Genomic DNA, 222,776 nt, shown 5'->3' with positions numbered 1-222,776 from the left:
GCGACGCCGGCCGCCACCCCGGCCGGGTCGGAGCCGCCGGTGAGCAGCGCCGCCAACTCCGTGGTGGCGGCCAATGTGCCCGCGGCGCCGCCGATTTGGACGGGCGCGGTCAGCGCGGCCATCCGGTCGAAGGCGTCGACGACCCCGTTCAGCCAAGCGGCGGCCTTGGCGCCGAAGGTGGTGGGTGCGGCGTGCTGGGTAAGGGTGCGGGCCACCATCGGCGTGGCCCGGTGCCGCGTGACGAGTTCGGACAGCGCCGAGATCTGCTCTCTCAGCTGCGTGATCAGGTCATCGGCGACCGCGCGCGTGGCCAGCATCAGGCCGGTGTCCAGGACGTCCTGGCTGGTGAGTCCGCGGTGGATCCACGGCGCGACGGCCGGCTCCGCGCGCTCGCGCAGCAGCTTCACCAAGGGGATCACCGGGTTGCCGCCGTCTTCGGCGGAGGCCGCGAGGGCCTCGCAGTCGTCGTGGGTCACCAGATTCCGCAGCTCCACGCCGACGCACTCGGCGGCCGTCAGGCCGGCGCCCGCCAGCGCGCTCAGCCACGCGGATTCCACCGCGACCATCGAACCCAGCAGCGCCCCGTCGGTCATGTGCTCGCCGGCTCGATGGTCTCCGGGCCACAGCAGATTCGTCATCGCGCGTCCGCCCGGTACGCCAGGAACACGGTCTCGGCCGGCCCCTGCAGGTGGATGTCGAAACGGTATGCGGCGCCGTCATTTTCGGCCAGGCAGAGCAACGTTTCCAGACGCTCGGCGGGGACGGCGGCCAACAGCGGATCGGCGTCCGGGTCGGCTCCGGGCAGGTAGGCGCGGGTGAACAACCGGTTCAACAGCCCCCGCGCGAACACGGTGAGCGCGAAGAACGGCGGGCGCCCGTCGATCACCGAACCCGGGGTCAGCGTGGTGAACGCGTAGCGCCCGGCGTCGTCGGTCGCGCAGCGCCCCCAGCCGGTGAACGACGGGTATCGATGGCGCCGACCCGCTGCGCCCGGCGCAAGCGCCGCGCTTGCGATCGACGCGTGGGATCGGCGCAGCGAACCGGCCTGCCGCGCAATGCGTCCCGCGGTATCGGGCTGCCAGAGTTCGATCAGGGCGTCGGGGACCGCGGCGTCGCCGCCGTCGTACACCGTGCCGTGCAGCCGGATGGCCTGCGGGTGGCCGTCGTCGACCAGCTCGCTGTCACCGGGGTACGGCAATCCCAGGTCGAGGAAGGGTCCGACCGTTTGCCCTGGGGTGCAGGCATTTTCAGTCATGTGCGCCCTCGGTGGGTGTGTGCGCGCCGCCGGTCAGGACGATGTCCCACCGGTACCCGGTCGCGTACTCGGGCTGGGTCAGGTCGTGGTCGTAGCGGGCGATGAGCCGTTGCCGCGCGGCGGGATCGAGGATCGACTGGAAGATCGGATCCAGCTCGAACAGTGGGTCGCCCGGGAAGTACATCTGGGTGACCAGGCGCTGGGTGAAAGCCGTTCCGAAAACGGAGAAATGGATGTGCGCCGGGCGCCAGGCGTTTCGATGGTTGCGCCACGGGTAGGGGCCGGGCTTGACCGTCAGGAACCGATAGGAGCCGTCCGGCCCGGTCAGGCAGCGGCCGGCGCCGGTGAAGTTGGGGTCGAGCGGGGCCGGGTGCTGGTCGCGCTGGTGGCGGTAGCGCCCGGCGGCATTGGCTTGCCAGATCTCGACCAGCTGACCGGCCACCGGTCGGCCGCCTTCGTCGAAGACGCGTCCGGTCACCGCGACGCGCTCCCCGATCGGCTCGCCCGGATGCCCGGCCGTCAGGTCGGCGTCGAGCGGGTCGACGTCCTGGTGGCCGAAGCACGGCGCCCAGAGCTCGACGCCCTCGGGATCGATCGCGACCAGGGGATGCTTGGGGTGGCGCAGCGTCGTGCTGCGGTACGGCGGATAGTCCAGGAGCGGCTGGCCGTGCGCCGGGCCTGCCCCGCCCGGGTATTGCGCTGCGATGCGGGCGATCTCCGCCGTGATGTCAGCCTGAGAAGCGACACACCCGGCGTCCATGAGCCGTGACGCTACTCTCGATGCTCCCCTACAGGGCGCGGATCAACGCCGCGCGCCCCCTGGTCCGCAGGCGGTGCACGGCCGAGCCGCGGTACTGCTCGATCGTGGCGGCCATCTTGTTGCCCAACTCCTCGAGCTCCGCGTCGGTGATCTTCACCTGCGGAGGGGCCGGGATCATGTCGCGTTCCTCTTCGTCCGCGTGCGCCTCCAGCACGGTCTTGAACGAATTCCACTCGTCCTCATACCCCGGCGCGCTCTGCGGCGTCTTGAGCAACACGGAAAGCTGGTCGACGACCTGGCGGTGTTCGGCGTGGGCGACCGCGATCAGCTTGGTGGCCGCGCGCAGCGCCGGGTAGTACAGGTCGTCCTCGATCCGGAAGTGGATGTCGAGCTCGATCAGCATGTCGTCGAAAAGGGCATGGCGCTCTTCGGAATTCAGCGGTGCCTCGCTGACCTTGCGGCCGAGGCCTTTGAGCACGATGTGGTGTTCTTTGAGAACGTCGTAGGCGTTCAATTGGCTCCTCCTTTAGCGATTCCGATCGCGCCGCCGACAGCGGGCTGCTGCTCACCGCGGACTTCGACCACTCCGTCGACCAACCGGGCCTCGTAGCACGGCAGCGGCGCTGCCGCCGGACCGCGCACCACTTCGCCGGATTCGGCGGCGAACCACGAGCCATGCCAGGGGCACACCAACCGGCCGCGGTCCATCCAGCCGTCGGCCATCGGGGCGCCCAGGTGGGGGCAGAATTCTCCGTACGCCGCGACTTCACCGGGCTTGGTCTGACAGACCACCAGGCCCACACCGTCGACCTCGACGCGCACCGGTTTGCCGTTGAGCGAGCTCGCGGGCAGCACCGGCGTCCACGTCGAGGTGCGCAGCCGCGGACCGGACTGGTCGATGCCGATACCGGAGTCGAAGACCAGCGCACCACCGAGGTAGCTGCCGGCGACGGTGATGCCGTAGCCCAGCGCGGTGAGCACGATGCCTCGCCCGTGGCGTCCCTTGCGACGGTCCCACCACGACTGCATGTACAGCGCGGTGGCGGCGACGTTCAGCAGGCCGTGCACCGCGCCGACGCGGCGGTCCTCCTCGTGGGTGTGCTGCCAGTCGGTGACGCCGGTGACGGCCGAGCCCAGGCTCGCCAGGATGCCGAGCCCGAGGGCGCGGGAGGCGAATCGTGAGGCGTCGACGACCTCGGACGCGGGCTGGCCCGGCAGCACGCTGAGGACGTCCAGCGCCACCGTCGTGCCGAGCGCGCCGCTGGTCAGCGACGCCAACGGCGGGTGCACCGGGTGCCCGAGCCAGACCCCGTTGAGCGCGTTGGTGACGGTGTTGCGGGCGCCGCCGAGCCCGTTGTAGGCGAAGCTGAGCAGGTGTTCGAACCGATAGCTCGGCCGATCCATCCACTCCTGGCGCCCGATAGCGGCCAGAACCTTGGATCCGACCTGCTGCAATCGACCCCCGCGTGGCCGACCCACCATCGCACCCTGCCTTTCCTCAAATCAGTGGAAATAAGCGGTTAATAACCGCAAAACCGAACGATTACCGGCAGTTTACTCCGCGCTCACATACGCCGAACCGCCGCCGTGACCCACGGTAGCCGGGGGCTTCCGGCTTGTAATTGCGCGCCACCTGTGAATCGGCCCCAAGGATTCTGCGGACAACCTGGCGAAGCGGGCGCCCGGCGGTTGACCGGCGCCGAAGACTGCGGGATTCTTCTGAGCGGAGAGTATTTCTGTAGATCAGAGGGAGTCATGGCGCACCGGGACGGCGGATTGCTCGAAGTCTTCGAGAACGTGCGCCGCGGGATGATCCCCGCGCACATCTACAACGACAAGGAACTGTTCGCGCTGGAGAAGGAACGGCTGTTCGGCCGGGCGTGGACGTTCGTGGGGCACGAGTCCGAAATCCCGCACGACGGCGACTACGTGGTGCGCCGGGTGCTCGACGACTCGTTCATCATCACCCGGGATTCCGCCGGCGAGGTGCGGGCCCTGTTCAATATGTGCCTGCATCGCGGGATGCAGGTCTGTCGCGCGGAGATGGGAAACGCCTCCAACTTCCGCTGCCCGTACCACGGCTGGACCTACCGCAACGACGGACGGCTCACCGGGCTGCCGTTCCACCGCGAGGCCTACGGCGGCGACGAGGGGTTCGCCAAGGACCAAACCCTGTTGCCCGCACCGAATTTCGCGAGCTACAACGGCCTGCTGTTCATCAGCCTGGATCCGAATGCCGAACCGCTGCAAGACTTCCTGGGCGACTTCAGGTTCTACCTGGACTACTACACCAAGCAGAGCGCCGGCGGCGTCGAGGTGCGAGGGCCGCAGCGCTGGCGGATCAAAGCGAACTGGAAGATCGGCGCGGAGAACTTCGCCGGCGACATGTACCACACCCCACACACCCACGCGTCGATCGTCGAGATCGGCCTGTTCCGCGAGCCGAAAGCCCAGAAGCGCAAGGACGGCGCCACCTACTGGGCGCACCGCGGCGGGGGCACCACCTACAAACTGCCCCCCGGCAGCTTCGAGGAGCGGATGCGCTACGTCGGCTACCCCGCCGAGATGATCGGCCGCATCAAGGACGTGTGGACCCCGCAACAGCAGCGGGTCGTCGGCGAGGACGGCTTCATGATCTCCGCGGCGACCTGCTTTCCGAACCTGAGTTTCGTGCACAACTGGCCCAAGGTGCGCGATCGCGATCACGAGGTGCTGCCGTTCATCTCGATCCGGTTGTGGCAACCCATCAGCGAGAACGAGACCGAAGTGTGTTCGTGGTTCGCCGTGGACTCCGCCGCTCCCCCGCAGTACAAACAGGATTCGTACAAGGCGTATCTGATGTGCTTCGGGTCGACGGGCATGTTCGAACAGGACGATGTGGAGAACTGGGTGTCGCTGACCACCACCGCGGGCGGTTCGATGGCGCGGCGGCTGCTGCTGAACAGCCGCATGGGCCTGCTCGCCGACGACCGACCCGTCGTCGAGCCGTTGGCGCCCAACGCGTTTCACGGCCCCGGACGCGCCCAGGTCGGCTACAACGAGCACAACCAGCGAGCGCTTTTGACCATGTGGGCCGACTACCTGCAGGGGGCCGGCGCATGAGAAAGCCCCTGCCCTTCAGCGACGCTCGACACCTCGAGGCGCACCAGTTCCTGGTGGACGAGGCGTACCTGCTCGACGCCCAACGGTATGAGGCGTGGCTGGACACGCTGACCGACGACGTCCGCTACACCATGCCGGTGCGGGTCACCGCCGCGCGCGGCGCCGGATTCGACGCGTCGCCCTTTCCCGAGCCCGGAATGGCCCATTTCGATGAGGACAAGTACTCCCTGACCCAGCGGGTCGCGCGGATGGGCACCGAGCACGTGTGGGCCGAGGACCCGCCGTCGCGGCTGCGGCACTTCATCACCAACGTGCGCACCTTCGAGTGCGACGATTCCGAGGACGTGGTCGTCGAATCGGCCGAGCTGCTGTTCCGCAGCCGCGGGGACGTCAACGAGGCCGCCCTGCTGTCCTGCGGGCGCGAGGACCTCCTGCGCCGGTGTGGCGATCGCTTCAAGCTGGCGCGGCGCACCATCCTCGCCGACGAGTCGGTGCTACGGATGCAGAACCTGGCGGTGTTCCTATGAGCGACGAACCCATCACGATCGCCAACGAATTCACCGAGGTCGTGGTGCGCCGGATCGACACCCGCAACGGGTCACGCCTGCTGATCAGCGCCCCCAGGTCCGGGGAGTCGATCACCCTCGACGCGCTCGAGGTCGAGGCCTTGACCTGGCAGAACCCCCGTACTCTGGCTGCCATGGTCGGCAATTCCCACGCTCCGCTGCTGCCCGACGATCCCGAGGAGCGCGATGACGGGCTGGCTTGAGGGCAAGCGCGCACTGGTCGTCGGCGCGGGTTCGGGAATCGGGCGCGCCATCCTCGACGCGTTTCGCGCCGAGGGCGCGAAAGTCGCCGCGCTGGAACGGGTTCCGGAGAAGTGCGCCGCGCTGCGCGCGCAGCTGCCCGACGCACCGGTGACCGAGGGCGACGCGACCGCCTACGACGCCAACGAACGGGCCGTCACCGCCGCGGTGGACGCCTTCGGCGGGCTGGACACGCTGGTCAACTGCGTCGGAATCTTCGACTTCTACAGGGGCATCGGCGACATCGACCCGCCCGACCTGCCCGGCGCGTTCGACGAGATGTTTCGCACCAACGTGCTCAGCCACATGCAGTCGGTCAAGGCGGCGATCCCGGCGCTGCGGCACGCGGAAGGGGCCTCGATCGTGCTGACCGAGTCCGCCTCGTCGTTCTACCCGGGGCGCGGCGGCGCGCTCTACGTCGCCTCGAAATTCGCGGTGCGCGGCCTGGTTTCGGCGCTGGCCCACGAGTTGGCGCCGGGGATCCGGGTCAACGGGGTGGCGCCCGGCGGCACGCTGAACACCGATCTGCGCGGCCTCGCCAGCCTGGGGCTGGGCGACACCCGCCTCGACGACAGACCCGGCCGGGCCCGCGAGGTGGCGGACCGCACTCCCCTGCACGTCGCGCTCACCGGCGAAGACCACGCGTTCAGTTATGTGTTCCTGGCGTCCGACCGCTCCCGCGGGATCACCGGCGAGACCGTGCGTCCCGACGGCGGATTCGGCCTCGGCGCAACGAAACCCGACCCGAAAGGGACCGAACCATGACCGACCGGCTGGAGCGGCAGCGGACCCTGGTCGCGCAGGGGTGCCGCGTCGCGGCCGCCCGCGGCCTGGTCGACGGCATCCTCGGCCACCTGAGCCAGCGGGTCGACGACGAGCGCCTGCTGGTGCGCTGCCGCAGCGACGCCGACGACGGGGTGGCGTTCACCCGGCCCAGCGACATCCGGCTGGTCCGATTCGATGGCAGCCCCGGCGCCCCAGGCGAACTCGACGGGTACCGGGTGCCCAACGAACTGCCCATCCACGTCGAGACAATGCTCGCCGACCCGCGCCACACGGCCGTCGCGCACCTGCACCCGCCGGCGGTGGTCGCCGCCGATTTGGCCGGCATCACGATCCGGCCCATCTACGGCGCCTACGACATTCCCGGCGCCTGGCTGGCGCGCGGCGGTGTCCCCGTCTACGAACGCGCCGTGCTGATCCGGGATTCGCGGCTGGGCAAGGAGATGGTCGCGGCCATGCGCGGTGCGCCCGTGGTGATCTGCCGCGGACACGGAATCACCAGCGCCGCGGCCACGGTGCCGCAGGCGGTGCTGCAGGCGATCAGCCTCGACGCGCTGGCCCGCATGGCGTTGCGAGTGCGCGCGGCCGGCGGCACGCTGCGCGACATCGACGACGCGGACTGGGAGGACCTGCCGGATCTGGGGCCCGCGCTCACCGCCGAGGCGGCCTGGCGCCACGAAGTGGCGCGGCTCCCGTCGGGGCCCGCGTCGTCGCCGGCCTAGCTAGCCGAGCTGATCGCCAATCTCCTTGGCGGCGTTGACAAGTGCGGCGGCCACCGCCGGGTACCGGGAGGGGTCCAGCCGGTGTTGCGGCGCGGCGGCGTTGAGCGCGAGCCGCAGGCCGGGCGCCCGGGCCGGGATGGGCACGGCGACCGAGGCGACGCCCTCCTCGCTCTCCTCCCGGTTCGTGGCGTAGCCGCGTTCGCGGATGCCCGACAGCTCGGCTTCCAGCTCGGCGCGGCTGGCGATCGAATGCGAGGTGATGCGCTCGAGCCGCTCGCGCGGCAGCAGCGCACGCAATTCCGGTGGCGACAACTGGGCCAGCATCACCTTGCCCGTCGAGGTGCAGTGCGCGGGCATCGTGCGGCCCAGCCGGGACGCCACCCGCACCGCGGCCGGCCCCTCGACGGCGGCCACGAAGCGGACGCTGGCGCCGTCCAGCATGCCGACGTGCACGGTCTCGCGCAGCTGTTCGCTGAGGCCGCGCAGGACGGGTGCGGCCGACCGCGCGATGTCGATGCGGCCGAAGATCGCGAACGCCACCCCGGTCAATGACGGGCCGGGCAGGTACGCCTTGGACACCGGGTCTTGCCGGACGAACCCGCGGTAGGCCAGCATCGCCAGCAACCGGTGCGCGGTCGACGACGCCACACCCAGATAGCGGGTCGCCTCGCTCAACCGGATCTGGGGTTGTTCGCCCAGCAGCAACAGCAGTCGCAGCGCATTGTCGACCGACTCGATCGGATACTGCGGCGCAAGCGAATCGGCGGGCGCCGCCGCGGCGACATCCCGTGCGGCGCGCTCGCGCTTGGGTGGCATGGCTCAACGGTAACCAGTTGGCGCCGGACGCAGGTGGGTTTCGTCCGGTGGGCCTGGGCGCCGCAAGCGAATTGAAACGCGCACCTTGGGGCGCGGATCGTGGGCCGGTCAGGCATCCTTGACGCATGAATGTGGAGCCCTTGCTGCACTCGATCCCGCCGCTCGCCGTCTACGTGGTGGTCGGCGGTGTGGTCGGGATCGAGAGCCTGGGCATTCCGCTGCCGGGCGAGATCGTGTTGGTGACCGCGGCCCTGATGTCGTCGCATCACGACCTGGCCGTCAATCCGATCGGGGTCGGCGCCGCCGCGGTGATCGGCGCGGTGATCGGAGATTCGATCGGGTACGCGATCGGGCGCCGCTTCGGCATGCCGCTCTTCGACCGGCTCGGCCGGCGATTCCCCAAGCATTTCGGTCCCGGACACGTCGCGCTCGCCGAGAAGCTGTTCAACCGGTGGGGCGCGCGGGCCGTCTTCCTGGGCCGGTTCATCGCGCTGTTGCGGATTCTGGCCGGGCCGCTGGCGGGTGCGTTGAAGATGCACTATCCGCGGTTCCTGGCGGCCAACGTCTCGGGCGCCATCTGCTGGGCGGGCGGCACGACCGCGCTGGTGTACTTCGCCGGCATCGCGGCCGAACGCTGGCTGGAGCGGTTCTCCTGGATCGGGCTGGTGGTCGCCGTGGTGGCCGGTCTCACCGCGGCAATCCTGTTGCGCGAGCGCACATCACGGGCGATTGCGGAATTGGAGGCCGAGCATCACAGCAAGACCGCGGAGGCCGCCACGCAAGCCGACACGGTCTGACTAAACGGCCTCGCTGGTGTCCGCCACCAGCGGCGGCCGGTGTTCGTCGATCAGGGCGCGGGCCATCCGGCGGGCGCGTTTCGCCGCGTCGAGGTCCCCGACGGCGGCGAGGATGATGGCGCCCTTCATCAGGATGTGCCACGACGACGCGAAGTCTTCGATGTCGGTCAACCCCGCCGCGATCGCGCGGCCGCGCACGATGTCGCGGACGTGGTCGATGTGGGTGATGCAGGCCTGTCCGGCCGGATGGTCCGGCCCGACTTCGAGCAGCACGTTGATGAACGAGCAGCCCTCGTATCCGTCGCGGAGCTGGAACCAGTCGTGCATGACGTCGAAGATCGCCAGCAACTGTTCCTCGGGGGTGGTACCGCGCTGCCGCGACTGCTCCTCGATCAAACCGTGCGTCCAAAGCTGCTCGCGGCGCTGCAGCACGGCCAGCACCAGGTCGGTCTTGGTGGCGAAATGGCGGTACAGCGTCGCCCTGGCGACACCGGCCCGCGCGATAACCTCGTCGGTGCCCACGGCGCGGATGCCGCGGCGGCTGAACAGCTCATATGCCGCGGTCAGCACGCGCTCACGCGCCGACGCGGCAGGCGTCCCGACATCGGAGGTTGTCATACGGGCCTTACCGTACTCTTAGCCCCGGACCCGTAGACAGACCGCCCTGTCTCGTTATACAAATGAGATTCGCATCCGCGAACAGTCGGTCTTCAGACACTAGGACGGGCATCCTCGCGGCGTCTCGGACGCCGGCCGATCAGGGGGTCCATCATGAACTCAGCCATTGCGGAACAATTGCCCACCACTCACCTCATGCTGAGCACCAAGCTGGTGTATGAGCTGGGCGATCCGCACAGCACGCTACGGGCGACCGCCGATCGTTGCGGCCCGGCGGTGCTGATCTACGCGGGGGGCGAGATCGACGCGTGCAACGAGCACACCTGGCGCCACCTGGTCAGCGAGGCGGCCGGCGTCGTCACCGCGCCCGGCCCGTTCGTCGTCGACGTCACCGGGCTCGAGTTCATGGGCTGCTGCGCGTTCGCGGTGCTCGCCGACGAGGCGAAACGCTGCCAGAAACGCGGCATCGATCTGCGGCTGGTGAGCTGCGAGCCGATCGTCGCCCGCATCATCGACGCGTGCGGGCTCGGCGGCGTGCTGCCCATCTACCCCACCGTCGACTCCGCGTTGTCCGCGGCCGCGCGCTGGTAACCACACGGCACTGCTCGGCCGTAATCGGCTGAATGAGCGGCCATCCCACCGTCGGCGCGGAGGAAGAGTTTCTCCTCGTCGACCCGCGAACCGGTGAGCCGTCCCCGCGCAACGCCGACGCGGCGGCCGAGGCCGAGCGCCGCGGCGTCGCGCTGCAGCTGGAACTGAGCAGCTGCCAGGTGGAAACCACTTCCGACGTGGCGGCGAGCGCCGCCGAGCTCGGTGCGGAACTGCGCCGGCTGCGGCGCACCGCGGCGCAGGCCGCGCAAGCGGTCGGCGTCCAGCTGCTGGCCTGCGGGCTTCCGCCGGCCACCCCGCACGCGTTCCCGGTCACCGACACCCCGCGCTACCGCCGGATCGGCGACGAATTCGGGATGATCGCGCACGAGCAGGGCATCTGCGGATGCCACGTGCACGTGCAGGTGCCCGACCGTGCCGCGGCCATCCATGTCAGCAACTGGCTGCGGCCGTGGCTGCCGTCATTGCTTGCGCTGTCGGCCAATTCGCGGGTGTACCGCAACGCCGACAGCGGCTACGCGAGCTGGCGCAGCGTGCTGTGGCGGCGCTGGCCCGCCGCGGGAGCGCCGCCTTTTTTCGCCTCGCCCGGCGAATACGACGACGCGGTACGCATGCTGGTCGACACCGGGGTGATCCTCGACAAGGACATGATCTATTGGGACGTGCGCCCTTCGGCGGAGTTCCCGACGGTGGAGGTCCGCGTGGCCGACGTGCCCGCCACGGTCGACGAGACCGTGCTGCTGGCCACGTTGATCAGGGCCGCCGTGATGACGGCGCTCGACTCACCCGACGACGCCCGTCGCCTGCCGCCCGGCGCGCTGCGCGCGGCGTATTGGAAGGCCGCGCACGACGGGTTGTCCGGGCACACACTCGATTTGATCCACGGCCGCGGGGCGGTGCCGGCGCGTGAGCAACTGGGAGCGCTCGTGCAACGGGTCCGCCCGGCGCTCGAGTCGCTGGGGGAATACGGGCACGTCGTCCACGAACTCGACCGCGTCGCGACGCGGGGCAACGGGGCGATGCGGCAGCTGCGGGCGTGGCGCCAGCGCGGCGAGGTGGCGGATGTCATCGCCGAAGCCGCCGCGGCCACGCTGAGTTGAGCCTCGTTGCCGCACAACCATTCTCGTCAGGCCACCGCGAGCAGCCGATACAGCCCGATCAGGCCGACGACCACGATGATGGCGCGCAGCGCGTTGCCCGATAGCCGGCGCCCGTAACGCGCCCCGAGCAGGCCACCGACCAGCGAGCCCGCCGCGATCAGCCCCGCGGCCGGCCAGCTGATCCGGTCGAACGCCGCGGCCGTATAGGCAACGGCGGCAACCACATTCACCACCAGGGCCAGGAGGTTTTTGGCGGCGTTCATGCGTTGCACCGACTCCGGCAGCAACGCCCCCATCAGCCCGACCAGCAAAATGCCCTGGGCGGCGGTGAAATAGCCGCCGTAGACGCCGACGGCGAAGGTGCCCAGCACCAGCGTCGCCATCCGCCCCGGCGGGACGTGCTCGGGTGAGCGGCCCGCCTGCGCGGCGCGCCGGGCGGTCCACGCCTGGATCCGCGGCCCGATCACCACCAGCGCCAGCGCCAGCACCAGCAGCACCGGCACGATCTCGGCGAACACCTTCTCGGGCAGATGCAACAGCAGATAGGCGCCCAGCGTCGCGCCGGCCAGCGAGGCCGGCAGCTGCCAGCGCAACCGATCCCACTGACCGCGCAACTCGGCTCGGTAGCCCCAGGTGGCCGACACGCTGCCGGCGACCAGGCCCGTCGCGTTCGACATGGTGGCCGTCACGGGCGGAAAGCCGAGTGCAACCAGCGTTGGGAAGGTGATCAGGGTGCCGGAGCCGACCAGCGCGTTGATCGCCCCGGCCGCCAGTCCGGCCAGGCATATGAGGAACATCTGAAATGGCGACACCGAAGAAAAACCTTAGCCTGCCGCCGATTTCGTCCCGAGGGCGACCACTACTCCGCTCAGGCGGGCGGGGCTTCGGCACCGCGCTCGACCCCGGTGCGCAGCTTGACCGACGCCGAATACGCCAGCGTCCGGAAATGCAGGACCGGATCGTCGGAGGGCTCGATGCCGTCGGTCACCCGCATCGGGTCGAACACCACGATGTCGCCGCCGTGTTCGCGCTCGGTGTCCAGACCGGTGATCTGCAGGGAGCCGACGGTGACGATCTGGGTGCTCTGCCAGGCCGACGACGGGTCCACCGTGGAGTCGGTGGGCCCGGCGATCTGCACCCGGAAGTCGAACCGCACCGGTCCACCGTCCAGCCGCGTCGCCAGCTCGTCGGTGAGGAAGTCCGGATCCTTGCCGTGGGCGTCCGACACCGACAGGTACTCCTCGGCCGCGATCGGAACCAGGTGGTAGCGAACGAATCTGGCGCTGCCGTCGGCGGCGATCCAGCGGAAGGCGTGCAGGCCGTGGTATTCGGTGGTGGCGTAGCTGGCCGGGATCCGGTTGGCCTCCCGCAGGATGGGCAACCTGCCGAGTAGCCCCGGGTGGGTGAGCAGGTGCTTGCCGATGCGCAGCGGCGTCGTCAGGCCGGGCCGCATCGCCTTGAGCAGATCGATGAAGCCGTCCGGCGTGCTGGAGACGAAGAGCCGGGCGGTCTGCGTGGAGACGTCGGTGGTGGAGCCGTCGGGCAGGGTGAACTTCACCGCCATCCCACGCACGCCGGGCCGGCCGTCGCGCTGCTTGGGGTTGCCCGATCCGTTGGAGAACCGGATCAGCGCCGGGACCGGCGAGCCGTCGAGATGGCTTGCGCGCGAGAGCATTACCGCGTCGCGGGCCGCGGTGAACGTGCCCCGGTACAGGGTGCCCTTCGCATGCAGCGCGCGGCAGCCCGGCCGCGCGCCGCCGGCGCCCCGGATCGCCTCGATCGCTTGGTCAGGGGTTAATCCACCGCTCATGGACGAATCTTAGTGGCATTTGAATCGCAGTGGTATCAGCTGGGAAAGCCGAAGAGTTCGACGACGCCGTGGTCGCGACCGGCCGTGTAGCCGCCGTCGACGGCGAGGGCCTGACCGCTGACGAAGGAGGCGTCGGGCGACAGCAGGAAGGCGGCCATGGCCGCGATCTCCTCGGGCTGTCCCAGCCGTTGCAGCGCGTGCTCCTTGGTGATGGAGGCGAGCGGGCCCTCCATCCCGGGAATGCTGAACACGCTGTGCGCCATCGGTGTTTCGATAAAGCCGGGACAGATGACGTTCGCCCGGATGCCGCTCGGCCCGTAGTCGAGGGCGATGTTCTTGGTGAGCAGCACGACGCCGCCCTTGGCCGCGTTGTAGGAGCTGCCGCCGGCGGTGCCCTCCAGGCCCTCGACGCTGGCGACGGTCACGATCGAGCCCCGCTCACCCTCGGCGCGGGGTTGGTCGATCATCCTGGCCAGGGCCGCCTTGGCGACCAGGAAGGTGCCGGTGAGGTTGATCCCGATCACGCGGTCCCATTCGGCGCGGTCGAGCAGGTGCACCGGGCCTCCCCCGGCGACACCGGCGGCGTGGAAGAGGCCGTCGAGGCGGCCCGGCACCGCGTCCAGGACCGCCGCGATCGCGGCCTCGTCGGTCACGTCGGCGGGCACGAACGTGAACCGCGGGCCCAGATCATCGGGCGGTGCCGCCAGGTCGGCGCCGACGACGGTGCCGCCCTCGGCCAATAACCGTCGCGCGGTGGCCAGCCCGATTCCGGAGGCGGCGCCGGTCACGACGAAGGTGCGGGAGCGGGCGCGATCGGGGTTCACCATGTCGGATCCTCCTCGGGGCGGGTCGGGCGGCCCCGTCATGGTGACACACCGGCCCGGGATCAGTTCGCGGATACCGGATTTGCGATAGCCGCGCTGGATCGACTCATAGCGAGCCCATCTTGGACATCGGCCCTGGCGCCGGAGGACGATAGGACCGCGCTCGAATCCGCGCCGCCCAGAGAGTGAGGAACAACGATGTCATCGACTCAGCCGCAGGCGCCCTCCCCGCGTGCAACCGGCCGGCGGGCGCTGAGAGCGGTCGCCGCCGCGGTGGTCGTGCTCGCCGGCCCCCACGCATGCGTCGGGATAGCGCTGGCCTCCGGCGAGGCGATCGCCATCGCGCAGGGCGTCTCGGTCACCCCCGCGCCCGGCTGGACGCTGGGAAACCGCGGCCCGAACTGGGTGGCGCTGAACAACGCCGACACCAGCGCGCAGATGCGGATCACCGTCAAACACGCCGGCGGCACCGACGCCGCGGCGGTTCTGCAAGCCGACATCGACCAGTACGTGAGCGGCGCATCGGCCATCTTGACCGGTGTGAATCGATTGACGGCTCCCGACGTCACGCCGCTGCAGGGGCCCAACTTTCAGCAGCAAGCGTCCCTCAACTACACGGCCGGCGTGGTGAACCCGCAGGGCACGATTCCGGTGATCGGCACGTTCACCGAGCTGCTGAACACGTCGAACGGGCGCTCGGCATTCATCGACTTCCGCCAAGGCAGCGGCGCGACCACCCAAGCCGCGGGCGACGGCGGAATGATGGTCGGCTCCATGGAATGACGCCCCGCCGTCGGGCACGGCACAGCGATCCCGTATTACCGAGTGGAACACATCGAACGCGGAGGGGTTCATGCCACAAACCGACACGGCGGAGACGCTCGCCGGGATCGTCGAACGACACGCCCTGCAGCGGCCCGAGGCGATCGCGATCCGCTACGGCGAGCGCCAGTGGTCGTGGGCCGACTGGAGCTCGCGGATCCGTCGCGCCGCGGGGGTGCTGCGCGACGCCGGGATCGAGCGGGGCCAGTGCGTGGCGTTCCTGGACAAGAACCATCCCGCCTGCCTCGAGGTGCTGATCGCCGGCGCCTCCATCGGCGTGGTCACCACCGTCGTCAACTGGCGGGTGATCGGCGACGAGCTCGTCCACGTACTCGCCGACAGCGGGGCCCGCGTGCTGCTGGTCGGCGCTGAGCTGCGCGCCGCCGCCGAGGCGGCCGCCGAGCGGGTACCCGGCCTGGAACGCATCATCGAGGTCGGCGAGGAGTACGAATCGTTGCTCGCCGCGGCGTCACCGGCCGAGGCCGACGCGGGGCTCGACCCGAACGAGACCGCGCTGGTGATCTACAGCTCGGGCACCACCGGACGGCCCAAGGGCGTGCTGCTCAGCCAGCGCGCGCTGGTCAATCACGCGGCGAACCTCGCGCCGGCGTTCCCGTTCGCCGACGGGGACGCGAACCTGGTCGCCATGCCGCTGTTCCATGTGGGCGGGATCGGCTACGCGCTGTTCGGGATCCGTTCGGGCGCACCGACTTTCCTGACCCGCGAACCCGATGCCGCGACGCTGATCGGCGCGGTGCGCGCCGGCGCCACCCACGCGTTCTTCGTGCCGCCGGTGATCGCCCGGTTCCTGCAGGCGGGTGAGGCGGCGACCGCCGCCATCGCCGGCCTGCGCTACATCGTCTACGGCGCGGCGCCGATGCCGCTGCCGTTGCTGCATCGGGCGCTGGCGACGTGGCCGGACACGAAATTCGTGCAGGTGTACGGGCAGACCGAGCTGTGCGGCGCGGTGACGGCCCTGTCCGACGCCGACCACCGCGATTCGGCGCGACCCGAATTGCAACTCTCGGCCGGAAAGGCGGTGCTGGGCTGCGAGATTCGCATCGTCGACCCCGAGACGGGCGCCTCGTTGCCGCCCGGACAGTCCGGTGAGGTGTGGGTGCGCAGCAACCAGAACATGACCGGGTACCTCAACCGCCCGGAGGCGACCGCCGAGACGATCACCGCCGACGACTGGGTGCGCACCGGCGACGTCGGGCGCCTCGACGCCGACGACTACGTCTACATCGAGGACCGGCTGAAGGACATGATCATCACCGGCGGTGAGAACGTGTACGGCCCCGAGGTGGAAAGCGTGCTCATCGAGCATCCCGCCGTGGCCGATGCCGCGGTGATCGGGGTGCCCGACGACTTCTGGGGAGAATCGGTCAAGGCGATCGTGGTGGCCGACGGCGAGGCCGATCCCGCCGGCATCATCGAATTCTGTCGACAGCATCTGGCGGGCTTCAAATGCCCGCGCACCGTGGATTTCGTGTCGGAGCTCCCCCGCAACGCGAGCGGGAAGATCCTCAAAACGCAGCTGCGGGAACCGTTTTGGCGAGACCGGTCCCGCGGAATATGAGCGGCCGTGTGGACGCGCGGCGGCGTGACTGCGCGATCAGTGTGCTGGGCGGCCCGACGACGGTGATCGACATCGCGGGCCGCAGGATCGTGATGGACCCGACCTTCGACCCGCCCGGGGTGCACGCCTACCTGACCAAGCTGACCGGTCCCGCGGTGAGCGCCGAAGCCCTGGGCCCGGTGGATGCGGTGTTGGTCAGCCACGACCAGCATCCCGACAACTTCGACGACGACGGCCGGCGCATGGCGCTGGCCGCGCCGCTGCTGCTCACCCATCCCGGGGCGGCCGGCCGGCTGGGCCCGCCCGCGGTCGGGTTGGCGCCCTGGGAATCCCATGAGCTTGGCGGTGGGCCCGGATCGCTTACCGCGCAAGCGGTTCCGGCCGTGCACGGCCCCGCCGACGGGCAAAGGGACGACGGCGGCCACATCAACTGCGAGGTGACCGGCTTTGTGCTGTCGGGGCCCGGGCTGCCGACGGTGTACCTCAGCGGCGACAACGCCTCGATGAGCGCGGTCAAGGACGTCGCCGACCGGGTCGGGCAGGTCGACATCGCGGTGCTCTTCGCCGGCGCGGCGAGCGTGCCCACCAAGGAGCGCGGGCGGCCGTTGACGCTGACCGCGGCGCGCGCGGCGGCCGCCGCCGAGGTGCTCGGCGCCAAGGCGGTGATCCCGGCCCACGTCGACGGCTGGGCCCACTTCAGCGAGGGCGTCGACGAATTCGTCGCCGCGTTCGATCAGGCCGGCATCAGCAGCCTGCTCAAGGTTGCGCCCCACGGGGACTGGATCGAGTTATAGGCGTCCCTCGACGCGCAGTTCCGGATGCACCCAGTCGGGCGAGCGGCGTTCCTTGAACGAGCGGAAGCCCTCGATGGCCTCGGCGTCGGACAGGCTGGAGGTCATGCCGATCCGGTCATACAGGCCCAGGTAACTGTCGATGCTGGACTTGATGACGCCGCGGGCGCGCGGCGCGGTCCGACAGCATTGCGCGAGTAGGTCTTTCGCCGCGTCCAGCAGGCCCTCGTGCGGCACCACCCGGCTGACCAGGCCCCAGTCGAGGGCTTCGACCGCGGTCAGCACCCGTCCGGTGAACATGAGGTCGCGGGTGCGCACCGGACCGATGACGCGGGTGAGCATCTGGCTGTAGTAGGTGTCTGCGTAGCCGCGGAACAACTCGGGCACCCGAAAGGTCGCCCGATCGCTCACCACCGACAGGTCGCTGCACAGCGCGATCTGGAATCCGCCGCCCTGGCACAGCCCGTTGACCGCGGACACGATGGGCTTGGCCGAGGTGCGCACCGCGTCGAACGGCGTCACGTCCATGCCCAGCGCGGAGCCGAACGTGATCCAGTTGTCCTCGCCTCCCCCGCCACCCATGTCGCCGCCGGGCGCGAAGACATCCCCGGTACCGGTGAGCACCAGCCCGGCCAGGTCCGGGTCCTCGTTGAGACGTCCCACGGCATAACGGATTCCGAAGTACATCGCGGGGCTCAGCGCGTTGCGCGCGTCGGGGCGGTCGATGGTGCACACCGCGATCGGTCCCTGGCGCTCGAAGCGCAGATAGGGCGTGCCCAGCCAGTCTCCCTCGGGAGGGCGGGGGGTGTTCGGCGGAGTCGAAGGGTTCTGCGCCACGGGGCTCCTCTCGGGTCGGCGCCGCTACTGTAGCTCTTACAGTATCCGCGGGGCCGGGCGCCACCCCGAATGCGGTTTCAGGGCCGGCCGCGGCTCTCGGTGCCCACCAGAAGCAAACCCGGGGCTTTGGCGGGATTTTTCAGGGCTTGGCCAACCCGTGGGCGGCTGGACCGTTGATGCTCGAGCGGATCTCGAGCCGTGTCTCCCATGATCCCTTCCTCTGTTGCTGTGAGTCGTCCTCTACAGCTGTACCCGTCGCGCGGGCGGGTAGTAGTCGTTCGGACCGGAATCGCTATTCGTTGATGGATGCGGGCTTTTCGCGAAGCCGCTCGCGTTATCGCAGGATGTGCGCGAGCTTTCGCCACCGCCGATGCCGATGGCGAAACATGAGCCGGACGAAGGCGCGGGTCAGTAGGCCATTCAGGCCGTCGTCGGTTTCGATCTCGTCGGTGTAGCGGCAGCTGCGCTCGTCGATGGGTTCAAACGTCAGGCGGTGGTTCCACGTGCGGACCGGTCCCCCGTGCTCGTTGGTGTAGATCTCGGTCGGCTCCAGGCGCTTGATGGTGAGGTGGTGGGTCCAGGCGGGGATCACGCCGAACCACCAGAACCGCGCCGACCCCTGGGTGCCGACCTCGATGCGCTCGGGGACGTCGAGGCGGTAGATCCGCAGCACGGGGCTCAGCACATGGCGCATCAGCTCGGGCTTGCGCGCCAGGGCGGCCGCGGTCTCGGCGGGGATCGGCAGCTCGGTAGTTAGGGTTACCTTACTCACGCGGTTCATGGTGGCCCAGCGGGCGCATTCCGGCAAGGGCAGCGTGGCCTCGGGGCTTCTGGCGGCGACTTCGTCTCGCCGAGCGGTTAACCCGACGCGGCGCACCAAGCGGGCCGCTATCAGGACCAGGAAACATCGTTGGGGTCAGGACGCTATCCCGCGAGAAGGCGAGGAAGCGGAGGTGGATCAGGGGGCCAACTGCTCAGTGACCTGGGTCGATGTGTGGTCCCGGCTGGGATCGAACCAGCGACCTTCCGCGTGTGAAGCGGACGCTCTCCCACTGAGCCACGGGACCGGCGCCGAGATGGCGAACGACGTCGAAGACTAGCACGTGCAGACCCCGACGATACCGGCCGCATCGGCATGCCGGGCGCGACGCGATAGCCTAGACACGGCTCGTACCAAGAAATTTGTATGTGCCCGCTCACGTGGACTATCGTCGTGCTTCGCACCGGGCGACGATCTCGTCCGAGGCGCGCGGATGTAGCGCAGTTGGTAGCGCATCACCTTGCCAAGGTGAGGGTCGCGGGTTCGAATCCCGTCATCCGCTCGAAGGTGCAAGTGGCGTGGACCCCAACGGTGGAGTGGCCGAGTGGTGAGGCAACGGCCTGCAAAGCCGTGCACACGGGTTCGATTCCCGTCTCCACCTCCAAGCTTTTGGTTTCCCCGGCGCGATTAGCTCAGCGGGAGAGCGCTTCCCTGACACGGAAGAGGTCACTGGTTCAATCCCAGTATCGCGCACCAGAGTTTTTGCAGTTCAGGGCCAGTTTTGAAGTGGCCGAACCTGTAGCGTGAACTACTTGCGAACTACTCGGTTGGCGAACACCGAGGAGACAGATCAATGACCAATACCAATCTGACTGTGCTGCGGGCGGATTCGCCCCGCCCGGCGGACGTCCCCGCCTCCGGCTGGGCCGGCGCGATCGTCACCGTGATTGCTGGGAGCGTCACCGGCGAGATCATCCGGTCAATCTTCGACGACCTCAGCGTCGCCGATGAGGCCCACATCGCAATCGACGGCCACGGCCGACCCCTGGCAGACGTCGCCGTCCAGACCGACAACGCGCAAGCGCTGCGCGACCTGGCGGCGGTGGCCACGTTCCTCGCCGACGAACTGGCCGGCCCACCAGTTCGGGAAAAGTGATGTCGGCACGGGGGACCGTCCGCGACCATATGGAGCGCGGCGGTTTCAGCCGCAGCGAAGGCCGAACGCCTCGAGGCGCTGATGCTGCGCTGCGACCAGGCGGCTGAAAAGGCCGCGGCGACCGGCGATGAGCAACTGCTCCGATACACCATCGCGACCGGCCAGGGGTGCATCGCCGCGTTGACCGCTTCGTTCTTTGTCGAGCGGCGGCTGCAGGCGCTGCGGCCGGCCATGAACTAAGCCCATAAATAGAAAGGTGGCACCGCCCTTTCGGACGGTGCCACCTCCCGTTTGACGCGCCTAGGCCAGCTCGATCAGCTGCCAGGTGCAGGACGCGCCGTTGTGCGGCGGCATCCGGTTACCCCGCGCGATCGGCGCGGTCGTGGGGCGGAGGTCCAGAGACTTCCAGACACCCGATTCCGGGCAGATTTCACCCGTGTGTGCAGTGCGGCCAACAGGCATAAGCCTGCCTCCTTCCACTCGGGGCTTTACCTCGTTTCCGAGGCGCAGCCCAGCAGCAGCGATAGGAGTTGCCCTGATCACGAAAGCGTCCCGCTTTCCCCGTTTGGTTAACGAGTTATACGGGAACCTGATAGCTTGGCCTTCTACTGTCCAGGTAGACGCAAGCCCCAGGCTCAGAGCCGCCCCAGGCGGTTCTGCCTGGGGCTCGCTGCTTATCGAGAAGCGTACCGCGCACCACGGACCGATCCGATTCTCTAGCGCGCCCCGGCGTGTCGCACGCAACGTCCCACCATTCACTCGTTTTTGGTGGTATAAGCCAGAGGACTGGCATATACCACCGACCGGGCATCACCTCCCATTCCGTCGTAGAGGTGTTGCTCGCCCCAGGCGGGCGCGCCGAAGTTTCGATGACAAGCACCTCTTTGCAGCGGTTCACTCGGCTTCCTGGTCGATTCCCAGGTCTTCGCGGCGTGCCCACCACCAACGCCGGATCTTCCGCAACTTCACAAGCACCGCCGCGAGCTGGTTGCCGGCCGTCAAGATGTATTCGGGCGCGGGCAACGTGGCCAATCTCAAAACCATGCGCGCGGATTCCGGTGGGACCGATGAGCCGGTCGCCGTCGCTGCGGCCAACATTTCCCAATAGTCACCCTGGTCGAGGATCTCTTCCGTCTCATAGAGGGCGTCGATCAGGGCCTCCGAGTCGGTGGTGCGTTGTACGCCGCCGAATTCAGAAAGTGCCTCCTCGAACAGCCTCTCTCCACGGGCGGCAAGGCGGCGGTGGAGAGCTTGTTTGCTGCACTCGACGTGGGCCGCGATTGCATCCCATGGCATCCCGGCGCGATTGAGGATGACGGCCGTAAGTGCCTGGACGTTGGCAAGCGTCCGATCTGTGTCGGCTCCGAAAGCCGTGATCATGAGGCTGGCCGGGTATTGGCGTCCACCGTCATCACTGGCAAGGATGAGCAGGCTATTCGCCAGCTCGACCGCCATCTCGTTGCGAAATGCGATCGCCTGCCGAAGTTCTTCCTCAAGGGGGGGCATACACACGAGTATGACCATTTCCGTCAACATTTTGTTGACAAGTTCAGCCGCGGCGCGCCGGAAGACTTTAACTAAAAGAACTCCGTACCAGAGGCAGTGACCATGCGTTTGTACTACTTCGATGATGCCGGTGACCGTTCCGGTAGACCTGATAAGCCGCCCTTCTTTACACTGGGCGGCTTTGGAATTGATGCCGACCAACTTCCGCTGCTGAAGGGAAGCATCCAGACAACAGCGTTCAATCTGGGGTTCAACAGCACGTACCCGTCCGAATTGAAGTTCAGCCATGTGGGTCTCAACAGGGACCCCGACAGAAAGCCGAACTGGATGATCAGGTCCGGCCTCACGACTCAGGTCGAGAAGCGGGCACTCGTGATCGGATGCCTTCAAACGCTCGCTGCAATTCCCAGCGTCAAGATCATCGTCGTCGGCGTTAACCAACGCCTCACATACGGTGGACAGTCGCCCATCATTCACGGCATCCACCCGTTGTTCGAGAGGATCAACTACGACTGCCGGGAGCACGCCACCGGCGGGCTGGTGATTTGCGACGAGGAGCAGGCCGACGACAAGCGACTCCGTGACGCCACCCGGAGCGGATCGTTCTACACCAGGTTCGACAAGCTCGTCGACGCCATTTCATTCATGCCATCGCACGAAAGCATCGGCGTCCAAATGGCTGATCTCATCGCCGGCGGTTTCAATCGCTACCTGAATAGCGAGGATCCCGGTTACGTGCGGATTCTGTGGCCGAAATTGCGCGCCAACGGCGCTGGCCGAGTCCACGGTTTCGGGGTCAAACTGTTCCCCAGTGGCACATGCCCGAACCCGCCCGACCCACCATGGCCATTGCCTGGTCTGGATGAGCAAGTCGGGCAACGCTTGTTGCAGTGCTTAGGGCGGTGACCCAGCACTATCAAAGTTGGAAACCGGGGGTCTCATCGACACGCGGGGCCGTAGAACCCCTCCCGGTCTATCGGTACCGTACACCCGTCTACCGACGAACTCGATGGAATTCCGGCACTAGGGCGTCCCTGTCGTCTTCATCACGCACGGTCCCGAGTTCGCCGGTGGGCGCGATACGAGCGCATCCGGCACGTATCGGAACACCAGCGTCGGGCCCGACCGGATTCGCGCTGTGGGACGCGCTTTCCGCACCAACCGCACGGAATTGAACTGCTACGCCAAGCTCTGAACATGCAGATTTCCCTTCAAAATGGACGCTTTCGCGCGTGCGCTTCGAAAAACCCCAGACCCGAGCAGGATCAGGGCACCAATGGCAACCGTGGGGACCGCCTGGCCGGGGAGGGTCCAACCCCCAGGGGCTCGACGGGTTTGCTTGGGGACGACAACCAGCGACGAACCACTTCCGTCTCGCTCTGTCACACAACCGCGTCCACGCCTCACGTCATCGCCACCACTTCACTCGTCCACTCTTTCCGGTGGCCAACACGCCAGGCACGGCGCGGCCTATCGCGTGGTTGCCGATCGACACGCTGCCCGACCACCGGCTGGACGTCGGCGTGATCGACCAAGCTTGGCCAGGTGTAGGCGACAGCCCTGCCGCGCGCGACGGTCCAGTTCGCGATCGCTTCATCGATCGGACGGTTGCGGTCGCGGTCGCGGTCGAGATGCTGCACCAGATCGGGAACCAGGTCACCCAGAATGGCTATCCCAACGGCACTCCACGTCCTCGGCGCGGTGATCCACGACGCATCCCCAACACGCACAACAGCCTGCGCAATGCGATCTTGCGCATACCGCGGACGCTCGCGCGGAAGATACAGCCCAACCACCGGTGAGGGTGTCACGGCTAACGCTGCGTCGAGTTCGTCACGAAACCGGCTGATCGGTTGCGCATCGTCCTCGAGCACCACGCACCAACCGCGCCCACCGGCGTGATCGGCCAGCCACTTCCACGCCCGGCGATGGTTGCCCTCGCATCCGAGAGTGCCGTCGTCGGTGAGTACCGTGTCGGCAGCGACCCTGCGGGCCAGCGCGTGCGCCATGCGTGCCCGCGAACGATGCGCCACCACAGCGATTTTGGTGGACGACTGCGCCGGCCGAGGGAAAGGGTTAGACGTCCCCGGCCGGCGCAGCTCCTCCAGCGGTGGCAGCGGCCGGATGCCTCTCGATAAGGCACCCGACGCGCCACGGCCAGAACCTTTGCGGCCCAAGGGCATTAACTGCCACCGACGCCGAGGGAGACCACGCGGTTGGGGTGCGCTACCTTGGCGCCGAACCTCCACCATGCGCGGATTGAGACGCTTCGGCGATTGAAGTGGAAGTCCCTGGACGTGGCGACCTCCAGCGCACCCCACACCGCCAAGATGGCGCTGCGGTCAAGCACCGCAACGGTCCCAGCCGGAACGTCACGGTCTACCAGGACGGGCAGACTGAGCAGTTGCCGTGTCGCTGATGTAGTTCCGGCCCCGACGAGCGAGACGTTGGAGTCCTCGGCGGTTTTTAGACGTTGCAGATCGGCCCACGCGGTGGGGCTGGCCAGGATGTGGGTGGCGACTCCGCCGTCGTCCTCGATGAGGGCGATGGCGTCGATCAGCTCGTCGAGTGAGTCACCGATCACACCACCGTCGCGGTGGGACTGAACCAGGACACCTGGCGGCGGGATGATGTCCGGCGATGTCGGTGCGGGCTGGCTCAAGAGCGCGCGATTCGCCTTACGGACCATGGCGCGCCTGACGGCACTGTTCAGCAGCGCGGACGCCTGTCCTTGCGCGAGCTGGTCCTCCGTTGCGGTCGTCAGCAGCGCGATTGCACCTGTGGCGATCAGGCTCTCCGAGTCGTCGGGGTCGCTCTCTTCGATGGCGTCACCCTCGGGGACAAATCCGGGAGCGTCCTCGAAGCTGACGCGAGGGACTCGGACGACGGGCTCGTCACCGACAACCACGCCGGCCTGAGTGGTGATGTTCAAGATCAGCGCTTCGGGAATTACATCTTGCGGCTCGACACCTACAGCGTCGGGGTGGAACGCTTTGGCTGATCCGGTCGTGGCGAAGGGGTTGACAGTCATTGGTTTCAGGTCCTTACCGCGGCAGCTGCCGCGAGACACGTTGCAGCAAGCAACAATTAACGGATTTGTCTCGCAGCGGGCGCCGCCCCGACCTGCAGCCTCGGGGCTGGCGTACCGCACTTGCCCTGAGATGTTGCATCGCCACGTTGAATTCGATCACCGCGGCGAACGCAACACCCAGTGTATCAGCGGGGCTGAAAAGCAGCGTCCCACGCCGCGCGGTCTGACGTCCGACCAGGATCGTCGCCGCCACCACCGACTAGCGGGTCGACCTGCGGCCGGCGTGGCTGACGTGCCAGCCCCAGCGCTTCAACGCGAGCGGTGACGGCAGCCGCCAACTTGTCGGCGTCGATCAGGCCCGCATCATTCAGGACGTCCTCGACGGGCAGGTCCGCGAATGCGCTGGGTTTATAGCCGGCCGCGGTGATGTGCTGGTCCAGGATGGCACGCCGAGTATTGGCCAGCGTTTCGGCCAGTGTGTCGCGCTGGGCTTCGGCTTCACGCAGCCGAGCCCGGTAACGCTGATCGCGGCCTTCGGGCTTGGTTTCCGGTGTCTCAGGCTCATTGTGGGTCTCGTTTTGCTGCTCGGCAGTGTGATCTGCCACCGAATCACATTCGGGCTCACCGGCGCTCGCCTGGGTGTCGGTGTCGGTCGGTTTGGTGTCGCTCATGATTGTTGTCCTTTCCCTCGAAGTTCTTGCGCGATGGTGTCGAGCATTCGCAGCGGGTCTCCGCTGTAGTCGGCGACGAGGCGGATCAGCTGCACCGCCACGGATGTGATCCGCCAGTTGTCGAGCTGGTGCCAGCGGCTCGCCCACTGCTCGGCGAGGCCGATGGTGTGCTGATAGCGGAGGCCATCAGGCTGACCCATGTCGACGGATTCGGCCATGGCCACGAGCGCGGACATGATCCTCGCGTCCCAGAAGCTGATGGTCCGTTGGAACAGCCCATAGTTCACGCTGCTTCGCGCCTCGCGCAGCCAGGCCGCGGCCTGCACGTCGTCGTCGGTGCTGTCCTCGATGCTGGTGCGGCCAGCCACCTTTCGAACTAGGCTGGCGGCGACCGCGGTCTGCTGCCAGACCGGAGCCTGGCAGGCAATCTGCGTAATCGTTGTGTCGAGCACATACCCGTCGATCGGGTCACCGCCGAATGCTGCCGCTGCACGCAGCAGGTCTTGGGCGATCTGCCGGACCAGATCCGGGGTGACGGCTTGGGTGTCGATGGTGGTCACTGGTTCTCCTTCTTGGTTGAAGCGGTTGACGTAGCTCTTGCGCTCGCCGCAGGGCGCCTGGCGCCGCCCGTCGTCGTGGAAACGCCGGACCCTTCGGTTAGGTGGGGCAGTTTTCGTTTTGCCTCACCTGGTGGGGCACAGCTGCATTGGGTGGTGGGGTGGGGCGCGTTATATACGCTCGCCCCACCACTCACCCCTACCCCAAGTGGGGCAGTGGGGCGGTTTGGTGGGGCGAAATTTTTGCCCCACTTGAGGATGACGTTCACCGGTCACCCACCGATGGGTGCAGGAAGTGCAATTGCGACCTATTCGGGCCCTCGATCTGGACCACGATGCCGTCTCGGACCGCCTGTTTGATGACCCCCCGCGCGGTGTGGTCCGAGATGCCGGAGTCGCCGAGCCGGTCGCGCAACTGATTTCGTGTGAGTCCATCTCCGATGTCGCCGCCGGACAGAATCTCAATCAGGGTGGTTCTGGCGGCGTCCGTCTTGGCACTGGCGCGCGTCCCATTTCGCAGGGTCAATTCGCCGTCCTCGAGCACCAACAGGTGCTCGGCTACGTCGACGTCGCGCCCGTGAGCGGAGAAGAATCGGCGGCCGCCGTTAGCGTCCGCGACAGCCTCGCTGGTTTGCGATTCCTTGACGATCTTCCAGTTGACGTCAGCCCAGTCGAGCAGCCTGGAGTCCCCGCGGGCGCGTTCGCCGTTGTGCCCCATATGGTGGGCGACCACGCAGCCATCCACACCCGCCTCGTTCAACAGTTCGTCCCACGCGACCAAGAACTGGCCAGCGTCCTTATCCTCGGACAGCCCCATCGAGTCGAGCACCGGGCGAAGGCAGTCCAGGATCACGAACTCACTTCCTCGAAGTTCGGCTAGCCAGTGCTGTCGCAGCGAGGGATCGCGGAAGTCGAACGTGGACAACTTGCCCCGCAATGGATGCACGCGCACCCGGCCGCGGCGGTTGCGAATCTTCTGCTGCCGCAGCCAGCGTCGCAACATGCGCTCATCGAGTTCCGTGTCGAACAGTGAGACACGCTGAACAGACTGGACGCGGTATCGATCTAGAAATGCTGTTTCGTCGGCCAACGAGCGAATCAGAGCTGCGATGAGACTGGTTTTGCCGGCTTTCTGCTGGGCGGACAACAGTGCCCGCCCGCCCATCGGCAGCAGGTCGGCGATGCGGTAGACGGCGTCTTCGTCTTTGACGTTTAGGAAGTCGTCGAGGTCGACACCGGGTGTAGGGATGATGCCTGCCTGCCGAATACGCAAGGCGCGATAGACCCGGCGGGCCTCATCATCGAGCCGATACTGGTCGACGCGGCGCCGAACTTCGTTGTCCCAGTTCTGCTGCACGGTCTGTTGCAGATCATCAGCGTTCGGGTCGAGCGTAAACGCTGCCGGGATACCTTCACTCGCCGGCGTCGTGCGCGTCACTCCATTCTTGGCCGCACCGCTGAGCGCAGACCGGATAGTCGCGTCTACTTCAGCCTCGGGCAGACCGGACTCGAGCGCCGCGGCTCTGAGCGCCGCGACCATATGGTCCTCGTCCAGCTCTCCAGTGCAGACAAACCCTGCACACTTGTAGACCGCCTTGTTGAGCGTATGGTTCCGACATGTATCCGGTTGCAATGCACTCAGTTCCGTGCATTCACCGTCCAGCGCGGCTAGCGCGTAAGCGGTTCCCGGCGCTCCGGCTGATCGCTGCGCCGGTGTACGACTGACGTTCTGGTGCTGCGGTGACGCGGGCGACCTGCCACTGAGCCACTCTTCGAAATGTGCATCGGTAGCCATCACCACTCCGCCCTGATGTCGTCGGCGCGGCGCTGAATGCCGCCGCCGGCGATGAACTTTGAGCGCATGCCGTGCCAGCGCGCATCTGCGCGGTACCCGCGTAGCTCAGGGGTGATATTCTGACGGCAGAAACCGTCGTTTGTTGGCGCTGCGGCGGGTTCGGACATGGTTGAGAAGGCCTCCCGCAACGGGGGGCCTTCTCTCATTTCTGTTGTGGACATGTTGGGTTCTTTCGCCGGGCGACTGCCGAAAATCTCTGGAGGACAACCGTTCTAGTCGATTGCCGCTGCATCAACAGGAATCAGCACATTGTCGAGATCACTGCGGCGAATTCGCAGATCACGACCGCCGCGAATCCGATAGGCTCGGAGGCGGCCGTCGCTGACCATGTTCCCGATCGTGCGCCTGGTTACGCCCAGGTATTCGGCGGCCTGGTTCCCGTTGAGAAAAATCTCGCGGGGCTTCGTCGTCGTCGTTTCCATCGGGCGTGTTCCATTTCCATGATTGGCCTGGGGTTTCCAGTTCCTACTCAGTATGAGCTCGAAATTTGACACATCCCCATGGATGGATGAGTTTTGCAACAGGTAGCGTTCACGGCTGTAGAGCGCTCTACGCGATGAGCAGCGTGAATCGCTAAACGTGTAGAGCTGTCTACACTTTCGGGGAAGAGGACGCTTCGAGCAGCCTCGACAGCGCGTCAGCGATCCGTTTATCTGCACCCTGGGCTGCGTGCTGGTAGCGGAGCGCGGCCGCTGGCGTGGAATGGCCCAGACGGGCCATCAGTTCGGCGAGCGTCGCGCCGGTCGCGGCTGCGAACACGGCGCCCGAGTGGCGGAGGTCGTGAAAGCGCAGATCGGGTCGCTTGGCCTTGGTGCGCGCCCGATAGTAGTGACGATAAAACGTGGCCGGCGCGAGATGTTCACCGCTCTGCGCGGGAAACATCAGCGAGGTATCGGATGCCTCAACGTGTTTCGCTAGATGACCCTCGAGCGCCGGCAGCAGATGCGGCGGAATATGCACGTCACGCACGCCCGCATCGGACTTCGGTGGGCCGACCTTGAAACCATCATCTGTGCGGACCACCCCGCGCCGGATGCGGATGACACCGCCCTCGAGATCGATGTCCCCGCGCCGTAATTCGGTGATCTCGCCGTAACGCATGGCACACCACGACGCCAGCGGAATCATCATGCGGTAACGCTCGGGCAGCTCACCGATGATGACGTCAAGCTCTTCGAACGACGCGGGTCTGATCTTGTGGACGCGTTTCGCGCTGCCAGCGCCACGCAGGACGCACGGATTCGCCGGAGCCTTGCCGTCGCGCACCGCGTCTCCGAAAATCGTCCGCAGCAGACCGTAGGCGTGGCTGCGCATCGTCGGGCGATCCGCCAGGGTCGCGGCATACCAGTTGCGCACATCGTCGGCGGTGACCGATGCGATCGGCAACGACCCGAACTTACCCAGGATGTGATCCTCGAGCAGCTTCTCGTAGTGCTCGCGCGTCCGGATTTTCAGGTCGCGATGCTTGATCCACGCATCGGCGTAGACCTTGAACGTCAGTCTCGGGTTGGGCGCAGCCTCCTGCGCTTCCGGCGGCTCCCATGCGTGTCGGACGATTTCGGCCTGGCGCAGCGCGAGCCACTTCCTGGCAGCTGTCTGGGTGGTGAACGTCGTAGGTGCTTTGTAGCGCCGGCCGTCGGGTCCGTAGTACATCGCCCGGTACCGCCCGCTGGGTAACTGGTGGACCGCCCCGAACGTGCCGGGCATCCGGCGTCCTTTTCGTGTTCCGCGCGTCACTGTGATCCTTGGTCGTGAACTACTTGTGAACTACTGAGATTGCCAGCAGCTTATCGCAGCTTCTAGGTATTTCCGCTATGCTGAAGGCTATCAGTGCAGGTAGTGCCACTATTTACGCTGATCACAACGCCAAACTAGCAAACTAACAGAGCTGGTTCAATCCCAGTATCGCGCACCACATCGGTACTGCTTAACCGCCGTAGCTAGGCATCGAGACAATCTCATGTAACTGGCATGCGCGAGCGCCGAGACGGACATCGCCGATTGCGTAGCGAGTCATTCTCGCGACGAAACCGCCTTGAGCGTGCGACGGTCGAATATGTGCCGCCTTTTCAGCGGGCGGGGGTTATATCCGCCGAGTCGCGTAAATCGTGGGCGGCTCAGGTTCCGACTGACTCCGGCGCCAGGGCATTCACCGGCCGGGAGCGGGCATGGGCATGTTCGGCATCGGCGACATGCTCGGCCTGTTCTCCATCGGCATTTTCATGCCTTTCATCATGGAGGCACAGCAATCCTTCGACTGGGCAGCCGGCGGGTCCGCTTTCATCATGGAGCAGCAGTCCGACTTAGCGAAGAGGAGATAGACGACGGCGATGATGACAACGATGCCGACGGCGATGCCGACGATGGCGAGGATTCGGTAAAGCCAGCGAGTCCACGCCGGGCCGGTCGGAGTACGTGATGTGGTGGAAGCGGTCTCGGTCATCACTCCTTGCCTTTCATGCGGGATAACCTCGTATTATCCGTCGGCGGCAGCCAACTGGCCAGGCCAACCCTTACCCCGAGATTCCCGGCACACCCTCGAGGTGTCTTGTCGCGCCTCGTCAATGACGCCACCAAGCGTGGCGAACGGTCCGAAGGGTCGGAAGGGCCGGGAATTTCTGGCGGTTGGCAGTCCCTCTCGCGTTGTCCCACAACAGATTTGCCCGTTATGCGTGATCGGTGCAGGGATTCAAGGTCGCGCCCGACAGGTCTAGCACCCATCGGGTGCTGACCAGCCGTTCGGCAAAGACGGCTAACGCGCGGCCAGCTGATCGTTGATGTTGGTCCATTGGCCTTCGCCCTTGTGGTTGCCCATGTTTCGGCACTGACCATCGAGGATGATCTGCCCGTAGGCGTGGTCGGACGGCATGTAGCTGATGCTGGCGGCCACGCCGTCTTTGTTCAGCGAGGCGCCGTGATAGTGCTGTCCCGGTGGCGCCCCCTCGTTCCAGCCCTGCGCGATCATCGCCGCGCGTACCTGCTGGAAATACGCATCAGGGTCCCCGTGGATCAGGAAGCTGAGCGTGACGGTGCCCTGAAACGGCGGATCGCCTTGGTCGTTGCACGAGGCGAAGGAGAATGCCCCGCTGACTCCCTCCAGCTTCGCGGCGGCGACGATCTGCTTGGCCGGCTCGATCACCTGCGCCTTGGTCTGATCGTCGCTCATGGGATGGGCCGTATCCTCGTACGGATTCGTCGATCCCGCGGCATGTGGTTTGTGTAGCACTGGCGCGCATCCTCCTAACAACACGGCGACGACCACTAGCGAACTGATCAGCGCTTGGCGCAACGGCATACGTTGTTCCTCAATGGTGGTGTTGAGCATCGAAAACATGGTTGTCGGTGATAGATCCTGGCGACCGCTCCCACTCCGGGTCGATGACGGCGGGCGTGTGCGGGCCGATGGTGACCGGGGGCAGGCCGGGGATCCTGACCTGTACGCCACCCAACGAATGGCGGTGATCGGCGGTCATGCCGTCGGCTTGTAGTTGGTCACCATGGCCGGAGACGATGTCGGACATGCCATAGAGGGCTTCGCTGCCCCGGTGGTAGTAGTACGAGTGGTCATGGGGATTGATGCCATCGGAGCCGGGGACCTCGGCGCGGAAGCGCACCGACCCAAACCCGTCGACCGCGGGGTCGGTACCCAGGCTGGGGTTAGTGCCGAAGAAGTTCTCGCCGAAAAGCTTCTTGCTCGCGCCATCGAGATGACCGAGCATGCCGACCGGATCGGTGGAGGCATCTCCCACGAAGACGTGTCCACCGTCGAGGTGGAATTGTTCGGCGCTGCGGGCCATGTCGGTTCCGGGGCAGCCCAGTAGCACGGCGTCGTTGGCGTGCATGTTGTGCATGGCGAACGCATCGGCGACGGTGGTCGAACCATACGAGTGGCCCAACACGGTGACATGTTGGCCCGCCCCGAGGTGCGTCGCCCACAGACCATTGACGTCTTGGGCCAGCGACGCACTGCCCACGCGAGCCAGCGCCGGTGTGGAGATGCGCTGGACGTCGTCGAATCCGTTGGGGGCGTCGTAGCCCATCCACGCGATGACCGCCGTCGGGTTATGGGGGTCGGCGGCGTTAGCCTGTTCGAACAGGTTGATCGCGTCGTTGTGGCCGTCGTGCAGCCAGCCGCCTTTCACGCTGCTGCTGGTACCGGGCACGATCACCGCGGTGTTCTTGGCGGTGTCGGGGTTGCCGATCGCGATCGCCGCACGGCCCTTGCCGCCGAATGCCGTTGGGTCATAAGCGAATAGGTAGACCGGTTTCGGGTGAAGCGGGTCTCCCGCGTCGTGGTCGAGGCCTAGCTTGGTCTCGTTGGCGTTCTGGTAGCGGGTCACATCCGTGGCCGACAAACCGAACTTCGCGGGGTCGCGAAGCACGTCATCCACCGAGACACCGTTGCGGCTGGCGATGCCCCGCACCCGGTCGAGGTCTTGGTTCATCACCGTGAGGTTGGCGTCGTTGCGCGCCAGAATGGGGACGCCGTTGAGGTTGCCGATTTGGTCAGGGTGCTCGGCCATGAATCGCTGCCGCTGCTGGGGGGTCAGGGATGTCCACCAGCGATTGACGTCCTCGGGACTGGCGTTCGGCAGCGGGACCTGGGTGTCGGCGTCAACTGGCGCCAGGATGTTCGGGTCGTAGCCATCGGCGCGCAAATTGCCCAGACAGCTCTGCAGCGTGGCCGAGTAGCCGTCACGAGTCGACTCCAGGTCGCCAAGAGCATCCCGGACATCATCGGCCGCATCGGCTGTCGCGTCGTCGATCAGCTTCTTCAGAAAGGCCTGGGTTTTCGCGTCGGGGTGGCCGTATTGCAGATCGTGCTGGGCCGCGTCGATGATGTGGTCGAGTCCCTGCAGCGCGTGTTCCAGCGTGGAGATTCGTTGAGCTCCGGCTTTCTGCGCCTCGGCCAACGCGGCGGCGATGTTCTCCAGATCGCTACCGATTTTGGGTAACTGCTCGGATTGCGCACCCAGGGATTTGATGACCCGCTGCACTTCAGCGGAGTCGTTGATCGGGTGATCGCCGTTCTGGTGGTTCCAGGCCGCATCAAAGCGCTTCCGGGCTTGCTCGAAGGCGTGGTCGGCTTCCGCGGTGTGTCGACCCGCGCCGTGGAAGGCTTCCGCCAGGCTCGAAATCTGCGCCGGGCTGCCCGCCTGCAGGCTCTGGTTGATCGCCCAGGGGTCTCCACCGGCCCGGGCGATCAGATCGGCCACGCTGAGCCACTTCAGCTGCATCGCTCCGCCCGAAAACCTAGCTGATAATTCTCCACACCAGCTATGACGCTACCCCCAACCGGGGGTCGTCCAAGTTAGCTACATCCGGCGACGCGCCGCAAGTCACCGCCGTGCTCCGCCGTGGCCGATGCCCTCCGATTCCCGGTCTCGCCGGGGTGCACTCAAACGGCCACCCGGCGCCGGGGCCTGGGGTTACGATCTGCGCACGGAGCTACAGATTCGAGGTGGCCATGCATCGCACCCGACGTTTCGTCACCACATTCATCGCGGCCATCGCGCCGATGATCGCCCTCGCCACATTCGCCGCGTCACCACCCGCCGCGGCCGACCCGATATGCGGGACGGCGGGAACGCCGCCCTGCGCGGGGCCTAGCCCGTTGACACCCGAACAGCAGTGCGCGTTCATCGCGTGGCGATCGATGATGCCGTGCAACTGGCTCGGAATGCAGGTGCCCGCCGGCACGCCGGGAAGTTGGGACAACCCACCGGCACCGCCACCCGAGCCGTGAGCGAGTTGCGGGGCGGCTGAGGGGCCAACCGCCACTAGCGCCTCGGCCCCGCGAAAACCCCACGCGGCCTGGGCTTCTCGCTTACCAACCCCAGTCGTCATCGTCGAGGACGTCCACGGTGAGGCTGCTGTCGGCGGGGGCTTTGGTCCCGTAGGTAAAGGTAAGCATAGTGCGGTCGTCGTCGAGGGGTTCCGTCGCGACGACGGTGGCGTGCCCGACCTTCATGCGGATCCTGTCTCCGGGCTTCAGTTCGTCAACGCGTTTCAGGGGCACGCTCAACCCATCAGCACCGGTGCAACGGGTAATTCCGCAGATACCGTGGTCATCATCGCCATCCTTTCACGGCTGGCAATGCCTCCCGCGGCCACGCAAGCGCATTCGCGGACGCGGCGGCCTCATGTGCCGATCAGATACGCTGCGCCGCAATGGAATACCGCCCACGCGGCGCGCCGGAGTAACGCGCCGAGACCCCTGGAACTATTCAGTTCTGCACAAGATCGGGCAAAGGCTCCGCGTCCGTCAACCAGTGACGTCCCACGTGCCGGGCCGCCTCCCACTTGGGGATGCTCACCGCATCGTCTTGGCCCAGGTCCTCGGGCGTCGGGCCGATGCGCTCGGCCAGCCCGGCGAGGGCACCCAGATCGAAGTTGTACAGCTCGGCCGCCGCCAGGCCCAGCATCTGCCGGGTCTCCTCGACGGGGATGTCCCAAAACGAGCGGCGCAGCCATTCGCGGGTATGCGGCCAGGTCCCTTCCGGATGGGGAAAGTCGTTGCCCCACAGCAGGTTAGAGACACCGATCTCGTAGCGTCGCGCCAGCTCCCGGCGCTCCGTGGTGGTGGCCCCGATAAAGCAGTTCCGGTCGAAGTAGGCCGAGGGCGGCATCGTCAGATCGCCCTCCATCAGATGGCTCATCTTCTTGGCCGAATGCTCACGCAGATACCGCGTGTCCATCAGCCAGATTAGATCGTTGGCCCAAAAGGCACCGCACTCCGTGACCCCCCATCGCAGCCCGGGGAAGCGCTCGAACACCCCCGACCACAACGCGAACCACAGGGGCCGGGCACCCCACCAGCGCACCTCGGTGACGTAGATGCCCAGGTGCCCCCCGTACTCCTCCTGCGGGGCGGGGCCGGAGTGGGTGTGCACCGGCATCTGCAGGTCCTGGCAGGCGGCCCAGACCTTGTCGTAGCGGCGGTCGTGGTAGGGCGGGTAGCCGACCCAGCGCGCCGGGATCAGGATCCCGCCCCGCAACCCGGATTCCGCCGCACGAGTGATCTCGACTACCGCCGCGTCGACGTCCGCCAGTATCGGCACCACCGCCACCCCGGCGCGCCGCTCGGGGCTGTGGCTGCACAGTTCGGCCAGCCAGCGGTTGTGGGCCCGCGCCCCGGCCATGGCGCGCCCCGGGTCGAGGTCGCCCGACTGGCCCAGTCCGGCGCCGAACGGGGCGCCGGCCACGCCGGTCACGGCGTCGGCGTCGGGGAAGATGACCTCGCCGACCACCCCATCGCCGTCGAGTTCCCTGTCGCGCAGGCCGACGTCCCATCCCCCGGCGATGCCGTCGCCGTGCTCGGAGAACCACTCCTGCGCGAACTCCTCGTCGATGAATCCGCCGGCCTGCGCCGCGGCGGTCTTCTCGGCCAGGTAGGCCTCGAAGTCCTCGCGGTACTCGGGGTCGACGTATTCGCGGTACCGCTCGGTCGGGAGTTCGGCGTGGGTGTCGGCGGAGATGATGATGTAGGGGTTCACGGGCGGTCCTTCCTTACCAGGCACGGATGGGGTCGGGTTCGAAGACGGTGCTGCGCGCGTCAGCGGGCACGGTGTCCAGCGGCTCGGCGACCTCGGCCACGGTCGGGCCGATCCGCTCGACGAGCGGCGCGAGGACCTCGAGGTCGAAGCCGTACACGGCGGCCGCGTTCCCGCCCAAAATGGCCGCCACCTCCTCGGCCGGAACGCGGGAGAAGGTGTGGCGCAACGCTTCCCGCGTGTAGGGGGCGGTGCCCTCGTAGTGCGGGTAGTCGCTTCCCCACATGATGCGGTCGACGCCGATGCGGTGCCGCTCGGCGCACTCGACGGGACGCATGAAACTGGCGCCGACGTAACACTGGCGGGCCCAGAATTCGCTCGGCTTGAGGCTCAGCGAGCCGGCGGTGGGCCCGGCGAACCGGGCGATCGCCGAGTTCTCCCGCCCGTAGCGGGCCGCCGCCACGTCGAGCGAGTCGAGGGTCGCCGGGATCCACCCCGCGCCCTGCTCGGTGAAGACCACGGTGAGGTCCGGATGGCGATCCAGCGCGCCGCTGAAGATCAAGTGCCACAACGCACGATGCGCCCACCAGTGCGTCTCGTACACCCACACCGCGAACGAGCTGCCCCACCCGTCCGTCGGGCTCGGCCCGGCGTTGCCGCCGTGGTGGTTGACCACCAGGCCGGCCTCCGCGCACGCCGCCCAGAGCGGCTCCCAGTGCTCGGCGTAGAGCGCGGGAATGCCCGTGCCCGGGGCGATCCCGGGCAGCAGCACCCCGCCGCGCAGGCCCAGCTTGGCGATCTGCGCCACCTCGGCGATGGCCTCGTCGATGTCCGGCAGCAGGATCTGGCCCACCCCGGCGCGCCGCTCGGGCGACAGGGAGCAGAAGTCGGCGAGCCAGCGATTGTGCGCGCGCAGGCCGGCCCAGCGCAGCTCGAGCTCGCGGGCGGTCTCGGGTGGCGGGGCGGCCAGGCTCGCCTGGGGAAAGAACGGTGGCACGGTGTTGGGGTAAATGACTTCCCCCGCAATGCCTTCGGAATCCAGGTCGGCGTTGCGCCGATCGCTGTTCCAGTTGCGCTCGGCCTCGGGCTCGGTGAGATCACCGAACGGGTTGACGTATGTCTTTGCCCAGCCGTCGAATTCGTCCCGGTACTGCGGATCGAGGTACTCGCGGTAGGCGAGCAGGTCGGCGCCGGCGTGGCAGTCGGCCGAAATGACGGTGTAGCGGTCCATGGGTCAGGCCCGCGCCGGCTCGGGCCTCGGGGCGGCGAGCAGGGCGACGTCGTCGTAGCGCTGGTGCACGTAGGGCAGCAGCCACTCCTGCGGCACCCGCGCCGCGATCCGGCCGACCTGGACGGTGCGCCGCCGACACCAGGTGATCGACCTGATCTGACGAACGACGATGTCGGCCACCGGATCCAACGGCGACTCCCCCAGCTCGAGGGTTCCGTCGATGTTCTCCAGCAGCTCGTAGTGGCGGTGGTACTCGCCATAGACCAGGTGGGGGTCGGTGATGCCGCTGCCGTCGGGGGCCCGCAGGAATTTGAAGTAGAACTCGGTGTTCACCTGGTCGGGGGGCAACTCCGCCGGGCCGGTGATCTGTCCGCTCAGCCTGATGAGCGCATAGCCCAGCCGGTCCACGGTGGCGGTGACGCGATCGCCGTCGCGCTCCACCTCGATGCGGGCCAATTTCTTTGGCTCGCCGAACGTTTCGCGCCCGCCGGTGACCGACTGCTCGGTGGACTGGGGCATGAAGAGCGGGTAGTCGCCCTCGACCTCGCCGTGCCGGGCGGTCACCGAGAACACCGCCGACCCGAAGGGCGCCATGCCCTCGATCCGCACCCGCTGCAGCTGGATGCGCACCAGTGGTTCGGCCGCGGGCTGCAGCGGGCGGGGCAGCACGGCCGCGACGATCTCCGGATCGGTGAGGTAGGTGACGGTCACCGCCTCGGTGGCGATGGGCGCCTTGGTGGCATCGATCTCGTGGTCCACCTGCGCCTCGGGCGGGCGAGGACCGTAGCGAATTACGTTGGTGTTCAACGCTTTCCTCCTTCACTGTTTTCGGCGTGCCGCCCGAGGACGTCGACGAGGTAGTCGGGCGCGCCGCGGGAAAGGATCGAGGACGCCTTGGCGCTCACCACCTGATCGGCCGGGGTGGGCGGGCCCATCATCCAGAAGCGGTCCGCGCGAATCCCGTCCACCACCTGGTCGGCGACGGTCTCGAGCGGGGTGAAATCGACGTGCGCGCCGGCGGCCTCGAAGCGGGCCACGACCTTGTCCAGTGTCTGCTCGGGCGTGCGACGTTGCTGGGTCGCGGCGTAGCGCTGCGGGCGATGCCGCCACGACTCCCAGATGCCGGTGTTCAAAAAGCCGCCGGGGAACAGGACGTGCGCCCGGACGCCCGTCCCCGTCATCTCCAAGTGGGTGTAGAGGCTCTCGGTGAGGCAGAGCACTGCCGCCTTGGTCATCGGGTAGACCGCGGTGGCCGGTCCGCCCATGGCGCCCCGGGCGATCGGGGCGATCCCGCCGTTGCCCGAACAGGTGTTGACCACGTGTCCCTCGCCCTGCTCGAGCAGGAGCGGCACGAACGCCTTGATGCCGTGGATGACGCCGAGCACGTTGACGTCGATCCCCCAGCGCCAGTCGGCCAGGTCGTGCTCCCACATGTAGCCCTCGGAGACGCCGCCGGTGCCGGCGTTGTTGCACACCACGTGGACCGCGCCGAAGCGCGAGACCGCCTCCTTGGCCAGCGACTCGACCGAGGAATAGTCGGTGACGTCGGTGGGAACCCCGGCGGCCTCGATGCCCTCGTCCGCGAGCGCCCGGGTCGCCTCCTCGAGGGGTTCGGCGAGGACGTCGGCCAGCACCACCCTCATGCCCTCGCGGCCGAAACGGCGGCCCATGGCCCGGCCGATGCCCCCGGCCCCGCCGGTCACGACCGCCACCTTGCCCCGCAGGTCTTCCATTGTGGTCATGGTCACATGGTCGCTTATATCACCGCAAGCAGTCGCATTATGCGACCATTGTGGCCATGGCCCCGCGCCCCTCCCCGCAGACCGAACGGGTGGTGAACCTGTTCGAGCAGCTTGCGGGCGACGGGAGCCGCGGGATGACATTGGCCGAGGTGTCGCGCCACTTGAGCGTGCATAAGGCCAGCTGCCACTCGATGCTGTCCGAGCTACTGCGGGCCGGCTGGCTGCTGCGCGACCCGGTGCGCAAGACCTACCACCTCGGTCCCGCTCTGGTCCGGCTCGGCCGCGAGGCCGCGGGCCGCTACCCGGCGCTGGTGTTGGCCCGCTCGGCGATGGCCGAGCTGTCGGCCGCGACGGGCGCGCACTGCGTGGCCTTCTCGGTGAGCGAGGACTACTCCACCGTCGTCGATCAGGTCCGGAGCCGTCGCGGCGGAGGTCACCCGATGCCGATCGGCACCCAGTTCCCGCACCGTCCGCCGTACGGGGCGTCGACCGTTGCCTGGGCCGGTCCCGAGGTCCGGGAGCGCTGGCTGGCCGCGCTGCCGGACGACGTGCGCGATCGCTACCGCGAGGCCATCACCAATGCCCGGCGGCGTGGGTACGCGGTCGGCCTGCATCTCCTGCCCGATCTGCGCCTACAGGAACTGGCCCTGATCGTGCGCAGTGCCGAGGTGCGGTCCACCCGACTGAGCCGGCTGGCGCAGGAATTGACCGACGAGCTGATCCACCAGGAGGAGTGGTTCCCGATCGACCTCGACGCGGACCGCACCTACGAGGTGAGCCACATCGACTCCCCGATCCTGGGCCCCGGGTCGCGCATCGCCCTGATGCTCAGCCTGGTCCCCAGCGCCGAGCCGATGAGCGGCGCGGCGGTCACCGGCCTTGGGGCGCAACTCGCTTCGGCGACCCGCCGGCTGAGCGCCGCCCTGAGCGACGAATCCGGTTAGTGCCGCTGCGGAGCCAGCCGCTTGAGGGCCAGGCCCCCTTCGAATGGTCGGTAGCCGAAGGCGGCCGGGGCGCGATATCCCGTGTCCTCGAGGGGGGTCCGCACCTCGGCGACGGTGGGCCCGATCTTCCCGGCGATCGGCACCAGCGCTTCGAGATCGAATCGGTACAGGCGGCCGGCGTTGCCGCCCAAGATCTTTCGGCAGACGTCCTCCGGCCTGTCGTGCAGGGCCCAACGAATGGCCAACGTGGAGTGGGGCGCAAAGCCCTCCTCATGGGGATAGTCACTGCCCCACATGATGTGATCGGGGCCCATGAAGTCGATCATCGAGGAGTCGTACGGCATCAGCTCGGTGGCCAAATAGCAGTTCCGCTGGACGTATTCGCTCGGAGTCAGGGACAGCTCGTCGACCGACGATCCGCCGAACATTCCATAGGTGCGGTTGCCCGCGTCCGACTTCATGGTCGGCACCATGGCGTCGAGGACGGCGAGTTGCCCGGGCACCCAGAGCGTGCCCTGCTCGGTCGGCACGAAGCGCAGCGTCGGGTAGCGCTCGAACACCCCGGCCAGGATCAGGTGACCCAGGGTCCGCTGGGCCCACAACGCCATTTCGGTGATCAACACCGCGTTGGAGGCCGGCTGGTCCATCGGCATCTCGGGACTGCCGGCGCCCGCGTGCTGCACCACCGTGAGGTCCAATTCCGCGCACAGCGCCCAAAGTGGTTCGTAGCGGGTGTGAAACAGCGGGGCCACCTGCGAATCGCCGGGCGACACCGGCGGAATGAGCACGCCGCCAAAGCAATCCTGCTCCGCGCCCCAGCGGATCTCCTCCAGCGCCAACTCGACATCGTTGGGAAAGATCTGGATCAGCCCGCGCCGCCGGGCGGGCGCCAGCGAACAGAAGTCGACCTGCCACCGGTTGTGGGCCTGCACGCCGGCCCAACGTTGCTCGAACTCCTCACGCGTGCGCGGCAAGCTGATGGTGATGTTGGGGGTCGTCGGGAAGAACGGCGGAACGGTGTTGGGCAGCAGGACCTCGGCGGCCACCCCGTCGGCGTCCATCTCGGCGATCCGAAGCTCGTGGTCCCAGTTCCGGTTGGCGGTGGCGACGATCAGATCGTCGAACGGGCTGGCGTAGGCCTTGGCCCACGCATCGAACTCCTCGTGCAGGCCGGCCGGCAGATACGGTTTGTAGTCGTAAAGATCGGCCCCGGCGTGGGTATCCGTCGAAATGACGACGTAGCGATCCAGCGTGTCCCAGCTTGTAGCCATCGCACCTCCAAAGGTACGTCGAGTATAGGAGAAACGGCTCGGCGCGCGAAGGGCCAACGAAAGTCCGGGCCGCGACCGGAGCAAGATGTCACCCGTGAGTTGGACGAGGTACGACGGCAGGGCGCTCGCGGATGTCAGCCTGGATGGCGAGGCGCTGCACGCCGAGCTCGAAGACTATATCCGCGTTGACAATCCGCATCTGACGGACGTGCGACTGGAGCGCGCGACCGCGAGCGAGCCGTTCGACGCCGAATCCCGGAAGCGCTGGTATGAGGTCACCTACCTGGCCGAAGACCCGGAGGACACCGCGTAGCCGCGAGACACCGCGGCCCGTTTTCCCGCGCGCACGCCGACCGCGGCGCTAGATTCCTGTCCTGAGCGTTGCGAAGGAGTCGGCCGGTGCGGTCAATCATTGCCGTCGTCGTCGCGTTCGGTTGCGCGCTCATCTCGGCGCCGGCGGCCGCGGCCGACGACGACTTCGTCGCCCTGGCGGTGTCCGTCGGGAGCGGACGTGCCGCCGGGTGGGGCACCGGGGGCAGCCAGGACCAGGCAAACCAGATCGCGCTCGCCCACTGCACCGCCGAGGCCGGCGACGTGTGCGAAGTCGTGGCCGGCACGCGCAACGGCTGCGCATCGGTGGCGTTCGACCGTTCCGGCCGGTTCCAGGGCGGATCCGGCCCGGACACAACGGCATCCGATGCGGACGCCCTGGCCAAGCTGGGCGCCCCCAACGGACGAATCAAGGCCTCCCACTGCTCGTCGTGAAATCCGGGACGACGCCTCGCGCGATGCCGAGATGGACACCGCGATTTCGGCTATCGTTCACTTAAGTCGTCCTTGACTTGCCGCCGATTGGCCCGCGCATAGAGGGGAGGCCATGGCTCATCCGAAGGCCGGTTTTGCCACGTGGTCGGCCGCCTGCGCGATTGCGCTGGCCACGGGCGCGCTGGCCGGCGCGGCACCGGCGGCGGCCGATGACGACGCCGACGATGCGTTTCTCGCCGGCCTCGACAGGGGCGGGATCACGATGTTCGACGACGACGATGCGATCGCGACGGCCCATGCGGTGTGCAGCAGCATCGAAACGAACCCGAACGTATCGATGCTGGCGATCAAACTGACCAAGCAAACGCCGATGTCGGCGAAGCAATCCGGATACTTCATCGGCCTTTCGGTGGCCAGCTACTGCCCGGAATACAAAGATGACGTCGATCCGTCGATGGGGTGGCTGATACCACCCCCGATCCTGTGAGAGCGCAGAATCCCGCTCAGCCCTGCGCCGCGGTCAGCCAGAACACCGTGCGCTCGATGCCGGGCACGATCTCGGTGACGTCGATCTCGCCCTGAGCGAATCGCGTGAGAAACCCGTACACGACGCCGGGTAGGATGAGCTCGAGGTCTTTGGCGAACCCCGGATCGGCTTGGGCCAGAATGGCTTTGGCGACAGGGACGACGGCATCGACACCGCGCTGGATGAGGCGTTTTCCCCCGGGCCCCGATCGCGCCTGGAAGTAGGAGCGCAGCATCAACGGGTGGCTTTCCCACGGCTCGAAGATGGTCCTCATCACGTGCATCAGGTCCACATAGATCGAATCGCCGGGTAGGTCCTCGATCAGCGACGGCAATCGCGCGTAGCGGTTGGCGTCCATCCAGCCTTCCAGCGCGGCGACGATGAGCTCGTCGCGCGTCGGATACCGCTTGTAGATGGTCGCCAACGAAACGCGGGCCCGTCGCGCCACCTCGCGCAGCTGCACGGCCTCGTAGCCCTCGGTGTCGAGCATTTCGACCACGATGTCCAGGATCGGATCGACCCGGGGCCCGGACGCGCTGTCCACGGTCTGCACTCGGGACCCTGTCGTCTTCACAGTAACCATGTTACTGTGCGCACGTGAGTAACGGCGTTACTCCGGCCTGATCTGGGCCGATGACCAAGAAAAGAGGAAACGCGCCGTGGGTTCGTTAGATGGCAAAGTCGCCTTCATCACCGGGGTGGCGCGCGGCCAGGGCCGCAGCCACGCGGTGCGGCTCGCCCGCGAGGGCGCCAACATTATCGGGATCGACATCTGCGCCGACATCCCCGCCAACGGATATCCGATGGCCTCCCGGCAGGAACTGGACGAGACCGTCGCCCTCGTCGAAGAGGCCGGCGGAAAGATGCTGGGCACCGTCGCCGATGTGCGCGACTTCGAGCAGGTCAAGACCGCGATGGATAGCGGCGTCGAGCACTTCGGCCGCCTCGACATCGTGTTGGCCAACGCCGGGATCGCGCCATTGGCGTTCCGCGAGTTGAGCATTGAGGAGGAACTGGCGCAGTGGCGCGCGGTCACCGGCGTCAACCTCGACGGCGCCTACCACACGGCGTGGGCGGCCGTTCCGCACCTGCTGTCCGGTAATCGCGGCGGGGTGATCATCTTCACCAGCTCGACGGCGGGCATCAAAGGTTTCGGCGGCCTGCAAGGCGGCGGCCTGGGCTACGCGGCGTCCAAACACGGCATCGTCGGCCTGATGCGTACGCTGGCCAATGCGCTTGCGCCGCTGAACATTCGGGTGAACACCGTGCACCCGACCGCGGTCAACACCATGATGGCGACCAATGACGACATGACCGACTTCCTGGAGAAGAATCCCGGCGCCGGCCCCCATCTGCAAAACCCGATGCCCGTCGGCATGCTGGAACCCGAAGACGTCAGCGCCGCCATCGCCTACCTGGTCTCCGACGAGGCGAAGTACGTGACCGGCGTGACCTTCCCCGTCGATGCCGGCTTCTGCAACAAGGTCTGATAGCCCGTGACAACGAACGACGCAACGGGCCGGGTCGCCGGCAAACGGATCCTGATCACCGGGGCCGCGCGCGGCATGGGACGCTCGCACGCGGTGCGGCTGGCCGAGGAGGGTGCCGACTGCGTCCTCGTCGACATCTGTTCCACTCCAGCGGGTTTGGAATACCCGCTGGCCACCGAGGACGACCTGAACGAGACCGCGAACCTGGTCGAGAAACATGGCCGCCGGGCGATCACCGCGGTCGTCGACGTGCGCGACGAGGCCGCCATGAAAGCGGCGGTCGACGCGGCCGCCGACGAACTCGGCGGGCTCGACGGCGCGGTCGCCAACGCCGGCGTGCTCACCGTCGGCACCTGGGACACCACCACCGCCGAGCAGTGGCGGCTGGTCGTCGATGTCAACCTCATCGGGGCCTGGAACACCTGCGCGGCCGCGCTGCCCCACCTCGTCGCGCGCGGCGGCGGGAGCCTGGTCAACATCAGTTCCTCGGCCGGCATCAAGGGGACCCCGCTGCATGTGCCCTACACGGCGTCCAAGCACGGCATCGTGGGGATGACGCTCGCGCTGGCCAACGAGCTTGCCGCACAGAACATTCGGGTCAACACCGTGCACCCCACCGGCGTGGCGACCGGCATGGCGCCCCCGACGATGCACACGTTGATCGCCGAGCAGCGGCCCGACCTGGTGCCCATCTTCCTCAACGCGCTGCCCGCGCCGCTGATTGAGGCGGCCGATGTGAGCAACGCGGTGCTCTACCTCCTCTCCGATGAATCCCGTTATGTCACGGGGCTTGAACTGAAAGTGGACGCCGGTGTCACCATCAGATAGTGCTTTGACGGACGACGGTGCGAGACATGAACGGGGGGCGCGCACCTTCGCCGAGGTGATGACGGTCGACCCGCCCGGCGATCGGGGACCCTTCACCGCAGGGCTGATCGACTTCGTCTTCGGCGAGGTGTGGTCGCGGCCCGGGCTCAGCCGCCGCGATCGACGGTTCGTGACGCTGGCCTGCGTCGCGGCCGCCGACGCGCAGGCCCCGCTCGAGCAGCACGTCTATGCGGCGTTGAACAGCGGTGACCTCACCATCACCGAAATGCGGGAAACGGTCCTGCATTTCGCCGTCTACGCCGGCTGGCCGAAGGCCTCGCGGTTCAACATCGCCGTGGACCAGGAGTGGGCCAGGATCGCCGAGGAACGCGGCGAGGCGCCCCCTCCCCCGGAACCGTTGCTGCCGCTGGTCACCGCCAGCGACCCCGAGCAGCGGCTGCGGGGCGGCGAATCATCGTTCAAGGAGATCAACTGCCTGCCGTTCGCGCCGATGCGCGACAACCCCTACTCGGGCGCGGGCATTCTGAACTTCGTCTTCGGCGAGATGTGGCTGCGGCCCGGCTTGGGCATGAAGGAACGCCGCCTCATCACGGTGGCCTGCGTCGCCTTCCAGGACGCCGAAATCCCGATCATGTCCCACGTGTACGCGGCGCTGAAGAGCGGCGACGTCTCGTTCGAGGAGATGGACGAATTGGCGCTGCAGTTCGCGGCGTACTACGGCTGCGCCAAGGCCGACTACCTCAACCAGGTGATCGCGGAGCAGAAGCAGCGGGTGACGGCCGAAAACCGGGCCGATCCCGCGCCTGTCGGCTGACACGACAACGGAGGACACTGCCATGACGGCAACCGCGTCGTCACCGACGTTCTCGGGTGCGTTACTCATTGGCGGAGAACGCATTACCGCGGCATCCGGCGGAACATACCGCCACGTCTACCCGGGCACCGGCCTGCCCAACGCGTCCATACCCCTGGCCGGCCGAAGCGAGGTCGATCGGGCCGTCGACAGCGCGTGGGACGCGCACCGGGAATGGATGTCCTACCCCGTCGATCGCCGCCGCGACCTGTTGTTCGCGCTGGCCGACGTGGTGCGCGACCACTTCGCCGAGCTGAGCGAGCTCAACGTGCACGACTACGGCGTCCCGATCGCGGTCGCCGGCAACTCCGTACTGACGGAGCGGTTCCTGCGCTACTACGCCGGCTACGTCGACAAGTCGCACGGCGCAAGCACTCCCGTCGCCGGCGCGTTCGACGTCAACATCGTCGAGCGCGAACCGTACGGCGTCGTCGGCGTCCTGGCCCCGTGGAACGGGCCGCTGGTCGTGGTCGGCGCGGCCGTGGCCCCCGCGCTGGCGGCGGGGAACGCCGTCATCCTCAAACCCTCGGAGGTTGCGTCGTTGGCGCCCTTGCGCTTTGGCGAACTCTGCCTGGAAGCGGGCCTGCCGCCGGGGTTGGTGAACGTGCTGCCGGCCGGCCCGGAGGGCGGCGACGCGCTGGTGCGTCACCCGGGGGTCCGCAAGATCCACTTCACCGGCGGACAGGCGACCGCGCAGAAGGTGCTGCAGGCCGCATCGCACAACCTCACACCCGTGACGGCCGAATTGGGCGGCAAGTCGGCGTATCTCGTGTTCGCCGACGCCGACCTCGACATGGCCGCCGTCATCGCGGCCCACCAGGGGCCCATCACCCAGGCCGGCCAAAGTTGCGCCTGCGCCTCGCGGATCCTCGTCCAGGCGTCGGTGTACACGGCGTTCGTGGAGAAGCTCGCGGCGGCCGTGCGGGCCGCGAAGGTCGGGGATCCGCTGCAGCCCGACGTCATGCTCGGGCCCGTCGTCAGCGAAGCCGCCGCCGAACGCATCCTCGGTGTCATTGACCAGGCGGTCAGCGAGAAGGCCGGCGACCTGATCACCGGCGGGCGCCGGCTGGGAGGTGAACTCGCGTCCGGCTATTTCATCGAGCCGACGATCTTCGCGAACGTCGACAACCGCTCGGCGCTGGCGCAAACCGAGACATTCGGGCCGGTGGCTTCCGTCATGCCGTTCGGCGACGAGGACGAGGCGGTCAGGATCGCCAACGACTCCCGCTACGGCCTCAACGCATTCGTGGCCACCTCCGACCTGGAGCGGGCGCATCGGGTGGCGCGCCGGCTGGAAGCGGGTTCGGTGTGGGTGAACAGGCACAGCGACATCGCGCCCCAAGGCCCCTACGGCGGATACAAACAGAGCGGGTTCGGCCGCACCGGCGGCGTGGAGGGCCTGTATGACTTTCTGCAGGTGAAGAACATCCGCATCGGCATGAGCTGACGGACAGAGTTCCGAAACACGGTGTCCATCAGGTATTTCCGCTAGTGGCGTACAGTCGCCTTCATGAGTTTGGTCGAGTGGCTGCGGACCCCCCGCTACTTGCGGACACGCTTCATGATGGAAACGCGGCCCCTGAACAGCCTCGAGATGGAGATCGTGTTCCTCGAGGTCTCCGCCCGCGACGCCCTGGTGCGCGTGCCCGTGGCGTTCATGCTCCTGCCGAAGACCGTCCGGCCGTGGCGTGATCAACCGTCCAAGCCGGAGCAGGACAAGTAGGGCGCGGCCCTCGTCTGCCGTAAACCCTTGGGGGCCGCAGCCGCATCGGGCATGCTGACGGTATGCATGCGATCAACGGGGTCCGTGACCCGGCGGCAGGTTTTCCCCTCGACACCGCGGCCGACGACGCCGGCGAGCGCCGGCAGGCCAACCGTGCGGTCGCCGTCAGCGCGGCCGGGCTGGCGTTGACCGGCCTGGTGGAACTGGTCATCGCGCTGTTGTCCGGTTCGGTGGCGCTGCTCGGCGATGCGCTGCACAACCTGTCCGACGTCTCCACCAGCGCCCTGGTGTTCGTCGGCTTCCGCGCCTCGCGCAAGGTCCCCACCGAGCGGTACCCCTATGGCTACGAACGCGCCGAGGACCTCGCCGGCATCGGGGTGGCCCTGGTGATCTGGGGCAGCGCCGTGGTCGCCGGTTTCGAGAGCGTCACCAAGTTGCTCCGTCACGGCGGCACCGGCTACGTGGGCTGGGGCATCGCCGCGGCCGTCGTGGGCGTCGCGGGCAACCAGCTGGTGGCCCGCTACAAACTGGTGGTAGGCAAGCGAATTCGGTCGGCCACCATGGTGGCCGACGCCAAGCACTCCTGGCTCGATGCGTTGTCGTCGGCCGGGGCGGTGCTGGGGCTGATCGGCGTGGCACTCGGCTGGGGCTGGGCCGACGCGGTCGCCGGAATCGTCGTCACCGGATTCATCTGCCACGTCGGCTGGGAGGTCACCGCCGACATCGCGCATCGCCTGCTCGATGGCGTCGACCCCGACATCATCACCACCGCCGAGGCCGTCGCCGCCTCGGTGCCCGGCGTGACGCACGCGCACGCCCGGGCCCGATGGACCGGCCGGACCCTGCGCGTGGAAGTGGAAGGGTTCCTGAACGCGGATACGTCGCTGGCCGCGTCCGATCAGATCGGTCGCAGCGTCGCCGCGGCCCTGGCGCCGCGGATCCCGGAGATGCAGAGCTTCACCTGGACGGCGCGGGCGGCCTGACCGGTCGGCTCAGTTGCCGGCGGCGCCTTCGGGCTTGGGCCCGCGGTCCTCGCCAGTGATGTACTTCGGGCAGTAGTGGGCGGCCGAGAGGAAGGTGAACTTGGCCGCGCTGGCGCCCTGGAAGGCCGGGTTCTGGTTGCGCAGGTCCGTCACGATCTTCGCGTCCGACTGGCCGTCGTCGAGCAGCTCACACACCGACTTGCCGATGGTGATCGCGTTGCCGGCGTCCTGGTAGGTGATGCCGGCGTCGCGCAGGTCCTTGAGGAAATCCTGATCGTTGTCGACGTCCGCGTGGGCCGGGACGGCCAGGCCGAGCGCGGCGGCGGCACTGCAGAGCCCGAGGAGAAATCGCATAACGCCATGATTGTTTCAAACCCGGCGACGATCGGCACCTCGGCGCCGTTACGGGGTGTTCGTGGTGGAGGTGATCGCGCCCGGGCAGTACGTGCTCGCGGCGATGGCCGCGAACTGATTGGCCTTGCCCTCGCTCAGCGCGGAGTTCTTGGACAGCAGCGTCTTGACCACGTCGGGCATCTGCGTGCCCTGGCCGACCGTGTCGCACACCCATTTGCCCGCGCCCACCGCCTTGTCGGAATCGGCGAAGGTGATGCCGGCCGCGCGCAGTGACGCGATGAACGCTTCGTCGGTGCCGTCGACGCCGTCAACGGGGTCGGCGTGCGCCGGCACCGCGAGGCCGATCGTGACGGCCAGGCCGGACAGGGCGAGCATGAGCTTCATGGCTCAGTGATTCTCCCAGAGATGTCGCCCACCCGCACCCGCTAGCGACAGGCATCGTCAACTCGCGGTTGACACTCGGCATCCGTCAACCTAGCGTTGACGACATGTCCGAGCCCATCCGCATCGCGTATCCGATCCGCCTCGACGAGTTGATCACCGCGATCAAGACCATCCACCCCGACGTGCTGGACCAGCTGACCGACGCCGTGCTGGCCGCCGAGCACCTGGGCGAGATCGCCGACCACCTGATCGGCCATTTCGTGGACCAGGCCCGCCGCTCCGGAGCGTCCTGGACCGACATCGGCAAGAGCATGGGCGTCACCAAACAAGCCGCCCAGAAACGATTCGTCCCCCGCGCCGAGGCCACCACCCTGGGGCCGGAGCAAGGCTTCGCGCGGTTCACGCCGCGGGCGCGCGGCGCGGTGGTGGCGGCCCAGAACGCCGCGCACGAGGCCGGCAACGGCGAGATCACCCCCGACCACCTGCTGATCGGGGTGCTCGCCGACGCGGCCGCGCTCGCCACGGTGTTGCTGCGCCTGCAAAAGATCGACACCGAGGCGCTACGCGACGCCGCGGCCGCGTCGATCGCCGCGCTGCGCGTGGAAGACCAACCGCCCGAACTCATCCCGTTCAGCGGGCCGGCGCGCAAGGCCCTCGAATTGACCGTGCGCGAGGCCCTTCGGCTCGGCCACAACTACGTCGGCACCGAGCACCAGCTGCTGGCGTTGCTCGAACTGGAGGCCGCCTCCTCCACCCCGGGGCCGCTGCACCGGTGCGGCGTCGACAAGGACCGGGTCGAGGCCGATCTGATCGCGGCGCTGGACTCGCTCGGTGGCGGGAAATCCGTTGCCCCGGACGGCGGCGGTGACGCCTGACGGCTGCGGCCGACCCCTGCCTCGGGCGCTACCGCGTGTGCGATCATGCGAGGGTCCCCGCAACGGTGCCAAGGAGGCAAGACATGGCGAAGATGCGCCGCTGGCTGGTATCGGTGTCGGCCGCGCTGGTTGCCGCGGCGAGCGTGACCGCCGTCGTTCCGGCGCCGCCCGCGGGTGCCGGCGACGCGCCGATCGGCCACATCGGGGACACGCTGCGCGTGGACAACGGCACGTTCATCGCGGACGTGACCGTCAGCGGCGTGGCGCCCTGCGACCCGCCACCCGGCTTCGGCTACACGCGCGAGGGCACCTACAAGGGCTTCCCCGGCAGCACCGTCGAGCGCGCCGACGTGACGATTCGTGCGATCCGCGTGCCCAATCCGTACATCATGGCGACGATCTTCAGTTTCAACGGGGTGACCCCGAACGCCGACGCCTACAAGCCGCGGGCCTCCGATGCGCCCGACGCGCTGGACAACGTGATCGTCAACGCGCCCAACGGGGCGATCGTGCGCGGTGAGGTGTATTGGGACGCGTACCGCGACCCCGTCTCCACCGTCGTCCTGCTGGACAAGAAGACGGGCTATCACCTCGCCCAGTGGAATCTTTGATCCGAACCGTCCACGTCGCGGCGGCGGATTCCGGTGCCGCCGCCGAGCTGGCCGCCGTTGCGGCCCTTACCTTTCCGCTCGCGTGCCCGCCCACGGCGGCCCCGGAGAACATCGCGGCCTTCGTGGCCGCCAACCTGTCGGCCGAGCGCTTCGCGGACTACCTCGCCGATCCGCACCGCGCCGTCCTCACCGCGGCGCACGACGGCCGGATCATCGGCTACGCCATGCTGATTCGCGAGCCCGGCGCCGCCGAGCTGTCCAAGATCTACGTGCTGCCCGCGTACCACGGCGGCGGGGTGTCGACGGCCCTGATGGACCGCGCGCTGGCCACCGCCGGCGAGTGGGGCGCGCGGCGCGTGTGGCTGGGGGTCAACCAGGCAAACCAACGCGCGCAACGCTTTTACGCCAAGAGCGGCTTCAGGATCAGCGGCACCAGGACGTTTCGTCTCGGCGCCGGCCTCGAGCACGACTATGTCATGGTTCGCGAGCTGAGCTAGCCGCAGCGGTCAACGCCAGCAGCCGGGATGTGGCCCGTAGGTACTTCTTTCGGTATCCGCCGGCCAGCATCTCCTCGCTGAAGATGGTGTCCAGTTTGGCGCCCGACGCCACCACGGGAATTCCGGCGTCGTAGAGCCGGTCGGTAAGCGACACCAGCCGCAGCGCGACGTTCTGGTCGTCGATCCCGTGCACGCCGGTCACGAACACCGCGCGCACGCCCTCGATCAACGTCAGGTACCGCGACGGGTGCATGGTGGCCAGGTGCGCGCACAGCGCGTCGAAGTCGTCGAGCGTGGCCCCGTCGACGCGCGCCGCGCGCGCCGCCACCTGTTCGTCGGACAGCGGCTGCGGGGCCGGCGGCAGGCCGCGGTGCCGATAGTCGGGCCCCTCGATGCGCACGGTGGTGAAAATGCTTGCCAGCGTGTTGATCTCGCGCAGGAAATCCTGCGCCGCGAAGCGGCCCTCGCCGAGCTGCTCGGGCAGCGTGTTGGAGGTGGCGGCCACCGACACCCCGCGCTCGACCAGCGACGAGAGCAGCCGCGCGATCAGCGTGGTGTTGCCCGGGTCGTCGAGCTCGAACTCGTCGATGCAGACCGCCGTGTAGGCGCCCAGCAGGTCGACGCATTCGGCGAAGCCGAACACCCCGGCGAGCTGGGTGAGCTCCCCGAAGGTCGCGAAAGCCTTGGGGGGCGGGCCATCCGGCGTCCCGCCCTTCGACCCACCCGGCCCGTCACCGGGCAGTTCGTAGTAGGCCGAAGCCAGCAGGTGCGTCTTGCCCACGCCGAACCCGCCGTCGAGGTACAGCCCGACACCGGGCAGAACCTGCCGTCGTCCCAACAACTTTCGGCGGCCCGCGCGGCGCTGCGTGGCCTGCCGGCAGAAGTCCTGGCATGCCAGCACCGCGGCGGCCTGCGTCGGCTCGGCCGGATCGGGCTGGTAGGTCGCAAAGCTCACGTCGGCGAACGTCGGGGGCGGCCTCAATTGGGCGATCAGGCGCTCCGGCGAGACGGTCGGATGCCGATCCACCAGGCGCGCGACGGCGCCCGAAACGCCCGCGGAGGTGGACCCGTGCATGCAGGAACTGTAGCGGCGTGCTGCAATCAGACCCATGCCCGAGACGCCGCTGTCGCTGCTGGGCTCGGTGCGCGACCTCGAGGACGGCGAACTCCCCCGGCTCTACGGCTATCCCGAGCACGACGCGACCTGGGTGCGGGCGAACTTCATCACCAGCGTCGACGGCGGCGCCACCTCGGGCGGCAGCAGCGGGGCGATGGGCGGGCCGGGCGACCGGTTCATCTTCAACCTGCTGCGTGAGCTCGCCGACGTCATCGTGGTCGGCGCGGGCACCGTGCGGATCGAGGGCTACTCCGGGGCGCAGCTGGGCGCCGCCCAGCGCCAGCACCGGCAGGCCCGCGGGCAAAGCGAGGTCCCGCCCCTGGCGATCGTGACCAAATCGGGCCACCTCAACCGGGACATGGCCGTGTTCACCCGCACCGAGGTGCCCCCGCTGGTGCTCACCTGCGCCGCGGCGGCCGCCCAGACGCGGCGGCTGCTCAGCGGCGTGTGCGAGGTCCTCGACTGCTCCGCCGGCGATCCCGAGAAGGTCGACGAGGCCGCCCTGCTGGCGGCCCTGGGCGCGCGCGGGCTGCGCCGCATCCTCACCGAGGGCGGCCCGATGCTGCTGGGCTCGCTGATCGACCGCGACATGCTCGACGAGCTGTGCCTGACGATCGCGCCCTACATCGTCGGGGGCCAGGCGCGACGCATCGCGGCCGGCCCGGGCCAGCTGCTCACCGGGATGCGGTGCGCCCACGTCCTGACCGACGACGCCGGCTACCTTTACACCCGCTACGTCAGGGCCTAGCTACTGTGGTCGGCATGAGTCGGCCGTACACGTGCGCCACGATCCTCGTTGCGGTGACCGCGCTGCTGGCCGGCTGCGTCCCGGGCCTGGCCGCCAACCCGCGCTTCGCCACGAATTCCGGTGCGCGGCCGCAAGGAGCGGCCACCTCCAAGCCGGCGCCGTCCGGCCCGCCCCCGATCACCGCGCCCAAGAACGACCTGGCGTGGCACGACTGCACCTCGCGGGTGTTCGCCGACGCGGCGGTTCCCGCCGCCGCGGGTGTCCAGCTCGACTGCGCCACCTACGACTCCGACCTGGACCCGGTCAACGGCGGGGGCGGCAGCCTGAGCATCGGCGTGGTGCGCGCCCGCACGAACAAGACGCCCCACGACGCCGGGCCGCTGGTCTTCACCACCGGCTCGGATCTGCCGTCGTCGGCGCAGCTGCCGGTCTGGCTGTCCCGGGCCGGCGCCGACGTGCTCGCCGCCCACCCGATCGTCGCCGTCGACCGTCGCGGCATCGGCATGTCGAGCCCCATCGACTGCCGGGACAAGTTCGACCGCCAGGAGATGCGCGACCAGTCGCAGTTCCAGACCGGCGACGACCCGGTGGCCAACCTGTCCGAGGTCGCCAACACCGCTACCACCAACTGCACCGACGCCATCGCGCCTGGGGCCTCCGCCTACGACGACGCACACGCCGCCTCCGACATCGAGCGGTTGCGCAGCACCTGGGACGTGCCCGCCCTGGCGCTGATCGGCATCGGCAACGGCGCCCAGGTGGCGCTGACCTACGCCGGATCGCGGCCCGACAAGGTCGCCCGCCTCGTCCTCGACTCACCGGTCGCGTTGGGCACCAACGCCGAAGCCGCCGCCGAGCAACAGGTCAAGGGGCAGCAGGCCGCGCTCGACGCCTTCGCCGCCCAGTGCATCGCGGTGAACTGCGCGCTCGGTCCGGACCCGAAGGGCGCCGTCAGCGCCCTGCTGGCCGACGCCCGCGCCGGCAGGGGCCCGGGCGGCGCGTCGGTGGCACAGGTCGCCAACGCCATCACCGTCGCGCTGGGCTTCCCGTCCGGCGGTCGCGTCAACGCCACAACCGACCTGGCCAACGCGCTCGCGGCCGCCCGCTCCGGTGACACCAACGGGCTGAACAACCTGATCAACCACGCCAACACCGTGCAGGACTCCGACGGCCAGTTCGTCAATGTCTGCAGTGACGCCGTCAATCGCCCGACCCCGGACCGGGTGCGTGAGCTGTTCGTCGCCTGGGGCAAGCTCTACCCCCAATTCGGTACCGTCGCCGCGCTCAACATGGTCAAGTGCGTGCACTGGCCCACCGGTTCCCCGCCGCCCTCCCCGAAGACCCTGAAGGTCGACGTGCTGCTGCTCGGCGTGCAGAACGACCCGATCGTGGGGACCGACGGGGTCGCGGCGACCGCGGCCAGCATCATCAACGCCAACGCGGCCAGCAAGCGGGTGATGTGGCAGGGCATCGGGCACGGCGCCAGCATCTATTCGGGCTGCGCGGTTGCGCCGCTGAACGGCTACCTCAGCAGCGGCAAATTGCCCAACACCGACACCTACTGCCCGGCCTGATGCTGCCTTCAGCGGCGCCGGCGCGCCGGTGTACGGTGCGCTGGTGACGGCAGCTGAATCGATCCGAACCGGCTCGCGCGAGCGGCTCCTGACCGCCTTTCGTCCCCGCACCGGCGCGCCGAGCGTGGCGAGCATCTTGCGGTCCGCGCTATGGCCGATCGCCATCCTCTCGGTGCTGCACCGCAGCATCGTCATCACCACCAACGGCAACATCACCGACGACTTCAAACCCGTCTACCGGGCGGTGGTGAACTTCCGGCGCGGCTGGGACATCTACAACGAGCACTTCGACTACGTCGACCCGCACTACCTGTATCCGCCCGGCGGCACACTGCTGATGGCACCGTTCGGGTACCTGCCCGAGTATCCGTCGCGCTACCTGTTCATCCTGATCAACACCGTGGCCATCCTGGCCGCGTGGTATCTGCTGCTGCGGATGTTCAACTACACGCTGTCCTCGGTCGCCGCGCCCGCGCTGCTGCTGGCCATGTTCTGCACCGAGACGGTGACCAACACGCTGGTGTTCACCAACATCAACGGCTGCGTGCTGCTCGCCGAGATGCTGTTCCTGCGGTGGCTGCTCGACGGCCGGATCGGCCGGCAGTGGTGGGCCGGCGTGGCGATCGGCCTGACGCTGACGCTCAAACCGGTGCTGTTGCCGTTGCTGTTGCTGCCGGTGCTGAACCGCCAGTGGCGGACGCTGGTGCCCGCCTTCGTGATTCCCGTCGTCGTCAACGCGGCCGCGTGGCCGTTGGTCAGTGATCCGATGGACTTCGTGACCCGCACGGTGCCCTACTTTTTGGGCACCCGCGACTATTTCAACAGCTCGATCGAGGGCAACGGCGTGTACTTCGGCCTGCCCACCTGGTTGATCGTGTTCCTGCGAATCCTGTTCACGCTGTTGGCCATTGGGGCCCTGTGGCTGTTGTACCGCCACTACCGCACCCGGGACCCGCGGTTCTGGTTGACCAACTCCGCGGGTGTGCTGCTGCTGTGGTCGTTCCTGGTGTCGTCGCTGGCCCAGGGCTACTACTCGATGATGCTGTTCCCGTTTTTGATGACGGTCGTGCTGCCCAACTCGTTGATCCGCAACTGGCCCGCGTGGCTGGGGATCTACGGCTTCATGACCCTGGACCGCTGGCTGCTGTTCAACTGGATGCGCTGGGGCCGGGCGCTGGAGTACCTCAAGATCACCTACGGCTGGTCGCTGCTGCTGATCGTGGTGTTCACCGTGCTGTACTTCCGGTACCTCGATGCCAAGGCTGAGAACCGGCTGGATGACGGGATCGATCCGGCGTGGCTGATGACCGAGCGGCAGCGCGCTACCGTGGATGCATGACCTCCCCCGACGTATCGCGTCCGAAGCTGCAGCTGACCGACGACGAGTGGCGCCAGAAGCTCACCCCGGAAGAGTTTCACGTGCTGCGCCAAGCGGGCACCGAGCGACCCTTCACGGGTGAATACACCGACACCAAGACCGAAGGCGTGTACCAGTGCCGTGCCTGCGGTGCCGAATTGTTCCGCAGCACAGAGAAATTCGAGTCGCATTGCGGCTGGCCGTCGTTCTTCGACCCGGCGAAATCCGATGCGGTGATCCTGCGGCCCGACCATTCGATGGGGACGACGCGCACCGAGGTGCTGTGCGCGAACTGCCACAGCCACCTGGGCCACGTGTTCGCCGGTGAGGGCTATCCGACGCCGACCGACCAGCGGTACTGCATCAACTCGGTCTGCCTGCGACTGGTGCCGTCGGGGGCTTGAGTCCCAGCAGTCACAAGAATCGGGGGGCATGCGTTGTGCCCACCTCCCAGCGACAACGTCGTTAACGGGTGTGACCAGGGGAAACACGTTGTCGCTGGGAGGTGGGCAAAAGCCCCCTTCCCTCCCCCAGTGACAGACGCGACGGGTGTGACGCCCAGGCCCTCAGTCGACCCGCGTGGCGTGCACTTCCCAGAACGGCGCGTACACCCGGCTGCCGTCGAGCCAGGGTTCCATGGCGCGGAACCGTTCCAGCAACTTCGCCGCCTCGTCGGCCATGTCGGGGTTGCGCGCGGCCATCAACTCGATGGACTCGGCGCTGATGTTGACCTGGTAGGTGGTCGTGCCCAGATACGTGATGTCCCACCCGGCGTCGGGCAGCACGTCGCGAAAGTCGCTCTCGGACAACGACCGCAGCATCTTGAAGCCGTTGATGTTGTGTTCGCCGAACTCGAACATGTACAGCCGCGCACCCGGCCTGGTGGCGCGCCGCAGCGCCTCGGCGTAGGACCGTCGCAGCTGCGGCTCGGTGCTGAACGTGTGATAGAAGGCGCAGTCCACCACGGTGTCGAAGTGGCCGTCGAACCCGTCCAGCTTCGTGGCGTCAGCCACCTCGAAATTGACTGATACCCCGGCCTTTTCGGCGTTCGCCCGGGCGCGCTCGATGGCGCCGGCCGAGCCGTCGATGCCGGTCGCCGAATAGCCCTTCGAGGCGTAGTAGATGGCGTGGTGACCGGGGCCGGTGCCCGGATCGAGCACCTCGCCTTTGATCGCGCCCAACGCCACGAGTTGCTGGACCACCGGTTGCGGGCCGCCGATGTCCCACGGCGTGGCGGTGGGCAGGCCGTGCGACGTCCGGTCGTCGCGGTACATCTGCTCGAAACGGGTGGGGTCGGTCGGATCGAACGGCGCTGTCATGGCAGGGCTTTCACCAACTGCTCGACGGCCACCCGGGGGCCGGTGAAGAACGGCGTCTCCTCGCGGGTGTGCCGGCGGGCGTCGGTGGCGCGCAGCTCGCGCATCAGGTCGACGATGCGGTGCAGCTCGGGAGCCTCGAACGCCAGGATCCACTCGTAGTCGCCGAGCGCGAACGCCGGGACCGTGTTGGCGCGGACGTCCTTGTATTCGCGGGCGGCCATGCCGTGCTCGGCGAGCATGCGGCGGCGTTCCTCGTCGGGCAGCAGATACCACTCATAGGACCGCACAAAGGGATACACGCAGATGTAGTTGCCGGGCTCCTCGCCGGCCAGGAACGCCGGGATGTGGCTCTTGTTGAACTCGGCCGGCCGATGCAGGGCGACGCTGCTCCACACGGGCGAGCTGGCCCGCCCCAGCGCGGTGGTGCGGCGGAAATCGGCGTAGGTGGCCTGCAGCGCCTCGACGCGTTCGGCGTGCGTCCAGATCATGAAGTCCGCGTCGGCCCGCATGCCCGCCACGTCGTAGAGCCCGCGCACCACGACCCCGCGCTCCTCCTGTTGCTTGAGGAACGTCGACGCCTCGTCGATCACGTCGTCGCGCTCCTCGCCCAGCTCACCCGGCTCCACCGAGAAAACCGAGAACATCAGGTAGCGAATCTGGGAGTTGAGCGAGTCGTAGTCGAGCTTGGCCATGAAACCTATCGTGCCACTTCCGGGTCCGGGCCTCCGATGGCCCTGATCACATCCTCGGCCGCGCGCCCGGCCGCGCCGACGCAGGCGGGCACGCCGATGCCGTCGAGGTAGCTGCCCGCCACCGCGAGCGTCGGCGGCAGGCCGGCGCGCACCTCGGCGACCAGTTCGGCATGGCCGGGGCCGTACTGCGGCATGGCGTCGATCCAGCGCTGCACCCGGACGTCGACGGGGTCGACGTCGAGCCCGAACACGGTGGCCACATCTCCCAGCGCCCAGGCCAGCAGCTCGTCGTCGGAGGTGCTGGCCGCCACGTGGTCGCCGAACCGCCCGAACGACAACCGCAGCAGCTGCACGTCGGCCCGGGCGCCCCACTTGCGGGACGACAGCGTGATGGCCTTGGCCCGCAACCGCTCCCCGGTGGCCACCAGCACGCCCGAGCAGTCGGGGAACGCGGTGTCAGCCGGCACGGCCAGCGCCAGCACCACCGACGATGCGCTGGCGATGCGCCCGGCCGCGGCGACGCTGCGGGGCGCGATGCCGCCGAGCAGGCGGCACGATTCGTGCACGGGGACGGCGAGGATCACCGCGTCGGCGAGCCAGCGTGCGCCGGTGTCGTCGAACACCGCCCAGCCCGCGTCGGCGCGCTCGAGCCGCGACGCGGCGGCGCGCACCCAGCGCGGCCGGGCGCGCGCGGCGAGCTCCTCGACCAGCACCCGGTACCCGCCGTCGAGCGCGCCGAACACCGGCGCGCCGGTGGCCGGCGGCAGGGCCCGCCCGACGGCGTCGGTCAGGCTGGCGGCGCCACGGTCCAGCGCCGCGGCCACGGTCGGCGCGGCCGCCCGCAGGCCGATGGTGGCCGCCGAGCCCGCGTAGACCCCGCTCAGCAGCGGGTCCACCGACCGCGCGACCACCTGGTCGCCGAACCGGTCGCCCACCAGGTCGGCCACCGCGGGATCGCTGCCGGCGACCCACTCCAACGGGCGGGAGGGTTCGGCGTGGATGCGGGCGACGGTCGCCTCGTCGACCAATCCGGCCACCGACGCCGCCGACGACGGGATGCCCACGACCGTGCCGGTGGGCAGCGGGCGCAGCCGTTGCCCGCTGTAGATCAGCGGGCGGGCGCCGGTCGAAACCAGTTGGTGCCCAGTCAGATTCAGCTCGTCCAGCAGCGCCGGCAGCTCGGGTCGGCGCAGCACGAACGCCTCGGCGCCCAGATCCATCGGCGCCCCGCCGACCAGCTCGGTGCGCAGGATCCCGCCGAGCCGCTCCCCCGGGTCGAACAGCGTGATGGCCGCGTCGTCGCCGAGGGACATGCGCAGCCGGTAGGCCGCCGTCAGACCCGAAATCCCGCCCCCGACAACGCAATACGAGCGGGGCGTCATAGCGAATGGACCAGCGACACCAGGTCGGTCAGCACTGCGGGGTCGGTCTCGGGCAGCACGCCGTGGCCGAGGTTGAAGACGTGACCGGCGGCGCCGGCGTCGACCGCGCGCCGACCGTCGTCGACGACGGCGCGCGCCGCGCGTTCGACCACCGGCCAGCCCGCCAGCAGGACCACCGGATCGAGGTTGCCCTGCAGCGCCGTGCCGGGTTCCACCCGGGCTGCCGCGTCAGCGAGCGAGGTTCGCCAATCCACGCCCACCACCGTCGTGCCGACCTCCGACATCGCGCCCAGCAGTTCGGCCGTGCCGACGCCGAAGTGCGTCATCGGCACGCCGTACTCGGCCAGGGCGGCGAAGATCCGGGCGCTGTGCGGCTGCACGTAGGCGCGGTAGTTGGCCAGCGACAGCGTCCCGGCCCACGAGTCGAACACCTGGATCGCGTCCACCCCGGCATCCAGTTGCACCCGCAAGAAACCGACGGTGATGTCGGTCAGCTTCTCCATCACCGCATGCCAGCTGTCGGGATCGGCCAGCATCATCGCCTTCGTGCGCGCGTGGTGGCGGCTGGGCCCGCCCTCGATCAGGTAGGACGCCAGGGTGAACGGCGCGCCGGCGAAACCGATCAGCGGAACATCGCCGAGCGCGGACACCAGCAGCGACACGGCGTCGGAAATCGGTTGAACCCGTTGCCGCTCAAGCGGTTTGATCGCGGCGACGTCGGCCGCGGTGCGCACCGGCGACTCGATCACCGGACCGACCCCGGCGACGATGTCCAGGTCGATGCCGGCGCCGAGCAGCGGCACCACGATGTCGGAGAACAGGATCGCCGCGTCGACGTCGTGCCGACGCACCGGTTGCAGGGTGATCTCGCAGACCAGCTCGGCGTCGAAACACGCCGACAGCATGTCGTGCTGGGCCCGCAGCGCCCGGTATTCGGGCAGCGACCGGCCGGCCTGCCGCATGAACCACACCGGGATCCGGCGGGGCTTTCGGCCGCCCGCCGCGGCCAGATACGGCGACTCGGGAAGGTCGCGGCGAGTGTCCGCACTGGTGTGCGTGGGCCTGTTCATCGGCCTCAATGCTGCCATGACCGCAGAACACCGAACCCCGCTGCGTACTATCGCGACCGCAACCGTTTGAACGTCAGGAGCCCGGATGCCGGTCAGCCAGCCCCCAGCCAACTACGACGAGTTCCCCAGCCTGCGGTGCGAGCTCGGTGAGAACGGCGTGCTGACGCTGGTTCTCGACTCCCCGGGGCTGAATTCGGTGGGCCCGCAGATGCATCGCGACCTCGCCGACATCTGGCCGGTGATCGATCGCGACCCGGCCGTGCGCGTCGTCCTGGTCCGCGGCGAGGGCAAGGCCTTTTCCTCCGGCGGCAGCTTCGACCTGATCGCCGAGACCATCGGCGAGTACGAGGGCCGGATCCGCATCATGCGCGAAGCCCGCGACCTGGTGCACAACATGATCAACTGCGACACCCCGGTCGTGTCGGCGATCCGGGGGCCGGCGGTGGGTGCGGGCCTGGTGGTGGCGCTGCTGGCCGACATCTCGGTGGCGGGCCGGACCGCGAAGCTGATCGACGGGCACACGAAGCTCGGCGTGGCCGCCGGCGACCACGCCGCGATCTGCTGGCCGCTGCTGGTCGGCATGGCCAAGGCCAAGTACTACCTGCTGACCTGCGAAACCCTGCTCGGCGAGGAGGCCGAGCGGATCGGCCTGGTCTCCACCTGCGTCGACGACGATGACGTCCTGTCCACCGCCACCCGGATCGCCGAGAACCTGGCGCAGGGCGCGCAGAACGCCATCCAGTGGACCAAGCGCAGCCTCAACCACTGGTACCGCATGATGGGCCCCACCTTCGAGACCTCGGTGGGCCTGGAATTCCTCAGCTTCAGCGGCCCCGACGTGCAGGAAGGCCTGGCCGCCCACCGCGAGAAGCGCCCCGCCCGGTTTACCGGCGGATCTGCCACCTGAGCAGGACGTATACGTTTGGTGGAGGGCTGGTAACGGGTTGGTCGCGGCGGGTTTGAAACCCGGCGCGCCTGTCGCAGCGTGTCAGCCGATGGGTCTACCGTCGATCCCTGTGACCCCTGCCGTGACGATACAGAGCGGTCGGGATGAAGAGGAGCGGTGCCAAGTGACCTCATCCGAACCGGCCCCCTTCCGCGAGGCGGTGGCGGCGATGAACGCCGTGGCCGTGCGGCCGGAGATCGAGCTGGGTCCGATCCGGCCGCCGCAACGCCTCGCTCCCCACAGCTACGCGCTGGGCGCCGAGGTCAAGCATCCCGACCGCGAGATCATCCCCGAACGGTCCGACGGCGACGCCTTCGGCCGGCTGATCCTGCTGTACGACCCCGAAGGGGCCGACGCGTGGGACGGCACCATCCGCATGGTCGCCTACATCCAGGCCGACCTCGACCCCAGCGAGGCCGTCGATCCCCTGCTGCCCGAAGTAGCGTGGAGCTGGCTGGTCGAGGCACTGGAGTCACGCATGGAACACGTCGTCGCGCTGGGCGGCACCGTCACCGCCACCACCTCGGTGCGCTACGGCGACATCTCGGGGCCGCCGCGCGCCCACCAGCTCGAGCTGCGGGCGTCCTGGACCGCCACGTCGCCCGCGGTCGGCGCGCACGTCGAGGCGTTCTGCGAGGTGCTGGAGCACGCCGCGGGCCTGCCGCCCGCCGGAGTCACCGACCTGAGCTCGCGGTCACGCGCCTAGCATGGGCGAACCGTCGCCCGACGGGCCGGGCAGCAGCGCGCCCGGCGGCACCGAACCCGCCCCCACCCCACTTCCACGCCCGGCCGAAGGCGTCCCGCCCATCTCGGTGAGCGTGTACGAAATCGAGGCCGCGGCCGAGCGCCTGGACCGTGGGCGCGGGCCGTTCGCGGTGGACGCCGAGCGGGCGTCGGGTTTCCGCTACTCCAACCGGGCCTACCTGATCCAGATCCGCCGGGCGGGCTCCGGCACCGTGCTGATCGACCCGGTGAGCCACGGCCGCGACCCGCTGGAGGCGCTGCGGCCGGTGGCCGAGGTGCTGGGCACCGACGAATGGATCCTGCACTCGGCCGATCAGGACCTGCCCTGTTTGGCGGAGGTGGGCATGCGGCCACCCGCGCTGTATGACACCGAGCTCGCGGGCCGCCTGGCCGGGTTCGAACGCGTGAACCTGGCCACCATGGTCGAGCGGCTGCTGGGTTTCGGGCTGGCCAAGGGCCACGGCGCGGCGGACTGGTCCAAGCGCCCCCTGCCCGCCGAATGGCTCAACTACGCCGCGCTGGACGTGGAACTGCTCATCGAGCTGCGCGCGGCGATCGCGGAGGTCCTCGCCGGGCAGGGCAAAACCGATTGGGCCGCACAGGAATTCGACTACCTGCGGGACACGGGTTCGAAAGATCCGGGTGCCGCGGCGCGACGGGACCGGTGGCGACGAACGTCGGGAATCCATCGGGTGCGCGACAAGCGCGGCCTGGCCGCGGTGCGCGAATTGTGGTTGACGCGCGACCAGATCGCGCAGCGCCGCGACATCGCGCCGCGGCGCATCCTTCCGGACTCGGCCATCATCGACGCCGCGCTGGCCAACCCTACGACCGTCGAGGAACTGGTCGCCCTGCCCGTGTTCGGGGGGCGCAATCAACGCCGCAGCGCCGCGACGTGGCTGGCGGCGCTGGAGGCCGCGCGCCAGAACAAGAATCCGCCCGTGGACGCCGAACCGCCGAACGGGCCGCCGCCGCCGGCGCGGTGGAGCCGGCGCAAACCGGAGGCCGCCGCGCGGCTCGAGGCCGCGCGGGCGGCGCTGTCGGAGGTCTCCGAGCGGGTGCACGTCCCCACCGAGAACCTGGTCTCGCCGGACCTGGTGCGACGGCTGTGCTGGGACTGGGAGGCCGCGCCGGATCCGTTCGAGGCCGTCGAGGCGTTTCTGCGGGCCGGGCAGGCCCGGCCCTGGCAGCGGGAGTTGGTGGATCCCGTGCTGGCCCGGGCGCTGCAGGCGGAAGGCACCGAAAGCGCCGACTAGTCGAGGTGCTCCCGGATCTCGGCTTCCGCCTCGCTGCTGCCCAGGGCGGCGACCCACCCGGTGATGCGGCGTGCCACGTCCTGATCCGTCAGGGCCAGGTCGGCCAGCAGCTCGCCCCGGGAGGCGTGTTCGTAGAACCGCTGCGGCAGGCCGACGTCGCGGCACGGAACGTCGATCTCGGCGCGGCGCAGGGCGGCCGACACCGCCGAGCCCACGCCGCCGTTGACCCCGTTGTCCTCGCAGGTGACGACCAGTTTGTGCCGCGCCGCCAGGTCGAGCAGGTTGTCCGAGACCGGCAGCACCCAGCGCGGGTCGATGACCGTGACGCCGATCCCCTGATCCTGCAGTCGCTTGGCCACCGCCAGCGCCATCCGCGCGAACGCGCCGACGCCCACCAGCAGCACGTCGTGGTTGCATCCGCCGGCCGGGACCGCGAGCACGTCGACGCCCGAGATGCCCGAACCCCGGCGCTCGATCGCCGGGATATCCTCGCCCACATCACCTTTGGGGAAGCGCAGCGCCGTCGGCCCGTCGTCGACCTCGAGCGCCTCGCCGAGTTCCTCGCGCAACCGGGTGGCGTCGCGGGGGGCGGCCGCCCGCATGCCGGGCACGATGCCCACCATCGACAGGTCCCACATGCCGTTGTGGCTGGCGCCGTCGGATCCGGTGATCCCGGCCCGGTCCAGCACCATGGTGACGGGCAGCCGGTGCAGCGCCACGTCCATCATGATCTGGTCGAAGGCGCGGTTGAGGAACGTCGAATAGATGGCCACCACCGGGTGCATCCCGCCCATGGCCAGGCCGGCCGCCGACGTCATGGCGTGCTGCTCGGCGATGCCGACGTCGAACAGGCGATCGGGAAACTGCTGCCCGAACGGCGTCAGCCCGGTGGGGCCGGGCATGGCCGCGGTGATGGCGACGATGTCGCGGCGCTTGCGGGCGTAGCCGATGAGCGCATCGGAGAAGGTCGCCGTCCAGCCCGGGCCGGGGACGCTGGTCGCCTGGCCGGTAAGGGGATCGATCACCCCGCAGGAATGCATCTGCTCGGCTTCGTCGTCCTCGGCGGGCGCGTAGCCCATCCCCTTGCGGGTCACCACGTGCACGATCACCGGGCGCCCGAAGCCGCGGGCGTGGCGCAGCGCGGCCTCCACCGCGCGTTCGTCGTGGCCGTCGACGGGGCCCACGTACTTCAGCCCCAGGTCGGTGAACAGCAGCTGCGGTGACAACGAGTCCTTGATGCCGGCCTTGACGCTGTGCATCACCCGGTAGGCGAGCCGGCCGACCAGCGGCAGCGCCCGCAGCGCGTCGCGGCCCCTTTCCAGGGCCTGCTCGTAGACCGGTTGCAGCCGCAGCGTGGCGAGATGGTCGGCCACGCCGCCGATCGTCGGGGCGTAGCTGCGCCCGTTGTCGTTGACGACGATGATCACCGGGCGGCCCGACGCGGCGATGTTGTTCAGCGCCTCCCAGCACATGCCACCGGTCAGCGCCCCGTCGCCGACCACCGCGACCACGTGCCGGTTGCGGTGCCCGCTCAGCTCGAAGGCCTTGGCCAGTCCGTCGGCGTAGGACAGCGCGGCGCTGGCGTGGCTGGACTCCACCCAGTCGTGTTCGCTCTCGGCGCGCGACGGATACCCCGACAGCCCACCCTTTTTGCGGAGGGTTTCGAACTCGTGGGAACGTCCCGTCAGCATCTTGTGGACGTAGGCCTGATGGCCGGTGTCGAAGATGATCGGATCGTGCGGCGAGTCGAACACGCGGTGCAGCGCGAGCGTCAGTTCGACCACGCCGAGATTGGGCCCGAGATGTCCCCCGGTGGCAGCGACCTTGTGAATCAGGAACTCGCGAATCTCGGCGGCCAATTCGCGGAGCTGATGCGCAGAAAGGTGCTGCAGATCAGCGGGCCCGCGGATCTGTTCCAGCATCCCGTCAGTCTACGCAGCCACACGCGCAGGTTTGGTAGCGTCAATGCGCGGTGAGCCGGGAAGCCTGGTCGGCACTTCTACTTCCGACCCAGGAGCACGCCATGAGCATCGAGGCCGCCGCACCATCCACTCCCCGCGGACGTATCGTCGCAGTGTGCGTGCCGAGCAGATCGCCGAGGACTTCCCCGTCGTCAGCATCGACGCGGACGCGCTGGAAGCCGCCCGGATGCTGGCCGAGCACCGGCTGCCCGGGCTGTTGGTCACCGACGGTTCGGGGCGCCCTTACGCGGTGCTGCCCGCCTCCCAGGTCGTCCGCTTCATCGTGCCGCGTTACGTGCAGGACGACCCGTCGCTGGCCGGCGTGCTCAACGAATCGACCGCCGACCGCTGCGCGGAAAAATTGAGCGGCAAGAAGGTGCGCGACGTGTTGCCCGACCACCTGGTCGACGTGCCCCCGGCCCACGCCGACGACACCATCATCGAAGTGGCCGCGCTCATGGCGCGACTGCGCAGCCCGCTCGTCGCGGTGGTCAAAGACGGCGGACTGGTCGGGGTGATCACGGCATCGCGGGTGCTCGCCGCCGCGCTGAAAACCTGATGCCCCAGGCACATCGATGAGCTTCATCGCGATCCTGGTCTTCGTGGTCGCCTATGTCCTGATCGCCAGCGACCGCGTCAACAAGACGTTCGTGGCCCTCGCCGGCGCCGCGATCGTGGTCACCCTGCCGATCATCCGATCCGACGACGTCTTCTACTCGCACGAAACCGGAATCGATTGGGATGTCATCTTTTTGCTGCTCGGCATGATGATCATCGTCAGCGTGCTGCGGCAGACCGGCGTGTTCGAGTACGTGGCGATCTGGTCGGCCAAACGCGCCCGCGGCTCGCCGTTGCGCGTCATGATCCTGCTGGCCCTGGTGACCGCGATCGCCTCGGCCCTGCTCGACAACGTCACCACCGTGTTGCTGGTCGCCCCGGTGACGCTGTTGGTGTGCGAACGACTGGCGATCAACGCGGCGCCCTTTTTGATGGCCGAGGTGTTCGCATCGAATGTCGGCGGCGCGGCAACGTTGGTGGGCGATCCGCCCAACATCATCATCGCCAGCAGGGCCGGTCTGACGTTCAACGACTTTCTCGTTCATCTGGCGCCGATCGTGGTCATCGTCCTCGCCGTCCTGATGGTGTTGTTGCCGCGCCTTTTTCCCGGGGCGTTCAGCGTCGACCCCGATCGGGTTGCCGACGTGATGTCGCTGGAGGAAAAGGAGGCCATCCGCGACCCCCGGCTGCTCGTCACGTGCGGGATCGTCTTGCTGGCGGTGTTCACCGCGTTCATCGCGCACTCGCCGCTGCATATGGAACCCTCCATGGTGGCGCTGCTGGGCGCCGGGATCCTGGTCGTGGCGTCACGACTCAAGCCGTCCGATTACCTGTCCAGCGTGGAGTGGGACACGCTGCTGTTCTTCGCCGGCCTGTTCATCATGGTCGGCGCGCTGGTGAAGACGGGAGTCGTCAAAGAGCTTGCCCGCGTGCTGATCTCCGCCAGCGGAGGAAACACCCTGGCCGCGACGATGATCATCCTCGTCGCGTCGGCCGTCATCAGCGGGGTCGTGGACAACGTCCCCTACGCCGCGACGATGGCGCCGGTGGTGGCCGACCTGGTGCCCGCCCTGACCGATCACGCCAACCCCGGCGCCCTGTGGTGGTCACTCGCGCTGGGCACGGACTTCGGCGGCAACCTGACCGCCATCGGCGCCAGCGCCAACATCGTCATGCTCGGGATCGCCCACCGCTCCGACAACCCCATCTCCTTCTGGGAATTCACCCGCAAGGGCGCGGTAGTCACCGCCGTCTCCATCGCGCTGGCCGCGCTGTATGTGTGGCTGCGGTATTTCGTGATGGCCTAGGCGCCGGACTAATCGCCACGCGTCAGCAGCGCGACGCATTCGACGTGGTGGGTCAACGGGAACGCGTCGAACACCTTGATCTTCTCGACGGCGTAGCCGTGGCCGAGATAGATACCGATATCGCGCGCGAAAGACGCTGCCTCACAACCGATGTGCACCACACGCGGGACACCGGCCGCGGCGAGCAGATCGATGATCTCGCGCCCGGCGCCCGCCCGCGGTGGGTCAAGCACCGCCACATCTGCTGTTGAGGCGCCTTCTCGCTGCGCCGCCAGCGCGCGGCGCACCGAGTCGGTGACGATCTGCACCTGGCTCAGATCGGCCAGCGCGCTCCGGGCGGCCCGCGTCGACCCGCGCGAGGTGTCCACGCTGAGCACCCGCCCCGAGGCCCCCACGGCCTCGCCGAGCGCGGCGGCGAAAACGCCTGCGCCACCGTAGAGATCCCAGGCGCTCATGCCGGTGCCGGCGGCCGCCCAGTCGGCGACCAGGGCGCTGTAGGTCGCCGCGGCGTCGCGGTGCGCCTGCCAAAAGGCGGTCACCGGCACCTGCCAGGTGCGCCCTGCCACCCGCTGCACCGCCTCGTAGCGGCCCTCCATCACCTTGGTCGCCGTGCGTCTGCCCTGCCGCAGGGTGCGCACCACGTGGCGCGCGCCGTCGTCGTCGACGGCCATGTGCAGCTGGGCGGCCGGCGGCCACTCGGTCTCGGCGATCCCGTCGAGCATGCCGTCGGGCAGCTGCGCGCAACGCAGGTCGGTCACCAAATCGTCGCTGTGGTAACGGTGAAAGCCCGGTCGATGGTCGGCGCCCACGTCGAGGCGGACGCGGGTGCGCCAGCCCGTGGGTCGCGACGACAGCGGTTCGGCCTCCCCGCTCCAGCGATGCCCACCGAGGCGCTCCAGCTGATTGGCCACCACCTCGGCCTTGAGCGCGCGCGCCACCTCGGGGGCGGCGAACGCCAGGTCGCAGCAGCCGGCGCCGCCGACCCCGGCGATCGGGCACAGCGACGCCGTGCGGCCGTCCGCCGGCTCGACGACCTCGACAACCTCCGCGTGCCAATAGGATCCGCGGTCCGCGGTCACCCGCACCCGCACCCGCTCACCGGGCAGCGCGTACCGGACGAACACCACCCGGCCTTCGTGGTGCGCCACGCAGCTGCCGCCGTTGGCCGGGGCGCCGGTGGTCAACGTCAGCTCCCCCACCGCGGGCGACACCCCGCGCGGTGGGCGGGTCGATTCGCGGGTCAATCGAAAATACCCCGACGAGCGTCGCCCGGCGCCACGTGCGGCTGCAACGTCTTGCGCCGTTCGGACGAACTCAGTTGCCACGGAACCGAAGTCACCATGACGCCGGGCATGAACAGCAGCCGCCCCTTGAGCCGCAGCGCGCTCTGATTGTGCAGCACCTGCTCCCACCAGTGCCCCACCACATACTCCGGGATGAACACCGTGACCACGGTGCGGGGCGACTCCTCCCGGGCCCGCTTGACGTATTCCAGTACGGGGCGGGTGATTTCGCGATACGGCGAGGCGATGACCTTGAGCGGAACGCTGATATCGCTCGCCTCCCACTTGCGCACCAGCTCGCGGGTTTCCGCGTCGTCGACGCTGACCGTCACCGCCTCGAGAACGTCGGGGCGGGTGGCCCTCGCGTAGGCCAGCGCGCGCCGCGTCGGCAGGTGCAGCTTCGACACCAGCACCACGGCGTGGTTGCGGCTGGGCAACACCGCGTCCTCCTCGTCCTCGGCCTGCTGCGCCAATTCGCGGTTCACGGTGTTGTAGTGCCGGTGGATCATCTTCATCATGCCGAACAGCAGGCTCATCGCGAACAGCGCGATCCACGCCCCGGCGACGAACTTGGTGACCAGCACCACCAGCAAAACCGCACCGGTGGAAAGCAATCCGACCGTGTTGACCACCCGCGAGCGCATCATCTTGCGCCGTACCCCGGGATCGGTCTCGGTGCGCAGCAACCGGGTCCAGTGCCGCACCATGCCGATCTGGCTCAGCGTGAACGAAATGAACACGCCCACGATGTAGAGCTGAATCAACGCGGTGACCTCGCCGCGGAACGCCACGATCGCCAGCACGGCCACCCCGGACAGGAACAGGATTCCGTTGGAGAACGCCAACCGGTCTCCGCGGGTGTGCAATTGGCGCGGAAGGTAGCTGTGCTGGGCCAGGATCGAACCGAGCACCGGGAATCCGTTGAACGCGGTGTTGGCCGCGAGCACCAGGATGAGGGCGGTCACCGTGGCGATCAGCAGGAACCCGAGGTGAAAGCCGCCGAACACCGCCTGCGCCAGTTGGGTGACCAGGGTCTTTTGGTAGTACCCCTTCGGGGTTCCGCTCAGCTGGGTCGCGGGATCCTCGACGAGCTGAACGCCGATCTTCTGCGCCAGCACGATGATGCCCATCAGCAGCGTCACCGCGATTGCGCCCAACATCAGCAGGGTCGTGGCCGCGTTGCGCGACTTGGGTTTCTGAAATGCCGGCACCCCGTTGCTGATCGCCTCGACACCCGTAAGCGCCGCACACCCCGAGGAGAACGACCGCGCCACCAAGAACGCCAACGCGAAACCGACGACCTGGCCGTGTTCGGCGTGCATCTGGAAACCGGCGGACTCCGCCCGCAAGGGATCACCCAGCACGAAGATCCGGAACAGGCCCCAGCCGATCATGACGAGGACCCCGATGATGAACGCATACGTCGGGATGGCGAACGCCACCCCGGATTCGCGCACCCCGCGCAGGTTCAGCGCCATCACCAGCAGAATGGAGGCCACACAGAAGAACACCTTGTGTTCGGCCACGATCGGGATGGCCGAGCCGATGTTCGCCATCGCCGACGCCGTCGAAACCGCCACGGTCAGAACGTAATCCACCATCAGCGCGCTCGCCACGACGAGGCCCGCCGTCTCGCCCAGGTTGGTGGTGACCACCTCGTAATCGCCGCCACCCGAGGGGTAGGCGTGGACGTTCTGCCGGTAGCTGGCCACCACCACCAACATGACCGCCGCCACGGCGAGCCCGATCCACGGCGTCAGCGCGTACGCCGAGACCCCCGCCACCGAGAGCATGAGGAAGACCTCCTCGGGCGCATACGCCACCGAGGACAACGCGTCGGAGGCGAACACCGGCAAGGCGATCCGCTTGGGCAGCAGGGTGTGGCTGAGCCGGTCGCTGCGAAACGGCCGGCCGATAAGCAACCGACGAGTGGCGGTTGAAAGTTTGGACACGAGAGCCAAGAGTAAGCCCAGACGCCTCTGACGGTAGCGTTCGTGGACGAGAATGTTCGCCGACCGAAACGGCTTGCCCACGTGCGTTGCCGACGAAGGGCGCAGGACGCGGCCGAGAGGACCACAAGTGCGAGTAGTAGTGATGGGCTGCGGCCGTGTCGGCTCCTCGGTCGCCGACGGGCTGTCCCGCATCGGTCACGACGTGGCCGTCATCGACCGCGACAGCACCGCCTTCAACCGGCTCAGCCCCGAATACGCCGGCGAGCGGGTCCTGGGGCAGGGATTCGACCGAGATGTACTGCTGAGGGCCGGTATCGAAGAGGCGGACGCGTTCGCCGCGGTGTCCTCCGGTGACAACTCCAACATCATCTCCGCGCGCCTGGCGCGGGAGACGTTCGGCGTCAAGCGGGTCGTGGCCCGCATCTACGACGCCAAGCGCGCCGAGGTCTACGAGCGCCTAGGCATCCCGACCATCGCGACCGTGCCCTGGACCACCGACCGCCTGCTCAATGCCCTCCTGCGGGAGACCGAGACGGCCAAGTGGCGCGACCCGACCGGCACGGTCGCCGTCTCCGAGGTCGTCCTGCACGAGGACTGGATCGGCCACCGGGTCACCGATCTCGAGCAGGCCACCGGCGCGCGGGTCGCCTTCCTGATCAGGTTCGGGGCCGGCGTCCTGCCCGAGCCGAAGTCGGTGATCCAGGCCGGCGACCAGGTCTATGTCGCGGCGATATCCGGGCGCGCCGCCGAGGCGGTCGCCATCGCCGCGCTACCGCCGAGCGAAGACCTGTGATGAATTCGGGACCGGCTGTGAGGGGACGGCGCATATGAAGGTAGCGGTTGCCGGTGCCGGTGCGGTCGGTCGCTCGGTCACGCGGGAACTCATCGGCAACGGCCACGACGTGACGTTGATCGAGCGCAACCCCGACCACGTCGACGTCGACGCCATCCCGGCCGCGCACTGGCGCCTGGGCGATGCGTGCGAGTTGACGCTGCTGGAATCGGTGCACATGCAGGAGTTCGACGTGGTGGTGGCCGCCACCGGCGATGACAAGGCCAACGTCGTGCTAAGCCTCTTGGCCAAAACCGAATTCGCGGTGCCCCGGGTGGTGGCCCGGGTCAACGACCCGCGCAACGAGTGGCTGTTCACCGACGCCTGGGGCGTCGACGTCGCGGTGTCGACACCGCGCATGCTGGCGTCGCTCATCGAGGAGGCCGTCGCCGTCGGCGATCTGGTGCGGCTGATGGAGTTCCGCAAGGGGCAGGCCAACCTCGTCGAGATCACCCTGCCCGATGACACGCCGTGGGGCGGCAAGCCGGTGCGCAAACTGCAGCTGCCGCGCGACACCTCGCTGGTGACGATCCTGCGCGGCCCGCGGGTCATCGTGCCCGAGGAGGACGAGCCGCTCGAAGGCGGCGACGAGCTGCTGTTCGTCGCCGTCGCCGAGGCCGAAGAGGACCTGCAGAAGCTGCTGTTGGGCTAGTCGCCGACGCTACGGGGTGCCAGCTCGGCGCCCGCCGCGATGGCCCGTTGCGCCGACTTGATCGCCGCGTAGGTCGCCAGCGCGGCCAGCACGGTCAGTGGCCAGCCCATCCCGATCCGCGCGGCCGCCAGCCACCCGGTCCGATCGGCGTCGTAGAGCAGCCCCTGGACCACGAAGCGGGAGGTGAACACCAGTACCCAGCCCAGTGAGGCGATGTCGAACGCAAGGACGGCCCTTGGAACGCTGCGCCAGCCGTCCCCGCGGCCGGTGGCCCAGCTCCACGCGTAGCCCACCAGCGGCCGGCGGATCGCCACCGACGCCGCGACCACCACCGCCCACACCAGCGACATCCAGATGCCCAGCAGGAAATAGCCCTTGGACTCCCCCAGCACGTAGGCGATCAGCGCGCACAGCGCCACGCCGAAGAACCCGGACAACGCCGGTTGTGGGGAATCCCGCCGGATCAGCCGCCACAGCAAGACCAGCGCGGCCACCCCCAGCGCGGCCGCGATCGCCGGGACCAGTCCCGACACGCTCGAGACGATCACGAAGACGACCACCGGGAGCGACGAGTAGATGACGCCACTGACGCCGCCTGCCTGCGCCAGCAGGCGCTCGGGGCTGATGCGACTAGTGGTTTGTTCCGATGAGCCCGGCTCCCGGGCGGGCGGGGTGGCCCCGCCCAATCCTTCCGGGACGGTCACCGTTGAATTTCGTAGTGCGGGTTGTAGATCGCCTTGGTTCCGTTCTCGAGCTTGCCGAGGCGGCCCCGCACGCGCAGGGTCCGGCCCGAGTCGATGCCCGGGATGCGGCGCTGGCCCAGCCACACGAGCGTGACGGTGTCGCTGCCGTCGAACAATTCCGCGCGAACCCCGCCGGCGCAGGCCCTGCCGTTGCATTCCACGCTGCGTAGCGTGCCGACCATCGTGACCTCCTGGCCACGTTCGCAATCGATAGCCCGTTGCGCGCCGGTGCTGGCGACTTCGTCGGACAGTTCCTCAGAGTCGCGTTGCTCCGGATCCTCCGTCAACCGACGGGTCAGCCGGCGCAGATACCCTTGGGCCCCCATGGCCACTCCTGACGATAAAAGCTTCGATGCTTCCTCTATGCCAACGGACACCGTAGACCTCTTGGTTCCCCAGCGCCAACCGACTCAAACGTGATGTTGGACCGCAGGTCAACGCCGTGCACTATCGAGGGGTGGTGGTCGATCTGAACGGTGTGACGACCGTGTTATTGCCCGGAACCGGCTCCGACGACGACTACGTTCAGCGGGCGTTTTCGGGCCCGCTGGCCCACGTCGGCGCGGTATTGGTGAACCCGCCGCCGCGTCCCGACCGGCTGATCGACGGCTACCTGGCGGCGCTGGATGCCGCGGCGTGCGAAGGTCCGATCGCCGTCGGCGGCGTGTCGATCGGCGCGGCGGTCGCGGCGGCCTGGGCGCTGGCCCATCCGGACCGGACGGTCGCGGTGCTGGCCGCGCTGCCGGCGTGGGCGGGGGCGCCCGGTGAGGCGCCGGCCGCCCTCGCGGCGCGGTACTCGGCCTCCCGGCTGCGCGCCGACGGCCTGGCGGCGACGACGACCCAGATGCGGGCGTCCAGCCCCCCGTGGCTGGCCGACGAGCTGACCCGCTCCTGGGGCGCCCAGTGGCCGCACCTTCCGGACGCCATGGAGGAGGCGGCCGCCTACGTCGCGCCGAGCTGCGACGAGCTGGCCGGGCTGGCCGCGCCGCTGGCGGTGGCGGCCGCGGTCGACGATCCGATCCATCCGCTGCAGGCCGGCCTCGACTGGGTCGCCGCGGCGCCGCGCGCGGCGCTGCGCACGGTGACGCTGGATCAGATCGGCGCGGATCCCGCCGCCCTGGGCGCGGCCTGCCTGGCGGCGCTGGCCGAGCTGGGCTAGCCGGGGTCTCAGCCGCCGGTGGTGGTGCGCAGCTGTTGCATCGCCGACCCGTCGGCGCTGCGGCGCGCGGCCGGCTGGTCGGCGGGGGCCTGCTGGTCCTCGGATTGCTGCGCATCCGCTTGTTGGGCGGCCTGTTGCGCCGCGGCGGCTTCGCGCAGCTGTTGCGCCATCGGCTCGGGCAGCTGCACGGCCAGCGGTGTGCGCACCGGCAGGGGCGTGTCGCCGCGCCGAACCACGGTGTCGGCCAACGCCGCTCGCGCCTCCTGCTCGAGCGCCTCCATCGTCTCGTGGGCGCCGTTGATGACGCAGCGGATCATCCAGCGGTAGCCGTCGACGCCGATGAAGCGCACCACGCCGGTGGCGGTGCCGACCACCTCGCGCCCCCACGGCCCGTCCTTGATGCTGACCTGGGCGGAGTCGTTGCGCAGCGACTCGGCGAGCTCGCCGGCCACCTCACGCCACAGCCCACCCGTCTTGGGCGCCGCGTAGGCGGCGATGGTGAAACGACCGTTGGGCGTAACGACCCAGACCGCGCTCGGGACACCGGTTTCGGTCAACTCGACCTGCAGCTGGCCGGCCTCGGGCATGGGGATCAGCACCGAGCCCAGGTCGAGCCGGGCCAGCTCGGCGACGGCGGGATCGTCGAAGTCCTCGATGTCGAACGGGCCCTCGAGTTCCTCGGCGGCGGGCTCGTCGGCGCCCGGCGTCACGGCCTCGTCCGCCCGGGCGTCCGCGGCCGAAGCGCTGTCGTCCTTGCGTGAGCGTTTACCGAATGCAGCCATCAGCGCCGCTCCTTTTCATCGCTTCGCCCTGCTCGCCGGCGCATCACAGACTCGCGTGTCCGCCGGAGGAACCGTGACCACCGTCGCCACGGGACGTTTCGGCCAGCCCGGCCTCGTCGAACGACGACACCTCGACCAGCTCCACCAACTCGACCCGCTGCACCAGCAGCTGGGCGATGCGGTCGCCGCGATGCACCACGATCGGCTCGGCCGGATCGAGGTTGATCAGCGCGACCTTGATCTCGCCGCGGTAGCCCGCGTCGATGGTACCGGGACTGTTGACGATCGAAAGCCCAACGCGCGCAGCCAATCCCGACCGAGGATGGACCAGCCCGACCATGCCGAACGGGATGGCGACCGCCACGCCCGTGCGCACCAGGGCGCGCCGCCCGGGCTCGAGCTTGACGTCCTCGGCGCTGTAGAGATCGATCCCGGCGTCGCCTTCGTGGGCGCGGGCGGGCAGCGGAAGCTCGGGGTCAAGGCGGACGATGGCCAGACTGGTCGACACGGGGCCACAGACTACCCTTGACTGCGTGTCCGACACCCGCGTCGCGCCGCACAACGTGCGGTATCGCGAACGATTGTGGGTTCCGTGGTGGTGGTGGCCACCGGCCCTCGCGCTCGCCGGCATCCTCGCGTTCGAGTTCAACATGGGCGTCACCCGCCACTCCTCGTGGTGGCCGTACGCGGCACTGTTCGCGGTGGCGGCCGCGGCGCTGTTGTGGCTGGGGCGCGTCGAGATCCGGGTCACCGCCAACCCCTGCGCGCCGGGGGAAGTGGAACTGTGGGCGGGCCCCGCGCACCTGCCGGTCACCGCGATCGCCCGGTCCGCACAGGTAGCGCCCTCGGCCAAATCCGCCGCGTTGGGCCGCCAGCTCGACCCGGCGGCCTACGTGCTGCACAGGGCGTGGGTGGCGCCGATGATCCTGATCGTCCTCGACGACCCGGACGACCCGACGCCGTACTGGCTGGTGAGTTGCCGTCACCCGGAACGGGTGCTGTCGGCCCTGACAACGTAGCGGCAGCTATCAGGCCGCGCAGTCGGTACAGATCATCACGCCGTTCTTCTCGCTGGCCAGCCGACTGCGGTGTTGCACCAGAAAGCAACTCGAGCAGGTGAACTCGTCAGCCTGCTTCGGAACGACACGGACCGAAAGTTCTTCACCGGACAGGTCGGCGCCGGGCAGTTCGAAATTCTCAGCGGATTCAGATTCGTCGACATCGACGACGGCCGAGGCCGCCTCGTTCCGTCGCGCTTTGAGCTCCTCCAGCGAGTCCTCCGAAACGTCGTCCGTCTCGGTGCGCCGTGGAGCGTCATAATCGGTAGGCATATCTATTCCCCTGCCCTATTGCCTCTGCTTGCCTCTGCATGCCCTCGTAAATCTCAAGCATCGCTTTGTACCAGCGTCGAACGCATCCACCAAATGATTCGTGCCCGTATCGCGGCCCATTAAGGTGTGATTTACCTCACACACCCATTTTCACCCTTGCGCTCGCTTCTGAACAGTGGGTTTGGGGTGCGACTAGAGTGCAGCTGTGGTCACGCAAATCACCGAGGGTACAGCTTTTGACAAGCATGGTCGGCCCTTCCGGCGGCGCAACCCCAAGCCCGCGATCGTCGTGGTGATTTTGCTCGCAGTGGCCACCGCGGTCGTCTGGACCGTGGCGCTGACCCGGCCCGCCAAGGTGCACGAGGCGGTGGTGTGCAATCCCCCGCCGCAGGCGACCGGTTCGGCGTCGGCGCAGCTCGGTGAGCAGGTGTCGCGCAGCGCCATGATGGACGTCGCGCCCGCCAAACTCGCCGACACCAAGGTCCGCGTCCTCAACGCCAGCGGCCGGGGCGGGCAGGCCGGCGACGTCGCCGGGGCGATGAAAGACCTCGGCTTCGCGCAGCCGACCGCCGCCAACGACCCGCTCTACGCCGGCACCCGGCTCGCCTGCCAAGGCCAAATCCGTTTCGGCACCGCCGGACAGGCCACCGCCGCGGCGGTGTGGCTGGTGGCGCCGTGCACCGAACTGTTCAACGACAGCCGCGCCGACGACTCCGTCGACCTCGCCTTGGGAACCGACTTCAGCGCGTTGGCCCACAACGACGACATCGACGCCGTGCTCGCCACCCTGCGGCCCGGCGCGACCGAGCCGTCAGATCCCACGCTGCTGGCCAAGATTCACGCCAGCAGCTGCTGAGGCGCTCAATCCAGGATCGGATCCAGGCCGTTGAACCGCTCCAGGACGGCCAGCAGCTCGTCGGCGATCCCGGGGGCGGCGGCCAGCACCAATCCCGCCCCGGTGGCGTCGTGCGCCGGCAGCACCACCCGGGCCCCCGCCTCGGTGGCGATCAGCGCGCCCGCGGCGCGGTCCCACACCTTCAGGCCGTGCTCGTAGTAGGCGTCCAGCCGGCCCGAGGCCACCATGCACAGATCCAGCGCCGCCGAGCCGATGCGGCGAACGTCGCGGACCACCGGCAGCATGCGCGCCAACAACGCCGCCTGCGCCGCGCGGCGCTGCCGCGAATAGCCGAAACCGGTGCCCAGCAACGCCATTGACACGTCCTCGACCGCCGCGCACTGCAAGGGCTGGGTCCCTTGGCCGTCGCTGACGTGCGCGCCGAGGCCGCTGGCCGCCGAGTACACCCGGTCGGCGACGACGTCGGCGACCGCCCCGGCCACCGACTCGCCGTTGACCTGCGCGGCGACCGACACCGCGTAGGCGGGAACGCCGTAAACGAAATTCACTGTGCCGTCGATGGGATCGAGCACCCAGGTCACCGATCCGGGCGGGGTGCCCGCCGGGTCGGTCGGCCCGCCGCCCTCCTCGCCGAGAATGGGGTCCCCAGGCCGCAATTCGGCCAGCCGGTCCCGCAACAGGCGCTCGGTCTCGGTGTCGACCACCGTCACCGGATCGGTCGGGGTGCTCTTGGTCCGCACCGCGCCGCTGTCGGGGCCTGTCGCGCCGGCCGGCGCGGCGCCGAACACCTCGGCGCGCCGGCGCCGCACGAACGCGGCGGCCTCCGTGGCCACGGTTTCGGCCACCGAACGCAGCCGCACGAGCTCGTCATCGGATTGGATCACCGGTCTATCGCATCACAGTCGGCGCGGGCGCGCAGACACCGCGGGCTGCCGGCGTCGCGGCGTTAAGGTGAGCGGACAGCCCCGTCACGCCGAGGAGATTCGATGACCAGCACCGACTCGACCACGGACACGCCCGGCACCGCACCGGCCGACGGCACACATGAACGCCGCGGCTTCGGCATCGACGTCGGCGGCAGCGGCATCAAGGGCGGCATCGTCGACATGGACACGGGGTTGTTGATCGGCGAACGGGTCAAACTGCTGACCCCGCAACCCGCGACGCCGTCGGCGGTCGCCAAGACCATCGCCGCGGTCGTCAACGAATTCGGATGGACCGGGCCCCTCGGCGTGACCTACCCCGGGGTGGTCACGCACGGCGTGGTGCAGACCGCCGCCAACGTGGACAAGTCCTGGATCGGGGTCAACGCCCGCGACATCATCAGCGCCGAGCTGGACGGACAGGACGTGACGGTCCTCAACGATGCCGACGCGGCCGGGCTGGCCGAGGAGCACTACGGGGCGGGCAGGAATCAGACCGGCCTGGTGATTCTCTTGACGTTCGGCACCGGCATCGGCTCGGCGGTCATCCACAACGGCACGCTGATCCCCAACACCGAATTCGGGCACCTGGAGGTCGGCGGCAAGGAAGCCGAGAAACAAGCCGCCTCCTCGGTGAAGGAAAAGAAGGGCTGGTCCTACGAAAAATGGACCAAACACGTCACCGAGGTGCTGGTGAGCATCGAGAACGCGATGTGGCCGGACCTGTTCATCGCCGGAGGCGGGATCAGCCGCAAGGCCGACAAGTGGCTGCCGCTGCTCGAAAACCGCACCCCGGTGGTGGCCGCGGCCCTGCTCAACACGGCCGGGATCGTCGGCGCGGCGATGGCCGCCACCTCGGACGTGACCCACTGAATTTCGCCCGGCACAGCTGTAGTACCGCGCACTGTCGTTACAATGGTCTTCGGCGAACGCCCAACCGATAGCGTGCGACTACGCACGCTGATACCAACGCCGACATCGACATAGCAGACACTTTCGGTTAACCATGCCCAATACCCACCGAAGGTGAGCCCAAACGAAGGGGTGTAAGTGGCAGCGACCAAGGCAAGCCCGGCAACCGATGGGCCGGTGAAACGCACCGCCACGAAGTCTGCGTCGTCCCCCGCCAAGCGTCCGGCGGCCAAGGCCGCCAACGGCTCGGCGCCCGCCAAACGGGCCGCCAAGACGACCGCGCGGTCCACCAAGTCCGACGCCGCCGAGCCCGCCAAGAAGACCCGCGCCAAGGGCGCCGAGGCCAAGGGCCGCGGCACCAAAGCGGCCAAGGGCGGCCCGGCGGATCCCGACGCCCTCGATTCCGACGGCGCCGTCGAGGATCTCGACAACGAACCAGACCTCGAGGCTGAGCCCGGCGAGGACCTCGACATCGACAGCGACCTGTCCCTCGACGACCTCGAGGAAGACGTGGCGTCCGAAGACGCCGAGGTCGAATCGGGCGATTCCGAGGTGGGTGACGACGAGGAGGCGCCCGCCCCCGCGGCGGCCGCCGAGCCCGCCGCCGACGAGGACGACGAGATCGCCGAGCCCACCGAAAAGGACAAGGCCTCCGGCGATTTCGTCTGGGACGAGGACGAATCCGAGGCGCTGCGCCAGGCCCGCAAGGACGCCGAGCTCACCGCCTCCGCCGACTCGGTTCGCGCGTACCTCAAGCAGATCGGTAAGGTCGCGCTGCTCAACGCCGAGGAAGAGGTCGAGCTGGCCAAGCGGATCGAGGCCGGCCTGTACGCCACGCAGCTGATGACCGAGATGACCGAGCGCGGCGACAAACTGCCGGCCGCCCAGCGCCGCGACATGCAGTGGATCTGCCGCGACGGCGACCGCGCCAAAAACCATCTGCTGGAGGCCAACCTGCGGCTGGTGGTGTCGCTGGCCAAGCGCTACACGGGCCGCGGCATGGCGTTCCTCGACCTCATCCAGGAAGGCAACCTGGGTCTGATCCGCGCGGTCGAGAAGTTCGACTACACCAAGGGCTACAAGTTCTCCACGTACGCCACCTGGTGGATCCGTCAGGCCATCACCCGGGCCATGGCCGACCAGGCCCGCACCATCCGCATCCCCGTGCACATGGTCGAGGTGATCAACAAGCTGGGCCGCATCCAGCGCGAGCTGCTGCAGGACCTGGGCCGCGAGCCCACGCCCGAAGAGCTGGCCAAGGAAATGGACATCACGCCGGAAAAGGTGCTGGAGATCCAGCAATACGCGCGCGAGCCGATCTCGCTGGACCAGACCATCGGCGACGAGGGCGACAGCCAACTGGGCGATTTCATCGAGGACAGCGAGGCCGTGGTGGCCGTCGACGCGGTGTCGTTCACGCTGCTGCAGGACCAGTTGCAGTCGGTGCTCGAGACGCTCTCGGAGCGCGAGGCCGGCGTGGTGCGGCTGCGCTTCGGCCTCACCGACGGCCAGCCCCGCACCCTGGACGAGATCGGGCAGGTGTACGGGGTGACCCGCGAGCGCATCCGCCAGATCGAGTCCAAGACCATGTCGAAGCTGCGCCACCCCAGCCGCTCGCAGGTGCTGCGCGACTACCTGGACTGAGCCCGGTCCGGCCTTCCGTGAGAACGGTTGGCGCACAAGCTGTTCGCGGCTCGCGGCACCCCGACCGAGCCAAACAACCCCTGCCGCGGGGAAATTCGGCTGCGCTGGCGGCGCCGCCGTCGTACGGTGAGCCGCATGTCAGCACACCGCACAGTGGTCTCGTCCGGTTCGGAATTCGAATCGGTGGTCGGTTACTCGCGCGCGGTGCGGGTCGGTCCGCATGTGGCGGTGGCCGGAACGACCGGCACCGGGCCCGCCGGTGACATCGCCGCCCAGACGCGAGATGCCCTGCGCCGCATCGACATTGCACTGCAACAAGCCGGCGCGTCACTCACCGACGTGATACGCACGCGCCTCTACGTCACCGACATCTCGCGCTGGCGCGAGGTGGGCGCCGTGCACGAGGAGGTGTTCGGCGCGATCCGCCCCGTGGCCACCATGGTCGAGGTCTCGGCGCTCATCGCGCCCGAGTTGCTGGTGGAGATCGAGGCCGACGCCTACGTCGACTCGCCGGTGACCGGAGGGAAGGCGCCGTCGGCCCCCGGGGGGTAAGGGGTGACGCGGGTCACCGCGGCGACCGGCAGGGTGCCGTACAGGTGCGGGAACAACATCGACGCCGGATCGGTTGGCACTCCCGGCTCCCAGCGCACCGGTGCGTCGAGGCGAGCCGGGTCGATGCGCAACAGGACCAGCTCACGCCGGCCCCGGTAGAGCCGGTTGGCGGGCAGGTGGACCTGCTCGGGCGTCGACAGGTGGATGAAGTCGGCGCCGTCCGCGGGGCGGATGGCGCCGTCACGGCGGGCCTGCGCCCACTGCTCGGCCCCGCACAGGTGCACCAGCACGTCGGCAGCGAAGGTCACGACGGTCACCCTAGAGAACCGTCCACACCAAATCTGACCAGGCCGTGAGAAACGACACACCCGATAACGATCGGGGAACAAGGCGAAAACGCCATACGTCTGAGAAAGTGAATGTACGAGAACGGAGAAGCCATGAATGCAACTCTGACGAGTCCAGAACTGACACGGGCCGACCGCTGCGACCGCTGCGGTGCCGCGGCCCGTGTGCGCGCCAAGCTGCCTTCCGGCCTCGAGCTTCTCTTCTGCCAGCACCACGCCAACGAGCACGAGGCCAAGCTGACCGAGCTGGACGCCGTGCTGGAGGTCAGCGGAAGCTAGCCAACCGAACTCGCCCGTCCCCAATGTGGGCAGCGCGGGCGATCTTCGGTAATGCTGGACTGGTATGAGCGATCAGGTCGCAAAACCGTCGCGCCACCACATCTGGCGAATCACCCTGAGGGCTCTGTCGAAGAGCTGGGACGACTCAATCTTTTCCGAGTCGGCTCAGGCTGGTTTCTGGTCGGCGTTGTCCCTGCCGCCGTTGCTGCTCGGGATGCTGGGCACGATGGCCTACGTGGCGCCGCTGTTCGGGCCGGACATGCTGCCCAACATCCTGCGGCAGCTGCTTTCGACGGCGCACAGCGTGTTCTCCCCCAGCGTGGTGAACGAGATCATCGAGCCGACGGTCCGCGACATCGCCAGCAACGCCCGCGGAGAGGTGGTGTCGCTGGGATTCATCATCTCGCTGTGGGCGGGGTCGTCGGCGATCTCGGCGTTCGTCGATTCCGTCGTCGAGGCGCATGACCAGACGCCGCTGCGCCATCCGGTGCGGCAGCGCTTCTTCGCGCTGTTCCTCTACGTCGTGATGCTTGTGGTCGTGGTGGCGACCGCGCCGCTGGTGGTGGTGGGCCCGCGCAAGGTGGAAGAACACATCCCGCTCGGCCTGTCCAACGTGCTGCGCTACGGCTACTACCCGGCGCTGATCATCGGCCTGACGCTCGGGGTGATGATCCTGTACCGGGTCGCACTGCCCGAACCGCTGCCGTCACACCGGCTGATCCTCGGCGCGATGCTGGCGACCACGGTGTTCGTCACCGCCACGCTGGGCCTGCGGTTCTATCTAAGGTGGATCACCAGCACCGGCTACACCTACGGCGCGCTCTCCACCCCGATCGCATTCCTGCTGTTCGCGTTCTTCGGCGGGTTCGCGATCATGCTCGGGGCCGAACTCAACGCCGCGGTCCAGGAGGAGTTTCCCGCGCCCACCACGCACGCCCACCGGGTGCGCACCTGGTTGTTCTCCCGCTCGCCCGCCCTGAAGAAGACGGTGGAGACGCTGGCCAGCCCGATCGCGAATCCCGCCACGCAACAACGCGATACCGCGCCGGCGAAGCCGCCCGGGTAATCAGCCCTTCTTGAGCCGGTCGTAGATCTGCTTGCACTCCGGGCAGACGGGCGAGCCCGGCTTGGCCGCCTTGGTGACGGGGAACACCTCGCCGCACAACGCGACGACGTGGTTGCCCAGCACCGCGCTCTCGGCGATCTTGTCCTTCTTGACGTAGTGAAAATACTTGGGTGTGTCGCTGCCGGTCCCGTCGTCGACGCGTTCGTCGGTCTCGGTGCGCTCGATCGTCTGGGTCTGCATACCTGACATTCTTGCACTGCCCGGTGCGCTGCCGGGCCGCCCCGAAACCGGCCACGCCGGAATCGTCCAGGTGTGGGACAGTGGAGAAATGAAGCACGGCTCCGACGCGGGGTTCGACGGCAGCTTCGATGACTTCGCCGGCCACAAGGGCCGCCCGGTGCTCATCACCGCCGCCGAGCCCTCCTATGAGGAGCAGCATCGCGCGCGGGTCCGTAAATACCTGATCCTGATGGCATTCCGGATTCCGGCGCTCATCCTCGCTGCGCTCGCCTACGGCGCGTGGCACAACGGCCTGATCTCGCTGGCGATCGTGGCGGTGTCCATCCCCCTGCCCTGGATGGCCGTGCTGATCGCCAACGACCGCCCGCCGCGCCGCCCCGACGAGCCCCGCCGGTTCGACAACGCGCGCCGGCGCACCCCCCTGTTCCCCCGCGCCGAACGCCCGGCGCTCGAGGCTCCGCGACACCCCCAGCCGGGGTGGCCTCCCGACCCGCGGGGCGGAATCGACGACGGCTAGCGCTCGTTCCTTCTTCGGTGCCGTCGCGGCGCACTTCTCAGGACATTCTCAGGTCTTCGGGACATTTGTGCACGTCAAGACGTGTGAGATGGGGAACCGCTGGGAACTCTGAACCCTAATCGGTCGTTGAACTCGATGACAGTACAAGCCGAACGGGAGGTCGCTATGGCGAACGCCAGCACGAGCAGATTTGACGGCGATCTGGATGCTCAAAGCCCCGCGGCGGATCTAGTGCGCGTATATCTGAACGGAATCGGCAAGACGGCGTTGCTCAATGCGGCGGGGGAAGTTGAACTCGCGAAGCGGATCGAAGCCGGGCTCTACGCCGAGCACCTGCTCGAAACGCGTAAGCGCCTCGGGGAGAACCGTAAACGCGATCTAGAGGCCGTGGTGCGCGATGGTAAGGCCGCGCGCCGTCACCTGCTGGAGGCGAACCTGCGCCTGGTGGTGTCGCTGGCCAAGCGGTACACGGGTCGTGGCATGCCGCTGCTGGACCTGATCCAGGAGGGCAACCTCGGGCTCATCCGCGCGATGGAAAAGTTCGACTACACAAAGGGATTCAAGTTCTCGACCTACGCCACGTGGTGGATTCGTCAGGCCATCACCCGCGGCATGGCCGACCAGAGCCGCACCATCCGGCTGCCCGTCCACCTGGTGGAGCAGGTCAACAAGCTGGCGCGGATCAAGCGCGAGATGCACCAGAACCTCGGCCGCGAGGCCACCGACGAGGAACTGGCCGCCGAATCCGGCATCCCGGTCGACAAGATCAACGACCTGCTCGAGCACAGCCGCGACCCGGTGAGCCTGGACATGCCCGTCGGCTCCGAGGAGGAAGCCCCCCTGGGCGACTTCATCGAGGACGCCGAGGCGATGTCGGCCGAGAACGCGGTGATCGCCGAGTTGCTGCACACCGACATCCGCAGCGTGCTGGCCACGCTCGACGAGCGCGAGCACCAGGTGATCCGGTTGCGGTTCGGCCTCGACGACGGCCAGCCCCGCACGCTGGACCAGATCGGCAAGCTGTTCGGGCTGTCCCGCGAGCGGGTTCGCCAAATCGAGCGGGACGTAATGTCCAAACTCCGCAACGGGGAGCGCGCCGACAGGCTACGGTCGTACGCGAGCTGACAACTCACTCAAGCTAGGTAGCAGACAGTATGCCCGCCGCGTCAGCGGCGGGCATACTGCTTGCCTGGGAGGCGTTACACCCATTCATGCAGCTGGCCAAGTAGACTCAGCGTCGATGGAAGGTGCTGAATGAACGACCTGGTTGACACCACCGAGATGTACCTGCGGACCATCTACGACCTCGAAGAAGAGGGCGTAACGCCGCTACGTGCCCGAATCGCCGAACGCCTCGATCAGAGCGGGCCGACTGTCAGCCAAACCGTGTCCAGGATGGAGCGCGACGGGCTGCTCCACGTGGCCGGTGACCGCCACCTCGAGCTCACCGACAAGGGCCGGGCGCTGGCCGTGGCCGTCATGCGCAAGCACCGCCTCGCCGAGCGACTGCTGGTCGACGTCATCGGGGTGCCCTGGGAGGAAGTGCACGCCGAGGCGTGCCGCTGGGAGCACGTGATGAGCGAGGAGGTCGAGCGGCGGTTGGTCAAGGTGCTCAACCACCCGACCACCTCGCCGTTCGGCAACCCGATCCCCGGGCTTCTGGACCTGGGCGTGGGCCCCGAGTCCGGCGCCGAGGAGGCCATCCTCGTCCGGCTGACCGAGTTGCCGCCCGGCTCCCCGGTGGCGGTGGTGGTCCGGCAGCTGACCGAACACGTCCAGGGCGACACCGACCTGATCACCCGCCTCAAGGACGCCGGCGTGGTCCCCAACGCGCGCGTGACCGTCGAGACCGGCCCCGCCGGCGTGACCATCGTCATCCCCGGCCACGAAAACGTCACCCTGCCCCACGAGATGGCCCACGCGGTCAAGGTCGAAAAGGTCTGACCCACCACCCCTGGCCCCCCGGCTAGCCCGCCCTGCGGCCGAACGGCCGACGCGGCGGTAGCCGCACCCCGAACTGCTTGGCCAGCCGGTACCCGGTGAGCGCGAGATCCCGGATGTCCTCGGGCCGCAGGCCCGAGGACAACGCGGTGTCCAGCATGCCCGCCATCCGGTGCTCGGGCTCACAGCGCAGCGCCTCCTGCAGCGACACCCCGGCCAGCGGGCCGTCGCCGCGCGCGTACGCGCTGAACGCGAGCAGGACCAGCGCCTCGACCCGCCACGGCGGCGGCAGGGTGCGCGCCAGCACCGCCCACAGCGACTCGACGTCGTCGGCGCCCTCGCCGACGGCCAGCGCGTACAGGATGTCGCGGACCTGCGGGTCGCTCAGCGCGCAGCCCAGCGCCGCCAGTTCGGCGTCGGACAGCGATTCGCCCGAGGCGACCCGGGCGGCGGCCGCCATCGCGCCCTCCACGTCGCCGCGGGTGCAGCGGACCGGATGCGCGCGATGCGCGGCGCGGCGCCGGGCGGCGTGCCGGCCGACCGCGCCGGCCAATGCGGCGCTGCGGGCCGGGTCGTCGGGCGCGATGACCGCCTGCAGGTCGGCGCGGCGCGGGTAGAGCCGCCTGCCCTCCAGCACCGCCGCCGCGGCCAGCGGCGAGGCCGAGGGGTCCTCGACGAGGCCGCTCGACCCGCAGCCCTCGACACAATGCCAGCGCCCGCCGAGGGCGACCCGGTCGACCACGTGGGTGGCCCAGAGCTCAATGTCGTGCTGCGACAAGGACTCTGCGAGCGCCTCACACAACTGCCGGTACTCGTCGTTGCAGCTGGGACAGTGCGCGCCGTCGGCGTCGACGATCACCGCGATGACGGCCTCGGGGCGGGCCGCCGCGGCGACCTCGGCCAGATGACCGACCCGTGCGAGCAACTCCTCGGAGAGGTCGACGCGCATCACCGACCCGAGGTGCCGATCCTCCAAAGACACTAATACCAATGAATTTTCGGGAATGAAGCCGAGAACGGCCGGTAATTCCCTATTCATTGTGCGTGTTGGCGCAGGTGGTAAGGGTGTCATCGATTGCGCTCGGCATAGCGTTCACACTAGCGATACGTCGCGCTCTTTAATCGCGATTATGGCTTTGCTGGGTTCGTTTAATCGCGTGAGCGTGTTGGATCGCTGGGCTAGTTGGTTGCCGCCCTGCGGGCGGTCGTGGCGAGCGGTGTCCGTGGGGCCCCAGGCAAAGATTGTGACGGGATCAGATTCCGTCTACCTGGCCAACCGTATGCCCCGGGGTTCAAAGTAGTCTGCCCTAGTCGAATCCTGCCAGCGTAATTCTCAAGGCCTGTTCCAACTGAACGTGCAGCGGTGGATGTGTCTTAATGTCTGCGCTCAGCCAGCGCCGAAGTATGAATTGTGCGGTGGCCAACCCCGTGTGGACCAGCAGCGAGGGACGGATGTCGGATCCCGCATCGATGCCCATCCTTGTAGCGACGAGCTCGATGAACTTGCGGTCATCGTTGTCGCTGATCAGCGCCGGTTCGCTCAGTAGGTGGGGGGCGGTCAGCATGGCTTGTTGCCAGTAGTGCGGGTTCGGATTGGTTTTGTCCCAGGCGGTTTCGGCAAACAACGCGATCAGCGCGTCGGCTGCCGATTGGTCCGATGGCTGAGCGCCGTAGGCCGCAACGATTTCGGCGACCGTTTGCCGCAACGGCGCGATTAGCAAATCTTCCTTCGTAGGCGCGTAGCGGAAGTAAGTACTGATGGATATCCCCGCAGCGGCAGCGATGTCCTCGGTGGTCACGGCAGCAAATCCACGTTCGGCAAAAAGTTGGTGTGCGGTGCCCTGGATCTGCGAGAACAGCTCGGCGCGGCGCCGGTCCCTTAACGAGCCAGTATTTGCGGAGGGCATGACATCGCCTTCGTCAATCCGACATTCCAGGCTGCTTCCTGAGTTACTGTACGAACAGTAGCGTAGCGAAACCAACAGTACTAGGGGATCTATTGCTGGTGTCGCGATGTCGGGGACCGTGGCAGGTGACGCGGATTGCATGGGAAATAGCGGCTGCCCCACGAATATTCGCGAGCAGCCGCGGCCCCAGGCGCCCGCTAAATCCCTCGCCAGACAGTGCGCTCGCGCCTGCCGTTCACGGCGCTGTCCCGGTTGCCGGCGTTCCACTGGAAAATGGCACGTCGCAAGCCTCAGGTTGCTAGGTCCATCCTCGAGGAGAGGTGTGTGTGTCTTGTTGGCTGAGTCAGAGGCCGCGATGTCACGCCCTGGGACGCACACCGCGAGCAACGCAGCAATCCTCGATGCCACCCAGGTGGTCGCAACGTTGGGCGGCTTCAAGGCGGTCCACTTCAAATCGGTCGCCAAGCAGGCCGGCGTCACGGTCGGGTCGGTGTGTGACCATTTCACGTCGAAGACCCACCTGTTGGTGACGCTACTCGCCCGTGAATTTGTGCGGCTGGATCAAGAACGCGACTGGAGCACGTGTGCGGCATCCCCGATTCGGCGAGTGGAATCCTTGACTCGCCGACTTCACGACGAATGGCAGCAAAATGCGAAGCTCACCGAGGCCGTGATGCGCGCATTCATTATTGCTGACACCGATGAAGCTCTGGGGGCGCAACATGCCGCCGACCTGATCGAAAGCATGCTGGCACGGGCACTCAGTGGCGGCACGGAAGGAATCTACGAGCGACAGATTGCCAGCCTCATCGCTGATATCTGGCTGGCCAACCTGATGGCCTTCGTCGGCGGCCGGGCGACAGCGGAGCAGACACGCAAGTGCATCAACAGAGCTACACGGCGTGTTCTGGATGCATGGGAGGGTGCTGGCAACCTATAGCGATACCGATCGTATCGCTGCGATACGATCAGTATTATAAGTGTGGCTCCGCTGACGTGTCGAAGGGAGCGGCTATGCACACACAATGGATCGAGCAGTGCACTGTCCAGCGAGTCTCACTGAAAGAAGGCCTGGTACTCGACCTCGACGATTACAGCGAGCTCGTAATCTCCCGGCCGATGCGGTTGACGCTTCCTGCAGTAGGAGCCTGGCCCGAGGAAGAGGTGTTGATCGACCCTGCCCACCTTTCGCCTGAAGAGCGGACGTTGTTGGACCTGGCCGGAGCGGTATGCACGCGGGCCTGGTTCGATGATGACGGGTCGCTCCATCTCGGGTTCTCCGGTGGACACCGCATCGATGTCCCCCCAGACGCGGCAGCGACCGCGTGGGAACTCTATGGCAAACGGCACGGCTACATGGCGTGTCTGCCTCGGGGCCGAGTCCGAGCGGTTCGGCACGACCTTTCTGCCGAAGAGGACGACTCGGATAATACGTAATTCGCTACATGCAGGACGTAGGGAACCATCTAGGGCTCTTAGTCGTAATGGCGGCCGGATTCGTCGAATTCAACGAGGATCAATAGCAGTGCGAGTCGCGTCCAACGCTTGGATCCTCATGCCATCCCCATTGTGCGGTCGAGGAAGTCGGTGACGGCGCCGGTGAACGCGTCGTTGTTGTCGCCGGCAACCATATGACCGGTCCCGGTGACGTCCGTCGCTTCGGCGTGCGGGACGAGCTGGAGGAATTCGTTGACGGTGTCCTGGGAGACGACGTCTGAAAGTGCGCCGCGCACGAGCAGCGTTGGGGCCGTGATTCGACGTGCTCCTTCGGCGAGAAATCCGCTGATGGTGTCGAATGCCTCGCTTCCGGTCATGAGATTGCCTTGCAGGACATCGAAGTTGGAGCTGATGAAGGCGGGGTCCCAGCGCCAGATCCATCGGCCGTCGCTCCGTTGGCGCAGAACTTTGTGCAGGCCATCGAGATTTTCGGGTCGCGCGCGGCGTGGGTTGTATTCGGCGATGACATCGGCGGCATCACCGAGCGTGCGGAATCCGTCGGGGTGTGCGGCCATAAATGACACGATGCGATGGGCCCCATCAAATTCCATTCGCGGGGTGATGTCGACCAGGACAACGGCTGCCCAGAGGTCGGGTGAGGCCAGCTGGTGGGTAGCGAGGATGATCAGCCCGCCCAGCGACGCGCCAACGACGGCGGGGGGACCGTCGGGGCTGACGTGGTCTCGTACCGAGAGCAGATCGGATACGAACTTTTCGACGTCGTACTGTCCGCTTGGGTCCCAGTCGCTGTCGCCATGGCCGCGGGTGTCGTACGCGATGACGGTGTAGCCATGGGCGTGGAGGCGACGCGCGCTGGTGGCCCAGGCGTGGCGGTTTTGGCCGCCGCCATGTAGGAGCAACACCACAGGACCAGTCGTGGCGTGCGTGTAACAATCCGCCACGAGGGTGATGCCGTCGCGCGTGCGGATGCGCTCCTGAGTAATGGTCATGTAGTTCGTTTCCCTCGGGCGGAACGCCTCCTAATGAGAGGCATGTACGGCCTTAGTCATTGCCTGGTTTCTTTCGGCGGCATGACGGTAATGGTGCCTTGAGCGGCGCACACAAGCATCCCGCTGTTGGTGATATCGATACGTGCTACACCGCTGCGCTTGCCCAACGAAATGATGTTAGCGACGGCGACGCACACTCCGCCCGAGACAGGTCGAACCAAATTCACCTTGAATTCTGTTGTGGCGACCCAACATCCTGCAGGCATGACCGGATAGAACACCACCCCGAGGCAGTGGTCAACCATGGCGGACAGACAACCGCCGTGGAGATTCCCAAACGGTGTAAGCAGGTCCTCGCGGGCATCCATTTCGGCAACTAATCGTCCCGCGGTTAGCTGGGTATGGCGCAAGTTCAGGTAGGTCGACAGCCCACCCGCAGTCGCCGCCGCACCGAGCATCTGCTCGGCGATTCGCTCGTCGAACCGGACGAAGTCCACGCCGGTCACGCTATGCAGTCCCTTGGGTGACAGGTCATCGTCAGCGTGCTCTACCGCGTGGGGCCAAGGACTTCCGTTGAGGCCACCAGCTGACCTCACCGAGCAATGTGGCGATCGCGGGAACCGTGAGAGTGCGGACCACGAAGGTGTCCAAGAGTAGGCCGCAGCCGATGATGAGTCCGGCTTGGATCATGATCGCGACCGAACCGACCATAAGGCCGAACATGCTGGCCGCGAAGATAAGCCCGGCCGAAGTGATGACTGAGCCGGTGTTCGCGACCGTGCGCAGCACGCCGACGCGAACGTTGTGAGCAGATTCCTCGCGTAACCGCGAGATTAGCAGCATGTTGTAATCGGCGCCCACCGCGACCAAGATGATGAACGCTAAAAGCGGTACGGGCCATGCGATTTCCTTGCCTAGGCCGTATTGGAAGACGAGTGTGCCGATGCCCAGTGCGGCCCCGTAGTTGAGTACCACTGTACCGAGCAGATAGAGCGGGGCCACCAAGGCGCGTAGCAGAACGACGAGGATCAAACCGACGATGACGAGCGTGGCGATAGCCAGTAGGTGAAAGTCGGCCGACAGCAAGCGCTGGATATCGGAATTGACGGCGGGGAAGCCGGCCATCGAAATCCGTGCGTTGGCCAGCGAGGTGTTAGGGCGTGCGGCATCAGCAACGCGGGTGATCTTCTGCGCGAGATTCATCGCTTCGCTGCTGTAGGGGTTGTAACTGGATTCGATGGCAAAGCGCGCGGTCTTGCCGTCAGCAGACAGAAAGTGCTTCGCCACATCGGAGAACTGGCGATTCTCGAAGGCGTTAGCGGGCAGGTAAAAGCCGCTAGAGTTGTCCGAACCGGCGCTAGACCGCGCGGAATTCTGTAGCTGCGTGGCGATCTGACCCATGCCGGACAACATTTCGATGTTGCTGTCGGCGAGGGTGTGCACACCAGTAGCTAGGGCTTGTGCGCCCGACGCGAGCTGGCTGATGCCGTTTTGGAGGCGGCGGATGTTGCCGGCCATGTCGGCGGGGTCGCCGAGCGCTCCGAACGCGTTGTTCAGCGAGGTGACCGTGTTCTGCAGGTCTGCCATAGTGCCCCCCGCCGTATCGCCGCCCGGCTGGTACATGTCGCCGAGGTTGGCGAGCTGGTTGAAAAAGCCGCCATCGCGCAAGGTCACTAGAATCCGTACCTGGTCGCGGATCTGGGCACACTCGGGTGTGGTGGCACACCAAGGGGATGTATTGAGCGCATTAACCAACGGGTCGATGGTGGCGATCGCATTCTGGGCTTGTTGAGCTTCTTGGCGTAAGCCGGGCCCGCTTCGGATAGCTTGGTCGATGGTCGGTGTGGTAGCCGAAAGCTGCTGCAGCAGCGGGCGAAAGCGCTGAAATTGTGCCCCACTGGACTGGGCTTGGCTGAGGATCCCGGTCAGCGGAGTCAACGCCGCGCGAAGGGTAGTGTCAAGTTGCGCCAAGCCGCCCGCGAGTTGGTCGGCGCCACCGGTGAGTTTGGTGAGATCGGTCTTGTGGGCGTCTCCTTTGGCGACGGCATCGGCCATCTTGGTCCCGATCTGGCCGTTCTGCCAAGAAAGCTGCGCCTGGTCCAGTCGCGCACCGGTGGGCCGGGTGACGCCGGAAACTTTGGTGACACCCGGCAATTGCGACACGCGAGACGCCATTTCGTCAAGGTCGGCCAGGCCCTTACCGGTGCGCATATCGGTCGGTGATTCGACGACCATGAACTGCGTGATGACAATATCTTTGCGAAAGTGTCTGTCCAGCAGGTGATAACCCTCGTTGCTGGCGGTCGAGGGCGGCTGGCCTTGGCGGTCGTCGTAGCTCATGCGCATGGTCAGCGCCACAGCCGCTAGCCCTAACACGAGAGCCAGGCTGGCGGCCAGCAATGGGCCGGGCCGGCGAACTACGGCCACCGCGATCCAATTCCAGTAGCGGCGTGTGCGGTCGGCTTTGGGCTCGCCGATGCCGCGTTGCGCGGCCAGCGCCAACACCGGTGGGAACAACGTCACGGTGGCCGCGACTCCGACGAAGACGGCTATCGCGCACGCTGGGCCCAGCGCGCCAAAAACGCTCAGTTTTGCAAACACCATGGCCAAAAATGCAAACGCCACAGTGGCCGCGGAGGCCAGGATCACGCGTCCGATGGTGGCGGTTGCATTGATCACCGCGAGGTCGGCCGAGACCTCCTGGCGGCGTTGCTCGTGGTACCGGCTGATCAAAAACACCGAATAATCGGTGCCGGCACCCAACAGAATCGCCGTCATGAACGCGATGGTGAATTGCGATACCGGCATTCCCGCTTCGCCCAGCCCCGAGAGCACTCCACGCCCTACCCCCAGACTGACGCCGATAACCAACAGTGGCAGCAACGCGGTAAACAATGACCTGTAGATGACCAGCAAAATCAGCGCGATCAGCCCCGCGGTCACGACGGAGACGACAATCAAATCCTGCTCAGCCGAGTCAATTTGATCGCTGAACGTCGCGGGAGGGCCGGTTACGCGGACGGTCGTGGAGGTACCGCTAAACGAATTGGCGGCGATAGCGCGCACCGCTTGGACGGATTCGGCCGCTCGGGGATCGCCGAGCGTGCCCGCTATCCCGACCGGCAGATACCATGCCTTGCCGTCCTGGCTCACCGCCTGACCGGCAGTAACCGGGTCGGCCAACAGATCCTGAACCAGTCGCACATGCTTGGAATCGGCACGTAACCGCGAAACCATCGCGTTGTAACGCTGACGCACCGGCGCACTCAGGCCCGTCGGTTCCTCCACCGCGACAAAGACGGTCGTCTTGGACCCCTGCTCGCCGAATGCGATCCCCATCCGCTCAACGGTCTGGAGCGACGGCGCATCAGAGGGAATGAGGTTCACCGACTGCTGCTTTACGACTGTTTCCAATTGCGGAAACACCGCGGCCAGGACGCCGGCAGCCACCACCCACGCACCGATGACCAGCACCTTGTGCCGGATACTAAACCGCGCCACGCGGGCTAATCGATCGCTGTAAACGCCCTCACCAGCGGTGACCTTACGGAGTCTTTCCCGGACCGGCCGACTCAACGTCGCCACGCCCGACGAAACCCACCCGGTATCTACCATCCCCCGTCTCCACTACTGGAAAGAAACCAATGGTATCGCAACAGTACTATCGGTACCCTTTCATGGTGTCGGCGAAATTGCTACCGCCAGCCCGCCCACGCCGCGACGCCGCGTCGGCCCTTGCGCTCGACCTCGATGTCCTGTTGCCGGTTCCGTATCGGGTACGTCATTGCGTAATCCATTGGTATGCAGATTATTTGACGTTGGCCATGGGTCATCTCTGGCTGCTGACAATCTCACGAACGCCGTAGGCGAAATGCCAGCCGGGAACTGAGCCTGATCGGCTCATCGCGAACATGATCGTGCATTTCCCGACTCATCAGATCGTCGTCCAGGTACGAGCAAGAGCGAGGGGGATAGTGACGTGGACGAACGCGGCCCTGGTGGACCGGCGGCGCTGGGTGCAGCCGCTTGGCAATACCGCGACTGGCCAGCCGGATATCCCGAACCGCACGTCTCCAGAGGTGGGTTTTAGTCAGCGAAATCGGCACATTCATCAGGATTTGACGTCTTTCGTCCGTGAGGTCGCCGCGCGGAGGCAGAAGCTGGATTTTTCGATCGCCACGCGGCCGGCCGATTGGGGGCAGCGCCGTCGACTCCCCCGGGTCCCGAACCGCTCGACCGGTTGCCTGATCACCAATCCTCCTTCGGTGCTTGGCCTACACCGCCGAAGTGTACTAGTAGTATCGCTACGATACTACTAGTACCGTTCGTCGGATTGAACGACTTCCCCGATGCGATTCGCTGTAGGCCAGGTCCGTGGGGGGTTTACGGTGACTACGTGGAGCGTGACGCTGAAATCCCGATCGATGTCGATGTCGATGTCGATGTCGACGACGACGTCGATCCCCGCCGCCTTCGGTCACGGACCCGGTTGCTGGATGCGGCCACGAAACTCCTCAATGCCGGTGGCATCGAAGCCGTCACCATAGACGCGGTCACCAAAGCCTCCAAGGTCGCACGCACCACGCTGTATCGGCACTTCAGCAGCTCTACTCAGCTGCTGGCCGCAACATTTGAACGGTTGCTACCGCAGGTCACCCCACCACCTGCCACGGGAACATTACGCGACCAGCTGATCGAGCTGCTGAGCCGACAGGCGACCCTCTTTCAAGAGGCGCCGCTGCATGTCACCACGCTGGCCTGGGTCGCGCTCGGGCCAACACCGGACGGCACAGAGGAGACCTACGATCGCAACGCGCTGCGGACGCGGATCATCGACCATTATCGCCGGCCGTTCAACAGCCTTCTGGAAGGCCCTGAAGCCCGGGCCGATCTCGACGACTTCGATCTAGAACTGATTCTGTGCCAGCTCGTCGGCCCGGTGGCGTTCGCTCGACTCACCGGGCTGCGCGCAATCGATCGTCACGACTGTGAACGCATCGTCGATGATTTCCTCGCCGCGCACCGCCGCCCGACAGACAGACCCCCGTCGCGGCCCTCGGCCCGGAAATCCTCGTCCGGCACAAACCGTTCCAGGTAACGCGGCATAACCTTTGGGGGGCCTTCACATGGGCGGGTGCACCTTGGGAAACGCAATGACTGTGCGTCCGGATTGGGCTAACTGGCTGCGTAGTAGATCGTTTTCCAGGGTGAGCTGGTTGACGACGCGTACGAGGGCGGGGACATCTGTTCGGAGTTGTTTAAGCTCGCCATTCTTGTTGACGATGGTCTTGCGAAGCTTTGCAATGGTGTTACGAAGTCTTGTCTCCAGTTCTGATGGTCCGCCCTTTCCCCGTACCTGTTGGTAGAACTGGTTTTTCAGGTCGGTGTGGCGTTGGGTTAGGGCGTTGCGGGGTACGTCGGCTTCTTGTGCGAGGGCAACGATCGTCAGTGCACCGTTGGAACGCTGGGGTGTGCCGGCGAAGATGCGGTCCATGGCGGCGCGGATGCGGTCGCGTTCGTCGAGTGCAGCGGTCACATGGGCTCCTCGGTCAGGTGGTGTTTGTCTTCCCCGCTCGAGGTGACGCGCGTGTTGTCGTGGGTGTCGGCGTAGTGGCGGAGTTTTGCGGCGTTGGCGCGCAGCCGTTCACCGATCGGTTGGGGGGTGTGGGTGGCCTGTTGTTCGAGCTGGTCGGCGCGGGTGCGTAGCTGGGCGGCGTGCCGATCGGTGCGTATGACGTTGCCGCAGCGGGGATCGCAAGCTTCCAGCTTGGGGGCATCTTTGATGCCGTCGCGTTGGCATAGGGCCCGGTCTGGCTTGTAGCGGCACAGCAGTAACGCTTGCGGGTTGTCGTAGATCATCAGGTCAGGGTTGGCGACGAGCCGGCGAGCGGTTTTCGCGGTGATCGTTGTCCCGCTGAATGTGGGTGCGTGTGCCGCAATTTTGATGGCGTCGCGGGCCGCTGGGCCCGAGACTCCACCGCCGTCGTTGAGGTGGTCTCGAAGTTCGGCGACGGTGTCGGCTACGGCGCGTACGGTTTCGATGTCGAGCAGGTCGTGGATACCGTCGCGGCCGCGCGAGGCGTAGCGTCCGGAGACGACGGCCGAACGCATATGCCCGTATTGGATGGCCAGTGCGACGTGTCCATTTGGTCGCCGGGCGATGTGCCAGGCGAGGGATCGGCGGAAGCGTTTGAGCCCGATTCTGCCGTGCGGGTCGGGCGGGATTGTCTCGCTGGCCAGGTTGTGTCGTGCGGCTTGAGTGTTGGCCCAGTCAACGAAATCATCGATCCTGGAACGCATCGACCTATGGACCATTGAACCCGTCGCGGTGGGTTGGTTGTATCTATCGTGGGCCGATGAGTCGAACAGAAGCCCCCCGTCGGGAACCATTTTCTCCAGAACGCGAATGGCGTTGACGACGGGGGTGATTGCCACCCACGGCGCGTCGCGGTCCGTCCCGGCGGAGAGATGGTTGCCGTGTTCGTCGACCGCGCTTTTGTATTCGCGGCCGCGGATCAAGTGTCGCCCGACTGTGCCCGCGGCGTCAGGCTCGGGGTCAGGGCAACAACCCGTTGTCAGACCAAGTACTTCGCTGGGGCGCATCCCGGTGAGATAGGCACACACGATGAATGCCGCCGTACCGAGATGGCGCCACAAGGGCCACGCTTCCACGTAGTCGATGTCGTCGCGCCAGGGCTTTCCGTCGATGCGGCCGGTGATCGGGATGCCAAGCGGACAGCCCGACAGGCGTTGCGTCGCGGCCGCCAGCAGTTGGTCGCGGCGCGGATATTCCTTCATCTGCGACTTCGCAGCGCCGACGCGACCGCAAATGTAGGCGGCCACGAACGTGACCCGGTCCCCTTCGATATGAACGGGCAACGGATCACCGGACTCAAGAAGGGCATCAAGGTAGGCGCACAATGCCCGTCGGCCCTCGGGACGCGCACTGTCGGGTATCGCATTGAGCAGACGCGCATGCTCGGCGTGCGCGCGAAGGATGTCGTCGCCTAGGTCGTTGACCACGCGCATGGCCCAGACAAGGAGCGGCCCGAGCGTTTCCTCAGCTAACGGCGCAGCGGCATTCTCATTACCCAACGGGATTGGCCTTGGCAGATAGTCGTCGACTCCGGTGGTTTCCCACGGAGGTTGCCCAAGACCGGTTGGGGCGGGGCTGATTTGGTCGAGCGCCCACAATCGAGTCAGTGCGACCAGGCGCCGAAGCGCGCTGGAGCGGACTTCGGCCTTGGTCGCCAGCAGATACCGACCGTAGCCATCAAGGGTGGTGGTGTCGCAATCGGCCAGCCCCCGGACGCCGCGACTGTCGAGCCATTGGGCCAGTTCTAGCCAGTGACGCACTATGGTAATGAGCGTCGAGACCGCCGGGCGCGTTCGCATCCTGGTACCGCGGCTGCGGACAAAAGTGGGGCGCAGCTCGCCATTGATAAGACACCAGACAGCAAGGCGCAGTTCGTTCTCGAACGCTGCGGGGCAGTTTCTCCAGTGGATCTTGGGCCGTACCGCCGAAGGGTTTTCTGTCAGAGCAGCAAGCGACCACACAGGATCCCCGTAGTACGGGTTGAGGTGGGCGTGAATAGGTTTGACCAGATCTGGTGCCACCACCGGGCTACGCGGCCCAGGCATCAGCAACAAGTACGGATCATCTTGCGCCGCAGTGCTCATGTGTCGAGCACTCCCACCAGCAGATGATCGACCAGACCGCGGTCAGTATCGGTCAGTTGTGACAGCGCTTGCTCCCAGAGCGGATCGCCAAGACGTGTTTTGAGGTCTTCAAGGCGGCCATGGTGTTCGGCCCAATCGCGACGCCACGTCTTGGAGGGAAGGACCGAGCGCAGATTCGTTAAAGCCTGATGCAAATGCGCCAGTCGAGCGTGGTGTCCGGGATGGACGTGCGCGTTGGGGCAGGCCAGACACATCAAAAACGAAGCTGTGCAGCCGTCTTCGGGTGAGGTTGCGAACGGGCTTGACGCAGGGTCGGCGCAATCGGCTGTCGCTGTCTCAACATCGCCCGCTGCCGGCCGGTCGCGCAATTCGGCGACCAGAACCCCCTTTTGAGCACGACCCAACGCATCCTCAGCACCCGCGGCTATCACCTCGACGGCTTCGGCCTGAACACGCTTGTCCACCAAGGCATAACTACGATCGAAGGTCTGCTCAGAGTGTTGCGTGGGCTCACGGCGGCCCAGGGCGACAACCGTTCTGCGACCGCGACGAAATGGCGAACCGGTCAACCCTTGAGCTTGCGCCCACAGTGATGCGTCAAAAGACGACACCCCGAAACGGAAATCCCCGACAGGAGGATGACGGTCCCCGCGCACCCACACATGACCGCGGTTGCCGGTGCGCCACACGATGAGCCGGTCAGTTCCCGGAGCCATCTGTTCGACCAACGCGCGAGCAAAACGGGTCGCCCGCAAGGCCTGCGTGATCAACCGCCCGGCCGAGGCGGCACCGTCATCGGTGAAGTTCCTGGATTCGTGATACCGCCCAGCGCCGCGTCGCGGCTTTTCCAAAGCCACCCGATACGTCGGCCGACCATCGTGGCCAGCATCAGGTGATGCCTTAGGCACCGCCAGCCCGTCGATGACCGACAAGTTCCACCCGTATTCGGCCATCATCAGCACCCCCAGCGCTGCCGCCTCCATCCTGGACAAAAACAGCCGCTGCCACGTCACCTCTGCCCTGGTGCCACCCAGCGGTCCGTGATATCGCTTTTTGAGCAGATGCGCTCCCTCTTTGGGTCTGGCGTTCTTCATCGTGTACTCGGGCATGGACCCGGTATCGGCGAGAACGCTCAACGCGTGCCCGACCAGCCAATCCGGGCTGTCTTCGACGAATTCCCCTTGCTGCCAACGGTGCAAGTGCCGAGCATTATGTTCGATGCGCGCTAACGCGGCGCGGAAGGTCCGTCGGGCCGCGACCTTGATGAGCTGAAACTCGTCGTGGCTGTATGACTGTGTGGCGCTTTGCGCTCGCCTGAAGCGGCGCACAAGTTCGTCGGCCACCGGCCCGCACTGCAGTCGCGGATCCTCGTGCAACAGCAGCGCGACCTCAGTGAAGGGGCGTTTGTCGTTGAGCATGACCACGCTATTGCGCCACCGTCTGACCATGGCGGCGCTGAGATCATCGAGATCGCGCACGTGCTCTGGTTGCTCGACGAGGAATTCGGCGAACCGCACGATTTGTCGCCACATGCCGCGCGAGGTCCTATGCGTGGTCCAGGTTTGTGGCACGCAGCGGCGGGCGAACAACGCCGCTAACGATCGCTGCAAAGCTTCGTCAACCGGCAACGTGGCGAAGTCATATTCCTTGACCCGGCCCGCAGCGTTGCAGTGGAAAACAACCAAGCCCTGCGGTGCCAGCGCCTTGGGTCGACGGTGATCGGAAGGCGGAAGCACTGCGGGCCGGCCACGCACATTCATGTGCCGCCGCCTGCCCAACCGAAGTCATCAACGTCTTGAATGCCTTCCGATTCCCGGGCAATACGCGCGAATACGGCATCCAGCTCAGGCATGGGCGCTGGCACCGGATCGACAGCATCTGCCAGCATCGAGCGCAGTTGCAGATCAGCTACCGGTGCGAGGTAACGCTCAACGGTGGTTTCCCGGGAAGCGTGACCGAGGAGATTTTGCACCATGAACCACGGATCGCCGTAGAGATGGCGGAAGTCCCGACGATCCTCAGGTGTCAGCCCATACCGTTGATCCATCAAAGAATTCAGCACGACCAGCATGTAGAGGGCAAAGCTGTGCCGTGCGGAATGCGGTGTGGCATAAGGCGCATACACCTTGTGCGGATCCAACCCGAGCCGCTGCCGCGGAGTCAGGACCGTATCGCATCGGCGATTAGCCGCGGTGAAAACACCGTCCCACGAATGCACCTGAAACGGCAGTCCCTGCTCATTCAGCCACAGCCACAACGGCTCAAGCCCATGTTCGCCTTCAACAAACAGGGTAATTCGCTCATTGACGGTCAGGCTGTTCAATTCACGTCGCACGATGGAGCCATCCGGGCACCGCCATACCACCAGCGGGCTAAGACCGCGGGTTATCTCAGTGACAACACGCCGCTCCACCAGGCGTTCATAGCGCCGCGCCTGCTGCGCGCCGCGGACCGCGAGCGCGCGGGAGGAATCGCAGTAAGTCTCCACCTCAGCGACAGCATCAGCGGCAGCGTAGAACGTTCTCGGTTTCTTCGCCCTGGTGACCTCGGCGGCGATCCGTCCTCGACAGTAGCGGCTCGTATCCCCGCGACGGGCCGGGACTTCAACTGTCAGAAGGGAACCACCCTCGGCTCGTCGAAGACCCGATGTCACCATCAGCCGCACATAAGCGACGTTGCGGTCCTCTAAACGTCCACCCCAACCGCGGTCAAGCACACCGTCGCAGGTATAGCCGCGTAGCCCGACATCAATCCACCGCCGCCAGCTGCGAGGCGTAAGCCAGTGCACATTACTGCGGCGCACATCCTTCGCCCGTGCCGCGGGCACCGTGACCGCCGCGCCATCACGAGCGATCACACGCTTCATCGCTACGGGACTACGCGGAACATGCCGGTGTTCGGAAGCCCAAGCGTAAAAGCTTGCCAACGCTGACAATTCACGATCCCACTTCGCCCCGCCGATACGGCGAGGATTGTGCTCGGCGAACCGACGCCAATGCTCATAGTCCTCGACATCATCACGGGTCGCTTCCCACCAACCCACCTTCTTTGCCCACAGAAAGGTCAAAAATAAGCGCAGGTCGGTCACATGGTTGCGCCGTGTCTCAGCGGTGTAACCGCGAAAGACTCTCGTCTGGGCATACGCGGACAGCCGCGCGTCGACTCGGCGCTCCGGTGACAAAAAGATAGGGTCACCCGGCCGAACCCCAACCGATTCTTCGCGATTCGCGAGATTAACCCAGCCGGCTAACAGCCGCGGTCGCACACCCTGAGCTGAGGATGCACCCGGAACCCAGAAAACTCGCCAGCCCACCAAGCGAAACCCTCCCGCGACTGGTTTGCTGACCAGCCACCGCGCCATCCCCAGACTGCACTCAAAAAAACCCTGAACCTAGTCGACACGCCGACTCGGCAGGGAAGGGCAGCGCGGCGATGAGCGCGCCGGGGCGGGAAAGCTCGAAGTCGGGTTGTGGATGCGTGGTCATGAGCACCAACGCTGACGGCCGCCACCGTCGGCCGGTGCTCGCGCGCGCCGGCGCGGCAACCCAGCTGTGGATGAACCCGGCACTGTGAGTTGTGCTGCTCTACTGTTTAGCCCATGGGCTCGGCGCAAGAGTACGACATGGTGGTCATCGGTTCGGGGCCCGGCGGGCAGAAGGCCGCCATCGCCTCGGCCAAGCTCGGCAAGTCGGTCGCCATCGTCGAACGCGGCCAGATGATCGGCGGCGTCTGCGTCCAGACCGGCACCATCCCGTCAAAGACGTTGCGCGAGGCGGTCCTTTACCTCACCGGGATGAGCCAGCGCGAACTCTACGGCGCGAGCTATCGGGTCAAGGAGAAGATCACCCCGGCCGATCTGCTGGCCCGCACCCAGCACGTGATCGGCAAGGAAGTCGACGTGGTGCGCAACCAGCTGATGCGCAACCGGATCGACCTGCTGATCGGCCACGGGCGGTTCGTCGACCCGCACACCATCGAGGTCGAAGACCCGTCGCGGCGCGAAAAGGTAACCATCAGTGGCAAATACATCGTCATCGCCACCGGAACGCGGCCGGCGCGGCCGTCCGGCGTCGAGTTCGACGAGGAGCGCGTGCTCGACTCCGACGGCATCCTCGACCTCAAGACGCTGCCGGCCTCGATGGTGGTCGTCGGCGCCGGGGTCATCGGCATCGAGTACGCCTCGATGTTCGCCGCGCTGGGCACCAAGGTCACCGTGGTGGAAAAGCGCGGTGACATGCTGGACTTCTGCGACCCCGAGGTGGTCGAGGCCCTGAAGTTCCACCTGCGCGACCTGGCGGTGACGTTCCGGTTCGGCGAGGAGGTGACCGCGGTCGACGTCGGCTCGGCGGGCACCGTCACCACCTTGGCCAGCGGCAAGCAGATCCCGGCCGAGACGGTGATGTACTCGGCCGGTCGGCAGGGCCAGACCGACCATCTCGACCTGCACCACGCCGAGCTGGAGGCCGACAACCGCGGCCGGATCTTCGTTGACGACTATTTCCAGACGAAGGTGCCGCACATCTACGCCGTCGGGGACGTGATCGGTTTCCCCGCGCTGGCCGCGACCTCGATGGAGCAGGGGCGGCTGGCCGCCTACCACGCGTTCGGGGAAGCGTGCGACGGCATCACCGAGCTGCAGCCGATCGGCATCTATTCGATCCCCGAGGTCTCCTACGTCGGGGCCACCGAGGTGGAGCTGACCAAGGACGCGGTCCCCTACGAGGTCGGGGTGGCCCGGTACCGGGAGCTGGCCCGCGGCCAGATCGCCGGGGACTCCTACGGGATGCTCAAGCTGCTGGTGTCCACCGAGGACCTGAAACTGCTCGGCGTGCACATCTTCGGCACCAGCGCCACCGAGATGGTGCACATCGGGCAGGCGGTGATGGGGTGCGGGGGCACGGTGGACTACCTGGTGGACGCCGTGTTCAACTACCCCACGTTTTCCGAGGCCTACAAGGTGGCCGCGCTCGACGTGATGAACAAGGTGCGCGCGCTCAATCAGTTCCGCCGCTAGGCCAGATGGTGGCGACCGCTGCGCCCGGCTCCGACATATGGTGGCGACCGCTGCGCCCGGCCACGGCCGCGCTGGCGGTCGCCATAGCTAACAGGCGTCCTGCAGGTCGCCGGGGACGGGGTCGCCCGGCCCACCGACTTCGGCGCGGGCCAGCAGCTCCGCGGTCTGGGCGTCGAACGGCGCCGAATACGAGATGTCCGGCGCGCACCCGCCGCGCTCGAGACCGCCGATCAGCCCGGTGAGCGTGGTGCCGCTGACCCACGGAGCGCCGCTGGTGCCGTCCACCAGACCTTCGCACGCGAGCGCGGGGAACCCGCTGTCGCTGACCGAGGTGCTGCCCTGGCACCCGATGGGCTCGCCGCCCACGCCGACCGGATAACCCAGCACGGTGACGCGACTGCCCGGTGGGGGCGTCACGCCCAGCGTCAGCGCCAGACCCGCGCGGGACTCGACGCTGGTGCCGGTGTCGTTGCTGACTCGCGCGATCGCGTAGTCGGCATGCGGATCCTTGCTGGCGACCCAGCGCGGATCGAGGTAGACCGCGTCGGCCTTCCACACGTCGGTGGGAGCGGGCGCGGCGTCGCCGGCGAAACCGGGAACGAAGGTGATCAGCGACGCCCCGGCCAGACAATGCGCCGCGGTCATGATCAGGTCCCCGCCCTTGGAATGCACCACCGAACCGGTGCAAACGTGGAGCGGCCCACCGTCGATGAAGATCGCCCCGATCCGCCGGTCCGGCTCCACCGGACCCGCGACCGCCTTCTGCTCGGGCTGGCTGAGCCGCTGCACGGGGCCGCCGGTCCGCGGCGCCGACACCGGGGCGCCCGACACCTGCTCGACGGGCCGATGACACGACGTCAGCGACGTCGCCACCCCCACCACCGAGCAGAGCACCAGGATCGGTATGCGCATCGCCTTCATCATGCCCGACGCCGCGGCGGCGAGCCGACTTCCGCGCGACGCCGTGCGCCACGGGGTTTGCTGACGCCGCGGAGGGGACCCCCGATAGGGTCTCACCGGATTACGCCTGAGAATTATCGCGTTCCACGGTGCGAACGCCGGAACCGAGTTCGCTGTTCTATCCGGGTGCCGCCTGATTCAGGGGACACTTGGTAGGGCACCCTGAAGGGACCCCCGAGAGGAGGCGATCGAAGATGGATCACCATCGAGACCCAGGTGACCAGTACCAGCAGGGCCAGCCCGGCATGTACGAGCTGGAGCTGCCCGCGCCGCAGTTGTCGACGTCCGACGGCCGCGGCCCCGTACTGGTGCACGCCCTGGAGGGCTTTTCCGACGCCGGTCACGCCATCCGGCTGGCGGCCTCGCATCTCAAGGCCGTGCTGGACACCGAGCTGGTCGCGTCCTTCGCGATCGACGAATTGCTGGACTACCGCTCGCGGCGGCCGCTGATGACCTTCAAGACCGATCACTTCACCAACTATGACGACCCGGAGCTGAGCCTCTACGCGTTGCGCGACACCGTCGGCACCCCGTTCCTGTTGCTGGCCGGCATGGAGCCCGATCTCAAGTGGGAGCGCTTCATCACCGCGGTCCGCCTGCTGGCCGAGCGGCTCAACGTGCGCCAGACCATCGGCCTGGGCACCGTCCCGATGGCCGTTCCGCACACGCGGCCGACCACGATGACCGCGCACTCCAACAACCCGGAGCTGATCGCCAATTTCCAGCCGTGGATCGCCGAGATCCAAGTCCCGGGCAGCGCGTCCAACCTGCTCGAGTACCGGATGGCCCAGCACGGCCATGAGGTGGTCGGCTTCACCGTGCACGTCCCCCACTACCTCACCCAGACCGATTACCCGGCCGCCGCGCAGGCGTTGCTCGAGCAGGTCGCCAAGACCGCGTCGCTGGAGCTGCCGCTGACCGCGTTGACCGAAGCCGCGGAGGTGATCCGGGCCAAGATCGACGAGCAGGTCGAGGCGAGCGCAGAGGTCGCTCAGGTGGTGGCGGCGCTGGAGCGCCAGTACGATGCCTTCATCGACGCTCAGGAGAACAGATCGTTACTGTCGCGCGACGAGGATCTGCCGAGCGGCGACGAGCTGGGCGCGGAGTTCGAGCGATTTCTCGCCCAGCAGGCGGAGAAGAAGTTCGACGACGACGATCAGGCCTGACCCTCTGCCGAACACCCAGCCACACCGCCCTTAGCCCGGCCCGACAGCAAGGTTGGCCCTATGACCGAGCGGAAGCGCAAGAACAGGCTCCGCCCGGTGCGCGAAGTGACCGCACCCACACTCGAGTTTCGCACCATCCACGGTTACCGGCGCGCCTACCGCATCGCGGGCTCCGGGCCGGCGATCCTGCTGATCCACGGCATCGGCGACAACTCCACCACGTGGAATGCCGTGCAGGCCAAGCTCGCCCAGCGCTTCACGGTCATCGCCCCGGACCTGCTGGGTCACGGCCGATCCGACAAGCCGCGCGCCGACTACTCGATCGCCGCATACGCCAACGGGATGCGGGACCTGCTCAGCGTGCTCGACATCGAACGGGCCACCATCGTCGGTCATTCGCTGGGCGGCGGTGTGGCCATGCAATTCGCCTACCAGTTCCCGCATTTGGTGGAGCGGCTGATCCTGGTGGGCGCCGGCGGCGTGACCAAGGACGTCAACTTCGTCTTGCGGTGGGCTTCGCTGCCGATGGGCAGCGAAGCCATCGCCCTGCTGCGATTGCCCCTGGTGCTGCCGGCGGTCCAGGTCGTGGGCCGGGTCCTGGGCGCCGCGCTGGGCAGCACCGGCCTGGGCCGTGACCTGCCCAACGTGCTGCGGATCCTCGATGACCTGCCGGAACCGACGGCGTCGGCGGCATTCAGCCGAACCCTGCGGGCGGTGGTGGACTGGCGCGGGCAGATCGTCACCATGCTCGACCGATGTTATTTGACCGAAGCCATCCCGGTGCAGATCGTCTGGGGCACCAAGGATGTGGTGGTCCCGGTCCGGCACGCGTGGATGGCCCACGCCGCGATGCCCGGTTCGCGGCTCGAGATCTTCGAGGGCTCCGGCCACTTTCCCTTTCACGACGACCCCGCGCGCTTCATCGAGGTCGTCGAGCGCTTCATGGATTCGACCGCGCCCGCCGAATACGATCAGGCCGCGCTGCGCGGGTTGCTGCGCACCGGTGGTGGCGAGCGGGCCGTGAGCGGCCCGGCGCCCACGCGCGTCGCCGTGCTGAACGCCATGGGGTCCGACGAACGCAGCGCCACCTGATTCCACCTTGATCGAGGCGGCGCGGTTCGGGGTCGTACAGTCGGGCCATGGGTATCGACGTCACGGTGTTGCGGGTGTTCACCGACGCGGACGGCAATTTCGGCAATCCGCTCGGCGTGGTGGATGCCGCTGAGGTCGGGGTCGCGGACCGGCAACGGGTGGCGACCCAATTGGGCTACAGCGAAACGGTTTTCGTTGACCGTCCGGCCGCGGGCTCCGCGACCGCGCACGCCACCATTTACACGCCCCGGACCGAGTTGCCGTTCGCCGGGCACCCGACGGTCGGCGCCTCGTGGTGGCTGCGGGAGAACGGTCGGCCGGTCAACACGTTGCAGATACCGGCGGGGATCGTGCAGGTGGGCTACGACGAACACCACACCCGCATCAGCGCCCGCGCGGAATGGGCGCCCGAGTTCGCGTTGCACGAATTCGGTTCGGCCGACGACGTTCTCGCCGCCGACCCGACGGACTTCCCCGACGACACGGCGCACTACCTGTGGGCCTGGACCGACCGGGCCGCCGGGGCGCTGCGGGTGCGCATGTTCGCCGCCAACCTCGGTGTGGCCGAAGACGAGGCGACCGGTTCGGCCGCGATGCGCATCACCGACTACCTGAGCCAAAACCTGCGGATCACCCAGGGCAACGGCTCGGTCATCGAAACCACCTGGAGCGCCGAGGGCTGGGTCGCGGTGGCCGGGCGGGTGGTCAACGACGGTGTGCGACAGCTGGACTGACCGGGGCCGCCGGCGGTCGCACGCTCAGCGCTGCCGGTGCAACACCGCGGCCAGGTGGTCCTGCAGCGGCTGGCCGACCGCACCCATCTGCACCGTGTAGGACAGCTCATCGCCGTCGATGCGGAAGCAACGCCCCAGTCCCGTCACCTCTTTGGCGGTAGGCGTGAGGCCGACCGTCGTGGTGGACATCTGCATGTCGATGAGGTCGCCGGTGACCGAATAGGTGCCGACCTCGATCTCGGTGATGCCGCTCGGGTGGGCCAGCACCAGCTCGACGTGGCCCGGCTGCGGCACGCGAAGGTATCCCGTCTCGGCGTGTAGCGGCTTGCCGTCGGCGACCGCCTTGGTTTTCTGGGCGTAGGCCAAAAAGGGTTTGCCCACATGGGCGAACGTGACTTCTTCGAGGTAGTCGAACGGCGGGATCGTCGGGTACTTGCCCGCGCCCTGGCCGACCCACGTGCCGAGGAGCGGGGCCAGGGCCGCCAGGTCGGGATGCAACTCAGGGGGCATGCACCGAGCCTAGCGGGCCGCCCGGCGGGATCCGTCAGCCCGGCGTGGCCACTCCGCGGTGCTCGCGCAGCGCCTGGATCTCGCGCTCGAAGTCGTCGGCGGACTCGAAGGAGCGGTACACGGACGCGAACCGCAGGTACGCCACCTCGTCGAGATCGCGCAGCGGCCCGAGGATGGCCAGGCCGACCTCGTGGCTGGGGACCTCCGGGGAGGCCACGGCGCGCACGGTGTCTTCGACCTGCTGGGCCAGCAGATTCAGCGCGTCGTCGTCCACCTGCCGGCCCTGGCAGGCCCGGCGGACTCCGCTGATGACCTTTTCCCGGCTGAAGGGCTCGGTGACGCCGCTGCGCTTGACCACCGCCAGGACCGCGGTTTCCACGGTGGTGAAACGCTTTCCGCATTCGGGGCACGATCGGCGACGCCGGATGGCCTGCCCCTCGTCGGTTTCGCGCGAGTCGATCACCCGGGAATCGGGATGACGGCAGAAGGGACAGTGCATGACCGCTCCTTCACCGTGCCGACAACCGGGTACCGCAGAACTTTGAGCGTACCCGTGCGCTGACCTGCACGGCTAACGGAGCCGCCGTCCCCGTGGCGGCACCACGCGGGCCGCACACCTCACGGGCCGGAACCGTTGGGACACAACGACCGTCAGCCGATCGGGGCGATCAGCGTTTGGCCGGCAACCAGCGTCGGCGAGTTCAGGTCGTTGAGCTCACGGATGCGATCGGCCACCGCGGCGGCCGGCGCGTCGGGGGCCACGCGGTGAGCGACATCCTGCAGCGACTCCCCCGCGTCGACCCGCACGACGGCGAGCCGGTTCGGGACGGGGGCGGCCGAATTCGTCGAGTCGCCGTTGAGCGCCTGCCCCACGTTCGCGACCAGGCCCAGCCACAGCGTGATCGCCCCGGCGGCGAGTGCCAGACCAACCGTCGTCGCCCAGGTGACGGCGCGCCTGCGGTGCGGAGCGACAGAGATCGCGACCCCGGTGCCGTAGTAGCGCGTCGGGGCGCCCGCGGGCCGCGACGGCACGGGGCGCCGCGAGCGGGCCAGGCCGTCCCTGCCGTACCGAACGCCCTGAACCGGTCCGTTGACCGGGCGCCGAAGACTGCTGGTGCGCGGCGCAAGCGTGTGGATGACTGTCATCTGCGTTCCTCCGGTCAACTAGCTCTCGCTCGTGTGTTCGACTCTAATCGCTTGTGTGTTCGAAACCCGAACATTTGAGCGAAGCGTGTCGCACGAGCAAGACGCTAGATCACACCACCGACAACCCCGTCGGCCTCTACCACTGTCACGAGGCACAAATACCCGGTCTCGGCAAGAGTTACACATTTGTGATTCGGCCGATGGCGGCGCTTTTCCGGCCCGGGACGCCCGGCGACACGCCAGTCGAACACATGTTTGATTCTTGTCGGCGATGCGGCTACATTCAGTGCCATGGGCGACAGCAACGACACTTCCCCGAACACCGGCCCGGCCGCGGCGGACGGCCGGCTGCACTCCGTGGACTCCGCGCTGACCGAGCGGCAGCGCACCATTTTGAATGTCATTCGCGCCTCGGTGACCAGCCGCGGCTATCCCCCGAGCATCCGGGAGATCGGCGACGCCGTCGGGCTGACGTCGACGTCCTCGGTGGCGCACCAGCTGCGCACGCTGGAACGCAAGGGGTATTTGCGCCGCGACCCCAACCGCCCCCGGGCGGTCGATGTCCGCGGCGCCGACGACGACGTGGCCGCGCCCGCCACCGAGGTGGCCGGGTCGGATGCGTTGCCAGAGCCCACATTCGTCCCGGTTCTCGGGCGGATCGCGGCCGGTGGACCCATCCTGGCCGAGGAAGCCGTCGAAGACGTGTTCCCGCTGCCGCGCGAGCTGGTCGGCGAGGGCACGCTGTTCCTGCTCAAAGTGGTGGGCGACTCGATGGTGGAGGCCGCGATCTGCGACGGCGACTGGGTGGTCGTGCGCCAGCAGAACGTCGCCGACAACGGCGACATCGTCGCGGCGATGCTGGACGGCGAGGCCACCGTCAAGACGTTCAAGCGCGCCGGCGGTCAGGTGTGGCTGATGCCGCACAACCCGGCGTTCGACCCCATCCCGGGCAACGACGCGACCGTGCTGGGCAAGGTCGTCACGGTGATCCGCAAGGTCTAGCGGCCGGCGGCCCCGCTAGTCGGCCCGGGTGAAGCCGTTGGCCAGCGCGACCTCTTCGCTGGACAACCAGATCTCGGGCAGCGTGTCCTGGTACAGGTCGCTGCCGGGCGTGTAATACAGGCCGTACCGGGCGCTCGCCTTGATCGGGTAGCCGTCGGGCGCCTGGTACGGGTCGTCGAGTGGCAGGTGGATGGTCGGGCGCCCGTCCGGGCCCGCCAGCCCGTTCTCCGAGCCCTCCTCGGCGTCGTCCGCGGCGGCGTGCCGACCGCCGGATCGCTGCGCGGCGACGAAGGCCCCGGCCGCGCCTGCGCCGACCGCCCCGGCCTCGGCGGCCCCGGACACGTCGGGCTCCGCGGCGACATCGTCCTCGGGTTCGACTTCCGCCTCAGGGACCGCGACGTCGGGATACTCATCCTCGGGCGCGGCGGTTTCCAGGGCACCGGTGACGGCGTCGGCATCCGGCGGCGTGTGCGCAACGGCGACGTCGGGATACTCGTCGTCGGCGTACTCGTCCTCCGGATAGCCGGCGTCGGCGTAGTCGGCGTCGACGTAGGCGGCATCGTCGGCGGTCTCGGCCTCGGCGACCTCGGGAACGGCGTCGGTGTAGTCGGTGTAATCGGCCTCGGCATCGGGATAGTCGGCCTCCGCCAGCATCTCCTCCGAGACGACGGGGATGGAGTCGGTGTCGATCGCGTCGGGGTCTTCCTGCTCGACGCCGTAGTCGCTCTCCGACGGCGCCTGACGCTGCCAGCTGACCCGCGCGGTGGCCGCGGCATCGGTCGGCTGCTCGGGTTCGCGCGGCCCGCCCGGCGCGAAATGCTCGGTCGCGAGGTCGGGGTCCTCCGGGCCCCAGGGCGCGTCATACCCCTGGTCGGGCGCATACCCGGCGGCGCCGTCCGCGCCGGAGCGGCGCCGGCGCCATCCGAACAGCGCCCACGCCACCACCACCAGCAGCACCAGGACCGGAATGGCGGCCAGCCACCACCACGAATGCCAGCCGAACTTGTTGGCGTGTGACGGCATGGCCGAACTGCTCGGCTGGTTCTGGCCCGAGACCTGAAGGCCGCTCAACAACGGCGCCAGGTTGGCCGGGTCGGTGCTGAACGTGTTCTTCGCCCGGTTCCACGAGATCTTGCCGCCGGTGAACTGCTGCGAGATCACGTCACCGTCCACGGCCTGGTCGCCGACGGGCGCCCCCAGTTTGCCGGCCGGACCGCGCAGTTTGTCCCAGGCGGCCTTCATCGCCCCGCGCACGACGAACGCGCCGTGCTCGGCGGTCCGGAAGATCACCGGTTTGTCGGCGGCCGAGAAGGTGCAGATCCGGCTGGACGGGCCGATGCCGCCGTCGGTTTCGTTGGTGACCGGGAATCCGAGGCCGCTGCCGACGGGCCCGCCGAGCGACTCGTATTTGGCCAGGATGTCGGTCTCGAGCGCGTTCGCGCCGGTCGCCGGGGTGAAGAACACCTTGCCGCCGGCGAAGTTCTGGACGATGCCGTCACCGCCGATCGGGGTCTGCCCGCCCTGCTTGGCACCCAGCGGTCCGTTGGGTCCCCCGGCCGCCCGCCACGCCATGTTGATGGCCGCGGTGGGATCGATCGCCACCTGCAGGCCCTTCAACTGGTCGGCCAGCCCCGGCGGTTCGGTGGTGAACTGCTTGGTCTGCCGGTTCCACGAAACCTGGCCGCCGCTGAACTTCTGCGAGGACACCTCGCCGTTGTAGGTCTCGTCGCCGACCGGAACACCGAGCACCCCGCCCGAGCTGCCCAGCTTGTCCCAGGCGGAGTTGATGGCGCCGCGCACCACGTACGGGCCGTGCTCGGGCGTCCAGAAAATCACCGGCTTGTCGGTGGCCGAGAAGGTGATCACCCGGCTGTCGGGGCCCGCCAGGCCCGGCACTTCGCTGATGGCCGGGAAACCCAGATCGCTACCGGCCGGCCCGCCCAGCATCTCGTATTTCTCGAGGATGGGCCCGTAGGCGAATTTGGCCCCGGTGGCCGGGGTGAAGAACATTTTGCCGCCGTCGAAGTCCAGGGCGAACCCCTCCCCGGCGGGGTACACGTCACCCTTGCGGGGGCCGAGCGGGGACGTGTCGCCGCCGGCCTTCTCCCACGCGGCCATCATCGCCGCTTCGGCGTCACCTATCGGGCTCGCGGCGGCGACGGGCGCCAGCAGTACGGCGGCTAGTGCTGTGGTCGTCAGGCTGACCAGCGCGCTTCCGATCAGCTTGCGCATGTGACCTCTATGCACCTTCACCAAGCCTTCCAGCCTCCGGATACGGCTCTATCTGCGGCTATGCCCTTACCTGCATAACCGGCGAAACGGGCCGTTCTTCCGCGGGGAATGGACCCGCTCACGATCCGCCTTATCGCCGGGCTCGCATAACTTTGCTCCAGCCAACAAGAAATGCGAAGTCAAATCACGAATTTTACAAAAAGGGATACCACACCGATGTCGAAATGATGCCGGGCCACGGCCGAATCGCGACCATCCATGCGTCGGCGCATATCGCGCCCAAAGCCGGCCGGGATTTCATCAATCGAGCGCGGCCACCGCGGCCCGCGGGGCGTTCGCCGACTGGACGACGATCCGTTAAACGAAAAGCTATACGCCGAGGCTGCGGCCGATGATTTCCTTCATGATTTCGGTCGTGCCGCCGTAGATGGTTTGCACCCGGGCGTCCAGATAGGCACGGGCGACCGGGTATTCGCGCATGTAACCGTAGCCGCCGTGCAGCTGCAGGCAGCGGTCGATCAGGTGCACCTGCTTCTCGGTGCAGTACCACTTGGCCATTGCGGCCTGCTCGGCGGTCAGCTTGTGGTCCAGGTGCAGGCGAACGAATTCGTCGACCATCATGCGCACCACGGTCGCCTCGGTCGCCAGCTCGGCGAGCACGAAGCGGCTGTTCTGGAAGCTGCCGATCGGCTTGCCAAAAGCCTTGCGCTCCTTGGTGTATTGCAGCGTCTGCTCCAGCACATGCTCCATCGCCGCGGCGGCCATGATAGCGATCGAGATCCGCTCCTGGGGCAGGTTCTGCATGAGGTAGATGAACCCCATGCCCTCTTGGCCCAGCAGGTTCTCGGCCGGCACCTTCACGTCGGTGAACGACAGCTCGGCCGTGTCCTGCGCGTCGAGCCCGATCTTGTCCAGGTGCCGTCCGCGCTCGAAGCCTTCCATCCCACGCTCGACGGCGAGCAGGGAGAAGCCCTGGGCGCCCTTGTCCGGATCGGTCTGCGCGACGACGATGACCAGGTCGGAGTTGATCCCGTTGGTGATGAACGTCTTTGAACCGTTGAGCACGTAGTGGTCGCCCTGCTTGACCGCGCGGGTCTTGATGCCCTGCAGGTCGCTGCCGGTGCCCGGCTCGGTCATCGCGATCGCCGTAATCAGTTCTCCGGTGCAGAATTTCGGCAGCCAGCGCTGCTTTTGCTCCTCGGTCGCCAGCGCCAACAGGTACGGCGCCACGATGTCGTTGTGCAGGCCGAAACCGATGCCGCTGTAGCGACCGGCGGTGGTCTCCTCGGTGATGATCGTGTTGTACCGGAAATCCGGGTTACCCCCGCCGCCGTACTCCTCGGGCACCGCCATGCCCAGGAAGCCCTGCTTGCCGGCCTCGAGCCACACGCCGCGGTCGACGATCTTCGCCTTCTCCCACTCGTCGTGGTACGGCGCGACGTGGCGCTCGAGGAAGGCCCGGTAGGACTCGCGGAACAGGTCGTGCTCTGGCTCGAAAAGAGTGCGCTGGTATTTGATGGCGCTGCTCATGGAATAGACCTCCGGCGACGGTGATTTCTGCAGCCCAACATATACCAACCGGACGGTTGGTCGGCAGCTGGCGGGTCGGCGCCGGCGGTGCGCTGGGGAATCGGCCGCTACGGCCGACGGCTCAGCGGGCGGCGAACTCGCGCAGCCGGCCGGCCAAGGCGACCGGGACCCGGGCCTTGATCCGGGTGCCCTCGGCGTCGTGCTCCTCGTGCTGGACGCGCCCGTCGGCGTGCAGGCGGGCCACCAGGTCCCCGCGGTGATACGGGATCACCACGTCCACGGCCGTGTCGGCGGGCACGGCCAGCTCGGCGATGCGGCGGCGCAGGGCGTCGATGCCCTCGCCGGTGCGCGCGGAGACGAACACCGCGCCCGGCAGCGCGTGGCGGAGCTTGGCCAACGCCAAATCGCTTGCGGCGTCGACCTTGTTCACCACCAGCAGCTCGGGCGGGGGCGCGCCGTCATGGTCGGCGATGACGTCGGTGACCACCTGTCGGACCGCATTGATCTGCGCCAGCGGGTTGACGTCGGAGCCGTCGACGACGTGCACCAGCAGGTCGGCGTCGACGACCTCCTCCAGGGTGGAGCGGAAGGCCTCGACGAGCTGGGTGGGCAGGTGCCGGACGAACCCGACGGTGTCGGTGAGCACGAACGAACGTCCTTCGTCGAACTCGGCGCGCCGCGTGGTGGGCTCCAGGGTGGCGAACAACGCGTCCTGCACCAGCACCCCGGCGCCGGTCAGCGCGTTGAGCAGGCTGGACTTGCCGGCGTTGGTGTAGCCGACGATGGCGATCGACGGCACGTCGCTGTGCAACCGGCGGCTGCGCTGGGTGTCGCGGACCTGCTTCATGTCCTTGATCTCGCGGCGCAGCTTCGCCATCCGCTCGCGGATGCGCCGCCGGTCGGTCTCGATCTTGGTCTCACCGGGACCGCGCAGGCCCACGCCTCCCCCACTGCCGCCGGCGCGGCCACCGGCCTGCCGCGACATCGACTCACCCCAACCGCGCAGCCGCGGCAGCATGTATTCCATCTGGGCCAGCGACACCTGCGCCTTGCCCTCCCGGCTCGTGGCGTGCTGGGCGAAGATGTCCAGGATCAGCGCGGTGCGGTCGATGACCTTGACCTTCACCGCCTTCTCCAGCGCGGTCAGCTGAGCCGGGGACAGCTCACCGTCGCAGATGACGGTGTCGGCGCCGGTCGCCAGCACCACCTCGCGCAGTTCGGCGGCCTTACCCGAGCCGATGTAGGTCGACGGGTCGGGCTTGTCGCGGCGCTGGATGAGCCCTTCGAGCACCTGGGAGCCGGCCGTTTCGGCGAGGGCGGCCAGCTCGGCCATGCTGGCCTGGCTGTCGGCGGCGGTGCCGTCGGTCCACACGCCCACCAGGACGACCCGCTCCAGCCGAAGCTGGCGGTATTCGACCTCGGTGACGTCGGCGAGCTCGGTGGACAGGCCGGCGACGCGGCGCAGCGCCGACCGATCCTCGAGGGCGAGTTCGCCCGTGCTGGGCTCCGTGACCGCGTGATCGCGAAATTCGGGATGTGTCATAGGCAATAAGAGATGATGCACGCAAAGTCGGTGGCGTGCATCTGATTTAACGCTACTGTTCGCGCCACCATTCCTCGCTGATTTCTCCGTGGGCCACCAGTACCGACGGCCCCCGCAGGTAGCTGGTGGCGTCGGTGATGGTGACGACGACCTCGCCGCCCGGCACCCGGACGGTCAGCGTGCCGGTGTCCGCCCCGGTGCCGGCCAGCGCGGCGACCGCGGCCGCGACCGTTCCGGTGCCACACGAGCGTGTTTCGCCGACCCCCCGCTCGTGGACGCGCATGTGCACCGCCCCGGCGTCCGGTGCGGTGAGGATCTCAACGTTCACCCCGTCCGGGAATTGGGCGGGGTCGAAACTGACCGGCGCGGCCACGTCCAGCGCGGCCAGCGCGTCGACGGTCAGGCCGGGGTCGACGCAGGCCAAGTGGGGATTGCCCACATCGATCGCCACGCCGGAAAACCGCCGCCCGCCCAGGACGGCGTCGCCCGGGCCGAGCGTGTTGGCCTTGCCCATGTCGACGCTGATGTCGGCGGTGGTCCCGTCGACGCGATGCACGCTGACCGCCCGGGGGCCGGCCAGCGACCCGACGACGAAATCGTCGCGGTCCTCCAGCCCGCTCGCGCGCAGGTAGTGGGCGAAGACCCGCACGCCGTTGCCGCACATTTGGGCGATGGACCCGTCGGCGTTGCGGTAGTCCATGTACCAGTCGTCGGCGGCCACGCCGTCGGGCAACCGGTCCAGCACGCCGGCCGCGGCGGCGGCGCCGGCCGTGGTGACCCTCAGCACCCCGTCGGCGCCCAGCCCGCGTCGCCGGTCGCAGAGGGCGGCCACCCGGGACCCGGTCAGGCTCAGCTCGGCCGCCGGGTCGGGCAGCACCACGAAGTCGTTCTGGGTGCCGTGGCCCTTTGCGAATTTCACCAGTTCAGGATACGTGCCGCCACGCGCGTACCGCGCCGTCGACGAGCCCGGCGCGATCGTCGGCGTTGAGCCACTGCACCCGGTGGTCGCGCCGGAACCACGAGCGCTGCCGTCGCACGTAGCGGCGGGTGCCCACGAACGTCTGCTCCCTGGCCTCGCGGAGTCGATCCGGGCCGCCACCGTCGTCGAGCGCCGCGATCACCTGCGCGTAGCCCAGGGCTCGCGAGGCGGTGACCCCGTTGCGCAGGCCGTGCTCGAGCAGGGCGGTGACCTCCCCGACCAGGCCCTGGTCGAACATGGCGTCGGTCCGCTTGGCCAGCCGGTCATCGAGAATCGTTGTGTCACAGTCCAATCCGATGATGGCGGTGTCCCATCGCGGGGCGCCGATCCGGGGCGCGGAGGCGGCGAACGGCCGGCCGGTCAGTTCCACCACTTCCAGGGCCCGCACCGTGCGGCGCGCGTCGGTGGGCAGGATCGATGCGGCCGCGGCGGGGTCGCGACGGGCCAGCTCCGCGTGCAGCTCCCCCACCCCGACCTCGCCCAGCCGCCGCTCCCAGCGTGCGCGCACGGCGGGATCGGTGGCGGGAAACGACCAGTCGTCGAGGAGTGACTGGATGTAGAGCATGGAGCCGCCCACGATGATGGGCACCGCGCCGGCGGCCGCGATCGCCTCGATGTCCGCGGCGGCGGCTTGCTGATAGCGGGCGACGGTCGCGGTCTCGGTGACGTCGAGGACGTCGAGCTGGTGATGCGGAATGCCGCGGCGCGCGTCGACGGCCAACTTGGCGGTGCCGATGTCCATGCCCCGATACAGCTGCATCGCATCGGCGTTCACGATCTGTGCGCCCAGCCGCTCCGCGATGTCGAGGGCCAGCTGCGACTTGCCCGTTCCGGTGGGACCGATGATGGCCAGTGGTCGCACGGCCACCGTCACAGCTGCCAGGCGCCGGCGAAGTATCCCACCCCGTAGGGCGCCCCCCGGTACAGCTCCTTGGCGGATCGGGGCCCCGGCTCGGCCAGGCCGGCCAGCACCTGAAAGGCGACCCGCCCCAGGATCTGGGGCGGCAGGCGGGTCAGCGCCGCCACGTCGCCGTCGGCGAGCGCGTCGTTCAGGGCCTCTTGCGCGGGCGCGTTGTCCGGGTGGTGTCCGCCGGGGGCGGACGGGGTCAAGGTGTTGGCGCCGTCGGCGACGACCAGCACTCCGATCGGCTCGGGCAGCCGGTCGATCTCGGTTCGCAGTTCGCGCCCGCGGCGAAGCGCCGCGGTGGCGCCGTGGTCGCCGCGGTAGACGCGGACCCGCGCGCTGGCCTGCGGCTGCGCCCGGCCGCGCACCCAGCCGCCCAGCAGCGCGCACACCGGGAGTGCAAGTGGCTCGGGCTCGTCGCCGTCCTGCGGTGACAACCGGACACGCACGTCAACTCCGAAACCCGCGAACGTGCCCGCGGCGTCGGGACCGAATTCCTCGTCGGCGGGGCCGGTCCCGATGATCACCCAGCGTTCGGGCAGCAACGCGGCCGCCGCGAGCGTCGCCGCGACCAGATCGGCCACCTCGGCGGCGGCCGCCCCGGCAAGCTCGGGAACAAGCACCGGCGCCGACGGGACGATGGCAATGGCGCTCAGCACGCCACCAAACTAACGTGATCGGGCCGCCACCAGCGAACCAGTCAGCAGCGTGGGCCGTCGGCGACCACCAGGCACTCGCCGTAGGGACCGAAGCTCTCTTCGGCGGACGCGTCCCGGGCCCGCTTTCTGCGCGGTGCGCCCCCACTGGATTCGGTCCGGTCGACGGCCGCGGCCTCGCCGCGCGCCAGCGCGATTGTCGCGACGATCACCACCGACACCGCGGCGACCAGCACGAACGACTCGGCCCCGCTGGCGTTGACCGTCTCGCCCAGCACCAGCACTCCGAGCAGCCCCGCGACCACCGGCTTGGCGACCGTCATCGTCGGCAGCGACGCGGTCAGCGTGCCGGCGCGGAATGCCGATTGCTGGAAGATCATCCCGGCCAGCGCCACCAGCAGCCAGGGCACGAACTCCGGCGAGGTCAGCACGCGCGCGACGCCGTGCTCGGACATCTCGACGATGCCCTTGGTCAACACCGCGAACAGCGCCAGCGAGGACCCCGCCACCACCGCGAGCAGCACCGCCGCGAACGGGCTGCCGGACCAGATTCGTGCGGCCACCACGCAGCCCACCAGCAGCGGCGCCATGACCAGGGCCACGATGATCCAGGTCTGCAGCGGCGCGCGCTGGTGGCCGGACTCCGGGTCGCCGACGATGATGACCACCGCCAGCCCGGCCGCCAGGACCAGCGCCCAGATCCATTCCCGCGGCTTGACCCGATGATGGGCGAGCCGCGCGTAGATGGGGAGCGCGAACAGCAGCGCGGTCACCTGCAGGGCCGTCACCATGACCACCGAGCCCCACGCCAGGGCGGCGGCCTGCAGGCTGTAATTGGTGACCGCGGCCATGCCGCCGAGCCACCATCGCGCGTCGCGCAGCGACATGCGGAACAGTTCGAGGTGCCCGACCTGCTTGTCGGTGATCTCGTGCGCGGAGCGCTGACGGATCACGTCGCCGATCGCCGATGCCAGCGCCGCGCACAAGGCAATCAACGCTGCGACATCAACTTTCGACATATCCCCGACCCCCAGAGCTCACGACCGTCCGACCCAGCTTTCCCCGGGGCGCAAGCAAATACACGCACATTTCGCGTTCAGTTCAGATACAAATCTATGACGTTTCACACGTCCGGCCGCGCCGCGGGCGATCCTTCGATTATTACTTCAGCAATCTATGTGACCGCTTGGATAACTCTAAGAGAACATCACAGGTAGCGCGAGCCGACGCGGCCGCCCCGGTTCCCCGCCCCGAATACCAAGGTGGCGGCGTGTGGGCGCGCAAGCTGCTTGAATACTGTTAGGCGCCTGCTGGGAAAACCCGGGTGGGACGTCCGCAGATGCAAGAGACGGTGCCGCTACGCGCGGCAGGCGCGCGGTACGCCAACCGCGCGGAAGGTTGCGAAAGGGTAGTGACGAGCGCATGACGGCTGACCAGCCTCGCGACGAATCGGCCCGGCCGGTGCCGCGCCCGGGGCCGCGTCCCGGTCCGCGGCCCGCGGGCTCGGGGTCGCGGCCGGCCGCTCACCCGGTCGTGGTGCCGCCCCCGCCCAGCGATCCGCACCAGTTCGGGCGCGTGGACGACGACGGCACGGTGTGGCTGATCAGCGCCGCCGGCGAGCGGGTCGTGGGCTCCTGGCAGGCCGGTGACCGCGAAGCGGCGTTCGCCCACTTCGGCCGGCGATTCGACGACCTCGCCACCGAGGTCACGCTGATGGAGGAGCGGCTGGCCTCGGGCACCGGGGACGCGCGCAAGATCAAGGCGCACGCGTCCGAGCTGGCCGAGACGCTGCCGACGGCCGCCGTGCTGGGCGATATCGACGCTTTGGCCACCCGGCTGGCCAGCATCGCCGAACACGCCGAGGCGACCGTCGCCGCGGACCGCTCCCGGCGCGAGGAACATCGGGCCGCCCAGACCGCGCGCAAGGAGGCGCTGGCCGCCGAGGCCGAGGAGTTGGCCGCCACCGCGACGCAATGGAAGGCCGCCGGCGACCGGCTGCGCGCGATCCTCGACGAGTGGAAGACCATCACCGGCCTGGACCGCAAGGTGGACGACGCGTTGTGGAAGCGCTATTCGGCGGCCCGCGAGGCCTTCAACCGGCGGCGGGGAGCCCATTTCGCCGAGTTGGATCGGGAACGCTCGGGAATCCGCCAGGCCAAGGAGCGGCTGTGCGAGCGGGCCGAGGAACTCTCCGATTCGACCGACTGGACGGCCACCAGCGCGGAGTTCCGCAAGTTGCTTACCGAATGGAAGGCGGCCGGGCGGGCGACCCGGGAGGTCGACGACGCGCTGTGGCGGCGCTTCAAGGCCGCCCAGGACGTGTTCTTCACCGCCCGCAACGCGGCGACCGCGGAAAAGGACGCGGAGTTCCGCGCCAACGCGACGGCCAAAGAGGCGCTGCTGGCGGAGGCCGAAAAGCTGGACACCAGCAATCACGACGCCGCTCGGGCGGCGCTGCGCTCGATCGTCGAGAAGTGGGACGCGATCGGCAAGGTCCCGCGGGAGCGCACCGCCGAGCTGGAGCGCCGGCTGCGCGCGGTCGAGAAGAAGGTGCGCGACGCCGGCGAGGCGGATTGGTCGGATCCCCAGGCGCAGGCCCGGGCCGAGCAATTCCAGGCGCGCGCCGAGCAATACGAACAGCAGGCCCAGAAGGCCGCGGCGGCGGGCCGGGCCAAAGAGGCCGAAGAGGCCAAAGCCAACGCCGAACAGTGGCGGCAGTGGGCGCAGGCGGCCGTGGAGGCCCTGAGCCGCAAGTCCTAGCTGCCGCCGCCCGATCCGGTACCGCTTGCGGGATCGTCACGCGGGCGGTCCAGGTCGTCCAGCAACGAGGTCGACTGCTGCTGGGAGGCGGCGCGGCGGCGCTGCTCCTCGGCGGCGAGCTGCACGATGGTGCGCTGCCACACCACGCGCGCCCAGTGGTAAATGAGCAGTAGCACGGTGATCCAGGCGACGATCAGGCCCCACCCCGGCCCCGGGTGCCCCGCGGCCACGGTCTGACGCGACCAGATCGCCAACATGCCCGCCGCGCCCGCGATCGCCGAGCCGGCGAGCGCAACCCAGGCCAGCGCCCAGCGCCGGGTCACCAGCGCCAGCATCGAAAAGCCCACGCCGAAGACCAGCGCCAGCCAGGCGAACACCCGCGACGGCAGCGCGACCGCGGCCGCGCCGGCGCCGTGGCTGCCGAACAGCACGTCCCAGCCGCGCACATCGCCGGTGTGCGGCAGGATGAACGACCCGAGCAGCACGAACACCAGGATCGACACGAAGAACCCCCGCGGGCCGGGGTCGATCCCGCGCGCCACCCGGCGTTCGGCGGCCTCGATCTCGGTGCGCAGGGCGCCAAGTTGTGTGTCGTCTTTTTTCATCGTGCACATCCCAAGGGTTGGGCCGGGCCGGCGGGCGGACCGACGGCGGGCATGCCCAGGCCGATGCCGCGCGGGCGCCGCCCTGCGGCGTGCGCGTCACCCGCCCGGGTGCGGCGGTGGGTCAGGATGCCCGCGTCGGCGATGAGGTGGTGGGGTGCGGCCCCGGTGACCACCGTGGTGATGACGTCGCCGGGGCGCGGCCGGGTGTCGGCGGACCCGCGGGCCGCGTCGCCGACGGCGAAGTGAACCAGCCGGCCGTCGCGCGCCCGCCCGCTCATCCGGGCGGTGGCGGTGTCCTTGCGCCCCTCGCCGGTGGCGACGAGCAGTTCGACGGTTTGGCCGACCAGGGCCTGGTTGCCCTGCAGCGAGATCTCCTCCTGCAGCGCGACCAGCCGCTCATAGCGTTCCTGCACAACGGCTTTCGGTAGCTGACCGTCGAGGTCGGCGGCGGGGGTGCCGGGCCGCTTGGAGTACTGGAAGGTGAAGGCGGCCGAGAACCGGGCTCGGCGCACGACGTCCAGCGTGGCGGCGAAATCCTCCTCGGTCTCACCCGGGAACCCGACGATCAGATCGGTGGTGATGGCGGCGTGCGGCATCGCCGCCCGGACGCGGTCGATGATGCCGAGGTAGCGCTCGGCGCGATACGAGCGCCGCATCGCGCGCAGCACCCGGTCGGACCCGGATTGCAGCGGCATGTGCAGGGCGGGGCACACGTTCGGCGTCTGCGCCATGGCCTCGATGACGTCGTCGGTGAATTCGGCCGGGTGCGGCGAGGTGAACCGCACCCGCTCCAGCCCGTCGATGTCGCCGCAGGCGCGCAGCAGGCGGGCGAAGGCCCCGCGGTCGCGCGGCAGCGCGGGATCGGCGAAGGACACCCCGTAGGCGTTGACGTTCTGGCCCAGCAGCGTGACCTCGAGCACGCCGTCGTCCACCAGCGAGGCGACCTCGGCCAGGATGTCGTCGGGGCTGCGGTCGACCTCCTTGCCCCGCAGCGACGGCACGATGCAGAACGTGCAGCTGTTGTTGCACCCGACTGAGATGGAAACCCAAGCGGCGTAAGCGGATTCGCGGGCGCTGGGCAGCGACGACGGGAATTCCTGCAGCGCCTCGGCGATCTCGACCTGGGCGACCTTGTTGTGCCGGGCCCGCTCGAGCAGCGTGGGCAGCGACCCGATGTTGTGGGTGCCGAAGACGACGTCGACCCACGGCGCCTTGCGCAGCAACGCATCCCGGTCCTTTTGCGCCAGGCAGCCCCCGACCGCGATCTGCATCTCGGGATCGTCGCGCTTGCGCGGCGCCAGGTGGCTGAGGTTGCCGTACAGCTTGTTGTCGGCGTTCTCGCGGACCGCGCAGGTGTTGAACACCACCACGTCGGCGTCGGCGTCCTCGGCCGCCCGCTGGTATCCGGCCGCCTCCAGCAGGCCCGCCAGCCGCTCGGAATCGTGGACGTTCATCTGGCAGCCGTAGGTGCGGACCTGGTAGGTGCGCGCCGGTGCGGCGCCCCGCGCCACCGCCTCTCGCACCGTCGAAGTCACGGGGCCATGGTACGGCGGGCGGTCGGCGCGGGTGAAACCGCACGTCACCGCCTAGACGCGGCGGCGCTCCCGCTCGGCGGCCAGCTCGGCGAACACCACCTCGCACGCCAGGTTCTGGCTGTAGCCGCGGCGCGCCAGCATCCCCACCAGCCGGCGAGTCACCCGGGCGTCGTCGTCGTTCAGCGTCTCGCGGCGCAGCTTGGCCCGGACCAACTGTTCCGCCCGGTCCCGCTCGGCCCCGGCGTCGATGTCGGCGAGCACGGTGGTGATCACGTCGTTGTCGACGCCCTTGGTGTGCAGCTCCGCGGCCAAGGCGCGCTTGCTTTTCCCGGCGTGCGCGCGGCGGGACCGCACCCACTGTTGGGCGAAGTCGGTGTCGTCGATCAGGCCGACGGAGGCCAACCGGTCGAGCACCCGCTCGCTGACGTCGGCGGGATAACCGCGCTGGGTCAGCCGGCCGCGCAGCTCGGCCCGGGTGCGCGCTCTCGCGGTGAGCAGGCGCAGGCACAGCGCCCGCGCCTGCTCCTCGCGGGAGGGATCAGAAATCGACGGGGGCGGGCAGGACGCTGTCATCGGACAAGTCATCGGTCACGACCGCGCCAATGCCGAGCTTTTCCTTGATCTTCTTCTCGATCTCGTTGGCCACTTCGTCGTTCTCCATCAAGAAGGTGCGGGCGTTCTCCTTGCCCTGGCCGAGCTGCTCGCCCTCATAGGTGAACCAGGAACCGGACTTGCGGATGAAGCCCTGATCCACACCCATGTCGATCAGCGAGCCTTCCCGGCTGATGCCCCGGCCGTAGAGGATGTCGAACTCGGCCTGCTTGAACGGCGGCGACACCTTGTTCTTGACGATCTTGACCCGGGTGCGGTTACCCACCGCGTTGGTGCCGTCCTTGAGGGTCTCGATCCGGCGAACGTCCATGCGCACCGAGGCGTAGAACTTCAACGCCTTTCCACCCGTGGTGGTCTCGGGGCTGCCGAACATCACGCCGATCTTCTCGCGCAGCTGGTTGATGAAGATCGCGGTGGTGCCCGAATTGTTCAGCGCGCCAGTCATTTTCCGCAGCGCCTGGCTCATCAGCCGGGCCTGCAGGCCGACGTGGCTGTCCCCCATCTCGCCTTCGAGCTCCGCGCGCGGCACCAGCGCCGCCACCGAGTCGATGACCAGGATGTCCAGGGCGCCGGAGCGGATCAGCATGTCGGCGATCTCGAGGGCCTGCTCCCCCGTGTCGGGCTGGCTGACCAGCAGGGAATCGGTGTCCACGCCGAGCTTCTTGGCGTACTCCGGGTCCAGGGCGTGCTCGGCGTCGATGAAGGCCGCGACGCCGCCGGCGGCCTGGGCGTTGGCCACGGCGTGCAGGGCGACGGTGGTCTTACCCGAGGATTCCGGGCCGTAGATCTCCACGACCCGGCCGCGGGGCAGGCCGCCGATGCCCAGGGCCACGTCCAGTGCGATGGATCCGGTCGGGATGACCGAGATCGGCTGGCGCATCTCGTCGCCGAGACGCATTACCGAGCCTTTGCCGTAGCTCTTTTCGATCTGGGCCATCGCCAGTTCGAGAGCCTTCTCGCGATCGGGGGCTTGCGCCATGGTGTCTCTCCTATAGTCGGTGTTCGTCTGACCGGTATCGGTCGGTTGGCGGTGACACTAGAGAAGCCCACCGACAAGTTGACTGGCCGAACGCTCCCCACACTAGCCGAACAGGTGTTCGATTCAAGTCTGACACGCCGTTCATCGCCATCGCGTGTGGCAACATCGGCCACCGAAAGGCGTCGACGGGGCTTCGCGGCGGATTTCCTCAAGAGGCGGGCGACGACGCGATGGACATCTCCACCGAGCTGGCCGAAACGGCTTCCTATGGAGGCTTTTTCGCCCTGACCGTCGGCGGCGACGCGGCGGGATGGCATCCGGTCACCCAGTCCTACGCCGACGGCTGCGCCGACCTGATCGACGCCACCGCCCGGCGCTACCGCACGACCGACCTGCGGATCGGCGCCTCGCTGGTTCACCTCGGCCACGCCACCCGGCTGTGGTCGCCGGTGCTCGCGTGCGCGATCGGCCACGGCGTCCTCCCCCGGCTCGACGACCTGCAACGCGCCGACGACGGCGCGCAGCTACGACTGCCCCGACCCGTTGGGATGCCCGCCGATTCACCGGACGCGCTGTATCGCGCCGTGGTGAGTGAGCACATGCGCCCGCTCGCCGCCGGCCTGCGGGTCAAGCTGGCGCCGGCGCTGCTCGCGGGCAACATCGCCTCCGCGCTGGTGGGCGCCGCGCGGGCGCTGCTGACGGCGCGGCCCGACCTGCGCCGCGCGATCACCGAGACCACCCGGTCCCTGCTGGACACCGGCGCGCTGGCCGGATCCGGCGTGATCACCGGCCCGCGGCTGGGCTTCCGGCGCCGCAGCTGCTGCCTGTTCTATCGCCTGCCCGACGGCTCGTCGTGCGGCGACTGCGTGCTGCACCGGACGCCGCGGTAGGGCCGGGCGCCGTTTGGTGCCGCCGCGCCGGGGTATGTGGCCCACCATGGCCCCGACCTCAGCACCGTCCCTGCGCGCCCTCGCGCTGGTCTGCTCGTTGAAGAAGAGCCCCGCGCCGTCCAGCAGCGACCTGCTCGCCGACCAGTTGCTCGATCAGCTGCGCGGCGCGGGCGTCCAGGGCGAGAAGGTGCGATGCGTGGACCTGGCGCTGCTGCCGGGTGTCGAGGCCGACATGGGCCCGGGCGACGAGTGGCCGGCGGTGCTGACCAAGATCAAGGCGGCCGACATCGTCATCGTGTCGACGCCCACCTGGGTCGGGCACATGTCCAGCGTCGCGCAGCGCGTCCTGGAGCGCCTGGATGCCGAGCTGTCCGACACCGACGACGCGGGACGGCCGGCAATGGTGGGCAAGGTGGCCCTGGCCGCGGTCGTCGGCAACGAGGACGGCGCGCACAAGATCGTGGCCGACCTCTTTCAGGCGCTCAACGACATCGGGTTCTCGATCGCCGCGCAGGGCTGCACCTACTGGAACGGCGAGGCGATGCAGGGCACGGACTACACCGACCTCGACGACGTCCCGGACGCGGTCGCGTCCGCCACCGCCAACGCGGCCCGCAATGCCGTGCACCTGGCCACGGTGCTGCGGCAAAACCCTTATCCGGCATACGAATAACGCGCGCGAGTCACCACTGCTCGTGGGGCACGTCGAAGTCGACGCACAACGCCCGCCAGACGTCGCGGGGCTCGATGCCCTCCTCGATGGCCTGGGCGGCCGTCCGGCCGTCGAAACCGGTCAGCACGTGATCGACCAAGACCGATGACCCGTAGGTGGAACCGAAGCGCAGCACCACCCGCTCGTGAAACTCCGTTAGCCGCACGCCAGTGAACATACCCAGCGGGCATGGATCGGACACCGGCGCGCGACGCCGGTCATCGCCAGCTGGCCGGCAGGTCGATGATGTGATTCGGGCAGTCCTCCTGGACCGCGAGGGACATGGTGTCGCGGGCGTGTTGCGCCGACATCGTGGCGCGCAACCGCATGAAGGCGTATTCGGCCGGCGCGAGTCCCTGCTCGGCGGCGGCGGGATCGTCCATCAATTGACAGGCCTGCTGTTCCTCGGGGCTGTCGGCGCGCGCGACGCCCGCCCCGAACACCGGCCCCGCCAGCAGGGCGCCGGCCGTGACCGCCGTGATCATCCTCATTGCGTGCCTCCCGCCGAAGCATAGGGCCGTGCGGGGCGGGTCATCCGGCCACCGCCAGTGCGTCGTGGCACACTGCGACCGGGTCGGCGACGTCGGCGATGCTAGCGGCGGCCCGCCGCGCCGCGGCCCGGTAGCCCGGCGCTGCCAGCACGTCGTTGACCGCGGCCACCAGCGCGTCGGCGCTCAGCGGACGAACCAGCCGCGCGCTGCCCTGGCGGACGATCCGGTTGGCGATCTCCCACTGGTCGCCGCCGCCGGGCACCGCGACCAGCGGCACCCCCGCCAGCAGCGTCTTGGCCACCATGCCGTGCCCGCCGCCGCAGATCACCACGTCGGCGTGCGTCAGCAACTCGGCCTGGCTGCCCAGCCCGGCCACCGCCCACGGCGGCACCGTCAGCTCCGCCCCGCCCAGCCGCGAGACCACCACCCGCGCCCCCGGCGGCAGGGTGTCCCCCGGTATCAGGCAGGCCAGCGCCACCTCGGCCAGGCCTTCGGTGCCGGTCGACGCGGTCGACGGCGCGACCACGACCACGGGCCCGGACCCCGCGGGGATGTCCAGCGCCCGGTCGGTCGGCTCGAAGTGCAGCGGGCCCACCAGCACCGCCTCCGGCGGCCAGTCCGGGCGGGGCACCTCGCACGCGGGCAGCGTGGCGATCAGCCGTCGCAGCGGACCGGGGTCGGCGGCCGGCAAGCCGATCTCGGTGCGCACCGCCGCGCGCTGCCGCAGGCCCGCCCGCCAGGAGCGCGCGGTGAGCGCGCGCATCGCGGCGTCGCGCAACCGGCCCCGGATGCCGGTCCCCGGCGCCAGCCCGCTGCCGATCGGGGGCAGGCCCTTCGACGGCAGGTACAGCGGATGCGGATTGAGCTCGATCCACGGGATCCCCAACAGCTCGGCGGCCATCCCGCCGCCCGCGGTGATGACGTCGGAGACCACCAGGTCGGGCGCCAGGTCGCGCAGCGCGGGCACATTGAGCACGGCCATCCGCGCGGCGCGCCGGTGGATCCGGGCCCCGGCGTCGACGTCGTCGTCGGTGGCCACCAGCCCGTCCAGCGCGACGGCGTCGATGCCGGCGCCGCGGGCGGTGTCGATCCATTCGGCGCCGGTGAACAGCGTGGGCTCGTCGCCCGCCTCGGCGAAGCGCCGGCACAGCGCGATCGCCGGGAACGAATGCCCGGGATCGGGCCCGGCGACCACGGCGACACGCATCGGGTTCACCCTGCCACAGCGCCCGGCCGCCACGCTCGCCTACGCTGGCAAGATGACCGAGCTGACTGGGACAACCGTGGCGAACACCCGCACGGTCGAGGGATTCCTGAACGCGCTGCAGGACGCCGATTACGAGGCCGCCGATGCCGCTTTGGCCGACGACCTCGTCTACGAAAACGTCGGCCTGCCCACCATCCATGGCCGCGCCAGGGCCATGAAGCTGTTTCGCCAGATGGAGGGCCGCGCGGCCTTCGAGGTGAAGATCCACCGCATCGCGGCCGACGGCGGCGCGGTGCTCACCGAACGCACCGACGCGCTGATCTTCGGCCCCCTGCGGCTGCAGTTCTGGGTGTGCGGCGTGTTCGAGGTGCACAACGGGCGAATCACGCTGTGGCGGGACTACTTTGACTTCTTCGACATGCTCAAGGCCACCGCGCGCGGCCTGGCGGCGCTGGTGGTGCCGTCGCTGAAAGCGGCGTTCTGAGCGGGGCACGATGATAAACCGGGACGCCGCCCGCACGCGGCCGAATTTCTGGCAGTTCGTCCGCTATTGCTGCGGTGGCCGGCTACCGGACTCGATGCGCGACTGGGTGCGCAACGACCTGGCCGGCAAGGGCGCGAGCGCGCGGATGATGCGCCGCGTGGCGGTGCCGGCGGTGGTGGTGCTGGCGCCGTTCTGGTTGATCCCGACGACGCTCGACGTGCATCTGAGCATGACGCTGCCGATTCTCATTCCGTTCGTGTACTTTTCGCACGCGCTGAACAAGGTGTGGCGGCGCCACATGCTGGCCGTGCACGATCTGGATCCCGAGTTGGTCGACGAGCTGGCCCGCAAGCGCGACGCCCGCATGCACCAGTCGTACATCGAGCGCTACGGCCCGCGCCCGGAAGATTAGCCCGACGGTGACGACCCGCTGAGCCCGGAAGACTAGCCGGCGCCGCGCAGTCCGCCGAGTTCGTCGAACGCCTGCGCCCAACCGAGCAGGCGGTCGGTCGCCCCGGCCAGCTCCGCGCGGTAGCGCTGCGACTCGGTGAGCCCGTCACCGTTGGCCGAGGACACCAATTGCGCTGCGGCGGTGACCATTTCGTTGTATTGGCGAACGCCGGCGCTCAGTTGCGCGGTGAACGCGTTGATGGTGGGCACCAGATACGACCGCGACTGTTCGCTGGCCTGCGCCGCCCGCTCCATCGACACCACCTGCGCGGCCGTGGACGCCATGGCCGCCGAGGTCTTGGTGGCGGCCGCGGTCAGGTCGCGGATCTCGGCCGTCGGCAACATCGCGCCCCGCTCCAGCACGGCCACCAGCGAGAAGAATCCGCGCTCAGAGGCCCCCAGCGCGTACATGGCGGGGCGCGCCGCCGAACCCGGCGGCGGCAGCCGGCGCGCGGTCGTGGTCCGCGGTACCGGCAGCGGCTCGGACCGCAGCCAGCGGTAGCGCAGCAGCAGCAAGGTGGCCGGAATGGCCATGACGACCGCGACCCCGCCGGTGATCTCCAGCAGCAACGCGAACCATCCCCAGGCCGCGAGCAAGATGGTCACCACCGCCCAGAACGCGCACCCGGCGGCGAAGATCAGGCCCCACCGCAGCGCGCGGCGGCGACGGCGCAGCTGGCGTGCGCGCGGATCCGCGGCCGCGCTGATCTTGCGGGCCACCAGGTCGGAAACGTCGGCGGCGGTGGCCAATCCGCGGTGCAGCAGCGCGCGCCACAGGCGGGGCCGCGGCGCGTTCACCGCCATGAGACCGGACTACTGGCCAAGTGGCTTCTCGCTGACCGCACCGCCGGCGCTCTCCGCCGGCGCCGGAGTGGCGGGCGTGGTCCCCGCCGCGGGCGTCCCCCCGGTCGGCAGCGCCTCGCCGCGCATGGAGGCGCGGATCTGCTCGAGGCGGGAATGGCCGGCCATCTGCACGCCGGCCTGCTCGACCTCGAGCATCCGGCCCTGCACCGAGCCCTGCGCCAGCTCGGCGGCCCCGATCGCGTTGGCGTAGCGGCGCTCGATCTTGTCGCGCACCTCGTCGAGGCTGGGGACGTTGCCCGGGGCGGCCAGATCGCTCATCGACTGCAGCGAGGCGCTGACCTGTTCCTGCATCTTGGCCTGCTCGAGCTGGCTGAGCAGCTTGGTGCGCTCGGCGATCTTCTGCTGCAGCACCATGGCGTTCTGTTCGACCGCCTTCTTGGCCTGTCCGGCCGCGTTCAGCGCCTGATCGTGCAGCGTTTTGAGGTCTTCGACGCTTTGCTCGGCGGTGACCAGCTGGGCGGCGAACGCCTCCGCGGCGTTGTTGTATTCGGTGGCCTTGGCGGCGTCCCCGGCGGCGGTGGCCTGGTCGGCCAGCGTCAGGGCCTGACGCACGTTGACCTGAAGTTTTTCCACGTCCGCCAGCTGACGGTTGAGCCGCATCTCGAGTTGCCGCTGGTTGCCGATGACCTGCGCGGCCTGCTGGGTCAGCGCCTGGTGCGTGCGTTGCGCCTCCTCGATGGCCTGCTGGATCTGCACCTTGGGGTCTGCGTGCTCGTCGATCTTCGCGTTGAACAGCGCCGTGAGGTACTTCCACGCCTTGACGAACGGATTGGCCATGAGTTAGCTCCACCTTCGCTTCCTGAGGGGCCGGATGGTTCCGGATCGACCCTGACGGGCCGCGCGCCTGACGCTCAATTTAGTGGGTCGGCGCCGATCGCCCCACCCCTTGCGCGGCATCGGCCGACCGGCGCTCAGGCCAGCGCGAGCGTCGCCACCGGCGGAATGACGACCTTGGTGCTGACGTCGATGCTGCTGCCCGCGGCCGCGTCGGCGGGCACGCCGACGGGCGCTTCGACGGGGGCCCGCTCGTGGGCCCGTTCCTGGCCGGCCATCCGCTCACCGGCGTCGGTGAGAACCGACGACAACGGGACGTCCAGCGCGTCGCAGATCGCATTGAGCAGCTCGCTCGACGGCTCCTTGCGGCCGCGCTCGACCTCGGACAGATACCCGAGGCTCACTCGCGCCGAATCGGACACCTCACGCAGCGTGCGGCCCTGTGTCGTGCGGGCCTCGCGCAGCACGTCGCCGATCACCTCGCGCACCAATGGCGGCATCCCGCCCTCCTTCGTCCAGTCGGCCCTGCGCGGCACGTCGTCAGCTTGCCTCCGGCAGGTGCTCATTAGGTGAACGCCGTCAGCGGCGGTCTGGTTCCCGCTCGGCGGCCAAAGAATCAGCCGTTCGTGCGGCGCAGTTCCCGAACGGTCGAGACCACGTAGTCGATCCCGGTGATCACCGTCAGCACGATCGCCGCGCCCATCACCACCGCGGCGGCCACCCGGAACGGTCCCCCCAGCGGCAGGACGAACAATCCGATGGCCAACACCTGAACGACGGTCTTGAGCTTGCCGCCCCAGCTGGCCGGGATGACGCCGCGGCGGATCACGGCCAGCCGCAGCACGGTGACCCCGAATTCGCGAACCAGGATCACCACGGTGACCCACCACGGCAGCTCCCCGAGCATCGACAGGCCGATCAGCGCCGATCCCACCAGGGTCTTGTCCGCGATCGGGTCGACGAACGCGCCGAATTCGGTTGCCATGCCGTAGTTGCGGGCCAGCAGGCCGTCCAGCCGATCGGTGATGCACGCCACCGCAAAGATCAGGAACGCCACCACCCGGAAGCCGGGCTCCTGGCCGTCACCGGCGAACAGGGCGAGCAGAAAGACCGGGACCAGCACCAGCCGCAGCAGCGTCAGCGTGTTGGCGAGGTTGGCGATGTTCGCGCGGCCTACCACCGGACCGGTCTGCGGCTGCCCCGACACGGCAACAGAATAACCGTTGACCAGCGTCGCCGTTCCCGATGCCGATACTGTTAGCCGTGAGCACAAGTCCACAGGGCTACCGGCCGCTGGTGCGGCGAGCGCGAACGTCCGACGTTCCCGCCATCAAACAACTGGTCGACACCTACGCGGGCAAGATCCTCCTCGAAAAGAACCTCGTGACGCTCTACGAGGCCGTTCAGGAGTTCTGGGTGGCCGAGCACGAGGGCCGCGTCGTCGGTTGCGGCGCGCTGCACGTGCTGTGGGCCGACCTCGGCGAGGTGCGGACCGTCGCGGTGAACCCGGCGATGACCGGCCACGGCATCGGCCACGCGATCGTCGACCGGCTGCTCGAGGTTGCCCGCGAGTTGGCGCTCAAGCGGCTGTTCGTGCTGACGTTCGAGACCGAGTTCTTCGCGCGGCACGGGTTCACCGAGATCGAGGGCACGCCCGTCACGGCCGAGGTGTTCGAGGAGATGTGCCGCTCCTACGACATCGGTGTGGCCGAGTTCCTGGACCTGAGCTACGTCAAGCCGAACATCCTCGGCAACTCCCGGATGCTGTTGGTGCTCTAACCGGCCCGGAATTCCACGCTCGCGCTAGTCGGGGTCGGGGTCGCCGCCGTCGGCGTCGGCGCCGCCCCGGATCAACGCCAGCGTCCCGGCCAGCTCGTCGGGCTTGATCAGCACCTCGCGCGCCTTGGACCCCTCCGACGGCCCGACGATGCCGCGGGTCTCCATCAGGTCCATCAGCCGGCCGGCCTTGGCGAAGCCGACGCGCAGCTTGCGCTGCAGCATCGAGGTGGAGCCGAACTGGCTGGACACCACCAGCTCGACGGCCTGCAGGAAGATGTCCATGTCGTCGCCGATGTCGGGGTCGACGTCGGTGCGTTCCCCGGTGGGCTTGGCGGTGGTGACGCCCTCGGTGTACTCGGGTTCGGCCTGGTCCTTGCAGGCGGTGACGACGGCCTGGATCTCCTCGTCGGTGATGAAGGCGCCCTGCAGCCGGATCGGCTTGCCCGCGCCCATCGGCAGGAACAGGCCGTCGCCCATGCCGATCAGCTTCTCCGCGCCGGCCTGGTCCAGGATCACCCGGGAATCGGTGAGCGACGACGTGGCGAACGCCAGCCGCGACGGCACGTTGGTCTTGATCAGCCCGGTGACCACGTCCACCGACGGGCGCTGGGTGGCCAGCACCAGGTGAATGCCTGCGGCGCGGGCCTTTTGGGTGATCCGCACGATGGCGTCCTCGACGTCGCGGGGCGCGGTCATCATCAGGTCGGCCAGCTCGTCGACGATCGCGACCACGTACGGGTAGGGCCGGTATTCGCGCTGGCTGCCCAGCGGCGCGGTGATGGCGCCGGAGCGGACCTTCTCGTTGAAGTCGTCGATGTGGCGCACCCGCGACGCCTGCATGTCCTGGTAGCGCTGCTCCATCTCCTCGACCAGCCATGCCAGCGCCGCCGCCGCCTTCTTGGGCTGGGTGATGATCGGGGTGATCAGGTGCGGAATGCCCTCGTACGGCGTGAGTTCCACCATCTTCGGGTCGATCAGGATCATCCTGACCTCTTCCGGGGTGGCCCGGGCCAGCAGCGAGATCAGCATCGAGTTGACGAAGCTGGACTTACCGGATCCGGTGGAGCCGGCGACCAGCAGGTGCGGCATCTTGGCCAGGTTCGCCGAGATGAAGTCGCCCTCGATGTCCTTGCCCAGCCCGATCACCAGCGGGTGATGGTCGCGCCGCGTCGACGGCGCGGTGAGCACGTCGGCCAGCCGCACCATTTCGCGGTCGGTGTTGGGCACCTCGATGCCGACGGCGGACTTGCCGGGGATGGGCGCCAGCATGCGCACGCTTTCGGTGGCCACCGCATACGCGATGTTCTTCTGCAGGGCGGTGATCTTCTCGACCTTCACGCCCGGGCCCAGCTCGACCTCGTAGCGGGTGACGGTCGGTCCGCGGGTGCAGCCGGTGACCGCCGCGTCGACCTTGAACTGGGTCAGCACCTCGGTGATGGCGTCGGCCATGACGGTGTTGGCGGCGCTGCGCTTCTTGGGCGGGTCCCCGGCCACCAGCAGGCTCAGCGACGGCAGCACGTAGGGGCCCTCGACGACCCGGTCCAGCTCGATGGTGTCCTGCTTGTCCGCCGACCGTCCGCGCTTGCGGCCCCGCGCCGCGCCGGGCTCTGAGCCGGGTTGCAAGGCGGGTTCGGGAACGGTGGGGATGTCGTCCTGCAGCGCGGCCTGGGCGTCGTCGTCCGGCGACCACGGCGCCGGCTCGCTCGACGCGTCGTCGGGTTCGGCGTCGTCGAACTCGTCGGCGTAGTCGTAGGGCTCGTCGTCGTAGTCCTCGTCGACGAACCGCGTGTGGAACAGGTTGCGCATCACCACGGGCACCTCGCGGATCGTGGTGCCCGTCAACAGCAACAGCCCGAACATGAAGCCGATGAACAGCAGCGGCGCCGCGATCCACGGGGTGAGCCCGTCGGCGAGCGGCCCGCCGATGGCGAAGCCGATGAATCCCGCCGCGCGCCGGCGCGCCTCCGGGTCGCCCGGCGAGCCCGACCACAGGTGACGCAGGCCGAGCACCGACAGGGTGATCAGGCTGGCGCCCAGGATCAGCCGGGGCCGCACCTCGGGGTCGGGCTCCGTTCGCATCAGGGTCACCCCCACCGCGGCGGTGACGACGGGCAGTGCCAGCACGCCGGCGCCGATGAAGGTCCGCACCAGGGTGTCGATCCACGCCCCGACCGGCCCGGCGGCGTGGAACCACGAGCTCGCGGCGACCACCACGGAAAAGCCCAGCAACAGCAGCGCGATGCCGTCGCGGCGGTGGCCGGGGTCGATGTCGCGGGCCCGCCCGATCGACCGGGCCGCGCCGCCGGTCCCCCGCGCGGCCATCAACCAGGTGGCGCGCAGGGCGCAGCCACAGGTCAGCCCGATTCCGACCAGTGGTGAGCGGTTTCGGCGGCGGGCGGGCTTGCTGGGCTTCCTGCGGGGCGCCGCTGGTCGCGCGCCGCGGGACCCGCCCGCGCGCGAAGGGGCCTTTGACCTGCTCGTTCGGCTTGCGGAGCGGGCGGCGGTCTTACTGGGCATGACGGCAAGGGTAGTCGCAACGGCATCATCTACACCACCCGCCACACTGGTAACCGCCCGGCTTGTGCGGCATGTGGCGGGTCGGCTCCCCGGCCGCGTGAGTAGGGTGACATTTCGGTGAGCGAAGTCGTGCTCGTCACCCGTCCCGGAGCGCCCAGGAGGCCATCAATGCCCGTTGTCGTCGTCGCCACCATGACCGTCAAACCGGAATCGGTCGACACCGTTCGCGACATCCTCACCCGCGCGGTCGAAGAGGTGCACGACGAGCCGGGCTGTCAGCTGTACTCGCTGCACCACTCGGGCGAGACCTTCGTCTTCATCGAGCAGTGGGCCGACGAGGAGGCGCTCAAGGCGCACAGCACCGCCCCGGCGATCGGCAAGATGTTCAGCGCGGCCGGCGAACACCTCGACGGCGCCCCCGACATCAAGATGTTGCAGACGATCTCGGCGGGCGACCCGGCCAAAGGACAGTTGCGCCCCTGATGGCCCCCTCGTCGGAAGGCCCGCTCAAAGGCAAGGTCGCGTTCATCACCGGCGCGGCGCGCGGCCAGGGGCGCGCACACGCCGTGCGACTGGCTGCCGACGGCGCCGACATCATCGCCGTCGATCTGTGCGACCAGATCGCCAGCGTCCCCTACTCGCTGGCCACGCCGGAGGACCTGGCGGCCACCGTGAAGCTCGTGGAGGACACCGGCGCGCGCATCGTGGCCTCCCGTGGCGACGTCCGCGACCGCGAATCCCTGTCGGCGGCACTGCAAGCGGGGCTCGACGTGTTCGGCCGCCTTGACATCGTGGTGGCCAACGCGGGGATCGCTCCCATGCAGTCCGGTGACGACGGCTGGCACGACGTCATCGACGTCAACCTCACCGGCGTGTACCACACGATCAAGGCCGCGATACCCACGATGGTCAAGCAGGGCACCGGCGGATCGATCGTGCTGATCAGCTCGAGCGCCGGGCTGGCCGGCGTCGGCAGCCCGGACGCCGGTTCGGTGGGCTACGCCGCCGCCAAGCACGGGGTCGTCGGGTTGATGCGGGTTTACGCGAATCTGCTTGCCGGGCAGATGATCCGGGTCAACTCCATTCATCCGTCCGGTGTCGAGACGCCGATGATCAACAACGAGTTCACTCGCGAGTGGCTGGCCAAGATGGCCGCCGCGACCGACACGCCCGGCGCCATGGGCAACGCCATGCCGGTGGAGGTGCTGGACGTCGAGGACGTCGCCAACGCGGTGGCCTGGCTGGTGTCGGATCAGGCCCGCTACATCACGGGGGTCACGTTGCCGGTCGACGCGGGCTTCCTGAACAAGTAGCGGCCATGGCTCGAAATCCGGTAGCGCAGACGGCGTTCGGCCCCATGGTGTTGGCCGCCGTCGAGCAGAACGAGCCGCCCGGGCGCCGCCTGGTGGACGACGATTTCGCCGAGCTGTTCTTGCCCACCCCGCTGCGGTGGCTGGTCGGCGCGACGCGGTTCGCGCCGGTTCGTCGCCTGATGATCCGCGGCTCGGAGTTCACCGGCCCCGGATTGTGGGCGAACCTGGCCTGCCGCAAGCGTTTTATCGCCGACAAGCTCACCGAGTCGCTCGACGACATCGACGCCGTAGTCATCCTGGGGGCGGGGCTGGACACCCGCGCCTATCTGCTGACGCGTCGGGTCCGCATCCCGGTGTTCGAGGTCGACCTGCCGGTCAACATCGCCCGCAAGTTCAAGACGGTCCGCCGGGTGCTGGGTGAGCCGCCGCTGTCGGTTCGGCTGGTGGCGCTGAACCTCGAGCACGACGACCTGCTCACCGCGCTGGCCGAGCACGGTTATCGCACCGACTACCGGGTCTTCTTCATCTGCGAGGGCGTCACCCAATACCTGACCGAGGCCACGGTTCGCCGCACGCTGGAGGGGCTGCGCGCGGCCGCACCCGGCAGCCGTTTGGTGTTCACCTACGTCCGTAGGGATTTCATCGACGGCACGAATCGGTATGGCACCCGCACGCTGTACCGCAACGTCCGCCAGCGCCGGCAGCTGTGGCATTTCGGCCTGCAACCCGACGACGCCGCCGCGTTCGTCGGCGAGTACGGGTGGCGGCTGGTGGAGCAGGCCGGCCCCGACGAGCTCGCCGAGCGCTACGTCGCACCGACGGGTCGCAAACTCAAGGCGTCGCAACTGGAGTGGTCGGCCTACGCGGAGAAGACCTAACTGGTCAGACCTCGATGACGGTCGGCACGATCATCGGCTGGCGGCGGTAGGTTTCGCCCACCCACTTGCCGACGGTGCGCCGGACGCCCTGGGCGATGCGGCTCGGGTCGGTGATGTTCTCGGCCGCCAGCGCTTCCAGCTCCGCCTCGACCCTGCGCACGGCGGGCTCGAGCGCCTTGGGGTCCTCGGAGAAGCCGCGCGAATGCAGCTGCGGTGGGACCACCGGACGTCCGGTGCCGCGGGCGACCACAACGGTCACCGCCACGAAACCCGATGAGAGGATGAGCCTTTCGCCCAGCGTGATGTCGCCGACGTCGCCGTTGATCAGGCCGTCGACGAACATCTTGCCGACGGGCACCGCCCCGGCGATCGCGGCCTTGCCGGCGACCAGGTCGACGCTGACCCCGTTCTCGGCGAGCAGGATCGACTCCTCCGGCACGCCGGTGCGGGCCGCCAGCTTGGAGTTGGCGCGCAGCATCCGCCACGTCCCGTGCACGGGCATGACGTGGCGTGGCCGGATCCCGTTGTACAGGAACAACAGTTCGCCGGCGTAGGCGTGGCCCGAAACGTGAACGCGCGCTTGGGCGTTGGTGACGACGCGGGCCCCGATCTTGGCGAGCTCGTCGATGACGCCGTAGACGGCCTCCTCGTTGCCCGGGATCAGCGACGACGCCAGCACCACGAGGTCACCCGCGGTCAGCGTGATGCTGCGGTGCTCGCCGCGCGACATGCGCGACAGCGCCGACATCGGCTCGCCCTGGGTGCCGGTGGTGATCAGCACGACCCGCTCGGGCGGCATCATCTCGGCGGCGCCGATGTCGATCACGTCGGAATCGGCCACCCGCAAAAAGCCGAGCTCGCGGGCGATGCCCATGTTGCGCACCATGGAGCGGCCGACGAACGATACCCGGCGGCCCAATGCCACTGCGGCGTCGATGATTTGCTGGACCCGGTCCACGTTGGAGGCGAAGCACGCGACGATGACGCGGCCCTCGGCGCCGCGGATCAGGCGGTGCAGCGTCGGACCGACCTCGCTTTCCGACGGCCCGACGCCGGGGTGCTCGGCGTTGGTCGAATCGCACAGGAATAGGTCCACCCCGGCGTCACCGAGGCGGGACATGCCGGGCAGGTCGGTCGGCCGGCCGTCCAGCGGAAGCTGGTCGAGCTTGATGTCGCCGGTGTGCAGAACCGTTCCCGCGCCGGTGTGCACGGCGATCGCCAGCGCGTCGGGGATGGAGTGGTTGACGGCGAAGTATTGGCATTCGAACACGCCGTGGGTGCTCTTCTGGCCCTCGGCCACCTCGACGAACACCGGCTTGAGGCGGTGCTCACGGCACTTCGCGGCGACCAGCGCGAGGGTGAATCTCGAACCGACGACCGGGATGTCGGGGCGCAGCTTGAGCAGGAACGGAATGCCGCCGATGTGGTCCTCGTGGGCGTGGGTGAGCACCAGCGCCTCGATGTCGTCGAGCCGGTCCTCGATATGGCGCAGATCCGGGAGGATCAGGTCGACCCCGGGCTCGTCGTGGGTGGGGAACATCACCCCGCAGTCGATGATCAACAGCCGGCCCAGGTGTTCGAAAACCGTCATGTTGCGGCCGATTTCGCTGATGCCGCCCAGCGCGGTGACCCGCAACCCTCCAGTGGCCAATGGGCCTGGCGGGGCGAGGTCTACATCCACTTCTCGGACGCTCCTTGGGTCACCTGAGCACCGACGCCGCGCGCATATCGGCGGCCAAGGCGTCGATTTGCTCTGGCGTAGCGGGCATTTGGGGCAGCCGGGGATCGCCGACGTCGATGCCCTGCAGGCGCAGGCCGGCCTTGGACAAGGTCACGCCGCCCAGGCGCGCCATCGCGTCGCACAGCGGGGCGACGGTGGAGTTGATCTTGCGGGCGGTGGCGATATCCCCGGAGTTGAAGGCGGACAACATTTCCCGAAGTTGATTGGCCGCCACGTGGGAGATCACGCTGATGAAGCCGGTGGCGCCCATGGCCAGCCACGGCAGGTTCAGCGCGTCGTCGCCGGAGTAGTAGGCCAGGCCGGTCTCGGTGATGATCTGGCCGCCGCTGTGCAGGTCGGCCTTGGCGTCCTTGATCCCGACGATGTTCGGGTGCGCCGAGAGTGCGCGGATGGTCTCGGGCTGGATCGGGATCACCGACCGGGGCGGGATGTCGTAGAGCACCACCGGCAATTCGGTCGCGTCGGCGACGGTGGTGAAATGCGCGATCAGCCCGCTCTGGGGCGGTTTCGAGTAGTACGGCGTGACCACCAGCAGCCCGTGCGCGCCTTCGGCCGCGCAGGCCTTGGCCAGCCGGACGCTGTGCGCGGTGTCGTAGGTGCCCGCGCCGGCGATGACGCGGGCGCGGTCGCCCACCGCCTCCAGCACGACGCGCAGCAGCTCCCGCTTCTCGTCGTCGGTGGTGGTCGGCGATTCGCCGGTGGTGCCGGAGACCACCAGCCCGTCACACCCCGCGTCGATCAGGTGGTTGGCCAGGTGGGCGGCGGTGGCGGTGTCAAGGGAGCCGTCCGGGCGAAACGGTGTGACCATCGCGGTCAGCACGGTTCCCAACCGCGCTGGGGCGTCGAATCCGGCCGTGCTCACGGTGTTCAGGTTACCTGGCGCCGGCAAGCAATTTCGCACCCGCACGAGCGCGCGTTGCCGCGACGCACGCCGGCTCAGCCGCCGCAGGAGTCACACCCGGGCGGGTGGCCGATAAGCGCCCGCCTAGCAGCGACGACGGCGTCTTTGAAGCGTCCCCGATGGTCGGTCAGGCTTCGGTCGCCAACGGGCTGGTCGCGACCTCGGTCCCGTCGGCCAGGGCGGAGATCTCGAAGTCGGCGAACACCGCCGGCGCCGCGCCCGCCAGTTGACGCAGGCATTCGATGGCAAGCCGCCGGATCTCCACGTCGGCGTGCTCGCTGGCGCGCATGGCGATGAAGTGGCGCCACGCCCGGTAGTTGCCGGTGACGACGATGCGGGTTTCGGTGGCGTTGGGCAGCACCGCGCGGGCGGCCTGACGCGCCTGCTTGCGCCGCAAGACGGCGTTGGGCTGGTCGGCGAACTTCGCCTCCAGCTTGGCCAGCAACTCGGTGTAGGTGGCGCGGCTGGCGTCGGCGGCCGCGGCCAGGATCTGCCGCAGTTCGGGGTCGTCTTCCATGCCGGGCGGCACGACGACGTGCGAGTCCGTCTCGGGGACGTAGCGCTGCGACAGTTGCGAGTAGGAGAAGTGCCGGTGCCGGATCAGCTCGTGGGTGCACGAGCGCGACAGGCCGGTGATGTAGAACGACACGCTCGCGTGCTCGAGCACCGAAAAATGTCCGACGTCGATGATGTGCTTGATGTAGCCCGCATTGGTCGCGGTCTTGGGGTTGGGTTTCGACCAGCTCTGGTAGCAGGCCCGGCCGGCGAACTCGACCAGCGCGGGGCCGCCGTCGGCGTCGGTGCTCCACGGGACGTCCGGGGGCGCCAGGAACTCGGTCTTGGCGATCAGTTGCACGCGCAGCGGCGCGATCTCGGCCACGGCGCCCACCTTAAGGCGTGCCGGGCGGACCGGTGTCGCAGGCCGGACATCAGCTGATCGCCCGCAGGTCGGCGGCCAGGTCTCCCCGCCCGGAGACGCTGAACCCGCCCAGGCCCAGCCAGGACGCCATGGACCGAAGCTCGCCGGCCAGCGCGGCGGCCACGCGGGCTTTGGGGGCGTCGGGCTCGGCGAACGCGCCGACGACACGCAGCGAGTCGGCGGGCCGGTCGGCCTTGAGGTCGACCCGCGCCACCAACCGCCCGTCCATCAGCAGCGGCCACACGTAATAGCCGTACTGCCGTTTGGCCGCGGGCGTGTAAATCTCTATGCGGTAATGGAATTCGAAGAGCCGCTCGACCCGGGGCCGAAAGAAGATCAGCGGGTCGAACGGGCACAGCAGCGCGGTGCCGCGGTCGGCGCGCGGTACCGTCCGGCCCGCACGCAGGTAGGCGGGGGCGGACCAGCCGTCGACGTCGACCCGCTCGATGTCACCGGCGGCCAGTAACTGGGCGATCGCGGGCTTGACCTGCGCGGCGGACAGCCGGAAATAGTCGCGGATGTCGGCCTCGGTGCCCACCCCCAGCGCGGTGGCCGCTCGCAGCGTCAGTTCGCGGAGCGCCTCGTCGTCGTCGACCTCGCGGGCCAGCACCGCGGCCGGCAGCACCCGTTCCACCAGGTCGTAATGGCGGGCGAAGCCCACCCGGGTGGCCGTGGTGAGCACCCCGGCCGAAAACAGCGCCTCGGCCACCCATTTGGTGTCGCTGCGGCTGCCCCACCAGCTTCCGCGTGGCCCGCGCGGCCCGGCGGCCAGATGCGCCTCGATCTGGCCGGCCGTGCTGGGCCCGAGCTCGGCGACGGCGGCGACCACCTTCTCGGCCAGCCGCGGATTGGCCTTGACGATGTGGGTCCCCCACCGGCCGTGGCGGTACTGGCGCATCCGCCAGCGCAGCAGCGGCCAGTCCTCGACGGCCATCAGCGCGGCCTCGTGCGCCCAGTACTCGGCCAGCAGCCGCGACGAACGCGGGCCCCAGGCCGCGCGGTCGAGCACGTCACGGTCGTAGGGGCCGAGCCGGCTGAACACCGGGGCGTAATGGGCGCGCACCGCCACCGAGACCGAATCCAGTTGCAGCACTTGGATTCGGGAGATCAGCCGTTTCAGGTGCGCCCGGGTGATCTCGCCGCCGGGCCGGGGCTCGGTAAATCCTTGGGCCGCAACGGCTATCCGCCGGGCTTGAGCGGCGGAGAGCCTGCGGGTCGACACGGCGCCGAGAATACCCCGCCGTCGGGGCCCGTCGGCGCGGGCTGGCGCGAGCTCAGCTCGCGCGGACCTTGCCGTCCACCGGAGCCAGGGCGCCGTCCTCGGACGGGTTCTTCTGTTCTTGGTAGGCCGCCTCGAGTGCGGCCGGAACGCCGTCGAGGTCGCGGTAGACGCCCATCAGCTGCTCGAGGATCTCGATCCGCTGCGCGGTCGCCTCATCGACCGCGCGCCGTGCCTTGTCACGGTAGTGATCGGCCCCCTGCTTGGCGTCACCGAGGAGCCGCTCGCACTCCAGCTCGGCGTTTCGCCGCGCCTCGTCGATCGCCGCCTGGGTTTCGGCGCGCATCTCGGCCAGTTCGGCGTCGAGCTTCTCCTTGGTCTGTTCGTACTCGGCTTCCAGCGCCTTTTGCTGGGCGGCCATGTCGGCGAGCACCTCGTCGCGCTTGCGTTCGGCGGCTTCGGCCTCGGCCTCGGCCGCCGCGATCAGCGCGTCCGCCTCGGCGCGCGCCTCGGCCTGCATCTCGGCGACCTCGTCGACCGCGCGCTGCAGCATTTTCGCCATCCGCTTCTGCATTGCGTGCGGCGAGGGTGACGTGTCGGTGAGGGCGGCGACCTCCTTGCGCAGCGCGGCGGTTTGCTCGCCGGATTCCTGCAGCCGGGCCCGCAGGCTTTCGACATCGTCAAGCAGCAGCTGCTGCTTGGTGGTCAACATTTCGATGTGGGCATCGACGGCGGACGCGTCGTAGCCCATGAACTTTCGCGAGAACGTCTTCACGGGTTCGGTTATCACTGCCAATTCCCCCTTCTCACCAAACTCCTGGTAGACCCTGCGACCGACCCCGAGTCCGAGTATGTCAGGTCGGGGCCGGGCGCGAGCGGCTGCGCAGGCTCAGCGACGGTAGCTGTGGAAGCGATACCGCAGCCCGGACCGGCTGGCCTGCCACTCCCCCGTCTCGCCCACCCAGGTGTCGTCCAGGGCGGGCGCCAGCGCGTCGTCGTCGTCGCGGCGCAGGTCGAGCTCGATCTCGGTGACCTCGCACCGGGTGGCGTACGGCAACGCGGCCAGATACACCTGCCCGCCGCCGATCACCCAGACCGCGGGCTCCCCCTCGGCCCCGGCGAAGGCCGCGTCCAGCGAGCCGACCACCTGCGCCCCGTCGGCGGCGAAGCCGTCCTCGCGGGACAGCACGACGTTGCGCCGGCCGGGCAGCGGCCGCACCTTGGCCGGCAACGAGTCCCAGGTCCGCCGGCCCATCACCACGGTGTGCCCGATCGTCACCTCTTTGAACCGGGCGAGGTCTTCCGGCACGTTCCAGGGGATGCCGCCACCGCGCCCGATGACGCCGGAGGTCGACTGGGCCCACACCAGGCCCACTGTGGTAGAGCGCCGCTCCTCATCGCTTCGCTCTGCATCGTCGCGGGCGCGGGCGGCAGAGCGTGTCATACCGCGACGGGGGCTTTGATGGCCGGGTGCGGATCGTAGTTGCGCACGACGACGTCGTCGTAGGTGTAGTCGAAAATCGAATCACGTTCGCCCAGAACGAGTTCCGGGTAGGGCCGCGGCTCGCGGCTCAGTTGCAGCCGCACCTGCTCGACGTGGTTGTCGTAGATGTGGCAGTCCCCGCCCGTCCACACGAACTCGCCGACCGACAGGCCGGACTGGGCGGCCATCATGTGCGTCAGCAGCGCGTAGCTGGCGATATTGAACGGCACGCCGAGGAACAGGTCGGCGCTGCGCTGGTAAAGCTGGCAGCTCAGCCGGCCGTCGGCCACGTAGAACTGGAAGAAGGCGTGACACGGCGGCAGCGCCATCTGGGGGATCTCGCCGACGTTCCAGGCGGACACGATGATGCGCCGCGAGTTGGGGTCGGTGCGCAGCAAATCCAGGGCGGCGCTGATCTGGTCGACGTGCTCACCCGTCGGCGTCGGCCAGGACCGCCACTGTACGCCGTAGATCGGCCCGAGATCGCCTGTGTCACTTGCCCATTCGTCCCAGATGGTGACCCCGTGCTCGTGCAGCCAGGCGACGTTGGAATCGCCGCGCAGGAACCACAGCAACTCATACACCACCGACTTGAGGTGCACCTTTTTGGTGGTGAGCAGCGGGAAACCGGCCGACAGGTCATAGCGCAGCTGCCGGCCGAACAGGCTTCGGGTCCCGGTGCCGGTGCGGTCGGATTTGGCCGTTCCCTCGTCGAGCACCAGTCGGAGCAGGTCCTCGTAGGGCGTCGGGATTGGCACGCGGTCAGCTTAGCGGCGATCGCAAGCGCGGCGAAGCCGGGCGCGGCGGGTCGACGCCGATGTTTGGGCGTCTAGGCAAGCGGAGTAGAACGGGTGCCATGCCGAATATCACCGACGTCGTCACCACCCCCGATGGCACCTGCCCGGTGCACCTGTTCACGCCCGACGGTCCGGAATCCCAAGTCCCGTGGCCCGGTGTGGTCATGTATCCCGACGCCGGCGGCGTGCGGGGCACGTTCGAGGAGATGGCCGCCAAGCTGGCCGGATTCGGCTATGCCGTGCTGCTCCCGGACGTCTACTACCGCACCGCCGACTGGGCGCCGTTCGACATGGCGACCGTCTTCAACGACCAGTCAGAACGGGGGCGCCTGTTTTCGATGATCGGCAGCGTCACCCCGGACCGGATGGCCGCCGACGCCACCGCGTTCTTCGACTACCTGGCGGCGCGCCCCGAGGTGTCCGGCGAGCGCTTCGGCGTGTGCGGCTATTGCATGGGCGGGCGGACGTCGCTGATCGTCGCCGGCCGGGTGCCCGACCGGGTGGCCGCGGCGGCGTCGTTCCACGGGGGCGGCCTGGTGACCGACACCGACGACAGCCCGCACCTGCTGGCCGACCGGATGAGCGCGACGGTGTACGTGGGCGGCGCCCAGAACGACGCGTCGTTCACCGCCGATCACGCCGAACAGCTCGACAAGGCGCTGACGGCGGCCGGCGTCGAGCACACCATCGAGTGGTATTCGGCGGGCCACGGATTCGCCGTCCCGGACAACGCGCCGTATGACCCCGCGGCCGCCGAGCGGCACTGGCACGCGATGACGGAGGTGTTCGCCGCGGCGTTCCCGCGCTGACGGTCGCGCGGGGCCGTCAGGTCGGCGGCAGGTTCACCAACTCGGCCAGCCGGGCGCGGTGGCGGTAGCCGGTGCCGAACGCCAGCTGGTCGCTCTTGGCCCGCTTGAGGTAGAGGTGCGCGGGATACTCCCAGGTCATCCCGATGCCGCCGTGCAGCTGGATGCATTCCTCGGCGGCGTGCACGGCGATATCGCTGCAGTAGGCCTGGGCGATGGCGGCCGCCGCGGCCGCGTCGTCGTCGGCCCGGGCGCAGGTGTCGGCCGCGTAGCGGGCCGCGGCCGCGGCGGCGCCGACGTCGAACCACAGGTCGGCCAGCCGGTGCTTGATCGCCTGGTAGGAGCCGATCGTGCGGCCGAACTGCCGGCGCTGCCGGGCGTAGTCCAGCGTGGTGTCGAAACACCATTGGGCGACTCCGAGTTGCTCGGACGCGAGCAAAGCCGCCCCGGTGAGGACAGCATCGGCCACCGGCCCGTCGCCCGCGCCGACCTTCGAGGAGGGCGCGCCCGAAAACGTCACGGCGGCAAGGGGTCTGGTCATGTCCAGCGCGAGCAGCGGCGACACCTGCACGCCCGCCGCGGCGCGGTCGACGGTGTGCAGCTCGAGCCCGTCCGGACCGGTGACGGGCACCACCAGCACGTCGGCCTCGCCGGCGCCGGCCACGGCGGTGACCGATCCGCTGAGTCCGCGGGGTCCGCCGCTGACCCCGGCGACCGGGTCGCCCGGCGCGGTGGTCAGCGGCACCACCAACGCCGCCGTCAGCTCGCCCTGGGCCAGCGCCGAGACGGTCCGCGTGTCCCCGGCGCGCAGCAGTGCCACCGTGGCGAGGACCGCGCTGGACAAGAACGGCACCGGCGCAACGGCCCGGCCGATCTCCTCCATGACCACCGCAGCCTCGCGGGCGCTTGCGCCGGCCCCGCCGAGCGACTCGGGAACGAGCAGGCCGGCCACGCCCAATTCGGTGGCCAGCGTCCGCCACACGCCCGAGAAGTCTTGGGGTTGGGCGTCATACACGCCGGCCACCGATTCGGGCGGGCAACGCTCGGCGAAGAGCTGACGGACGCCGGCCCGCAGCGCCTCTTCGGTGTCCGAATAGAGCAGGTCCCTGGTCAGCACGGCAAGGGGGCTCATCGGGGCAGGTCCTTCCACGCGGCGTCCTTGTCGACGCGGTGTTCACCCGGCAGGCCGAGGATCCGCTCGGAGATGGTGTTGCGCAGGATTTCCGACGTGCCGCCCTCGATCGAGTTGCCGCGCGCCCGCAGGTAGCGGTAGCCGGGCCCGCGGCCGACCAGGTCGACCGTCTCGGGCCGGCGCATGGTCCAGTCGTCGTAATACAGGCCGGATTCGCCGTGCAGCTCGATCTCGAAGCCCGAAATCGCTTGCGCCAGCTTGGCGAACGCCACCTTCATGCCGGCCCCCTCGGGCCCCGGCTGACCGGTGGCGGCCTGCTGCCGCAGCCGTTCACCGGCGAGCCGGAAGACCTCCGCCTCCACCCACAACCGCATCAGCTGATCGTGCATGGCGGGGTCGCGCAGGGCCGGCTCGGCGCGCCAGGCGTCGGCGACCTTGCCGATGTGGCCGCCCTCGCGCGGCGCGCCGGCGCGGGAACCGATGGCGACCCGTTCGTTGTTCAGCGTGGTGGTCGCGACCCGCCAGCCCCCACCCTCCGGGCCCAGCCGGTTCGCGTCGGGCACCCGGACGTCGGTGAGGAAGACCTCATTGAACTCGGCCTCGCCGGTGATCTGGCGCAGCGGCCGGATCTCGACGCCGGGCTGCGTCATGTCGCAGAGAAAGTAGGTCAGGCCGGCGTGTTTGGGCACGGCCGGATCGGTGCGGGCGACCAGGATGGCCATGTGCGCGTGCTGCGCCTGCGACGTCCACACCTTCTGCCCGTTGACAATCCACTCGTCGCCGTCGCGGACCGCGCGGGTCGACACCCCGGCGAGGTCGGATCCGGCACCCGGCTCGCTGAACAGCTGGCAGTAGATCTGCTCACCGGTGAACAACGGGCGCAAGAACTTTCGCTTCTGTTCGTCGGTGCCGAACTCCGCGATGGTCGGCGCGGCCATGCCCATGCCGATGTAGTTCTTGGGGGTGCCGCCCACCGGCGCCCCGGCGGCGGCCAGCCGGGCGTCGACGCGCTCCTGAGCGGTGCGCGGCAGATCCAGCCCGCCGAAGCCCCGCGGCAGGTGCACCCAGGCCAGTCCCGCATCGTATTGCGCGCCAAGGAATTCCCGCGCGTCGCCGTCCTTCGGATCATGCTCGTCGAGCAGTGCCTGCACCCGCGCGTCCAGCTCGGCCGCGTCGAAGGCGTTCATTGACCGCCGCCGGGGGCGGAGCGGAATCCCTGCGCGGCGCCCAGCAGCAGACCGCCGTCGATGACCATGGTTTCGCCGGTGATCCAGCTCGCCGCGTCGGAAACCAGGAAGGCGACCGCCGCGGCCACGTCGATCGGTTCGCCGATGCGCCCGAGCGCGATCGACGACGCCAGCGGATCCTCGTGGTCCTTCCACAGCGCCTCGGCCAGCCGGGTGCGCACCACCCCGGGGCAGATCGCGTTGACCCGCACGCGCGGCGAAAGTTCCAGCGCCAGTTGCTTGGTGACGTGGATCAGCGCCGCCTTGGTGGCGTTGTACATGCCCATCGCCGGCGACTGGTGCATGCCGCCGATGGAGGCCGTGTTGACGATCGATCCGCCGTGCTCACCCATCCACGACTTGACGGCGAGCGAGGTCCACAGCAGCGGAGCCCACAGGTTGACGTCGAAGATCTTGGTGAAACGGGCATGATCCTGGTCGATCAGCGCGCCGTACGCGGGGTTGGTCCCGGCGTTGTTGACCAGGATGTCGAGGGTGCCGAAGCGCTCGAGGGTCATGTCCACGCAGCGCCGGGCGGCCTCCTCGTCGACCGCGTGCGCCCCGACGCCGACGGCCCGCTCGCCGACCTGCGCGGCGGCCTCGTCGGCCGCCTCCTGCTTGCGCGCGGTCAGCACCACGTTGGCGCCCGCTGCCGCGAGCTGTTGAGCGATCGACAGGCCAATTCCGCGTGACGCGCCGGTGATGATTGCGGTACGGCCGGTCAGATCTTGTGAGGTCATGTCGTTGGCCTTCCGTCGTTTGCCACCGAATCTTATTCGCGATGTTTTGGACATGTGTTGAGGTGGTATGCCAGGCGCATGCTATCGAAATTGACACTCATGAAACCGCTGGTCGTCGCCGGGGCTGTCGCAGCGGCTATCGCCGCAGCGCCCGCGGCCGTCGCTGACGTTTCCGTCGCCGGACCCGCGCCGACCCACATCACGTTCAAGCAGGACCCGGGCGGCGGCGGCTGCGACGCCAACGGAAACTGCGGCTCGGGAGGCCAGTTCAACGGTCCCGGCGGCGGACCCGGTGGTCAGGGCTGCGTCCCGGGTGTGGGCTGCGGCTCCGGCGGCCAGTTCGCCGGGCCCGGCGGAGTGCCCGGCGGCACCGGCTGCCTGCCCGGCGTCGGCTGCGGCTCCGGTCACGGATAGTCGCTCAAACCCGGTCAGCCTCCCGAGAGCCTGGTGATCCAGGCCCGGGAGGCTGACGGGTCTATCACGTCGTCCAGCTCGAACGTGGTGGCCGCCCGCAACGCTTTGCCGTGCTCGTAGGCGGCAGCCACGAGGCGATCGAAGAGACTCTGCCGTTCGGCGGGATCGTAGACCGCGGCCAGCTCCTTGCTGTAGCCAAGGCGCACAGCGCCTTCCAATCCCATGCCGCCGATCTCGCCGGTCGGCCAGGCGATGGTGAACTGGGGCGCTCGGAAGGAGCCGGCGGCCATCGCCATCGCGCCGAGCCCGTATGCCTTGCGCAAGATGATCATGCCCAGCGGCACCGTCAGCCGCGCGCCGAGTACGAACATGCGGCCGAAGCGGCGCACCGCCGCCTGGGTCTCCGCGTCAGGACCCACCATGAAGCCGGGGGTATCGCACAGCGAAATCACCGGCAGCCCAAACGATTCGCACAGGGCCAGGAAGTCGCCCGCCTTGTCGGCCGTCTCGGCATCGATCGCGCCGCCCAGGTGGTGGGTGCTGTTGGCGATCAGCCCGTACGGCACCCCTTCGACGCGCACCAGCGCGGTGACGATGCCCACGCCGTAGTCTGCCCGCAGCTGAAGGACCGATCCGACGTCGACGATCGCCTCGATCGCCCGGTGCACGTCGTAGGCGCGTAACCGGTTCTGAGGCACCACATGCCGGGCCAGCCGGGGGTCGGGCGCTTCCCACTCACCCAGGCTGCCCTGAAAGTAGGACAGGTACTGCTTGGCCAGCGCCACGGCGTGCGCCTCGTCCCGGGCGACCAGGCCGACCACGCCGTTGCGGCGCTGCACACCGATCGGCCCGATCGCCTCCGGCGGGTACACGCCCAGCCCGCCGCCCTCGATCATCGCCGGCCCGCCCATCCCGATGTTGGCGTCCGGCGTGGCGATGATCACGTCGCAGACCCCGGCCAGGGCGGCGTTGCCGGCAAAGCATCGGCCGGACACGATCGACACCAGCGGCACCTCGCCGCGCAGCCCGGCCAGCATCCGGAAGGTCGGCACGTCCAGCCCGGCAGCGCCGCCGACGTCGGTGTCGCCCGGACGGCCCCCGCCGCCCTCGGCGAACAGCACCACGGGCAGTCGCTTGCGCGCGGCCAGGTCGAAGGCGCGATCGGTTTTGGCGTGGTTGCGCATGCCCTGCGTGCCGGCCAGCACGGTGTAGTCGTAGGACACCACGACGGCCTCGGCGGCGGCCCGCCCGAACCGCTCCGCGCCGATGGTCGCCAGGCCGGCGACCAGGCCGTCGGCCGGGGTGTTGGCGATCAGGTCCTCTTCGGAACGGCGGCTGCGCTGCGCCGCGATGGCCAACGCGCCGTATTCGACGAAGCTGCCGGGATCGACCAGATCGGCGATGTTCTCCCGCGCGGTGCGGCGGCCTTGCTGGTGCCGCTTGGCGACGGCCGCCGCACGGCCCTCGTCCAGGGTGAGCGCGTGGCGCCGCGTCACCTCGTCGAGGTCGGCGCGAGGCCGGTCGAGATCGGTTGCGGCCCTCGCGGATTCTCCGCCGTCCCCCGCGTCCGTGCGGGTGAAGATCAGCAGCGGCTCGCCGGTGCCGACGACCTGCCCGGGCGTCACCAGAGTCCGGACGGTCCGCAGCGCGTCCGGCGCGACGAGCACGTGCTGCATCTTCATCGCCTCCAGGACGACCAGTTGGCTTCCGGCGGCGTACTGCGCCCCCTCGGGCGCCACCTCGACCACGGTGCCGGCCAGCTGCGCGCGCAGCGCGTCCTCGTCGGGATAGAGCTCGACCTCCGCCGGCGGCGGTTCTTGCTCGTGTGATTGCGCGGCGCGGGCCAGCTCGGGAAGTTTCTCGTCGACGAAATCGGTGCTCACCCAACCGGATTCGACGCGGTCCGCGCGCAGCAGCTCGCGGAGGAATCCGATGTTTGTGTGGATGCCCTCGATGCCGAACTCGGACAGGGCGGTGCCGGCTTTGCGTAGCGCCGCCGGCCACGACGTCCCCCGCACATGGACGATGACCTTGGCCAGCAGCGAGTCGTACTGGGGGCTCACGACCAGCCCGGGCCGGCCATAGGTGTCGACCCGCACGCCTGGCCCGCTGGGCGGGGTGAACGCCGTGAGCGTGCCCGCCGACGCCAGCACGGAGAAGTCGGGCCCGAACGTCTCCGCGTTGACCCTGAGCTGAATCGCGATGCCGCGCTGGGCGGCCGGCTCGCCGATGACTTCGAGCCCGTCGGACGCGATGCCGGCCGGCAACCCCAGCCCGTAGAAGGACGCGCCGCCGGCGATCGCCAGCTGGACGGCCACCAGGTCGAGTCCGGTGGTTTCCTCGGTGACGGTGTGCTCCACCTGGATTCGCGGGTTGACTTCGAGGAAGACGAAATCCTCGCCGGTGACCAGGAATTCGACCGTGGCCAGCCCGCGCAGGCCCACGCGCGCGCACAGCCGCACCGCCGCCTGATGCAGCGCCCGGCGCAGCTCATCCGAAAGCCCTTGGGCGGGGGCTATTTCGACCAGCTTCTGGTAGCGGCGCTGGATGCTGCAGTCGCGATCCCCGACCGCCAACGCGTGCGTCTGGTGGCCGGCCGGCGCGGCGACGACCTGCACCTCGATGTGGCGGGCGTCGTCGAGGAGCGCCTCGGCGTACAGCGCCGGTTCGCCGAAACCCAGCTGCGCCTCGGCCGCACAGCGCTGGTAGGCGTCGTCGATCTGATCGGCGCGGTGCACCTTGCGCATTCCCCGTCCGCCGCCGCCGGCGAGGGCCTTGAGCATGATGCCGCCCTGCTGCGCCGCGAAGAACGCCTTGACGTCCCCGACGCTGCTCGCCCCGTCGGTCGCGGGAAGCACCGGCACCCCGGCGGCCAGCGCGGCGCCGCGGGCCGCGGTCTTGTGGCCGAGCAACCCGAGCACCCCGGGGTCGGGACCGACGAACGTGAGGCCGCCGGCCGCGCACGCGTCGGCGAATTCGGCGTTCTCGCTGAGGAATCCGTATCCGGGGTGGATGAGGTCCGCGCCGGAGCTCTTCGCCACCGCCAGCACGGCGGACTGGTCCAGGTAGGCCCGCGGGCCGCTGCCGGGCAACCCGATCGCCTCGTCGGCCGCGTGCACGTGCGGGCTCTGCGCGTCGTCGCCGGCGTACACCGCGATGGTCCGCATGCCCAGTTCGGTTGCGGTGCGGATGATCCGCAGTGCGATCTCGCCGCGGTTGGCGACCAACAGGCTCGCGCTCATCGCAGCGGCTCCCCCCACCGCACCTGTTCGCGGAGCCTGGCCTTGAGCAGCTTGCCGCCGGCGTTGCGCGGCAGCGCGGTATCGACCACCGTGACGTATTGCGGCACTTTGAAATCGGCGAGCCGGCCGCGGCAGTGCTCCAGCACGGCCGGCACGTCGATGTCGTCGTCACCGCCGAACAACACGGCCCCCACCTTCTCCCCCATGACGTCGTCGGCGACCCCGAGCACGCAGGCGTCCGCGACGTGGGGCGCCCCCAGCAGCACGGCCTCGACCTCGACGCTGGAGACGTTCTCGCCCCCGCGGTTGATGATGTCCTTGAGCCGGTCGATGAGGTGCACCCTGCCCGCGTCGTCGACCCGCACCACGTCGCCGGTGTGCAGCCAGCCGTCGGCAAAGGTCGTCGCCGTGGCTTCGGGCCGGTTCCAGTAGCCGGCGGTGACGTTGGCGCCGCGGGTCACCAGCTCACCCACGCCGGGCTCGTCCCCCAACGGGATCAGCCCGAGGTCCACCGACGGGACCGCGTACCCGACCGAGTCGGCGTGTTCGACGGCCTCGCCGTCGGGCAGCACCGTCATCAGCGATGCCGTCTCGGTCATGCCGTAGCCGTTGAACACGGTGGCGTGGCCGAACGCGTTCTTCACCGTCCGCACCAGCGACGGGGCGATGGGGGCCCCGCCGTATCCCACCCACCGGATCCCCGAGACGTCGGTCCCGGCAAACCCCTTGTGCCGCAACAACAGTGAGTAGATCGCCGGCACCGTCACCAGCACCGACACGCGCTCGGCGCCCAGCGCGGCGATCAACGCGTCGAGGTTCAGGGTGGGCATGATCACCGACGCTCCCCCGAGCCGTGCGGCGGCCAAAAGTTGTGAATTGCAACCCGTCACGTGGAACAGGGGAACCGAGATCAGCGTCCGCATTCCCTCGCCCAGGTCTCGCGGTTGTTGCAGACACCGGATCGCGTTCTCGGTGTTGGTCAGGAACGCCTCGTGGGTGGTGGGCACCCCTTTGGGGTGGCCGGTGGTGCCCGACGTGTAGAACAGGGCGGCCACGTCGGTGCGGCCGAGTTGCTCGCTGACGTACGGCGGCCCTTCGGGCAGCGGGGAATCCGGCGCCAGATCGAGCCCCGCGCCCGAGTCGGACAGGACGAAGTCGACCTCCGGTTGAGCGGAGCGCGTATTGACCGCCACCGCAATGCCGCCGGCCATCACGACGCCCCAGAACGCGAGCACCCAGTCCATCCCCGCGGGGTACCGCACCGCGACCCGGTCGCCCCGCTTGATGCCTTCCGCGCGCAGCCCACCGGCCACCCGCGCGGCGCGGTCCCAGAGTTGTCGGTACGTCAGCCGGCCGCCGCCCAGCTCGACCAGCGCCTCGCTGCCCGGACGGGTGTCGACGTGTTCGGCGAGCATGTCCAGCAGGGTGGCGGGCAGCTCGTCGTAGCGCGGGACGCCGTCGCGGCCGCGGGACACGCCGACCGTCGGGAACGGATTGTGGTCGCGCGCGATTTCGATCACTGGAGGCATACCCGGTCCTTACTATCCGGTGTCCTATCGTGATAGCGGTGACGAACGATTCCGCCATCATGCCCGAGGCGTTTTTCACTGTAGACGGCGACTCCTATGTTCCGGGCGCGATGACGCAAGGGCCGTGGGGCGCGGCCATGGGCGGCCAGATCGTGGGCGGCCTGTTGGGTTGGGGCATAGAGCAATCCGGCGTCGATCCGGACCTGCAGCCCGCCCGGTTCACGGTCGACCTGTTGCGCCCGGCGCTGATGTCGCCGGTGCAGATCCGGACATCGGTCCTGCGGGAGGGTCGGCGCATCAAGCTGGTCGACGGCGAGCTGGTACAAAACGGCACGGTCGTCGCGCGGGCCAGTGCGCTGTTCCTCCGTCGCGGCGATCATCCGGACGGCCGGGTGTGGTCCTTCCCGGTCGAGATGCCGCCGCTGCCGACATCCTCCGACGGCTTCCCGGAGGCCATGCCGTTCCTCATCTGGGGGTATGGGGCCACCCGCGACGGCAGCCCGGGCATCGCCGCCGGCGAGTGGGAGCAGTCCGACTCGCAGAAGTTCGCGTGGGCCAGGATCTTTCGGCCGATGGTGCAGGGCCACCCGCTGACCCCGTTCACCCGGCTGGCGTTCGTCGGTGACATCACGAGTTCGCTCACCCATTGGGGCACCGGCGGATTGCGCTACATCAACGCCGACTACACCGTCACCGCTAGCCGGTTGCCCGACGGCGAATTCCTGGGGTTGGCCGCCCAGAGTCACTACGGCACGGCCGGGGTCGCCACCGGGGCGGCCACCCTGTTCGACCGGCACGGCCCGCTCGGCACCAGCTCGGCGCTGGCCCTGGCCCAACCGGCCGACGCGTTCAAGCCGACCTACGCGTAATCCATCAACTGGGCGGCGACCGTCGCCCCGAGTTCCCAGCACGCCTGCAGCTGCTCCTTGCCGGGCTTGCCCGAAACCACCACCGTCTCAGCGGCTTTGGACCAACCCAGCCCGGTCGTGATGGTGTCGACCGCGCGCTCGGCGCCCTCGGTGCCCTCGTTGCCGTGCAGGTACAGCCCGAATGGTCGCCCGCGGGTGGAGTCGAGCAGCTGGTAGTAGGAGCAGTCGAACGCGTGCTTGAGGGCGCCCGAGATGTAGCCGAGATTGGCCGGGGTGCCCAGCAGGTAGCCGTCGGCGGCCAGCATCTCGGCCGGCGACACCGTCAACGCCGGGCGGCGCAGCACCTCCACACCCTCGATCTCGGGGTCGGTCGCGCCGGAGACGACCGCCTCGAACATCTCGTGCGTGTGCGGCGACGGCGTGTGGTGCACGATCAGCAGCGTCTTACTCATGGTCGCCCTGCAGGTTCACGGCCGTCTTCATGGCTTCGCGGGCGCGGCGTCGATCCCCGGCGTAGTCGTAGGCGCGGGCCAGCCGGTACCAGCGCCGCCAGTCGTCGGGGTGGTCTTCCACTTCGGTGCGCACCGTGGCGAACAGCGCGTCGGCCGCGTCGCGCTGGATGCGGCCCGACGGCCGGCGCGGCAGGTCGCTGGTGTCCAGTTCCATTCCGTCGGCGGCGATCAGGCGCGCGAGCCGCTGATGCGCGAACCCCGCGCGCAGGGTCGCGACCATCGCCCACAGGCCGATGACGGGCATGACCAACACCGCCAGCCCGAGACCGACGGCGGCGGCCCGCCCGGAGGCGATCATGGCGACGGCCACCCGTCCCAGCAGCGCGAAGTACACCAACAGCGCGACGCACATGAAGGCGACGAGCAGTTGGGTGCGCAGCGCTTTGGTCATTGCAGGTTGAGCAGGGGCTCCAGGCCCACCGTCAGTCCGGGGTGTTCGGTGATGCGCCGCACCGCCAGCAGCACGCCCGGCACGAACGAGGTCCGGTCGAGGCTGTCGTGGCGGATGCTCAGCGTCTCCCCCTCGGTGCCGAACAGGATCTCCTGGTGCGCGACCAGCCCGGCCAGGCGCACCGAGTGCACCGGGATGCCGTCCACGTCGGCGCCCCGCGCGCCCGGCAGGCTGGTGCTGGTGGCGTCGGGGTTGGGCGGCAAGCCTTTTCGTGACTCGGCGATCAGTTTGGCGGTGCGCGTGGCGGTGCCCGACGGTGCGTCGGCCTTGTGCGGGTGATGCAGCTCGATCACCTCGGCCGAGTCGAAGAAGGGCGCCGCCTGCCTGGCGAAGTGCATCGACAGCACCGCCCCGATGGCGAAGTTCGGCGCGATCAGCACCGAGGTTTGCGGGTTCTCGGCGAGCCAGGCCCGCACCTGCTCAAGACGCTCGGCGGTGAAGCCGGTGGTGCCGACGACGGCGTGAATCCCGTTGCCGATGAGGAACTCCAGGTTGCCCATCACCACGTCGGGGTGGGTGAAGTCGATGACCGCCTCGGTGCCGCCGTCGGTCAGCAGGCTCAGCGGGTCACCGGCATCCACCTCGGCGGACAGCGTCAGATCCTCGGCGGCCTGCACGGCGGCCACCATCGTCGATCCGACTTTTCCCTTGGCTCCCAGCACTCCCACTCGCATGGCCTTCACCCTAGACCGAGTCCCTTCTGCGCCGCGGCGTGCGTCGAGGGGTTATCTCAATGACAGCTCGAACGTGGGTTTCTCGCGCCGATCAGGTGTGGACGATCCAGGCCGCTTCGGTGTAGGGAGCGGGTTGCGAGGGATCGTTGATCGTGATGTACAGCTCGCCTCCCGTCGGCATAGCGAAACCGACGAATCCATGTGCGGTCTGCCCGTCGTGAAGGCCACCCGATTCCAGCGGGGGCATCTTGTTCAGTCTCTGGTAGTCGACCGCCATCGTCGCCGGCTGGGGGGCGTCGTTGCCGCCGCCGTATCCGGCGAACATATAGCGCTGGTCGAACTGGAAGAAGTAGTGAGACGTCGCGGTGATCGTCATTTCCACGACGTTGCATGCGGAGCCAGGCGTCGGACTCGCAAAATGCGAGGCGCACCCCGGCGGTAACCACGTTGCACTGTCGATAGTGATGTCGGCGGTCGCGCCGCCGGCCGCCCGCGCATGCACGGGCACGCCCATCTGACCGGTCGGGAACGGTGGGCTCTCGGACGCGGGGTCGGCCGAACCGGAGGGACACGAGCATGTGGCAATGACCGCCGCGGCCGCGGCTGCCGCACCTACAAATCCCGCGCGCACCACGGGTGGTTACCCGCGGCGCTGCCACGAGAAACGCGTGGCTGGCGGCGGTGCGACGCCTCGCCTACTTTTTGAACCGCCCGGCGAAGCCGCGCAGCGGCAGGTCGGCGCTGGTGATCAGCCCCGGCGGCGCCGCGATCACCGACTTGATCGCGGCGAGGGCGGGCATGCCGGTCACGGTCATGCCGATCGAGGCGAAGCTGTCCGGGTTGGACAGGTCCACGCCGGGCTTGGGAAAGATCATGTGCTTGTTGTAAATGCACGGATCACCCTTGATCTGGGTGATGTAGCAGCCCTTGATGTTCCAGCTGGGGTCGGTGTGCGGGGTCATCTGCCATTCCAGGTGCGTCTCGACCCGCGGCACGCCGTCGACCATGCCCTGGTACTTGATGTAGTTGCCGCCCAGCGAGCCCTTGGGCAGCGTGTACCAGCCCAGGTCGACGTCCTTGGTGCAGGCGCCCAGCTCGTAGCTGAACCTGACCTCGTCGAGTGTCAGGTCGAAGCAGTCGGCCATCATGTACACGCTGTCGGCGAAGACGCGGGTGTACTTCTCGAGCTTCGACGGGATGTCGGGATCGTCGACCGGCTGGCCGTAGCCCACCTCGATCCAGGTGTCCTTGGAGTGGTGGCACGACACGTCGACGGACTCGATGGTGGTGATGTTCTCGATGTCGGCGACGTCGGCCGAACACACCACGCCCAGAATCTGATTGAGCCCCGGGTTCATTCCGGTGCCGTAGAACGTGGCACCGCCCTTCTCACAGGCCTCGGCCAGCAGCTTGCTCACCGGTTTGCCCGACGGATGCGGGTGATTGGTGTCGCGATGCCAGCCGGTGATCCAGTCCGCGGTGGTGACGATATCGATGCCCGCCTCGAGCACGTGTAAGTAGAGGTCCTCGTCGGGGAACACGCCGTGGAAGGTCAGCACGTCCGGCTTGGCGGCGATGATCTCCTCGATGGTGCCGGTGAACTTCACCCCGTTGGTGCCCACGCCGGCGAACTCCCCGGTGTCCGTGCCGACCTTCTCCGGCGAATAGGCATGCACGCCAATGAGTTCGAGATCGGGCTGGGTCGCGATCCGCCTGATCATCTCCGAGCCGACGTTGCCGCTTCCGACCTGAAAGACGCGGATCGGTGCTGTACTCATTGCGCTAAGCCTTCCTGCGATACGAACGCCTCGGGATAGAACTGCTTGGCCCACTGGCGAATTGCCGTGAATCCCTCGTACTCGTCGGGGGCCAGTGCGGGTGGATCCGAATACCGTTGGTGCTGCCAGATTTCGATGTCCTGGGTGAACTGGCGGATCACTTCCTGGCCGAATTCGGCCGCCTTGCGCTCGGCGCGTTCCGAATCGCCGCCCGGCGCGCGGCCGATGTAGACCATGAACCGGACGTCGGAGGTGCGCTCGTCCACCGGGGTGATCGCGGAGATGGTGCGGTTGTCGATCATCCCCCAGCTCTTGGTCACCGCGATGCCCAGGCCGCCGTTGATGGCCTGCACGCCGCTGTTGACGTCCTCGATCAACTGGGCGTCGTCGCCCTCGAAGGTGATGGTGAAATCGACGTACGACACCGGCTCGGCGAAGTCGTGGCGGGTGAACACCGGCACGATCGGGGTCTTGTGCACGAACTTGAAGTGCGCGAAGTCCACCCCGTTTTCCAGCACGTACTGCGGGTGCATTTCCAGGGTTTCGCGGTACAGCCGCTGCTGCGGGTAGTAATCGTCGGCGCTGCTGCCGTCGTCGAAGGCGGCGAACACATCCGGCGGCTCGAAGTACGGTTCGCGGCGCTCGACGTCGTGCCAGATGTAGACCGACGCGTTGCGTTCGACCACCGGGTAGGTGCGCATGCGCCGGCCGCGGTTGGGGCGGTCCTGGTACGGGATGCAGACGTTGCGCCCGTCGGTGCTCCACTGCCAGCCGTGGAACGGGCACTGCAGCACCTCGCCGACGACGGTGCCGCCGTACCCCAGGTGCGCCCCGAGGTGCTCGCAGTAGGCGTTCATCACGGTGAGTTGGCCCGATTCCGCGCGCCAGGCGACCATCTCGGAGTCGAAGTACTTCATCTTGTGCACGTCGCCGACGCCGATCTCGTCGGACCAGGCGACCTGGAACCAACCGGTCGGCTTCATCGACAACGGCGGCTTAGCCATCGAACCCTGCCATGTGAGCTGCCCTCCCTCGGGTACGAATATAAGCCGCGCCCCGAGAAAATCAAAGTACCCTCTATGAAACGTCGGCGGCCTGCCCGCCCGATGGATAAGATCACCCAATGACCCCTCAGACCAGCGGAGCCGGGATCGCGGGCCGGCGCCCGAACCGGCGGGGCCATGCGACTCGCGAAAGCATGCTCGAGGCCGCGCTGCGCTCGCTGGCCTCCGGCGAGCCGGGCTCGGTATCGGCCAACCGCATCGCCAAGGACATCGGCGCCACCTGGGGCGCGGTGCAGTACCAGTTCGGCGACACCGACGGGTTCTGGGCCGCGGTGCTGCACCGCACCGCCGAACGCCGCGCCGCGACGTTCTCGACGCTGTCGGCCCCGATCTCGCCGGACGCCCCGCTGCGCGAACGCGTCGGCGCCATCATCGACACCCTCTACACCGGCCTGGCATCGGCCGATTCGCGCGCGATCGAGAACCTGCGCGCGGCGTTGCCCCGCGATCCCGACGAGCTCGAACGCCTCTATCCGCGCACGGCCGCCGAGCTGTTTTCCTGGGGCAAGAGCTGGCTGGAGACCTGCCAGCAGGCCTTCGCCGGTCTGGCCGTCGACCCCGACCGGGTCCGCGAGGTGGCCGCCCTGATCCCCGGCGCGATGCGTGGCCTGGTGTCCGAGCGCCAGCTGGGCTCCTACGCCGACCTCGACATGGCGCGCCGGGGCCTGACCAACGCGCTGGCCGCCTACCTGGAGCCGTCCCGGCCGTAACCGGCTCAGGCGTCGATGACCACCCGATCGCCGCCGGCCCGCGACACGCACACCAGCATGCCGTCGTCCCCGGGCGAGGCACGCCCGCGGTGATCCACCTGCCCGGCAAGCACTTTGACCCGGCACGTGCCGCAGAACCCCTGCCGGCACGAGTAGGGCGTCGTCGGGTCGCGGTCGAGCATGACGTCCAGCGCCGTGCGGTTGGCCGGCACCGCGAGCACCCGCCGGGAGCGCGCGAGCTCGAGTTCGAACGGAACCCCGTCGACAACGGGCGCCGGGCTGAACCGCTCGTAATGCAGTGGCGCCCCGGCATATTGGTCGCGAGCGATCCGCACGGCCTCGAGCATGGCGCTCGGGCCGCACACGTAGACGGCGGTCGCCGGGCCGGCGCCGGCCAGCAACTCCGCCACGCTCGGGAAGCGGCCGTGCTCGTCGTCGGCCCACACCGTCACCCGGTCCGGGTCCACCGACACCACCTCGTCGAGCAGCGGCATGCACTCGCGGCTGCGCCCGGTATAGATTGCGCGCCAATCGATCCCGCGCTGCGCGGCCGCGAGGATCATCGGCAGGATGGGGGTCACGCCGATGCCGCCGATGACGAACAAGACGTCGCGCTCGGCGGTGCCGAGATAGAACGCGTTGCGCGGGCCTTCGAATTCGCACGTGTCGCCCACGCCGAAGGCCTCGTGCATCTCGATGGATCCGCCGCCGCCGCCGGCGATGCGGCGCACCGCGATGCGGTAGTCGGTGCGCCGCCCGGGCGGACCGCACAGCGAGTACTGCCGGCGCCGGCCGGAGGGCAACAGGACGTCGATGTGCCCGCCGGGCGTCCAGGAGGGAAGCAGCCCGCCGTCGGGGTCGGCCAACGTCAGCGCGACGACATCGGGCGCGACGAGCTCGCGTTGGGTCACGACCGCGGTCAGCGTGCGCTGCACCGGCTTCACCCGCGAGGGTTCCCACCGCGACACCGAGGCGAATCCCTCGAACACCGCCCGCACACCCCACAGCAACGACCCGAAGCGGTCGTGGGCGCGCCGGCCGTACAGGTCGGCGGGCCTGCTGGCCCAAATGCTTTCCGGCACCGGTCCCCCTAGGTCTGCCGAATGTCCAACCGCGCGAACAGCCGGACCGCCCCCGGGCTGATGCGTCGCATCGCGTAGCCGATCCTGGATTCGGCGGCGATCGGCAGCACCGCCGGTCCGGTCTTGACGGCCTTCACGATCGCCTTGGCGGTCGCCTCAGGGGTGAAGTTGCGGCGACGGTAGGCGGCGTCGGCCTTGCCCCGCGCCCGCTCCTGCTGCTCGGCGCTCATCCCGGCGTAGATGGTGCTCTTGGCGATGTTGGTGTTGACGAAGCCCGGGCACACCGCGGTGACGCTGATGCCCTCGTCGGCGAAGTCGGCGCGCAACGATTCGCTGAGCGCCAGCACCGCCGCCTTGGTGGTGCTGTAGGCGACCATCGACTTCGACGGCAGGAAGGCCGCGGCCGAGGCCACGTTGATGATCGTTCCGCCCTCGCCGCGCTCGACCATCTGCGCACCGAACGCGCGGCTGCCGGAGATGACGCCGCCGACGTTGACCCCCATGATGCTTTCCCAATTCGCCGAGCTGGTCTCCAGGAAGCGGCCGGCCATCCCGATGCCGGCGTTGTTCACCAGGATGTCGACCACCCCGTGCTCGTTACGCACCTGTGTGGCAAGGTCGTTCATCGCGGCCTCGTCGCTGACGTCGACCTGGTAGACCGCGGCCTCGGCGCACGCGGCGCGGACCGCGTCGGCGGTCTCGTCGGCGGCCGTCCGATCGCGGTCGGCCAGCACGATTTTGCGGGCGCCGCGCCGGGCCAGCTCCACCGCGGTGGCCCTGCCGATCCCGGCACCGGCGCCGGTGACCAGGGCGAGCTTGCCGCGCACCTCCCCCCGTTCGCCGCGCGACTCGACCGCGGGAGGCGCACCGGCGACGGTCCGGTCGACCCACTCGGCGGTCAGCCGGGCGACGACGTCGGGGCGCGAGGTCACCACCCAGTGCCCGCCCTCGATCGCCTTCACCCTGGCGCCCTGAGGAATTGCGCCGGTGAAGCGCTGCAGCGCGGGGGTGACGAAGACGTCCCGCCGCGGAACCACCGTCTGGACCGCGACGGAGGTCTCGGGGAGTTGCGGGCCCGGCGCCAGCATGGGCGCGGGCATGTTCTGCCGGTACAGGTTGAGCCCGTTGACATAATCGGTGAGCGACCGCCTGGTGTCGTGGCGCTGGCTGCGGGTGCTGGAGCGGCCGATGCGCTCAAGGGCCTCAATGACTTTCACGCCGACGTGCGAGCGAAACGACAGCTCGGGCACCCCCGGGCACAGGAAGAAGCCGATGTAGCCCGAGGAGATCAGCTGCCTGGCGACCTGGGCCACGGCCCGTGGGGTGCGCGCGGACCGCAGAAACGCCCCCGCGTACTGCAGGTGCGGGCCCGAGATCGACGTGAACGAGGCCACCTTGGGCATCACCGAGTCGTCGGTGACCGCCGCCCAGGCCTGGATCGAGCCCCAGTCGTGGCCCAGCAGGTGGACCCGCTCGACGCCCAGGCTGTCGATGACCGCCTCGATGTCGGAGACGAGCTGCGCGAACCGGTACCCGGAAGGCTCTGCGGGAGAAGATGATTCACCGGCCCCGCGCACGTCGTAGGCGACGAAGTTGTAGGGTCGGCCGGCCAGCTCGCCGGCGACGCCGTCCCACACGTGGTGGTTGTCCGGAAAGCCGTGGATCGCCAGGATGGTCGGGCGCGCCGGGTCGATGTCGGTGTAGCGGTGCACGGCCAGCGTGACGCCGTCGCTGGCGGTGATGCGAGACGTGGTGCCCATCGGTCAGTGCGAGGCCCGCGCGGCCGGTGAGACGGCCAGGTAGTCCACGGCCAGTCCCAGCCCGCCGAGCTGCGAGGGGTGGAATCCCGGGCGGTAGTAGTTCCCGATCGCACGCACGAATCGCAGTGGCCCGGGCACCAATCCGCGGCGCGCGGCGGCGAAGTAGTCCCGCCAGCGCGGCTTGGCGCCCGGCGGCAGGTGGGGATCCAGCGAGTACAGGAACCGCACGCCGCGAATCCACAACAGCAGCATGGCGGGCGACACGACCAGCTGGGCGCGGACCTGCCGCCAGTAGCCGGCCCGCAGATGCTTCATGGTGTCGAAGGCCACCGCCTTGTGTTCGACTTCCTCGGCGCCGTGCCAGCGCAGCATGTCCAGCATCACCGGATCGGTGCCGATCGCGTCGTGGGCCGGCGAATTCAGGATCCACTCGCCCAGGATGGCGGTGTAGTGCTCGATGGCGGAGACCACGGACACCTGCTCGAGCAGCCAGCTGTCCTGGCGGCGCTCGCTCCAGCGGGGCCGCGGCCCGAGCAGCTTGTCGAACAGCCACTTGATCTGTCCGGTATAGGGGGTCAGGTCGATGCCCCGCGCGGCGAAGTGGGCGAGCACGCCGGCGTGCGCCTGGGAGTGCACCGCCTCCTGCCCGATGAATCCCTGGACGTCGAGCCGCAGCTGATCGTCTTTGATGAGCGGCAGGGTCTTCTTGAACACGTCGACGAAGAACTCCTCGCCCGCGGGCAGCAGCAGGTGCAGCACGTTGAGGACGTGGGTGGAGAACGGCTCGCCGGGCACGTAATGGAACGGCAGTGCCGCCCAATCGAAGTGCACGTCGCGCGCCTCGAGGACCAGCCGTTCGTGGTCGAGCGACGCGTCGTGCGGACCCGCCGCCTGGTCGTCAACGGTCAGCATTATCGCCCCCTACCTCGGCGTTTCCGACGCCGCGCGCTGCCAGTATAGTTGCGCAACCAAGTATGCGGAACCGGCGGTACCGGGTTTTGTCCGGTAGGTGTCTAGGGCGCGACCGGGCGCAGGTCGTAGGATCCCGGATCGGTGTTGGCCAGCATGGCGCGGTGCGCGGCCGGGGTGAACGGCCACACCTCGGGCACGCCGTCCTTGTTGAGATACCAGCTGTCACAGCCGGTGGTCCACACGGTGTGCGGCATCGCGGCCCGCAGCCGGGCGTTGAAGCTGTCGGTCGCCGAGCGGGTCGGTTCGACGGTGTCGAATTCCCCTCGGCGCCAACGCTGGATCCACCCCAGGATGTGATCGGCCTGCGATTCGGCGACGGTCGTGAGTGCCAGGTTGCCGACCGGGCTGTGCGGCCCCAGCATCATGAAGAAGTTGGGGAAGCCCGGCATCGCGACGGTCTGGTAGGCCCGCGGCCCGTCGCGCCACACGTCGTCGGCGGCGATGCCGTCGCGGCCGATCAGCCGCATCGGCCGAAAGAACGCGTGGGTGTCGAAGCCGGTGGCGAGCACGATGATGTCGACGTCGTGCAGGACGCCGTCGTCGGTCACGATGCCGCGCCGCTCCACGTGGTCGATGCCGGCGGTGACCAGGTCGACGTCGTCGCGCTGCATCGCGCGGTAGAAGCCGCCCGACATCACCAGCCGTTTGCACATCGGCGTGTAGTCGGGGGTCAGCGCCCTGCGCAGTTCGGGGTCGCGGACCTCGCGGAGGCTGGCGCGGCACAGCGCGCCCATGATCTTTCGGCGCACGCCGGGCTTGGTCAGCCCCACCGCGAAGAGGTCGAACACCATGCTGTAGCCGCGGTACGCCATCCGGTCCAGCCACGGAAACCGGTTGCGGGTGATGCCGGCCAACCGGGTGTAGCGGGGGTTGGGCAGCTTGAGCACCCACTGCGCCGTGCGCTGGAACAGCACGACCCTGCCCGCCACGCCGGCCAGGCCGCAGACGAGTTGCACGCCCGTGGACCCGTTGCCGACGATCGCGATCCGCCGGCCGGCCAGCTCGACGGAATGGTCCCAGCGCGCCGAGTGAAAGACGTGGCCGCCGAAGTCGTCCAGGCCGGCGATCGACGGCATCCGGGGATGGTGCAACACGCCGGTGGCCGTGATCAAAAAGTCCGCCGCGCACTGTTCTCCGGCGGCGGTGCGCAGGGACCAGCGCCCGTTCTCGAAACGGGCGTCGGTGATTTCGGTGCCGAACCGGATGCGGTCCCGCAGGCCGAACCGGTCCGCGATTTTCCGGAAATAGTCCTGGATTTCACCGCCCGGCGAGAACATGTGCGACCAGTGCGGGTTGGTGGCGAACGTGTACTGGTAGACCCGGGACGGTATGTCGCAGGTCAGGCCCGGATAGGTGTTGTCGCGCCAGGTGCCGCCCACCTCGTCAGCCTTCTCGAAGATCGTCACATCGGTAATGCCGCTGCGCAGCAACGCAATTGCGACGCACAGCCCGGACATGCCCGCTCCGACGACCGCTACGGCGGGATCGCGTCGCGTCATCGGAACTCCCGCGGCTCTTCGGCTACTCGGTTTCGGCGCGCTGCTTGAGGCGCTGCAGGGTGAGCCGGATGTGCTCGGTGTTGGCGGCCACCCGATCGCTGACGCCGGTGGCCTTGCCGGCGACCTTGCGGAACCACCCGGGCCGGCGGTCCCACGTGCTCTCGGTGACTTCGCAGCCGCCGTCCGCCGCGACGATGTCGTACTGCCAGCGGGCGACGGGAAGGATGCTGTAGCGCACGTCGAAGGCGAAGCGGCGGCCCGGTTCGGCGTCGGTGACGGTGCATCTGGTGCTCCAGCGCCGGCCGCGGTTCTCGTTGTGGCCCGCGAAAACCGCGCCCGGGGCGACCGCCTCACCCTTGCGCCACTGCATCGCCACCGCCTCCTCGGCCAGCGAAGCCAAGGTGGGCAGGTGGGTGATGAGCCGGTACACCACGTCGGGGCGGGCGTCGATCTGCACGGTGGCCGAAACGCACGGGGCGGTCATCCGCCGATCCTAGCCAGCGGGCGATGCGATGCACATCGATTGCGGGCCCTGTGAAGTTTCTTCACAATCGAAGGTGACTGCGCGAACGAGGGGCCATCATGCGAGTCGGCGTACCGACCGAGACCAAGACGAACGAGTTTCGCGTGGCCATCACCCCCGCCGGTGTCGCCGAGTTGGTCCGCCGCGGACACGACGTGCTCGTCCAGACCGGCGCCGGCGAGGGATCGGCGATCGCCGACTCCGAGTTCAAGGCGGCGGGCGCGCAACTCGCCGATACGGCCGAACAGGTTTGGGGCGACGCCGACCTGCTGCTCAAAGTCAAAGAACCCGTGCCCGCCGAGTATGAGCTGTTGCGGCGCAACCAGATTCTGTTCACCTACCTGCATCTGGCCGCCTCGCGCGCGTGCACCGAGGCCTTGCTGGCGTCCGGAACGACGTCGATCGCGTACGAGACGGTCCAAACCGCCGACGGCACACTGCCGTTGCTGGCGCCGATGAGCGAGGTGGCGGGCCGGCTGTCCGCTCAGGTGGGGGCGTATCACCTGATGCGCACCCACGGCGGGCGCGGCGTGCTGATGGGCGGCGTGCCGGGCGTCAAGCCGGCCGACGTCGTCGTGATCGGGGCGGGTACCGCGGGCTACAACGCGGCCCGCGTCGCGAACGGCATGGGGGCGATGGTGTCGGTGCTCGACGTCAACATCAACAAGCTGCGGTTGCTCGACGCCGAGTTCGGCGGGCAGGTCCGCACCCGGTACTCGTCGGCCTACGACTTGGAGGGCACCGTCAAGCGCGCAGACCTGGTGATCGGCGCGGTGCTGCGCCCCGGCGCCAAGGCCCCCAGCCTGGTCTCGAATTCCCTTGTCGCGCAGATGAAACCGGGCGCGGTGCTGGTCGACATCTCGATCGACCAGGGCGGCTGCTTCGAGGACTCGCGGCCGACCACGCACGACGACCCGACCTTCGCCGTGCACGACACGCTGTTCTACTGCGTGGCCAACATGCCCAGCGCGGTGCCCAAGACGTCGACGGTGGCGCTGACGAACGCGACCATGCCGTATGTGCTCGCGCTCGCCGAGCGCGGCTGGCGTGCGGCGTGCCGATCGGATCATGCTCTGGCCAAAGGCCTTTCGACGCACGACGGCGCGCTGCTGTCCGAGCAGGTGGCCGCCGATCTCGGGCTACCGTGCACCGACCCCGCCGGCGTGCTGGGCTAATCGGCTAATCGGCTAATCGGTGGCCACGAGGCCGGCGATGATGTCGGCCGCGGGGCCGGCGCTGGCGTGCTTGAAGGCCGCCCCGGCCCACAGCGGTATCCCGTTCGGGTCCTCGAGGGCGGCGGCGGCTTCCCGGATGGGCGATGTCATCTGGTTGACCTCGGGGTAGCCCAGCGGCGCCACGTGGTCGAGCATGCGGGTGAAGTCGTTTTCCAGCCCGCGCGCGTAGCGGCCCGAGAAGGCCCGTGTCACAACGGTGGTCGCGAAGAGCGGGTTCTTCAGGGCGGTGCGGTGGGCGGGGTTGGTGCCGGCCTCGTCGGCGAGCAGCAGCGCGGTGCCGACCTGCGCGGCCACCGCTCCCCGGCGCAGGGCGGCGCCGATCTCGTCGGCGGTGCCCAGCCCGCCGGCGGCGATGATCGGGATGTCATGGGTGTTGCGGATGCGGTCGATGAGCTGGTGCAGCGACTCGTTGGCGGGTTCCATGTCGGGCGCGAACGTGCCGCGGTGCCCGCCCGCGGCGGGACCCTGGACCACCAGGCTGTCGGCGCCGGCCGCGACGGCCACCCCGGCCTCGTACGCCGAGGTCACCGTGACCATCACCAGCAGGCCCAGCGCGCCGAGGCGCTGGATCACGTCGGGCGGCGGGACGCCGAAGGTGAACGACACCAGCTCGGGCCGGACGTCGGCGACCACCTCGAGCTTCTGTTCCCACCCGTCGTCGTCGCCGTAACGCGGGTGACCGACCTCCACCTGGTAGTGATCGGCGATCTCTTCGAGTTCGGCCGCGTAGTAGTCCAGGGCCACCCAGTCGGCCACACTGGGCTGGGGCACAAACAGATTCACGCCCAGCGGGCCGGTGGTGGCCTTGCGCGCGGCGGCGATGTCGTCGGCGAACCGCTCGGCGGTGAGGTACCCGCCGGGGACGAAACCGAGCCCACCGGCGTTGGACACCGCCGCGGCCAGCGCGGGAGTCCCGGGCCCGCCGGCCATCGGGGCACCCACGATGGGCACCGCGATGTCCCAAAAGCCCAGTACCATTCGGCTAGTCCGCCGACGGCGAGCGCCGAGGGGGCGCGAGTGAGGAGGCGGACATTCGAGCTAGCCTACCATCGCCCGAAGTTGTTGGGGCAGTGACCGTTTGGCGGCATAGGGGCCGAGAACCGCGGCGCCGTAGCGCTGCCCGAGCAGCCGGCGGGCGACGGCGTTGACCTCATCGACGGTCACCTGGTCGATCTGCCGCAGGGTGTGCTCGATGCTGCGGTGCTTGCCGTAGTTGAGCTCGCTGCGGCCCAGGCGGCTCATCCGCGAGCCCGAGTCCTCCAGGCCGAGGACCAGGCCGCCGCGCAGCGAGCCCTTGGCGATCCGGCACTCCGCCTCGGTGATGCCGTCGCGCGCGACGGCGTCGAGGACCGCACCGGTCACCTCCATGACCTCGGCGAAACGTTCGGGCTGGCAGGCCGCGTACACGGACAGCGCGCCGCTGTCGGCGAAGATGTCCACCGTCGAGTACACCGAGTAGGCCAGCCCGCGCAGCTCCCGGACCTCTTGGAAGAGCCGAGAACTCAGGCCGCCGCCCAGCGCGGTGTTGAGCACCGACAGCGCCCAGCGGTGCTGCCAGCCGCGGCCGGGCGTGCGCACCCCCAGCGACACGTGCGTCTGCTCGGCGTCCCGGTGGCCCAGCGCCAGCCCGGGCCGGCCGTTGACCCGCCCGGCGCCCTTGCGCGGCGCGATGGGTGCGCGCCCGCGGACCAGATGCGGGCCGAAGTGCTCGCGCACCAGCGCGACCACCTCGTCGTGGTCGACGTTGCCGGCCACCGCCACCACCATGCGTTCGGGCGTGTAGCGCCGGACGTGAAACGAGTGCAGCTGGCTACGCGTCATCGACGTCACCGACCGCGCGGTGCCGATGACGGGCCGGCCCACCGGGTGGTCGCCGAACAGCGCGCCCAAGAACATGTCCCCGAGCGCGTCCTCGGGGTCGTCGTCGCGCATCGCGATCTCCTCGAGGACCACGTCGCGTTCCAGTTCGACGTCCTCGGCGGCGCAGCGGCCGTTGAGCACCACGTCGGCGACCAGGTCGACGGCCAGCGCCAGGTCGCTGTCGAGCACGTGCGCGTAGTAGCAGGTGTGCTCCTTGGCGGTGAACGCGTTCAGCTCTCCCCCGACGGCGTCCATCGCCTGGGCGATGTCCACCGCGGTGCGGCTGGGGGTCGACTTGAACAGCAGGTGCTCGAGGAAGTGGGCCGCGCCGGCGACGGTGGCACCCTCGTCGCGCGAGCCGACCCCGACCCACACCCCGACCGAGGCGGAACGCACCGCCGGCAGGTATTCGGTGACCACCCGCAAGCCGCCCGGCAGCGTCGTGCGCCGCAGTGCGGCGTGCGGGTCCGCCGCGGCCGTGTGGTTACCCCGCCGCAGCGCGGGGTCAGCTGCTCGCTTTCCCGAATCAGCTCGCGGCATCGGCAGGGGCGGCCGCCGGGGCATCGGCGGGCGCCGAGTTGTCGTCCTCCACCAGCACCAGCGAGATCTTGCCGCGCTTGTCGATGTCGGCGATTTCGACGCGCAGCTTGTCGCCGACGTTCACCACGTCCTCGACCTTCGCGATGCGCTTGCCCTTGCCGAGCTTGGAGATGTGCACCAGGCCGTCGCGACCGGGCAGCAGCGAGACGAAGGCGCCGAAATCCGTTGTCTTGACCACGGTTCCGAGGAAACGTTCGCCGACCGTCGGCAGCTGCGGGTTGGCGATGGCGTTGATCCGGTCGATCGCGGCCTGCGCCGAGGGCCCGTCGGTGGCGCCGACGAACACGGTGCCGTCGTCCTCGATGGAGATCTGCGCGCCGGTCTCCTCGGTGATGCCGTTGATCACCTTGCCCTTGGGGCCGATGACCTCACCGATCTTGTCCACCGGAACCTTGATGGTGGTGACCCGCGGGGCATACGGGCTCATCTCGTCGGGCGCGTCGATGGCCTCGGCCATGACCTCGAGGATCGTCAGGCGCGCGTCTTTGGCCTGGCCCAGGGCGCCCGCCAGGACCTGCGACGGGATGCCGTCGAGCTTGGTGTCCAGCTGCAGCGCGGTGACGAAGTCCTTGGTGCCGGCGCACTTGAAGTCCATGTCGCCGAACGCGTCCTCGGCGCCCAGGATGTCGGTCAGCGTGACGAACCGCCGCTCGGTGCGACCGTCGATCTCGACGTCGTCGGAGACCAGGCCCATCGCGATGCCGGCCACCGGCGCCTTCAGCGGCACACCGGCGTTCAGCAGCGACAGGGTGGACGCACAGACCGACCCCATCGACGTCGAGCCGTTGGAGCCCAGCGCCTCGGAGACCTGGCGGATGGCGTACGGGAAATCCTCGACGCCGGGCAGCACCGGGATCAGGGCCCGCTCGGCGAGCGCGCCGTGCCCGATCTCGCGCCGCTTGGGCGAACCCACCCGGCCGGTCTCGCCGGTGGAGAACGGCGGGAAGTTGTAGTGGTGCATGTAGCGCTTGGAGGTTTCCGGCCCCAGCGAGTCGATCTGCTGGGCCATCTTGACCATGTCGAGCGTGGTCACCCCCAGGATCTGGGTCTCACCGCGCTGGAAGAGCGCGCTGCCGTGCGCGCGGGGCACCACGGCGACCTCGGCCGAGAGCGCGCGGATGTCGGTGATGCCGCGGCCGTCGATGCGGAAGTGATCGGTGAGGATGCGCTGGCGCACCAGCTTCTTGGTCAGCGAGCGGAACGCGGCGCTGACCTCTTTCTCGCGGCCCTCGTAGGTTTCGGCGAGGCGTGCGAGCACCTCGGCTTTCAGCTCGTCGGTGCGCGCGTCGCGCTCGGCCTTGCCGCCGATGGTCAGCGCCTTGGCCAGCTCGTCGGTGGCCACCGAGGCGACCGAGTAGTAGACGTCTTCCTGGTAGTCCGGGAACGTCGGGAACTCGCCGACCGGCTTGGCGGCCGCCCCGGCCAGCTCCTCCTGCGCGGTGCACAGGGTGGCGATGAACGGCTTGGCGGCCTCGAGCCCTTCGGCCACAACGGTTTCCGTCGGCGCCTGGGCGCCGCCCTCGACGAGCTCGATGACGTTCTCGGTGGCCTCCGCCTCGACCATCATGATCGCTATGTCTTTTTCGGCGGCGCCGCCGCCGACTATGCGGCCGGCCACCACCATGTCGAACACCGCCCGCTCGAGCTGCTCGACGGTCGGGAACGCCACCCACTGGCCGTCGATGAGCGCGACCCGCACGCCCCCGATCGGACCCGAGAACGGCAGCCCGCTCAGCTGGGTGGAGGCCGACGCGGCGTTGATCGCCAGCACGTCGTACAGGTCGTTGGGGTCCAGGCTCATGACCGTGACCACGACCTGGATCTCGTTGCGCAGCCCGCTGACGAACGACGGGCGCAGCGGGCGGTCGATGAGCCGGCAGGTCAGGATCGCGTCGGTGGAGGGACGGCCCTCGCGACGGAAGAACGAGCCGGGTATGCGACCGGCGGCGTACATCCGCTCCTCGACGTCGACGGTCAGCGGGAAGAAGTCGAAGTGCTCCTTGGGGCTCTTGCTGGCGGTGGTCGCCGACAACAGCATGTTTTCGTCATCCAGGTACGCGACCACGGCGCCGGCGGCCTGCTGGGCCAGCCGGCCGGTCTCGAAACGGATGGTGCGGGTGCCGAAGCTCCCGTTGTCGATGGTGGCGGTCGCCTCGAACACGCCCTCTTCAATTTCAGCGACAGACATGGACGTCCGTACGGCCTCTCTTATTCGGCTGTTTCGCGTCGTCACGCGCAACCTGGAGAGGGTCCGCAGCGCCCGTTGGGGCCTGCGAGTCACCCTGGGAGCTATCCCGAAGAGCCAGTCTGAATGCGGCTACGGCCATCGATCGAAGCGGCCGAGAAGCCCCAGATCCGGAGAGCCCGGCAGCCACTACCGAAGACCGCCCGATGCAGACTGGGCTGCTCCCTCGAAGGTGCGTAGTGACACGCTGGAACGGCGCACGCGGATCTGCGTGGCCGCACCGTTTTGCTCGGGCCGAACCGGCCCAGAACGTCCTTACTCTACACGGGCGGGCCCGCCCCGCCAGCATCGCGCGGGATCGGGCGGGCGTCATAGCCCCGGTGACGGCGGCGTCAGCGGCGCAGGCCGAGGCGCTCGACCAGCGAGCGGTAGCGCTCCACGTCGATCTGGGCGACGTATTTGAGCAGCCGGCGACGGCGCCCGACCAGCAGCAACAGGCCGCGCCGCGAGTGGTGGTCGTGCTTGTGCACCTTGAGGTGCTCGGTCAGGTCGGCGATCCGCTTGGTCAGCAGCGCGACCTGCGCCTCCGGGGAACCGGTGTCGGTGTCATGCAGGCCGTAGGTGCCCAGGATTTCTTTTTTCTGCTCGGCTGTCAGCGCCACGAACTATCTCCATCAATCGGTGCCGCGAAAATTTCGGTCGTGGCCGCCGCGGACTGCAGCACACTCCGTATCGGGGGGCGAGTCTATCAGCGGCCGCGATGTTCGCCGAAATCGCAGGCCAGCGCCGCACACTTGACAACATACAACCATTTGGTTGTATGTTTGCCGGGTGGATGTGGACGAAGAGGACCGGGTGGACGCCCTGTTCCACGCGCTCGCCGACCGAACCCGGCGCGACATCATGCGACGGACGCTGGCCGGGGAACACTCGGTTTCCACGCTCGCCCGCAAGTACGACATGAGCTTCGCCGCGGTGCAGAAGCACGTCGTCGTACTCGAGAAGGCCGGCCTGGTCACCAAACGACGCAGCGGTCGCGAGCAGCTGGCCAGCGGTGACGTGACGGCCGTGCGGTCGGTGGCCTCGATGCTCGCCGAGTTGGAACTCCTCTGGCGCGACCGGATCGCACGCATCGACGAACTCATCTCATCCGACTCAACCAAGGAGGACTGAACCATGCCCGTGACCGGCGTCGAGCACGATCCCGACAACCTGACGCTGACCATCACCGCGGACTTCGCCGCGCCGGTGCACCGGATCTGGCAGGTCTACGCCGACCCGCGTCAACTGGAGAAGGTGTGGGGGCCGCCGTCCCATCCGGCGACCGTCGTCGACCACAGCCTGACGCCCGGAGGTCGCACGACATACTTCATGACCGGTCCGGACGGCGAGAAATACGCCGGATATTGGGAGATCACGGCCGTCGACGAGCCGACGAGCTTCTCGTTCCTCGACGGCTTCGCCGACCTGGACTTCAACCCGAACCCCGGACTGCCGGTCTCGAGGAACGTCTACACCTTCACCGAGCACGACGGCGGCACTCGCGCGACCTACGTGAGCGCCTTCGAGTCCGCCGAGGCGCTGCAACAGGTGCTGGACATGGGGGTGGTCGAGGGCTCGTCGTCGGCCATCAACCAGATCGACGACCTGGTCGCTTCCTGAAAACCGCGGTGGATCAGTCCTGCGTCGACAGGATGGTGCGGGCCCGTTCGGTGTCCTCGCCCATCGCGACGATGAGTTCCTCCACGGAGCCGAACTTGTGCTGCCCACGGATGCGGCCGACGAAATCCAGCGCCACGTGCTGCCCGTACAGGTCGGCGTCGGTGTCCAGGACGAACGCCTCGACGGTGCGAGTGCGCCCGGAGAAGGTCGGGTTGGTGCCGACGGACACCGCGGCCTGGTAACGCTCACCCGGGATGACGGTGCCGGTCACCGGGCCGTGGCCGAGGACGGTGAACCACGCGGCGTACACGCCGTCGGCCGGGATGGCCGAATACATCGGCGGCGCCACGTTCGCGGTCGGGAAGCCCAGTTCGGCACCGCGGCCGTGACCCCGCACCACCACGCCCTCGACCCGGTGCGGGCGACCCAGGGCCTCGGTGGCCGCCACCACGTCGCCGGCGTCCACGCAGGACCGGATGTAGGTGGACGAGAACGTGACGGTCTCGTTGCTGTGGTGCTCGGAGAGCAGCGACATCGACTCCACGGCGAACCCGAATCGATCGCCGGCGCGCCGCAGGGTCTCGACGTTGCCAGTCGCCTTCTTGCCGAAGGTGAAGTTCTCCCCCACGACGACCTCGACCACGTGCAGGTTCTCCACCAGCAGCTCGTGCACGTAGCGGTCCGGCGTGAGTTTCATGAAGTCGGTGGTGAAAGGCATCACCAAGAAGACGTCGATGCCCAGCTCCTCGACCAGCTCGGCGCGCCGCGTCAGCGTCGTCAACTGGGCCGGATGGCTGCCGGGATAGACCACTTCCATCGGGTGCGGGTCGAACGTCATCAACACCGTCGGCACGCTGCGCGCCCGCCCCGCTTTCACCGCATGCGCGATCAGCTCCGCGTGCCCGCGATGCACACCATCGAACACACCGATGGTGAGCACACACCTGCCCCAGTCCGTGGGAATCTCGTCTTGGCCGCGCCACCGCTGCACGACCGCAAGCCTACGGCGCCGAGTGCCCGGCCGGGAGATCCAGAGGGCCCGACACCCGCCAGGCTGGCGGGGAACACGCCGGATTTGGATGGGGTTGCCTAAACTTTGTCGTTGTGAGTGCTGACGAAGAGCGTGGCGGTCTCACCGCGGTCGGCCAGGACTACCTCAAGGCGATCTGGAATGCCCAGGAGTGGTCCCCCGACAAGGTCAGCACGAAGATGCTGGCCGAGAAGATCGGGGTGTCGGCCAGCACGGCCTCGGAGTCGATCCGCAAACTCGCCGAGCAGGGCCTCGTCGACCACGAGAAGTACGGCGCGGTGACGCTGACCGAGGCCGGACGGCGCGCGGCGCTCGAGATGGTGCGCCGGCACCGGCTGCTGGAGACCTTCCTGGTCAACGAGCTGGGCTACGCGTGGGACGAGGTGCACGACGAGGCCGAGGTGCTCGAGCACGCGGTGTCGGATCGTCTGGTTTCCCGCATCGACGCCAAGCTGGGATTCCCGCAGCGCGATCCGCACGGCGACCCCATCCCCGCCACCGACGGGCAGGTGCCCACCCCGCCGGCGCGCCAGCTGTGGGCGTGCGGCGACGGCGACGCCGGGACGGTGGCCCGCATCTCCGACGCCGACCCCGAGATGCTGCGCTACTTCACCGACGTGGGCATCAACCTCGACTCCCGGCTGCGGGTGCTGACCCGCCGCGAGTTCGCGGGCATGATCTCGGTGGCGATCGAATCCGGCGACGGCGACGAGACGACCGTCGACCTGGGCAGCCCGGCCGCGCGGGCGATCTGGGTGACCGCCTAGCTCAGTCGGCCAGCAATCCCTTGGCGATGTGGGTGACCTGCACCTCGTTGCTGCCGGCGTAGATCATCAGCGACTTGGCGTCGCGGGCCAGCTGCTCCACCCGGTACTCGGCCATATATCCGTTGCCGCCGAACAGTTGCACGGCCTCCATGGCCACCTCGGTCGCCGCCTCCGACGAGTACAGCTTGATCGCCGACGCCTCGGCCAGCGTCAGCGGTTTACCGGCCTGTTGGCGCTCGATGGTGTGAAAGACCATGTTCTGCACGTTCATTCGCGCGATTTCCATCTTGGCCAGCTTGAGCTGGATCAGCTGGAACTGCCCGATGTTCTTGCCCCACAGCGTGCGGCTCTTCGCGTAGTCGACGCACAGCCGGTGGCATTCGTCGATGATGCCCAGGGCCATCATGGCGATCCCGATCCGCTCGGCGGCGAAGTTGGCGCGCGCGCTGTCGCGGCCGTCGCCGTCGGTGTGCTGTTCGCTCTCGCCGAGCAGCCGGTCCGGGCTCAGCCGCACGTTGTCGAAGAACAGCTCGCCGGTCGGCGAGGACATCATGCCCATCTTCTTGAACGGCTTGCCCTGCGTCAGGCCCGGCATGCCGGCGTCGAGCACGAACACCAGCACCGGGCGGTTGCGCTTGTCCACCTTCGTCGGGCCGGCGTCGCCCTCGTCGAGTTTGGCGTACACGACCAGGACGTCGGCGCAGGGCCCGTTGGTGATGAACGTCTTCTGCCCGTTGAGGATGTAATCGGCACCGTCGCGTTTGACGTAGGTCTTCATGCCGCCGAACGCGTCCGAGCCCGAGTCCGGCTCGGTGATGGCCCACGCCGCAATCTTTTCCAGCGTCATCAGCTCGGGCAGCCAGCGCTCCTTTTGGGCCAGCGTGCCGCGGCTCATGATGGTCGCCGCGCCCAGACCGAGGCTCACCGACGCGGTGCTCAGCAACCCGATGCTGACCCGGGCGATCTCGGAGACCAGCACCGCGATCATCGATCCCTGGGCTCCGCCGCCGAAACCGCTTGCCTCGCCGTCGCTTTGACGCTCTCCCGAGCGCTCCCGGTCCAGCATCTTCTTGACCGATTCGGCGGCCATGGCGTCGAGGCCGAACTGGCTGAACAGCTTGCGCGCGATCGGATAGGGCGACATCGTGCCGGTTTCCAATTCGTCGAGATGCGGGCGGATCTCCTTGTCGACGAACTGCCGAACGGCGTCGCGGACCATCAGGTCGGTGTCGGACCACTCGATCATGGCGCCCTTAGCGTTCGGCGCGCTGGTAGGCGGTGACGACGGCGGCGCCGCCCAGTCCGATGTTGTGTTGCAGTGCGGCGCTGACGTTGTCGACCTGACGCGCCTCGGCCGTCCCGCGCAGCTGCCAGGTCAGTTCCGCGCACTGCGCCAGCCCGGTCGCGCCCAAGGGATGCCCCTTGGAGATCAGGCCACCGGAGGGGTTGACCACCCAGCGGCCGCCGTAGGTGGTGTCGTTGTTGTCGATCAGCTTGGGCGCCTCACCCGGCCCACACAGGCCCAGCGCCTCGTAGAGCAGCAGCTCGTTGGCCGAGAAGCAGTCGTGCAGTTCGATCACCTGGAAGTCCTGCGGACCCAGCCCGGACTGGTCGTAGACCTGTTGTGCGGCTTGCACATTCATGTCGTAGCCGATGAGGTTCTTGGCGCTCCCGTCGAACGTCGAGGCGAAGTCGGTGGTCATGGCCTGACCGACGATCTCGACGGCCTGGCCCGCCAGCCCGTGGCTGTCGACGAAGCTCTCCGAGGCCAGGATGGCCGCGCCCGAACCGTCGGAGGTCGGCGAGCACTGCAGCTTGGTCAGCGGGTCGGAGATCATCCGCGCCGCCAGGATGTCCTCGAGCGTGTAGGACTCCTGGAACTGCGCGAACGGGTTGTTCACCGAGTGCTTGTGATTCTTATAGCCGATCTTGGCGAAATGCTCTGCGGTGGAGCCGTATTGCTTCATGTGCTCGCGGCCGGCGGCGCCGAACATCCACGGCGCGACGGGCATCGCGAACTCGTCGATCGCGGCCATCGCCTTGACGTGCTTGCCCATCGGCGATTCGCGGTCCTGAGCTCCGCCGCCCAGCGAACCGGGCTGCATCTTCTCGAAACCCAGCGCGATCGCGCAGTCGACGATGCCGCCGCGGATTGCCTGCGCGGCCAGGAAGAGCGCGGTGGAGCCGGTGGAGCAGTTGTTGTTGACGTTGACCACCGGGATACCCGTCATGCCGAGCTCGTAGAGCGCGCGCTGCCCGGACGTCGAATCCCCGGCGACGTAGCCGACGTAGCCCTGCTGCACCTCGTGGTAGGCGATGCCGGCGTCGGCCAGCGCGTTGGTCCCCGACTCGCGCGCCATGTCGGGGTAGTCCCAGCCCTCCCGGCGACCCGGCTTCTCGAATTTCGTCATGCCGACGCCGATGACGTAAACCTTGTTGGACATCTTGTTGGACATCGTTGTCCCTTCCCGTGGGCCGCCTGGATACCCCAGTCTGCAACGTAGCCCAACCAACCGCTCGGCCGGGACCCGTTAGCGCGTCCTAGAGCGTCGCCGGGCGGGATCGATGGCCCGCCTCCTCCTCAGTCCGTTCCGGACTGCATCGTCGCCGGGCGGGATCGATGGCCCGCCTCCTCCTCAGTCCGTTCCGGACTGCATCGTCGCCGGGCGGGATCGATGGCCCGCCTCCTCCTCAGTCCGTTCCGGACTGCATCGTCGCCGGGCGGACCACCACCACCGACTTGGTCCGCGCCCCCTCGTCGCGCAACAGCGCCATCACCCGGCCGTCGGGGTCACACGCGGCGTAGACGCCGTCGATCCCGGCCGCCGGCAGGGACCGGCCGTTGGCGGCGGCGTCGGCCTCCCCGGCGGCCAACTCGCGGCGCGGGAAGATCAGCAGGCAGGCCTCGTCGAGGCTGTAGCTCAGCCGCGGCCGCTCGGCGAGCTCGTCGAGCGAATACGCCTGGTCCAGCCCGAAGCGGCCGGCCCGGGTGCGGCGCAACGCCGTCAGGTGCCCGCCCACCCCCAGCGCGGCACCCAGATCGCGGGCCAGCGCACGGATGTAGGTCCCCGACGAGCACTCGACCTCGACGTCGACGTCGAGCACGTCCAGGCCGTGCGGTCCCGGGCGGACGTCGCGCACGTCGAACCGGTCGATGCGCACCGGGCGGGCCTCGAGCTCGACGGCGTGGCCCTCGCGGGCCAGGCGGTAGGCGCGCTTGCCTCCCACCTTGATGGCGCTGACGGTCGAGGGCACCTGCGCGATGTCACCCCGCAGCCCCTCGACGGCGGTCCCGATCGCCTCGGCGGTCAGGTGCCCCGCCGGGACACTGCGCACCGGCTCGCCCTCGGCGTCGTCGGTCGACGTGCTCTGGCCCAGGCGGATGGTGGCCGCGTACGACTTCGAAGAAGCCGACAGCAGGCCGAGGATCTTGGTGGCGCGCTCGACGCCGATCACCAGCACCCCGGTGGCCATCGGGTCCAGGGTCCCCGCGTGCCCCACCCGCCGGGTGGAGAAGATCCGGCGGCAGCGGCCCACCACGTCGTGGCTGGTCATCGCCGGCGGCTTGTCGACGACGACGATGCCCGGACCGCTCATAGGACGATGGCGGTCAGCACCAGCCCGCGCTCGACCGACCAGCGGCCCGCCAGCTCCGTCAGCGGCGGACCGGACAGCGCCGCCGGATCGATCAGGATCCGCGAGACGAACCGGCCCGTCGCCGCGCCGGGGCCGTCGGACTCGAACGTGATGTGGGCGTCCTCGAAGCCCAGCCACCGCTTGGTCAGCGGGAACCACGCCTTGTACGTCGCCTCCTTGGCGCAGAACAGGATTCGGTCCCAATGCAGATCCCCCGACAGGTGGGCGGGGATCTCGGTGCGTTCGGCCGGCAGGCTGATCGCGTTGAGCACGCCGTCGGGCAACACGTCGTGCGGTTCGGCGTCGATCCCCACCGAGCGCAGCGCGTCGGTGCGGCCCACCACCGCGCCGCGGTACCCCGTGCAGTGGGTGAGGCTGCCGACCACGCCGTCGGGCCAGCAGGGTTCTCCCTTCTCGCCCTTGAGGATCGGCACCGGCGGCAGGCCGAGCTCGCCCAGCGCGATGCGGGCGCAGTGCCGGACGGTGATGAACTCGTTGCGCCGCTTGGCCACCGATCTCGCGATCAACGGCTCCTCTTCGGGCAGCGGGGCGAGATCGGGCGGATCGGAATACACCTCCGAGTAGGCCAGGCCGTCGGTGGCCGGCAACACGGAGGACACCAGCGTGTGCTCCCCCGTCATCGTGATTGCCGCTGCCGCAACCGTTCCCGGAACTGCGTGGCCTGCTGTCGCATCTCGGGGGTGATCTCGAAGTGGCCGCCGAAGTCGTTGAGGTCACCGGGCGCGTACTGGGGATCCGGCAGCACCTGGCGCAGCCAGCTGGGCGGCTTGCGGCGCCGCCACTCCCGCGGATAGCCCACCGACACCTCCTCGAAGCGCACGTCGTCATACCAGGTGGTGCGCGGGATGTGCAGGTGACCGTAGACCGAGCAGACGGCGTTGTAGCGGGTGTGCCAGTCGGCGGTCTTGGTGGTTCCGCACCACAGCGAGAACTCCGGGTAGAACAGCGCGTCGCAGGGATCGCGGACCAACGGGAAGTGGTTCACCAGAACGGTCGGCGTCATCCAGTCCAGCTCTTCGAGGCGGGCACGGGTGATCTCCAGACGCTCGCGGCACCACGCCTCGCGGGTGGGATACGGCTCCGGGGAGAGCAGGAACTCGTCGGTGGCCACCACGTTGCGGTCCCGCGCGATGGTCAGCCCCTCGGCTTTGCTCGTGGCCCCCTCGGGCAAGAAGCTGTAGTCGTAGAGCAGGAACATCGGCACGATCGTGGCCGGACCGCCGCGCTCGGTCCAGACCGGGAACGGATGCTCCGGCGTGATCACACCCATCTCGTCGCACATGTTGACCAGGTAGTCGTAGCGCGCCTTGCCGAAGACCTGCACGGGGTCGCGGGTGGTGGTCCACAGCTCGTGGTTGCCGGGCACCCAGATCACCTTGGCGAACCGCCGTCGTAGCAGGTCAAGGGCCCAGCGAATCTCGTCGGTGCGCTCGGCGACGTCGCCGGCGACGATCAGCCAGTCGTCCGGCGACGACGGATGCAGCGATTCGGTGACCGGCTTGTTGCCGAGGTGACCGGTGTGCAGGTCGGACACCGCCCACAGCGTCGGTTGCCCACCGTTGGTCGAGTCCTGCCCCGATCTATGCCCAGCCACGAATAACCACCCTAACGACTCGGGCCGGGCGATCTGTTTTCGCGCCCGGCCGGCGGGTGAACTAGAACAAGTTCACCTTTGCCTGTGACCTCGAGCGCGCGACTTGTACACTCCCCCGAAAGGACCGCTGCGGCGTCAGGGGGTGTCGTGTTCGCCAATGTTCGTCTGATGGTGGCGCTCGGTGCGCTGCTCACAGCGGCCATCGGGGGCACGGTGGGCGTGTTGTCCGGTTCCCCTTCTCTACCGGGTGGCGGCGATCGCCCGGTCGAGCTGCGGTCGACCGCCCAGCCGATGGAAACCACGATGAAGAGCCCGATCGTGGCGACCACCGATCCGCGCCCGTTCGACGCGTGCGAGGACATCCCGTTCGACGTCGTCCAGCGCCTCGGGCTGGGATTCACGCCGCCCGAGCACGAGGACGGGCTGCGCTGCCACTTCGACGCCGGCAACTATCAGGTGGCCGTCGAGCCGATCATCTGGCGCACCTACGAGGCCTCGCTGCCCGCCGACGCCGTCGAGACGACGATCGCGGGCCACCGCGCCGCGCAGTACTGGGTGCTCAAGCCGACCTATCACAACAGCTACTGGTTCTACTCCTGCATGGTCGTGTTCAAGACCAGTTACGGGGTGCTGCAGCAGGCGCTGTACTACTCGACCGTCTACTCCGACCCCGAGGTCGATTGCATGCAGACCAACCTGCAGCGCGCCAACGACCTCGCTCCGTATTACAAGTTCTAGGGTGAGCATCACCTCGATCCGTCCCGCGCAGCCGACCCTGCACACCCTGAATCACTTGGGCGGCAAGGCCCTTGGCCGGTTGCTGGGTCTGCCGCCGGCGACCACCGACTACACCGTGGAGCGCGTGCGCGTGCCGATGCGCGACGGGGTCGCCTTGGTGGCCGACCATTACACGCCCGCCACCCCCGTCGGCACCCTGCTGATCCGCAGTCCCTACGGACGCGGATTCCCGTTCACCCTGATATTCGGCGCGCTGTACGCGGCGCGCGGCTACCACGTGGTGCTGCAGAGCGTGCGCGGAACGTTCGGGTCCGGCGGGGTTTTCGAGCCGATGGCCGACGAGATCGCCGACGGCGCCGACACCGTCGCATGGCTGCGTGAGCAGCCCTGGTTCACCGGCCGCTTCGCCACCATCGGCATGTCGTACCTGGGATTCACGCAGTGGGCCCTGTTGCAGGATCCCCCGCCGGAACTGTCCACCGCGGTGATCGCGGTGGGACCGCACGACTTCAACGAATCGACTTGGGGCACAGGGTCGTTCGCGGTCAACGACTTCCTGGGCTGGAGCGACATGGTGGCGCACCAGGAGGACCCGGTGCGCGCCCGCGCCGCGCTGCGCCAGTTGCAGACCCGCCGCAAGGTGCCGCGGGCCGCGGCCGCGACGCCACTGGGCGACGCCGCCCGGGCCCTGCTCGGCACGGGCGCACCTTGGTTCGAATCGTGGGCCGAACACAGCGATCCCTGCGATCCCTTCTGGAATGCGTTGCGCTGCAACGAGGCGCTGGACCGGGTGCAGGTGCCCGTGCTGCTCATCGGCGGCTGGCAGGACCTCTTCATCAGGCAGACGCTGCGGCAGTACGCGCATCTGCACGGCCGGGGAGTCGATGTCGCGCTCACCGTCGGCCCGTGGACGCACACCCAGCTGCTCACCACCGGGCTCGCCACCTGCGCCCGGGAGACGCTGGATTGGCTGGGCACCCACCTGGGCGGGGCCCCCGCCCGCCGGCCCGCCCCGGTCCGGGTCTACGTCACCGGCGTGGGTCGGGGCCAAGGGTGGCGCAGCCTGCCCGCGTGGCCGCCCGTCACCACCGAGCGCGCGCTGTACCTGCGGCCCGGTGGCTACCTGGGTGAGACCGCCCCGACGCTGAAAGGGCTGTCCCCGGCCACGTTTCGCTACGACCCGGCCGATCCGACACCCACCATCGGCGGCCCGATGCTGTCCGCCAACGGCGGTTACCGCGACGACGGCCGGCTCGCGTCGCGCGCCGACGTGCTGGCGTTCACCAGCGCCACCCTCACCCAGGACCTGTACGCCTACGGAACCCCGGTCGTCGAGCTCGCACACGGCGCCGACAATCCGCACGTCGACCTGTTCGTGCGGGTGAGTGAGGTCGATCCGAAGGGCCGGTCGCGCAACGTGAGCGAGGCCTACCGCCGGTTGGCCACCGCGGCGAAGACGAAGTCGGAGAAGGTCGTTCGCCTCGACCTCGACGGCATCGCCCACCGGTTCCGCGCCGGGTCACGCATCCGGGTTCTGATCGCCGGCAGTTGGTCCCCGCGCTACGCGCACAACCTCGGCGGCGACGAACCGGTGCTGACCGCCCGGCGCGCCACGCCGGTCACCCACAGCGTGCGCTACGGACGCTCCCGGCTGGTGTTGCCCGTCGGCCCGGCGGAGTTGTCAGCCGACGGCGTCGCGGACGCGGGCGGCGACGGCGTCTAGCGCGGGATCGTCGTGCACCGGCGCCGCCAACGGTGCGTGCACCGGCAGCTCCACCCAGCTCTTGCAGCCGGCGTATTCGGGCGTCCGGGCGATGCGCGCCGGGTCGGCCAACGGGATCACCGACACCACCAGCACGGCCAGCTTGTGCTTGGGGCGAAAATCGAGCCGGTCGGCACGCACCGACTCGGGCGTCCAGATGTGCAGGTCCTCGATGGCCGCCAGGCCGTCGGGCCGCTCAACAGCCACCGCCGCAACGACTTTCGCGGCGGCGCGGATCACCAGCTCGTCGTCGGTGCTGTCGGCGGCGGCGGGTTCGAGCAGGTCTCGATGTTCGGTGCGCACCCGCTCGGCGTGGCTGTGCGCGACCGTCGGGAACAACAGGAATTCGCGGGCGGCAAGGTCGAACCGCTTCTCCCCGATGCCCCCCTTGCGCAGCAGCACCCGTTGGCGGCCGTCGAGCAGGGCGTGGACCGCGGCGCTCCACTCTTTGAGCGCGGGCATCGTGGCGGTCACCGTCATGTCGCACCCGCCAACCGGGCCACCACCTCGGGCCGGCGCAACGGCGGCACCGTCTTGGGCGGCTGACGCCGCGGGGCCAGCCGCCCGAGCAGCCGGGTCGTCGTCTCGGTGACCTCGGCGACCGCCTGCTCGAACGCCTCGGCGTTGACGGCCGACGGGTGGGTGATGCCGCTGACCTTGCGCACGTACTGGCGGGCCGCCGCGGCGATTTCCTCCGCGGTGGCCGCCGGCTGAAGACCCCGCAGTTCAGTGATGTTCCGGCACATGGTCCCCACGATAAGCGCTGCCCCGCCGTACCGCCTCCGGTCGCAACGGACGGCTGACTACGGTTGCATTCATGACCGACGAGATCCTGCTGATCCACACCGAGGAACGGGTCCGCACCCTGACCCTGAACCGACCCCAATCGCGCAACGCGCTGTCCTCGGCGTTGCGGGACCGCTTCTTCGGCGCGCTGGCCGACGCCGAAACCGACGACGACGTCGACGTCGTCATCGTCACCGGCGCCGACCCGGTGTTCTGCGCGGGACTCGATCTCAAGGAGCTCGGCGGCTCGTCGGCGCTGCCGGACATCTCGCCGCGGTGGCCGGCGATGACCAAGCCCGTGATCGGCGCCATCAACGGCGCCGCGGTGACCGGCGGGCTGGAGCTGGCGCTGTACTGCGACATCCTGATCGCCTCGGAGAACGCCCGCTTCGCCGACACGCACGCCCGGGTGGGCCTGCTGCCCACCTGGGGGCTGAGCGTGCGGTTACCGCAGAAGGTGGGCATCGGCCTGGCCCGGCGGATGAGCATGACCGGCGACTACCTGTCCGCCGCCGACGCGCTGCGCGCCGGCCTGGTGACCGAGGTGGTGCCCCACGAGCGGCTGCTGGGTGCCGCGCGCCAGGTCGCCGCGTCGATCGTGGGGAACAACCAGGACGCGGTGCGGGCGCTGCTGGCGTCCTATCACCGCATCGACGACGCGCAGACCGGCGCGGGGCTCTGGCAGGAGGCGATGGCGGCCCGGCAATTCCGGACCAGCGGCGACGACATCGCCGCCAACCGCGAGGCCGTGCTGCAACGCGGGCGGGCCCAGGTCCGCTGACCGGGCGGTCCGGTCGGGCCGATTTCCGGCCACCCAATACGATCAGGTGATGCGCGCGGTTGTGGGAATCAGCAGGGCGCTCGCCTGCCTGGCGCTGGCGGCATCGGCGATCGCGGCCGGTGGCCCCCTCGCGGCCGCGCAGCCACCGCCCAAGTTCCCCAACCTCGACGGCTACACCGCCGTCCCGGCCGAGGGCTACCTCAGCACCGGCGCCTCGCCGCGGATCGCCTTTTCCGCCCCGTACGCGCTGGTCTGTGACTTTTACGGCGGGCCGCCGCCCGCGCCGCAACCCTCGCAGGACATCAAGTGCAAGGGCGACATGTCGGGCATGGACGACGTCCCCATCCCCGGGGGCCGCCCGCGGCCGGGCGATTGCGTCGTGGGTTCCGTCGACTTCAAGGGCCCCGGCTACCAGTTGAGCCGCATGTCCTACAGCGGATGCGACGGCAACCCGCCCGCGCTGCCCACGGGCGCCAAGCTGTTGGCCGTGGGCCAGAAGTTGACCTACCTCAACGTCACCTGCGCGGTGGGAGCCGACAACCTGGTCGCCTGCCTGGACACCACCAGCGGCGACCACGGATTCGTCGTGCAGCGCTCGGGCAGCTGGGCGTTCTAGCGGCCCGTGGTGGCCGCCCAGCGGCCCGAGATCGCCCGGGCGCCAACGAAGACCAGCCGCAGCAGCACGAACGTGGTCAGCCCCGTCCAGATGCCCGCCAGACCCCAGCCGAACACCAGCGACAGCCAGATCAACGGCAAGAAGCCGACCAGCGCGCTGATCACGGTGGCGGTGCGCATGAACGCGGCGTCCCCCGCACCCAGCAGCACGCCATCCAGGGCGAAAACAATTCCGGCAAAGGGTAATTGGGCCACCAGGAACCACCACGGCACCCCGATCGCGGCCAGCACCGAACGGTCGTCGGTGAACAGGCGGGGCAGCGCGGAAAACCCGACCGCGCAGATGGCCGCCAGCAGGGCGGCGGCCGCCGCCGAGAACAGCGTCACCCGTCGCGCCACCGATTTCGCGTGCGCGGCGTCACCGGCGCCCAGCGCGGCACCCACGAGGGCCTGCGCCGCTATCGCCAACGAATCCAGCACCAGCGCAAGGAATTCCCACAGCTGCAGCACGACCTGGTGCGCGGCCAACGCCGAGGCGCCGAATCGGGCGGCGACCGCGCCCGCCGAGACGAAGCAGGCCTGAAAAGCCAGCGTCCGCACCACCAGGTCCCGGCCCATCACGAGTTGGGCCCGCAGCACGGCGCGGTCCAGCCGCAGCGGTGCCCGCTCGGCCAGCAGCGCGCGCCCGAACAGCACCGCGGCCAGCCACTGGCCCGCCAGGTTGGCCACCGCCGATCCGGCCAGCCCCAACCGCGGCAACCCCAGCCAGCCGTAGACCAACAGCGGGCACAGCAGCGCCGAAAGCCCAAAGCCGGCAACCACATAACGCAGCGGGCGGACGGTGTCCTGCACGCCGCGCATCCACCCGTTCCCCGCCAGAGACACCAATATGGCCGGGGCGCCGAAGATCGCGATGCGCAGCCACGGCAGCGCCGCCGCGGCGATCGCCTCCCCGCCCACTTTGCCGCCGGCGATCACCGACACCAGCGGCACCGCCGCAGCCTGCACCGCGATCACGACGAGCGCGCCCAGCCCCAGCGCCAACCACGTCGCCTGCACGCCCTCGGTCACCGCCGACGAGCGGTTGCCGGCGCCGAAGTGGCGGGCCGAGCGTGCCGTCGTGCCGTAGGAAAGGAAGGTGAGGTCGGAGCCCACCAGGCTGAGCAGTAGCCCGCCGATGGCCAGCCCAGCCAGGCTCAGGGCGCCGAGCCGGCCGACGACCGCGGTATCGAAGAGCAGGTAGAGCGGTTCGGCCGCCAGCACGCCCAGCGCGGGCAGCGCCAGACCGGCGATCCGACGGCCCCCGGCGTCGGGTCGATCCGGCTCGGTCACCCGAGCGCGGTGCGCAGCGCCGCGACGGCGTCCTCGATCGGGCCGGTGGTCGAGTAGCCGGCCGCCAGCCGGTGCCCGCCGCCGCCGAATGCGGACGCGACCGTCGCCAGGTCCACTTCGGCCTTGGCCCGCATCGATACCGACCACTGCCCCGGCGCGACCTCCTTGAAGACCGCGGCCACCTCGGCCTGCTGCGTGGTCCGCACGATGTCGACGATGCTTTCGACTTCCTCCGGGCGGGACCCGCTCCAATCCTGGTGGCCGACAACGGCATACACCAGCCCCCGGCCGCCAGCCGCGCCCGGCACCAACTGGGCCGACGCCAGCACGCGCGACAGCAGCGGCAGCCATCCGAACGGATGGGTGTCCATCAGGGTCCGGCTGATTGCGGCGTTGTCCACGCCGGCGTCGACCAGCCGTGCGGCCAGACGAAGGGCGCGCGCGCTGGCCCAGCGGAACGATCCGGTATCGGTCGTCAGGCCGGCATAGATGCAATGCGCGACGTCGGGATCGATGGGCTTGCCCCACGCGTCGAGGATGTCGGCGATCATCATCGTCGTCGAATCCGCCGACACGTCAACGAAATTGGCGGTGCCGAACATGTCGTTGGAGGCGTGGTGGTCGATCACCAGCACCTCGGCGCCCGACACGGCCAGCTCGCTCAACGCGCCCAGCCGCTTGACGCTCGGAACGTCAACGGTGACAACCAGATCGACGTCGCGGCGCATCGCGTCCGGGCTGACCAGCAGGTGACGGCCCGGCAGCGACGCCAGCGATTCCGGCAAGCCGGCGGGCTCGGCGAAACTGACCTCGACCCGCTTGCCGCACTTGTCGAGCACCAAACCCAGCGCCAGACCGGCGCCGATGGTGTCGGCGTCGGGATGCACGTGGGCGATCACCGCGACGGTGGCGGCGTCCGACAGTAGGTCGACGGCGGCCGGCGCGTCGACGCGTGCACCCACACCGGCCAGTTCAGTATTCGCGTTGGTCGTCGTCACCGATGCTCCCGTCGAGGCCGGGCTCGACGCCCGATCCGCTATCCCGGTATGGATCGGCCTCCCCAGCCGGCTTGGCGCCCGAACGAACCCGCGCCAGATCAGCGTCCGCGGCGCGCGCCCGCGCCAGCAACTCGTCCATCCGCTGCACGTTGTCCGACGTGGTGTCGCGGGTGAACGTGAGGGTGGGCGTGAAGCGCACGCCGGTGCCCGCCCCGACCATGGTGCGCAGCGCGCCCTTGGCCCGCTCCAGCGCGGCCGCGGCGGCGCCGTAGTCCGGCTCGTCGTCCAGCGTGCGCCCCATGACCGTGTAGAACACGGTCGCGTCGTGCAGGTCGGCGGTCACCTTCGCGTCCACGATGGTGACCCCGTCAAGCCCGGGGTCCTTGATCTCGAACTCGATCGCCGAGGCGACGATCGTGTTGATCCGCTTGGCCAGGCGGCGGGCCCGGGCGGGGTCAGCCATGCCGGGTCACGACCGTTCCTTTTGGACCAGCTCGTAGGACTCGATGATGTCGCCTTCCTTGATGTCGGAATAGCCCAGCGTCATACCGCATTCGAAGCCCTCGCGGACCTCGGTCACATCATCCTTTTCGCGTCGCAGCGAGTTGATCGTGAGGTTCTCGGTGACCACGACGTTGTCGCGCAGCAACCGGGCCTTGGCGTTGCGCCGCACCACGCCGGAGCTGATCATGCAGCCGGCGATGATGCCGACCTTGGAGGACCGGAAGATCGCCCGGATCTCGGCGCGACCCAGCTGGTTCTCCTCGTAGATCGGCTTGAGCATGCCGCGCAGGGCCTTCTCGATCTCGTCGATCGCCTGGTAGATCACCGAGTAGTAGCGGATCTCCACGCCCTCGCGGTTGGCCAGCTCGGTGGCCTTGCCCTCGGCCCGCACGTTGAAGCCGATGATCACCGCGTCCGACGCCGACGCCAGGTTGACGTTGGTCTCGGTGATGCCACCGACGCCGCGGTCGATGACGCGCAGCGCCACCTCGTCGTCGATCTGGATGCCCATCAGGGCCTCTTCGAGCGCCTCGACCGTACCGGCGTTGTCGCCCTTGAGGATCAGGTTCAGCTGGCTGGTTTCCTTCAGCGCCGAGTCCAGGTCCTCCAGGCTGATCCGCTTGCGCGAGCGGGCCGCCAGCGCGTTGCGCTTGCGCGCGCTGCGCTTGTCGGCGATCTGGCGGGCGATGCGGTCCTCGTCGACGACCAGCAGGTTGTCACCGGCGCCGGGCACCGACGTGAACCCGATGACCTGCACGGGCCGCGACGGCAACGCCTCTTCGACGTCGTCGCCGTGCTCGTCGACCATGCGGCGCACGCGCCCGTAGGCGTCGCCGGCGACCACCGAGTCGCCGACGCGCAGCGTGCCGCGCTGCACCAGCACGGTCGCGACCGGCCCGCGGCCGCGGTCCAGGTGCGCCTCGATCGCGACACCCTGGGCCTCCATGTCGGGGTTGGCCCGCAGGTCCAGGGCGGCGTCGGCGGTCAGCAGGACCGCCTCGAGCAGCGCGTCGATGTTGGTGCCCTGCTTGGCGGAGATGTCGACGAACATCGTCTCGCCACCGAAATCCTCTGCCACCAAACCGTATTCGGTGAGCTGGCCGCGGATCTTGGCCGGGTCGGCGCCCTCCACGTCGATCTTGTTGACCGCGACCACGATGGGCACGTCGGCGGCCTGCGCGTGGTTGATGGCCTCCACCGTCTGGGGCATGACACCGTCGTCGGCGGCCACCACCAGGATCGCGATGTCGGTGGCCTTCGCGCCGCGGGCACGCATGGCGGTGAACGCCTCGTGACCCGGGGTGTCGATGAAGGTGATCGGCCGCTCGTCGCCGTCGTGCTCGACGGACACCTGGTAGGCGCCGATGTGCTGGGTGATGCCGCCCGCCTCGGCCTCGCGCACGTTGGCCTTACGGATGGTGTCCAGCAGCCGGGTCTTACCGTGGTCGACGTGACCCATCACGGTCACCACCGGCGGGCGGGTCTGCAGGTCTTCCTCGGTGCCTTCGTCCTCGCCGTAGGTCAGATCGAAGGACTCGAGCAGCTCGCGGTCCTCGTCCTCCGGGCTGACGACCTGGACGACGTAGTTCATCTCGCTGCCCAGCAGCTCGAGCGTCTCGTCGCCCACCGATTGGGTGGCCGTCACCATCTCACCGAGGTTGAACAGCGCCTGCACCAGCGAGGCCGGGTTGGCGTTGATCTTGTCGGCGAAGTCGGAGAGCGACGCGCCGCGGGCCAGCCGGATCGTCTCGCCGTTGCCGTGCGGCAACCGCACACCGCCGACGACCGGGGCCTGCATGTTCTCGTACTCGGCGCGCTTCGCCCGCTTCGACTTGCGGCCACGCCGGGGCGCGCCGCCGGGACGGCCGAACGCGCCGGCCGCACCGCCGCGCTGGCCGGGACGGCCGCCGCCGCCACCGGGCCGGCCGCGGAAACCGCCGCCGCCTCCGGGTGGGGCGCCGACTCCGCCGCCACCGCCGCGGTAGTTGCCGCCTCCCCCGTCACGACCGCCGGGACCACCGGGCCGGCCGCCGCCGGGCCGCGGGGCGCCGGGGCGCGGCGGGCGGCCCTGTCCGGCGGCGCCGGCGGGCCGGGGTGGCATGTTGCCCGGGGAGGCGCCGGGCCGCGGCGCGCCCGGGCGGGGCGCTCCGGGACGCGGCGCCGCCGGGCGCGGGATGGGCCGGTCGACGGGTTGCGCCGACGAGAACGGGTTGTTGCCGACGCGCGGGGCGCGGGGCTTGGGGATGGGGCCGGGGCGCGGGCCCGGCGTCATGCCGGGGTGCGGCGCCTGGCCGGGAGCGGGCGGCTTCGGCTGCCCTGGCGACGGCGCCGACGGGCGCGCGGGGGCCGGCCCCGGTCGCGCCGGGGCGTCGCTCGGCGCGGCGCCGGAGGCCTGGGCGGCGGCAGCGGGCGCCGCGCCACCGGGCTGGGCCGGCGTCGCGGTCGCTTCGCCGTTGCCGGCGGGCTTGTTGATCGCGTTGTCGAGGGCCGCGTCGAGCGACTTGTCGGGGGCCTTGGCGGACGCCTTGGCGTCGCCTTTCGCGGCCTTCGCGGGGGCCTTCTCGGCCGCGGGCTTGCCGCCCCCGAAGGACTCGCGCAGCCGGCGAGCGACCGGCGCTTCTACCGTCGACGATGCGGATTTGACGAATTCGCCCTGATCATTCAGTCGGGCGAGGACTTCCTTGCTGGTGACACCGAGTTCCTTAGCCAACTCGTGTACGCGGGCCTTACCTGCCACTACATCTCCTGTCTATGAGGCGACAGTCGTGGGGCCGCGCCTCGGGTTTAGCTATGACACATTGTCATCGGGACTTCACGGTGTGCTCATGTTCTTTGCTACCTGTTCTGTTGCCGGGCGATCGGGCGCACTCAGCGACTCTATGTGCTCGACCACCGCGGAGGTGTCCGGTGAACCGGTGATGCGCAGCGCCTTGGTGAAAGCCCGCCGCCGGATCGCCTGTTGTGCGCAGTGCGGCACGGGATGCAGCCACGCACCCCGCCCCGGCAGGCGACTGCCTGTGTCAACGATCACGGCGAATTCGCCGTTCCCGGTCGGCACAGCCACCACGCGAAGCAGTTCGACGGCCAACTCTCGCTTTCGGCACCCGATACACGTCCGCACGGGTCCACCCATGTGTCGGTGCGCCCTTCTGGGTTTCGGAGGCCGAAGGCTCACGCTGGATCAGAAATAGTCTAGCGTCACCGGATCGATGGTCAGCACCGCCCGAGGATGTGCGGGCGCGCCCTAGCGGTCGTGGGCCATTCCGTGGGTGGCGCCGTGTTCGGGCTCGTTCTCCGGATGCCCGCCGGGCGAGTCCCCGCGGATGTCGATGCGCCAGCCGGTGAGCCGGGCGGCCAGCCGCGCGTTCTGGCCCTCCTTGCCGATGGCCAGTGACAACTGGAAGTCGGGGACGACCACCCGGGCGGCGCGGGCGGACGGGTCGATGATCGACACCGAGACCACCTTGGCCGGTGACAGCGCGTTGGCGACGAAGCGGGCCGGGTCCTCGTCGTAGTCGATGATGTCGATCTTCTCGCCGGAGAGCTCGCTCATCACGTTGCGGACCCGCTGACCCATCGGGCCGATGCAGGCGCCCTTGGCGTTCAGGCCGGGCAGGTTCGACTTCACCGCGATCTTGGAGCGATGGCCGGCCTCGCGCGCCACGGCCACGATTTCGACCGACTCGTCGGCGATCTCGGGCACCTCCAGGGAGAACAGCTTGCGAACCAGGTTGGGGTGGGTGCGCGACAGCGTGATCAGCGGCTCCCGGGCCCCGCGGGTCACCCCGATCACGTAACACCGCACGCGATTGCCGTGTTCGTAGCTTTCGCCGGGGACCTGCTCGGCCGCCGGGATCACGCCCTCGGACGCCTTCGTCTCGGTGCCCATCCGCACCACCACCAGGCCGCGCGCGTTGGCCCGGCTGTCACGCTGGATCACGCCCGCGACGATCTCGCCCTCACGCGTGGAGAACTCACCGTAGGTGCGCTCGTTCTCGGCATCGCGAAATCGCTGCAGCATCACCTGACGTGCGGTGGTGGCGGCGATGCGCCCGAAGCCCTCGGGGGTGTCGTCCCATTCGCTGATGACGTTGTCGTCTTCGTCGGTCTCCCGGGCGATCACCCGGACGACGCCGGTCTTGCGGTCGATCTCGATCCGCGCGTCGTTCTGATGGCCCTCGGTGTGCCGGTAGGCGGTGAGCAGCGCGGACTTGATGGTCTCGAGCAGCTCGTTGACCGAGATGCCCCGATCCACCTCGATCGCATGCAGTGCGGCCATGTCGATATTCATCTGCGCCGCTCCTTCTCATCGCTACGCTCTGCATCGTCGCCGGCGCGGTTCATCAGCACCGCTCCTTCTCATCGCTACGCTTCGCCAGTGCCAGTTCGGCGTCGGCAGGGGGCGAAAACTCCACCTGGACAACAGCTTTGACGACATCACCGAGCGAGATTTCGCGGATCGCCCAGTCTCGGCCGGTGCGAACCACCAGCGCGACGGCGTCCTCGTTCGTCTCGCCGATGCGGCCGGTCAGCGTCGATCCGTCGGAGAGGGTGACGTCGACCTTGCGGCCGCGGGCGCGGCGGAAGTGCTTCGCGCTGGTCAGGGGGCGGTCAACGCCGCGCGAGGAGACCTCGAGCACGTAGTGGTCGCCGATGGTGTCCAGATCGTCGAGCAGCGCCGACGCCGAGCGTGACAGCGTGGCGGCCGTGTCCAGGTCGAGGCCGTCGTCGCCGTCGGCGATCACCGTGATGCGTGGGGGCCGGGTGCGTGCGTCGATGACCACGTCTTCGATCTCGTATCCCGCGCGCGCAAACTCTGCATCGAGTAGCTCGATCACCTGCGTCTGCGACGGTAGCCCGGTGGTCACGGCGAGCTCCTCATCTTGAGTTGTCCGGTCATCTGGCGGATGTCGCCGCCGCGATGGCTTCGCGTCCGGCTTCCGGTGTCCCGGCGGAGAACGTGCTGGCTGTCCTCTGCGAGAACCAGCTATCCACGATACGCCAGGAATCGCGGATGGCGGCGCGATCGCGTGCTGGCTTCGTGCCCGCCGACGCACCGGTGGCAGGATGTGCTTGTGCCTAGCGCAGTTCCGTTCGTCAACCGGCGAGACGTCCTCTCCGGCGGCGTCGCTTTGGCCGCGCTCGGTGTGGTGTCCGCGTGCGGAAAGTCCGCGCCCAAGCCCCCGCCCGTCGAACAACTGCTGGGCCCGTTGGACCAGGCGCGCCACGACAGCGCGCTGGCGAGTGCCGCCGCCTCGGCCGTCGGGAACCCCCCGCAGGTCGCCGCCGCGCTGACGGTGGTGGCGAGCCAGCGCGCCGCGCACGCCCGCGCGCTGTCCACCGAGATCGCGCGGGCCGCCGGCAAGCTCGCCGCGCCGTCGTCGAGCGAAACGCCCAGCCCGAGTCAGGCCGAGCCGGCCGGTCCCCCGCCTCCCCCGCCGCCGGTGGCCGACGTGATCAACGCGCTGCACGCCTCGGCCGACAGCGCCGCTCGCCTGGTGGGCACCGAATCCGGCTACCGGGCCGGGCTGCTCGCCTCGATCGCCGCGTCCTGCACGGCGTCCTACACCGTGGCGCTGGTGCCCGGGGGGCCGTCGATATGAGCTCGGGGAAGGACGCCGACAACGCCGCGCTGTCCGACGCGCTGGCCATCGAACATTCGACGATCTACGGCTACGGCATCGTCTCGGCCATGTCGCCGCCCAGCGTCAACGGCATGGTGGTGGAGGCGCTCGAGCAGCACCGGCAGCGCCGCGACGACGTCATCGCGATGCTGACCGCCCGCAAGGTCACCGCCCCGGTGGCCGCCGCCGGCTACCAGCTGCCCCTGGTGGTCGGCAGCCCGGCGGACGCGGCGCGGCTGGCCGCGCGGATGGAGAACGACGGCGCCGGCGCGTGGCGCGTTGTCGCCGAACACGCCGAGACCGCCGAGGACCGGGCGTTCGCTTCGACGGCGCTGGTGCAAAGCGCGGTCATGGCCGCCCGGTGGAACCGGGTGTTGGGCGCCTGGCCGATCACGACGAGCTTCCCGGGCGGCAACGACTAGCCCGTCTCAAGCGCCGCCGCGATGTCGGCGGCCAGCGACGCCCCCGTCGCCAGTTCGCGCGTTTGCCCGCCGAAGCGGTCGCGCAGTTCCACCACGCCGTCCGCCCAGCCGCGCCCCACCACCACGATCCAGGGCACGCCCAACAGCTCGGCATCCTTGAACTTCACGCCGGGTGACGCCTGGCGGTCATCGAGCAGCACGTCGACGCCCAGCCGGTCGAGCTCGCCGGCGAGCTCGGTGGCCCCGGTGCGGGCCCGGTCGTCCTTGTTGGCGATCACCAGGTGGACGTCGAAGGGCGCGACCGACGACGGCCACCGCAGCCCCAGCTCGTCGTGGTGCTGCTCGGCGATCACGGCCACCATCCGCGAGACGCCCAGGCCGTAGGAGCCCATCGTCAGGCGCACCGGCTTGCCGTCCTCGCCGAGCACGTCGGCCGTGAAGGCGTCGGTGTATTTGCGGCCGAGCTGGAAGATGTGCGCGACCTCGATGCCGCGCGCCGACACCAGCGGGCCCGCGCCGTCCGGTGACGGGTCCCCGTCGCGCACCTCGGCGGCCTCGATGGTGCCGTCGGCGGTGAAATCGCGGCCGGCGACCAGCCCGACGACGTGCCGGCCAGGCTCGTCGGCCCCCGTGATCCAGCTGGTGCCGTCCACCACGCGTGGATCGACCAGGTAGCGAACACCGTTGTCGCGCAACGCTTTCGGGCCGATGTATCCCTTCACCAGAAAGGGGTACTTGGCGAAGTCGGCGTCGTCGAGCATCGCGTATTCGGCCGGTTCGAGCGCCGCGCCCAGCCGCTTGTCGTCGACCTCACGGTCGCCGGGTAGCCCGATGGCCAGCAGCTCCCAGTCCCCACCGGGCTCGCGCACCTTGAGCAGGACGTTCTTCAGTGTGTCGGCCGCGGTGACGGTGCGGCCCAGGTCGGCGGTGTTGGCCCAGTCCACCAGGGTGGCGATGGTCGGGGTGTCGCCGGTGTCGTGGACCACCGCCTCGGGCAGCCCGTCGATCGGCTGCGCCTCCGGGCGCGAGGTGACGACGGCCTCGACGTTGGCCGCGTAGCCGGACTCCAGGCAGCGCACGAAGGTGTCCTCGCCGACCGGGCTTTCGGCCAGAAACTCCTCGGAGGCGCTGCCGCCCATGGCGCCGGAGACCGCCGAGACGATGACGTAGCGCACCTGCAGGCGCGCGAAGATGCGCTGATAGGCCTCGCGGTGCGCGTGGTAGGCGGCCTTGAGCCCGGCGTCGTCGACGTCGAACGAGTAGGAGTCCTTCATCAGGAACTCCCGCACGCGCAGGATGCCGGCGCGCGGCCGCGCCTCGTCGCGATACTTGTTCTGGATTTGGTAGAGCAGGACCGGAAAGTCTTTGTAGGAGCTGTATTCGCCCTTGACCGTCAGGGTGAACAACTCCTCGTGCGTCGGGCCCAGCAGGTAGTCGTTACCGCGGCGGTCTTTGAGCCGGAACACCGAGTCGCCGTATTCGGTCCACCGGTTCGTTGCCTCGTAGGGCGCGCGGGGCAGCAGGGCGGGAAACAGGATCTCTTGCCCGCCAATGGCATTCATCTCCTCGCGGACGATGCCCTCGATGCGGCGCAGCACCCGCAGGCCCAGCGGCAACCAGCTGTACAGCCCGGGCGCGACGGGCCGGATGTAGCCGGCCCGGATCAGCAGCTTGTGGCTGGCGACTTCGGCGTCGGCGGGATCGTCGCGCAACGTGCGCAAAAACAGCTGGGACATCCGGGTGATCACAGCGGGCTAGCCTAGCGGTGACGCGGGGCCCGGTATCCGGCAGCCCGAGACTGCAACCAGCGACGCGTTTCCCGAGTAGGACGTAGGTAGCTGCACTCTCGCGGAGGGTCAGCGAGCTACAGCTCCCCGGCGTCCATCGCTTCCTTGACCTCTTGCGCGTGCGCGACCTGGTCGGGTGTGTAGCCGATGAGCAGCGCCGCACCGCCGACGATGACGGCCACCCCGGCCACCCACAGCAGGCCGTAGGTATAGCCGTGGTCGAGCGCCTGCAGCTGCGCGTCGGTCATGTTCTTCACCGGGCCGGTGGTGCCGCCCAAATACAGTGTCCGCGAAGTGATCACGGCCTGGATGACGGCCAACACGAGCGGGCCACCCAGGCTCTGCAGCATCAGCGTGACCGCGGAGACGGGACCGATCTGATCGAAACCCACACCGGCGATGGCCGACAGCGTCAGGGGCACGACGGCCATGCCGATGCCGATCCCGCCGACCACGATCGGCAACACCAGGTTGGGGAAGTAGGCGACGCCGCGGTGCATGAACGCCCAGCCGTAGAGCATCGCCCAGAAGAGCAGGATGCCGCCGCCGATGGTCAAGACCCGCGGCGAGAACCGCGACACCAGCTGCGAGGAGATGCCGAGGCCGATCCCCATCGCGATGACGAACGGGATGAAGCCGACGCCGGCGTGCAGCGCGCTGTAGCCGAGGATGTCCTGCACGTACAGGCCGATGCACACGGTCAGGCTGAACATCAGCCCGCCGGCCAGGAAGATCGCGGTGAACGTGACCAGGCGGTTGCGGTCGCGGAACAGATCGAACGGCACGACGGGGTTCTCGGCGGTGCGCTCCACGATGATGAAGCCCAGCCCGGCGAGCATCGCCACCACACCCGAACCGATGGTGGTGATCGAAACCCACCCCTTTTCCGGCCCCATCGAGAAGGCGAACACCGCGGCGGTGCACGTCAGGGTGGCCAGCATGGCGCCGGTGGCGTCCAGCTTCATCCGCTCGCGGTTGGTCTCGCGCAGCGCGGTGCGGGCCAAATACATCATCACCAGGCCGATCGGCACGTTCACCAGGAACGCCAGCCGCCACGACACCTCGGTGAGCGCTCCCCCGACCACGAGGCCCATCACCGAGCCGACGGCCGTCATCGCGGCGAAGACCGCGGTCGCGAAGTTGCGCGCCGGTCCCTTGGGGAAGGTGGTCGCCACCAGCGCCAGGCCCGTCGGCGAGGCGATGGCCGACCCGACGCCCTGCGACAGCCGGGCGATGACCATGGTCGCCTCGTCCCAGGCGACGGCGCACAGCACGGAGGAGATGGTGAACAGGGCGACACCGACGATGAAGGTGCGCTTGCGCCCGATGGTGTCGCCGAGCCGCCCGCCGAGCAGCATCAGCCCGCCGAATGTCAGCACGTAGGCGGTGATCACCCAGCTGCGGCCGGCGTCGGACAGGCTGAGCTCGTTTTGGATCTTGGGGAGCGCGACGATCGCGACGGTGCTGTCCATCGTCGCAAGCAGCTGCATACCGCCGATGGCGATGACGGCCGCGATGAAACGTCGCGAGGGCAGCCACGCCGGGTAGTACTTGCTGATGCGATTGGAGGCGGTCTCCGCCGGGGGCTTTGCGGCGGTCTCCGCCGTGCGCACCGGGGCCGGACGATCGGGGCGTGCAGACGTCCAGTTCTGGACAGCGCGCTCTGAGTCGTTGAGAGCCGTCATAAAGGGTTACCTTACAGTAATCTTAAGAAGCGTTTAAACCCCGAAAGCCGCCACGGCGCCGATCACGATGATCGCGGGAGGTCGGATCCCCTCGGCGCGAATCTTTTCGGGCGTGTCGGCGAGGGTGGCCCGCAAAGTGTGTTGAGCGGCCGTCGTTCCGTGCTGAACGACAAGCACGGGCGTATCCGCTGGTCGACCGCCTGCCAAAAGGGCTTCGGCGAAAAGTTCGATGCGTTCGACGGCCATCAGCAAAACAATCGTGCCGGACATCGCGGCCAGCGCATCCCAATTCACTAACGATTCGGGATGCCCGGGTGGGAGATGGCCGCTGACCACCACGAACTCGTGGTTGATCGCCCGATGGGTGACGGGGACACCCGCCAGTGCGGGCACCCCTATGGCGCTTGTCACACCCGGCACCACGGTGACCGGGATCCCGGCCTCGGCGCACGCGAGCACCTCCTCGTAGCCGCGGGCGAAGACGAAGGGGTCCCCCCCTTTGAGGCGCACCACGAAGCTTCCGGCCCGGGCGCGTTCGATCATCACGTCGTTGATGGCGTCCTGGGCCATCGCCCGCCCGTACGGGATCTTGGCGGCGTCGATGACTTCCACGTGTGGGGGCAGTTCGGCGAGCAGTTCCGGCGGCGCGAGGCGGTCGGCGACCACGACGTCGGCCTGGGCGAGCAGCCGGCGCCCGCGCACGGTGATCAGTTCGGGGTCGCCGGGACCGCCCCCGATCAGCGCCACGCCGCCCTTGACGGCGTCGGAGCCCACCGGGCCCTCGGGGGTGATGACCCCGGTCTGCAGCGCCTCCCGGATGGCGGAGCGGATCGCCGCCGAACGCCGGTGCTCGCCGCCGGCCAGGACGCCGACGGACAGCCCCGCATAGCTGAAAGACGCTGGCGTCACCGCGGTTCCCTCGACGGCGATGTCCGCCCGGACGCAGAAGATCTGGCGGCTTTCGGCCTCGGCGACCACGGCCTCGTTGACGCGCGGGTCGTCGGTGGCCGCGATCGCGTACCAGGCGCCGTCGAGGTCGCCGTCGCGGTATTCGCGCAGTGCCAGGGTGATTCCGGTCATGGCCTCGACCGACCGGGTGGCGCTGCGGGAGATGACGTGGACGTCGGCGCCGCTGGCGATGAGCAACGGCAGCCGGCGCTGGGCGACGGTGCCGCCGCCCACGACGACGACCTTCTTACCGGTCAGCCGCAGCCCTACGAGGTAGGCGCTCTCAGTCACCCGGCAAGCTTAGTGGTTCGTGGCCTTGGCATCGCGCGCGTAACGCCGCGGCGAAGTTCGGCCGGATTTTTCGCCGTGACGTTACGTCCGCGAACCCGCTCGCCGGGCCGCGTGGGCGACGAAGCGCGCCACCGCCTCCGGCGCGGCGGCCGGGTGGGTGTGCAGATACGACGCGTGCACGCCGGCGTGCACGACGCCGTCGCGCACGGCCCCGCCGGCATCGTCGGCGTCGTCGGCGTCGGACGCCCGGTACATCCATGCTGGCTGGTAGCTGTCGCTGAATGTGACTGCGGTGCGGTGGAATTCGTGCCCGACGGCCCGCTGGCCCGCGGTGTACAGCGGGGAATCGGCCACGGCGACGGCGTCGCGGTAGGCCAGCGTCAGCTGCGGGGTGAACCGGGCCCGTCCGGCCAGCACGCCGCACATCGGGTGGCCGTCGAGTTCGGCGGCCAGGTAGATCAGCCCGGCGCACTCGGCGTGCACGGGCGCCCCGGCGGCGGCCAGCTCCTTGATCTGCCGGCGCACGACCTCGTTGGCGGACAGCTCGGCGGTGAACTGTTCGGGAAAGCCGCCGGGCAGCAACACCGCATCGCTGCCGTCGGGCAACGCGTCGCTGAGCGGATCGAATGCGACGACGTCCGCGCCGGCGGCCGCCAGCAGCTCCGGGTGCTCGGCGTAGCCGAAGCTGAAGGCCTTCCCGGCCGCCACGGCCACGGTGGCGCGCCGCCGCGCCGACTCCCCCACCGCCGCCGCCGGATCCCACGGCTCCCCGGCCGCCGGGGCCCGCGCGACCGCGATCACCGACGCCAGGTCGACGTGGGCGGCGACCAACGCGGTCATCGCGTCGACCGCCTGCCGGGCCCGGCGGCCGTACTCCACGGCGGTGACGAGCCCCAGATACCTTGTGGGAAGCTCCAATTCGGCCGCCCGCGGGATGGCCCCCAGCACCGGGACACCGGCCTGCTCGCAGGCCTGCCGCAACACCTGCTCGTGGCGGGTCGAGCCGACCCGGTTCAGGATCACGCCGGTGACCCGCGTGGCGGTGTCGAACGTCGAAAAGCCGTGCAGCAGCGCGGCGATGCTCTGGCTTTGACCGCGCGCGTCGATGACCAGCACGACGGGTGCGCCCAGCAGGCGGGCGACGTGGGCGGTCGATCCGGCGGCGGGGGTGGCGGCGGACGGCCCGATCCGCCCGTCGAACAGCCCCATCACGCCCTCGATCACCGCGATGTCCGCGCCGGCGGCGCCGTGCGCGTACAGCGGGCCGATGAGGCCCTCCCCGACCAGCACCGGGTCGAGGTTGCGGCCCGGCCGGCCTGCGGCCAGGCCGTGATAGCCGGGATCGATGAAGTCCGGGCCCACCTTGAACGGCGCGACGGTGTGACCCGCCCGGCGCAAAGCGCCGATCAAACCCGTTGCCACGGTGGTCTTTCCGCTGCCCGACGAGGGTGCGGCGATGACCATGGCGGGAACACTCACCACTCGATGCCCTTCTGCCCCTTGCGCCCGGCGTCCATCGGATGCTTGAGCTTGGTCATCTCGGTGACCAGGTCGGCCGCATCGATCAGCGGCCGCGGGGCGTCGCGTCCGGTGATGACGACGTGCTGGTGGCCGGGCCGCGCCGCGAGCACCTCGACCACCTCGTGGACGTCGACCCAGCCCCACTTCAGCGGATAGGTGAACTCGTCGAGCACGTAGAAGTCGTGGCGCTGGTCGGCCAGCCGGCGCGCGATTTCGGCCCAGCCGTCGGCCGCGGCCGCCGCGTGATCGGTGTCGCTGCCCGCCTTGCGCGTCCAGGACCAGCCGGCACCCATCTTGTGCCATTCGACCGGCGCGCCGGCGCCGTGTTGCTCGTGCACGTCGCCGAGCGCGGCGAACGCCGCCTCCTCGCCGACCTTCCACTTCGCGCTCTTGACGAATTGGAACACCGCGACGGAAAGCCCGGCGTTCCAGGCCCGCAACGCCATTCCGAACGCCGCCGTCGACTTCCCCTTGCCGGCGCCGGTGTGCACCGCCAGCACCGGCGTGTGACGTCGCGCCCGGGTGGTCAGGCCGTCATCGGGAACCTGGACTGGAACTCCTTGCGGCATAACGGGTTACCTTTCTCACGCGACGTCGCGTACCGCACGCGTCAACGAATCGGCGTGCAGCTGCTCCAGCCGAACGGCGGGTGCGCCGAGTTGGCGGGCCAGCTGCTCGGCCAGGCCCAGCCGCACGAACGACGTCTCGCAATCCACGACCACCGCGGCGGCGCCTTCGGCCACCAGCCGGGCCGCCGCGGATCGGGTGCGGCCCAACGGATCCGGTCCTGCGGTGGCCCGGCCGTCGGTGAGCACCACCACCAGGGCGCGGCGGGCCCGGTCGCGCGCCTTCTCCCGGACGATCAGCTCGCGCGCGGCCAGCAGGCCTTCGGCGAGCGGCGTCTTGCCGCCGGTGTCGAAGCGGGCCAGTCGCCGCCCGGCGATGTGGGCCGAGGAGGTCGGCGGTAGCAACAATTGCGCCTGCTGGTGCCGGAAGGTGATCACGGCGACCTTGTCGCGGCGCTGGTAGGCGTCGCGCAGCAGCGACATCGTGGCGCCGCTGACCGCCGCCATCCGGTCGCGGGCGGCCATCGAACCCGAGGCGTCCACCACGAAGATCACCAGGTTGCCCTCGCGTCCCTCGCGCACGGCGCGGCGCACGTCGTCGGGCCCGGGCCGCAGCGGCCCGGCCCCGGCGCGCTCGGCGGCCGACAGCAGCGTGGCGAACAAGTGCAGTCCGTGCCCGCCGCAACTGGTGTCGTCCCCGTCGGTGGCGGCGATGACGCTGCCGCTGGCGTTGCGCGCCCGCGACCGCCGCCCGGGCGCGCCCTCCCCCACCCCGGGGACGCGCAGCGCGCGGGTGCGGAAGGTTTTCGACGGAGGCGCGCTGGGCTTGGACTTAGGCGGCTGCGCCGTGGTGCTGTCCCCCGAGTCTCGTTGTGGCCCAGCCTGTTCGGTGTCCGGCGTTTGACCGCCGCCGGGCGGGTCGGGCTCGGGGTCCGGCTCGGAGCCGGCCTGCGCCAGGGCGTCGTCCAACTGGTCGCGGTCGATCCCCGGATCGTCGAAGGGGTCGCGGCGGCGCCGGTGCGGCAGCGCCAGCTCGGCGGCGACCCGGATGTCCTGTTCCTCGACGGTGGGCGCCCCGCGCCAGGCGGCGTGGGCGACGGCGGTGCGGGCCACCACCAGGTCCGCGCGCATGCCGTCGACATCGAACGCCGCGCACAGCGCCGCGATGCGCCGTAACTCGTTGTCGGGCAACACCACATCGTCGACGAGCGCGCGGGCCGCGGCGATGCGCCGGGCCAGCTCGGCGTCGGCGGCGGCGTATCGCTCCGCGAAGCCGTCCGGGTCGGCCTCATACGCCATTCGCTGCCGGATGACCTGCACCCGCACGTCGACGTCGCGTGAGGCGTGCACGTCGACGGTGAGCCCGAAGCGGTCCAACAGCTGCGGACGCAGTTCGCCCTCTTCGGGATTCATGGTGCCGATCAACACGAACCGCGCCTCATGCGAATGCGAGATGCCGTCGCGTTCGATGTGCACCCGCCCCATCGCCGCGGCGTCGAGCAGCACGTCGACGAGATGATCGTGCAGCAGGTTGACCTCGTCGACGTAGAGCACCCCGCCGTGCGCGCGGGCCAACAGGCCCGGGGAAAAAGCGTGCTCGCCGTCGCGCAGCACCCGCTGCAGATCCAGCGAGCCGATGACCCTGTCTTCGGTTGCCCCGAGCGGCATTTCGACCAGGCCGGAATCGCTGCCGGTCGCCGCGCACAGCAGCGCCGCCAGGCCGCGCACGGCCGTCGACTTGGCGGTGCCCTTCTCGCCGCGGATGAGGGCGCCCCCGATCTCAGGGCGCACGGCGCACAACAGCAGGGCGAGACGCAGCTGGTCGTGCCCGACGATGGCGCTGAACGGGTAGGGCCTCACGGCTTGGCCGCCAGACCGGAGCCCGGCCGCAGCATGGGCACGTGCGGGACGCCGTCGTCGACGAAATCGTCGCCGTCGCGCACGAATCCGTGCTGCGCGTACATGTCGGCCAGATAGGTCTGCGCGTTGATCCGGCACGGGTAGTCACCCACCTCGGCCAGGGCCGCGCGCAGCAGCCGGGTGGTGTGGCCCTGGCCACGGGCGCTGCGCTTGGTGCACAGGCGCCCGATGCGGAACGCCTTCTCGCCTCCGGCGTGCTCCTCCATCAGCCGCAGCGTACAGATCACCTCGCCGTCGGCCGTCTCCAGCCAGAAGTGCCGGGTTTCGGCGAGGAGGTCACGGCCGTCCAGTTCGGGATACGGGATCGCCTGTTCGACGACGAACACCTCCACCCTCAACTTGAGCAGCTCGTAAAGTGTCTGGGCATCAAGGTCTTTGGCCCAGATACGCCGCAGTGCTTCAGTCATTGACATCCAACCCCAGTACCTTCGTTCCCCACGAAAAGACCTCGTCGTAGAGCGCCGGCTCGTCCGACAGCGACGCCCCCAAAGAGGGAACCATCTCCTTGAGCGCGGGCAACCACGACTGAAAACGGTTGGCAAAGCACCGCTGCAACACGTCGAGCATGATCGGCACCGCGGTCGACGCCCCGGGCGAGCCGCCGAGCAGACCCGCGATGCTTCCGTCGGCGGCCCCCACCACCGTGGTGTCGAAGTCGAGCACCCCGCCCTTTCGCCTGTCGCGCCGGATCACCTGCACGCGCTGACCGGCCACGGTCAACTCCCAGTCGGAACCCGCTGCGGTGGGCGCGAATTCGCGCAGCATGCGCAGCCGGTCCGGCTCGGAGAGCCGCAATTGGCCGAGCAGGTACCGAAGCAGCGTCAGCTGGGTGGCGCCGACCCCGAGCAGGGAGGCCAGGTTGTGCGGCTTCACCGAGCGGGGCAGGTCGGTGAAGTGCCCGTGTTTCAAGAACTTCGGTGACCAGCCGGCGTACGGGCCGAACACCAGCCACGGCTTGCCGTTGACGTAGCGCAGGTCCAGATGCAGCGCCCCCAGGGGCGGTGCGCCGGGCGCGGGCGCCCCGTACACCTTGGCCCGATGCGCGGCGGTGAGCGCCGGCTTGTCGGCGCGCAGGAACCGGCCACCGATCGGGAATCCGGCGAAACCCCTGACCTCGCTGATGCCGGACTTCTGCAGCAGGGGCAGCGCGTCGCCGCCGGCCCCGACGAAGACGAATTTGGCGTGACAGCGGCGCTTTTGACCGGTGCGGCGATTGCGGATCGACACCGTCCAGCCGCCGTCGGACCCGCGGGTCAGGTTGCGGACCTCGTGCCCGAACAGGGCCGTCGCGCCGCCCCGCACACAGAATCCGACCAATTGGCGCGACAGCGCACCGAAGTCGACGTCGGTGCCGTGGGCGGCCCAGTTGAGTGCGGTCGGCGTGGAGAAGTCGCGATGGGCGGCCATCAACGGCAGCCGGCGGGCGAACTCGCCCGGGTCCTCGATCAATTCGATGCCGGCGAACAGCGGGTTGGCCGCCAGCGCGTCACGGCGCCGCCGCAGATAGTCCACGCGCTGCGCCCCGCGCACGAAGCTCGCGTGCGGGATCCGGGTCAAAAAGCTCCGATCGGTCAGGATGCCGTTCTCCACGGCGTGAGCCCAGAACTGGCGGGTCACCTGAAACTGCTCGTTGACGCGCACCGCTTTGCTGATGTCGATCGAGCCGTCGGCGCGCTGCGGGGTGTAGTTCAGCTCGCACAGCGCCGAATGCCCCGTGCCGGCGTTGTTCCAGGGGCTGCTGCTTTCCGCGGCGACGGCGTCGAGGCGTTCGACGAAGGTCAGCGACCACTCCGGCTGCAGCCGGCGCAGCAACGCGCCCAGCGTCGCGCTCATGATGCCCGCGCCCACCAGCACGACGTCCGTCCGCGCGGTTGTGGCTAGCGATGACACCGGCTTGCTGGTCCTTCCCTCGACTGGGCCGATCCCCAGGTTATCCCGAGGCAAAGTGGGCGCGAACGACGTGCGGCTCCCCGTGCCCAGCAAAAGCTAAGCTTGCCTCGTGACTGGCTGGGTGCCCGATGTCCTCCCCGGATATTGGCAGCGCACCATCGCGCTCGGCCGCGATCCCGCCGGTGAGAGCGACATCGTCGCGACCCTGATCCGGCGCGGGCCGGCACAGGCGGGCCCGGCCGGGCGCGCGGTGCTGGCGGTGCACGGCTACACCGATTACTTCTTCCACACCGAGCTGGCCGACCATTTCGCCGCGCGCGGCTTCGCCTTCTACGCGCTGGACCTTCACAAGTGCGGCCGGTCGCGGCGCGACGGCCAGACGCCGCACTTCGTCACCGACCTCGCCAACTACGACACCGAACTCGAGCACGCCCTGGACGTCGTGCGCGCGCAGGCCCGCGACGTGCTGGTGTACGGGCATTCCGCGGGCGGGCTCATCGTGTCGTTGTGGCTGGATCGGTTGCGCCGCCGCAACCCGGACGCGCACGCCGACATCGGCGGGTTGGTGCTCAACAGCCCGTTTTTGGATCTGCCCGGCCCGGCCATCCTGCGGCATTCGGCGACCGTGGCGCTGCTCGGGGGTCTGTCGCGGGTGCGGTCCAAGGGCGTGGCCAGGTCGCCGGGTGAGGGCGGCTACGGCACCACGTTGCACCGCGACTATGGCGGGCAATTCGACTACAACCTGCAGTGGAAACCCGTGGGTGGCTTCCCGATCACCTTCGGTTGGCTGCACGCCGTCCGCCGCGGCCAGGCCCGGCTGCACCGCGGCCTCGACGTCGGCGTGCCGAATCTGATCCTGCGCTCGGACCACAGCGTGCGCGAAACCGCGGACCCGGAGCCCATGCGGTGCGGCGACGCCGTTCTCGACGTCACCCAGATCGCCAGGTGGGCAGGCTGTGTCGGAAACCGCAGCACCATCGTCCCGGTGGTCGATGCCAAGCACGATGTGTTCTTGTCGTTGGAGGGCCCGCGCGACGTCGCCTATCGGGAACTGGATCTCTGGCTGGACGAGTACCTGCCCACCAACAACAGCGACGCCCCGGCGTCGTTCGGAAGGGGGTGACGGTGTGGAGACCTACGACGTCGCGATCATCGGAACCGGTTCGGGCAACAGCATTCTCGATGAACGCTTCGCCGACAAACGGGTGGCCATCTGCGAACAGGGCACGTTCGGGGGCACGTGCCTGAACGTCGGGTGCATCCCGACCAAGATGTTCGTCTACGCCGCCGAGGTCGCCCAGAGCATCCGGGAGGCGGCGCGCTACGGCATCGACGCCCGCATCGAGCGGGTGCGCTGGGACGACATCGTCTCGCGCGTGTTCGGGCGCATCGACCCGATCGGGGTCAGCGGCGAGGACTATCGCAACGCCGCGCCCAATATCGATGTATACAAACAGCACACCCGGTTCGGCGCGGTTCAACCCGACGGGCGCTACCTGTTGCGCACCGACGCCGGCGACGAGTTCACGGCCGATCAGGTGGTGATCGCGGCGGGGGCGCGCGCCGTGGTCCCGCCCGCGATCCTCGAGTGTGGCGCGACGTACCACACCAGCGACACGATCATGCGAATCCCCGAACTGCCCGAGCATTTGGTGATCGTCGGCGGCGGTTTCGTCGCAGCCGAATTCGCCCACACCTTCTCCTCCCTGGGCTCGCGGGTCACCCTGGTGGTCCGGGGCTCCACATTGCTGCGGCACCTCGATGACGTCGTCGGCGAACGCTTCACCCGCATCGCGGCCAGCAAGTGGGAGCTGCACACCCACCGCAATGTCGTGGGCGCCGAAAACCAGGGTTCGGGTGTCGCGGTGCAACTCGACGACGGTCGCACCGTGAACGCCGACGCGCTGCTGGTGGCGACCGGCCGCGTGCCCAACGGCGATCTGCTCGACGCCGAGCAGGCCGGCGTCACCGTCACCGACGGCCTGGTGGTCGTCGACGAGTACCAGCGGACCACGGCGCGTGGCGTTTTCGCGCTCGGCGACGTCTCCTCGCCGTATCAGCTCAAGCACGTCGCCAACCACGAGGCGCGCGTCGTGCAGCACAACCTGCTGTGCGACTGGGACGACACCGAAGCCATGGCCGCCACCGACCACCGCTACGTGCCCGCGGCGGTCTTCACCGATCCCCAGATCGCCTCCGTCGGGCTGACCGAAAACCAGGCCATCGCACAGGGTTTCAAGATTTCGGTGAAGATCCAGAACTACGGCGACGTCGCCTACGGCTGGGCGGCCGAGGACACCACCGGGATCGTCAAGCTCGTCGCCGAGCGCGGCACCGGCCGCCTGCTGGGTGCGCACATCATGGGTGATCAGGCCTCGTCGATCATCCAGCCGTTGATCCAGGCGATGAGCTTCGGGCTGACCGCCCTGCAGACGGCCCGCGGGCAATACTGGATTCATCCGGCCCTGGCCGAGGTGGTGGAGAACGCGCTACTGGGTCTGCACTGACCTCGGCGGCGGCTCGGGCGTGAGCGGTTCAGTGTCGAGGGCCAAGAATCCGCGCTTCACTTGCATCCGGCGCGGCGGGGAACTTACAGTCGTGGCCGGTTGTTCTCAGCCCGATACCGCAAGGACGCGCCGGAAGGACCCCAGTGGCCAGCACCGAGATCGACCGGCGGCCGTCACGGGTGACCAGACTTCTCGGCGCCCTGACCACAGCGGAGTGGTGGCGGCTGGCCGCGATGCTCGCGTCCATCGTCGGGCTGCACCTGCTCGGCTGGCTCACCCTGGTGTTCTTGGTGGCACCGGCCCAATACAGCTTGGGCGGCAAAGCTTTTGGTGTCGGGATCGGATTGACGGCCTATACGCTGGGTATGCGACACGCCTTTGACGCCGACCACATCGCCGCCATCGACAACACCACCCGCAAGCTGATGAACGACGGGCAGCGCCCGCTGGCCGTCGGCTTCTTCTTTTCGCTGGGCCACTCCACCGTGGTGTTCGCGTTGGCGCTGTTGCTGGCGGGCGGGGTGAAAACGGTCGTCGGGCCGGTCGAGGACGACTCCTCGACGCTGCACCACTACACCGGGTTGATCGGCACCAGCGTCTCCGGCGTCTTCCTGTATGCGATCGCCCTTCTCAACCTCATCGTCCTGGCCGGCATCCTGCGCGTGTTCGCGCGGTTGCGCCGCGGCGAATTCGACCCCGAGACCGACGGGGCCGAGCTGGAGCGGCAATTGCAGAGCCGCGGACTGATGAACCGGGTGCTCGGCCGGCTCACCAAGTCGATCACCAAGTCGTGGCACTGCTACCCGATAGGGTTGTTGTTCGGGCTGGGCTTCGACACCGCCACCGAGATCGCACTCCTGGTGCTCGCCGGCACCAGCGCCGCCGCCGGGCTGCCGTGGTACGCCATCATCTGCCTGCCGGTGCTGTTCGCCGCGGGCATGTGCCTGCTGGACACCATCGACGGTTCGTTCATGAACTTCGCCTACGGCTGGGCGTTTTCCAATCCGGTGCGCAAGATCTACTACAACATCACCATCACCGCGCTGTCGGTGGCCGTCGCCCTGCTGATCGGGAGCGTCGAACTGCTCGTCCTGTTCGCCGACCAATTCGGTTGGCGGGGCGCCTTCTGGACCTGGATCGGCGGGCTGGACCTCAACGCGGTCGGCTACGTCGTCGTCGGCATGTTCGTCGTCACCTGGGCGGTGGCCCTGCTCGTCTGGCGCTACGGCCGCATCGAGGAAAAGTGGGGCCCCACCGACCTGGGGGCCGAATCCGCGACCTAGCGGCTCACCGGGCGCGGGCGTGCGAGGCGCGCGAAGCGTTGACAACGCTCGGCAGCGGGAGTAGACCCAAAAAACAGCGCCGCGCAAGTGGGCCGACGGTCGACTCCGGCGGTGCAGGAGCCCCGGCCCGGCTCCGGAAAGCTGCAGCATGCCAACGGAAGCGGCAGTCCAGACAGCACCACCGTTGACCCGTGTTCTGCGCGGGCAAGGTCTCGGGCGCCGCGTCGCGTGTGCACGGCACCGTGATTCGAAGTTCGAGGGGTATCACGGAACGCACCGTCGACACGGTCGGGGGGTGACGGCCATGGCGGATCGCCCGGTGCAGCCGACGGGAACTTCAGCACGGCCGGTGCAGTGGCGCGAGGCGGACGATCAAAGCCGGCGGACTGCGGTGCCGGCATGACAGCCCGCATCCTGGTAGCCGGGATCGGCAACAGCTTCCTGGGGGATGACGGATTCGGCTCCGAAGTGGTCCGCAATGCCGAACTGCCGCAAGATGATCCGATGGTCCAGGTCATCGACTACGGAATCAGGGGGATGCACCTGGCCTATGACCTGCTCGAGGAGTGGGACACGCTGGTCCTCGTCGACGCCGTACCCAGCCGCGGCCATCCCGGCACGCTGCACGTCTTCCAGGCCGATCACGAAACACCCTCGCGGACAAGCGGTCTGGACGGACACAGCATGGACCCCGCCGCCGTCTTCGCCAGCCTGCGGGCGCTGGGCGGCCGTCCGCCCTACACCGTCGTCGTCGGGTGCGAGGCCGGCAGCGTCCAGGAAGGCATCGGGCTGACCGAACCGGTCGCCAAGGCCGTCCCCCGGGCGGCGCGGGCGGTCGAAGAGATCGTCGCGGCGTTGCACGGGGCGGCACTACCCGCGGCCGAAGACGGGTACTGAACCATGTGCCCGGCACCAGGGGGGCCGCTGGATCTCGTTCAGCACCACCGCGCCGACGTGGTGTCGCTGCTGGCCGAGCGCGGGCGCATCGGCGAACCCATCGTCGGGGTCTGTTTCGACGGCACCGGTAACGGCGGTGACGAAACGATCTGGGGCGGAGAGATTTTGGCGCTGGGCGCCCGGAGCCGGCAGTTCGTCCGGGTCGGCCACCTGCGGCCGGTGCCGATGCCCGGCGGCGATGCGGCGGTGCGCGAACCGTGGCGGATGGCGCTGTCCCAGTTATGGACGGCCGACATCGATTGGACCCCGGATCTGGCGCCCGTCGCCGCCGCGACCGATGACGCACTGCGCCTGGTCCGTTCGCAACTGGAGACCGGGACGGGCTGTGTGCCGTGCTCGAGCATGGGACGGCTGTTCGACGCGGTCGCTTCCCTGCTCGGCGTGCGGCATCGCATCGACTACGAGGGGCAAGCCGCGGTCGAGCTCGAGGCGCTGGCGGAGTCGGCGGGCTGCGATCCCGGGCGGCCCCGGCCGTCGTTGCCGCTGGCGGTGCGCCCCGACGGGGTGATCGATCCGGTGCCGATGGTGCAGACGATCGTCGCGGCGCTGTACGCCGGGACGCCGCGCGCGGTGCTGGCCGCGGCGTTCCACCTCGCGGTCGCGGACGCGGTCGCCGACGTGGTGGCGCGGGTGGCCGGCGACACCCGGCTGGTGGGGCTCACCGGCGGGGTGTTCCAGAACGTTCTGCTGACGCGCGCCTGCCGTGACTTATTGCAGCGCAACGGTTTCGAGGTCCTCACCCACCGCACCGTGCCGCCGAACGGCGGCGGACCGTCGCTGGGACAGGCCGCACTCTCGGTGCTGACGGCGCGGGAGGGGGCCACGCGGTGACCGACCGGCGACTGGCGCGCGTCTAGCTTCGACGTCAGACTGGCCCGGTGCCCGGTTCCCTGCGCGACGTGCTGCCCGCCGCGGCCGCCCTGCTCGGCGTTCCGGGCGCGGTCGACACCCTGGCGGTGACGGAGCGGGCCGGCTCCGATCGGATCGACCGGGTGCTCGTCGTGCTGGTGGACGGGCTGGGCTGGCACCTGCTTCCGCAGCTGGCGGGCGGCGCGCCGCTGCTGGCCTCCGTGCTGGGGGGCGCCACCGGCCGGCTGACCCGGCTGGAGTGCACCTTCCCGTCGACCACGCCGACCAGCCTGGTGTCCCTGGGCACCGGTGCGGCGCCCGGCGAGCACGGGGTTCTGGGCTTCACCCTGCGGGTGCCGGGCACCGAGACCGTGCTCAACCACGTCCGGTGGCGCGACGATCCCTCCCCGGCCGTCTGGCAGCCGGTGCCGACCTGGTTTCAGCGGCTCAAAGAGGCCGGCGTCAGCGCCCGCGCGGTGCTGCCGGCGCTGTTCCTCGGCAGTGGGCTGACCGAGGCCGCGTACCGCGGCGCGGAATTCCGCCCGGCCGGCCCCGCCGACGACTACGCCCAGCTGGTGGTCGACGACCTGCGCTCGGCGCCCGGACTGGTCTACGGCTACACCGCCGAACTCGACACCGCGGCCCATGTCTTCGGCGTCGGCTCCGAGCAGTGGCACGCGGCCGCGGCGAGCGTCGACACGCTGCTTTCGCGCCTGCTCGAGGCGCTGCCGCCGAACGCGGCGCTGCTGGTGACCGCCGACCACGGCGGCCTCAACGTTCCGCCGGAGGCCCGCATCGACCTCGACGCCGACGCCCGGCTGGCCCGGGGCGTCCGGGTGGTCGCCGGCGAGCCCCGGGTCCGCTACCTGCACACCGAGCCGGGCGCCGCGCCCGACGTGCGGGCCGCGTGGGCCGAGGTGCTCGGCGGCCGGGCGACCGTGTACAGCCGCGAGCAGGCGGTGGGCACCGGGATGTTCGGGCCGGTCGCCGCGCCGCACCTGGAGCGGCTGGGCGACGTGGTGGTGGTCTGCTCGGGCGACACGGCGGTGCTGGCCAGCGCGCACGAGCCGCCGGAAGCCTCCCGCCTGATCGGTTTCCACGGCGGAGCCAGCCCGGCCGAGATGGCGATCCCGCTCATCGTTTTCCGCCCCTAGCTGCACCGACCGTGGATTCGGACCGACTTCACAGCTCGTTCCGACCGGTTTACCACGATTCACGTTGTACATTCGGCGCACTGTGTTGTTCCGGGTTGGCGGTCAGACTCGGCGGTGGCGGCCCGCCACCGCGATCGTCGCAGCCCTGGGTGTGTTCATCGCCCTGATAGCCGGTTCGTCGCTGCGGCCTCAGTTCGCCGCGTCCAGCCTGCCCGAGCCTGCCGCCTGGTCCGGCCCGGCCGCCGGGGTCGGCGCGCATGCGCTCCCCCGGGGCCTCCACTCCGCCGTCGGCCGCCCGGCGCCGGCCGCGTGGGAGTCGCCGGCACCGGCGGACAACACCAACAAGAAGCCGTTCCACAGCATGTGGATGACGAAGGAACGGCCCCAAACCTGGAACCGTTCGTCAGCGCAAGTGGCCCTGTCACCGGCGCCGACGACGTTCGGCCCGGTGCGGGCGGCGCCCGACCACGCCCAATCCCGTTCTCCCGCAATCATTGCCACCGACCGAGATACGTTGACCCGGCTCTGCATCGCCCGCGTCTGATCGCCGCACGCCGCGCATTCGCGCGACAGGGCTCATATCTCCCGTGTCTATCTCGTGAAGGACGCCCCCAATGTTTTCGAGCATCAACCACACCGCCCGCCCCCGGCGGAGGCTGTAATGGATTTCGCGACGCTGCCCCCGGAGATCAACTCCGCGCTGATGTATTCGGGTCCCGGTGCGGGATCGATGGTCGCGGCCGCCGCGGCGTGGGACAAGCTTGCCGCGCGGCTCTGCACCGCGGCGGCCGACTACCGGGCGGTGACCGCGAAGCTGGCGGCGCAATGGGAGGGCCCGGCGCCCTCGGCGCTGCGCGAGGCCGCCCGCTACGTCGACTGGCTGGACGCCAACGCCGCACGGAGCCAGGAGGCGGCCGTGCAGCTGGGCGCGGCGGCCGGGGCGCACGAGGCGGCGTTCGCGGCGACGGTGCCCCCACCGGCGATCGCGGGCAACCGCGCGCGCCGCACGGCACTGGTGTCGGCGAACTGGCTGGGCCAGCACAGCGCGGCAATCGCGGACGTCGACACCGACTACGACGCCATGTGGGCGCGCAACGCCGGCGCCATGTACGCCTACGCCGACGCCGCCGCCGGCGCGGCGACGTTGGCCCCGTTCACCCCTCCGCCTTCCGACGCCGGTGCGCGCGCAGACAGCTGGCTGTTGAAGGCGGCGCCCGACGTCATATCGGCCGGCCGCCGCGTGATGTCGGCCATTCCCGGCGCGCTCGAGCACCTGTCGTCGGCATCGCGGACCACGTTCGAGGCGTCCCTTTCCTCGGTGACACCGTCGCTGTCGAAGCTGAATTCGCTGACCGCGCCGTCGGATTTCGCGATCGGCCACCTGAATTCGATGAACAAGGCGGCGGCGCTGCGCACACTGTTCCCCAGGCCGGCCGCCGTCGACGGGGTGAACGCGCGCGTGGGCCGCGGGGTGTCGCTGGGCGCGCTGTCGGTGCCGCGCAGCTGGACGACGGCCGCGTCCGCCGCGCAAGGCCTGGGCGGGGACCGGCGGGCGAAGGCGCCCGCGTGGTCGGGGCCGGTGGGTGCCGCCGTTAGAGCGGAGTCACGTAGGCCGAGCTGATGCCGCCGTCGACCAGGAACGTCGACGCCGTGATGAACGACGCGTCGTCGCTCGCCAAAAACGCGACGGCCGCGGCGATTTCGCCGGGGTCGGCGAAGCGGCCCACCGGCACGTGCACCAGCCGGCGCGCGGCACGTTCGGGGTCCTTGGCGAAAAGCTCTTGCAGCAGTGGGGTGTTGACCGGCCCGGGGCACAGCGCGTTCACCCGGATGCCCTGCCGGGCGAACTGCACCCCCAGCTCCCGCGACATGGCCAGCACCCCGCCCTTGGACGCGGTGTAGGAGATCTGCGACGTCGCTGACCCCAGGACGGCGACGAACGACGCGGTGTTGATGATCGAGCCGCGCCGCGCGGGAACCATGTGCCGCAACGCCGCCCGGCAGCACAGGTACACCGACTTCAGGTTGACGTCCTGGACGCGTTGCCAGGCGGGCAGCTCGGTGTTCTCGATGACATCGTCGTCGGGGGGTGAGATGCCGGCGTTGTTGAACGCGATGTCGACGCGGCCGTAGGCCTGCGCCGCGGTATCGAACAGCGCGTTGACCGCGTCCTCGTCGGCGACGTCGGTGGGCACGAACAGGCCGGACAGCTCGTCGGCCGCGGCGGCGCCCGCGTCGTGGTCGACGTCGGCGACCACGACGGTGGCGCCCTCGGCGCGCATCCGCCGCGCCGAGGCCAGCCCGATGCCGCCGCCGGCGCCGGTGACGACGGCGACCCGGCCCGCCAACCGTTGGGTGAGATCGACCGCCACCGCCTAATCCTCTCCGATCGCGATGAAAACGTTCTTGGTCTCGGTGAATCCCAGCGGCGCGTCCGGACCCAGCTCGCGGCCCAGGCCCGACTGCTTGAAACCGCCGAACGGGGTGTTGTACCGCACCGACGAGTGCGAATTCACCGACAGGTTCCCGGCTTCCACCGCGCGGGACACCCGCAGGGCGCGGGACAGGTCGTTCGTCCAGATCGATCCGGACAGGCCGTAGGCGGTGTCGTTGGCCAGCGTGACGGCGTCCTGCTCGTCGTCGAAGGCCAACACCGTGACCACCGGGCCGAAGATCTCTTCGGTGACGGTGCGGTCGGTGCGCTGCGGGGTGAGAACCGTTGGCGGGAACCAGAATCCGCGCCCGCTCGGCGCGGTGCCGCGAAACGCGACGGGGGCGCCGTCGGGCACGTAGGACGCCACCCTGGCGCGGTGCGCGGCCGACACCAGCGGGCCCATTTCGGTGCCCCGGGACGCGGGGTCCCCGACGACGACACCTTTGACGGCGGGTTCGAGCAGCTCCATGAAGCGGTCGTAGACGCTGCGCTGCACCAGGATCCGGCTGCGGGCGCAGCAATCCTGCCCGGCGTTGTCGAACACCCCGGCCGGCGCGGTCGCGGCCGCCCGCTCCAGATCGCAGTCGGCGAACACGATGTTGGCGCTCTTGCCGCCCAGCTCCAGGGTCACCCGCTTGACGCGGGCCGCCGCCACGGCCAGCACCCTTTTGCCGACCTCGGTGGAGCCGGTGAACACGATCTTGGCGATGTCGGGGTGCGTGACGAACCGCTCCCCCACCACCGGGCCCGGTCCCGGCAGCACCTGGAGCAGGTCTGGGTCCAGGCCGGCGTCGGCCGCCAGCTCACCGAGGCGGATCGTGGTCAGCGGCGTCGCCTCGGCGGGCTTGACCAGCACGGCGTTACCCGCCGCCAGCGCCGGCGCGAACCCCCAGCAGGCGATGGGCATCGGGAAGTTCCACGGGGCGATCACACCGACCACGCCCAGCGGTTCGTTGAACGTGACGTCCAGCCCGCCGGACACCGGAATTTGCTTGCCGGACAACCGTTCCGGGCTTACCGAGTAGTAGGTCAGCACGTCGCGGACGTGGCCGGCCTCCCACTCGGCCGACCCGATGGGATGACCCGAGTTCGCGACCTCGAGGGCCGCGAGCTCGTCGAGATGGGCGTCGACGGCGGCGGCAAAAGCCCGTAGGCCGGAGGCTCGTTCGGCCGGGGATAGCCGCGCCCACCGCCGCTGCGCCGCCCGCGCGCGGCCCACCGCGTCGTCGACGGCCGCCGCGTCGGCGTGCTCGACCGAGCGCAGCACCTCCTCGGTCGCCGGGTTGATCAGTTGCGTCGCAACCACGTCAGCGCCCCGCATACGCCCGGGCCGCGTCCACGATCGCGGCGAACAACCGCAGATCCTCCAGGGACTGCTCCGGATGCCATTGCACGCCAAGCACAAACCGGTCCCCGGGAAGCTCCAGCGCCTCGACGACGCCGTCGGGATCGGTCGCGCTGACCACCAGCCCGTCCCCGACCCGGTCGATGGCCTGGTGGTGATAGCACGGCGCGTCGACGGTCTCCCCCACCAGCGCGGCCGCCCGGGTGCCGGCGACGGTGCGCACCGGCACCCGGGTGAACACCCCGTCGCCGGCGCGGTGCCCGCAGTGCCCGAGCACGTCGGGCAGGTGCTGGTGCAGCGTGCCGCCGAGCGCGACGTTGAGCACCTGTGCGCCGCGGCAGATCCCGAGCACCGGCAGCCCCCGGTGCAGCGCGGCGCGCAACAGCGCGAACTCCCAGGCGTCGCGGTCGGTGCGGGGTTCGTCGGTCGTGGGATGCGGTTGCTGGCCGTAGCTGGCGGGGTCGAGGTCGTAACCGCCGGTGATCACCAGCGCGTGCACGCCGTCGAGCACCGCGCCGACGACCTCGGCGTCCGCCGGTTGCGGGGGCAGCAGGACGGCGATCCCGCCGGCCTGGATGACGCCCTCGAAGTAGTCGGTCGGCAGGTATCCGGCGGGGATGTCCCAGATCCCGGTCTGCACCCGCTCGAGGTACGTGGTCAGGCCCACGACCGGGCGCGCGGACTTGCGTGGCGATCGCAAGCGCGGCGCAGCCGGGCGCAGCGGGTCGCCACCATCCAGCTCAGAGCCGTTCAAAACCACGCGTCCTTTCCCAGTCGGTGACCGCGGCGTTGAACGCCGCCAGTTCCACGCGGGCGTTGTTCAGGTAGTGGGCGACCACGTCGTCGCCGAACACCTCGCGCGCGAGCGTCGAGCGCTCGAAGGCCGAGGCCGCCTCGGCCAGGGTGGCGGGCAGCCGCTCGACGCCGGGGGCGTGATAGGCGTTCCCCGCGTAGGGCTCCGGTGGCTCGAGGCCCCGTTCGACACCGTACAGCCCGCCGGCGACGATCGCCGCCACCGCCAGATACGGGTTGACGTCGCCGCCGGGCACCCGGCACTCGACCCGGGTGTTGGGCCCGTGGCCGACCACCCGCAGCGCGCAGGTGCGGTTGTCCAGCCCCCAGGCCACCGCGGTGGGCGCGAAGCTGCCGTCGGCGAATCGCTTGTAGGAGTTGATGTTCGGCGCATAGAACACGGTGAATTCGCGCAGGGTCGCCAGCAGCCCGGCCACAAAGCTGCAGAACGTCGACGACATGCCGTGCGGACGGGCGGGGTCGGCGAACACCGCGCCGCCCTGCGGGTCGCGCAGCGAGAGGTGTATGTGGCAGCTGTTGCCTTCTCGCTCATCGTATTTCGCCATGAACGTCAGGCTCTTGCCGTGCTGATCGGCGATCTCCTTGGCCCCGTTCTTGTAGATGACGTGGTTGTCGCAGGTGACCAGCGCCTCGGCGTAACGGAAACCGATCTCCTGCTGTCCCCTGTTGCATTCGCCTTTGACGGCCTCGAATTGCAGGCCCGCGCCGGTCATTCCGTTGCGGATGTCGCGCAGCAGCGGCTCCATGCGCGACGACGCCGCGATCGCGTAGTCGATGTTGTAGTCGCTGGCCGGGGTCAGGCCGCGGTATCCGCCGGCCCACGCCTGGCGATAGGTCTCGTCGAAGACCATGAATTCCAGCTCGGTCGCGGCGTCGGCGCTCCACCCGCGCCGGGCCAGCCGGTCGAGCTGGCGGCGCAGGATGGCCCGCGGTGACACGGCGACCGGGCTGCCGTCGGCCCAGCCCACATCGGCGATTACCAGGGCCGTGCCGGGCAGCCAGGGAATGCGCCGCAGGGTGGACAGATCGGGCGTCAGCACGGTGTCGCCGTATCCGGTGTCCCAGCTCGACATCGCGTAGCCATCGACGGTGTTCATGTCGACATCGACCGCCAGCAGATAGTCGCAGCACTCGGCGCCCCGGGTGGCCACCTCGTCGACGAACAGTTGCGCGGCCACCCGCTTGCCGACCAGGCGTCCCTGCATGTCGGCGAACGCCACGATGACCGTGTCCACCGCGCCGGCGGCCACCAGCTGCCGCAGGGCACTCAGCGAGAGCATCGGGTCGGTCACGGCGTCATCGTCGGAGGCCATGACCGTTAGTCAACCAGGCGCTACCAGGTGCTGGTGCGCAAAATGATCTCGGCGGCCAGTTGCGCCGTCGACTCCTGCACGGTGCGCCGTCCCAGATGCACCACCCGGTAGTCGGCGTAGACGTACTGCTGGCTGGCCTGGGCCACCGACCGGGCGGCCGGCGAGCTGACCAACACGGTGGTGCCGATCTCCACCGGTGGGCAGTGCCCGTCGCGGATGGCGCCGTCGCGATCGCCGGCGCGCGGATGCCCGCGGTCGATCACCACCAGCCCGACGAACCGGCCCAGCCGGGTCGCCGTCAGTTCCCACGCGAGGTCGCCACCGGCGCGGTCGCCCATGACGACGGCCCAACCGATTCCCAGCGCGTCGAGAATGCCGATCACCGACTTGGGGGTCAGCCGCGGGTCGAAGCCGATCACGACCGTCCGCAGCGATGCGGTGTGCAGGCGTTCGCAGACCGCGTCATACGCGGCGGGGGCGCGTTCCTCGTCGCCCAATATGACGACGACGACGCCCGTCTCCGGTCCGGCCACAACGACCGGGACCGGGAACCCCTCCAGGGTGGTCATCATCGAGGACACCCAAGCACGCTACAGCCAAACGGCATGCGCGCGCGATGATTCTGCGGCATGTGATACAGGGACACAGTTTCCACCGGCACTCGATGACGGCCCGCCGGCCGCGTCGTCAACGGCGGCGTTCACATCGCGACTTCGGCGAATACCTTACGGGCGCAACAGACTTGCCAGATGCGGACGCGCCGGCGGCGGGCCGTGCAGCAGCCCGAGGACGGCGTCGACGTCGAGATGGGCGGCCAGCAGATCGGCGGCGAGATCGAGCTGGGCGTCGCGCCGCGCGGCGACGTTGGTGTCGTCGTCGACCACGAAGCCGCCCCGGCCCGCGGCGTCGGCGACCCGGGTGAGCCAGGCGCGCCGGAAGTCGTCGTTGTCGAGCACGCCGTGCCAATGCGTCCCAAAGATCGCGCCGCGCACCACACCTTGCGGTTGCGGATCGGTGCCGGCGTCGAACCAGGTTTGCTCGGCGCAGCGCGCGATCCGCCCGTGATGGATCTCGTATCCGCCCAAGGGAGCGTCGATCCCACACCGCCAGCGGCGCAGGGTCTTGGCCGGATCGAAGGCGATGTCGGCGTCGAGCAATCCCAGCCCCGGCACCTCGCCGGCCCCGGACTCCACCGCGTCATCGATACGACGGCACAGCATCTGAAATCCCCCGCAGATCCCCAACACCGGTTTGCCGGCCCGCGCGTGCGACACGATCGCCTCGGCCAGGCCGCGCTCGCGCAACCAGGACAGGTCGGCGACGGTGGCCTTGCTGCCCGGGACGACGATCAGGTCGGCGTCGGCCGCGCCGGCGGGGTCGGCGACCCAGCGCACCACCACGCCCGGTTCGCAGGCCAACGCCTCGACGTCGGTGGAGTTGGAGATCCGGGGCAGCCGGACCGCGGCCACCCGCAGCCACTCGTCGCCGCGCGGCGGGGCGGGCGTGCCGATGACGCGGTGCGCGACCACTGACAGCGAGTCCTCGGCATCGAGCCACAGCTCCTCGGCGTACGGCAGCACCCCGTAGGTGGGCCGCCCCGTCATGGCCTGCAGTTGGCGCAATCCCGGCTCGAGCAGCGCGGGATCGCCCCGGAACTTGTTGACGATGAAACCGGAGATCAGCGCCTGGTCGTCGGGCTCGAGCACCGCGACGGTGCCGAACAGGTGCGCGAGCAGGCCGCCGCGGTCGATGTCGCCGACCAGGACCACCGGCAGGCCGGCGGCCCGGGCCAGCCCCATGTTGGCCAAATCGGTGGCGCGCAGGTTGATTTCCGCGGGTGATCCGGCGCCCTCGCAGATGACCGCGTCGAATTCGTCTCGCAGGCATGCTAATTCGTCGAGTACGACGGAGGCGAGCCGATCGCGGTGTTGGACATAGCTTTTCGCGCTGACGGAGTCGGTGACCCGGCCCTTGATCACGAGCTGCGAGGTGCGGTCGCTGCCCGGCTTGAGCAGCACCGGATTGAACCGCACGCTGGGCTCCAGGCCGGCCGCGCGGGCCTGAATCGCCTGGGCGCGACCGATTTCGCCGCCTTCGACGGTGACCACGGAGTTGTTGGACATGTTCTGCGCCTTGAACGGGGCAACCCGGGTTCCGCGGCGGGCCAGCAACCGGCACAGGGCGGCCACGACCACCGATTTGCCGGCGTCGGAGCTGGTGCCGGCGACCAGCAGCGCCCCGCTCACCCGTGCGCGGCGAGCAGTGGGGCCCTCATGGCAGCGTGAGGATTTCGACGCCGGTGTCGGTGACCAGCAGGGTGTGCTCGAACTGCGCGGTCCACTTGCGGTCCTTGGTGACCACCGTCCAGCCGTCGTCCCAGATCTCGTAGTCCAGGCCGCCGAGGTTGATCATCGGTTCGATGGTGAACGTCATGCCCGGCTGCATGACGGTCGAAACCGAGGGCTGGTCGTAGTGCAGGACGACCAGCCCGTTGTGGAACGTGGTGCCGATGCCGTGCCCGGTGAAGTCGCGAACGACGTTGTAGCCGAACCGGTTTGCGTACGACTCGATGACGCGGCCGACGACCGACAGGGCACGCCCTGGCTTGACGGCGTTGATGGCGCGCATCGTCGCCTCCCGGGTCCGCTCCACCAGCAGCCGGTGTTCTTCGGCGACGTCGCCGGCCAGGAAGGTGGCATTGGTGTCGCCGTGCACGCCGTCGATGTAGGCGGTGACGTCGATGTTGACGATGTCACCGTCCTCGATCACCGTCGAGTCGGGGATGCCGTGGCAGATGACCTCGTTGAGCGACGTACAGCACGACTTCGGGAAGCCCTTGTAGCCCAGCGTCGAGGGATAGGCGCCGTGGTCGACCATGTATTCGTGGGCGATCCGGTCGAGTTCGTCGGTGGTGACCCCGGGCGCGACCGCCTTGCCCGCCTCCACCAGTGCGCGCGCCGCGATCTGGCCGGCGACCCGCATCTTCTCGATCACCTCGGGCGTCTGCACCCACGGCTCGCTGCCCTCCTGGACCGTCGGCTTCCAGGCATACTCTGGGCGCGGGACGCTGCCGGGCACCGGCAGAGTCGGGGACAACTCTCCGGGGGAAAGCGCGGTGCGAGCGGGCATGCGACCAGCTTAACCGGGGTCCCCCCGGCGATCAGACTCGCTGGCGGCGCAGCAGCGAGCGGCGCGGGCCCCGGATGATCACCGAACCGCACACCACCCGCCCGGTCAGCACGACGTGCGGCCTGCCCTCACCAGGCGGGTCTTTGCGGCGATCGCTGGCGCTGCCCACGTAGACCTCGACGTCGTCGATCGACGCGCTGGCGCCGTCGGGCAATCGAATCTCCACGGAGCCGAACCGCATGTCCAGTTCGACGACCACCACCGGCCCGGCGAACCGGGCCTTGGTGAGGTCGAGATCCACCGAGCCCAGCCGGCGCACCAGCGCCAGGCGGGTGGGCACCGTCCATTCGCCGTGCCGCTTCAGCGAACCCGCCCAGCCGCGCAGTTCCACCCGGTCGGCCGCCGAGGTGACGATGGCGCCCGGTCCCGGCAGGTCGCCGACCAGATGGTCCAGCTCCCCGCGCGTGCGCGCATAGGACACCTGCGAGGAGCGCTGCTCGAACTCGTCGATGTCGATCAGCCCGAGCGCGACCGCGTTGTGCAGTCGCCGCATCGTGCCGTTGCGGTCGGCGTCGGAGACGCGCAACGCCACCATGTCGCCGCCGGTATCGGTCATGCTCGCAATTTACCGCCGCCGCGGCCCAAGCGGACCGGGCCCGTAGGACTGCTAGGCCAGAAAGTCCGGCGGCAGCGACTCGAGCATCACCTTGGTCATCCGGACGGCGTACTCCGAGCTGCCACCCCCGACGATCAGCGCCGCGAACGCCAGATCGCCGCGGTAGCCGGCGAACCAGGAATGCGACCCGCCCGGGAACTCGGCCTCACCGGTCTTCCCGTACACCTCGCCGCAGCCGGCGATCTCCTTGGCGGTCCCGTTGGTCACCACCAGCCGCATCATGGGCCGCAGCGCGTCGATCATCTTCGGGCTGATCGGCGTGGCGTCGCCCTGCACGGCCGTCTGGCGGCCCGCGATCAGTTGCGGCACCGGCGTCTTGCCGGCCGCGACCGTCGCCGCCACCAGGGCCATGCCGAACGGACTGGCCAGCACCTTGCCCTGGCCGAAGCCGTCCTCGGTGCGCTCGGCGAGGTCGACCGTCGGCGGCACCGAGCCGGTCACCGTGGTGATGCCGTCGATCTGGTAATCCAGCCCGAGCCCGTAGCGGGAGGCCGCCTGGGTCAGGCCGCGCGGGGGCATCTTGCTGCTGAGCTCGGCGAAGGTGGTGTTGCACGAACTGGCGAACGCCCGCGACATCGGCACCACCCCGAGGTCGAAGCCCCCGTAGTTGGGGACGGTGCGGTGCCCGATGTCGAGGCGGCCCGGGCAGCCCAGCATGGTGTTGGGCGTGGCCATGTCGCGTTCGACCGCCGCGCCGGCGGTGACCATCTTGAACGTCGACCCGGGCGGGAACAGCCCGGTGGTGGCCGGCAGGCCGTCGGCGTCGGCGCCCGCGTTCTGGGCGATCGCGAGGATCTCCCCGGTCGAGGGCTTGATCACCACGATCATCGCCTTGCCGCCGCGGGTGTCCACCGCATGCTGGGCGGCGTTCTGCACCGCGCGGTCCATCGTGAGCGACACCGAGGGGGCCGGTGATCCCTCGACCTCGTGCAGCACCTCGACCTCGACGCCGTTCTGGTTGACGCTCACCACCCGCCAGCCGGCCTCGCCGTCCAGCTGGTCCACCACGGCCTTCTTCACCGCGGCGACGACCGCGGGCGCGAAATGCGGGTCGGTGGGCAGCATTTCGGGCTGGGGCGTGACCACGATGCCGGGCAGCCGGCCGATCGCCGGGAACACCTTGTCGTTGTCGTCGGGGTGCAGCGTGACGCCGAGGTCGACCGGGTGGGGTGTCGAGCTGGCCTGCTCGGCGAGCAGCTGCGGGTCGTTGAGCGTGTCGTTGAACGGGTGCAGTACGTCGACCACCGCGTGCGCCGTGCCGAACAGCGCGGGTCCGGCCTGGGTGGCGTCCAGCGTGTAGTGGTACACGTAGCCGGGCACCAGCACGTCGCTGCCGCCGAGTTCGTTCACCGAGGCGCGGCGCGGCCGATCCGCGCGCAGCGCGAACGTCTGGTGCTCGCCCAGTTTGGCGTGCAGAGCCGTGGTGGTCCAGCGCACCCGCCAGCGGCCCTCGTCGCGCGCCATCCTCAGCTGGCCGTCGTAGCTCCAGACGCGGTTCTTGGGCAGGTGCCAGGCGAAGCGATAGCCGACCGTGCCGGTGTCCTCGGCGTACTTGGCGTTGAGGACCTGCGCGTCGAGGTGGGTCGCCTGCAGGCCGGACCAGGCGGCGTTGAGCGCTTCGCGCGCCTCGTTGGGGCTGTCGCTGAGCTGGGCGGCCGTCGCGGTGTCGCCGACGGCGAGGGCGCGGAAGAACTTCTCCGCGGCCGGGCCCGGGCCGTCGGGCCGGGGCGTGCACCCGGACAGCGCGATGACCGCGACGAGCAGCAGGCCTGAAACGGATGAGGCCGCTGTTGTTCTAGTTACCATCGGTGCTGATGTTATGAGCTGCGGGGTGAACTGCGGCGCCGCCACACCGAGACCGAACCGTTATGCGTGGTCGTGGCAGCTCGCCCCGATGCCGAGCGCCCGGGCAGTCGGGCGTTCGCCGGCCGGCGCCCGCCCAGCCGGGCGGCGGCCGCTGCCGGGGAGCACAACTAGTCGAGCAGCACCGTCGCGAAGGTGCCGATCTCGGCGAAGCCGACGCGGGCGTAGGCCGCGCGCGCCACCGCGTTGAAGTCGTTGACGTAGAGGCTGGCCGTCCGCCCGCTGCCGACGATCACCGCGGCGACCGTGGCGGTGCCGGCGGTGCCCAGGCCCAGGCCGCGCCACTCCGGGTGCACCCACACCCCCTGGATCTGGCCGACCCCCGGCGACTGCGAGCCCACCTCGGCCTTGAAGACGACCTGGCCGTGCTCGAACCGTGCCCAGGCGCGACCGGCCGAGATGAGGCTGGCCACCCGCCGCCGGTAGCCGCGACCGCCATCCCCGATCCGCGGGTCGACGCCCACCTCGCCGATGAACATGTCGACGGCCGCCACCAGGTAGGCGTCCAGCTCCTCGGGCCGGACCTGGCGCACCGCGGTGTCGATGTCGCAGCTCGGGTGGGTGGACAACGCCAGCAGCGGCTGGCGGTCGCGCACGTCGCGGGCCGGCCCCCACGCCCCCTCGAGCCGCTCCCACATCGGCATCACCAGGTCGGCCCTGCCGACCAGCGACGAGCAGCGCCGCGTCCCGCGCATGGCCTCGTCGGCGAACGCGCTCAGGTCGGCCGGGGCGCCGCGCAGCGGGATCAGGTTGGCGCCGGCGAAGCACAGCGATTGCTCGGCGCCGCGCAGCGTCCACAGTTCCCCGCCGATGGAATTGGGGTCGATGCCGTGGTCGGCTACCCGGGCCGCGACCATGCACGAGGCGACGGGATCGTCCTCGAGAACCCGCCAGACCGCGGCCGCATCGCGCACCACGGACACCCGACGCTCGCCGACCAGGCGGAAAAGGGGCGGAGCCGACATGTGGCGAACTCTCTGTGGTGCGATCTCAGGGCCAGGGCGCTGGCGTTTATCAGCTTACGGTCACAACCGGCGAACCGCTCGATGTTGTGTCCGGTCCGTGATCGCCGCCCATCTCGGCGGCGAGCCGCATCGCCTCTTCGATCAAGGTCTCGACGATCTGCGCCTCGGGCACGGTCTTGATCACCTCGCCGCGAACGAAGATCTGCCCCTTGCCATTTCCCGATGCGACGCCGAGGTCGGCCTCGCGGGCCTCGCCCGGACCGTTGACCACGCAGCCCATCACGGCGACGCGCAGCGGGACGTCGAGGCCGTCGAGGCCCGCCGAGACGGCGTTGGCCAGGGTGTAGACGTCGACCTGCGCGCGGCCGCACGACGGGCAGGACACGATCTCGAGCCCGCGCGGGCGCAGGTTCAGCGACTCGAGGATCTGGATGCCGACCTTGACCTCTTCGACCGGCGGCGCCGACAGCGACACCCGGATGGTGTCGCCGATCCCGCGCGACAGCAGCGCGCCGAACGCGACCGCGGACTTGATGGTGCCCTGGAACGCGGGGCCGGCCTCGGTGACGCCGAGGTGCAGCGGATAGTCGCACCGCTCGGCCAGTTGCTCGTACGCGGCGACCATCACCACCGGGTCGTTGTGCTTGACGCTGATCTTGATGTCGCCGAAGCCGTGTTCCTCGAACAGCGAGGCCTCCCAGAGCGCGGACTCGACCAGCGCCTCGGGGGTGGCCTTGCCGTACTTCTGCAGGAACCGCTTGTCCAGCGAGCCCGCGTTGACCCCGATGCGGATGGGGATGCCGGCGGCGCCGGCGGCCTTGGCGACCTCGCCGACGCGGCCGTCGAATTCCTTGATGTTGCCCGGGTTCACTCGCACCGCGGCGCATCCCGCGTCGATCGCGGCGAAGATGTACTTCGGCTGGAAGTGGATGTCGGCGATCACCGGGATCTGGCTGTGCCGGGCGATCTCGGCCAGCGCGTCGGCGTCCTCCTGACGCGGGCAGGCCACGCGGACGATGTCGCAGCCGGCCGCGGTCAGCTCGGCGATCTGCTGCAGCGTGGTGTTGACGTCGTGGGTCTTGGTGGTGCACATCGACTGCACCGAGATCGGGTGGTCGCTGCCGACCCCGACGTCGCGCACCATCAATTGGCGCGTTTTGCGCCGGGGTGCGAGCGTGGGCGCCGGGGCGTCCGGCATGCCCAGGCCAACGGACATGAGTTCTCCTACTGAAACAGCCTGATCGGGTTGACCAGATCGGCGGTCACGGTCAGCAGCATGTAGCCGACCACGAACACCAGCACGACGTACGTCGCCGGCATGAGTTTGAGGTAGTTCACCGGCGCGGCCGCGACCATGCCCCGGGCCGAGCGGATCAGGTTGCGGACCTTTTCGAACATCGCGATCCCGATGTGCCCGCCGTCGAAGGGCAGCAGCGGCACCAGGTTGATCGCGCCCAGGATGAGGTTCAGCTGGGCCAGGAAGAACCAGAACGCCACCCACAGTCCGTGGTCGACGGTGTCGCCGCCGATGATGCTGGCTCCGACCACGCTCATCGGCGTCTGCGGGTCGCGCTGGCCGCCGCCGATGGCGTGCACCAGCGCACCGACCTTGGTGGGAATTGTGACGAGCGCCTTGCCCACCTCGACGGTCAGGTCCCCGGCGAACGCCAGACTGCCCGGGATCGCCGAGAGCACCCCGTAGTGCGTCGGGCCGGTCCGGACGGCGCCGACGCCGATGGCGCCGACCGTCGAGGCTTGCGGTTGAGCGCCCTGCCCGTCGGGCCCGGTGGTCAGGTAGCGCTGCGTGGGCGTGACGTTGACGTAGGTGGTGATGGCGGTGCCGTCCCGCTCGGCGACGATCGGGGTGTTGCCGTGCACCTTGCGGATGGCCGCGGCCATCTCCTCGAAGGTCGACACCGGGGTGTCGCCCACCTTGACGATGACGTCGCCGGGACGGATTCCGGCGAGTGCCGCCGGCCCGGGCCCGGTGCAGTCCGCGATCTTGCCGGGCGCCACTTCCGGTGCCACACAAGCGGTTTCACCGACCACCGCCTTGGTGGGCGGGTGCAGGTCGGGCAGGCCCCAGACCAGCGCGATGCCGTAGAGCAGCACCAGGCAGATGACGAAGTTCGCGGCGGGCCCGGCGAACAGCAC

At 69.0% G+C, this 222,776-nt stretch carries 230 protein-coding genes, 4 tRNA genes and 2 pseudogenes (2 of these 236 running past the window's edge); 92 read left to right on the top strand and 144 right to left on the bottom strand.

The genetic code is table 11. The annotated features are described in order from the left end of the window. The 5 genes in view from QGN30_RS11495 to QGN30_RS11475 are tightly spaced (at most 28 nt apart) and all read right to left on the bottom strand, a layout consistent with a single transcriptional unit that may run on beyond the window. Window positions 1-638, bottom strand: the 5' portion of a protein-coding gene (locus tag QGN30_RS11495; RefSeq protein ID WP_225325434.1) for a lyase family protein. 589 nt of this gene lie to the left of the window's left edge; only the first 638 of its 1,227 coding nucleotides appear in the window; the start codon lies at window positions 636-638; the stop codon falls past the left edge of the window. Next, window positions 635-1,255 (bottom strand): protocatechuate 3,4-dioxygenase subunit alpha, encoded by a 621-nt coding sequence (gene pcaG, locus QGN30_RS11490; protein ID WP_248923142.1) that lies wholly within the window; start codon window positions 1,253-1,255, stop codon window positions 635-637. The genes QGN30_RS11495 and pcaG overlap by 4 nt, the downstream gene beginning before the upstream one ends. Next, entirely contained in the window at window positions 1,248-2,015 is a 768-nt protein-coding gene (gene pcaH, locus QGN30_RS11485; protein WP_225346324.1) for a protocatechuate 3,4-dioxygenase subunit beta, read from the bottom strand. Before pcaH ends, pcaG begins: the two co-directional genes overlap by 8 nt. A 28-nt stretch (window positions 2,016-2,043) precedes the next feature. After that, the gene (locus QGN30_RS11480; RefSeq protein WP_009952625.1) at window positions 2,044-2,529 is read right to left on the bottom strand and encodes a hemerythrin domain-containing protein; all 486 of its coding nucleotides are present in this window, start codon (window positions 2,527-2,529) and stop codon (window positions 2,044-2,046) included. Continuing rightward, window positions 2,526-3,497 carry a Rieske 2Fe-2S domain-containing protein gene (locus QGN30_RS11475; protein ID WP_225346325.1) on the bottom strand — a complete coding sequence of 324 codons (972 nt, stop codon included), beginning with the start codon at window positions 3,495-3,497 and terminating at the stop codon, window positions 2,526-2,528. The genes QGN30_RS11480 and QGN30_RS11475 overlap by 4 nt, the downstream gene beginning before the upstream one ends. Window positions 3,498-3,770: 273 nt before the next feature. Here QGN30_RS11475 and QGN30_RS11470 point away from each other — a divergent pair, with 273 nt between their 5' ends. From QGN30_RS11470 to QGN30_RS11450, 5 genes are read left to right on the top strand one after another with little or no spacing between them, the layout of a single operon-like run. Then, complete coding sequence (locus QGN30_RS11470; RefSeq protein ID WP_248923143.1) at window positions 3,771-5,117, top strand: Rieske 2Fe-2S domain-containing protein; 1,347 nt, start codon at window positions 3,771-3,773, stop codon at window positions 5,115-5,117. Continuing rightward, a complete protein-coding gene (locus tag QGN30_RS11465) occupies window positions 5,114-5,644 on the top strand; it encodes a 3-phenylpropionate/cinnamic acid dioxygenase subunit beta (RefSeq protein WP_014380540.1) in 531 nt (176 codons plus the stop codon). Before QGN30_RS11470 ends, QGN30_RS11465 begins: the two co-directional genes overlap by 4 nt. After that, a complete protein-coding gene (locus QGN30_RS11460; RefSeq protein WP_008258372.1) occupies window positions 5,641-5,886 on the top strand; it encodes a hypothetical protein in 246 nt (81 codons plus the stop codon). Before QGN30_RS11465 ends, QGN30_RS11460 begins: the two co-directional genes overlap by 4 nt. Further along, a complete protein-coding gene (gene hcaB, locus QGN30_RS11455) occupies window positions 5,870-6,688 on the top strand; it encodes a 3-(cis-5,6-dihydroxycyclohexa-1,3-dien-1-yl)propanoate dehydrogenase (protein ID WP_014380541.1) in 819 nt (272 codons plus the stop codon). The genes QGN30_RS11460 and hcaB overlap by 17 nt, the downstream gene beginning before the upstream one ends. After that, on the top strand, window positions 6,685-7,428 hold the full coding sequence (locus QGN30_RS11450) for a class II aldolase/adducin family protein (RefSeq protein ID WP_009952636.1): 744 nt from the start codon (window positions 6,685-6,687) through the stop codon (window positions 7,426-7,428). Before hcaB ends, QGN30_RS11450 begins: the two co-directional genes overlap by 4 nt. On the opposite strand, the gene QGN30_RS11445 is transcribed toward QGN30_RS11450, so the two are convergent. After that, window positions 7,429-8,244 (bottom strand): IclR family transcriptional regulator, encoded by an 816-nt coding sequence (locus tag QGN30_RS11445; protein ID WP_014380542.1) that lies wholly within the window; start codon window positions 8,242-8,244, stop codon window positions 7,429-7,431. Between the two features lie 125 nt (window positions 8,245-8,369). On the opposite strand from QGN30_RS11445, the gene QGN30_RS11440 reads away from it, so the two are divergent. Next, window positions 8,370-9,041, top strand: a complete 672-nt coding sequence (locus tag QGN30_RS11440) for a DedA family protein (protein WP_014380543.1) — start codon at window positions 8,370-8,372, stop codon at window positions 9,039-9,041. Here the strand turns inward: QGN30_RS11440 and QGN30_RS11435 are convergent, their stop codons facing one another. Beyond that, window positions 9,042-9,659: a TetR/AcrR family transcriptional regulator gene (locus tag QGN30_RS11435; protein WP_026071306.1), complete on the bottom strand. Its 618-nt coding sequence runs from the start codon at window positions 9,657-9,659 to the stop codon at window positions 9,042-9,044. 153 nt (window positions 9,660-9,812) lie between these two features. On the opposite strand from QGN30_RS11435, the gene QGN30_RS11430 reads away from it, so the two are divergent. After that, the gene (locus QGN30_RS11430) at window positions 9,813-10,250 is read left to right on the top strand and encodes an anti-sigma factor antagonist (RefSeq protein WP_009952641.1); all 438 of its coding nucleotides are present in this window, start codon (window positions 9,813-9,815) and stop codon (window positions 10,248-10,250) included. A 32-nt stretch (window positions 10,251-10,282) separates the two neighbouring features. Then, entirely contained in the window at window positions 10,283-11,368 is a 1,086-nt protein-coding gene (locus QGN30_RS11425) for a glutamate--cysteine ligase (protein WP_225346326.1), read from the top strand. Window positions 11,369-11,394: 26 nt separating this feature from the next. On the opposite strand, the gene QGN30_RS11420 is transcribed toward QGN30_RS11425, so the two are convergent. The 3 genes from QGN30_RS11420 to QGN30_RS11410 all read right to left on the bottom strand — a co-directional run bounded on the left by QGN30_RS11420 (window position 11,395) and on the right by QGN30_RS11410 (window position 14,005). Then, a complete protein-coding gene (locus tag QGN30_RS11420; protein WP_009952645.1) occupies window positions 11,395-12,165 on the bottom strand; it encodes a sulfite exporter TauE/SafE family protein in 771 nt (256 codons plus the stop codon). Between the two features lie 71 nt (window positions 12,166-12,236). Then, the gene (locus tag QGN30_RS11415) at window positions 12,237-13,178 is read right to left on the bottom strand and encodes a catalase family peroxidase (RefSeq protein ID WP_038536800.1); all 942 of its coding nucleotides are present in this window, start codon (window positions 13,176-13,178) and stop codon (window positions 12,237-12,239) included. A 35-nt stretch (window positions 13,179-13,213) separates the two neighbouring features. Continuing rightward, window positions 13,214-14,005, bottom strand: a complete 792-nt coding sequence (locus QGN30_RS11410; protein WP_014380549.1) for an SDR family NAD(P)-dependent oxidoreductase — start codon at window positions 14,003-14,005, stop codon at window positions 13,214-13,216. 195 nt (window positions 14,006-14,200) lie between these two features. Here QGN30_RS11410 and QGN30_RS11405 point away from each other — a divergent pair, with 195 nt between their 5' ends. The 3 genes from QGN30_RS11405 to QGN30_RS11395 all read left to right on the top strand — a co-directional run bounded on the left by QGN30_RS11405 (window position 14,201) and on the right by QGN30_RS11395 (window position 17,197). After that, the gene (locus QGN30_RS11405) at window positions 14,201-14,785 is read left to right on the top strand and encodes a hypothetical protein (RefSeq protein WP_038536805.1); all 585 of its coding nucleotides are present in this window, start codon (window positions 14,201-14,203) and stop codon (window positions 14,783-14,785) included. A gap of 70 nt (window positions 14,786-14,855) precedes the next feature. Then, on the top strand, window positions 14,856-16,403 hold the full coding sequence (locus QGN30_RS11400; protein WP_038536807.1) for an AMP-binding protein: 1,548 nt from the start codon (window positions 14,856-14,858) through the stop codon (window positions 16,401-16,403). A gap of 8 nt (window positions 16,404-16,411) precedes the next feature. Beyond that, window positions 16,412-17,197, top strand: coding sequence for an MBL fold metallo-hydrolase (locus QGN30_RS11395; RefSeq protein ID WP_038538712.1), 786 nt, complete (start codon window positions 16,412-16,414; stop codon window positions 17,195-17,197). Here QGN30_RS11395 and QGN30_RS11390 read toward each other — a convergent pair. From QGN30_RS11390 to QGN30_RS11380, 3 genes are all read right to left on the bottom strand, one after another. Further along, a complete protein-coding gene (locus QGN30_RS11390; protein WP_009952039.1) occupies window positions 17,192-18,031 on the bottom strand; it encodes an enoyl-CoA hydratase/isomerase family protein in 840 nt (279 codons plus the stop codon). The genes QGN30_RS11395 and QGN30_RS11390 overlap by 6 nt on opposite strands. Before the next feature lie 334 nt (window positions 18,032-18,365). Continuing rightward, window positions 18,366-18,812, bottom strand: a complete 447-nt coding sequence (locus tag QGN30_RS11385) for a hypothetical protein (RefSeq protein WP_042792077.1) — start codon at window positions 18,810-18,812, stop codon at window positions 18,366-18,368. Between the two features lie 214 nt (window positions 18,813-19,026). Beyond that, window positions 19,027-19,098, bottom strand: a tRNA-Val gene (locus QGN30_RS11380). A gap of 182 nt (window positions 19,099-19,280) precedes the next feature. On the opposite strand from QGN30_RS11380, the gene QGN30_RS11375 reads away from it, so the two are divergent. The 5 genes from QGN30_RS11375 (at window position 19,281) to QGN30_RS11355 (ending at window position 20,187) form a co-directional block, all read left to right on the top strand. Then, window positions 19,281-19,353, top strand: a tRNA-Gly gene (locus QGN30_RS11375). A 28-nt stretch (window positions 19,354-19,381) separates the two neighbouring features. Next, a tRNA-Cys gene (locus QGN30_RS11370) sits at window positions 19,382-19,455 on the top strand. A gap of 17 nt (window positions 19,456-19,472) precedes the next feature. Beyond that, window positions 19,473-19,547: transfer RNA gene (locus QGN30_RS11365), tRNA-Val, on the top strand. 97 nt (window positions 19,548-19,644) lie between these two features. Continuing rightward, a complete protein-coding gene (locus QGN30_RS11360) occupies window positions 19,645-19,947 on the top strand; it encodes a hypothetical protein (RefSeq protein ID WP_042909761.1) in 303 nt (100 codons plus the stop codon). Between the two features lie 81 nt (window positions 19,948-20,028). Then, window positions 20,029-20,187, top strand: coding sequence for a hypothetical protein (locus QGN30_RS11355; protein WP_165576418.1), 159 nt, complete (start codon window positions 20,029-20,031; stop codon window positions 20,185-20,187). 60 nt (window positions 20,188-20,247) lie between these two features. Here the strand turns inward: QGN30_RS11355 and QGN30_RS11350 are convergent, their stop codons facing one another. Beyond that, window positions 20,248-20,409, bottom strand: coding sequence for a hypothetical protein (locus QGN30_RS11350; RefSeq protein WP_248923144.1), 162 nt, complete (start codon window positions 20,407-20,409; stop codon window positions 20,248-20,250). A gap of 432 nt (window positions 20,410-20,841) precedes the next feature. Continuing rightward, complete coding sequence (locus tag QGN30_RS11345) at window positions 20,842-21,453, bottom strand: hypothetical protein (protein WP_134770493.1); 612 nt, start codon at window positions 21,451-21,453, stop codon at window positions 20,842-20,844. A 102-nt stretch (window positions 21,454-21,555) separates the two neighbouring features. Between QGN30_RS11345 and QGN30_RS11340 the strand changes: the two genes are divergently transcribed. Next, window positions 21,556-22,359 carry a DUF3800 domain-containing protein gene (locus QGN30_RS11340; protein WP_042792035.1) on the top strand — a complete coding sequence of 268 codons (804 nt, stop codon included), beginning with the start codon at window positions 21,556-21,558 and terminating at the stop codon, window positions 22,357-22,359. A 497-nt stretch (window positions 22,360-22,856) separates the two neighbouring features. On the opposite strand, the gene QGN30_RS11335 is transcribed toward QGN30_RS11340, so the two are convergent. The 10 genes from QGN30_RS11335 to QGN30_RS11290 all read right to left on the bottom strand — a co-directional run bounded on the left by QGN30_RS11335 (window position 22,857) and on the right by QGN30_RS11290 (window position 32,804). Then, window positions 22,857-23,486, bottom strand: coding sequence for a hypothetical protein (locus QGN30_RS11335; RefSeq protein ID WP_248923145.1), 630 nt, complete (start codon window positions 23,484-23,486; stop codon window positions 22,857-22,859). A 149-nt stretch (window positions 23,487-23,635) separates the two neighbouring features. After that, on the bottom strand, window positions 23,636-24,484 hold the full coding sequence (locus QGN30_RS11330) for a phage major capsid protein (protein WP_042792034.1): 849 nt from the start codon (window positions 24,482-24,484) through the stop codon (window positions 23,636-23,638). 185 nt (window positions 24,485-24,669) lie between these two features. Next, window positions 24,670-25,155 (bottom strand): hypothetical protein, encoded by a 486-nt coding sequence (locus QGN30_RS11325; RefSeq protein WP_042792033.1) that lies wholly within the window; start codon window positions 25,153-25,155, stop codon window positions 24,670-24,672. After that, window positions 25,152-25,715, bottom strand: coding sequence for a hypothetical protein (locus QGN30_RS11320; protein WP_042792032.1), 564 nt, complete (start codon window positions 25,713-25,715; stop codon window positions 25,152-25,154). Before QGN30_RS11320 ends, QGN30_RS11325 begins: the two co-directional genes overlap by 4 nt. A 262-nt stretch (window positions 25,716-25,977) precedes the next feature. Continuing rightward, window positions 25,978-27,507: an AAA family ATPase gene (locus QGN30_RS11315; protein ID WP_134770492.1), complete on the bottom strand. Its 1,530-nt coding sequence runs from the start codon at window positions 27,505-27,507 to the stop codon at window positions 25,978-25,980. A 272-nt stretch (window positions 27,508-27,779) separates the two neighbouring features. Continuing rightward, window positions 27,780-27,989, bottom strand: coding sequence for a helix-turn-helix domain-containing protein (locus QGN30_RS11310; protein WP_042792030.1), 210 nt, complete (start codon window positions 27,987-27,989; stop codon window positions 27,780-27,782). Window positions 27,990-28,158: 169 nt separating this feature from the next. Continuing rightward, complete coding sequence (locus QGN30_RS11305; protein WP_248923146.1) at window positions 28,159-29,274, bottom strand: tyrosine-type recombinase/integrase; 1,116 nt, start codon at window positions 29,272-29,274, stop codon at window positions 28,159-28,161. 442 nt (window positions 29,275-29,716) lie between these two features. Further along, window positions 29,717-30,010 carry a hypothetical protein gene (locus QGN30_RS11300; protein WP_165576413.1) on the bottom strand — a complete coding sequence of 98 codons (294 nt, stop codon included), beginning with the start codon at window positions 30,008-30,010 and terminating at the stop codon, window positions 29,717-29,719. Between the two features lie 309 nt (window positions 30,011-30,319). After that, window positions 30,320-30,892 carry a hypothetical protein gene (locus tag QGN30_RS11295; protein ID WP_026071302.1) on the bottom strand — a complete coding sequence of 191 codons (573 nt, stop codon included), beginning with the start codon at window positions 30,890-30,892 and terminating at the stop codon, window positions 30,320-30,322. Further along, window positions 30,873-32,804 carry a putative alpha/beta hydrolase gene (locus QGN30_RS11290; protein WP_038536809.1) on the bottom strand — a complete coding sequence of 644 codons (1,932 nt, stop codon included), beginning with the start codon at window positions 32,802-32,804 and terminating at the stop codon, window positions 30,873-30,875. Before QGN30_RS11290 ends, QGN30_RS11295 begins: the two co-directional genes overlap by 20 nt. Window positions 32,805-33,028: 224 nt before the next feature. Here QGN30_RS11290 and QGN30_RS11285 point away from each other — a divergent pair, with 224 nt between their 5' ends. After that, entirely contained in the window at window positions 33,029-33,313 is a 285-nt protein-coding gene (locus QGN30_RS11285; protein ID WP_326567044.1) for a hypothetical protein, read from the top strand. Between the two features lie 81 nt (window positions 33,314-33,394). On the opposite strand, the gene QGN30_RS11280 is transcribed toward QGN30_RS11285, so the two are convergent. The 5 genes from QGN30_RS11280 to QGN30_RS11260 all read right to left on the bottom strand — a co-directional run bounded on the left by QGN30_RS11280 (window position 33,395) and on the right by QGN30_RS11260 (window position 38,024). After that, on the bottom strand, window positions 33,395-33,586 hold the full coding sequence (locus tag QGN30_RS11280) for a hypothetical protein (RefSeq protein ID WP_014385352.1): 192 nt from the start codon (window positions 33,584-33,586) through the stop codon (window positions 33,395-33,397). Between the two features lie 208 nt (window positions 33,587-33,794). Beyond that, the gene (locus QGN30_RS11275; protein ID WP_038536821.1) at window positions 33,795-35,063 is read right to left on the bottom strand and encodes an amidohydrolase family protein; all 1,269 of its coding nucleotides are present in this window, start codon (window positions 35,061-35,063) and stop codon (window positions 33,795-33,797) included. Between the two features lie 13 nt (window positions 35,064-35,076). After that, entirely contained in the window at window positions 35,077-36,291 is a 1,215-nt protein-coding gene (locus QGN30_RS11270; protein ID WP_038536823.1) for an amidohydrolase family protein, read from the bottom strand. Between the two features lie 3 nt (window positions 36,292-36,294). After that, on the bottom strand, window positions 36,295-37,098 hold the full coding sequence (locus tag QGN30_RS11265; protein ID WP_038536825.1) for an acetoacetate decarboxylase family protein: 804 nt from the start codon (window positions 37,096-37,098) through the stop codon (window positions 36,295-36,297). After that, entirely contained in the window at window positions 37,095-38,024 is a 930-nt protein-coding gene (locus tag QGN30_RS11260; protein ID WP_038536827.1) for an SDR family NAD(P)-dependent oxidoreductase, read from the bottom strand. The genes QGN30_RS11265 and QGN30_RS11260 overlap by 4 nt, the downstream gene beginning before the upstream one ends. 65 nt (window positions 38,025-38,089) lie before the next feature. Between QGN30_RS11260 and QGN30_RS11255 the strand changes: the two genes are divergently transcribed. Then, window positions 38,090-38,977, top strand: a complete 888-nt coding sequence (locus QGN30_RS11255; RefSeq protein ID WP_008258464.1) for an IclR family transcriptional regulator — start codon at window positions 38,090-38,092, stop codon at window positions 38,975-38,977. Here QGN30_RS11255 and QGN30_RS11250 read toward each other — a convergent pair. Continuing rightward, a complete protein-coding gene (locus QGN30_RS11250) occupies window positions 38,974-40,248 on the bottom strand; it encodes an amidohydrolase family protein (protein WP_014380575.1) in 1,275 nt (424 codons plus the stop codon). The genes QGN30_RS11255 and QGN30_RS11250 overlap by 4 nt on opposite strands. Window positions 40,249-40,342: 94 nt before the next feature. Between QGN30_RS11250 and QGN30_RS11245 the strand changes: the two genes are divergently transcribed. From QGN30_RS11245 to QGN30_RS11235, 3 genes are all read left to right on the top strand, one after another. After that, on the top strand, window positions 40,343-40,561 hold the full coding sequence (locus QGN30_RS11245) for a hypothetical protein (RefSeq protein ID WP_009952053.1): 219 nt from the start codon (window positions 40,343-40,345) through the stop codon (window positions 40,559-40,561). Window positions 40,562-40,647: 86 nt separating this feature from the next. Beyond that, a complete protein-coding gene (locus QGN30_RS11240) occupies window positions 40,648-41,013 on the top strand; it encodes a DUF4189 domain-containing protein (protein WP_014942546.1) in 366 nt (121 codons plus the stop codon). A gap of 112 nt (window positions 41,014-41,125) precedes the next feature. After that, entirely contained in the window at window positions 41,126-41,500 is a 375-nt protein-coding gene (locus QGN30_RS11235; protein WP_038536832.1) for a DUF732 domain-containing protein, read from the top strand. Window positions 41,501-41,516: 16 nt separating this feature from the next. Here the strand turns inward: QGN30_RS11235 and QGN30_RS11230 are convergent, their stop codons facing one another. Continuing rightward, window positions 41,517-42,083, bottom strand: coding sequence for a TetR/AcrR family transcriptional regulator (locus QGN30_RS11230; RefSeq protein WP_014385361.1), 567 nt, complete (start codon window positions 42,081-42,083; stop codon window positions 41,517-41,519). A gap of 115 nt (window positions 42,084-42,198) precedes the next feature. Between QGN30_RS11230 and QGN30_RS11225 the strand changes: the two genes are divergently transcribed. From QGN30_RS11225 to QGN30_RS11200, 6 genes are all read left to right on the top strand, one after another. Further along, a complete protein-coding gene (locus QGN30_RS11225; protein WP_008258475.1) occupies window positions 42,199-43,029 on the top strand; it encodes a mycofactocin-coupled SDR family oxidoreductase in 831 nt (276 codons plus the stop codon). A 6-nt stretch (window positions 43,030-43,035) separates the two neighbouring features. Continuing rightward, complete coding sequence (locus QGN30_RS11220) at window positions 43,036-43,857, top strand: mycofactocin-coupled SDR family oxidoreductase (RefSeq protein WP_014380578.1); 822 nt, start codon at window positions 43,036-43,038, stop codon at window positions 43,855-43,857. Window positions 43,858-43,915: 58 nt separating this feature from the next. After that, the gene (locus QGN30_RS11215) at window positions 43,916-44,671 is read left to right on the top strand and encodes a carboxymuconolactone decarboxylase family protein (RefSeq protein WP_263645788.1); all 756 of its coding nucleotides are present in this window, start codon (window positions 43,916-43,918) and stop codon (window positions 44,669-44,671) included. A gap of 22 nt (window positions 44,672-44,693) precedes the next feature. Next, window positions 44,694-46,157 (top strand): aldehyde dehydrogenase family protein, encoded by a 1,464-nt coding sequence (locus tag QGN30_RS11210; RefSeq protein ID WP_225342187.1) that lies wholly within the window; start codon window positions 44,694-44,696, stop codon window positions 46,155-46,157. Between the two features lie 63 nt (window positions 46,158-46,220). Continuing rightward, on the top strand, window positions 46,221-46,433 hold the full coding sequence (locus QGN30_RS11205) for a hypothetical protein (protein ID WP_009952062.1): 213 nt from the start codon (window positions 46,221-46,223) through the stop codon (window positions 46,431-46,433). A 62-nt stretch (window positions 46,434-46,495) separates the two neighbouring features. After that, on the top strand, window positions 46,496-47,416 hold the full coding sequence (locus tag QGN30_RS11200) for a cation diffusion facilitator family transporter (RefSeq protein WP_009952063.1): 921 nt from the start codon (window positions 46,496-46,498) through the stop codon (window positions 47,414-47,416). Between the two features lie 9 nt (window positions 47,417-47,425). On the opposite strand, the gene QGN30_RS11195 is transcribed toward QGN30_RS11200, so the two are convergent. Both QGN30_RS11195 and QGN30_RS11190 read right to left on the bottom strand, forming a co-directional pair. Further along, entirely contained in the window at window positions 47,426-47,770 is a 345-nt protein-coding gene (locus tag QGN30_RS11195; RefSeq protein WP_009952065.1) for a DUF732 domain-containing protein, read from the bottom strand. A 48-nt stretch (window positions 47,771-47,818) separates the two neighbouring features. Further along, window positions 47,819-48,154, bottom strand: a complete 336-nt coding sequence (locus QGN30_RS11190; RefSeq protein WP_009952067.1) for a DUF732 domain-containing protein — start codon at window positions 48,152-48,154, stop codon at window positions 47,819-47,821. Between the two features lie 104 nt (window positions 48,155-48,258). On the opposite strand from QGN30_RS11190, the gene QGN30_RS11185 reads away from it, so the two are divergent. The 3 genes from QGN30_RS11185 to QGN30_RS11175 all read left to right on the top strand — a co-directional run bounded on the left by QGN30_RS11185 (window position 48,259) and on the right by QGN30_RS11175 (window position 50,137). After that, window positions 48,259-49,029: a Clp protease N-terminal domain-containing protein gene (locus QGN30_RS11185; RefSeq protein WP_009952068.1), complete on the top strand. Its 771-nt coding sequence runs from the start codon at window positions 48,259-48,261 to the stop codon at window positions 49,027-49,029. 92 nt (window positions 49,030-49,121) lie between these two features. After that, window positions 49,122-49,640: a DUF1942 domain-containing protein gene (locus QGN30_RS11180; RefSeq protein WP_026071301.1), complete on the top strand. Its 519-nt coding sequence runs from the start codon at window positions 49,122-49,124 to the stop codon at window positions 49,638-49,640. After that, a complete protein-coding gene (locus tag QGN30_RS11175) occupies window positions 49,628-50,137 on the top strand; it encodes a GNAT family N-acetyltransferase (protein WP_014380581.1) in 510 nt (169 codons plus the stop codon). The genes QGN30_RS11180 and QGN30_RS11175 overlap by 13 nt, the downstream gene beginning before the upstream one ends. Here QGN30_RS11175 and zapE read toward each other — a convergent pair. Then, window positions 50,115-51,248, bottom strand: a complete 1,134-nt coding sequence (gene zapE, locus QGN30_RS11170; protein WP_029383913.1) for a cell division protein ZapE — start codon at window positions 51,246-51,248, stop codon at window positions 50,115-50,117. The genes QGN30_RS11175 and zapE overlap by 23 nt on opposite strands. Here zapE and QGN30_RS11165 point away from each other — a divergent pair. The 4 genes from QGN30_RS11165 to msrB are packed head-to-tail and all read left to right on the top strand — an operon-like array spanning window position 51,247 to window position 55,337. Continuing rightward, window positions 51,247-52,002: a pyrimidine reductase family protein gene (locus tag QGN30_RS11165; RefSeq protein ID WP_009952072.1), complete on the top strand. Its 756-nt coding sequence runs from the start codon at window positions 51,247-51,249 to the stop codon at window positions 52,000-52,002. The two genes, zapE and QGN30_RS11165, sit on opposite strands and share 2 nt — an antisense overlap. Before the next feature lie 14 nt (window positions 52,003-52,016). Beyond that, complete coding sequence (locus QGN30_RS11160; protein WP_080552477.1) at window positions 52,017-53,576, top strand: alpha/beta hydrolase; 1,560 nt, start codon at window positions 52,017-52,019, stop codon at window positions 53,574-53,576. 28 nt (window positions 53,577-53,604) lie between these two features. Beyond that, the gene (gene aftC / locus QGN30_RS11155; protein WP_009952075.1) at window positions 53,605-54,915 is read left to right on the top strand and encodes an arabinofuranan 3-O-arabinosyltransferase; all 1,311 of its coding nucleotides are present in this window, start codon (window positions 53,605-53,607) and stop codon (window positions 54,913-54,915) included. Beyond that, window positions 54,912-55,337: a peptide-methionine (R)-S-oxide reductase MsrB gene (msrB, locus tag QGN30_RS11150; protein WP_008258507.1), complete on the top strand. Its 426-nt coding sequence runs from the start codon at window positions 54,912-54,914 to the stop codon at window positions 55,335-55,337. The genes aftC and msrB overlap by 4 nt, the downstream gene beginning before the upstream one ends. A gap of 162 nt (window positions 55,338-55,499) precedes the next feature. Here the strand turns inward: msrB and QGN30_RS11145 are convergent, their stop codons facing one another. Genes QGN30_RS11145 through hemE form a run of 4 tightly spaced genes read right to left on the bottom strand, consistent with a single transcriptional unit; the run spans window position 55,500 to window position 59,396 of the window. After that, the gene (locus QGN30_RS11145) at window positions 55,500-56,252 is read right to left on the bottom strand and encodes a class I SAM-dependent methyltransferase (RefSeq protein ID WP_009952076.1); all 753 of its coding nucleotides are present in this window, start codon (window positions 56,250-56,252) and stop codon (window positions 55,500-55,502) included. Then, window positions 56,249-56,944 carry a hydrogen peroxide-dependent heme synthase gene (gene hemQ / locus QGN30_RS11140; protein WP_008258510.1) on the bottom strand — a complete coding sequence of 232 codons (696 nt, stop codon included), beginning with the start codon at window positions 56,942-56,944 and terminating at the stop codon, window positions 56,249-56,251. Before hemQ ends, QGN30_RS11145 begins: the two co-directional genes overlap by 4 nt. A 5-nt stretch (window positions 56,945-56,949) precedes the next feature. Further along, window positions 56,950-58,326, bottom strand: coding sequence for a protoporphyrinogen oxidase (locus tag QGN30_RS11135; protein ID WP_248923148.1), 1,377 nt, complete (start codon window positions 58,324-58,326; stop codon window positions 56,950-56,952). Then, window positions 58,323-59,396, bottom strand: a complete 1,074-nt coding sequence (gene hemE / locus QGN30_RS11130; protein WP_233042086.1) for a uroporphyrinogen decarboxylase — start codon at window positions 59,394-59,396, stop codon at window positions 58,323-58,325. The genes QGN30_RS11135 and hemE overlap by 4 nt, the downstream gene beginning before the upstream one ends. Before the next feature lie 85 nt (window positions 59,397-59,481). On the opposite strand from hemE, the gene QGN30_RS11125 reads away from it, so the two are divergent. From QGN30_RS11125 to QGN30_RS11115, 3 genes and pseudogenes are all read left to right on the top strand, one after another. Beyond that, window positions 59,482-60,303: an enoyl-CoA hydratase/isomerase family protein gene (locus tag QGN30_RS11125; RefSeq protein ID WP_008258514.1), complete on the top strand. Its 822-nt coding sequence runs from the start codon at window positions 59,482-59,484 to the stop codon at window positions 60,301-60,303. Between the two features lie 78 nt (window positions 60,304-60,381). Next, window positions 60,382-61,048: pseudogene (locus tag QGN30_RS11120) on the top strand (DUF3000 domain-containing protein). Between the two features lies 1 nt (window position 61,049). After that, window positions 61,050-62,342, top strand: a complete 1,293-nt coding sequence (locus QGN30_RS11115; RefSeq protein WP_248923149.1) for a ribonuclease D — start codon at window positions 61,050-61,052, stop codon at window positions 62,340-62,342. Here QGN30_RS11115 and dxs read toward each other — a convergent pair. Further along, window positions 62,339-64,264 (bottom strand): 1-deoxy-D-xylulose-5-phosphate synthase, encoded by a 1,926-nt coding sequence (gene dxs, locus QGN30_RS11110; protein WP_014382913.1) that lies wholly within the window; start codon window positions 64,262-64,264, stop codon window positions 62,339-62,341. The two genes, QGN30_RS11115 and dxs, sit on opposite strands and share 4 nt — an antisense overlap. Before the next feature lie 154 nt (window positions 64,265-64,418). Here dxs and QGN30_RS11105 point away from each other — a divergent pair, with 154 nt between their 5' ends. Together QGN30_RS11105 and QGN30_RS11100 are read left to right on the top strand one after the other, a co-directional pair. Further along, window positions 64,419-64,862, top strand: a complete 444-nt coding sequence (locus tag QGN30_RS11105; protein WP_008258518.1) for a CBS domain-containing protein — start codon at window positions 64,419-64,421, stop codon at window positions 64,860-64,862. A gap of 16 nt (window positions 64,863-64,878) precedes the next feature. Beyond that, window positions 64,879-66,168, top strand: coding sequence for an SLC13 family permease (locus tag QGN30_RS11100; RefSeq protein ID WP_014382914.1), 1,290 nt, complete (start codon window positions 64,879-64,881; stop codon window positions 66,166-66,168). Between the two features lie 8 nt (window positions 66,169-66,176). Here QGN30_RS11100 and QGN30_RS11095 read toward each other — a convergent pair whose 3' ends face one another. Further along, complete coding sequence (locus tag QGN30_RS11095) at window positions 66,177-67,379, bottom strand: class I SAM-dependent RNA methyltransferase (RefSeq protein WP_225331766.1); 1,203 nt, start codon at window positions 67,377-67,379, stop codon at window positions 66,177-66,179. A gap of 29 nt (window positions 67,380-67,408) precedes the next feature. After that, window positions 67,409-69,403, bottom strand: coding sequence for an APC family permease (locus QGN30_RS11090; protein WP_009955810.1), 1,995 nt, complete (start codon window positions 69,401-69,403; stop codon window positions 67,409-67,411). Window positions 69,404-69,530: 127 nt separating this feature from the next. On the opposite strand from QGN30_RS11090, the gene QGN30_RS11085 reads away from it, so the two are divergent. Beyond that, window positions 69,531-70,196: a potassium channel family protein gene (locus QGN30_RS11085; protein ID WP_008258523.1), complete on the top strand. Its 666-nt coding sequence runs from the start codon at window positions 69,531-69,533 to the stop codon at window positions 70,194-70,196. Window positions 70,197-70,230: 34 nt separating this feature from the next. Next, window positions 70,231-70,887: a potassium channel family protein gene (locus QGN30_RS11080; protein ID WP_008258524.1), complete on the top strand. Its 657-nt coding sequence runs from the start codon at window positions 70,231-70,233 to the stop codon at window positions 70,885-70,887. Here the strand turns inward: QGN30_RS11080 and QGN30_RS11075 are convergent. Continuing rightward, complete coding sequence (locus QGN30_RS11075; protein ID WP_009955806.1) at window positions 70,884-71,573, bottom strand: DUF3159 domain-containing protein; 690 nt, start codon at window positions 71,571-71,573, stop codon at window positions 70,884-70,886. The two genes, QGN30_RS11080 and QGN30_RS11075, sit on opposite strands and share 4 nt — an antisense overlap. A 14-nt stretch (window positions 71,574-71,587) precedes the next feature. Beyond that, the gene (locus QGN30_RS11070; RefSeq protein ID WP_003875251.1) at window positions 71,588-71,956 is read right to left on the bottom strand and encodes an OB-fold nucleic acid binding domain-containing protein; all 369 of its coding nucleotides are present in this window, start codon (window positions 71,954-71,956) and stop codon (window positions 71,588-71,590) included. Window positions 71,957-72,087: 131 nt separating this feature from the next. On the opposite strand from QGN30_RS11070, the gene QGN30_RS11065 reads away from it, so the two are divergent. Further along, the gene (locus QGN30_RS11065; RefSeq protein WP_014380588.1) at window positions 72,088-72,789 is read left to right on the top strand and encodes a hypothetical protein; all 702 of its coding nucleotides are present in this window, start codon (window positions 72,088-72,090) and stop codon (window positions 72,787-72,789) included. A gap of 8 nt (window positions 72,790-72,797) precedes the next feature. Here the strand turns inward: QGN30_RS11065 and QGN30_RS11060 are convergent, their stop codons facing one another. Together QGN30_RS11060 and dut are read right to left on the bottom strand one after the other, a co-directional pair. Beyond that, complete coding sequence (locus QGN30_RS11060) at window positions 72,798-73,571, bottom strand: DUF3710 domain-containing protein (RefSeq protein ID WP_008258541.1); 774 nt, start codon at window positions 73,569-73,571, stop codon at window positions 72,798-72,800. A gap of 43 nt (window positions 73,572-73,614) precedes the next feature. Continuing rightward, the gene (gene dut, locus QGN30_RS11055) at window positions 73,615-74,079 is read right to left on the bottom strand and encodes a dUTP diphosphatase (protein ID WP_008258542.1); all 465 of its coding nucleotides are present in this window, start codon (window positions 74,077-74,079) and stop codon (window positions 73,615-73,617) included. Window positions 74,080-74,104: 25 nt separating this feature from the next. On the opposite strand from dut, the gene QGN30_RS11050 reads away from it, so the two are divergent. After that, a complete protein-coding gene (locus tag QGN30_RS11050; protein WP_014380589.1) occupies window positions 74,105-74,590 on the top strand; it encodes a DUF3093 domain-containing protein in 486 nt (161 codons plus the stop codon). Between the two features lie 9 nt (window positions 74,591-74,599). On the opposite strand, the gene QGN30_RS11045 is transcribed toward QGN30_RS11050, so the two are convergent. Next, window positions 74,600-74,902 carry a DUF4193 domain-containing protein gene (locus tag QGN30_RS11045; protein WP_008258544.1) on the bottom strand — a complete coding sequence of 101 codons (303 nt, stop codon included), beginning with the start codon at window positions 74,900-74,902 and terminating at the stop codon, window positions 74,600-74,602. Between the two features lie 205 nt (window positions 74,903-75,107). Between QGN30_RS11045 and cei the strand changes: the two genes are divergently transcribed. Beyond that, window positions 75,108-75,758: an envelope integrity protein Cei gene (gene cei, locus QGN30_RS11040; protein ID WP_008258545.1), complete on the top strand. Its 651-nt coding sequence runs from the start codon at window positions 75,108-75,110 to the stop codon at window positions 75,756-75,758. Window positions 75,759-75,763: 5 nt separating this feature from the next. On the opposite strand, the gene QGN30_RS11035 is transcribed toward cei, so the two are convergent. Continuing rightward, a complete protein-coding gene (locus QGN30_RS11035; RefSeq protein ID WP_248923150.1) occupies window positions 75,764-76,642 on the bottom strand; it encodes an inositol monophosphatase family protein in 879 nt (292 codons plus the stop codon). 102 nt (window positions 76,643-76,744) lie between these two features. On the opposite strand from QGN30_RS11035, the gene ppgK reads away from it, so the two are divergent. The 3 genes from ppgK to QGN30_RS11020 all read left to right on the top strand — a co-directional run bounded on the left by ppgK (window position 76,745) and on the right by QGN30_RS11020 (window position 79,789). Beyond that, a complete protein-coding gene (ppgK, locus tag QGN30_RS11030) occupies window positions 76,745-77,554 on the top strand; it encodes a polyphosphate--glucose phosphotransferase (protein ID WP_009955735.1) in 810 nt (269 codons plus the stop codon). A 177-nt stretch (window positions 77,555-77,731) separates the two neighbouring features. Continuing rightward, window positions 77,732-79,237 carry an RNA polymerase sigma factor gene (locus QGN30_RS11025; protein WP_026071295.1) on the top strand — a complete coding sequence of 502 codons (1,506 nt, stop codon included), beginning with the start codon at window positions 77,732-77,734 and terminating at the stop codon, window positions 79,235-79,237. Window positions 79,238-79,372: 135 nt separating this feature from the next. Next, on the top strand, window positions 79,373-79,789 hold the full coding sequence (locus QGN30_RS11020) for a RidA family protein (RefSeq protein ID WP_041785112.1): 417 nt from the start codon (window positions 79,373-79,375) through the stop codon (window positions 79,787-79,789). Here QGN30_RS11020 and QGN30_RS11015 read toward each other — a convergent pair. Further along, window positions 79,735-80,106 carry a DUF952 domain-containing protein gene (locus QGN30_RS11015; RefSeq protein ID WP_095562841.1) on the bottom strand — a complete coding sequence of 124 codons (372 nt, stop codon included), beginning with the start codon at window positions 80,104-80,106 and terminating at the stop codon, window positions 79,735-79,737. The genes QGN30_RS11020 and QGN30_RS11015 overlap by 55 nt on opposite strands. Window positions 80,107-80,229: 123 nt before the next feature. Here QGN30_RS11015 and QGN30_RS11010 point away from each other — a divergent pair, with 123 nt between their 5' ends. Then, window positions 80,230-80,415 (top strand): DUF7455 domain-containing protein, encoded by a 186-nt coding sequence (locus tag QGN30_RS11010; RefSeq protein WP_008258551.1) that lies wholly within the window; start codon window positions 80,230-80,232, stop codon window positions 80,413-80,415. Window positions 80,416-80,479: 64 nt separating this feature from the next. After that, window positions 80,480-81,481, top strand: coding sequence for a YihY/virulence factor BrkB family protein (locus QGN30_RS11005; protein WP_009955740.1), 1,002 nt, complete (start codon window positions 80,480-80,482; stop codon window positions 81,479-81,481). On the opposite strand, the gene QGN30_RS11000 is transcribed toward QGN30_RS11005, so the two are convergent. Further along, window positions 81,482-81,721, bottom strand: a complete 240-nt coding sequence (locus tag QGN30_RS11000) for a DUF3039 domain-containing protein (protein ID WP_008258553.1) — start codon at window positions 81,719-81,721, stop codon at window positions 81,482-81,484. A gap of 70 nt (window positions 81,722-81,791) precedes the next feature. On the opposite strand from QGN30_RS11000, the gene QGN30_RS10995 reads away from it, so the two are divergent. From QGN30_RS10995 to QGN30_RS10985, 3 genes are all read left to right on the top strand, one after another. Then, the gene (locus tag QGN30_RS10995; protein WP_248923151.1) at window positions 81,792-82,238 is read left to right on the top strand and encodes a DUF3099 domain-containing protein; all 447 of its coding nucleotides are present in this window, start codon (window positions 81,792-81,794) and stop codon (window positions 82,236-82,238) included. A gap of 135 nt (window positions 82,239-82,373) precedes the next feature. Continuing rightward, a complete protein-coding gene (sigB, locus tag QGN30_RS10990; RefSeq protein ID WP_050782802.1) occupies window positions 82,374-83,363 on the top strand; it encodes a sigma-70 family RNA polymerase sigma factor SigB in 990 nt (329 codons plus the stop codon). 129 nt (window positions 83,364-83,492) lie between these two features. Further along, window positions 83,493-84,182 carry a metal-dependent transcriptional regulator gene (locus tag QGN30_RS10985; RefSeq protein WP_008258556.1) on the top strand — a complete coding sequence of 230 codons (690 nt, stop codon included), beginning with the start codon at window positions 83,493-83,495 and terminating at the stop codon, window positions 84,180-84,182. 22 nt (window positions 84,183-84,204) lie between these two features. Here the strand turns inward: QGN30_RS10985 and QGN30_RS10980 are convergent, their stop codons facing one another. Both QGN30_RS10980 and QGN30_RS10975 read right to left on the bottom strand, forming a co-directional pair. Further along, window positions 84,205-85,251 (bottom strand): DUF4192 domain-containing protein, encoded by a 1,047-nt coding sequence (locus QGN30_RS10980; RefSeq protein ID WP_248923152.1) that lies wholly within the window; start codon window positions 85,249-85,251, stop codon window positions 84,205-84,207. Between the two features lie 235 nt (window positions 85,252-85,486). Further along, window positions 85,487-86,086, bottom strand: coding sequence for a TetR family transcriptional regulator (locus QGN30_RS10975; protein WP_023870462.1), 600 nt, complete (start codon window positions 86,084-86,086; stop codon window positions 85,487-85,489). A gap of 334 nt (window positions 86,087-86,420) precedes the next feature. On the opposite strand from QGN30_RS10975, the gene QGN30_RS10970 reads away from it, so the two are divergent. Beyond that, on the top strand, window positions 86,421-87,026 hold the full coding sequence (locus tag QGN30_RS10970) for a TetR family transcriptional regulator (RefSeq protein WP_231119632.1): 606 nt from the start codon (window positions 86,421-86,423) through the stop codon (window positions 87,024-87,026). Window positions 87,027-87,100: 74 nt separating this feature from the next. Beyond that, window positions 87,101-87,523, top strand: coding sequence for a DUF6188 family protein (locus QGN30_RS10965; RefSeq protein WP_036473472.1), 423 nt, complete (start codon window positions 87,101-87,103; stop codon window positions 87,521-87,523). A 116-nt stretch (window positions 87,524-87,639) separates the two neighbouring features. On the opposite strand, the gene QGN30_RS10960 is transcribed toward QGN30_RS10965, so the two are convergent. The 3 genes from QGN30_RS10960 to QGN30_RS10950 form a co-directional block, all read right to left on the bottom strand. Then, the gene (locus tag QGN30_RS10960; RefSeq protein ID WP_023870467.1) at window positions 87,640-88,533 is read right to left on the bottom strand and encodes an alpha/beta fold hydrolase; all 894 of its coding nucleotides are present in this window, start codon (window positions 88,531-88,533) and stop codon (window positions 87,640-87,642) included. A gap of 56 nt (window positions 88,534-88,589) precedes the next feature. Continuing rightward, window positions 88,590-88,991, bottom strand: coding sequence for a PaaI family thioesterase (locus tag QGN30_RS10955; RefSeq protein ID WP_100882369.1), 402 nt, complete (start codon window positions 88,989-88,991; stop codon window positions 88,590-88,592). A gap of 79 nt (window positions 88,992-89,070) precedes the next feature. Beyond that, a complete protein-coding gene (locus QGN30_RS10950; protein WP_023870469.1) occupies window positions 89,071-92,148 on the bottom strand; it encodes an MMPL/RND family transporter in 3,078 nt (1,025 codons plus the stop codon). A gap of 781 nt (window positions 92,149-92,929) precedes the next feature. Between QGN30_RS10950 and QGN30_RS10945 the strand changes: the two genes are divergently transcribed. Beyond that, window positions 92,930-93,631, top strand: a complete 702-nt coding sequence (locus tag QGN30_RS10945) for a TetR/AcrR family transcriptional regulator (RefSeq protein ID WP_023870470.1) — start codon at window positions 92,930-92,932, stop codon at window positions 93,629-93,631. Between the two features lie 24 nt (window positions 93,632-93,655). Here QGN30_RS10945 and QGN30_RS10940 read toward each other — a convergent pair whose 3' ends face one another. From QGN30_RS10940 to QGN30_RS10925, 4 genes are read right to left on the bottom strand one after another with little or no spacing between them, the layout of a single operon-like run. Next, window positions 93,656-94,069 carry a hypothetical protein gene (locus tag QGN30_RS10940; protein WP_036473482.1) on the bottom strand — a complete coding sequence of 138 codons (414 nt, stop codon included), beginning with the start codon at window positions 94,067-94,069 and terminating at the stop codon, window positions 93,656-93,658. Then, window positions 94,066-96,213: an integrase gene (locus QGN30_RS10935; RefSeq protein ID WP_023870471.1), complete on the bottom strand. Its 2,148-nt coding sequence runs from the start codon at window positions 96,211-96,213 to the stop codon at window positions 94,066-94,068. Before QGN30_RS10935 ends, QGN30_RS10940 begins: the two co-directional genes overlap by 4 nt. Further along, entirely contained in the window at window positions 96,210-97,973 is a 1,764-nt protein-coding gene (locus tag QGN30_RS10930) for a hypothetical protein (RefSeq protein ID WP_064892910.1), read from the bottom strand. Before QGN30_RS10930 ends, QGN30_RS10935 begins: the two co-directional genes overlap by 4 nt. Beyond that, window positions 97,970-99,301, bottom strand: a complete 1,332-nt coding sequence (locus QGN30_RS10925; RefSeq protein ID WP_081284062.1) for an integrase — start codon at window positions 99,299-99,301, stop codon at window positions 97,970-97,972. Before QGN30_RS10925 ends, QGN30_RS10930 begins: the two co-directional genes overlap by 4 nt. A 510-nt stretch (window positions 99,302-99,811) precedes the next feature. On the opposite strand from QGN30_RS10925, the gene sthA reads away from it, so the two are divergent. Beyond that, the gene (gene sthA, locus QGN30_RS10920; RefSeq protein ID WP_009954997.1) at window positions 99,812-101,227 is read left to right on the top strand and encodes a Si-specific NAD(P)(+) transhydrogenase; all 1,416 of its coding nucleotides are present in this window, start codon (window positions 99,812-99,814) and stop codon (window positions 101,225-101,227) included. A gap of 87 nt (window positions 101,228-101,314) precedes the next feature. Here the strand turns inward: sthA and QGN30_RS10915 are convergent, their stop codons facing one another. Beyond that, window positions 101,315-102,151, bottom strand: coding sequence for a trypsin-like serine peptidase (locus QGN30_RS10915; RefSeq protein WP_201368014.1), 837 nt, complete (start codon window positions 102,149-102,151; stop codon window positions 101,315-101,317). A 230-nt stretch (window positions 102,152-102,381) separates the two neighbouring features. Between QGN30_RS10915 and QGN30_RS10910 the strand changes: the two genes are divergently transcribed. The 3 genes from QGN30_RS10910 to QGN30_RS10900 are packed head-to-tail and all read left to right on the top strand — an operon-like array spanning window position 102,382 to window position 105,179. Further along, window positions 102,382-103,353, top strand: coding sequence for a proteasome assembly chaperone family protein (locus QGN30_RS10910; RefSeq protein ID WP_008258561.1), 972 nt, complete (start codon window positions 102,382-102,384; stop codon window positions 103,351-103,353). Between the two features lie 60 nt (window positions 103,354-103,413). Then, window positions 103,414-104,445, top strand: a complete 1,032-nt coding sequence (locus tag QGN30_RS10905) for an alpha/beta fold hydrolase (protein WP_008258562.1) — start codon at window positions 103,414-103,416, stop codon at window positions 104,443-104,445. A 47-nt stretch (window positions 104,446-104,492) separates the two neighbouring features. Continuing rightward, window positions 104,493-105,179, top strand: a complete 687-nt coding sequence (locus tag QGN30_RS10900) for a PhzF family phenazine biosynthesis protein (RefSeq protein ID WP_038536878.1) — start codon at window positions 104,493-104,495, stop codon at window positions 105,177-105,179. Window positions 105,180-105,203: 24 nt separating this feature from the next. Here QGN30_RS10900 and QGN30_RS10895 read toward each other — a convergent pair whose 3' ends face one another. The 3 genes from QGN30_RS10895 to QGN30_RS10885 form a co-directional block, all read right to left on the bottom strand. Continuing rightward, window positions 105,204-105,689: a peroxynitrite isomerase gene (locus QGN30_RS10895; RefSeq protein WP_009955003.1), complete on the bottom strand. Its 486-nt coding sequence runs from the start codon at window positions 105,687-105,689 to the stop codon at window positions 105,204-105,206. A 34-nt stretch (window positions 105,690-105,723) separates the two neighbouring features. Beyond that, window positions 105,724-106,188: a transcriptional regulator NrdR gene (gene nrdR / locus QGN30_RS10890; RefSeq protein WP_008258565.1), complete on the bottom strand. Its 465-nt coding sequence runs from the start codon at window positions 106,186-106,188 to the stop codon at window positions 105,724-105,726. A 152-nt stretch (window positions 106,189-106,340) separates the two neighbouring features. Beyond that, entirely contained in the window at window positions 106,341-106,835 is a 495-nt protein-coding gene (locus QGN30_RS10885) for a LysM peptidoglycan-binding domain-containing protein (RefSeq protein ID WP_009955005.1), read from the bottom strand. A 291-nt stretch (window positions 106,836-107,126) separates the two neighbouring features. On the opposite strand from QGN30_RS10885, the gene lexA reads away from it, so the two are divergent. Further along, window positions 107,127-107,837 (top strand): transcriptional repressor LexA, encoded by a 711-nt coding sequence (lexA, locus tag QGN30_RS10880; RefSeq protein WP_008258568.1) that lies wholly within the window; start codon window positions 107,127-107,129, stop codon window positions 107,835-107,837. 15 nt (window positions 107,838-107,852) lie between these two features. On the opposite strand, the gene QGN30_RS10875 is transcribed toward lexA, so the two are convergent. The 7 genes from QGN30_RS10875 to QGN30_RS10845 form a co-directional block, all read right to left on the bottom strand. Continuing rightward, window positions 107,853-110,069, bottom strand: a complete 2,217-nt coding sequence (locus tag QGN30_RS10875) for an LGFP repeat-containing protein (protein WP_064893019.1) — start codon at window positions 110,067-110,069, stop codon at window positions 107,853-107,855. A gap of 369 nt (window positions 110,070-110,438) precedes the next feature. Beyond that, window positions 110,439-111,599 carry an acyl-CoA dehydrogenase family protein gene (locus QGN30_RS10870; protein WP_064893022.1) on the bottom strand — a complete coding sequence of 387 codons (1,161 nt, stop codon included), beginning with the start codon at window positions 111,597-111,599 and terminating at the stop codon, window positions 110,439-110,441. 121 nt (window positions 111,600-111,720) lie between these two features. Next, a complete protein-coding gene (hflX, locus tag QGN30_RS10865) occupies window positions 111,721-113,142 on the bottom strand; it encodes a GTPase HflX (protein WP_014380603.1) in 1,422 nt (473 codons plus the stop codon). 52 nt (window positions 113,143-113,194) lie between these two features. After that, the gene (gene dapF, locus QGN30_RS10860; RefSeq protein WP_014380604.1) at window positions 113,195-114,061 is read right to left on the bottom strand and encodes a diaminopimelate epimerase; all 867 of its coding nucleotides are present in this window, start codon (window positions 114,059-114,061) and stop codon (window positions 113,195-113,197) included. 4 nt (window positions 114,062-114,065) lie between these two features. Continuing rightward, window positions 114,066-114,983: a tRNA (adenosine(37)-N6)-dimethylallyltransferase MiaA gene (gene miaA / locus QGN30_RS10855; RefSeq protein WP_326567306.1), complete on the bottom strand. Its 918-nt coding sequence runs from the start codon at window positions 114,981-114,983 to the stop codon at window positions 114,066-114,068. A gap of 8 nt (window positions 114,984-114,991) precedes the next feature. Next, a complete protein-coding gene (locus QGN30_RS10850) occupies window positions 114,992-115,684 on the bottom strand; it encodes a hypothetical protein (protein ID WP_014382926.1) in 693 nt (230 codons plus the stop codon). A gap of 41 nt (window positions 115,685-115,725) precedes the next feature. After that, on the bottom strand, window positions 115,726-116,700 hold the full coding sequence (locus QGN30_RS10845) for a DMT family transporter (RefSeq protein WP_029385420.1): 975 nt from the start codon (window positions 116,698-116,700) through the stop codon (window positions 115,726-115,728). 403 nt (window positions 116,701-117,103) lie between these two features. Between QGN30_RS10845 and QGN30_RS10840 the strand changes: the two genes are divergently transcribed. After that, complete coding sequence (locus tag QGN30_RS10840; RefSeq protein WP_020188536.1) at window positions 117,104-118,441, top strand: DUF349 domain-containing protein; 1,338 nt, start codon at window positions 117,104-117,106, stop codon at window positions 118,439-118,441. On the opposite strand, the gene QGN30_RS10835 is transcribed toward QGN30_RS10840, so the two are convergent. The 4 genes from QGN30_RS10835 to recA form a co-directional block, all read right to left on the bottom strand. Then, window positions 118,438-119,055: an Rv2732c family membrane protein gene (locus QGN30_RS10835; protein ID WP_014380609.1), complete on the bottom strand. Its 618-nt coding sequence runs from the start codon at window positions 119,053-119,055 to the stop codon at window positions 118,438-118,440. The two genes, QGN30_RS10840 and QGN30_RS10835, sit on opposite strands and share 4 nt — an antisense overlap. After that, window positions 119,043-120,500 (bottom strand): tRNA (N6-isopentenyl adenosine(37)-C2)-methylthiotransferase MiaB, encoded by a 1,458-nt coding sequence (gene miaB, locus QGN30_RS10830; protein WP_230487580.1) that lies wholly within the window; start codon window positions 120,498-120,500, stop codon window positions 119,043-119,045. Before miaB ends, QGN30_RS10835 begins: the two co-directional genes overlap by 13 nt. Window positions 120,501-120,632: 132 nt before the next feature. Then, the gene (gene recX, locus QGN30_RS10825) at window positions 120,633-121,154 is read right to left on the bottom strand and encodes a recombination regulator RecX (protein ID WP_009955855.1); all 522 of its coding nucleotides are present in this window, start codon (window positions 121,152-121,154) and stop codon (window positions 120,633-120,635) included. After that, window positions 121,120-122,172 (bottom strand): recombinase RecA, encoded by a 1,053-nt coding sequence (gene recA / locus QGN30_RS10820; protein ID WP_008258595.1) that lies wholly within the window; start codon window positions 122,170-122,172, stop codon window positions 121,120-121,122. Before recA ends, recX begins: the two co-directional genes overlap by 35 nt. Window positions 122,173-122,402: 230 nt before the next feature. Between recA and QGN30_RS10815 the strand changes: the two genes are divergently transcribed. Together QGN30_RS10815 and QGN30_RS10810 are read left to right on the top strand one after the other, a co-directional pair. Further along, the gene (locus QGN30_RS10815) at window positions 122,403-123,062 is read left to right on the top strand and encodes a (2Fe-2S)-binding protein (protein ID WP_248923158.1); all 660 of its coding nucleotides are present in this window, start codon (window positions 122,403-122,405) and stop codon (window positions 123,060-123,062) included. A 34-nt stretch (window positions 123,063-123,096) separates the two neighbouring features. Further along, complete coding sequence (locus QGN30_RS10810) at window positions 123,097-123,735, top strand: flavodoxin family protein (RefSeq protein ID WP_008258599.1); 639 nt, start codon at window positions 123,097-123,099, stop codon at window positions 123,733-123,735. 10 nt (window positions 123,736-123,745) lie between these two features. On the opposite strand, the gene QGN30_RS10805 is transcribed toward QGN30_RS10810, so the two are convergent. Genes QGN30_RS10805 through QGN30_RS10795 form a run of 3 tightly spaced genes read right to left on the bottom strand, consistent with a single transcriptional unit; the run spans window position 123,746 to window position 125,472 of the window. Continuing rightward, on the bottom strand, window positions 123,746-123,940 hold the full coding sequence (locus tag QGN30_RS10805) for a DUF3046 domain-containing protein (RefSeq protein WP_407558019.1): 195 nt from the start codon (window positions 123,938-123,940) through the stop codon (window positions 123,746-123,748). Window positions 123,941-123,992: 52 nt separating this feature from the next. Then, complete coding sequence (locus tag QGN30_RS10800) at window positions 123,993-124,265, bottom strand: hypothetical protein (RefSeq protein WP_026071291.1); 273 nt, start codon at window positions 124,263-124,265, stop codon at window positions 123,993-123,995. 40 nt (window positions 124,266-124,305) lie between these two features. Further along, window positions 124,306-125,472, bottom strand: coding sequence for a glycosyltransferase (locus tag QGN30_RS10795; RefSeq protein ID WP_036459457.1), 1,167 nt, complete (start codon window positions 125,470-125,472; stop codon window positions 124,306-124,308). A gap of 52 nt (window positions 125,473-125,524) precedes the next feature. Here QGN30_RS10795 and QGN30_RS10790 point away from each other — a divergent pair, with 52 nt between their 5' ends. Next, window positions 125,525-125,956, top strand: a complete 432-nt coding sequence (locus QGN30_RS10790; protein WP_009956010.1) for a limonene-1,2-epoxide hydrolase family protein — start codon at window positions 125,525-125,527, stop codon at window positions 125,954-125,956. Between the two features lie 10 nt (window positions 125,957-125,966). After that, window positions 125,967-126,368, top strand: coding sequence for a DUF5313 domain-containing protein (locus QGN30_RS10785; RefSeq protein ID WP_008258606.1), 402 nt, complete (start codon window positions 125,967-125,969; stop codon window positions 126,366-126,368). A gap of 32 nt (window positions 126,369-126,400) precedes the next feature. Here QGN30_RS10785 and pspM read toward each other — a convergent pair whose 3' ends face one another. From pspM to pgsA, 4 genes are all read right to left on the bottom strand, one after another. Beyond that, on the bottom strand, window positions 126,401-127,210 hold the full coding sequence (pspM, locus tag QGN30_RS10780; protein WP_014380614.1) for a phage shock envelope stress response protein PspM: 810 nt from the start codon (window positions 127,208-127,210) through the stop codon (window positions 126,401-126,403). A gap of 9 nt (window positions 127,211-127,219) precedes the next feature. Then, window positions 127,220-128,047: a phage shock protein PspA gene (gene pspA, locus QGN30_RS10775; RefSeq protein WP_008258608.1), complete on the bottom strand. Its 828-nt coding sequence runs from the start codon at window positions 128,045-128,047 to the stop codon at window positions 127,220-127,222. Between the two features lie 134 nt (window positions 128,048-128,181). Next, a complete protein-coding gene (clgR, locus tag QGN30_RS10770) occupies window positions 128,182-128,544 on the bottom strand; it encodes a transcriptional regulator ClgR (RefSeq protein ID WP_233042804.1) in 363 nt (120 codons plus the stop codon). A gap of 116 nt (window positions 128,545-128,660) precedes the next feature. Further along, on the bottom strand, window positions 128,661-129,251 hold the full coding sequence (gene pgsA / locus QGN30_RS10765; RefSeq protein WP_008258610.1) for a CDP-diacylglycerol--glycerol-3-phosphate 3-phosphatidyltransferase: 591 nt from the start codon (window positions 129,249-129,251) through the stop codon (window positions 128,661-128,663). A gap of 38 nt (window positions 129,252-129,289) precedes the next feature. Here pgsA and QGN30_RS10760 point away from each other — a divergent pair, with 38 nt between their 5' ends. Next, window positions 129,290-129,823: an amino-acid N-acetyltransferase gene (locus tag QGN30_RS10760; protein WP_014385393.1), complete on the top strand. Its 534-nt coding sequence runs from the start codon at window positions 129,290-129,292 to the stop codon at window positions 129,821-129,823. A gap of 24 nt (window positions 129,824-129,847) precedes the next feature. Here QGN30_RS10760 and QGN30_RS10755 read toward each other — a convergent pair whose 3' ends face one another. After that, a complete protein-coding gene (locus tag QGN30_RS10755; protein ID WP_248923159.1) occupies window positions 129,848-132,340 on the bottom strand; it encodes a DNA translocase FtsK in 2,493 nt (830 codons plus the stop codon). Window positions 132,341-132,508: 168 nt separating this feature from the next. Between QGN30_RS10755 and QGN30_RS10750 the strand changes: the two genes are divergently transcribed. Genes QGN30_RS10750 through QGN30_RS10740 form a run of 3 tightly spaced genes read left to right on the top strand, consistent with a single transcriptional unit; the run spans window position 132,509 to window position 134,531 of the window. Beyond that, the gene (locus QGN30_RS10750) at window positions 132,509-132,823 is read left to right on the top strand and encodes a putative quinol monooxygenase (RefSeq protein ID WP_008258613.1); all 315 of its coding nucleotides are present in this window, start codon (window positions 132,509-132,511) and stop codon (window positions 132,821-132,823) included. After that, window positions 132,823-133,653: a mycofactocin-coupled SDR family oxidoreductase gene (locus tag QGN30_RS10745; RefSeq protein ID WP_008258614.1), complete on the top strand. Its 831-nt coding sequence runs from the start codon at window positions 132,823-132,825 to the stop codon at window positions 133,651-133,653. The genes QGN30_RS10750 and QGN30_RS10745 overlap by 1 nt, the downstream gene beginning before the upstream one ends. 5 nt (window positions 133,654-133,658) lie before the next feature. Further along, window positions 133,659-134,531, top strand: coding sequence for an SAM-dependent methyltransferase (locus QGN30_RS10740; protein ID WP_014380619.1), 873 nt, complete (start codon window positions 133,659-133,661; stop codon window positions 134,529-134,531). 4 nt (window positions 134,532-134,535) lie between these two features. On the opposite strand, the gene QGN30_RS10735 is transcribed toward QGN30_RS10740, so the two are convergent. From QGN30_RS10735 to QGN30_RS10705, 7 genes are all read right to left on the bottom strand, one after another. Continuing rightward, window positions 134,536-136,212, bottom strand: coding sequence for a ribonuclease J (locus QGN30_RS10735; RefSeq protein ID WP_009955241.1), 1,677 nt, complete (start codon window positions 136,210-136,212; stop codon window positions 134,536-134,538). Between the two features lie 19 nt (window positions 136,213-136,231). Further along, complete coding sequence (dapA, locus tag QGN30_RS10730; protein ID WP_014385397.1) at window positions 136,232-137,134, bottom strand: 4-hydroxy-tetrahydrodipicolinate synthase; 903 nt, start codon at window positions 137,132-137,134, stop codon at window positions 136,232-136,234. A 166-nt stretch (window positions 137,135-137,300) separates the two neighbouring features. After that, window positions 137,301-138,053, bottom strand: coding sequence for an FAD-dependent thymidylate synthase (gene thyX / locus QGN30_RS10725; RefSeq protein ID WP_009955239.1), 753 nt, complete (start codon window positions 138,051-138,053; stop codon window positions 137,301-137,303). Window positions 138,054-138,102: 49 nt separating this feature from the next. Then, a complete protein-coding gene (locus tag QGN30_RS10720) occupies window positions 138,103-139,314 on the bottom strand; it encodes a winged helix-turn-helix domain-containing protein (protein ID WP_095763523.1) in 1,212 nt (403 codons plus the stop codon). A gap of 52 nt (window positions 139,315-139,366) precedes the next feature. Further along, a complete protein-coding gene (locus tag QGN30_RS10715) occupies window positions 139,367-140,101 on the bottom strand; it encodes a cell division protein DivIVA (protein WP_009955236.1) in 735 nt (244 codons plus the stop codon). Window positions 140,102-140,200: 99 nt separating this feature from the next. Beyond that, complete coding sequence (locus QGN30_RS10710) at window positions 140,201-140,686, bottom strand: dihydrofolate reductase (RefSeq protein ID WP_009955235.1); 486 nt, start codon at window positions 140,684-140,686, stop codon at window positions 140,201-140,203. Between the two features lie 65 nt (window positions 140,687-140,751). Then, on the bottom strand, window positions 140,752-141,552 hold the full coding sequence (locus tag QGN30_RS10705) for a thymidylate synthase (protein WP_014380625.1): 801 nt from the start codon (window positions 141,550-141,552) through the stop codon (window positions 140,752-140,754). 98 nt (window positions 141,553-141,650) lie between these two features. Here QGN30_RS10705 and QGN30_RS10700 point away from each other — a divergent pair, with 98 nt between their 5' ends. Beyond that, window positions 141,651-142,400, top strand: coding sequence for a dienelactone hydrolase family protein (locus tag QGN30_RS10700; RefSeq protein ID WP_014380626.1), 750 nt, complete (start codon window positions 141,651-141,653; stop codon window positions 142,398-142,400). Between the two features lie 16 nt (window positions 142,401-142,416). On the opposite strand, the gene QGN30_RS10695 is transcribed toward QGN30_RS10700, so the two are convergent. Genes QGN30_RS10695 through QGN30_RS10685 form a run of 3 tightly spaced genes read right to left on the bottom strand, consistent with a single transcriptional unit; the run spans window position 142,417 to window position 145,495 of the window. Beyond that, window positions 142,417-143,514: an acyl-CoA dehydrogenase family protein gene (locus QGN30_RS10695; protein ID WP_136245680.1), complete on the bottom strand. Its 1,098-nt coding sequence runs from the start codon at window positions 143,512-143,514 to the stop codon at window positions 142,417-142,419. Between the two features lie 11 nt (window positions 143,515-143,525). Next, the gene (locus tag QGN30_RS10690) at window positions 143,526-144,716 is read right to left on the bottom strand and encodes an acyl-CoA dehydrogenase family protein (protein ID WP_014380628.1); all 1,191 of its coding nucleotides are present in this window, start codon (window positions 144,714-144,716) and stop codon (window positions 143,526-143,528) included. Next, window positions 144,713-145,495 carry an SDR family oxidoreductase gene (locus QGN30_RS10685; protein WP_008258626.1) on the bottom strand — a complete coding sequence of 261 codons (783 nt, stop codon included), beginning with the start codon at window positions 145,493-145,495 and terminating at the stop codon, window positions 144,713-144,715. Before QGN30_RS10685 ends, QGN30_RS10690 begins: the two co-directional genes overlap by 4 nt. Window positions 145,496-145,594: 99 nt before the next feature. Here QGN30_RS10685 and QGN30_RS10680 point away from each other — a divergent pair, with 99 nt between their 5' ends. Then, window positions 145,595-145,909: a hypothetical protein gene (locus QGN30_RS10680; RefSeq protein ID WP_014380630.1), complete on the top strand. Its 315-nt coding sequence runs from the start codon at window positions 145,595-145,597 to the stop codon at window positions 145,907-145,909. Between the two features lie 14 nt (window positions 145,910-145,923). Here the strand turns inward: QGN30_RS10680 and QGN30_RS10675 are convergent, their stop codons facing one another. Both QGN30_RS10675 and QGN30_RS10670 read right to left on the bottom strand, forming a co-directional pair. Continuing rightward, window positions 145,924-149,151, bottom strand: a complete 3,228-nt coding sequence (locus QGN30_RS10675; RefSeq protein ID WP_136245669.1) for an acetyl-CoA carboxylase family protein — start codon at window positions 149,149-149,151, stop codon at window positions 145,924-145,926. Continuing rightward, a complete protein-coding gene (locus QGN30_RS10670) occupies window positions 149,148-150,680 on the bottom strand; it encodes a class I adenylate-forming enzyme family protein (protein ID WP_196233675.1) in 1,533 nt (510 codons plus the stop codon). Before QGN30_RS10670 ends, QGN30_RS10675 begins: the two co-directional genes overlap by 4 nt. Before the next feature lie 59 nt (window positions 150,681-150,739). On the opposite strand from QGN30_RS10670, the gene QGN30_RS10665 reads away from it, so the two are divergent. Continuing rightward, the gene (locus QGN30_RS10665) at window positions 150,740-151,549 is read left to right on the top strand and encodes a thioesterase family protein (protein WP_036455232.1); all 810 of its coding nucleotides are present in this window, start codon (window positions 150,740-150,742) and stop codon (window positions 151,547-151,549) included. Here QGN30_RS10665 and QGN30_RS10660 read toward each other — a convergent pair. The 6 genes from QGN30_RS10660 to QGN30_RS10635 all read right to left on the bottom strand — a co-directional run bounded on the left by QGN30_RS10660 (window position 151,540) and on the right by QGN30_RS10635 (window position 155,968). Then, window positions 151,540-152,001, bottom strand: coding sequence for a flavodoxin family protein (locus QGN30_RS10660; RefSeq protein ID WP_008258632.1), 462 nt, complete (start codon window positions 151,999-152,001; stop codon window positions 151,540-151,542). The genes QGN30_RS10665 and QGN30_RS10660 overlap by 10 nt on opposite strands. Next, entirely contained in the window at window positions 151,994-152,452 is a 459-nt protein-coding gene (locus tag QGN30_RS10655) for a hypothetical protein (RefSeq protein WP_009952956.1), read from the bottom strand. Before QGN30_RS10655 ends, QGN30_RS10660 begins: the two co-directional genes overlap by 8 nt. After that, window positions 152,449-153,186: a 4-hydroxy-tetrahydrodipicolinate reductase gene (gene dapB, locus QGN30_RS10650; protein ID WP_009952955.1), complete on the bottom strand. Its 738-nt coding sequence runs from the start codon at window positions 153,184-153,186 to the stop codon at window positions 152,449-152,451. The genes QGN30_RS10655 and dapB overlap by 4 nt, the downstream gene beginning before the upstream one ends. 91 nt (window positions 153,187-153,277) lie before the next feature. After that, on the bottom strand, window positions 153,278-153,817 hold the full coding sequence (locus QGN30_RS10645) for a hypothetical protein (RefSeq protein WP_026071287.1): 540 nt from the start codon (window positions 153,815-153,817) through the stop codon (window positions 153,278-153,280). Window positions 153,818-153,881: 64 nt separating this feature from the next. Then, window positions 153,882-154,964 carry an NAD(P)H-dependent amine dehydrogenase family protein gene (locus QGN30_RS10640; RefSeq protein ID WP_009952951.1) on the bottom strand — a complete coding sequence of 361 codons (1,083 nt, stop codon included), beginning with the start codon at window positions 154,962-154,964 and terminating at the stop codon, window positions 153,882-153,884. After that, window positions 154,961-155,968 (bottom strand): Rieske 2Fe-2S domain-containing protein, encoded by a 1,008-nt coding sequence (locus tag QGN30_RS10635; RefSeq protein WP_029384238.1) that lies wholly within the window; start codon window positions 155,966-155,968, stop codon window positions 154,961-154,963. The genes QGN30_RS10640 and QGN30_RS10635 overlap by 4 nt, the downstream gene beginning before the upstream one ends. A gap of 194 nt (window positions 155,969-156,162) precedes the next feature. Here QGN30_RS10635 and QGN30_RS10630 point away from each other — a divergent pair, with 194 nt between their 5' ends. Further along, a complete protein-coding gene (locus QGN30_RS10630) occupies window positions 156,163-156,738 on the top strand; it encodes a hypothetical protein (protein WP_009952948.1) in 576 nt (191 codons plus the stop codon). Window positions 156,739-156,743: 5 nt separating this feature from the next. On the opposite strand, the gene QGN30_RS10625 is transcribed toward QGN30_RS10630, so the two are convergent. The 5 genes from QGN30_RS10625 to QGN30_RS10605 all read right to left on the bottom strand — a co-directional run bounded on the left by QGN30_RS10625 (window position 156,744) and on the right by QGN30_RS10605 (window position 162,535). Next, complete coding sequence (locus QGN30_RS10625; RefSeq protein ID WP_248923160.1) at window positions 156,744-157,820, bottom strand: PDR/VanB family oxidoreductase; 1,077 nt, start codon at window positions 157,818-157,820, stop codon at window positions 156,744-156,746. A gap of 8 nt (window positions 157,821-157,828) precedes the next feature. Further along, complete coding sequence (locus QGN30_RS10620; RefSeq protein WP_036459331.1) at window positions 157,829-159,580, bottom strand: SDR family oxidoreductase; 1,752 nt, start codon at window positions 159,578-159,580, stop codon at window positions 157,829-157,831. A gap of 3 nt (window positions 159,581-159,583) precedes the next feature. Continuing rightward, window positions 159,584-160,492, bottom strand: coding sequence for a metal-dependent hydrolase (locus QGN30_RS10615; RefSeq protein WP_036459333.1), 909 nt, complete (start codon window positions 160,490-160,492; stop codon window positions 159,584-159,586). A gap of 101 nt (window positions 160,493-160,593) precedes the next feature. After that, window positions 160,594-162,051, bottom strand: coding sequence for a flavin-containing monooxygenase (locus QGN30_RS10610; protein ID WP_036459335.1), 1,458 nt, complete (start codon window positions 162,049-162,051; stop codon window positions 160,594-160,596). 22 nt (window positions 162,052-162,073) lie between these two features. Then, entirely contained in the window at window positions 162,074-162,535 is a 462-nt protein-coding gene (locus QGN30_RS10605) for an SRPBCC family protein (protein ID WP_009952942.1), read from the bottom strand. Between the two features lie 98 nt (window positions 162,536-162,633). On the opposite strand from QGN30_RS10605, the gene ald reads away from it, so the two are divergent. Then, window positions 162,634-163,749, top strand: a complete 1,116-nt coding sequence (gene ald, locus QGN30_RS10600) for an alanine dehydrogenase (protein ID WP_014380642.1) — start codon at window positions 162,634-162,636, stop codon at window positions 163,747-163,749. A gap of 12 nt (window positions 163,750-163,761) precedes the next feature. On the opposite strand, the gene QGN30_RS10595 is transcribed toward ald, so the two are convergent. The 4 genes from QGN30_RS10595 to rpsO all read right to left on the bottom strand — a co-directional run bounded on the left by QGN30_RS10595 (window position 163,762) and on the right by rpsO (window position 169,116). Continuing rightward, window positions 163,762-164,787, bottom strand: a complete 1,026-nt coding sequence (locus QGN30_RS10595; protein ID WP_014380643.1) for a nitronate monooxygenase — start codon at window positions 164,785-164,787, stop codon at window positions 163,762-163,764. Window positions 164,788-164,847: 60 nt separating this feature from the next. Continuing rightward, window positions 164,848-166,209 (bottom strand): M16 family metallopeptidase, encoded by a 1,362-nt coding sequence (locus tag QGN30_RS10590; protein ID WP_014380644.1) that lies wholly within the window; start codon window positions 166,207-166,209, stop codon window positions 164,848-164,850. After that, window positions 166,196-168,457 (bottom strand): polyribonucleotide nucleotidyltransferase, encoded by a 2,262-nt coding sequence (locus tag QGN30_RS10585; RefSeq protein ID WP_014380645.1) that lies wholly within the window; start codon window positions 168,455-168,457, stop codon window positions 166,196-166,198. Before QGN30_RS10585 ends, QGN30_RS10590 begins: the two co-directional genes overlap by 14 nt. Before the next feature lie 389 nt (window positions 168,458-168,846). Next, window positions 168,847-169,116 carry a 30S ribosomal protein S15 gene (rpsO, locus tag QGN30_RS10580; protein ID WP_003878661.1) on the bottom strand — a complete coding sequence of 90 codons (270 nt, stop codon included), beginning with the start codon at window positions 169,114-169,116 and terminating at the stop codon, window positions 168,847-168,849. A 169-nt stretch (window positions 169,117-169,285) separates the two neighbouring features. On the opposite strand from rpsO, the gene QGN30_RS10575 reads away from it, so the two are divergent. After that, window positions 169,286-169,627, top strand: coding sequence for an ArsR/SmtB family transcription factor (locus QGN30_RS10575; protein WP_036453363.1), 342 nt, complete (start codon window positions 169,286-169,288; stop codon window positions 169,625-169,627). A gap of 3 nt (window positions 169,628-169,630) precedes the next feature. Further along, window positions 169,631-170,116 (top strand): SRPBCC family protein, encoded by a 486-nt coding sequence (locus tag QGN30_RS10570; RefSeq protein ID WP_014385417.1) that lies wholly within the window; start codon window positions 169,631-169,633, stop codon window positions 170,114-170,116. 13 nt (window positions 170,117-170,129) lie between these two features. Here QGN30_RS10570 and QGN30_RS10565 read toward each other — a convergent pair whose 3' ends face one another. Next, on the bottom strand, window positions 170,130-171,107 hold the full coding sequence (locus QGN30_RS10565) for a bifunctional riboflavin kinase/FAD synthetase (RefSeq protein WP_036453365.1): 978 nt from the start codon (window positions 171,105-171,107) through the stop codon (window positions 170,130-170,132). 113 nt (window positions 171,108-171,220) lie between these two features. On the opposite strand from QGN30_RS10565, the gene mntR reads away from it, so the two are divergent. Further along, a complete protein-coding gene (gene mntR / locus QGN30_RS10560; RefSeq protein WP_009955351.1) occupies window positions 171,221-171,913 on the top strand; it encodes a manganese-binding transcriptional regulator MntR in 693 nt (230 codons plus the stop codon). Between the two features lies 1 nt (window position 171,914). Here the strand turns inward: mntR and QGN30_RS10555 are convergent, their stop codons facing one another. From QGN30_RS10555 to QGN30_RS10535, 5 genes are all read right to left on the bottom strand, one after another. Further along, window positions 171,915-173,159 carry an acyl-CoA dehydrogenase family protein gene (locus QGN30_RS10555; RefSeq protein WP_014380648.1) on the bottom strand — a complete coding sequence of 415 codons (1,245 nt, stop codon included), beginning with the start codon at window positions 173,157-173,159 and terminating at the stop codon, window positions 171,915-171,917. A 7-nt stretch (window positions 173,160-173,166) separates the two neighbouring features. Next, window positions 173,167-174,357 (bottom strand): lipid-transfer protein, encoded by a 1,191-nt coding sequence (locus tag QGN30_RS10550; RefSeq protein WP_009955346.1) that lies wholly within the window; start codon window positions 174,355-174,357, stop codon window positions 173,167-173,169. Between the two features lie 247 nt (window positions 174,358-174,604). Continuing rightward, the gene (gene truB / locus QGN30_RS10545) at window positions 174,605-175,510 is read right to left on the bottom strand and encodes a tRNA pseudouridine(55) synthase TruB (RefSeq protein ID WP_248923161.1); all 906 of its coding nucleotides are present in this window, start codon (window positions 175,508-175,510) and stop codon (window positions 174,605-174,607) included. Beyond that, complete coding sequence (pptT, locus tag QGN30_RS10540; protein WP_008258687.1) at window positions 175,507-176,190, bottom strand: 4'-phosphopantetheinyl transferase PptT; 684 nt, start codon at window positions 176,188-176,190, stop codon at window positions 175,507-175,509. The genes truB and pptT overlap by 4 nt, the downstream gene beginning before the upstream one ends. Continuing rightward, complete coding sequence (locus QGN30_RS10535) at window positions 176,187-177,164, bottom strand: metallophosphoesterase family protein (RefSeq protein ID WP_014380651.1); 978 nt, start codon at window positions 177,162-177,164, stop codon at window positions 176,187-176,189. The genes pptT and QGN30_RS10535 overlap by 4 nt, the downstream gene beginning before the upstream one ends. Window positions 177,165-177,311: 147 nt before the next feature. Between QGN30_RS10535 and QGN30_RS10530 the strand changes: the two genes are divergently transcribed. Both QGN30_RS10530 and QGN30_RS10525 read left to right on the top strand, forming a co-directional pair. Continuing rightward, window positions 177,312-177,902 carry a DUF3558 domain-containing protein gene (locus QGN30_RS10530; protein WP_225331489.1) on the top strand — a complete coding sequence of 197 codons (591 nt, stop codon included), beginning with the start codon at window positions 177,312-177,314 and terminating at the stop codon, window positions 177,900-177,902. A gap of 1 nt (window position 177,903) precedes the next feature. Next, window positions 177,904-179,625: a CocE/NonD family hydrolase gene (locus QGN30_RS10525; RefSeq protein ID WP_064893039.1), complete on the top strand. Its 1,722-nt coding sequence runs from the start codon at window positions 177,904-177,906 to the stop codon at window positions 179,623-179,625. Here QGN30_RS10525 and QGN30_RS10520 read toward each other — a convergent pair. Further along, a complete protein-coding gene (locus QGN30_RS10520; RefSeq protein WP_014380654.1) occupies window positions 179,584-180,144 on the bottom strand; it encodes a DUF1802 family protein in 561 nt (186 codons plus the stop codon). The two genes, QGN30_RS10525 and QGN30_RS10520, sit on opposite strands and share 42 nt — an antisense overlap. Beyond that, entirely contained in the window at window positions 180,141-180,410 is a 270-nt protein-coding gene (locus tag QGN30_RS10515) for a DUF2277 domain-containing protein (RefSeq protein WP_008258698.1), read from the bottom strand. Before QGN30_RS10515 ends, QGN30_RS10520 begins: the two co-directional genes overlap by 4 nt. Window positions 180,411-180,481: 71 nt before the next feature. On the opposite strand from QGN30_RS10515, the gene QGN30_RS10510 reads away from it, so the two are divergent. Next, window positions 180,482-181,231 carry an enoyl-CoA hydratase gene (locus QGN30_RS10510; RefSeq protein WP_009957595.1) on the top strand — a complete coding sequence of 250 codons (750 nt, stop codon included), beginning with the start codon at window positions 180,482-180,484 and terminating at the stop codon, window positions 181,229-181,231. Window positions 181,232-181,280: 49 nt separating this feature from the next. Further along, on the top strand, window positions 181,281-181,847 hold the full coding sequence (locus QGN30_RS10505) for a hypothetical protein (RefSeq protein WP_225331490.1): 567 nt from the start codon (window positions 181,281-181,283) through the stop codon (window positions 181,845-181,847). Here the strand turns inward: QGN30_RS10505 and QGN30_RS10500 are convergent. From QGN30_RS10500 to rimP, 7 genes are all read right to left on the bottom strand, one after another. Further along, a complete protein-coding gene (locus QGN30_RS10500) occupies window positions 181,844-183,178 on the bottom strand; it encodes an MATE family efflux transporter (protein ID WP_065503064.1) in 1,335 nt (444 codons plus the stop codon). The genes QGN30_RS10505 and QGN30_RS10500 overlap by 4 nt on opposite strands. Then, window positions 183,175-184,176, bottom strand: a complete 1,002-nt coding sequence (locus QGN30_RS10495) for a DHH family phosphoesterase (protein WP_179300671.1) — start codon at window positions 184,174-184,176, stop codon at window positions 183,175-183,177. Before QGN30_RS10495 ends, QGN30_RS10500 begins: the two co-directional genes overlap by 4 nt. After that, a complete protein-coding gene (rbfA, locus tag QGN30_RS10490; protein WP_009957591.1) occupies window positions 184,151-184,639 on the bottom strand; it encodes a 30S ribosome-binding factor RbfA in 489 nt (162 codons plus the stop codon). The genes QGN30_RS10495 and rbfA overlap by 26 nt, the downstream gene beginning before the upstream one ends. A 6-nt stretch (window positions 184,640-184,645) precedes the next feature. Continuing rightward, on the bottom strand, window positions 184,646-187,417 hold the full coding sequence (gene infB / locus QGN30_RS10485; protein WP_095580347.1) for a translation initiation factor IF-2: 2,772 nt from the start codon (window positions 187,415-187,417) through the stop codon (window positions 184,646-184,648). A 75-nt stretch (window positions 187,418-187,492) separates the two neighbouring features. Continuing rightward, a complete protein-coding gene (locus QGN30_RS10480; RefSeq protein WP_009955965.1) occupies window positions 187,493-187,768 on the bottom strand; it encodes a YlxR family protein in 276 nt (91 codons plus the stop codon). Window positions 187,769-187,924: 156 nt separating this feature from the next. Further along, a complete protein-coding gene (gene nusA / locus QGN30_RS10475) occupies window positions 187,925-188,971 on the bottom strand; it encodes a transcription termination factor NusA (protein WP_009955964.1) in 1,047 nt (348 codons plus the stop codon). 52 nt (window positions 188,972-189,023) lie between these two features. Beyond that, a complete protein-coding gene (gene rimP, locus QGN30_RS10470; protein ID WP_225346133.1) occupies window positions 189,024-189,548 on the bottom strand; it encodes a ribosome maturation factor RimP in 525 nt (174 codons plus the stop codon). Window positions 189,549-189,755: 207 nt separating this feature from the next. Between rimP and QGN30_RS10465 the strand changes: the two genes are divergently transcribed. Next, window positions 189,756-190,283: a hypothetical protein gene (locus tag QGN30_RS10465; protein ID WP_014380661.1), complete on the top strand. Its 528-nt coding sequence runs from the start codon at window positions 189,756-189,758 to the stop codon at window positions 190,281-190,283. Continuing rightward, on the top strand, window positions 190,280-190,726 hold the full coding sequence (locus QGN30_RS10460) for a ferritin-like domain-containing protein (protein ID WP_008258734.1): 447 nt from the start codon (window positions 190,280-190,282) through the stop codon (window positions 190,724-190,726). The genes QGN30_RS10465 and QGN30_RS10460 overlap by 4 nt, the downstream gene beginning before the upstream one ends. Here QGN30_RS10460 and QGN30_RS10455 read toward each other — a convergent pair. The 8 genes from QGN30_RS10455 to mqo form a co-directional block, all read right to left on the bottom strand. Then, on the bottom strand, window positions 190,723-192,474 hold the full coding sequence (locus QGN30_RS10455) for a proline--tRNA ligase (protein ID WP_201368393.1): 1,752 nt from the start codon (window positions 192,472-192,474) through the stop codon (window positions 190,723-190,725). The genes QGN30_RS10460 and QGN30_RS10455 overlap by 4 nt on opposite strands. A 116-nt stretch (window positions 192,475-192,590) precedes the next feature. After that, on the bottom strand, window positions 192,591-194,198 hold the full coding sequence (locus QGN30_RS10450) for an MFS transporter (RefSeq protein ID WP_026071284.1): 1,608 nt from the start codon (window positions 194,196-194,198) through the stop codon (window positions 192,591-192,593). 33 nt (window positions 194,199-194,231) lie between these two features. Then, window positions 194,232-195,437 (bottom strand): uroporphyrinogen-III C-methyltransferase, encoded by a 1,206-nt coding sequence (gene cobA / locus QGN30_RS10445; protein WP_009953420.1) that lies wholly within the window; start codon window positions 195,435-195,437, stop codon window positions 194,232-194,234. 81 nt (window positions 195,438-195,518) lie between these two features. Beyond that, window positions 195,519-196,901, bottom strand: coding sequence for a cobyrinate a,c-diamide synthase (locus QGN30_RS10440; protein ID WP_416366875.1), 1,383 nt, complete (start codon window positions 196,899-196,901; stop codon window positions 195,519-195,521). Between the two features lie 11 nt (window positions 196,902-196,912). Next, window positions 196,913-197,527: a cob(I)yrinic acid a,c-diamide adenosyltransferase gene (cobO, locus tag QGN30_RS10435; RefSeq protein WP_009956278.1), complete on the bottom strand. Its 615-nt coding sequence runs from the start codon at window positions 197,525-197,527 to the stop codon at window positions 196,913-196,915. Window positions 197,528-197,542: 15 nt separating this feature from the next. After that, entirely contained in the window at window positions 197,543-199,384 is a 1,842-nt protein-coding gene (locus QGN30_RS10430; protein WP_095562846.1) for a magnesium chelatase subunit D family protein, read from the bottom strand. Beyond that, the gene (locus QGN30_RS10425) at window positions 199,381-199,851 is read right to left on the bottom strand and encodes a GNAT family N-acetyltransferase (RefSeq protein ID WP_008258755.1); all 471 of its coding nucleotides are present in this window, start codon (window positions 199,849-199,851) and stop codon (window positions 199,381-199,383) included. The genes QGN30_RS10430 and QGN30_RS10425 overlap by 4 nt, the downstream gene beginning before the upstream one ends. Further along, complete coding sequence (mqo, locus tag QGN30_RS10420) at window positions 199,844-201,277, bottom strand: malate dehydrogenase (quinone) (protein WP_050782799.1); 1,434 nt, start codon at window positions 201,275-201,277, stop codon at window positions 199,844-199,846. The genes QGN30_RS10425 and mqo overlap by 8 nt, the downstream gene beginning before the upstream one ends. A gap of 166 nt (window positions 201,278-201,443) precedes the next feature. On the opposite strand from mqo, the gene QGN30_RS10415 reads away from it, so the two are divergent. The 8 genes and pseudogenes from QGN30_RS10415 (at window position 201,444) to QGN30_RS10380 (ending at window position 209,705) form a co-directional block, all read left to right on the top strand. Further along, window positions 201,444-202,457, top strand: a complete 1,014-nt coding sequence (locus QGN30_RS10415; RefSeq protein WP_009955392.1) for an alpha/beta hydrolase — start codon at window positions 201,444-201,446, stop codon at window positions 202,455-202,457. 4 nt (window positions 202,458-202,461) lie between these two features. Next, window positions 202,462-203,841 (top strand): mycothione reductase, encoded by a 1,380-nt coding sequence (mtr, locus tag QGN30_RS10410; RefSeq protein WP_009955394.1) that lies wholly within the window; start codon window positions 202,462-202,464, stop codon window positions 203,839-203,841. 143 nt (window positions 203,842-203,984) lie between these two features. Continuing rightward, a complete protein-coding gene (locus QGN30_RS10405) occupies window positions 203,985-205,124 on the top strand; it encodes a HoxN/HupN/NixA family nickel/cobalt transporter (protein WP_009955395.1) in 1,140 nt (379 codons plus the stop codon). 399 nt (window positions 205,125-205,523) lie between these two features. Next, window positions 205,524-206,021, top strand: coding sequence for a hydrogenase maturation protease (locus QGN30_RS10400; RefSeq protein WP_009955396.1), 498 nt, complete (start codon window positions 205,524-205,526; stop codon window positions 206,019-206,021). A 24-nt stretch (window positions 206,022-206,045) separates the two neighbouring features. Then, window positions 206,046-206,912, top strand: a pseudogene (locus QGN30_RS10395) (Kae1-like domain-containing protein); the annotation flags it as partial. A 47-nt stretch (window positions 206,913-206,959) separates the two neighbouring features. Then, complete coding sequence (locus QGN30_RS10390; RefSeq protein WP_014380669.1) at window positions 206,960-208,084, top strand: alkaline phosphatase family protein; 1,125 nt, start codon at window positions 206,960-206,962, stop codon at window positions 208,082-208,084. A gap of 82 nt (window positions 208,085-208,166) precedes the next feature. Then, window positions 208,167-208,628: a hypothetical protein gene (locus QGN30_RS10385; RefSeq protein WP_014380670.1), complete on the top strand. Its 462-nt coding sequence runs from the start codon at window positions 208,167-208,169 to the stop codon at window positions 208,626-208,628. A gap of 117 nt (window positions 208,629-208,745) precedes the next feature. After that, window positions 208,746-209,705, top strand: a complete 960-nt coding sequence (locus QGN30_RS10380; RefSeq protein WP_038536960.1) for a PPE family protein — start codon at window positions 208,746-208,748, stop codon at window positions 209,703-209,705. On the opposite strand, the gene QGN30_RS10375 is transcribed toward QGN30_RS10380, so the two are convergent. From QGN30_RS10375 to QGN30_RS10320, 12 genes are all read right to left on the bottom strand, one after another. Next, window positions 209,677-210,456 carry a 3-oxoacyl-ACP reductase gene (locus QGN30_RS10375; RefSeq protein WP_014385437.1) on the bottom strand — a complete coding sequence of 260 codons (780 nt, stop codon included), beginning with the start codon at window positions 210,454-210,456 and terminating at the stop codon, window positions 209,677-209,679. The two genes, QGN30_RS10380 and QGN30_RS10375, sit on opposite strands and share 29 nt — an antisense overlap. Window positions 210,457-210,459: 3 nt before the next feature. Beyond that, complete coding sequence (locus QGN30_RS10370; RefSeq protein ID WP_248923163.1) at window positions 210,460-211,824, bottom strand: aldehyde dehydrogenase family protein; 1,365 nt, start codon at window positions 211,822-211,824, stop codon at window positions 210,460-210,462. Between the two features lies 1 nt (window position 211,825). Next, window positions 211,826-212,623, bottom strand: a complete 798-nt coding sequence (locus QGN30_RS10365; RefSeq protein ID WP_225346131.1) for a gamma-glutamyl-gamma-aminobutyrate hydrolase family protein — start codon at window positions 212,621-212,623, stop codon at window positions 211,826-211,828. Beyond that, the gene (locus QGN30_RS10360; RefSeq protein ID WP_014942626.1) at window positions 212,604-213,989 is read right to left on the bottom strand and encodes a glutamine synthetase family protein; all 1,386 of its coding nucleotides are present in this window, start codon (window positions 213,987-213,989) and stop codon (window positions 212,604-212,606) included. The genes QGN30_RS10365 and QGN30_RS10360 overlap by 20 nt, the downstream gene beginning before the upstream one ends. A 20-nt stretch (window positions 213,990-214,009) precedes the next feature. After that, a complete protein-coding gene (locus tag QGN30_RS10355; protein ID WP_008258770.1) occupies window positions 214,010-214,561 on the bottom strand; it encodes an alpha/beta hydrolase in 552 nt (183 codons plus the stop codon). A gap of 153 nt (window positions 214,562-214,714) precedes the next feature. Beyond that, a complete protein-coding gene (locus QGN30_RS10350; protein ID WP_014382950.1) occupies window positions 214,715-216,235 on the bottom strand; it encodes a cobyric acid synthase in 1,521 nt (506 codons plus the stop codon). A 25-nt stretch (window positions 216,236-216,260) separates the two neighbouring features. Continuing rightward, the gene (map, locus tag QGN30_RS10345; RefSeq protein ID WP_014712069.1) at window positions 216,261-217,118 is read right to left on the bottom strand and encodes a type I methionyl aminopeptidase; all 858 of its coding nucleotides are present in this window, start codon (window positions 217,116-217,118) and stop codon (window positions 216,261-216,263) included. A 31-nt stretch (window positions 217,119-217,149) separates the two neighbouring features. Then, complete coding sequence (locus QGN30_RS10340) at window positions 217,150-217,734, bottom strand: DUF1707 SHOCT-like domain-containing protein (protein WP_038536966.1); 585 nt, start codon at window positions 217,732-217,734, stop codon at window positions 217,150-217,152. A gap of 51 nt (window positions 217,735-217,785) precedes the next feature. After that, entirely contained in the window at window positions 217,786-219,600 is a 1,815-nt protein-coding gene (locus QGN30_RS10335; RefSeq protein WP_008258774.1) for a penicillin-binding transpeptidase domain-containing protein, read from the bottom strand. A gap of 167 nt (window positions 219,601-219,767) precedes the next feature. Beyond that, a complete protein-coding gene (locus QGN30_RS10330; RefSeq protein ID WP_009952679.1) occupies window positions 219,768-220,622 on the bottom strand; it encodes a GNAT family N-acetyltransferase in 855 nt (284 codons plus the stop codon). A gap of 49 nt (window positions 220,623-220,671) precedes the next feature. Beyond that, the gene (gene ispG / locus QGN30_RS10325) at window positions 220,672-221,838 is read right to left on the bottom strand and encodes a flavodoxin-dependent (E)-4-hydroxy-3-methylbut-2-enyl-diphosphate synthase (RefSeq protein WP_014385441.1); all 1,167 of its coding nucleotides are present in this window, start codon (window positions 221,836-221,838) and stop codon (window positions 220,672-220,674) included. An 8-nt stretch (window positions 221,839-221,846) separates the two neighbouring features. After that, window positions 221,847-222,776: the 3' portion of a M50 family metallopeptidase gene (locus QGN30_RS10320; RefSeq protein ID WP_008258786.1), read on the bottom strand. The gene runs 294 nt beyond the window's last position; only the last 930 of its 1,224 coding nucleotides appear in the window; the start codon falls outside the window, past its right edge; its stop codon occupies window positions 221,847-221,849.

It is taken from the genome of Mycobacterium sp. 3-98 (assembly GCF_035918355.1).
Lineage (GTDB): Bacteria > Actinomycetota > Actinomycetes > Mycobacteriales > Mycobacteriaceae > Mycobacterium > Mycobacterium intracellulare.
Note: the sequence above shows the minus strand (reverse complement) of the source record. Positions and strands in the feature narration are given on the sequence as shown.

Excerpts from the sequence above, each read along its gene's own strand:
- QGN30_RS11350 (WP_248923144.1), bottom strand. The coding sequence starts at position 20,409 with ATGCCTGTTGGCCGCACTGCACACACGGGTGAAATCTGCCCGGAATCG.
- QGN30_RS10800 (WP_026071291.1), bottom strand. The coding sequence starts at position 124,265 with ATGAGGATGATCACGGCGGTCACGGCCGGCGCCCTGCTGGCGGGGCCG.
- QGN30_RS11465 (WP_014380540.1), top strand. The coding sequence starts at position 5,114 with ATGAGAAAGCCCCTGCCCTTCAGCGACGCTCGACACCTCGAGGCGCAC.
- QGN30_RS11125 (WP_008258514.1), top strand. The coding sequence starts at position 59,482 with ATGCCGGTCAGCCAGCCCCCAGCCAACTACGACGAGTTCCCCAGCCTG.
- pspM (WP_014380614.1), bottom strand. The coding sequence starts at position 127,210 with ATGGCGGTGAACGCGCCGCGGCCCCGCCTGTGGCGCGCGCTGCTGCAC.
- QGN30_RS10555 (WP_014380648.1), bottom strand. The coding sequence starts at position 173,159 with ATGATCGAGTGGTCCGACACCGACCTGATGGTCCGCGACGCCGTTCGG.
- nusA (WP_009955964.1), bottom strand. The coding sequence starts at position 188,971 with ATGAATATCGACATGGCCGCACTGCATGCGATCGAGGTGGATCGGGGC.
- QGN30_RS10985 (WP_008258556.1), top strand. The coding sequence starts at position 83,493 with ATGAACGACCTGGTTGACACCACCGAGATGTACCTGCGGACCATCTAC.
- QGN30_RS10665 (WP_036455232.1), top strand. The coding sequence starts at position 150,740 with ATGCCCGAGGCGTTTTTCACTGTAGACGGCGACTCCTATGTTCCGGGC.
- dxs (WP_014382913.1), bottom strand. The coding sequence starts at position 64,264 with ATGCTGGAACAGATCCGCGGGCCCGCTGATCTGCAGCACCTTTCTGCG.
- QGN30_RS11000 (WP_008258553.1), bottom strand. The coding sequence starts at position 81,721 with ATGCAGACCCAGACGATCGAGCGCACCGAGACCGACGAACGCGTCGAC.
- QGN30_RS11440 (WP_014380543.1), top strand. The coding sequence starts at position 8,370 with ATGAATGTGGAGCCCTTGCTGCACTCGATCCCGCCGCTCGCCGTCTAC.
- QGN30_RS10635 (WP_029384238.1), bottom strand. The coding sequence starts at position 155,968 with ATGGCTAAGCCGCCGTTGTCGATGAAGCCGACCGGTTGGTTCCAGGTC.
- QGN30_RS11460 (WP_008258372.1), top strand. The coding sequence starts at position 5,641 with ATGAGCGACGAACCCATCACGATCGCCAACGAATTCACCGAGGTCGTG.
- QGN30_RS11340 (WP_042792035.1), top strand. The coding sequence starts at position 21,556 with ATGCGTTTGTACTACTTCGATGATGCCGGTGACCGTTCCGGTAGACCT.
- QGN30_RS11020 (WP_041785112.1), top strand. The coding sequence starts at position 79,373 with ATGTCAGCACACCGCACAGTGGTCTCGTCCGGTTCGGAATTCGAATCG.
- QGN30_RS10900 (WP_038536878.1), top strand. The coding sequence starts at position 104,493 with ATGGGTATCGACGTCACGGTGTTGCGGGTGTTCACCGACGCGGACGGC.
- QGN30_RS11080 (WP_008258524.1), top strand. The coding sequence starts at position 70,231 with ATGAAGGTAGCGGTTGCCGGTGCCGGTGCGGTCGGTCGCTCGGTCACG.
- QGN30_RS10335 (WP_008258774.1), bottom strand. The coding sequence starts at position 219,600 with ATGGTAACTAGAACAACAGCGGCCTCATCCGTTTCAGGCCTGCTGCTC.
- QGN30_RS10505 (WP_225331490.1), top strand. The coding sequence starts at position 181,281 with ATGCGCGCGGTTGTGGGAATCAGCAGGGCGCTCGCCTGCCTGGCGCTG.
- pptT (WP_008258687.1), bottom strand. The coding sequence starts at position 176,190 with ATGACGGGGGAGCACACGCTGGTGTCCTCCGTGTTGCCGGCCACCGAC.
- QGN30_RS11145 (WP_009952076.1), bottom strand. The coding sequence starts at position 56,252 with ATGACAGCGCCGTTCGATCCGACCGACCCCACCCGTTTCGAGCAGATG.
- QGN30_RS11135 (WP_248923148.1), bottom strand. The coding sequence starts at position 58,326 with ATGACGCCCCGCTCGTATTGCGTTGTCGGGGGCGGGATTTCGGGTCTG.
- QGN30_RS10950 (WP_023870469.1), bottom strand. The coding sequence starts at position 92,148 with ATGGTAGATACCGGGTGGGTTTCGTCGGGCGTGGCGACGTTGAGTCGG.
- QGN30_RS10910 (WP_008258561.1), top strand. The coding sequence starts at position 102,382 with ATGGATCACCATCGAGACCCAGGTGACCAGTACCAGCAGGGCCAGCCC.
- QGN30_RS10745 (WP_008258614.1), top strand. The coding sequence starts at position 132,823 with ATGGCCCCCTCGTCGGAAGGCCCGCTCAAAGGCAAGGTCGCGTTCATC.
- QGN30_RS10875 (WP_064893019.1), bottom strand. The coding sequence starts at position 110,069 with ATGCGCAAGCTGATCGGAAGCGCGCTGGTCAGCCTGACGACCACAGCA.
- QGN30_RS10965 (WP_036473472.1), top strand. The coding sequence starts at position 87,101 with ATGCACACACAATGGATCGAGCAGTGCACTGTCCAGCGAGTCTCACTG.
- QGN30_RS11190 (WP_009952067.1), bottom strand. The coding sequence starts at position 48,154 with ATGAAGCTCATGCTCGCCCTGTCCGGCCTGGCCGTCACGATCGGCCTC.
- QGN30_RS10605 (WP_009952942.1), bottom strand. The coding sequence starts at position 162,535 with ATGACCGCCCCGTGCGTTTCGGCCACCGTGCAGATCGACGCCCGCCCC.
- QGN30_RS10795 (WP_036459457.1), bottom strand. The coding sequence starts at position 125,472 with ATGCGTGTCGCCGTGGTCGCCGGGCCCGATCCCGGGCATTCGTTCCCG.
- ald (WP_014380642.1), top strand. The coding sequence starts at position 162,634 with ATGCGAGTCGGCGTACCGACCGAGACCAAGACGAACGAGTTTCGCGTG.
- QGN30_RS10585 (WP_014380645.1), bottom strand. The coding sequence starts at position 168,457 with ATGTCTGTCGCTGAAATTGAAGAGGGCGTGTTCGAGGCGACCGCCACC.
- msrB (WP_008258507.1), top strand. The coding sequence starts at position 54,912 with ATGACCTCCCCCGACGTATCGCGTCCGAAGCTGCAGCTGACCGACGAC.
- QGN30_RS11210 (WP_225342187.1), top strand. The coding sequence starts at position 44,694 with ATGACGGCAACCGCGTCGTCACCGACGTTCTCGGGTGCGTTACTCATT.
- QGN30_RS11430 (WP_009952641.1), top strand. The coding sequence starts at position 9,813 with ATGAACTCAGCCATTGCGGAACAATTGCCCACCACTCACCTCATGCTG.
- QGN30_RS10700 (WP_014380626.1), top strand. The coding sequence starts at position 141,651 with ATGCCGAATATCACCGACGTCGTCACCACCCCCGATGGCACCTGCCCG.
- QGN30_RS10515 (WP_008258698.1), bottom strand. The coding sequence starts at position 180,410 with ATGTGCCGGAACATCACTGAACTGCGGGGTCTTCAGCCGGCGGCCACC.
- QGN30_RS11115 (WP_248923149.1), top strand. The coding sequence starts at position 61,050 with ATGGGCGAACCGTCGCCCGACGGGCCGGGCAGCAGCGCGCCCGGCGGC.
- QGN30_RS10630 (WP_009952948.1), top strand. The coding sequence starts at position 156,163 with ATGCTCGAGGCCGCGCTGCGCTCGCTGGCCTCCGGCGAGCCGGGCTCG.
- QGN30_RS11200 (WP_009952063.1), top strand. The coding sequence starts at position 46,496 with ATGCATGCGATCAACGGGGTCCGTGACCCGGCGGCAGGTTTTCCCCTC.
- QGN30_RS11235 (WP_038536832.1), top strand. The coding sequence starts at position 41,126 with ATGGCTCATCCGAAGGCCGGTTTTGCCACGTGGTCGGCCGCCTGCGCG.
- QGN30_RS11475 (WP_225346325.1), bottom strand. The coding sequence starts at position 3,497 with ATGGTGGGTCGGCCACGCGGGGGTCGATTGCAGCAGGTCGGATCCAAG.
- QGN30_RS10425 (WP_008258755.1), bottom strand. The coding sequence starts at position 199,851 with ATGACTGAAGCACTGCGGCGTATCTGGGCCAAAGACCTTGATGCCCAG.
- ispG (WP_014385441.1), bottom strand. The coding sequence starts at position 221,838 with ATGTCCGTTGGCCTGGGCATGCCGGACGCCCCGGCGCCCACGCTCGCA.
- QGN30_RS10680 (WP_014380630.1), top strand. The coding sequence starts at position 145,595 with ATGAAACCGCTGGTCGTCGCCGGGGCTGTCGCAGCGGCTATCGCCGCA.
- QGN30_RS11255 (WP_008258464.1), top strand. The coding sequence starts at position 38,090 with ATGGCCCCGCGCCCCTCCCCGCAGACCGAACGGGTGGTGAACCTGTTC.
- QGN30_RS11160 (WP_080552477.1), top strand. The coding sequence starts at position 52,017 with ATGAGTCGGCCGTACACGTGCGCCACGATCCTCGTTGCGGTGACCGCG.
- QGN30_RS11310 (WP_042792030.1), bottom strand. The coding sequence starts at position 27,989 with ATGGAAACGACGACGACGAAGCCCCGCGAGATTTTTCTCAACGGGAAC.
- QGN30_RS10905 (WP_008258562.1), top strand. The coding sequence starts at position 103,414 with ATGACCGAGCGGAAGCGCAAGAACAGGCTCCGCCCGGTGCGCGAAGTG.
- QGN30_RS11315 (WP_134770492.1), bottom strand. The coding sequence starts at position 27,507 with ATGGCTACCGATGCACATTTCGAAGAGTGGCTCAGTGGCAGGTCGCCC.
- QGN30_RS11100 (WP_014382914.1), top strand. The coding sequence starts at position 64,879 with ATGAGCTTCATCGCGATCCTGGTCTTCGTGGTCGCCTATGTCCTGATC.
- clgR (WP_233042804.1), bottom strand. The coding sequence starts at position 128,544 with ATGCCGCCATTGGTGCGCGAGGTGATCGGCGACGTGCTGCGCGAGGCC.
- mqo (WP_050782799.1), bottom strand. The coding sequence starts at position 201,277 with ATGAGCGCGACGCTGGGCGCGTTGCTGCGCCGGCTGCAGCCGGAGTGG.
- QGN30_RS11405 (WP_038536805.1), top strand. The coding sequence starts at position 14,201 with ATGTCATCGACTCAGCCGCAGGCGCCCTCCCCGCGTGCAACCGGCCGG.
- QGN30_RS10655 (WP_009952956.1), bottom strand. The coding sequence starts at position 152,452 with ATGACCAAAGCGCTGCGCACCCAACTGCTCGTCGCCTTCATGTGCGTC.
- QGN30_RS10690 (WP_014380628.1), bottom strand. The coding sequence starts at position 144,716 with ATGAACGCCTTCGACGCGGCCGAGCTGGACGCGCGGGTGCAGGCACTG.
- QGN30_RS11305 (WP_248923146.1), bottom strand. The coding sequence starts at position 29,274 with ATGCCCGGCACGTTCGGGGCGGTCCACCAGTTACCCAGCGGGCGGTAC.
- lexA (WP_008258568.1), top strand. The coding sequence starts at position 107,127 with ATGGGCGACAGCAACGACACTTCCCCGAACACCGGCCCGGCCGCGGCG.
- hcaB (WP_014380541.1), top strand. The coding sequence starts at position 5,870 with ATGACGGGCTGGCTTGAGGGCAAGCGCGCACTGGTCGTCGGCGCGGGT.
- QGN30_RS10340 (WP_038536966.1), bottom strand. The coding sequence starts at position 217,734 with ATGACCGATACCGGCGGCGACATGGTGGCGTTGCGCGTCTCCGACGCC.
- truB (WP_248923161.1), bottom strand. The coding sequence starts at position 175,510 with ATGAGCGGTCCGGGCATCGTCGTCGTCGACAAGCCGCCGGCGATGACC.
- QGN30_RS10330 (WP_009952679.1), bottom strand. The coding sequence starts at position 220,622 with ATGTCGGCTCCGCCCCTTTTCCGCCTGGTCGGCGAGCGTCGGGTGTCC.
- QGN30_RS10915 (WP_201368014.1), bottom strand. The coding sequence starts at position 102,151 with ATGATGAAGGCGATGCGCATACCGATCCTGGTGCTCTGCTCGGTGGTG.
- QGN30_RS10400 (WP_009955396.1), top strand. The coding sequence starts at position 205,524 with ATGACAGCCCGCATCCTGGTAGCCGGGATCGGCAACAGCTTCCTGGGG.
- zapE (WP_029383913.1), bottom strand. The coding sequence starts at position 51,248 with ATGGGTCTGATTGCAGCACGCCGCTACAGTTCCTGCATGCACGGGTCC.
- QGN30_RS11185 (WP_009952068.1), top strand. The coding sequence starts at position 48,259 with ATGTCCGAGCCCATCCGCATCGCGTATCCGATCCGCCTCGACGAGTTG.
- QGN30_RS10660 (WP_008258632.1), bottom strand. The coding sequence starts at position 152,001 with ATGAGTAAGACGCTGCTGATCGTGCACCACACGCCGTCGCCGCACACG.
- QGN30_RS10520 (WP_014380654.1), bottom strand. The coding sequence starts at position 180,144 with ATGACGGTGACCGCCACGATGCCCGCGCTCAAAGAGTGGAGCGCCGCG.
- QGN30_RS10815 (WP_248923158.1), top strand. The coding sequence starts at position 122,403 with ATGGACATCTCCACCGAGCTGGCCGAAACGGCTTCCTATGGAGGCTTT.
- QGN30_RS10675 (WP_136245669.1), bottom strand. The coding sequence starts at position 149,151 with ATGAGCGCGAGCCTGTTGGTCGCCAACCGCGGCGAGATCGCACTGCGG.
- QGN30_RS10760 (WP_014385393.1), top strand. The coding sequence starts at position 129,290 with ATGCCGATACTGTTAGCCGTGAGCACAAGTCCACAGGGCTACCGGCCG.
- QGN30_RS11425 (WP_225346326.1), top strand. The coding sequence starts at position 10,283 with ATGAGCGGCCATCCCACCGTCGGCGCGGAGGAAGAGTTTCTCCTCGTC.
- QGN30_RS11445 (WP_014380542.1), bottom strand. The coding sequence starts at position 8,244 with ATGCCACCCAAGCGCGAGCGCGCCGCACGGGATGTCGCCGCGGCGGCG.
- QGN30_RS11385 (WP_042792077.1), bottom strand. The coding sequence starts at position 18,812 with ATGAACCGCGTGAGTAAGGTAACCCTAACTACCGAGCTGCCGATCCCC.
- QGN30_RS10460 (WP_008258734.1), top strand. The coding sequence starts at position 190,280 with ATGAGCTCGGGGAAGGACGCCGACAACGCCGCGCTGTCCGACGCGCTG.
- QGN30_RS11355 (WP_165576418.1), top strand. The coding sequence starts at position 20,029 with ATGCTGCGCTGCGACCAGGCGGCTGAAAAGGCCGCGGCGACCGGCGAT.
- QGN30_RS10895 (WP_009955003.1), bottom strand. The coding sequence starts at position 105,689 with ATGCCCCCTGAGTTGCATCCCGACCTGGCGGCCCTGGCCCCGCTCCTC.
- QGN30_RS10935 (WP_023870471.1), bottom strand. The coding sequence starts at position 96,213 with ATGAGCACTGCGGCGCAAGATGATCCGTACTTGTTGCTGATGCCTGGG.
- QGN30_RS10590 (WP_014380644.1), bottom strand. The coding sequence starts at position 166,209 with ATGCCGCGAGCTGATTCGGGAAAGCGAGCAGCTGACCCCGCGCTGCGG.
- QGN30_RS10740 (WP_014380619.1), top strand. The coding sequence starts at position 133,659 with ATGGCTCGAAATCCGGTAGCGCAGACGGCGTTCGGCCCCATGGTGTTG.
- QGN30_RS11250 (WP_014380575.1), bottom strand. The coding sequence starts at position 40,248 with ATGGCTACAAGCTGGGACACGCTGGATCGCTACGTCGTCATTTCGACG.
- pcaG (WP_248923142.1), bottom strand. The coding sequence starts at position 1,255 with ATGACTGAAAATGCCTGCACCCCAGGGCAAACGGTCGGACCCTTCCTC.
- QGN30_RS10570 (WP_014385417.1), top strand. The coding sequence starts at position 169,631 with ATGCCCGTGACCGGCGTCGAGCACGATCCCGACAACCTGACGCTGACC.
- map (WP_014712069.1), bottom strand. The coding sequence starts at position 217,118 with ATGCCCGCTCGCACCGCGCTTTCCCCCGGAGAGTTGTCCCCGACTCTG.
- QGN30_RS10885 (WP_009955005.1), bottom strand. The coding sequence starts at position 106,835 with ATGACAGTCATCCACACGCTTGCGCCGCGCACCAGCAGTCTTCGGCGC.
- QGN30_RS10790 (WP_009956010.1), top strand. The coding sequence starts at position 125,525 with ATGACCGAGCTGACTGGGACAACCGTGGCGAACACCCGCACGGTCGAG.
- hemQ (WP_008258510.1), bottom strand. The coding sequence starts at position 56,944 with ATGGCCAAGCTCGACTACGACTCGCTCAACTCCCAGATTCGCTACCTG.
- cobO (WP_009956278.1), bottom strand. The coding sequence starts at position 197,527 with ATGCCGCAAGGAGTTCCAGTCCAGGTTCCCGATGACGGCCTGACCACC.
- QGN30_RS11410 (WP_014380549.1), bottom strand. The coding sequence starts at position 14,005 with ATGGTGAACCCCGATCGCGCCCGCTCCCGCACCTTCGTCGTGACCGGC.
- QGN30_RS11470 (WP_248923143.1), top strand. The coding sequence starts at position 3,771 with ATGGCGCACCGGGACGGCGGATTGCTCGAAGTCTTCGAGAACGTGCGC.
- QGN30_RS11010 (WP_008258551.1), top strand. The coding sequence starts at position 80,230 with ATGAATGCAACTCTGACGAGTCCAGAACTGACACGGGCCGACCGCTGC.
- hflX (WP_014380603.1), bottom strand. The coding sequence starts at position 113,142 with ATGACACATCCCGAATTTCGCGATCACGCGGTCACGGAGCCCAGCACG.
- QGN30_RS11330 (WP_042792034.1), bottom strand. The coding sequence starts at position 24,484 with ATGACTGTCAACCCCTTCGCCACGACCGGATCAGCCAAAGCGTTCCAC.
- QGN30_RS11005 (WP_009955740.1), top strand. The coding sequence starts at position 80,480 with ATGAGCGATCAGGTCGCAAAACCGTCGCGCCACCACATCTGGCGAATC.
- QGN30_RS10835 (WP_014380609.1), bottom strand. The coding sequence starts at position 119,055 with ATGTGCACGATGAAAAAAGACGACACACAACTTGGCGCCCTGCGCACC.
- QGN30_RS10510 (WP_009957595.1), top strand. The coding sequence starts at position 180,482 with ATGACCGACGAGATCCTGCTGATCCACACCGAGGAACGGGTCCGCACC.
- QGN30_RS10610 (WP_036459335.1), bottom strand. The coding sequence starts at position 162,051 with ATGACGCGACGCGATCCCGCCGTAGCGGTCGTCGGAGCGGGCATGTCC.
- miaB (WP_230487580.1), bottom strand. The coding sequence starts at position 120,500 with ATGAACGTCCACGATTCCGAGCGGCTGGCGGGCCTGCTGGAGGCGGCC.
- QGN30_RS11215 (WP_263645788.1), top strand. The coding sequence starts at position 43,916 with ATGACGGTCGACCCGCCCGGCGATCGGGGACCCTTCACCGCAGGGCTG.
- QGN30_RS10440 (WP_416366875.1), bottom strand. The coding sequence starts at position 196,901 with ATGGTCATCGCCGCACCCTCGTCGGGCAGCGGAAAGACCACCGTGGCA.
- dapB (WP_009952955.1), bottom strand. The coding sequence starts at position 153,186 with ATGCGAGTGGGAGTGCTGGGAGCCAAGGGAAAAGTCGGATCGACGATG.
- QGN30_RS11300 (WP_165576413.1), bottom strand. The coding sequence starts at position 30,010 with ATGACCGAGACCGCTTCCACCACATCACGTACTCCGACCGGCCCGGCG.
- QGN30_RS11270 (WP_038536823.1), bottom strand. The coding sequence starts at position 36,291 with ATGGACCGCTACACCGTCATTTCGGCCGACTGCCACGCCGGCGCCGAC.
- recX (WP_009955855.1), bottom strand. The coding sequence starts at position 121,154 with ATGACAGCGTCCTGCCCGCCCCCGTCGATTTCTGATCCCTCCCGCGAG.
- QGN30_RS10975 (WP_023870462.1), bottom strand. The coding sequence starts at position 86,086 with ATGCCCTCCGCAAATACTGGCTCGTTAAGGGACCGGCGCCGCGCCGAG.
- QGN30_RS10355 (WP_008258770.1), bottom strand. The coding sequence starts at position 214,561 with ATGATGACCACCCTGGAGGGGTTCCCGGTCCCGGTCGTTGTGGCCGGA.
- hemE (WP_233042086.1), bottom strand. The coding sequence starts at position 59,396 with ATGAACAGGCCCACGCACACCAGTGCGGACACTCGCCGCGACCTTCCC.
- QGN30_RS10380 (WP_038536960.1), top strand. The coding sequence starts at position 208,746 with ATGGATTTCGCGACGCTGCCCCCGGAGATCAACTCCGCGCTGATGTAT.
- QGN30_RS11260 (WP_038536827.1), bottom strand. The coding sequence starts at position 38,024 with ATGGAAGACCTGCGGGGCAAGGTGGCGGTCGTGACCGGCGGGGCCGGG.
- QGN30_RS10960 (WP_023870467.1), bottom strand. The coding sequence starts at position 88,533 with ATGACCATTACTCAGGAGCGCATCCGCACGCGCGACGGCATCACCCTC.
- QGN30_RS11435 (WP_026071306.1), bottom strand. The coding sequence starts at position 9,659 with ATGACAACCTCCGATGTCGGGACGCCTGCCGCGTCGGCGCGTGAGCGC.
- QGN30_RS10640 (WP_009952951.1), bottom strand. The coding sequence starts at position 154,964 with ATGAGTACAGCACCGATCCGCGTCTTTCAGGTCGGAAGCGGCAACGTC.
- QGN30_RS10750 (WP_008258613.1), top strand. The coding sequence starts at position 132,509 with ATGCCCGTTGTCGTCGTCGCCACCATGACCGTCAAACCGGAATCGGTC.
- recA (WP_008258595.1), bottom strand. The coding sequence starts at position 122,172 with ATGGCGCAAGCCCCCGATCGCGAGAAGGCTCTCGAACTGGCGATGGCC.
- QGN30_RS10755 (WP_248923159.1), bottom strand. The coding sequence starts at position 132,340 with ATGCCCAGTAAGACCGCCGCCCGCTCCGCAAGCCGAACGAGCAGGTCA.
- QGN30_RS11165 (WP_009952072.1), top strand. The coding sequence starts at position 51,247 with ATGCCCGAGACGCCGCTGTCGCTGCTGGGCTCGGTGCGCGACCTCGAG.
- QGN30_RS10670 (WP_196233675.1), bottom strand. The coding sequence starts at position 150,680 with ATGCCTCCAGTGATCGAAATCGCGCGCGACCACAATCCGTTCCCGACG.
- QGN30_RS10450 (WP_026071284.1), bottom strand. The coding sequence starts at position 194,198 with ATGACGGCTCTCAACGACTCAGAGCGCGCTGTCCAGAACTGGACGTCT.
- QGN30_RS10620 (WP_036459331.1), bottom strand. The coding sequence starts at position 159,580 with ATGGGCACCACGTCTCGCATCACCGCCAGCGACGGCGTCACGCTGGCC.
- QGN30_RS10930 (WP_064892910.1), bottom strand. The coding sequence starts at position 97,973 with ATGAATGTGCGTGGCCGGCCCGCAGTGCTTCCGCCTTCCGATCACCGT.
- QGN30_RS11345 (WP_134770493.1), bottom strand. The coding sequence starts at position 21,453 with ATGCCCCCCCTTGAGGAAGAACTTCGGCAGGCGATCGCATTTCGCAAC.
- QGN30_RS10955 (WP_100882369.1), bottom strand. The coding sequence starts at position 88,991 with ATGCTCGGTGCGGCGGCGACTGCGGGTGGGCTGTCGACCTACCTGAAC.
- QGN30_RS11060 (WP_008258541.1), bottom strand. The coding sequence starts at position 73,571 with ATGGCTGCATTCGGTAAACGCTCACGCAAGGACGACAGCGCTTCGGCC.
- pcaH (WP_225346324.1), bottom strand. The coding sequence starts at position 2,015 with ATGGACGCCGGGTGTGTCGCTTCTCAGGCTGACATCACGGCGGAGATC.
- QGN30_RS11205 (WP_009952062.1), top strand. The coding sequence starts at position 46,221 with ATGAGTTTGGTCGAGTGGCTGCGGACCCCCCGCTACTTGCGGACACGC.
- QGN30_RS10685 (WP_008258626.1), bottom strand. The coding sequence starts at position 145,495 with ATGACCTCACAAGATCTGACCGGCCGTACCGCAATCATCACCGGCGCG.
- QGN30_RS11295 (WP_026071302.1), bottom strand. The coding sequence starts at position 30,892 with ATGCTCAACACCACCATTGAGGAACAACGTATGCCGTTGCGCCAAGCG.
- QGN30_RS11045 (WP_008258544.1), bottom strand. The coding sequence starts at position 74,902 with ATGCCTACCGATTATGACGCTCCACGGCGCACCGAGACGGACGACGTT.
- sigB (WP_050782802.1), top strand. The coding sequence starts at position 82,374 with ATGACAGTACAAGCCGAACGGGAGGTCGCTATGGCGAACGCCAGCACG.
- QGN30_RS11360 (WP_042909761.1), top strand. The coding sequence starts at position 19,645 with ATGACCAATACCAATCTGACTGTGCTGCGGGCGGATTCGCCCCGCCCG.
- QGN30_RS10870 (WP_064893022.1), bottom strand. The coding sequence starts at position 111,599 with ATGAGCAGCGCCATCAAATACCAGCGCACTCTTTTCGAGCCAGAGCAC.
- QGN30_RS10785 (WP_008258606.1), top strand. The coding sequence starts at position 125,967 with ATGATAAACCGGGACGCCGCCCGCACGCGGCCGAATTTCTGGCAGTTC.
- QGN30_RS11195 (WP_009952065.1), bottom strand. The coding sequence starts at position 47,770 with ATGCGATTTCTCCTCGGGCTCTGCAGTGCCGCCGCCGCGCTCGGCCTG.
- QGN30_RS10550 (WP_009955346.1), bottom strand. The coding sequence starts at position 174,357 with ATGTCCAACAAGGTTTACGTCATCGGCGTCGGCATGACGAAATTCGAG.
- QGN30_RS10595 (WP_014380643.1), bottom strand. The coding sequence starts at position 164,787 with ATGGTACTGGGCTTTTGGGACATCGCGGTGCCCATCGTGGGTGCCCCG.
- QGN30_RS11180 (WP_026071301.1), top strand. The coding sequence starts at position 49,122 with ATGCGCCGCTGGCTGGTATCGGTGTCGGCCGCGCTGGTTGCCGCGGCG.
- QGN30_RS10810 (WP_008258599.1), top strand. The coding sequence starts at position 123,097 with ATGTGGCCCACCATGGCCCCGACCTCAGCACCGTCCCTGCGCGCCCTC.
- QGN30_RS10615 (WP_036459333.1), bottom strand. The coding sequence starts at position 160,492 with ATGCTGACCGTTGACGACCAGGCGGCGGGTCCGCACGACGCGTCGCTC.
- QGN30_RS11325 (WP_042792033.1), bottom strand. The coding sequence starts at position 25,155 with ATGAGCGACACCAAACCGACCGACACCGACACCCAGGCGAGCGCCGGT.
- QGN30_RS11400 (WP_038536807.1), top strand. The coding sequence starts at position 14,856 with ATGCCACAAACCGACACGGCGGAGACGCTCGCCGGGATCGTCGAACGA.
- pspA (WP_008258608.1), bottom strand. The coding sequence starts at position 128,047 with ATGGCCAATCCGTTCGTCAAGGCGTGGAAGTACCTCACGGCGCTGTTC.
- sthA (WP_009954997.1), top strand. The coding sequence starts at position 99,812 with ATGGGCTCGGCGCAAGAGTACGACATGGTGGTCATCGGTTCGGGGCCC.
- QGN30_RS11415 (WP_038536800.1), bottom strand. The coding sequence starts at position 13,178 with ATGAGCGGTGGATTAACCCCTGACCAAGCGATCGAGGCGATCCGGGGC.
- QGN30_RS11450 (WP_009952636.1), top strand. The coding sequence starts at position 6,685 with ATGACCGACCGGCTGGAGCGGCAGCGGACCCTGGTCGCGCAGGGGTGC.
- QGN30_RS10840 (WP_020188536.1), top strand. The coding sequence starts at position 117,104 with ATGACGGCTGACCAGCCTCGCGACGAATCGGCCCGGCCGGTGCCGCGC.
- QGN30_RS10360 (WP_014942626.1), bottom strand. The coding sequence starts at position 213,989 with ATGGCCTCCGACGATGACGCCGTGACCGACCCGATGCTCTCGCTGAGT.
- QGN30_RS11420 (WP_009952645.1), bottom strand. The coding sequence starts at position 12,165 with ATGTTCCTCATATGCCTGGCCGGACTGGCGGCCGGGGCGATCAACGCG.
- ppgK (WP_009955735.1), top strand. The coding sequence starts at position 76,745 with ATGACCAGCACCGACTCGACCACGGACACGCCCGGCACCGCACCGGCC.
- rbfA (WP_009957591.1), bottom strand. The coding sequence starts at position 184,639 with ATGGCTGACCCCGCCCGGGCCCGCCGCCTGGCCAAGCGGATCAACACG.
- QGN30_RS10845 (WP_029385420.1), bottom strand. The coding sequence starts at position 116,700 with ATGTCGAAAGTTGATGTCGCAGCGTTGATTGCCTTGTGCGCGGCGCTG.
- nrdR (WP_008258565.1), bottom strand. The coding sequence starts at position 106,188 with ATGCACTGTCCCTTCTGCCGTCATCCCGATTCCCGGGTGATCGACTCG.
- QGN30_RS10980 (WP_248923152.1), bottom strand. The coding sequence starts at position 85,251 with ATGACACCCTTACCACCTGCGCCAACACGCACAATGAATAGGGAATTA.
- QGN30_RS11070 (WP_003875251.1), bottom strand. The coding sequence starts at position 71,956 with ATGGGGGCCCAAGGGTATCTGCGCCGGCTGACCCGTCGGTTGACGGAG.
- QGN30_RS11290 (WP_038536809.1), bottom strand. The coding sequence starts at position 32,804 with ATGCAGCTGAAGTGGCTCAGCGTGGCCGATCTGATCGCCCGGGCCGGT.